Source organism: Paraburkholderia sp. GAS333, assembly GCF_050435665.1.
GTDB classification, from domain to species: domain Bacteria; phylum Pseudomonadota; class Gammaproteobacteria; order Burkholderiales; family Burkholderiaceae; genus Paraburkholderia; species Paraburkholderia fungorum_A.
Genome location: NZ_JBNDKS010000005.1, coordinates 56,131 through 285,460, shown reverse-complemented (window position 1 = coordinate 285,460; position 229,330 = coordinate 56,131). Strand labels below are relative to the sequence as shown.

General features: G+C 61.7%; 207 protein-coding genes and 2 pseudogenes (2 of these 209 running past the window's edge). 103 read left to right on the top strand and 106 right to left on the bottom strand.

Translation table 11 applies throughout. The annotated features are described in order from the left end of the window. Together ABH945_RS26300 and ABH945_RS26295 are read left to right on the top strand one after the other, a co-directional pair. Positions 1–38: the final stretch of a LysR family transcriptional regulator gene (locus tag ABH945_RS26300; RefSeq protein WP_429252465.1), read on the top strand. 946 nt of this gene lie to the left of the window's left edge; only the last 38 of its 984 coding nucleotides appear in the window; its start codon lies beyond the left edge, outside the window; its stop codon occupies positions 36–38. A gap of 81 nt (positions 39–119) precedes the next feature. Further along, entirely contained in the window at positions 120–1,571 is a 1,452-nt protein-coding gene (locus ABH945_RS26295; protein ID WP_429252620.1) for an aldehyde dehydrogenase family protein, read from the top strand. 66 nt (positions 1,572–1,637) lie between these two features. On the opposite strand, the gene ABH945_RS26290 is transcribed toward ABH945_RS26295, so the two are convergent. The 4 genes from ABH945_RS26290 to ABH945_RS26275 all read right to left on the bottom strand — a co-directional run bounded on the left by ABH945_RS26290 (position 1,638) and on the right by ABH945_RS26275 (position 5,076). Continuing rightward, entirely contained in the window at positions 1,638–2,615 is a 978-nt protein-coding gene (locus ABH945_RS26290) for a 2-dehydropantoate 2-reductase (protein WP_429252464.1), read from the bottom strand. Positions 2,616–2,863: 248 nt separating this feature from the next. Beyond that, the gene (locus tag ABH945_RS26285; RefSeq protein ID WP_429252463.1) at positions 2,864–3,484 is read right to left on the bottom strand and encodes a LysE family translocator; all 621 of its coding nucleotides are present in this window, start codon (positions 3,482–3,484) and stop codon (positions 2,864–2,866) included. Between the two features lie 136 nt (positions 3,485–3,620). Continuing rightward, a complete protein-coding gene (locus ABH945_RS26280; RefSeq protein ID WP_429252462.1) occupies positions 3,621–4,160 on the bottom strand; it encodes a hypothetical protein in 540 nt (179 codons plus the stop codon). Between the two features lie 331 nt (positions 4,161–4,491). Continuing rightward, positions 4,492–5,076 carry an IMPACT family protein gene (locus ABH945_RS26275; RefSeq protein ID WP_429252461.1) on the bottom strand — a complete coding sequence of 195 codons (585 nt, stop codon included), beginning with the start codon at positions 5,074–5,076 and terminating at the stop codon, positions 4,492–4,494. 220 nt (positions 5,077–5,296) lie between these two features. On the opposite strand from ABH945_RS26275, the gene ABH945_RS26270 reads away from it, so the two are divergent. Then, on the top strand, positions 5,297–5,935 hold the full coding sequence (locus ABH945_RS26270) for a LysE family translocator (RefSeq protein WP_429252460.1): 639 nt from the start codon (positions 5,297–5,299) through the stop codon (positions 5,933–5,935). Positions 5,936–6,192: 257 nt separating this feature from the next. Beyond that, positions 6,193–6,834, top strand: coding sequence for a 2-hydroxychromene-2-carboxylate isomerase (locus tag ABH945_RS26265; RefSeq protein WP_429252459.1), 642 nt, complete (start codon positions 6,193–6,195; stop codon positions 6,832–6,834). A gap of 36 nt (positions 6,835–6,870) precedes the next feature. On the opposite strand, the gene ABH945_RS26260 is transcribed toward ABH945_RS26265, so the two are convergent. Further along, positions 6,871–7,128 (bottom strand): DUF2866 domain-containing protein, encoded by a 258-nt coding sequence (locus tag ABH945_RS26260; RefSeq protein ID WP_074767539.1) that lies wholly within the window; start codon positions 7,126–7,128, stop codon positions 6,871–6,873. Between the two features lie 261 nt (positions 7,129–7,389). Here ABH945_RS26260 and ABH945_RS26255 point away from each other — a divergent pair, with 261 nt between their 5' ends. Then, positions 7,390–8,514 (top strand): GGDEF domain-containing protein, encoded by a 1,125-nt coding sequence (locus tag ABH945_RS26255; protein ID WP_074767541.1) that lies wholly within the window; start codon positions 7,390–7,392, stop codon positions 8,512–8,514. Positions 8,515–8,653: 139 nt separating this feature from the next. On the opposite strand, the gene ABH945_RS26250 is transcribed toward ABH945_RS26255, so the two are convergent. The 3 genes from ABH945_RS26250 to ABH945_RS26240 form a co-directional block, all read right to left on the bottom strand. Continuing rightward, the gene (locus tag ABH945_RS26250; RefSeq protein WP_429252458.1) at positions 8,654–10,117 is read right to left on the bottom strand and encodes a catalase; all 1,464 of its coding nucleotides are present in this window, start codon (positions 10,115–10,117) and stop codon (positions 8,654–8,656) included. Between the two features lie 239 nt (positions 10,118–10,356). Next, a complete protein-coding gene (locus ABH945_RS26245) occupies positions 10,357–12,108 on the bottom strand; it encodes a peptidoglycan D,D-transpeptidase FtsI family protein (protein ID WP_429252619.1) in 1,752 nt (583 codons plus the stop codon). A gap of 271 nt (positions 12,109–12,379) precedes the next feature. Continuing rightward, positions 12,380–13,921, bottom strand: coding sequence for a methyl-accepting chemotaxis protein (locus tag ABH945_RS26240; RefSeq protein WP_429252457.1), 1,542 nt, complete (start codon positions 13,919–13,921; stop codon positions 12,380–12,382). A gap of 604 nt (positions 13,922–14,525) precedes the next feature. Between ABH945_RS26240 and aepX the strand changes: the two genes are divergently transcribed. From aepX to ABH945_RS26225, 3 genes are read left to right on the top strand one after another with little or no spacing between them, the layout of a single operon-like run. Continuing rightward, positions 14,526–16,247, top strand: coding sequence for a phosphoenolpyruvate mutase (gene aepX / locus ABH945_RS26235; protein ID WP_074767547.1), 1,722 nt, complete (start codon positions 14,526–14,528; stop codon positions 16,245–16,247). After that, positions 16,244–17,407 carry a phosphonopyruvate decarboxylase gene (gene aepY / locus ABH945_RS26230; RefSeq protein WP_429252456.1) on the top strand — a complete coding sequence of 388 codons (1,164 nt, stop codon included), beginning with the start codon at positions 16,244–16,246 and terminating at the stop codon, positions 17,405–17,407. Before aepX ends, aepY begins: the two co-directional genes overlap by 4 nt. A gap of 16 nt (positions 17,408–17,423) precedes the next feature. Then, entirely contained in the window at positions 17,424–18,491 is a 1,068-nt protein-coding gene (locus ABH945_RS26225) for a 2-aminoethylphosphonate aminotransferase (protein WP_429252455.1), read from the top strand. A 263-nt stretch (positions 18,492–18,754) separates the two neighbouring features. Here the strand turns inward: ABH945_RS26225 and ABH945_RS26220 are convergent, their stop codons facing one another. The 8 genes from ABH945_RS26220 to ABH945_RS26185 all read right to left on the bottom strand — a co-directional run bounded on the left by ABH945_RS26220 (position 18,755) and on the right by ABH945_RS26185 (position 27,101). Continuing rightward, positions 18,755–18,907: a hypothetical protein gene (locus ABH945_RS26220; RefSeq protein ID WP_008921009.1), complete on the bottom strand. Its 153-nt coding sequence runs from the start codon at positions 18,905–18,907 to the stop codon at positions 18,755–18,757. A 110-nt stretch (positions 18,908–19,017) separates the two neighbouring features. Further along, positions 19,018–19,722, bottom strand: a complete 705-nt coding sequence (locus tag ABH945_RS26215; RefSeq protein WP_074767553.1) for a PIG-L deacetylase family protein — start codon at positions 19,720–19,722, stop codon at positions 19,018–19,020. A gap of 300 nt (positions 19,723–20,022) precedes the next feature. Next, the gene (locus ABH945_RS26210; RefSeq protein ID WP_429252454.1) at positions 20,023–21,480 is read right to left on the bottom strand and encodes a UdgX family uracil-DNA binding protein; all 1,458 of its coding nucleotides are present in this window, start codon (positions 21,478–21,480) and stop codon (positions 20,023–20,025) included. 112 nt (positions 21,481–21,592) lie between these two features. Further along, on the bottom strand, positions 21,593–22,180 hold the full coding sequence (locus ABH945_RS26205) for a nucleotidyltransferase family protein (RefSeq protein ID WP_429252453.1): 588 nt from the start codon (positions 22,178–22,180) through the stop codon (positions 21,593–21,595). A 217-nt stretch (positions 22,181–22,397) separates the two neighbouring features. Continuing rightward, entirely contained in the window at positions 22,398–24,611 is a 2,214-nt protein-coding gene (locus tag ABH945_RS26200; RefSeq protein WP_429252452.1) for a xanthine dehydrogenase family protein molybdopterin-binding subunit, read from the bottom strand. After that, on the bottom strand, positions 24,608–25,609 hold the full coding sequence (locus ABH945_RS26195; RefSeq protein WP_429252451.1) for an FAD binding domain-containing protein: 1,002 nt from the start codon (positions 25,607–25,609) through the stop codon (positions 24,608–24,610). The genes ABH945_RS26200 and ABH945_RS26195 overlap by 4 nt, the downstream gene beginning before the upstream one ends. Before the next feature lie 13 nt (positions 25,610–25,622). Next, the gene (locus ABH945_RS26190) at positions 25,623–26,381 is read right to left on the bottom strand and encodes a 2Fe-2S iron-sulfur cluster-binding protein (RefSeq protein WP_074767563.1); all 759 of its coding nucleotides are present in this window, start codon (positions 26,379–26,381) and stop codon (positions 25,623–25,625) included. Between the two features lie 345 nt (positions 26,382–26,726). After that, positions 26,727–27,101 (bottom strand): hypothetical protein, encoded by a 375-nt coding sequence (locus tag ABH945_RS26185; protein ID WP_429252625.1) that lies wholly within the window; start codon positions 27,099–27,101, stop codon positions 26,727–26,729. Here ABH945_RS26185 and ABH945_RS26180 point away from each other — a divergent pair. Beyond that, positions 26,982–27,857 (top strand): exodeoxyribonuclease III, encoded by an 876-nt coding sequence (locus ABH945_RS26180; protein ID WP_429252618.1) that lies wholly within the window; start codon positions 26,982–26,984, stop codon positions 27,855–27,857. The genes ABH945_RS26185 and ABH945_RS26180 overlap by 120 nt on opposite strands. Positions 27,858–27,889: 32 nt before the next feature. Here ABH945_RS26180 and ABH945_RS26175 read toward each other — a convergent pair whose 3' ends face one another. The 4 genes from ABH945_RS26175 to motA form a co-directional block, all read right to left on the bottom strand. Then, positions 27,890–28,165: a CsbD family protein gene (locus ABH945_RS26175; RefSeq protein WP_074767567.1), complete on the bottom strand. Its 276-nt coding sequence runs from the start codon at positions 28,163–28,165 to the stop codon at positions 27,890–27,892. Positions 28,166–28,369: 204 nt separating this feature from the next. Then, on the bottom strand, positions 28,370–29,053 hold the full coding sequence (locus tag ABH945_RS26170; protein ID WP_429252450.1) for a Pr6Pr family membrane protein: 684 nt from the start codon (positions 29,051–29,053) through the stop codon (positions 28,370–28,372). A gap of 95 nt (positions 29,054–29,148) precedes the next feature. Beyond that, positions 29,149–30,153, bottom strand: a complete 1,005-nt coding sequence (gene motB, locus ABH945_RS26165) for a flagellar motor protein MotB (RefSeq protein WP_074767571.1) — start codon at positions 30,151–30,153, stop codon at positions 29,149–29,151. 22 nt (positions 30,154–30,175) lie between these two features. Then, positions 30,176–31,045: a flagellar motor stator protein MotA gene (gene motA / locus ABH945_RS26160; RefSeq protein ID WP_074767573.1), complete on the bottom strand. Its 870-nt coding sequence runs from the start codon at positions 31,043–31,045 to the stop codon at positions 30,176–30,178. Between the two features lie 389 nt (positions 31,046–31,434). Between motA and ABH945_RS26155 the strand changes: the two genes are divergently transcribed. The 8 genes from ABH945_RS26155 to ABH945_RS26120 all read left to right on the top strand — a co-directional run bounded on the left by ABH945_RS26155 (position 31,435) and on the right by ABH945_RS26120 (position 38,850). Continuing rightward, entirely contained in the window at positions 31,435–32,847 is a 1,413-nt protein-coding gene (locus tag ABH945_RS26155; protein WP_429252449.1) for a DUF2252 domain-containing protein, read from the top strand. Positions 32,848–33,072: 225 nt separating this feature from the next. After that, positions 33,073–33,837 (top strand): SDR family oxidoreductase, encoded by a 765-nt coding sequence (locus ABH945_RS26150; protein WP_429252448.1) that lies wholly within the window; start codon positions 33,073–33,075, stop codon positions 33,835–33,837. 141 nt (positions 33,838–33,978) lie between these two features. Beyond that, a complete protein-coding gene (locus ABH945_RS26145; RefSeq protein WP_429252447.1) occupies positions 33,979–34,149 on the top strand; it encodes an oxidoreductase-like domain-containing protein in 171 nt (56 codons plus the stop codon). An 88-nt stretch (positions 34,150–34,237) separates the two neighbouring features. Then, a complete protein-coding gene (locus tag ABH945_RS26140; RefSeq protein ID WP_074771045.1) occupies positions 34,238–35,119 on the top strand; it encodes an NAD-dependent protein deacetylase in 882 nt (293 codons plus the stop codon). A gap of 136 nt (positions 35,120–35,255) precedes the next feature. After that, the gene (locus ABH945_RS26135; protein ID WP_429252446.1) at positions 35,256–35,861 is read left to right on the top strand and encodes a pyridoxamine 5'-phosphate oxidase family protein; all 606 of its coding nucleotides are present in this window, start codon (positions 35,256–35,258) and stop codon (positions 35,859–35,861) included. A gap of 14 nt (positions 35,862–35,875) precedes the next feature. After that, entirely contained in the window at positions 35,876–36,508 is a 633-nt protein-coding gene (locus tag ABH945_RS26130) for a DUF938 domain-containing protein (protein ID WP_074767583.1), read from the top strand. A 345-nt stretch (positions 36,509–36,853) separates the two neighbouring features. After that, on the top strand, positions 36,854–38,263 hold the full coding sequence (gene gndA, locus ABH945_RS26125) for an NADP-dependent phosphogluconate dehydrogenase (protein ID WP_074767585.1): 1,410 nt from the start codon (positions 36,854–36,856) through the stop codon (positions 38,261–38,263). A gap of 266 nt (positions 38,264–38,529) precedes the next feature. Continuing rightward, positions 38,530–38,850 (top strand): DUF4148 domain-containing protein, encoded by a 321-nt coding sequence (locus tag ABH945_RS26120; RefSeq protein WP_074771046.1) that lies wholly within the window; start codon positions 38,530–38,532, stop codon positions 38,848–38,850. Positions 38,851–38,973: 123 nt separating this feature from the next. Here ABH945_RS26120 and ABH945_RS26115 read toward each other — a convergent pair whose 3' ends face one another. Then, positions 38,974–39,294: a hypothetical protein gene (locus ABH945_RS26115; protein ID WP_074767588.1), complete on the bottom strand. Its 321-nt coding sequence runs from the start codon at positions 39,292–39,294 to the stop codon at positions 38,974–38,976. 245 nt (positions 39,295–39,539) lie between these two features. Here ABH945_RS26115 and ABH945_RS26110 point away from each other — a divergent pair. From ABH945_RS26110 to ABH945_RS26090, 5 genes and pseudogenes are all read left to right on the top strand, one after another. Next, positions 39,540–39,846: pseudogene (locus ABH945_RS26110) on the top strand (cupin domain-containing protein). Between the two features lie 193 nt (positions 39,847–40,039). Beyond that, positions 40,040–40,807: a peptidoglycan DD-metalloendopeptidase family protein gene (locus tag ABH945_RS26105; protein WP_074767590.1), complete on the top strand. Its 768-nt coding sequence runs from the start codon at positions 40,040–40,042 to the stop codon at positions 40,805–40,807. A gap of 548 nt (positions 40,808–41,355) precedes the next feature. Next, positions 41,356–41,685 carry a hypothetical protein gene (locus ABH945_RS26100; RefSeq protein WP_429252445.1) on the top strand — a complete coding sequence of 110 codons (330 nt, stop codon included), beginning with the start codon at positions 41,356–41,358 and terminating at the stop codon, positions 41,683–41,685. Between the two features lie 754 nt (positions 41,686–42,439). Next, on the top strand, positions 42,440–42,778 hold the full coding sequence (locus ABH945_RS26095; RefSeq protein ID WP_429252444.1) for a phosphotransferase: 339 nt from the start codon (positions 42,440–42,442) through the stop codon (positions 42,776–42,778). Between the two features lie 950 nt (positions 42,779–43,728). Continuing rightward, a complete protein-coding gene (locus tag ABH945_RS26090; protein ID WP_429252443.1) occupies positions 43,729–44,124 on the top strand; it encodes a hypothetical protein in 396 nt (131 codons plus the stop codon). Positions 44,125–44,167: 43 nt separating this feature from the next. Here the strand turns inward: ABH945_RS26090 and ABH945_RS26085 are convergent, their stop codons facing one another. Further along, positions 44,168–45,052 (bottom strand): LysR family transcriptional regulator, encoded by an 885-nt coding sequence (locus ABH945_RS26085; RefSeq protein ID WP_429252442.1) that lies wholly within the window; start codon positions 45,050–45,052, stop codon positions 44,168–44,170. A gap of 112 nt (positions 45,053–45,164) precedes the next feature. Between ABH945_RS26085 and ABH945_RS26080 the strand changes: the two genes are divergently transcribed. Together ABH945_RS26080 and ltaE are read left to right on the top strand one after the other, a co-directional pair. Beyond that, positions 45,165–45,683 carry an SRPBCC domain-containing protein gene (locus ABH945_RS26080; protein ID WP_429252441.1) on the top strand — a complete coding sequence of 173 codons (519 nt, stop codon included), beginning with the start codon at positions 45,165–45,167 and terminating at the stop codon, positions 45,681–45,683. 214 nt (positions 45,684–45,897) lie between these two features. Further along, complete coding sequence (gene ltaE / locus ABH945_RS26075; RefSeq protein ID WP_429252440.1) at positions 45,898–46,929, top strand: low-specificity L-threonine aldolase; 1,032 nt, start codon at positions 45,898–45,900, stop codon at positions 46,927–46,929. A 69-nt stretch (positions 46,930–46,998) separates the two neighbouring features. On the opposite strand, the gene ABH945_RS26070 is transcribed toward ltaE, so the two are convergent. Next, on the bottom strand, positions 46,999–48,366 hold the full coding sequence (locus ABH945_RS26070; protein ID WP_171910268.1) for an MFS transporter: 1,368 nt from the start codon (positions 48,364–48,366) through the stop codon (positions 46,999–47,001). Between the two features lie 755 nt (positions 48,367–49,121). Between ABH945_RS26070 and ABH945_RS26065 the strand changes: the two genes are divergently transcribed. Continuing rightward, on the top strand, positions 49,122–51,575 hold the full coding sequence (locus tag ABH945_RS26065) for a glycogen/starch/alpha-glucan phosphorylase (RefSeq protein ID WP_429252439.1): 2,454 nt from the start codon (positions 49,122–49,124) through the stop codon (positions 51,573–51,575). 115 nt (positions 51,576–51,690) lie between these two features. On the opposite strand, the gene ABH945_RS26060 is transcribed toward ABH945_RS26065, so the two are convergent. The 3 genes from ABH945_RS26060 to ABH945_RS26050 all read right to left on the bottom strand — a co-directional run bounded on the left by ABH945_RS26060 (position 51,691) and on the right by ABH945_RS26050 (position 53,840). Then, positions 51,691–51,867: a hypothetical protein gene (locus ABH945_RS26060; RefSeq protein WP_171910269.1), complete on the bottom strand. Its 177-nt coding sequence runs from the start codon at positions 51,865–51,867 to the stop codon at positions 51,691–51,693. Positions 51,868–52,029: 162 nt separating this feature from the next. After that, entirely contained in the window at positions 52,030–53,136 is a 1,107-nt protein-coding gene (locus ABH945_RS26055; protein WP_429252438.1) for a hypothetical protein, read from the bottom strand. 314 nt (positions 53,137–53,450) lie between these two features. Further along, positions 53,451–53,840 carry a DUF6232 family protein gene (locus ABH945_RS26050; protein WP_429252437.1) on the bottom strand — a complete coding sequence of 130 codons (390 nt, stop codon included), beginning with the start codon at positions 53,838–53,840 and terminating at the stop codon, positions 53,451–53,453. A 641-nt stretch (positions 53,841–54,481) separates the two neighbouring features. On the opposite strand from ABH945_RS26050, the gene ABH945_RS26045 reads away from it, so the two are divergent. The 3 genes from ABH945_RS26045 (at position 54,482) to ABH945_RS26035 (ending at position 58,056) form a co-directional block, all read left to right on the top strand. After that, positions 54,482–56,056: an amidase gene (locus tag ABH945_RS26045; protein WP_429252436.1), complete on the top strand. Its 1,575-nt coding sequence runs from the start codon at positions 54,482–54,484 to the stop codon at positions 56,054–56,056. Positions 56,057–56,291: 235 nt separating this feature from the next. Further along, complete coding sequence (locus ABH945_RS26040; protein WP_429252435.1) at positions 56,292–57,440, top strand: transporter substrate-binding domain-containing protein; 1,149 nt, start codon at positions 56,292–56,294, stop codon at positions 57,438–57,440. 10 nt (positions 57,441–57,450) lie between these two features. Then, positions 57,451–58,056 (top strand): ANTAR domain-containing response regulator, encoded by a 606-nt coding sequence (locus ABH945_RS26035; RefSeq protein WP_429252434.1) that lies wholly within the window; start codon positions 57,451–57,453, stop codon positions 58,054–58,056. Between the two features lie 58 nt (positions 58,057–58,114). Here the strand turns inward: ABH945_RS26035 and ABH945_RS26030 are convergent, their stop codons facing one another. Then, entirely contained in the window at positions 58,115–58,723 is a 609-nt protein-coding gene (locus ABH945_RS26030) for an ANTAR domain-containing response regulator (RefSeq protein WP_074767641.1), read from the bottom strand. Next, a complete protein-coding gene (locus tag ABH945_RS26025) occupies positions 58,720–59,886 on the bottom strand; it encodes a transporter substrate-binding domain-containing protein (RefSeq protein WP_429252433.1) in 1,167 nt (388 codons plus the stop codon). The genes ABH945_RS26030 and ABH945_RS26025 overlap by 4 nt, the downstream gene beginning before the upstream one ends. A gap of 368 nt (positions 59,887–60,254) precedes the next feature. Between ABH945_RS26025 and urtA the strand changes: the two genes are divergently transcribed. The 5 genes from urtA to urtE all read left to right on the top strand — a co-directional run bounded on the left by urtA (position 60,255) and on the right by urtE (position 64,980). Further along, positions 60,255–61,445, top strand: a complete 1,191-nt coding sequence (urtA, locus tag ABH945_RS26020; protein WP_074767645.1) for an urea ABC transporter substrate-binding protein — start codon at positions 60,255–60,257, stop codon at positions 61,443–61,445. Between the two features lie 68 nt (positions 61,446–61,513). Beyond that, on the top strand, positions 61,514–62,416 hold the full coding sequence (urtB, locus tag ABH945_RS26015; RefSeq protein WP_429252432.1) for an urea ABC transporter permease subunit UrtB: 903 nt from the start codon (positions 61,514–61,516) through the stop codon (positions 62,414–62,416). 4 nt (positions 62,417–62,420) lie between these two features. Further along, positions 62,421–63,554, top strand: coding sequence for an urea ABC transporter permease subunit UrtC (gene urtC / locus ABH945_RS26010; protein ID WP_074767649.1), 1,134 nt, complete (start codon positions 62,421–62,423; stop codon positions 63,552–63,554). Next, positions 63,551–64,288 carry an urea ABC transporter ATP-binding protein UrtD gene (urtD, locus tag ABH945_RS26005; protein ID WP_074767651.1) on the top strand — a complete coding sequence of 246 codons (738 nt, stop codon included), beginning with the start codon at positions 63,551–63,553 and terminating at the stop codon, positions 64,286–64,288. Before urtC ends, urtD begins: the two co-directional genes overlap by 4 nt. A 2-nt stretch (positions 64,289–64,290) precedes the next feature. Next, positions 64,291–64,980 carry an urea ABC transporter ATP-binding subunit UrtE gene (gene urtE, locus ABH945_RS26000; RefSeq protein ID WP_074767653.1) on the top strand — a complete coding sequence of 230 codons (690 nt, stop codon included), beginning with the start codon at positions 64,291–64,293 and terminating at the stop codon, positions 64,978–64,980. 144 nt (positions 64,981–65,124) lie between these two features. Here the strand turns inward: urtE and ABH945_RS25995 are convergent, their stop codons facing one another. The 5 genes from ABH945_RS25995 to ABH945_RS25975 all read right to left on the bottom strand — a co-directional run bounded on the left by ABH945_RS25995 (position 65,125) and on the right by ABH945_RS25975 (position 69,507). Further along, entirely contained in the window at positions 65,125–66,291 is a 1,167-nt protein-coding gene (locus tag ABH945_RS25995) for a porin (protein WP_429252431.1), read from the bottom strand. A 19-nt stretch (positions 66,292–66,310) separates the two neighbouring features. Continuing rightward, positions 66,311–66,640, bottom strand: coding sequence for a hypothetical protein (locus ABH945_RS25990; protein WP_429252430.1), 330 nt, complete (start codon positions 66,638–66,640; stop codon positions 66,311–66,313). Positions 66,641–66,827: 187 nt separating this feature from the next. After that, positions 66,828–67,943, bottom strand: coding sequence for a succinylglutamate desuccinylase/aspartoacylase family protein (locus ABH945_RS25985; RefSeq protein ID WP_429252429.1), 1,116 nt, complete (start codon positions 67,941–67,943; stop codon positions 66,828–66,830). Positions 67,944–68,223: 280 nt separating this feature from the next. Further along, positions 68,224–69,006 (bottom strand): ABC transporter substrate-binding protein, encoded by a 783-nt coding sequence (locus tag ABH945_RS25980; protein WP_074767659.1) that lies wholly within the window; start codon positions 69,004–69,006, stop codon positions 68,224–68,226. 249 nt (positions 69,007–69,255) lie between these two features. Then, positions 69,256–69,507: a hypothetical protein gene (locus tag ABH945_RS25975; RefSeq protein WP_429252428.1), complete on the bottom strand. Its 252-nt coding sequence runs from the start codon at positions 69,505–69,507 to the stop codon at positions 69,256–69,258. A gap of 704 nt (positions 69,508–70,211) precedes the next feature. Here ABH945_RS25975 and ABH945_RS25970 point away from each other — a divergent pair. Then, complete coding sequence (locus ABH945_RS25970; protein ID WP_253189712.1) at positions 70,212–71,201, top strand: extracellular solute-binding protein; 990 nt, start codon at positions 70,212–70,214, stop codon at positions 71,199–71,201. Next, complete coding sequence (locus ABH945_RS25965) at positions 71,201–73,018, top strand: diguanylate cyclase domain-containing protein (RefSeq protein ID WP_429252427.1); 1,818 nt, start codon at positions 71,201–71,203, stop codon at positions 73,016–73,018. The genes ABH945_RS25970 and ABH945_RS25965 overlap by 1 nt, the downstream gene beginning before the upstream one ends. 49 nt (positions 73,019–73,067) lie before the next feature. Here ABH945_RS25965 and ABH945_RS25960 read toward each other — a convergent pair whose 3' ends face one another. Beyond that, positions 73,068–74,201: an alpha-D-ribose 1-methylphosphonate 5-triphosphate diphosphatase gene (locus ABH945_RS25960; RefSeq protein WP_429252426.1), complete on the bottom strand. Its 1,134-nt coding sequence runs from the start codon at positions 74,199–74,201 to the stop codon at positions 73,068–73,070. Positions 74,202–74,427: 226 nt separating this feature from the next. On the opposite strand from ABH945_RS25960, the gene ABH945_RS25955 reads away from it, so the two are divergent. Both ABH945_RS25955 and ABH945_RS25950 read left to right on the top strand, forming a co-directional pair. Then, positions 74,428–75,162 carry a DUF1045 domain-containing protein gene (locus ABH945_RS25955; protein WP_429252425.1) on the top strand — a complete coding sequence of 245 codons (735 nt, stop codon included), beginning with the start codon at positions 74,428–74,430 and terminating at the stop codon, positions 75,160–75,162. Positions 75,163–75,268: 106 nt separating this feature from the next. Beyond that, complete coding sequence (locus tag ABH945_RS25950) at positions 75,269–75,730, top strand: hypothetical protein (RefSeq protein ID WP_074767669.1); 462 nt, start codon at positions 75,269–75,271, stop codon at positions 75,728–75,730. Positions 75,731–75,810: 80 nt separating this feature from the next. Here ABH945_RS25950 and ABH945_RS25945 read toward each other — a convergent pair whose 3' ends face one another. Beyond that, complete coding sequence (locus ABH945_RS25945; protein WP_429252424.1) at positions 75,811–76,077, bottom strand: hypothetical protein; 267 nt, start codon at positions 76,075–76,077, stop codon at positions 75,811–75,813. Between the two features lie 332 nt (positions 76,078–76,409). After that, on the bottom strand, positions 76,410–76,865 hold the full coding sequence (locus ABH945_RS25940; protein ID WP_429252423.1) for an NUDIX hydrolase: 456 nt from the start codon (positions 76,863–76,865) through the stop codon (positions 76,410–76,412). Positions 76,866–77,135: 270 nt separating this feature from the next. Here ABH945_RS25940 and ABH945_RS25935 point away from each other — a divergent pair, with 270 nt between their 5' ends. Further along, a complete protein-coding gene (locus ABH945_RS25935; RefSeq protein WP_429252422.1) occupies positions 77,136–78,053 on the top strand; it encodes a CHAD domain-containing protein in 918 nt (305 codons plus the stop codon). An 18-nt stretch (positions 78,054–78,071) separates the two neighbouring features. Here ABH945_RS25935 and ABH945_RS25930 read toward each other — a convergent pair whose 3' ends face one another. Together ABH945_RS25930 and pstS are read right to left on the bottom strand one after the other, a co-directional pair. After that, a complete protein-coding gene (locus ABH945_RS25930; RefSeq protein ID WP_074767677.1) occupies positions 78,072–78,320 on the bottom strand; it encodes a hypothetical protein in 249 nt (82 codons plus the stop codon). Between the two features lie 158 nt (positions 78,321–78,478). Further along, positions 78,479–79,498 (bottom strand): phosphate ABC transporter substrate-binding protein PstS, encoded by a 1,020-nt coding sequence (gene pstS, locus ABH945_RS25925; protein ID WP_074767679.1) that lies wholly within the window; start codon positions 79,496–79,498, stop codon positions 78,479–78,481. 564 nt (positions 79,499–80,062) lie between these two features. On the opposite strand from pstS, the gene ABH945_RS25920 reads away from it, so the two are divergent. Further along, positions 80,063–80,401, top strand: coding sequence for a hypothetical protein (locus ABH945_RS25920; protein ID WP_074767681.1), 339 nt, complete (start codon positions 80,063–80,065; stop codon positions 80,399–80,401). Between the two features lie 50 nt (positions 80,402–80,451). On the opposite strand, the gene ABH945_RS25915 is transcribed toward ABH945_RS25920, so the two are convergent. Continuing rightward, positions 80,452–80,796: a hypothetical protein gene (locus ABH945_RS25915; RefSeq protein ID WP_074767683.1), complete on the bottom strand. Its 345-nt coding sequence runs from the start codon at positions 80,794–80,796 to the stop codon at positions 80,452–80,454. Positions 80,797–81,518: 722 nt separating this feature from the next. On the opposite strand from ABH945_RS25915, the gene ABH945_RS25910 reads away from it, so the two are divergent. Beyond that, positions 81,519–82,640, top strand: coding sequence for an H-NS family nucleoid-associated regulatory protein (locus tag ABH945_RS25910; protein WP_429252421.1), 1,122 nt, complete (start codon positions 81,519–81,521; stop codon positions 82,638–82,640). Positions 82,641–82,826: 186 nt separating this feature from the next. On the opposite strand, the gene ABH945_RS25905 is transcribed toward ABH945_RS25910, so the two are convergent. Further along, positions 82,827–83,138 (bottom strand): hypothetical protein, encoded by a 312-nt coding sequence (locus ABH945_RS25905; RefSeq protein ID WP_074767687.1) that lies wholly within the window; start codon positions 83,136–83,138, stop codon positions 82,827–82,829. A 280-nt stretch (positions 83,139–83,418) separates the two neighbouring features. On the opposite strand from ABH945_RS25905, the gene ABH945_RS25900 reads away from it, so the two are divergent. Beyond that, a complete protein-coding gene (locus ABH945_RS25900; protein WP_429252420.1) occupies positions 83,419–84,609 on the top strand; it encodes a M20 aminoacylase family protein in 1,191 nt (396 codons plus the stop codon). 64 nt (positions 84,610–84,673) lie between these two features. On the opposite strand, the gene ABH945_RS25895 is transcribed toward ABH945_RS25900, so the two are convergent. Beyond that, positions 84,674–85,498, bottom strand: coding sequence for an IclR family transcriptional regulator (locus ABH945_RS25895; protein ID WP_074767691.1), 825 nt, complete (start codon positions 85,496–85,498; stop codon positions 84,674–84,676). 207 nt (positions 85,499–85,705) lie between these two features. On the opposite strand from ABH945_RS25895, the gene ABH945_RS25890 reads away from it, so the two are divergent. From ABH945_RS25890 to ABH945_RS25855, 8 genes are all read left to right on the top strand, one after another. Next, positions 85,706–86,410: a FadR/GntR family transcriptional regulator gene (locus ABH945_RS25890; protein ID WP_074767693.1), complete on the top strand. Its 705-nt coding sequence runs from the start codon at positions 85,706–85,708 to the stop codon at positions 86,408–86,410. Between the two features lie 98 nt (positions 86,411–86,508). After that, positions 86,509–87,399 carry an L-threonate dehydrogenase gene (ltnD, locus tag ABH945_RS25885; protein WP_429252419.1) on the top strand — a complete coding sequence of 297 codons (891 nt, stop codon included), beginning with the start codon at positions 86,509–86,511 and terminating at the stop codon, positions 87,397–87,399. A 14-nt stretch (positions 87,400–87,413) separates the two neighbouring features. After that, complete coding sequence (gene otnK, locus ABH945_RS25880) at positions 87,414–88,718, top strand: 3-oxo-tetronate kinase (protein ID WP_429252418.1); 1,305 nt, start codon at positions 87,414–87,416, stop codon at positions 88,716–88,718. Next, positions 88,715–89,377 (top strand): aldolase, encoded by a 663-nt coding sequence (locus tag ABH945_RS25875; RefSeq protein WP_429252417.1) that lies wholly within the window; start codon positions 88,715–88,717, stop codon positions 89,375–89,377. The genes otnK and ABH945_RS25875 overlap by 4 nt, the downstream gene beginning before the upstream one ends. A 167-nt stretch (positions 89,378–89,544) precedes the next feature. Further along, entirely contained in the window at positions 89,545–90,336 is a 792-nt protein-coding gene (otnI, locus tag ABH945_RS25870; protein WP_429252416.1) for a 2-oxo-tetronate isomerase, read from the top strand. A gap of 43 nt (positions 90,337–90,379) precedes the next feature. Next, entirely contained in the window at positions 90,380–91,360 is a 981-nt protein-coding gene (gene denD / locus ABH945_RS25865; protein ID WP_074767702.1) for a D-erythronate dehydrogenase, read from the top strand. A 417-nt stretch (positions 91,361–91,777) separates the two neighbouring features. Continuing rightward, positions 91,778–92,980, top strand: a complete 1,203-nt coding sequence (gene pcaF / locus ABH945_RS25860) for a 3-oxoadipyl-CoA thiolase (protein ID WP_429252415.1) — start codon at positions 91,778–91,780, stop codon at positions 92,978–92,980. 202 nt (positions 92,981–93,182) lie between these two features. After that, a complete protein-coding gene (locus ABH945_RS25855) occupies positions 93,183–93,755 on the top strand; it encodes a hypothetical protein (RefSeq protein ID WP_429252617.1) in 573 nt (190 codons plus the stop codon). Between the two features lie 40 nt (positions 93,756–93,795). On the opposite strand, the gene ABH945_RS25850 is transcribed toward ABH945_RS25855, so the two are convergent. Beyond that, positions 93,796–94,176 (bottom strand): DUF2917 domain-containing protein, encoded by a 381-nt coding sequence (locus tag ABH945_RS25850; RefSeq protein ID WP_429252414.1) that lies wholly within the window; start codon positions 94,174–94,176, stop codon positions 93,796–93,798. Positions 94,177–94,483: 307 nt separating this feature from the next. Here ABH945_RS25850 and ABH945_RS25845 point away from each other — a divergent pair, with 307 nt between their 5' ends. From ABH945_RS25845 to ABH945_RS25835, 3 genes are all read left to right on the top strand, one after another. Beyond that, entirely contained in the window at positions 94,484–94,855 is a 372-nt protein-coding gene (locus tag ABH945_RS25845; protein ID WP_429252413.1) for a lysozyme inhibitor LprI family protein, read from the top strand. Between the two features lie 235 nt (positions 94,856–95,090). Further along, positions 95,091–96,134 (top strand): hypothetical protein, encoded by a 1,044-nt coding sequence (locus tag ABH945_RS25840; RefSeq protein ID WP_429252412.1) that lies wholly within the window; start codon positions 95,091–95,093, stop codon positions 96,132–96,134. 11 nt (positions 96,135–96,145) lie between these two features. Then, positions 96,146–96,553 (top strand): hypothetical protein, encoded by a 408-nt coding sequence (locus ABH945_RS25835; protein WP_429252411.1) that lies wholly within the window; start codon positions 96,146–96,148, stop codon positions 96,551–96,553. A 32-nt stretch (positions 96,554–96,585) separates the two neighbouring features. Here the strand turns inward: ABH945_RS25835 and ABH945_RS25830 are convergent, their stop codons facing one another. Both ABH945_RS25830 and ABH945_RS25825 read right to left on the bottom strand, forming a co-directional pair. After that, positions 96,586–97,074 (bottom strand): GNAT family N-acetyltransferase, encoded by a 489-nt coding sequence (locus ABH945_RS25830; RefSeq protein ID WP_429252410.1) that lies wholly within the window; start codon positions 97,072–97,074, stop codon positions 96,586–96,588. 63 nt (positions 97,075–97,137) lie between these two features. Next, entirely contained in the window at positions 97,138–98,355 is a 1,218-nt protein-coding gene (locus tag ABH945_RS25825; RefSeq protein ID WP_429252409.1) for a sensor histidine kinase, read from the bottom strand. Between the two features lie 273 nt (positions 98,356–98,628). Between ABH945_RS25825 and ABH945_RS25820 the strand changes: the two genes are divergently transcribed. Then, a complete protein-coding gene (locus ABH945_RS25820; protein WP_074767716.1) occupies positions 98,629–98,988 on the top strand; it encodes a response regulator in 360 nt (119 codons plus the stop codon). 28 nt (positions 98,989–99,016) lie between these two features. On the opposite strand, the gene ABH945_RS25815 is transcribed toward ABH945_RS25820, so the two are convergent. Then, positions 99,017–99,907: a LysR substrate-binding domain-containing protein gene (locus ABH945_RS25815; RefSeq protein WP_429252408.1), complete on the bottom strand. Its 891-nt coding sequence runs from the start codon at positions 99,905–99,907 to the stop codon at positions 99,017–99,019. Positions 99,908–100,021: 114 nt separating this feature from the next. Here ABH945_RS25815 and ABH945_RS25810 point away from each other — a divergent pair, with 114 nt between their 5' ends. Continuing rightward, positions 100,022–100,900: an aldo/keto reductase family oxidoreductase gene (locus tag ABH945_RS25810; RefSeq protein ID WP_429252407.1), complete on the top strand. Its 879-nt coding sequence runs from the start codon at positions 100,022–100,024 to the stop codon at positions 100,898–100,900. Positions 100,901–100,907: 7 nt separating this feature from the next. On the opposite strand, the gene ABH945_RS25805 is transcribed toward ABH945_RS25810, so the two are convergent. Continuing rightward, entirely contained in the window at positions 100,908–101,816 is a 909-nt protein-coding gene (locus ABH945_RS25805; protein WP_429252406.1) for a LysR family transcriptional regulator, read from the bottom strand. Between the two features lie 86 nt (positions 101,817–101,902). Here ABH945_RS25805 and ABH945_RS25800 point away from each other — a divergent pair, with 86 nt between their 5' ends. Then, the gene (locus ABH945_RS25800; RefSeq protein WP_429252405.1) at positions 101,903–102,679 is read left to right on the top strand and encodes an NAD(P)H-dependent oxidoreductase; all 777 of its coding nucleotides are present in this window, start codon (positions 101,903–101,905) and stop codon (positions 102,677–102,679) included. A 255-nt stretch (positions 102,680–102,934) separates the two neighbouring features. Beyond that, complete coding sequence (locus tag ABH945_RS25795) at positions 102,935–103,783, top strand: alpha/beta hydrolase (RefSeq protein WP_429252404.1); 849 nt, start codon at positions 102,935–102,937, stop codon at positions 103,781–103,783. A gap of 15 nt (positions 103,784–103,798) precedes the next feature. Here ABH945_RS25795 and ABH945_RS25790 read toward each other — a convergent pair whose 3' ends face one another. Next, on the bottom strand, positions 103,799–105,091 hold the full coding sequence (locus tag ABH945_RS25790; RefSeq protein ID WP_074767728.1) for an aspartate carbamoyltransferase: 1,293 nt from the start codon (positions 105,089–105,091) through the stop codon (positions 103,799–103,801). A 408-nt stretch (positions 105,092–105,499) separates the two neighbouring features. On the opposite strand from ABH945_RS25790, the gene dapA reads away from it, so the two are divergent. From dapA to ABH945_RS25770, 4 genes are all read left to right on the top strand, one after another. Then, positions 105,500–106,378 carry a 4-hydroxy-tetrahydrodipicolinate synthase gene (dapA, locus tag ABH945_RS25785; RefSeq protein ID WP_429252403.1) on the top strand — a complete coding sequence of 293 codons (879 nt, stop codon included), beginning with the start codon at positions 105,500–105,502 and terminating at the stop codon, positions 106,376–106,378. Between the two features lie 386 nt (positions 106,379–106,764). Continuing rightward, positions 106,765–107,751, top strand: a complete 987-nt coding sequence (locus ABH945_RS25780; protein WP_429252402.1) for a M23 family metallopeptidase — start codon at positions 106,765–106,767, stop codon at positions 107,749–107,751. Then, complete coding sequence (locus tag ABH945_RS25775; protein WP_429252401.1) at positions 107,744–108,130, top strand: hypothetical protein; 387 nt, start codon at positions 107,744–107,746, stop codon at positions 108,128–108,130. Before ABH945_RS25780 ends, ABH945_RS25775 begins: the two co-directional genes overlap by 8 nt. A gap of 92 nt (positions 108,131–108,222) precedes the next feature. Then, a complete protein-coding gene (locus ABH945_RS25770) occupies positions 108,223–108,675 on the top strand; it encodes a bactofilin family protein (RefSeq protein WP_074767736.1) in 453 nt (150 codons plus the stop codon). 160 nt (positions 108,676–108,835) lie between these two features. Here the strand turns inward: ABH945_RS25770 and ABH945_RS25765 are convergent, their stop codons facing one another. Next, a complete protein-coding gene (locus ABH945_RS25765) occupies positions 108,836–109,642 on the bottom strand; it encodes a hypothetical protein (RefSeq protein ID WP_429252400.1) in 807 nt (268 codons plus the stop codon). Positions 109,643–109,784: 142 nt separating this feature from the next. Then, complete coding sequence (locus tag ABH945_RS25760) at positions 109,785–111,860, bottom strand: putative bifunctional diguanylate cyclase/phosphodiesterase (protein ID WP_429252399.1); 2,076 nt, start codon at positions 111,858–111,860, stop codon at positions 109,785–109,787. A 315-nt stretch (positions 111,861–112,175) separates the two neighbouring features. Here ABH945_RS25760 and ABH945_RS25755 point away from each other — a divergent pair, with 315 nt between their 5' ends. The 3 genes from ABH945_RS25755 (at position 112,176) to ABH945_RS25745 (ending at position 114,641) form a co-directional block, all read left to right on the top strand. Beyond that, positions 112,176–112,586, top strand: coding sequence for a rhodanese-like domain-containing protein (locus tag ABH945_RS25755; protein ID WP_429252398.1), 411 nt, complete (start codon positions 112,176–112,178; stop codon positions 112,584–112,586). Between the two features lie 67 nt (positions 112,587–112,653). After that, a complete protein-coding gene (locus tag ABH945_RS25750; RefSeq protein ID WP_429252397.1) occupies positions 112,654–113,328 on the top strand; it encodes a helix-turn-helix domain-containing protein in 675 nt (224 codons plus the stop codon). A 380-nt stretch (positions 113,329–113,708) separates the two neighbouring features. Then, complete coding sequence (locus ABH945_RS25745; protein ID WP_143026322.1) at positions 113,709–114,641, top strand: hypothetical protein; 933 nt, start codon at positions 113,709–113,711, stop codon at positions 114,639–114,641. Between the two features lie 50 nt (positions 114,642–114,691). On the opposite strand, the gene ABH945_RS25740 is transcribed toward ABH945_RS25745, so the two are convergent. Further along, positions 114,692–114,814, bottom strand: a complete 123-nt coding sequence (locus ABH945_RS25740) for a hypothetical protein (RefSeq protein ID WP_429252396.1) — start codon at positions 114,812–114,814, stop codon at positions 114,692–114,694. Positions 114,815–114,901: 87 nt separating this feature from the next. Between ABH945_RS25740 and ABH945_RS25735 the strand changes: the two genes are divergently transcribed. From ABH945_RS25735 to ABH945_RS25705, 7 genes are all read left to right on the top strand, one after another. Further along, a complete protein-coding gene (locus tag ABH945_RS25735; protein WP_429252395.1) occupies positions 114,902–116,119 on the top strand; it encodes a DUF2252 domain-containing protein in 1,218 nt (405 codons plus the stop codon). Positions 116,120–116,419: 300 nt separating this feature from the next. After that, entirely contained in the window at positions 116,420–117,832 is a 1,413-nt protein-coding gene (locus ABH945_RS25730) for a GH1 family beta-glucosidase (RefSeq protein ID WP_429252394.1), read from the top strand. 93 nt (positions 117,833–117,925) lie between these two features. Beyond that, on the top strand, positions 117,926–119,164 hold the full coding sequence (locus tag ABH945_RS25725) for an ABC transporter substrate-binding protein (protein ID WP_074767752.1): 1,239 nt from the start codon (positions 117,926–117,928) through the stop codon (positions 119,162–119,164). 12 nt (positions 119,165–119,176) lie between these two features. Continuing rightward, a complete protein-coding gene (locus ABH945_RS25720) occupies positions 119,177–120,121 on the top strand; it encodes a carbohydrate ABC transporter permease (protein WP_429252393.1) in 945 nt (314 codons plus the stop codon). Beyond that, positions 120,121–121,038 (top strand): carbohydrate ABC transporter permease, encoded by a 918-nt coding sequence (locus tag ABH945_RS25715; protein WP_074767756.1) that lies wholly within the window; start codon positions 120,121–120,123, stop codon positions 121,036–121,038. Before ABH945_RS25720 ends, ABH945_RS25715 begins: the two co-directional genes overlap by 1 nt. A 3-nt stretch (positions 121,039–121,041) precedes the next feature. Further along, a complete protein-coding gene (locus tag ABH945_RS25710; protein ID WP_429252392.1) occupies positions 121,042–122,220 on the top strand; it encodes an ABC transporter ATP-binding protein in 1,179 nt (392 codons plus the stop codon). Positions 122,221–122,277: 57 nt separating this feature from the next. Continuing rightward, positions 122,278–123,330: a LacI family DNA-binding transcriptional regulator gene (locus tag ABH945_RS25705; RefSeq protein ID WP_074767758.1), complete on the top strand. Its 1,053-nt coding sequence runs from the start codon at positions 122,278–122,280 to the stop codon at positions 123,328–123,330. Between the two features lie 146 nt (positions 123,331–123,476). On the opposite strand, the gene ABH945_RS25700 is transcribed toward ABH945_RS25705, so the two are convergent. Then, positions 123,477–124,334: a PA4780 family RIO1-like protein kinase gene (locus ABH945_RS25700; RefSeq protein WP_429252391.1), complete on the bottom strand. Its 858-nt coding sequence runs from the start codon at positions 124,332–124,334 to the stop codon at positions 123,477–123,479. A 730-nt stretch (positions 124,335–125,064) separates the two neighbouring features. Here ABH945_RS25700 and ABH945_RS25695 point away from each other — a divergent pair. After that, positions 125,065–126,777: a SulP family inorganic anion transporter gene (locus ABH945_RS25695; protein WP_429252390.1), complete on the top strand. Its 1,713-nt coding sequence runs from the start codon at positions 125,065–125,067 to the stop codon at positions 126,775–126,777. Positions 126,778–126,804: 27 nt separating this feature from the next. On the opposite strand, the gene ABH945_RS25690 is transcribed toward ABH945_RS25695, so the two are convergent. The 3 genes from ABH945_RS25690 to ABH945_RS25680 form a co-directional block, all read right to left on the bottom strand. Further along, positions 126,805–127,158 carry a hypothetical protein gene (locus tag ABH945_RS25690; RefSeq protein ID WP_074767764.1) on the bottom strand — a complete coding sequence of 118 codons (354 nt, stop codon included), beginning with the start codon at positions 127,156–127,158 and terminating at the stop codon, positions 126,805–126,807. Positions 127,159–127,244: 86 nt separating this feature from the next. Beyond that, positions 127,245–127,883 carry a LysE family translocator gene (locus ABH945_RS25685; protein WP_429252389.1) on the bottom strand — a complete coding sequence of 213 codons (639 nt, stop codon included), beginning with the start codon at positions 127,881–127,883 and terminating at the stop codon, positions 127,245–127,247. 137 nt (positions 127,884–128,020) lie between these two features. Then, positions 128,021–128,896, bottom strand: a complete 876-nt coding sequence (locus tag ABH945_RS25680) for a LysR family transcriptional regulator (protein WP_429252388.1) — start codon at positions 128,894–128,896, stop codon at positions 128,021–128,023. A gap of 160 nt (positions 128,897–129,056) precedes the next feature. On the opposite strand from ABH945_RS25680, the gene ABH945_RS25675 reads away from it, so the two are divergent. The 6 genes from ABH945_RS25675 (at position 129,057) to ABH945_RS25650 (ending at position 138,309) form a co-directional block, all read left to right on the top strand. Then, a complete protein-coding gene (locus ABH945_RS25675) occupies positions 129,057–129,491 on the top strand; it encodes a VOC family protein (protein WP_074767770.1) in 435 nt (144 codons plus the stop codon). Positions 129,492–129,867: 376 nt separating this feature from the next. Then, a complete protein-coding gene (locus ABH945_RS25670; protein ID WP_429252387.1) occupies positions 129,868–133,296 on the top strand; it encodes an efflux RND transporter permease subunit in 3,429 nt (1,142 codons plus the stop codon). Between the two features lie 35 nt (positions 133,297–133,331). Further along, complete coding sequence (locus tag ABH945_RS25665; RefSeq protein ID WP_074767772.1) at positions 133,332–134,555, top strand: efflux RND transporter periplasmic adaptor subunit; 1,224 nt, start codon at positions 133,332–133,334, stop codon at positions 134,553–134,555. Between the two features lie 23 nt (positions 134,556–134,578). Further along, positions 134,579–136,090, top strand: coding sequence for an efflux transporter outer membrane subunit (locus tag ABH945_RS25660; protein ID WP_429252616.1), 1,512 nt, complete (start codon positions 134,579–134,581; stop codon positions 136,088–136,090). Between the two features lie 78 nt (positions 136,091–136,168). Further along, positions 136,169–136,855, top strand: coding sequence for a heavy metal response regulator transcription factor (locus ABH945_RS25655; RefSeq protein WP_074767774.1), 687 nt, complete (start codon positions 136,169–136,171; stop codon positions 136,853–136,855). Next, positions 136,852–138,309, top strand: coding sequence for a heavy metal sensor histidine kinase (locus tag ABH945_RS25650; RefSeq protein WP_074767776.1), 1,458 nt, complete (start codon positions 136,852–136,854; stop codon positions 138,307–138,309). Before ABH945_RS25655 ends, ABH945_RS25650 begins: the two co-directional genes overlap by 4 nt. Here the strand turns inward: ABH945_RS25650 and dinB are convergent. After that, complete coding sequence (gene dinB, locus ABH945_RS25645) at positions 138,276–139,445, bottom strand: DNA polymerase IV (RefSeq protein WP_429252386.1); 1,170 nt, start codon at positions 139,443–139,445, stop codon at positions 138,276–138,278. The genes ABH945_RS25650 and dinB overlap by 34 nt on opposite strands. Before the next feature lie 572 nt (positions 139,446–140,017). Between dinB and ABH945_RS25640 the strand changes: the two genes are divergently transcribed. Beyond that, on the top strand, positions 140,018–140,770 hold the full coding sequence (locus ABH945_RS25640) for a carbonic anhydrase family protein (RefSeq protein WP_429252385.1): 753 nt from the start codon (positions 140,018–140,020) through the stop codon (positions 140,768–140,770). A gap of 35 nt (positions 140,771–140,805) precedes the next feature. Here the strand turns inward: ABH945_RS25640 and ABH945_RS25635 are convergent, their stop codons facing one another. From ABH945_RS25635 to ABH945_RS25620, 4 genes are all read right to left on the bottom strand, one after another. Continuing rightward, complete coding sequence (locus tag ABH945_RS25635) at positions 140,806–141,477, bottom strand: hypothetical protein (RefSeq protein ID WP_429252384.1); 672 nt, start codon at positions 141,475–141,477, stop codon at positions 140,806–140,808. A gap of 321 nt (positions 141,478–141,798) precedes the next feature. After that, positions 141,799–142,386 carry a YceI family protein gene (locus ABH945_RS25630; protein WP_074767784.1) on the bottom strand — a complete coding sequence of 196 codons (588 nt, stop codon included), beginning with the start codon at positions 142,384–142,386 and terminating at the stop codon, positions 141,799–141,801. A gap of 60 nt (positions 142,387–142,446) precedes the next feature. Then, positions 142,447–143,034, bottom strand: a complete 588-nt coding sequence (locus ABH945_RS25625) for a YceI family protein (RefSeq protein ID WP_429252383.1) — start codon at positions 143,032–143,034, stop codon at positions 142,447–142,449. A 114-nt stretch (positions 143,035–143,148) separates the two neighbouring features. Next, positions 143,149–143,703 (bottom strand): cytochrome b, encoded by a 555-nt coding sequence (locus ABH945_RS25620; protein ID WP_429252382.1) that lies wholly within the window; start codon positions 143,701–143,703, stop codon positions 143,149–143,151. 237 nt (positions 143,704–143,940) lie between these two features. Here ABH945_RS25620 and ABH945_RS25615 point away from each other — a divergent pair, with 237 nt between their 5' ends. Together ABH945_RS25615 and ABH945_RS25610 are read left to right on the top strand one after the other, a co-directional pair. Continuing rightward, entirely contained in the window at positions 143,941–144,984 is a 1,044-nt protein-coding gene (locus ABH945_RS25615) for a GGDEF domain-containing protein (protein ID WP_074767788.1), read from the top strand. A gap of 173 nt (positions 144,985–145,157) precedes the next feature. After that, on the top strand, positions 145,158–146,408 hold the full coding sequence (locus ABH945_RS25610) for an arsenic transporter (RefSeq protein WP_074767790.1): 1,251 nt from the start codon (positions 145,158–145,160) through the stop codon (positions 146,406–146,408). A 102-nt stretch (positions 146,409–146,510) separates the two neighbouring features. On the opposite strand, the gene ABH945_RS25605 is transcribed toward ABH945_RS25610, so the two are convergent. Further along, on the bottom strand, positions 146,511–146,717 hold the full coding sequence (locus tag ABH945_RS25605) for a hypothetical protein (protein WP_429252381.1): 207 nt from the start codon (positions 146,715–146,717) through the stop codon (positions 146,511–146,513). A 508-nt stretch (positions 146,718–147,225) separates the two neighbouring features. After that, positions 147,226–147,564, bottom strand: a complete 339-nt coding sequence (locus ABH945_RS25600; protein ID WP_429252380.1) for a hypothetical protein — start codon at positions 147,562–147,564, stop codon at positions 147,226–147,228. A 394-nt stretch (positions 147,565–147,958) separates the two neighbouring features. On the opposite strand from ABH945_RS25600, the gene ABH945_RS25595 reads away from it, so the two are divergent. The 3 genes from ABH945_RS25595 (at position 147,959) to ABH945_RS25585 (ending at position 150,413) form a co-directional block, all read left to right on the top strand. Then, on the top strand, positions 147,959–148,252 hold the full coding sequence (locus ABH945_RS25595) for a hypothetical protein (protein ID WP_074767796.1): 294 nt from the start codon (positions 147,959–147,961) through the stop codon (positions 148,250–148,252). Between the two features lie 74 nt (positions 148,253–148,326). Continuing rightward, a complete protein-coding gene (locus ABH945_RS25590; protein WP_429252379.1) occupies positions 148,327–149,040 on the top strand; it encodes a response regulator in 714 nt (237 codons plus the stop codon). After that, positions 149,037–150,413: an ATP-binding protein gene (locus ABH945_RS25585; protein ID WP_429252378.1), complete on the top strand. Its 1,377-nt coding sequence runs from the start codon at positions 149,037–149,039 to the stop codon at positions 150,411–150,413. The genes ABH945_RS25590 and ABH945_RS25585 overlap by 4 nt, the downstream gene beginning before the upstream one ends. A gap of 60 nt (positions 150,414–150,473) precedes the next feature. Here the strand turns inward: ABH945_RS25585 and ABH945_RS25580 are convergent, their stop codons facing one another. After that, complete coding sequence (locus tag ABH945_RS25580) at positions 150,474–150,740, bottom strand: hypothetical protein (protein WP_074767802.1); 267 nt, start codon at positions 150,738–150,740, stop codon at positions 150,474–150,476. 541 nt (positions 150,741–151,281) lie between these two features. On the opposite strand from ABH945_RS25580, the gene ABH945_RS25575 reads away from it, so the two are divergent. Both ABH945_RS25575 and ABH945_RS25570 read left to right on the top strand, forming a co-directional pair. Next, positions 151,282–152,241 carry a Dyp-type peroxidase gene (locus ABH945_RS25575; RefSeq protein ID WP_429252377.1) on the top strand — a complete coding sequence of 320 codons (960 nt, stop codon included), beginning with the start codon at positions 151,282–151,284 and terminating at the stop codon, positions 152,239–152,241. A gap of 300 nt (positions 152,242–152,541) precedes the next feature. Continuing rightward, a complete protein-coding gene (locus ABH945_RS25570) occupies positions 152,542–153,924 on the top strand; it encodes a uracil-xanthine permease family protein (protein WP_074767808.1) in 1,383 nt (460 codons plus the stop codon). Positions 153,925–154,116: 192 nt separating this feature from the next. On the opposite strand, the gene ABH945_RS25565 is transcribed toward ABH945_RS25570, so the two are convergent. The 5 genes from ABH945_RS25565 to coxB form a co-directional block, all read right to left on the bottom strand. Next, a complete protein-coding gene (locus ABH945_RS25565) occupies positions 154,117–154,860 on the bottom strand; it encodes an SDR family NAD(P)-dependent oxidoreductase (protein WP_429252376.1) in 744 nt (247 codons plus the stop codon). A gap of 320 nt (positions 154,861–155,180) precedes the next feature. Next, positions 155,181–156,506: a ferredoxin reductase family protein gene (locus ABH945_RS25560; RefSeq protein WP_429252375.1), complete on the bottom strand. Its 1,326-nt coding sequence runs from the start codon at positions 156,504–156,506 to the stop codon at positions 155,181–155,183. 288 nt (positions 156,507–156,794) lie between these two features. Beyond that, entirely contained in the window at positions 156,795–157,145 is a 351-nt protein-coding gene (locus ABH945_RS25555; protein WP_429252374.1) for a hypothetical protein, read from the bottom strand. Continuing rightward, on the bottom strand, positions 157,142–159,679 hold the full coding sequence (gene ctaD, locus ABH945_RS25550; RefSeq protein ID WP_429252373.1) for a cytochrome c oxidase subunit I: 2,538 nt from the start codon (positions 159,677–159,679) through the stop codon (positions 157,142–157,144). The genes ABH945_RS25555 and ctaD overlap by 4 nt, the downstream gene beginning before the upstream one ends. Continuing rightward, entirely contained in the window at positions 159,676–160,446 is a 771-nt protein-coding gene (gene coxB, locus ABH945_RS25545; RefSeq protein WP_429252615.1) for a cytochrome c oxidase subunit II, read from the bottom strand. Before coxB ends, ctaD begins: the two co-directional genes overlap by 4 nt. A gap of 21 nt (positions 160,447–160,467) precedes the next feature. Between coxB and ABH945_RS25540 the strand changes: the two genes are divergently transcribed. Further along, complete coding sequence (locus ABH945_RS25540) at positions 160,468–160,992, top strand: DUF2231 domain-containing protein (protein ID WP_429252372.1); 525 nt, start codon at positions 160,468–160,470, stop codon at positions 160,990–160,992. Here ABH945_RS25540 and ABH945_RS25535 read toward each other — a convergent pair. The 3 genes from ABH945_RS25535 to ABH945_RS25525 all read right to left on the bottom strand — a co-directional run bounded on the left by ABH945_RS25535 (position 160,956) and on the right by ABH945_RS25525 (position 163,300). Then, positions 160,956–161,468, bottom strand: coding sequence for a CopD family protein (locus tag ABH945_RS25535; RefSeq protein WP_429252371.1), 513 nt, complete (start codon positions 161,466–161,468; stop codon positions 160,956–160,958). The genes ABH945_RS25540 and ABH945_RS25535 overlap by 37 nt on opposite strands. Further along, positions 161,465–162,190 carry a cytochrome c oxidase assembly protein gene (locus ABH945_RS25530; protein WP_429252370.1) on the bottom strand — a complete coding sequence of 242 codons (726 nt, stop codon included), beginning with the start codon at positions 162,188–162,190 and terminating at the stop codon, positions 161,465–161,467. Before ABH945_RS25530 ends, ABH945_RS25535 begins: the two co-directional genes overlap by 4 nt. Positions 162,191–162,544: 354 nt before the next feature. Next, positions 162,545–163,300, bottom strand: coding sequence for a DeoR/GlpR family DNA-binding transcription regulator (locus ABH945_RS25525; protein WP_074767822.1), 756 nt, complete (start codon positions 163,298–163,300; stop codon positions 162,545–162,547). Positions 163,301–163,378: 78 nt separating this feature from the next. Here ABH945_RS25525 and ABH945_RS25520 point away from each other — a divergent pair, with 78 nt between their 5' ends. Further along, positions 163,379–163,978 (top strand): NUDIX domain-containing protein, encoded by a 600-nt coding sequence (locus ABH945_RS25520; RefSeq protein ID WP_429252369.1) that lies wholly within the window; start codon positions 163,379–163,381, stop codon positions 163,976–163,978. A 29-nt stretch (positions 163,979–164,007) separates the two neighbouring features. On the opposite strand, the gene ABH945_RS25515 is transcribed toward ABH945_RS25520, so the two are convergent. Continuing rightward, entirely contained in the window at positions 164,008–164,931 is a 924-nt protein-coding gene (locus tag ABH945_RS25515; protein ID WP_429252368.1) for a GNAT family N-acetyltransferase, read from the bottom strand. A gap of 790 nt (positions 164,932–165,721) precedes the next feature. On the opposite strand from ABH945_RS25515, the gene ABH945_RS25510 reads away from it, so the two are divergent. Further along, entirely contained in the window at positions 165,722–166,945 is a 1,224-nt protein-coding gene (locus ABH945_RS25510; RefSeq protein WP_429252367.1) for a DUF2252 domain-containing protein, read from the top strand. A gap of 102 nt (positions 166,946–167,047) precedes the next feature. Here ABH945_RS25510 and ABH945_RS25505 read toward each other — a convergent pair whose 3' ends face one another. The 7 genes from ABH945_RS25505 to bcsD form a co-directional block, all read right to left on the bottom strand. Beyond that, positions 167,048–171,808 carry a cellulose synthase subunit BcsC-related outer membrane protein gene (locus ABH945_RS25505; RefSeq protein ID WP_429252366.1) on the bottom strand — a complete coding sequence of 1,587 codons (4,761 nt, stop codon included), beginning with the start codon at positions 171,806–171,808 and terminating at the stop codon, positions 167,048–167,050. Further along, the gene (gene bcsZ, locus ABH945_RS25500; protein WP_429252365.1) at positions 171,799–172,977 is read right to left on the bottom strand and encodes a cellulose synthase complex periplasmic endoglucanase BcsZ; all 1,179 of its coding nucleotides are present in this window, start codon (positions 172,975–172,977) and stop codon (positions 171,799–171,801) included. Before bcsZ ends, ABH945_RS25505 begins: the two co-directional genes overlap by 10 nt. 10 nt (positions 172,978–172,987) lie before the next feature. Beyond that, positions 172,988–175,540 carry a cellulose biosynthesis cyclic di-GMP-binding regulatory protein BcsB gene (gene bcsB, locus ABH945_RS25495; RefSeq protein ID WP_429252364.1) on the bottom strand — a complete coding sequence of 851 codons (2,553 nt, stop codon included), beginning with the start codon at positions 175,538–175,540 and terminating at the stop codon, positions 172,988–172,990. A gap of 14 nt (positions 175,541–175,554) precedes the next feature. After that, positions 175,555–177,759: a UDP-forming cellulose synthase catalytic subunit gene (gene bcsA, locus ABH945_RS25490; RefSeq protein WP_429252363.1), complete on the bottom strand. Its 2,205-nt coding sequence runs from the start codon at positions 177,757–177,759 to the stop codon at positions 175,555–175,557. Continuing rightward, a complete protein-coding gene (bcsQ, locus tag ABH945_RS25485) occupies positions 177,756–178,544 on the bottom strand; it encodes a cellulose biosynthesis protein BcsQ (RefSeq protein WP_429252362.1) in 789 nt (262 codons plus the stop codon). Before bcsQ ends, bcsA begins: the two co-directional genes overlap by 4 nt. Continuing rightward, positions 178,541–179,635 carry a cellulose biosynthesis protein BcsP gene (gene bcsP, locus ABH945_RS25480; RefSeq protein WP_429252361.1) on the bottom strand — a complete coding sequence of 365 codons (1,095 nt, stop codon included), beginning with the start codon at positions 179,633–179,635 and terminating at the stop codon, positions 178,541–178,543. The genes bcsQ and bcsP overlap by 4 nt, the downstream gene beginning before the upstream one ends. 354 nt (positions 179,636–179,989) lie before the next feature. Then, positions 179,990–180,445, bottom strand: a complete 456-nt coding sequence (gene bcsD / locus ABH945_RS25475; RefSeq protein ID WP_074767842.1) for a cellulose biosynthesis protein BcsD — start codon at positions 180,443–180,445, stop codon at positions 179,990–179,992. A 616-nt stretch (positions 180,446–181,061) separates the two neighbouring features. Here bcsD and ABH945_RS25470 point away from each other — a divergent pair. Together ABH945_RS25470 and ABH945_RS25465 are read left to right on the top strand one after the other, a co-directional pair. Further along, a complete protein-coding gene (locus ABH945_RS25470) occupies positions 181,062–182,210 on the top strand; it encodes a GGDEF domain-containing protein (RefSeq protein WP_429252360.1) in 1,149 nt (382 codons plus the stop codon). Positions 182,211–182,382: 172 nt separating this feature from the next. Continuing rightward, positions 182,383–184,704: a bifunctional diguanylate cyclase/phosphodiesterase gene (locus tag ABH945_RS25465; RefSeq protein ID WP_074767846.1), complete on the top strand. Its 2,322-nt coding sequence runs from the start codon at positions 182,383–182,385 to the stop codon at positions 184,702–184,704. Between the two features lie 48 nt (positions 184,705–184,752). On the opposite strand, the gene hpaI is transcribed toward ABH945_RS25465, so the two are convergent. From hpaI to ABH945_RS25430, 7 genes are all read right to left on the bottom strand, one after another. Then, positions 184,753–185,556, bottom strand: coding sequence for a 4-hydroxy-2-oxoheptanedioate aldolase (hpaI, locus tag ABH945_RS25460; protein WP_429252359.1), 804 nt, complete (start codon positions 185,554–185,556; stop codon positions 184,753–184,755). A 45-nt stretch (positions 185,557–185,601) separates the two neighbouring features. Continuing rightward, positions 185,602–186,405, bottom strand: coding sequence for a 2-oxo-hept-4-ene-1,7-dioate hydratase (gene hpaH / locus ABH945_RS25455; protein WP_429252358.1), 804 nt, complete (start codon positions 186,403–186,405; stop codon positions 185,602–185,604). Between the two features lie 50 nt (positions 186,406–186,455). Next, positions 186,456–186,854 (bottom strand): 5-carboxymethyl-2-hydroxymuconate Delta-isomerase, encoded by a 399-nt coding sequence (locus tag ABH945_RS25450; protein WP_429252357.1) that lies wholly within the window; start codon positions 186,852–186,854, stop codon positions 186,456–186,458. 17 nt (positions 186,855–186,871) lie between these two features. Beyond that, positions 186,872–187,735 (bottom strand): 3,4-dihydroxyphenylacetate 2,3-dioxygenase, encoded by an 864-nt coding sequence (hpaD, locus tag ABH945_RS25445; RefSeq protein ID WP_429252356.1) that lies wholly within the window; start codon positions 187,733–187,735, stop codon positions 186,872–186,874. Between the two features lie 92 nt (positions 187,736–187,827). Continuing rightward, entirely contained in the window at positions 187,828–189,285 is a 1,458-nt protein-coding gene (hpaE, locus tag ABH945_RS25440; RefSeq protein WP_429252355.1) for a 5-carboxymethyl-2-hydroxymuconate semialdehyde dehydrogenase, read from the bottom strand. A 34-nt stretch (positions 189,286–189,319) separates the two neighbouring features. Further along, positions 189,320–190,078 (bottom strand): fumarylacetoacetate hydrolase family protein, encoded by a 759-nt coding sequence (locus ABH945_RS25435; protein WP_429252354.1) that lies wholly within the window; start codon positions 190,076–190,078, stop codon positions 189,320–189,322. Next, on the bottom strand, positions 190,075–190,848 hold the full coding sequence (locus ABH945_RS25430) for a fumarylacetoacetate hydrolase family protein (protein WP_429252353.1): 774 nt from the start codon (positions 190,846–190,848) through the stop codon (positions 190,075–190,077). The genes ABH945_RS25435 and ABH945_RS25430 overlap by 4 nt, the downstream gene beginning before the upstream one ends. 210 nt (positions 190,849–191,058) lie before the next feature. Here ABH945_RS25430 and hpaR point away from each other — a divergent pair, with 210 nt between their 5' ends. Next, positions 191,059–191,466 carry a homoprotocatechuate degradation operon regulator HpaR gene (hpaR, locus tag ABH945_RS25425; RefSeq protein ID WP_074767862.1) on the top strand — a complete coding sequence of 136 codons (408 nt, stop codon included), beginning with the start codon at positions 191,059–191,061 and terminating at the stop codon, positions 191,464–191,466. A gap of 25 nt (positions 191,467–191,491) precedes the next feature. On the opposite strand, the gene ABH945_RS25420 is transcribed toward hpaR, so the two are convergent. The 3 genes from ABH945_RS25420 to ABH945_RS25410 all read right to left on the bottom strand — a co-directional run bounded on the left by ABH945_RS25420 (position 191,492) and on the right by ABH945_RS25410 (position 194,349). After that, on the bottom strand, positions 191,492–192,637 hold the full coding sequence (locus ABH945_RS25420) for a DSD1 family PLP-dependent enzyme (RefSeq protein ID WP_429252352.1): 1,146 nt from the start codon (positions 192,635–192,637) through the stop codon (positions 191,492–191,494). A gap of 31 nt (positions 192,638–192,668) precedes the next feature. Beyond that, positions 192,669–193,313 carry an HAD family hydrolase gene (locus ABH945_RS25415; protein WP_429252351.1) on the bottom strand — a complete coding sequence of 215 codons (645 nt, stop codon included), beginning with the start codon at positions 193,311–193,313 and terminating at the stop codon, positions 192,669–192,671. A 130-nt stretch (positions 193,314–193,443) separates the two neighbouring features. Beyond that, positions 193,444–194,349 (bottom strand): LysR family transcriptional regulator, encoded by a 906-nt coding sequence (locus ABH945_RS25410; protein ID WP_429252350.1) that lies wholly within the window; start codon positions 194,347–194,349, stop codon positions 193,444–193,446. Between the two features lie 226 nt (positions 194,350–194,575). On the opposite strand from ABH945_RS25410, the gene ABH945_RS25405 reads away from it, so the two are divergent. Continuing rightward, on the top strand, positions 194,576–195,670 hold the full coding sequence (locus tag ABH945_RS25405) for a hypothetical protein (RefSeq protein ID WP_429252349.1): 1,095 nt from the start codon (positions 194,576–194,578) through the stop codon (positions 195,668–195,670). A 15-nt stretch (positions 195,671–195,685) separates the two neighbouring features. On the opposite strand, the gene aroQ is transcribed toward ABH945_RS25405, so the two are convergent. From aroQ to ABH945_RS25390, 3 genes are all read right to left on the bottom strand, one after another. Beyond that, positions 195,686–196,123, bottom strand: a complete 438-nt coding sequence (gene aroQ, locus ABH945_RS25400; RefSeq protein ID WP_429252348.1) for a type II 3-dehydroquinate dehydratase — start codon at positions 196,121–196,123, stop codon at positions 195,686–195,688. A 45-nt stretch (positions 196,124–196,168) separates the two neighbouring features. Next, positions 196,169–197,281 carry a Gfo/Idh/MocA family protein gene (locus tag ABH945_RS25395; protein ID WP_429252347.1) on the bottom strand — a complete coding sequence of 371 codons (1,113 nt, stop codon included), beginning with the start codon at positions 197,279–197,281 and terminating at the stop codon, positions 196,169–196,171. A 69-nt stretch (positions 197,282–197,350) separates the two neighbouring features. After that, a complete protein-coding gene (locus tag ABH945_RS25390) occupies positions 197,351–198,757 on the bottom strand; it encodes an MFS transporter (RefSeq protein WP_074767877.1) in 1,407 nt (468 codons plus the stop codon). A gap of 279 nt (positions 198,758–199,036) precedes the next feature. Here ABH945_RS25390 and ABH945_RS25385 point away from each other — a divergent pair, with 279 nt between their 5' ends. Beyond that, positions 199,037–199,993: a LysR family transcriptional regulator gene (locus ABH945_RS25385; RefSeq protein WP_074767879.1), complete on the top strand. Its 957-nt coding sequence runs from the start codon at positions 199,037–199,039 to the stop codon at positions 199,991–199,993. Between the two features lie 57 nt (positions 199,994–200,050). Here ABH945_RS25385 and ABH945_RS25380 read toward each other — a convergent pair whose 3' ends face one another. After that, entirely contained in the window at positions 200,051–201,370 is a 1,320-nt protein-coding gene (locus tag ABH945_RS25380) for a collagen-like triple helix repeat-containing protein (RefSeq protein WP_429252346.1), read from the bottom strand. Positions 201,371–201,777: 407 nt separating this feature from the next. On the opposite strand from ABH945_RS25380, the gene ABH945_RS25375 reads away from it, so the two are divergent. Continuing rightward, positions 201,778–203,301: a CoA-acylating methylmalonate-semialdehyde dehydrogenase gene (locus tag ABH945_RS25375; RefSeq protein ID WP_074767883.1), complete on the top strand. Its 1,524-nt coding sequence runs from the start codon at positions 201,778–201,780 to the stop codon at positions 203,299–203,301. Between the two features lie 107 nt (positions 203,302–203,408). On the opposite strand, the gene ABH945_RS25370 is transcribed toward ABH945_RS25375, so the two are convergent. From ABH945_RS25370 to ABH945_RS25355, 4 genes are all read right to left on the bottom strand, one after another. Continuing rightward, a complete protein-coding gene (locus ABH945_RS25370; protein WP_074767885.1) occupies positions 203,409–204,746 on the bottom strand; it encodes an MFS transporter in 1,338 nt (445 codons plus the stop codon). A 64-nt stretch (positions 204,747–204,810) separates the two neighbouring features. Beyond that, a complete protein-coding gene (locus ABH945_RS25365) occupies positions 204,811–205,374 on the bottom strand; it encodes an isochorismatase family protein (RefSeq protein WP_429252345.1) in 564 nt (187 codons plus the stop codon). A 31-nt stretch (positions 205,375–205,405) separates the two neighbouring features. Next, positions 205,406–205,858, bottom strand: coding sequence for a MarR family winged helix-turn-helix transcriptional regulator (locus tag ABH945_RS25360; RefSeq protein ID WP_429252344.1), 453 nt, complete (start codon positions 205,856–205,858; stop codon positions 205,406–205,408). A 146-nt stretch (positions 205,859–206,004) separates the two neighbouring features. Further along, complete coding sequence (locus ABH945_RS25355; RefSeq protein WP_429252614.1) at positions 206,005–206,655, bottom strand: VTT domain-containing protein; 651 nt, start codon at positions 206,653–206,655, stop codon at positions 206,005–206,007. Positions 206,656–206,791: 136 nt separating this feature from the next. Here ABH945_RS25355 and ABH945_RS25350 point away from each other — a divergent pair, with 136 nt between their 5' ends. Next, a complete protein-coding gene (locus ABH945_RS25350; RefSeq protein WP_429252343.1) occupies positions 206,792–207,325 on the top strand; it encodes a GNAT family N-acetyltransferase in 534 nt (177 codons plus the stop codon). Positions 207,326–207,435: 110 nt separating this feature from the next. On the opposite strand, the gene ABH945_RS25345 is transcribed toward ABH945_RS25350, so the two are convergent. After that, the gene (locus ABH945_RS25345; RefSeq protein WP_429252342.1) at positions 207,436–208,497 is read right to left on the bottom strand and encodes an alkene reductase; all 1,062 of its coding nucleotides are present in this window, start codon (positions 208,495–208,497) and stop codon (positions 207,436–207,438) included. 95 nt (positions 208,498–208,592) lie between these two features. Beyond that, complete coding sequence (locus tag ABH945_RS25340) at positions 208,593–208,895, bottom strand: ArsR/SmtB family transcription factor (protein WP_074767897.1); 303 nt, start codon at positions 208,893–208,895, stop codon at positions 208,593–208,595. A gap of 491 nt (positions 208,896–209,386) precedes the next feature. Between ABH945_RS25340 and ABH945_RS25335 the strand changes: the two are divergent. From ABH945_RS25335 to ABH945_RS25320, 4 genes and pseudogenes are all read left to right on the top strand, one after another. Then, positions 209,387–211,898 (top strand): annotated as a pseudogene (locus ABH945_RS25335) (type VI secretion system Vgr family protein). 188 nt (positions 211,899–212,086) lie between these two features. Further along, positions 212,087–212,989 (top strand): DUF4123 domain-containing protein, encoded by a 903-nt coding sequence (locus tag ABH945_RS25330; RefSeq protein WP_429252341.1) that lies wholly within the window; start codon positions 212,087–212,089, stop codon positions 212,987–212,989. Then, the gene (locus ABH945_RS25325) at positions 212,982–213,461 is read left to right on the top strand and encodes a hypothetical protein (protein ID WP_429252340.1); all 480 of its coding nucleotides are present in this window, start codon (positions 212,982–212,984) and stop codon (positions 213,459–213,461) included. Before ABH945_RS25330 ends, ABH945_RS25325 begins: the two co-directional genes overlap by 8 nt. Then, entirely contained in the window at positions 213,461–214,960 is a 1,500-nt protein-coding gene (locus tag ABH945_RS25320; protein ID WP_429252339.1) for a T6SS phospholipase effector Tle1-like catalytic domain-containing protein, read from the top strand. The genes ABH945_RS25325 and ABH945_RS25320 overlap by 1 nt, the downstream gene beginning before the upstream one ends. A 782-nt stretch (positions 214,961–215,742) precedes the next feature. On the opposite strand, the gene ABH945_RS25315 is transcribed toward ABH945_RS25320, so the two are convergent. From ABH945_RS25315 to ABH945_RS25305, 3 genes are all read right to left on the bottom strand, one after another. Next, positions 215,743–216,189 (bottom strand): DUF2501 domain-containing protein, encoded by a 447-nt coding sequence (locus ABH945_RS25315; protein WP_074767899.1) that lies wholly within the window; start codon positions 216,187–216,189, stop codon positions 215,743–215,745. A 93-nt stretch (positions 216,190–216,282) separates the two neighbouring features. Beyond that, positions 216,283–216,684 carry a DUF3331 domain-containing protein gene (locus ABH945_RS25310; protein WP_074767901.1) on the bottom strand — a complete coding sequence of 134 codons (402 nt, stop codon included), beginning with the start codon at positions 216,682–216,684 and terminating at the stop codon, positions 216,283–216,285. Positions 216,685–216,707: 23 nt separating this feature from the next. Next, positions 216,708–218,006, bottom strand: a complete 1,299-nt coding sequence (locus ABH945_RS25305; protein ID WP_429252338.1) for an NAD(P)/FAD-dependent oxidoreductase — start codon at positions 218,004–218,006, stop codon at positions 216,708–216,710. 152 nt (positions 218,007–218,158) lie between these two features. Between ABH945_RS25305 and ABH945_RS25300 the strand changes: the two genes are divergently transcribed. The 3 genes from ABH945_RS25300 to ABH945_RS25290 all read left to right on the top strand — a co-directional run bounded on the left by ABH945_RS25300 (position 218,159) and on the right by ABH945_RS25290 (position 220,670). After that, positions 218,159–218,830: a TetR/AcrR family transcriptional regulator gene (locus ABH945_RS25300; RefSeq protein ID WP_074767903.1), complete on the top strand. Its 672-nt coding sequence runs from the start codon at positions 218,159–218,161 to the stop codon at positions 218,828–218,830. A 703-nt stretch (positions 218,831–219,533) separates the two neighbouring features. Beyond that, a complete protein-coding gene (locus ABH945_RS25295; RefSeq protein WP_429252337.1) occupies positions 219,534–219,914 on the top strand; it encodes a PLDc N-terminal domain-containing protein in 381 nt (126 codons plus the stop codon). 201 nt (positions 219,915–220,115) lie between these two features. Beyond that, entirely contained in the window at positions 220,116–220,670 is a 555-nt protein-coding gene (locus ABH945_RS25290; RefSeq protein WP_429252336.1) for a hypothetical protein, read from the top strand. A gap of 8 nt (positions 220,671–220,678) precedes the next feature. On the opposite strand, the gene ABH945_RS25285 is transcribed toward ABH945_RS25290, so the two are convergent. The 5 genes from ABH945_RS25285 to ABH945_RS25265 all read right to left on the bottom strand — a co-directional run bounded on the left by ABH945_RS25285 (position 220,679) and on the right by ABH945_RS25265 (position 228,384). Further along, positions 220,679–221,470: a phytanoyl-CoA dioxygenase family protein gene (locus tag ABH945_RS25285; RefSeq protein ID WP_429252335.1), complete on the bottom strand. Its 792-nt coding sequence runs from the start codon at positions 221,468–221,470 to the stop codon at positions 220,679–220,681. Positions 221,471–221,534: 64 nt separating this feature from the next. Further along, positions 221,535–224,111 carry an ATP-binding response regulator gene (locus tag ABH945_RS25280; protein WP_429252613.1) on the bottom strand — a complete coding sequence of 859 codons (2,577 nt, stop codon included), beginning with the start codon at positions 224,109–224,111 and terminating at the stop codon, positions 221,535–221,537. A gap of 28 nt (positions 224,112–224,139) precedes the next feature. Next, positions 224,140–225,366: a hypothetical protein gene (locus ABH945_RS25275; RefSeq protein ID WP_429252334.1), complete on the bottom strand. Its 1,227-nt coding sequence runs from the start codon at positions 225,364–225,366 to the stop codon at positions 224,140–224,142. A gap of 623 nt (positions 225,367–225,989) precedes the next feature. Next, positions 225,990–228,086, bottom strand: a complete 2,097-nt coding sequence (locus ABH945_RS25270; protein WP_429252333.1) for a glycoside hydrolase family 28 protein — start codon at positions 228,084–228,086, stop codon at positions 225,990–225,992. Between the two features lie 145 nt (positions 228,087–228,231). Then, a complete protein-coding gene (locus ABH945_RS25265) occupies positions 228,232–228,384 on the bottom strand; it encodes a hypothetical protein (protein ID WP_429252332.1) in 153 nt (50 codons plus the stop codon). A gap of 335 nt (positions 228,385–228,719) precedes the next feature. Here ABH945_RS25265 and ABH945_RS25260 point away from each other — a divergent pair, with 335 nt between their 5' ends. Continuing rightward, a protein-coding gene (locus tag ABH945_RS25260) for an amidohydrolase family protein (protein WP_429252331.1) crosses the window boundary here: on the top strand, positions 228,720–229,330 show its 5' end (the start). 781 nt of this gene lie beyond the right edge of the window; only the first 611 of its 1,392 coding nucleotides appear in the window; its start codon is at positions 228,720–228,722; the stop codon falls past the right edge of the window.

Genomic DNA, 229,330 nt, shown 5'->3' with positions numbered 1-229,330 from the left:
CTGCAACGTCAGACCATACCGTCTTGCACGAACCCTAGTTTCGTTCCGGTTGCCAGCACCCGTTCACGATCGATACGCCGGCAGTCAGCCGCATAACATCACACACACGGAGCTTCATGATGGAAACTGATACCGACCTCAGGCATCACGATCTGCTGATCGACGGCAAGCGCCTGCCGCCCGGCACCGGCGAATATTCCGTCGACATCAATCCGGCAACCGAAGAGCCGATTGCGCTGGTAGCGCAAGGCAGCGCCGCCGATGTCGATGCCGCCGTGCGCGCCGCGCGTGCCGCGCTGAAAGTGTGGAACGCGTTGCGGGCGGCGGAACGTGGCCGCATCCTGATGCGTCTTGCCGGTTTGATGCGCGCCAATCTCGACGAACTTGCCGCGCTCGAAAGCCTCGACGCCGGTAAGCCGATTGCCGCCGTGATGCGTCAGGACATTCCCGCCGCGATCGATACGCTCGAATATTACGCAGGCTGGTGCGACAAGATCAATGGCCAGGTGGTGCCGACGCGCCCCGATGCATTGACGTACACGTTGCGTGAGCCGGTGGGCGTGATCGGCGCAATCGTGCCGTGGAATTTCCCGTTGATGATCGGCATGTGGAAGATCGCGCCCGCTCTTGCATGCGGTTGCACGCTGATCGTCAAGCCCGCTGAAATTACGCCGCTCACTGCATTGCGTATCGGCGAACTGGCGCTCGAAGCGGGCGTGCCTCCCGGGGTGTTGAATATCGTCACCGGCAAGGGGCGCGTGGTGGGGGATGCGATGGTGGCGCATCCAGGCATCGACAAGGTGACGTTCACCGGATCGCCGTCGGTCGGGCGTGGCATTTTGCAGGGTGCGGCCGGCAACTTTAAACGCGTCACGCTGGAGTTGGGTGGCAAATCCGCCAACCTGATTTTCGCAGATGCGAATCTCGATAACGCCGTGCGTGCAGCAGCATCGGGCATTTTCTTCAACACCGGGCAAGTGTGTTCAGCAGGCTCGCGGATTCTCGCGCATCGCGATGTGTATGACGAAGTCGTCGAGCGCCTGGCCGCACGCGCGAGGTCGATCAAGATCGGTGATCCGTCTGCGCGCGAAACGTCGATGGGTCCGCTGATTTCCGCGGCACAAATGAAAACGGTGTTGGGTTATGTCGACGCGGGCCGCGCCGAAGGTGCGCGACTCGTGACTGGCGGCGCGCGGGTAGGCGAGCGCGGCTTCTTCGTCGAACCTACTGTTTTCGCGGACGTCGAGCACGAAATGCGTATTTCGCAAGAAGAGATTTTCGGACCTGTAGCCAGTGTGATTCGTTTCGAAGACGAAGCCGATGCGATCAGAATCGCCAACGGCACGTTGTACAGTCTCGCGGCCGGCGTGTGGAGTGCGGATATCGGGCGAGTACATCGGGTCGCGCGAGACCTGAAGGCGGGGACCGTGTGGATCAATACGTACGGCTACACCGATGTGCGGTTACCGTGGGGCGGTTCGGGCGATTCGGGCTTTGGTCGCGAGCACGGGGATGTCGCCATTGAGAACTTCACTGAACCGAAAGCGGTGTGGCTGGCAATTGACCAATAAATAGCCCGCGATTTAACGGCATAAAAAAGGATCGAACGCGATTTGCGTTCGATCCTTTTTGTCTATTCAATCCCCTTGCAATGCCATTCGCTCGCGCAGTTTGATCAGCGCCAGCACCACGTCGATGGTGGGCGTAGGCTCGGACACGAGACGGCCCATTTCCTGAACCACGGTCAATAGCGGATCGATTTCCATCGGCCGGCGATTTTCCAGATCGACCAGCGTCGACGTTTTATGCGCGCCGACCGCGCCCGCGCCATCGATGCGCTTTTCCACGTCGACGCGAAAGTGCACGCCGAATTGATCTGCAATGCGCTTCGCTTCGAGCATCATCGTGCGTGATACCGCGCGGGTGCCGGGGTCGCTGGTGAGCACGTCGAGCGTTGCATGTGTCAACGCGCTGATCGGGTTAAAACACAGATTACCCCATAATTTAAGCCATATTTCGTCGCGGATATTGTCACGGATCGGCGCTTCAAAACCTGCCGACTGCATGATCTCGTGCAATTGCTGAATGCGCGGCGTGCGCTCGCCACCGGGCTCGCCAATCGGGAATTTCTTGCCGTACACATGTTTGATGACGCCCGGTTCGACAATTTCCGCTGCGGGATAGAGCACGCAACCAATTGCTCGCTCAGGGCCGAGTTTGGTCCATTGACTGCCGTCCGGGTCGACACTCGCGAGGCGCGTGCCGGCAAAGCGCCCACCATGCTGATAGAAGTACCAGTACGGAATGCCGTTCACGCCCGTGACGATCGCCGTGTGTTTGCCGAGCAGAGGCTGCATTGCATCCACCACGCCGGGTAGCGAGTGCGCTTTCAACGTAACGATCACGAAGTCCTGCACGCCCAGCTCACGCGGGTCGGACGTGCAGCGCACGGGGGCGCTGAAAGTCTCGCCGTCCATGATCAGACGTGCGCCGTGTTCGCGCATCGCGGCCAGATGCGCGCCGCGCGCAATAAAGCTCACGTCCGCGCCAGCGCGTGCCAGTTGCACACCCATCAAGCCGCCGATTGCTCCCGCGCCATAAATGCAGATCTTCATGATGCCGCTCCCTTGACTGTAAAAAGTCTCTCGCCGCGCCGCATCATTCCATGCGTGTTCAGCAACGGCGCCTCTGCCTGAGGATATGAGGGCGCGACGAATACAGATAGTTAAAGTTTCTCGGGGGATGTATTAAGGATGGCTTATGGGTGATTCGCTATCCAGAGTATTGGATCAGCTATTCGATCCGCGAGTGTTGTCAGGTAGTTGATATGCGTGGCCTGCCACAATCAGGGTCTGTAACTCAATCACCCCCTCCGAACCGCCAAAAAACTTACCCCAATCGCGGCCAGAAAACCCCCACAGCATCGATTGAACCAGCGCCGTACTTTTGCCCGCATTAACCATTTCCCGAGATACATTCCTGCCCACGAATAAAGCGCAATGGCGACCCATTCGAGCACCAGAAAACTTGCGCCCAGTACGGCGAATTGCGGAAGTACCGGCTGCGTGACATTCACGAATTGCGGCAGAAAAGCGGTGAAAACGAGAATTGCCTTCGGATTGCCGGCAGCCACGAGGAACTCTTGCCGCGCAATGCGCGCAAGCGATGCATCCTGAGGCTGCGACGTGTCGATAGCAGGCGCGTCGCTGCGCCAGAGTTGAATGGCAAGCCAGATCAGATAACCCGCGCCGGCCAGTTTGATCGCGAGAAAAAACCACGCGGATGCATGCAGGACGACAGCGAGTCCGGTGGCGGCAAGCACAAGCATCATCGCAAATGCGACCAGCCTTCCAGTGCCGCCGATGCAGGCCGTGATGAAACCGTGGCGTGCGGCCACATTGATCGACAGCAGATTATTGGGCCCCGGCGCGAGATTGATCGCGAAGCAGGCGGGCAGGAAGAACAGCCAGGCGGTAAGGGACATGACGGCTTGCACGGTAAGCTGAATTTGTAGCGAATCGCGCGGTGGGGGAGCGGGCGCGATAACCTGGTCAAATCCGAATTGTAGCGAGACTGTGTAATGCCGGTGTCGTCGATACTCTTATCGAGTACCGTTCAATTCAATTTACCGCTTTAACGAAGCCGGGATCGCCGATCAACGTATCGACGCTCAGCCTGACCGTATCTTCAATGGCAATTGTGCTGCTGGTGAATTTCGGCGACTTCTGCCGGACCGTTCGGGTGGTCGAGTACACGACCTTGTGGGTGGCAGCATCGGTAACCACGTAGTGCATCTTCAAGGTCCAGATGGTCGGCGACCGGGCGTCGTCCACCTTGAACATTTCGATGCTGCCGCTAAGTACCCGTTTGCTCGCGCCCAGATGAAACCCGGCAACCTGCAGGCTGTTCGCGACGCTATCGCGCACCACCTCGCAAATATCGTCCTTGAGGATGATGCCGGTCATTGCCGTATTTTCAATCCGATTCGGCGACACCTGTCCGCTGAGGGCCGGCATATAGGCGAAGTCGTGGGCAGGAGCCACGCTCAGCCATCCGGTGGAATGCACGGCCGCGCGCGGGGCGCTGTTCAGGCCGAACCACGACCAGGAGCAGGCGGACAGCATCAACGGCAACGCAACGGTGCCGCAGCCCTTGAGCACGGTCGATCGCAACGACGCGCGCGCGGTGCGCGCCAGAGACCGGCTTTGTTGCGGCGATTCAGGTGCTGTACTGGAAAAAGCGTCGATCGAGGTCAGAGGAATTGGCCTTTCAAATGAAGTTCATCCCGGCAGATAGCAGCATGGTAACAGCGCTGTGGACCCATGCCCGTTTCGGGGCGCTTACGCAGAGTGAATTCCCGCTGGCTCGCTGATCATGCAGGCTATTTTTCAATGCCGCTTCTGCCGGGAAAATCCGCGCAGCAGAGGTTATCTCACGACAATAACCGCAGTGTGTGAAAGTCGTATGCCGGCTCGCTTTAAAGGTGAGCGCTCAGGGGAAGCCGGCCTTGCCCTGAGTCATATCCACCAAAGCGATCTGCGCGGCGTCGAGCGCATTGACCGGCAAACGGATTGTCATCTTCACCAGCATTGCGTAGGCGCTATCCGCGAGTGCATATCCTTCGGCGTCGATCCATCGGCGCACTTTGGCTTCGTCCGCGTAGCTCACTTCGACGGTCAGCGAAACCTGAGCAATCCTCTCGATCCTCGGTGCGTCCAGCAAGGCGGACGCGATTGCATCGGTATAGGCGCGCACCAGCCCGCCCGCGCCGAGTTTCACGCCGCCGTAATAGCGCACGACGGCGGCCAGCACGCCGTCCAGATCGTGATGCCGCAGCACTTCGAGAATCGGCCTGCCGGCGGTGCCGGACGGCTCGCCGTCGTCTGACATGCCGGACTGGCCGCCTGCCAGCAGTGCCCAGCACACGTGAGTCGCAGCAGCATGTTCTTCGCGCAGGCGACGCAATTCGGCCATCGCGGCGTCGCGGTCGGCAACCGGTATCGCGTACGCAATGAAACGGCTCTTGCGAATGTCGAGTTCCGCGCTCAGCGCCGCGGGCAAGGTATAGGTGGGCACGGCAAAAACTTCGGTAGATAAAAGGTGCGGGCCTCGTGCGGTCCGTTTGCCGCCATGGTAACGGATCGCGGCGCGGGCCGAAGTCCCGGAAAAGAATGCGGGTTTGCCCACGGGCGTTCGGGCGAGCACGAGGCGGGCGGATCGGCCTTCACGTGTTCGTCTACAATTGGCGGCTAAACACGCGCATCCACCAGGGCTGGCGCGTCAAACAGGAGACGACATGCTTGATCTAGCCACGTTGGGGACTTTCGTAGCCGTTGTGCTCGGACTCTTTCTGATTCCCGGGCCGGCCGTGCTGCTTGTTTTGACTCGCACCGTGCATGGCGGACGCAAAGCCGGCATTCTCACGGGGCTCGGCATCGCGGCGGGCGATTTCATTCATACGCTGGCTGCGTCGATCGGTCTGTCGGCGCTGTTGATGACGTCGGCACTGGCTTTCAACGCAGTGAAATTTGTCGGCGCCGCGTACCTCGTTTATCTCGGCGTCCGCGCGTTGCGCGAAAAGCCGTCGAACGACGGACAGGCCGCGGTTGCTTCTGCACCGGTATCGATATCGGCGTCGAAGGCGTTTTTTCAGGCCATTCCCGCAGAAGTTCTGAATCCCAAGACGGCGCTGTTCTTTCTCGCGTTCCTGCCGCAATTCGTGCGGCCCGAACACGGATCGACGTTTTTTCAGTTCACCACGCTTGGGTTGATCTTCGTTGGCATGAGTGCGCTTTATACGACGCTGATCGTGTTGACCATTCGTCCGCTGGGCAAACTCGTCAAGCGGATGACGTGGCTGGCTCGCTGGCAGAACAAGATTATCGGTGTGCTGTTTATTTCGCTTGGGCTGCGTGTTGCGACGCAAACGCGCTGACCGTGTCGCGCCGGTGCTTTCGGTTAAAGCGCAGCACCGGATCAATGAGCGATAGACAACGCCAGCAAAATCGTCGAAGAAACGATGGTGATAAAAAGGCAGGCGGCGATGAGCATGTTGTACGGATAGGTCATGGCTGGGTCGTCGATCGTGGCGGGCGGAATGGGGCATCATAGGCAGAACACTTCCACCCGACTGTCAACCATTGCAAAATGCAGCGCGGGCAACGACACGTCCGCGCGATTTCCGAGCCGACCATGCGTGACATTCCCTCTTCCACAACGCCCGAATCTGCGCCGGACATCGAATTCTGGTTCGATTTCGGCAGCAACTACAGCTACCTCAGCGTCATGCGTATCGAAGCGCGAGCGCTGGCGCATGGCGTGAATATTCGCTGGCGTCCGTTCCTGCTTGGCCCTGTTTTTCGCGACCTCGGTTTCGAGAATTCTCCATTTGTATTGCAGAAGGAGAAGGGCGCGTACGTATGGAAAGATATGGAGCGGCAATGCCGCAAATACGGCATTGCGCTAACGCGTCCGAGTACATTCCCGCGCGCCGCGCTGCTCGCCATGCGCGTGGCGTTGCTGGGCGCAGAGGAGCAATGGATTGGCGCGTGGTGCCGCAAGATCATGCAGCTCAATTTCGCCGACGACCGCGATATCGGTTCAATTGAAGTCGTGACTGAAGCGCTGGAAGAATTGGGCCTGCCCGCGCAGCAGATCATTGCCGATGCGCAGAGCGACGCCAACAAGCTGTGTCTGCGGGAACAAACGGCGGCCGCTGCGGCCAGGGGTATTTTTGGCGCACCGACGTTTTTTGTCGGCGATGAAATGTTCTGGGGCAATGATCGTCTGGACGATGCGCTCGACTATTGCGATTCGATCGCAACGCACAACTGACAGGAAAAAACCTGATCGGCTGACTGCTGGAAGCTGCTATTCGTCGCCATGCTGGCAGAAGCGGCGGCCCGGCACATGCGACACGACGGCCTGAGCGATCTCAAGCGCGGTGCTCTCCGCGGGGACCACGCGGCGGCTCGATTCGGGATTATGTTTCATGGTCCATTCGACGAGCCGGTATGAGCGTCCCCACGGCGGTTGCAGTGGGTCGGAGACCTTGCATGAGTTGATCTGGCGGGCCCATTCGTTGCCGGGCATGGCGCGCAGGTATTCGACTACCGTCTCTTCAACCATGGTTTGACTCCTTCTTCGCGGGCGTTTGCCCGTTGTTCGGCGTGTCGTCGATGTTCCGGAGAAAAGGCGCCGCCGGTGCTCTGGCGGCTCAACAGGGGATGTTGTGCGTGCATGGTTGCAGGGAAGAATTAAGCGAAACTTAAAAGGCATAAACCCGCGCCCGCCGCGAATTTTTTCTCAAGACTGAGTCGGATTGGCCGTTATTACAGCGGTTGGGGCTGCAAAACCCCGTTTCGCCTTCGGGCTCGCCTTGCTGATAACGTGACGAATCTCGCTCAAACGCCGCTTTCCGACCGCCTGCGCTCGCTCGTCGACACGGTGCAACACAACGAGCGCACCTTGCGCCGATTTCAGAATGTCGAATTGCGCTTGATCGGCTCGCGGGACTTCGCGTCGTTCCTCGACACCTTGTTCCGTCATTTGCCGGAGGAGTTTTCCCTGTCGCGTGTGACGCTGTGGCTCGACGATCGCGCGCCGATGCTGCTCGAACTGCTCGACCCCTCTGCGTTGCGCGACCTCGATTACGCCAGTCTGAAGACCTCGCGCGAGGGCGGCCTTGCCGCGCAAGGCCTGTGCGAAGAGGGGCGACCGTGGTTGGGGCGGCCGCATGAACTGGATGACACGTTTCGCCACGCGTTCTTCGGCAGTGCGCCAGCGCCGGCCAGCGCGATTCTGCTGCCGCTTGCCGCGGGCGATACCGTCAGCGGCTATCTGTGCCTCGGCAGCGACGACCGGGGGCGTTTCGGTGAAGGCATGGCGACGGACATTCTGGAGCGCTTCGCGAGCATCGTCACGGCCAGTCTGGACAACGTTGCGCATCGCGAGCGACTCAAGCAGCTCGGCATGACCGACTCGCTGACCGGCCTCGCCAACCGCCGCTATTTCGACGAGCGGCTGCGCGAGGAGCTGATGCGCGCAGTTCGTTATGGCGTTCCGGTGGGCTGTCTTTTTATCGATATCGATTGTTTCAAGCGTATCAACGATACGTACGGCCATCAGACCGGCGACCGCGCGTTGGCCGCCGTCGCCGCGTGTGTGCGCCAGCAGGTGCGGCTCGGCGATACCGTCGCGCGATATGGCGGCGAGGAATTCGCTGCGTTGCTGCAAGGCGACCGGGCCGACGCGCTCACGGTCGCCGAACGCGTGCGGCTGGCGGTCGAGCGGCTGGATTTGCAGGACGATCACGGCGAGCGCATTGCGTTGACCGTGTCGATCGGGGTCGCGGCGCGCACGGTCAACGGTGCGCCGGCGGAGGCTGTCACGCTGGGTCGCGCGATCATGGAAGAGGCGGACCGCGCGATGTATCAGGCCAAACGCAATGGCCGTAACCGGATCGAGGCGCTGGTTAGAGCCGACGGCGATCAGGTCGCTCAGACGGAGCGGTGAAGCTGCAGCGGGCCGCGTTCGAAAATCTTAAAAGCCTGACGTTGCCGGTTCCACATGCAACCGGCAACGCGCCTCGAAGCCGCAGAGACCCCGTCAGGGCCGCCTGAAGCCGCTTAACAACGCGGCCTTAACACCCCACTTACGGCAGCGCCGTTTCCGAAACCGGCGGCGTCTTGCCCAGTTCCTTCCTCACGCCTTCCGCGTAACTCGGGTCGATCTTTTCGAACAATGCCAGTTGCCGTTCGATGATTTCTTTCGACACACCCGCCATGGCTTCCGCGATGTTGCAGAAGAAGCGCTCACGTTGCGCTGCATCAAACAGCTTGAACAACGCACGCGGATGGCTGAAATAGTCGTCGTCCTCGCGATGATCGTAGCGCTGGATCGTGCCCTCCGCCTTCAGCGGTGGCTCGTTCACCGACGGGTCCTGCGCAAACGCGCCAAAGCGGTTCGGCTCGTAGTTCGGCGTGGCGCCGAGATTACCGTCCGTGCGCATGCCGCCGTCGCGATGATAGGTGTTCACATTCGGCGCACGCGGCGCATTGACCGGAATCTGATGATGGTTGATGCCGAGGCGATAGCGGTGCGTGTCGCCATACGAAAAGAGCCGGCCCTGCAGCAGACGATCCGGCGAGAAGCCGATGCCCGGCACGATATTGGCCGGCGTGAACGCGGCCTGTTCGACATCCGCGAAATAGTTTTCGGGGTTTTTGTTCAGTTCGAGCACGCCGACATCGATCAGCGGATAGTCCTTGTGCGACCACGTTTTCGTGATGTCGAACGGATTTTCCTTGCGCGAATAAGCTTCGGCTTCGGTCATGACCTGAATGCAGAAGCGCCATTGCGGGAAGTTCTTCTTCTCGATCTGTTCGAACAGATCGCGTTGCGCGCTTTCCCGATCGCGGCCGATCAACGCGGTCGCCTCGGCATTCGTGTAATTCTCGACGCCCTGTTTCGACTTGAAGTGGAACTTCACGTAGAAACGCTCGTTTTGCGCATTGATCAGCGAGAACGTGTGCGAGCCGAAGCCGTGCATTTGACGGTAGTTCTTCGGAATGCCGCGATCGCTCATCAGAATCGTCACCTGATGCAGCGATTCGGGATTGCGCGACCAGAAGTCCCACACCATGTTCGCGTCGCGCAGGTTGTTCTTCGGGTCGCGCTTTTGCGTGTGAATGAAATCGGGAAACTTCAGCGGATCGCGGATAAAGAACACCGGCGTGTTATTGCCGACCAGATCCCAGTTGCCTTCTTCCGTATAGAACTTGATCGAGAAGCCGCGCACGTCGCGCTCGGCGTCGGCCGCGCCGCGTTCGCCCGCAACGGTCGAAAAACGCAGGAACAGCGGCGTGACTTTGCCGGGTTCGAAGACCTTGGCCTTGCTGTAACGGGTGATGTCGTGCGTCACGGTGAGCGTGCCGAATGCGCCGGAGCCTTTGGCGTGAACGCGGCGCTCGGGAATGACTTCACGGTCGAAATGCGCGAGTTTTTCGATCAGCCAGAAGTCTTGCAGCGTAATCGGACCGCGCGGACCGACGGTTTCGGAATTCTGGTTGTCGCCCACCGGCGCGCCGGCGGCGGTCGTCAAAGTTCGATTCGTCATTGCGATTCCTTAGCTTTCTTGCGGGGGAGATGCATGGATCGCTCTTCGGCGACCGATGCGAAACGTTGCGCCGGACGGCCAGCCAGGCGATCCAGTGCGACTTTTAGTCTAGCAAGGCTTGTGGGGCGTTGCTGAGTCAAAAGTTGTTAATAGATCTGAACAGACTAGGCGGCGCATTGGCGCTTATGCCCGACGGCCGCGCCGCCTTTCCTGGCGGTCGCGACGCATTTAAACCCCTGCTAAACCCCCGGCGCGTCCGGCAGTACGCCGAGCAACTGCAACGCGCCGGCCGTTACGCTGCTGAATACCGGTCCGGCCACCGTGCCGCCGTAGAACGCCTTGCCGGCCGGGTCGTCGATCATCACGGCGACGATCAACTGCGGGTCGCTCATCGGCGCCATGCCGACGAACAGCGCGCGGTAGCGGTTTTTCGCGTACGTCGCACCGACCTGCTTGCGCGCCGTGCCGGTCTTGCCACCCGTCCGGTAGCCTTCCACGTTGGCCGCGCGCCCGGTGCCACCCACGCCGGTGGCCATCTCCAGCATCGCGCGGATCGAGCGCGCGGTGGCCGGCCCGGTCACCCGCTGATGCCGGTTCGACGGCGACGCGGTCTCCGTGCCTTCTGCGCCACGCTCTGCGTCCTGCCGCAACAGACTCACGCGATGCATCGTGCCGTCGCCGGCATAAGCGGTGTAGACCTGGGCGATCTGCAATAAAGACGTGGACAGCCCGTAGCCATACGCCATCGTCGCCTGTTCGATCGGACGCCAGCGTTTGTACGGGCGCACCTTGCCCGACGCCACCCCCGGAAAGGTCAGTTCGGGCCGCACGCCGAGTCCGTATTCCTGATATTTGTTCCAGATTTTCTCGGCGGGCAGGTTCAGCGCGAGTTTGGCGAGCGCGATATTGCTCGACTTCTGCACCGCCTCGGCGACGGTCATCGCGCCGTGATTCGACGTGTCGTGGATCACGGCCGGGCCGATCTTGTACCAGCCGGGCGCGGTGTCGATGATGCTTTGCGGCCGCACCTTGCCTTCGTCGATGGAGAGCGCGACGACCACCGGTTTGATCGTCGAGCCAGGCTCGAAGGTATCGACCACGGCCCGGTTGCGCAGTTGCCGCCCGGTCAGCCCCGCGCGGTGGTTCGGATCGAAGCTCGGATAGTTGGCGAGCGCGAGAATCTCGCCGTTGCGCGCGTCGAGCACCACGACGCTGCCGGCTTCGGCATGATGTTTCGTGACGGCGTCCTTCAACTGGGCGTACGCGAGTTGCTGGATGCGCCGGTCGATCGTCAGGTGGATGGTGTCGCCGTTCTGCGCGGGCACTCGTGGCCCGATGTCGGACACCACCCGCCCGAGCCGGTCGCGGATCACCTCGCGCTGGCCCGGCACGCCGAGCAACTGCTCATTGGCCGCCAGTTCGACGCCTTCCTGGCCGTTGTCCTCGATATCCGTGAAGCCGACCACGTGCGCCGCCGATTCGCCTTCAGGGTAAAAGCGCTTCGAATCGGCGATCTGCGTGATGCCCGCAATGCCCTCTTTCGACAGACGCGCGGCCGTGTCGGCATCCACCTGGCGCTTGAGCAGCACGAAGCTCCTGTTGCCGTTCAGACGACGGCGCAATTCATCGTGCGGCAAGTCGAGCAGCCTGGCCAGCGGTACAAAGGCAGTTTCGTCGATCAGCTTGGGGGAGGCCCAGATTTCGTACGTCGCGAGGCTGACCGCGAGCATCGAGCCGTTGCGGTCGACGATCCGGCCGCGCGTTGCATCGAGTTCGATCGTGCGCTGGTAGCGCTTTTGCCCCTGATCGACATAGAAGTCCTGATTAACCACCTGAATCCAGAACGCGCGTCCCGCCAGCGACGCGAACGCGGCGAATACCAGCAGCAACACGAATCTCGAGCGCCATTGCGGCAAACGCGCGGCCAGCAGCGGATTTTTCGTCACGGGTGCGTACTGATCTTGCGACTGCGATTTCTTGTTCTGGATCATGGGCGCGGAAAACGGACAGTTCGATTGACGATAATGGCCCGATTGTAAAGAAAACGTAATGTTGACGCGAGCGCCGCGAAAGGTAGCCGGTTCAATGGCCTTCGCCATGGCAGCGCCGCGTCCCGCAATAAAAAAGCCGCGCGGACTTATAAAATCCGCACGGCTCTCTCGTTCGATTAATGCGTCGACTCCGACGCGGCGTGTTAAAGAGGCGCTCCCGGCCTGTCGAGCGCCTTCTTTTTTCGCTTACGTTTGCTGGCTCAACTCCTCCTCAAACCGGGAGCGCAAAGCTCGAAATCGCCTCGCGCAGCACGCCCACCTGGTCCTTCAGCGAGTGGGCGGCAGCAGCGGCCTGCTCGACCAGCGCGGCGTTCTGCTGCGTGACCTGATCCATTTCGCCGACTGCACGATTCACCTGTTCGATGCCTGCGCTCTGCTCGCGCGACGCGTTGCTGATCTCCTCCAGAATCTCGTTCACGCGACGCACCGACTGCACGATTTCGCCCATCGTCGAACCGGCATTGGCGACCAGCGACGCGCCCGCTTCGACGGTATCCGTCGAGGTTTCGATCAGCGCCTTGATCTCCTTGGCGGCCGTGGCCGAGCGCTGCGCGAGGCTGCGCACTTCGGCGGCGACCACCGCGAAGCCGCGACCCTGTTCGCCCGCGCGGGCTGCTTCGACGGCGGCGTTGAGCGCCAGAATATTGGTCTGGAACGCAATGCCGTCGATCACACCGATGATGTCGCCGATCTGCCGCGAGCTGCTGGTGATTTCGCCCATGGTCCGCACCACGTCGTCGACGACGCGGCTGCCGCGCGTCGCGACGTCCGCCGCCTGACCGGCGAGGTGCGCGGCCTGCATTGCGCTGTCCGCGTTCTGCTTCACGTTGACCGTCATCTGATCCATGCTCGACGCGGTTTCGACCAGCGCGGCCGCTTGTTCCTCGGTGCGCTGCGACAGGTCGGTATTGCCGGCGGCGATTTCCGTGGCGCCGACGTTGATGTTCTCCGTCCCCAGCCGCACGCGCGAGACGGTTTCGACCAGCCCGGCCTGCATCGTCTGAAGCGCGTGGAGCAGGCTGCCATTGGCGTTAGGAGACACCTGCACGCGAGTGGCGAGGTCGCCGCGCGCCATCAGTTGCGCATGTTCGACGGCCACTTCGAGATCGCCGCCGAGCGAGCGGCGAATGCTGCGCAACACCAGCAGCATCACGGCTGTGGCGACTGCGCCGAGCGCCACCGTGATCGCAAGCCAGCGCAACAGGTTCGCGTAGAACGCGCTTTGCACGTCGTCCATGTACATGCCGGTGACGAGATACCATTCCCACGGCGCGAAGCGGGCCGAGTAGCTGGTCTTCGGCACCGGCTTTTCGCTACCGGGCTTCGCCCACAGATAGTCGACGAAACCGCCGCCCTCATGATTGCCCTGATTGACCATGTCGACGAACAGATGGTTGCCGAGCGGGTCGGTGAACTGCGCGACGTTCTTGCCGTTCAGTTCGGGCTTGATCGGGTGCATCAGGATGACGGGCTGCGAATCGTTGACGGAGATATAGCCGTCCTTGCCGTAGCGCATGCTCGCCAGCATGTCTAGCGCCTGCTTTTTCGCTTCGTCTTCGGGGAGCGTGTGTTGTTGGGCCAGCGCGTAATAGTGGCCGACGATGTGATTGGCCTGGTCGATCAGCGAGATCAACTGGGCGCGTCGGTCGGAGATCATCGACGCGCGGTTTTGCCATGCGCCGAAGCTGCCGATCAGGATCAGACCAATCCAGAGGACCGCGATCATCGAGGCGAGTTTTTTGTTCAGAGTCATAGCAATGGGGAGGGCTTTCGCAAGGAGGTCGGTCAGAGTGGATTTGTTTGTAATAGCTGGCTGCCAGCTAACTGTGTTTACGGCGCGCGCGGATTTATTCCGCAGGCAGGGGAAACCCGCTGTTTTTTAAGCCGTATTTGTCTGATCTATTGAACCTTGCACGCGCTTTAACGCGATTTTCCAATTTGCTTTATGAGGTGTTTATCCGATTGTCTATTGCGGAGTTTTATATTGACCCAGCTGGTTGGATATGTGAGTGGCAGATATTGGGAGACAGTAAATAATTCGTTTGTCGTTAAATAGGTACGGAGATTAAAAATCGGGATGCACGTCGGCCTTTAAATGCCGAGGCAGCAGTCATCTGAGCCGCCGATCCTTGCCTGTCATGAGTTGCGTCACGATTCCACAAAACGCCAATTAAATCCAAAATTATCCGCAAATGGCGAAGAACGCAAAAAACGACACATTTCTCCACTTAATCGCAACGACGGAAAATCGTCGTCATCAAAAAGACGCATTAATAAAAATTCCGCTATAGTCGCCATTTTCCAGTCGCCAGCCGGGCAAAAAGAGTATCGATAAGCCCGCTATCAGGAGTAGAAAAATGAACGCCCGCGAACCCGCATTTATCGCCACTTCCCGCAGCGCACGTTTGCGCCAGATGCTGTTGAGCAACGAACTCGAATTCATCATGGAGGCCCATAACGGCCTGTCCGCGCGAATCGTTCGTGAAGCCGGCTTCAAGGCGATCTGGGGCTCGGGTCTCGCGATTTCCGCGCAATACGGTGTGCGCGACAACAACGAAGCGAGCTGGACCCAGGTCGTCGATACGCTCGAATTCATGGCCGACGCGAGCGATCTGCCGATCCTGCTCGACGGCGACACCGGCTACGGCAACTTCAACAACGTGCGCCGCCTCGTGCGCAAGCTCGAACAACGCGGCATTGCCGGCGTGTGTATCGAAGACAAGCAGTTCCCGAAAACGAACAGCTTCATCAACGGCGAAGCGCAGCCGCTCGCCGACATGGACGAGTTCTGCGGCAAGATCAAGGCCGGTAAAGACTCGCAGTCGGATGAAAATTTCTCGATCGTCGCGCGCGTCGAAGCGCTGATCGCGGGCTGGGGCATGGACGAAGCGCTGCGTCGCGCGGAAGCGTACCGGCAAGCCGGCGCCGACGCGATCCTGATTCACAGCAAGCTGTCGCGTCCTGACGAAATTCTCGAATTCGCGCGCGAATGGGCCGGTCGCGGTCCGCTCGTGATCGTGCCGACCAAGTACTACAGCACGCCGACCGAAGTATTCCGTGAAGCGGGCATCAGCACGGTGATCTGGGCGAACCATCTGATCCGCTCGGCCACCTCGGCAATGCAGGCGGTCGCGAAGGAAATTCATTCGAGCGAAACGCTGGTCAACGTCGAGGACAGCATTGCTGCGGTCAACGAAATTTTCCGTCTGCAGGATGCCGACGAATACTCGGAAGCGGAAGACCGCTATCTGTCGAGCGGCCGCGCGGCTGGCGCAGCGGTCGTGCTCGCGGCGAGCCGCGGCAAGGGCCTCGAAGCCGTGACCGAAGACCGTCCGAAAGTGATGCTGCCGATCGCCGGCAAGCCGCTCTTGCGCTGGCTGGTCGACTCGTTCAAGAAGCAGGGCGTCAACGACATCACCGTGGTCGGCGGCTATCGTGCCGATGCAATCGAAACGGCGGGCATCAAGCTGGTCGTCAACGAACAGCATGCGCAAACCGGCGAACTCGCTTCGCTCGCTTGCGCCATCGACAAACTCGCGGGCGACACCGTGATCTCGTACGGCGATCTGCTGTTCCGCAGCTACATCCTGCGCGATCTGGTGGAAAGCGAAGCGGCGTTCAGCGTGGTGGTGGACTCGTCGCTGACCGACGCGGAAAACGCCAGCGTGCGCGATTTCGCATGGTGCTCGACAGCCGATGATCGCGGCCTGTTCGGCAGCAAGGTGACGCTGCGTCATGTGTCGAGCGGACAGGATGCGTCGGCGGCAATCGCTTCGCAAACGCCGCATGGCCGCTGGGTCGGTCTGCTGAACGTGCGCGATGCAGGCCGCGAGCGTTTGCAAAAGGTGATGAGCCAGTTGCAGGCGCGTCCCGACTTTGCGTCGCTCGACATGCCCGCGCTGCTGAACGCGCTGATCGAAGCAGGTGAGTCGATCGAAGTGCAATACGTGCACGGTCACTGGCGCGGTGTGAACGACCTCGAAGACTTCCGTCGCGCCGGCGATTTCGCGCACGCGCAAGCGCCGTTCGCCACCGGCGACAACGCGGCGAAGGGCGCGAAGAACGGAGCCGCGCAATGATCGAGGCGGCACAGTTCGTCGAGGCGGCGCGCGAGCGCGGCTTCGACTGGTACGCGGGCGTGCCGTGTTCGTATCTGACGCCGTTTATCAATTACGTGCTGCAGGACGAATCGTTGCATTACGTGTCGGCGGCTAATGAGGGCGATGCGGTTGCGTTGATCGCGGGCGTCACGCTGGGCGCGCAGAACGGCCGGCGCGGCATCACGATGATGCAGAACTCCGGCCTCGGCAATGCGGTGAGTCCGCTCACGTCGCTCACGTGGACCTTCCGTCTGCCGCAATTGCTGATCGTCACGTGGCGCGGCCAGCCCGGTGTCGCCGACGAACCGCAGCACGCGCTGATGGGCCCCGTCACGCCCGCGATGCTCGACACGATGGAAATTCCGTGGGAGACCTTCCCGACCGAAGCCGATGCCATCGGCCCGGCACTGGATCGCGCCACCGCCTACATGGACGAAACCGGCCGCCCGTATGCGCTGGTGATGCAGAAGGGCAGCGTCGCGCCGTACGAGTTGAAGGACAGCGGCGTTAGCTCGCGCCGCGCTGCGATTGCGCCGCGTGCGCAGTTCCGCGATGTCGCCGCGAGCGAACTCGCCACGCGCCACGACGCGCTGCAGAAGGTGATCGCGCATACGCCTCTCGACTCGACGGTGGTGCTCGCATCGACCGGATTTTGCGGCCGCGAACTCTACGCGATCGACGACCGTCCGAACCAGTTGTACATGGTCGGCTCGATGGGCTGTGTGACGCCCTTCGCGCTGGGTCTCGCGATGTCGCGTCCCGACCTGCACGTGGTCGCGGTCGACGGCGACGGCGCCGCGCTGATGCGCATGGGCGCGTTCGCGACGCTCGGCGCTTACGGTCCGGGCAATCTCACGCACGTGCTGCTCGATAACGGCGCGCACGATTCGACCGGCGGCCAGGCGACGGTGTCGTCGCAGGTGTCGTTTGCGGGCGTGGCTGCGGCGTGCGGTTATGCGTCGGCGGTGGAGAGCGACGACCCGGCCGTGATCGACGAACTGTTCGACGCGCCGCTCGCCGACGGTCCGCGCTTCGCGCGCCTCGCGATTCGCCGCGGCACGCCGGATGGCCTGCCGCGTCCCACCATCACGCCGCCCGATGTGAGGACGCGTTTGATGCGCCACATCGGCGCGGCATAGAGCAAGGAGAGCACTGATGTTGCTGCTGAACCCAGGTCCGGTGACGCTGACCGAACGCGTTCGAAACAGCCTGTTGCAGACCGATTTGTGCCATCGAGAAAGCGAGTTCTTCGACTTGCAGGAAGAGGCGCGCACGCGTCTGGTCGAGTTGTACGGTCTCGACGCCGCCGAATGGCAAGCCGTGCTGATGACCGGCTCGGGCACGGCGGCGGTCGAAAGCATGACGGCGGCGCTGGTGCCGCACAACGGCAAGCTGCTGGTCGTCGAAAACGGCGTGTACGGCGAGCGTATTTCGCAGATCGCCACGCAGTACGGCATCGCGCATGAAGCGCTGAAGCATGACTGGATGCAGGCGCCCGATCTCGCGAAAATCGCCGAACGACTCGACGCGGACAAGGCGTTCACGCACGTCGCGGTGATCCATCACGAAACCACGACAGGCCGCCTGAACGATCTGGCCGCGCTCGGCGAGTTGTGCCGCGCGCGCGGCTTGCGATTGCTGGTGGACGGCGTCAGCAGCTTCGGTGCAGAGCCGATCGATTTCGCCGATACCAGTCTCGACGCAGTCGCGGCCACCGCGAACAAGTGTCTGCATGGCGTGCCGGGTGCGTCGTTCGTGCTGGTGCGGCGTGCCGCACTCGCGCAGGCGGCGAGCCGCACTTACTACCTCGACCTCGGGCGTCTCGCGCGTTTGCAGGATCAGCGCAATACGCCGTTCACGCCGTCGGTTCACGCGTATTACGCGCTGGTCGAGGCGCTACGTGAAATCGCCGACGAGGGCGGCTGGCGCGCACGTCACCAGCGTTATGCGGCGCTTGCCGAGCAGGCGCGCGCGGGCCTGGCCGAGCGTGGAATGGCGAGCGTGTTGCCGCCGGAGCAGTCGTCGGTGGTGTTGCGTGCGTACCGGTTGCCGGAGGGCATCGCGTATCCGCAACTGCACGATGCGTTGAAGGCGCGCGGCTTCGTCATCTATGCCGGGCAGGGCGGTTTGTCGGCTGAACTGTTCCGTATTTCGACGATGGGCAATATTCATGCTGCCGATATCGACCGGCTGTTGCAGGGGTTTTCCGAGTTGATGCGGTGAGGGCCACACGCCGCCTGGGCACTGAGATGCGCGGGCGGGGTTGAGTCGTGACCATGCAGTGGACGGCGGCGGTAAGGCTGGCCGTCGGCGTGTAGTCGAAGTGACTTAACCTTGTCACGCAACCCGGTAACGGCGGGATGCCGTATGACACGGGCCGGAGCCAGGCGGCGGATCGCAACTGCATTCGCCGCCGCTTTCTCAGGACCAGGGCCCGCGCGCCGTGTGCATATCTTGCAATGCCGCCCGGCGACCGCGCGCAGGAATCACACCGGGTCTTTATCCGGCGGCCCATCGGGCCGTTGCGGCTCCTCCACATGATGACCGGGCGACGGCGGCACCAGTGGATCGGCTTCCGGGTCGCGGTTCGGATCGGCATTCGGATCGGGAATCGGACTGGTATGCATGTCGTAACTCATGACCTCACCTCGTAGTGAAAGCGCGAATCCAGCCGGGCGATGAAGCCCGGCCGCGCGCCAATTCCATCGGTTTTCCTCAAGCGTAGACGCTGGCGGCGCGCGTCGCCTCGTTACTTTTTCGATCGACGGCCAACGCTCAATTGCCAGTAGCGTTCGGTGGCGAAGATATCGTCGTAATTGCCTGCGCCGAATGCCCGCAACTGGCTCGCGTACGCATTGACCGCTTCGCGCTTGAGTTGCAGGCGACGCTGGACGTCGATCGTATGGCCCGCGCTCGGATGCGCGGGCGTTGCCACCACGCCGCGCTGCGCGAGGTCCGCGAGACGCGCCTGAACGACGCCGGGCGTGCGCCGGTGGATCGCCTCCTCATAACCGAACCACGCCAGATGCGACAGCCGCGGCAGAATTTCGCAGCAGGCTTCGAAAACCCGCACGTGATCGTCGTGATACAGACCGAGCGGCATCAGCAGCGTGTTCGCGGTCGTGCGATAAATGGTTTCCTCCAGCGCGGCGGCCATTTTGCTGATCGATGGCGAGTCCGAATACTGGCTGTCGCGAAACGGCATGCGCAGCGGGATCGCGTCGAGTACCTCGAGCGCGCGGTTGTCCTCCAGCGTTCGCTCGTGGATCGCCTCGGAGGCACTCGCGAAGCCCGACTTTTCATCCCATTCCGTGTGCATTTCGTGCTCGGGCGGCGCGGCGAACACAGTGCAGACGGCCGTGTCCGGGTGAGCGGCGAGCAGGGCGCCGCAACTGAAGACGGCGTCGTCGAAATGGGGAGAGACGATGAAAAGGCGTGGGCTGGTTTCGCTCATTGGACCGGGGCGGTTGGGGTGTGCGGTTGCCTGGCTGCGTTTTGAAGCGTGGGCTTGTTTGGGTTTGTAGCGGCGCGCGCGAAAAAAGCGGCGTCACATCAGCTTAGGCGGAATCGGGGCGGCTTGCGCAGCGGTTGTGGGGTCGCAAGGGGTGTGCCTGGGATGGGGGTATGGAGTCGCTCGCTATTTGCACCGACTCATCGCCTCCCGCAGAAGCTCACCATAAAACGCCCAGCGTTCCCGAATCGGCTCACCTTACCCAACCGAATGCGCACGCGCTCGCAGCCTCAACAAACCAGACTATCCACCCTCCGCCGCCAACACAGCCGCGCGCCGGAACGCCATCACAATCGCCTCGACGATGTCTTCCCGCAATCCGGCATCCGCCGTTCTCAGCGCGTAGGACGGATGCCAGGTCGGCACGATCAGCCGCCCGTCATGAGCGATGGTCTGCCCCAAATATTCCGACAGGTTCACATGAAGCCCAGTGAGCGTTTTCAGCGCGGTCGCCCCAAGCGCGACGACCACACGCGGCGCGACCTGCGACAACTCCTGCGCCAGCCAGAACTGGCATGCCTCGACCTCGCGAGGCTCGGGCGCGCGATGAACCCGCTGCTGACCGGCTTGCCGCCGAAGCTGTTGATCGGGCGCCTCCCACTTGTAATGTTTGACCGCATAGGTCAGATACAGCCGGTCGCGGTCGAGACCGGCGCGCTCCAGCACGACGTCCAGCAGTTGTCCGGCCGCGCCCGTAAAGGGCTTGCCGTGTCGATTCTCGTGCTCACCGGGTTGTTCGCCGACCGCCATGATCGTCGCGTGCGACGGCCCGACGCCCGCGACGGCCTGCTGCGCGTTGCGCCACAACGCGCAACGCCGGCAGGTGGCGAGCGGACCGTCCGGATCGCGGAATGGCGGCGTTACCGCGGAGTATTCGACCGGCGGAGGCGGCGGCACAGTGACGACAGCGCTTTGTGCACCGAGACGGCTGCGCGCACGAGCCAGAGGCGCGGGCAGCGGCGGCCCGGCAGGCGGCATTCGCCAGTAGCGCAACGCCACGGTCGCCGGGACGGTTCCGAAGACGCTGGCACTGGCGTAATACGCGAGCCAGAGAGCCTCGGTGGGTTCGCTGGTGACTGCTTCGCCGCACATCGCGCTAGCTGACGGAGCCTGCGCGGTTGCGGCGGGTTCTTCTATTTCTACCAACGATTGGCCGATACGCAGCAGCATGCCGTTCCAGAACACTGCGCCGCGTGGCGTGGCCAGCATCCACGTGGATTCGCCCATGGGTCCGGCGAATATATCTGCGGCGCGCTCCAGCAGATCGTGCTGCGGTTCCTGCCAGCCGACGAACTCCGGCGGTCCCATTGAAGGATCACGCCTGCGAAACCGCGTGAGACTTCGCAGCTTGTCGGTTTCCGGTTCGACAGCCTGGACGCGTTGCGCCAGCAGCGCGCCGTCGGGATCTTCCGGGCTGATGACGTGCCGTTCGCCATGTGCCCAGCGCCAGAGAACGCGATAGAGCAAGTGCCATCGATCAGGCGCCTGGAAACAGGCAGCGTCCTTTAGCCGGTTGAGCAGATCACGCGGTATTGCCGGAGGGTTTGGGACCGCAGCCGCCGGCTGCGGGCTGTCTGAAAACGCTGAATCTTCTGTACCTTCGAGCCACTCGACCGACGCCGGTTCGACTCCTTGACGCAGCAGTTCCCGCGCCGCGTGGCGCCATGCGGCAAAGGACGGTTCGATCGAAATGCGTTTCATGCGAACACGCGATGACACGCGCGGTGAGAACACCACCACGCAAGGCAAAGCGGACAAAATACTGTATGGATATACAGTATGCGCCTAAAGCCGCGTCGGAATCAACCCGCAGCTAAACGTTGCGCAGATCCTCGGGCGTATCCACGTCGCGCAGAATGCCCGGGTCGTCGACGTCTAGCCTCGTCACGAATTGCGACATCAGTAAGGATTTCGCGCCGATGTCTCCGTCTAGCGTGAGGAGGGCATCGCGGTGCTCGATGCCGAAGCCGACCGGATGACCCCGCTGTCCCAGATAGAACGGCGCGGCGAGCGACGCGCCGTCGTCGAGCGCGCGGGCCACGGTTTCAATGGTGGTGGTGGCGATGCGCGGCATGTCCGCCAGTGCGACGATCCAGCCGTCGGCGTCGTCGCTGGCCTCGATCCCGGCCGCGAGGCTCGCGCCCATGCCGCGTCCGGCGTCGTGCGCAAACACCACGTCGCAACCGGCGTCGTTCAACAGCCGCGCGAGGGCGTCGGAACCGGGCCGCACCACAGCTAGCACGCGCGTCACGACCCGCAGCAAACGGTGCGCGGATTCATGCGCGACCGGCGTGCCATCGGGCATACGTGCAAGCAGCTTGTTATGCAGACCTTCCGGATCGAAGCGCGATCCGAAGCCGGCGGCGAGCAACACGCCAGTGGCGAGCGAAGCGTAGGCCATGGGCGGGCACCGGTAGAGAGAGTGACGTCGATTGTGCGATGCAACGCGGTCACAGGCAAGCGCGAATAAAGTCTTATCGCGGCTGCTTTGAGTGCGTTTTCAGGCAGGAGGATTTCGCCGCGCAATGCGTTACGTCGCGTCGGCGAAAATCCTTTTCACTGTGAAACGAACGACAGGGCGCGGAGCGCGTGAATGTGTGTCGGGCGTATCGAGACCACTACACCCGCATCACCTTGTCGAGCGTAACCGGCAGATCCCGCACCCTCACGCCGGTCGCGTGATACACCGCATTCGCGATCGCCGCCGACACCCCGGTAATCCCGATCTCGCCGATTCCCCGTACGCCAAGCGAGTTGATATACGGATCGGGCCGGTCGATAAACGTGATGTCCAGCGAGCCGATATCGGCATTCACCGGCACGTGATATTCCGCGAGATTCGCGTTGGTGAAGCGCCCATACCGCGTATCCACCGTGGTCTCTTCCTGCAGCGCCGCGCCGATGCCCCACACGATCCCGCCCATCAACTGACTGCGCGCCGTTTTCAGATTGAGCACGCGCCCCACGTCATACACGCCCACCACGCGCGGCACGCGTATCGTCCCGAGATCGGCGTCGACATGCACCTCGACGAACACCGCGCCGAACGAGTGAAACGAGTACTTCTGCTTTTCGTCGCCGGGCTTGACCGTGGAGTTCGCCTCGATCGGCTTGCCGCCCGAGCGCGCGATGATCGCCGCTGCCGGATCGCGCTTCGCGGGTTGCGAGCGGCTCGTGATCCAGCCGTTTTCCACGGTGATGTCGTCGAGCGCAATGCCGTACACGGGCGACGCCTGATCCGCGAGCGCCAGCGCGATCAACTGGCTGCGCGCCTGGCTCGCCGCGTCGCGCACGGCCGGCGACACGCTCGCCGCCGATTGCGATCCGCCCGACACCGGCGCGCGCGGCAAGGTCGAATCGCCGAGCGCGAAGTGGATGTTTTCGGGCGCGAAACCGAGCGCATCGGCGGCGACCTGGGTCATCACCGTGTACGTGCCGGTGCCGATGTCCTGCGTGCCCGAGGCCACCATCGCGGTGCCGTCCGGCAAGATCCGCGCGACCGCCGCGGCTTCGCTGCGATTGGCCGGATAGGTCGCGGTCGCCATGCCGAGCCCGATCAGCGTGTTGCCTTCGCGCATCGAACGCGGCGTACTGGTGCGCCGCGACCAGCCGAATTTCTGCGCGCCGATCTGATAACACTCATGCAGCGATTTGCCCGAAAACGGCTTGTTTTCCTGCGGATCGGCATCCGCATAATTCTTGATGCGCAGCGCGAGAGGGTCCATGTTCAGCGCGACGGCGAGTTCGTCCATCGCCGATTCCAGCGCGAACGAGCCGGTGGTTTCGCCGGGTGCGCGCATGAAGGTCGGCGTGCCGAGATTGAGCGGCACGATGCGATGCGTGGTCACCTGATTGGGCACGGCATACAGCATGCGCGTGACCATGCAGCAGGTCTCCGTCCAGTCCTCGATGACCGATGTATTGGAAACGCTGTCGTGACGCATCGCGGTCAGCGTGCCGTCGTGCCGCGCGGCGAGCGCGAAATGCTGCTCGGTGCGCGGCCGCGCACCGACCGGGCCGAACATCTGCGGCCGTTCGAGCACGAGCCGCACCGGTCGTCCGGTTTGTTTCGACGCCATCGCGCACAACGACACGTGCGACCACGACGAGCCTTTGCAACCAAACCCGCCGCCGACGAACGGCGAAATCACGCGCACGTCGCCGGGCGAAACGCCGAGCGTTTTCGCGACCGCCAGCGCCGCGCTGCTGACGCCCTGGGTCGAATCGTAGAGAGTGAGTTGCGGGCCGTCCCAGATCGCCATCGTCGCGTGCGGCTCCATCGGGTTGTGATGTTCGATCGGCGTCGTGTAGGTGGCATCGACATGCACCGGGCCGCTTTGCATGCCGTCTTCGAAGCTGCCGCGCTGCGTGTCGGTCTGACGTCCTTGCGGTTTGACGGGCGCGTGCGCGTTCGGCTTTGCCAGCGCGAAATCGACCGTCGCGGCACTCTGCTGATAGACGATCTGCAGCTGGCGCGCGGCGTCGGTTGCATGTTCGAGCGTGTCGGCGACGACCACCGCGACCGGCTCGTTGCTGTAGTGCACCTGGTTGTCCTGCAACAGCGACAGACGGCGACCGGCGGGCGGCGCGAGCGGCGGCTTGCCGCCGTTCGGCAGACGCGGCGCGTTCTGGTAGGTCATCACGAGCAGCACGCCGGGGACGGCCTGTGCGCGGCTCGCGTCGATCGACGCAATCGTGCCGCTGGCAATCGTGCTCGTGACGAGCACCCCATGCGCGAGCCGCGCTTCGGGAAATTCGGCGGCGTAACGCGCTTCGCCGATCACTTTGAGCAGACCGTCGATACGGTCGACTGGTTGACCGATGAGATTCATGCGACACCTCCCGTGCGGCCGGCGGCCTGATTGACCGCGCGTACGATCGCGCGCTGCGCGAGCTGCACCTTGAAGCGGTTGTCGTGCTGCGGTTGCGCGTTGCTCAGCGCGGCGGCGGCGGCGTTTTTCAGCGTGGTTTGCGTGAGCGGCTGACCGTTGAGCATCTGTTCCGCCGCGCTCGCGCGCCACGGTTTGTGCGCGACGCCGCCCAACGCGATGCGCACGGTGCGTACGCGATCGTCGTCCATCTGCAACGCAGCCGCGACCGACACCAGTGCGAATGCGTAACTGGCGCGGTCACGCACTTTCAGATAGTGCGAGTTCGCGCTGAACAGCGGCGGCGGAAGATCGACGGCAGTGATCAGTTCGCCGGGCCGCAACGTGGTGTCGACATCGGGCCGGTCGGCGGGCAGGCGGTGAAAGTCGGCGAATGCAATAGTCCGCTCGCCAGTGGGTCCGTTCACGCGGACGAGCGCGTCGAGCGCGGCTAGCGCCACGCTCATATCCGACGGATTCACCGCGATGCATTGCGGACTCGCGCCGAGGATCGCATGCGTGCGATTGTGGCCGCCGAGGGCCGCGCAACCGCTGCCGGGCACGCGCTTGTTGCACTGCGTGAAAGCGGTGTCGTAAAAGTAGCCGCAGCGCGTACGTTGCAGCAGATTGCCGCCCACGGTCGCCATATTGCGCAGTTGCGACGATGCGCCCGCGAGCAACGCCTGCGACAACAGCGGATATTGCTCGCGTACCAATGCATGATTCGCGGCGTCGCTGTTACGCACCAGCGCGCCGATGCGGATGCCGCCGTCGGGCAGCGTGGAGACCGTATCGAGTCCGCTGATATGCGTGATGTCGATGAGCCGCATGGGCCGCTCGACGCCGCCTTTCATCAGATCGAGCAGGTTCGTGCCGCCGCCGATAAACACCGCGCCCGGCTGCTGCGCCGCCCGCACTGCGCTGGCGACATCGCCGGCGCGTTCGTAAGAGATCGCATCCATGCTGGTCGCTCCGTCAGGCGTTACGGTGATGGTCGAATGTGACGGCCGCGCCGCTGCTCTCGCTGCTGCCGTCATGCACCGCGCGCACGGCGGCGACAATGTTCGCATACGCGCCGCAGCGGCAGATGTTGCCGCTCATCCGCTCGCGGATTTCTTCGTCGGAAAGTTGGGGCGGGCGATGGCGTACGTCGGCGGTTACCGTGCTTGCCGTGCCGTTGCGAAATTCGTTCAGAAGGGCGGTCGCGGAACACAACTGCCCGGGCGTACAGTAGCCGCACTGGAACGCATCGTGTTCGATAAACGCGCGTTGCATCGGGCTCAGCGTGTTATTCGCGGCGAGCCCTTCGACGGTGGTGAGGTTCTCGCCTTCGTGCATCACCGCGAGCGTCAGACACGAGTTGATGCGGCGGCCATCGGCGAGCACCGTGCATGCGCCGCATTGTCCCCGGTCGCAGCCTTTTTTCGTGCCCATTAACCCCGCATATTCCCGCAGTGCGTCGAGCAGCGTGACGCGCGGTTCGAGTTGCAGCGTATGAGCGCGACCGTTGATAGTCAGCGTGACAGGGCGCGGCGGTACTACGGGATTAGTTTGCGCGGGCGGTGCCTGGGTCGGCGCTTGCGTTTGCGCTCGCAGATGCGGAGCCGCGCCAACGGTTGCCGCTGCGGCAGCGGACTGAAGAAAGCGGCGGCGTGAGAGTTGTGATGGTTGCGCGGGTTGTTGAGGCGTGTCGGCTGTGTCGCCGGAATCCTGACATTCGTTATGCTTGGACATGACGTTCTGTTGACTCCACTGAAAGGTCAATGCAGGCTGGCGATGCGTCGATATCCGAAGCGTCGCGTTCAAATGACTTCGGTTAGATTTCGGGACTTCCACTGTGACATAAGTAGCAAATTCAGTGCCGTTGCAGAAACAACGTTTTTAGAAACACCGTATTTTGCAAATGAGGGGGAAAGCGGGGTTGACTAGCGTGCGTACGGCTTTATCACCCCATATTTTTCAGGTACGGACAATGCTGTTGCTATCCTGATGAAGCCCGTTAAAAGGAGCGTTCATGCAGTTCGACTACAGGCATTTTCATATCGATTGCCGCGCCCGTCACGCGGACGATGGCGTCTATTACGCGAGAGCGAAAATCACCCGGGTGCCGCAAAAGAACGAGCGCTTCCAGTCGCATGATTCGGGTGATATCGATTCCTTCCCGAACGAAGCCGATGCCATTTCATGCGCGCGATCCTGGGCGATGGAATGGTGCGACATGGCGATAGCGGCGAAATAAGCAGCGAAGCAAGCCGCTCTCAACGAGGACAGATCGTGGCGAAACTGCGGATCGCGACTTTCAATATCAACGGTATTCGTTCGCGGTTGCCTGCGCTGCTGCAATGGCTCGAGCGCGAAGCACCGGACATTGTGTGCCTGCAGGAACTCAAAGCCGTGGACAGCGCCTTTCCCGCCGATCAATTGCGCGCTGCGGGCTACGGCGCTGTCTGGCAAGGGCAAAGCGCATGGAACGGCGTGGCGATTCTGTCGAAGGGAGACGCGCCGGTAGAAAGCCGCCGCGGCTTGCCCAGTTTTGAAGAGGATACGCATAGCCGTTATCTCGAAGCCGCGGTTGGCGGCGTGCTGATTGCGTGTCTCTATCTTCCGAATGGCAATCCGCAACCCGGTCCCAAGTTCGATTACAAACTCGCGTGGTTCGATCATTTCATCGCGCATGCGGCGAAGCTTTTCAGAAGCGGACACCCTGTGGTGCTGGCGGGCGATTTCAACGTTGTGCCCACTGACGAAGACATCTATAACCCGCGCTCATGGTTGAAGGATGCGCTGCTACAACCCGAAAGCAGCGAGCGTTATCGCAAGCTGCTCGCGCAAGGTTGGACCGACGCGCTGCGCACGCATTTCGGCGACGAACGTGTCTATACCTTCTGGGATTATTTCCGCCGCCACTGGGATACGAACTCGGGCTTGCGTATCGATCATCTTTTGCTGAGCGCCGACCTTGCGCCGCGTTTGAGCGATGCGGGCGTCGACCGGTGGGTACGTGGCGAACCGCATGCAAGCGATCACGCGCCAACGTGGATCGAGCTGGATATGAAGCCGAAAAGGGCCGCGCAGAAGAGCACGAAGACGAAAAAGGAAACTGGCCAAGAACCTGCTGCAAAAGCAGTTCAAAAGATGCCAGCACAAAAGCGGGTACGCAAAAAAAGCGTACCCGTTGGGAAATCAGCTCGGGCGACCGCTAGCAAATAGCAATTCGCCCGCCATTCAGGGCTTCAAAAAAATCAGCGACGATAATCGCGATCGCCCGCGCCACGTGACCACAGCGCCCCGGCGACAAACCCTGCAAGCGCGACCACCGCAATCGCGGTAAAGGGACTTTCCGCTGTGGTCTCACGTACGAGACTGGTCGTGCTTGCGCATAGCTGTTGCGCTTTACCGCTGAGTTCGCGCGCCTTGCCGGCCAGCTGTGTGCCGGTGTCGCCCAGCACATCGCCTACTGCGCCCTGAACCTTGCCTGCCACTTCATTCACTGCGCCTTCCGCTGAATTGATGTCCATCGAATTTGCTCCCAATGTCATATTTACGTGCGAGCGCTCCGCAATTGCAACGTGCTCGCCTCAAGGGGTTGCGCAAGCCCCGCGTGACAGCGGCGGCTTACGTCCACCAGACAGCGCGCAAGAAGCGCGCCCGCGAAAAAGAGTGACGGAAGATGAAGCAGGCTTTTAAGGCGGGCGCTAATTTTTGCGCCCGCGTCGTCGACGCTAGCGTCTGCGCCGGAAGTTGATTGCGATGAACACGGCCATCAGCATTAAAAACCCGCCGAATAGCAGCGCGGCATTGACGAGGACATGTTCGACGCCGAGCGTGTCCACATTGATGAAAGGGTACGGATAAAAATCCGACAGACTTCCTCGCCAGAAAGTCACGACGAGATACGCAACCGGATAAACGAGCCACAGCAGACAATGCCGCCACCGCAAATGAAAACGCGGCACGAATAGCACCCAGTAAAGCGCGGAAAGCATCGGCAGAACGCTGTGCAGCGATTCGTTGAGTATGCGCCTGAGCGGCGTGGGCGACCAGTAACCGCGCAGCAGCAGGTTATACGCGATGCCGACAAAAACCATATACACGACAACTGCGGTGACGACGGTCGGTTGCCGGAAGAACCGCACGACAGGAGACTTGTGTCCACGCCAGGCCACGCAGGCGAAGCACACGGCGCAGGCGAGCACGGTCAGATTGGTGAGGTAACTGCTCATGCGCGCCAGTCCGTCGAACACGGTCAGCCCGCGCGCGAGGGTGCGGTCGATCGTGAGATTGGCTTGTGCAACGAGCGCGACCCATGCAATGACGGCGATGACGGACGCCAACGTCACCGACGACACACTGGGCGTATGCAACGGAAGCTCAGGCTCCCGTTGCTGGGGCGGGGTAGGGTGCATGCGAACGATTCTAACCACACGTCCCGCGTTTTGCAGTGCGTGTGAAAAAATCGCCCGCTGTGTTGCCTGCTGTCATGCAGGCATGCGAAGTCGCGTTACGGCGTGCCGTGCGAACCGGTCACCGGCTGCAAATGTTCGACTACGGCGGGAATCGCCGCACTCGCGGGCGACGCTTCGTCGATCGTGGTCCGTCCGCCGTCGTGGAAAAACGCCTGTTCTGCAGCCTTATTCAGAATCAGAATGCTGATCCGCCGATTCACCGGCTGATCGACCACGTTCTTGTCGAGTGGTAAAACGTCCGCCAGTCCGCGTACCTGAAGCAGTTTTTCATCGTGCATGCCGCCTTCCACCAGCGCGCGGCGCGCAGCGTTTGCGCGTTCCGACGACAACTCCCAGTTCGAATAGCCGTCAGGGCCGGCGGTGTACGGCACCGCGTCGGTATGACCGGCAATCGAAATGCGGTTGTCGACATCATTCAGCGCCGCGCCGATCTGCGTGAGGATCGTCACCGCGTACGGTTGCAGTTTCGAGCTGCCCGAAGCGAACATCGGGCGGTTCTGCGAGTCGACGATCTCGATACGCAAGCCTTCATTGGTGATCGAAATGCGGATCTGATCCTTGAACGCCTTCAGTGCGGGAGTCTGTTCGATCAGCGTTGAGAGCTTCGCCTTCAATTGCTCCAGACGGGCGGTGTCCGCTGGGGACACGGTTGGCGCGGCAGCGTCAGGGGCACGAGCGGGCGGCGTCGGCTCGGTCTGACTCTTCTTGCCGACCCCGGGCCGCGAGTCGGAGATGTCGCGCCCGCCGCCCTGTACCACGCTGGGCCGCGCGGCGGCCGTGCCCTCATTGCCGCCGAGCAGGCTCGACAAAGGCGTGTTGAAGTAGTCTTCGATGCCCTGCTTCTCGTACTTCGACGTGGAGCCGAGCAGCCACATCAGCAGGAAGAACGCCATCATTGCGGTGACGAAGTCGGCGTACGCGATTTTCCATGCGCCGCCGTGATGTGCGCCATGGTCGCCGCCCTTTTTCGAGCGGCGCACGATCACCGGCGCAGGCGCGGTGTCGGCTTGATCCGACCCGCGCGATCTTCTTTCGCTCATCGTGCTGCTCCCGTATCCGTGATCAGGCCGACTTCGGCATCTTGGTGGCGCGCACGGCGTCGTCGAGTTCCTGGAAGCTCGGACGGTCAGCGGTGAACAGCACCTTGCGGCCGAATTCGACGGCGATCGGCGGCGCGTAACCCGACAGCGACGCGAGCAATACTGCCTTCACGCACTGAAACGGCTTGGCTTCAGCGCGGCCCTTGGCAGTCAGAAGATCCGCGACGGGGCCGATAAAACCATACGCAAGCAGAATGCCGAGGAAGGTGCCGACCAGCGCCCCGGCGATCATTTCGCCGAGCACGGCGGGCGGAGCGCCGACCGAACCCATCGTATGAACCACGCCCATCACGGCAGCGACGATGCCGAAAGCGGGCAGGCCGTCGGCCATTTTCTGGATCGCGTTGGCCGCGACCGACGACTCCGCGTGATGCGTTGCCAGTTCCTCGTCCATCAGATCCTGCACTTCGAGCACGTTCACGTTGCCGCCGGACATCATCCGCAAATAGTCGACGATGAAATCGAGCAGATGATGATCGTGCAGCACGTGCGAGTACTTCTGGAAAATCACGCTTTCTTCGGGCGCGCCCACATCCGCTTCGAGCGACATCATCCCTTCCTTGCGCGCCTTCTGAAGCAGTTCATAAAGCAGCGCGATCAGTTCGAGATACTTTTCTTTCGTGTAGCCGCCGCCCTTGAAACAGGAAGGAATTGCCTTGAGGGTTTTCTTCAGCGTGGAAGTCGGATTGCTCACGACGAACGCCCCAATTGCCGCGCCGAAAATACACAGCAATTCAAACGGCTGAATGAGTGCCGGCAGATGCCCACCCACGCCGACAAAACTGCCGATGACAGAAGCGATAACCACGACCCAGCCGATTGCGACAAACATACACTCTCCCTGACCTTGCGCGACGCGGGTTCAATCAGAACAGGCCCTATTCCGGGGCCTTTTTCATGCGTCTTAAAGTTTTCTATACATGGGTAACGGCTGGAATCGCCGCGGCTGAAGTGCAGGGCGACGGGAAAAAAGAAAAATTCACCGAATAGTTAGTTTTGACCGATCGTGATCCGGTAATTTTGTCCGTTTAGCAATCCGATTGATCGGTGGGCGAGAGGCGGCGGCCGGACAGCAGTCAGGGCCGCAACACTTTTACCGATCGTCTGCCGAGCCGTTATGATCGCGTTTCGCAGGTACTGTTCAGATGTTTTCGCTTTTGTCGCGCCAGTAGAAGCAGTCGCTGGAATCGCCAGTCAAGACTTGCCTGAAACGGAGAGAGCATGAAAGCCAGCACCATCGCCGAACGCGAAGCGCGTGGCCGCGCAGCCCGCGAGCATTCGAAACGGTCCAGTCATCGCGCGGTCGGCGAACTGGACCGCAATCCGATCGAGCTTCTCAGGCAAAGCAGCGAAGGCCGCATCGAGAATCTAGTGCCGTTGCGCTACGGGCGCATGGCCGCTTCGCCTTTCACGTTTTTTCGCGGCACCGCGATCCTGCAGGCTCACGATCTCAGCAAGGTTCACCACACCGGCCTGACCATGCCCATTTGCGGCGACGGCCATCTGATGAACTTCGGTGGTTTCGCCACACCCGAACGGCAACTCATCTTCGATCTGAATGACTTCGACGAAGTGTCGATCGGGCCATTCGAATGGGATCTGAAGCGTCTTACCGCGAGCCTCGTGGTGGCCGCACGTCATATGCGCCTGAGCCGGGGCACCGCTGACAGTCTGGTGATGACGGCAGTCGGCGAATATCGCGACCGGATGGCGCAGTACGCGCAATGCGGAGCGCTCGAACTCTGGTACGACCGCATTACGTTCGACCGGATGGCGGAAACGGCGCTGACACCCGAACGCCGGCGCACCGTGCGGCGCGGCATGGAAAAAGCCGCGAGCCGGACCCACGAAAACCTGCTCGAAAAAATGGCCGTGCACGACGGCGATCACTGGACGATCCGCGATGCGCCGCCCGCGCTGTTTCATGTGCTCGGCACGAACACGCTATTCACGCAGGAAGAAGCCGAGCCGTTCAAGGTCGGCAACTCGCGCAAGATGCTCGAACGCATGTGGGGCGAGTATCTGAAGACGATGTCGCATGACCGCCGCGAACTGCTCGATCATTTCACCGTGCAGGATATGGTGTTCAAGGTGGTGGGCGTGGGTAGCGTGGGCACGCGTTGCATGGTGGTGCTGCTGGTCGATCACATGAACAAGCCGCTGTTTCTGCAAATGAAGGAAGCGCGGCCTTCGGTGATCGGGCAGTTTTTTCCATCGACGGGCGTCAAACACGAGGGTGAGCGCGTCGTGCAGGGGCAGCGCATGTTGCAGGCGGCCAGCGATATTTTTCTCGGCTGGGCCACGGGGCCGCTCGGGCGGCAGTTCTATTTCCGGCAACTGCGCGACATGAAACTGTCGGCGAATATCGAGCTGTTCGACAACGATCTGCTCGACGGTTATGCGCGACTGTGCGGTTGGATCATGGCGCGCGCGCATGCGAAGGCGAGCGGCCAGGCGATCGAAGTCAGCGCGTATATCGGCCGGGGCGACCAGTTTGCCGAGTCGCTGACGGGCTATGCGACGGCCTACGCGGATCAGGTCGAGCGCGACTACGACGTGTTCCTCAAAGCATGCCGCAGCGGTGAGTTGCCGGCGCGTACGGACGATGACATGGCGGCGGATTTCCGCGTCTAGCCGAGCGCGAAAACATCGTGCATGCCTCCCGGCTCATGAAGCGGGGTGAAACGAAAGCGCATTGAAAGATGCGTGGCCCGCAACGGCCATCCGCGACATTTGTGATGGACGACCCGCTGTTGTAATGTGCTGGGTCAACGGTGAGGCGCGAACCGCGAGCCGAAAGATTCGGAAGGCTCGTCAGGATCGCGCGCAGCCATTCACGCAAAACCACGGAGATACGTTGTGACGGCAACAGGAATCAAGAAGGTGGCACTGGTAACGGGCGCGGGCAGCGGGATTGGCCGCGCGTGCGCGTTGAAGATGCTGGAACACGGTTACAGCGTCGTGCTGGCCGGGCGTCGCCAGGCGCCGCTCGACGCGGTGGTCGACGAGGCGCAGCACCTTGGTGGCGACGCGCTGGCCGTCGCGTGCGACGTGACCGACGCCGACAGCGTCGCGGCGCTGTTCAACACGATCCGCGAACGACGCGGCCGGCTCGACGTGCTGTTCAACAACGCGGGCCGGGGCAATTCACCGGTCGATATCGACGAACTCTCCATCGACGAATGGCGCTCGGTGGTCGACACCAATCTCACCGGCGTGTTCCTGTGCACGCGCGAGGCGTTCGGCCTGATGAAAACGCAGAGTCCGCGAGGCGGCCGGATCATCAACAACGGCTCGATTTCGGCGCACGCGCCGCGCCCGAACAGCATCGCCTATACGGCGACCAAACACGCGATTACCGGCCTCACCAAATCGGTATCGCTCGACGGCCGCAAGTACGAAATCGTGTGCGGACAGATCGACATCGGCAATGCGGAAACGGAAATGGCCGCGCGGATGGCGCGCGGCGTGCCGCAAGCCAACGGCGAAATCGCGATCGAGCCGCTGATGGACGTGCAGCACGTTGCCGACGCCGTGTTGCATATGGCGGAGTTGCCGTTGTCGGCGAACGTGCAGTTCATGACGATCATGGCGACCAAGATGCCGTTTGTCGGGCGGGGCTGACCAGCGCGAAGCTGAGGCGGTGGTGCGGTGCGGTGCGGTGCGGCTCGGTGAGCGGCCGAAGCGCTCGAACGGACCCAGAGCGCCCCGCCCGGGATCAACTTATACTGGGCGCTTCCCGCCTTTACGGAACGCGTTTTCGCCGTGCCCCAAGCCATATCTGTCGACGACCCGCAACCGCAGCCGCCCGTGCCGCCCGAGCTTGAAGACTGTTGTCATAGCGGCTGCAGTCCGTGTGTTTTCGATCTCTACGACGACGCGCTCGAACGCTATCGGGCCGCTCTCGCCGAATGGAAAAAGCGGCAGGAGCTATGAGTGTGCGAGAGCCTGCCGCCCGCGCGTTCTCCGCGTGCGCGTCAATAACGCGCTTCCGTTCAGGCTGCCGCCATCCACCGTGCCCGTCATGACCGACCTTGCCCCCGCGCCCGTTGCACCGCTTAGCGAACCGCTGATCGAATCGCACACGCTCGACGATCTGCACAGCTTCGTGCAGCGCTATCCGCGCCTGTTCGTGCTGACCGGCGCGGGCATCAGCACCGACTCCGGCATTCCCGGTTATCGCGACGACAACGGCGCATGGAAGCGCTCGCCGCCTATCACGTTGCAGGAGTTTCTCGGCACGCAGACGATGCGTCAGCGCTACTGGGCGCGCAGCATGGTCGGCTGGCCGGTCGTCGCGCAGGCGCAGCCCAATGCCGCGCATACCGCGTTGGCCCGGCTCGAAACCGCCGGTCATGTGCCGACGCTGGTGACGCAGAACGTCGACGGTCTGCATCAACGCGCGGGTAGCCGCGAGGTGATCGAACTGCATGGCGGCATCAACGGCGTCACGTGCCTGGACTGTGGGATGCAGCATGCGCGCGCGTCGATCCAGCAGACGCTGGAAGCGGACAATCCCGCGCTGCTGAACGTCACCGCCGAAACCGCCGCCGACGGCGACGCCCATCTCGAATGGCACGACCTCGGCGGGTTCCGCATTCCCCGCTGCCCGAATTGCAACGGCCTGCTGAAGCCGTCGGTGGTGTTTTTCGGCGAAAGCGTGCCGAAGGAACGGGTCGACGCGGCGTCGCATGCGCTCGAATCGGCGGATGCGATGCTGGTGGTCGGCTCGTCGCTGATGGTCTATTCCGGCTACCGTTTTTGCGTGTGGGCGCAGAAGCAGGGCAAGCCGGTCGTCGCGATCAATCTGGGACGTACGCGCGCCGATCCGCTGCTGTCGCTGAAGATCACGGCGCCGTGCGCGGACACGCTGACCGCGCTGGCCGGCCGCCTGGCGCTGGATTGACCGGCCCGCGCGCGATGGTGTGCATCAACCGTAGCCGACATATCCGCCTCATTCGAGCCGCAGCGGTATAGCGCTGCGAGTGCGCCTGAGCGCAATGTCATGTTTCCGCATTCAGACAACACCCGAAGGAGCGCCGATGTTGACGACGATCGAACAGCTCGAAGCCCTCTACGATCAGCCGCACGAACGCGCGCTGGCGAAAGAGATCGACTACGTCAACGACGACTATCGCGCGTTCATCGACGTTGCGCCGTTTGCGGTGCTCGCCACCGCAGGCCCGGACGGTCTCGACTGTTCGCCGCGTGGCGATGCGCCCGGTTTCGTCCGCGTGGTCGACAGACGGACGCTCGCGTTGCCGGATCGCCCCGGCAACAACCGGCTCGACAGTCTGCGCAATATCATCGTCGAACCACGGCTCGCGCTGCTGTTCATCATCCCCGGAATTGGCGAAAGTTTGCGGGTGAACGGCCGTGGCCGGATTACGAATGAGCCTGAATGGCTGGACAGTTTCGCCGTCGAAGGTAAACTGCCGCGCACTGTGCTGCTGATCGACGTCGATTCCGTGTACTTTCACTGCTCGAAAGCACTGGTTCGCTCGAAGCTGTGGGATCCGTCGCGGCATCTCGAGCGGTCGCGGCTGCCGAGCGCGAGTGAGATTCACCGGCACATCAACGGCGCGCATTTCGATGCCGCGACCTACGACCGCGAACTCGCGGAACGCGTACGCACGGCCCTGTACTGACATAAAGACCGACCATGACTGAATCCCATCCGGCGCTGCGGCAACGTTCGCCTTCCGCTGAACGCAACCGCGAGCCGATCCTCGCGGTGCTTCGCGAAGCGCTGCCCGCCACCGGCCGCGTGCTCGAAATCGCCAGCGGCACCGGCCAGCACGCGATGTGTTTCGCCGCCGCGCTGCCCGGCCTCGACTGGCAACCGAGCGACGCCGATGCCGACGCGCGTGCGTCGATCGCCGCGTGGATCGCGCACGACGGCTTGCCGAACGTGCGCGCGCCGCTGGCGCTCGACGTTCATCAGCCGGACTGGGGCGTGGATTCGCTCGATGCCGTGGTCTGCATCAACATGATCCACATCTCACCGTGGAGCGCGACGCAGGCATTGTTCGCGGGCGCGAGCCGCCGTCTGGCCGACGGCGGTGTACTGTACCTTTACGGCCCATACAAACGCGGCGGCGCGCATACTTCGCCGAGCAACGAAGCATTCGATCAACAGTTGCGCAGCCGCGATCCGGCCTGGGGCGTGCGAGATATGGAAACTGTGGTGACGTTGGGTGCATCGCTTGGGTTGGTCTGCGATGAACCGATCGCGATGCCGGCCAATAATTTCAGTCTGGTGTTCAGGAAACGACCGGGGGCCACGCAGGTCTGAGAAGCGTGGATTCGGTAGCTGCAACGTGAACGCGGGTTGCGCGCAGTGCATGCGCGAGTTGCATCACCTTGTATCTAATGAGTTTTTTGCCGCATGGGTAGGCCGGCATGTCCGACGGGTGTCGCGCGGGGTCGCCGCGCACGACGCGCCTCGTCAGGTGCTTCCGGTCTCGCAGCACAGAGTAGACGCGCAGTAGACACACAATGAACGCAGTACGCAGCACCGCCCGTTGCCGGTCAGCGAGCGGCAAGCTCGCATTTCTTTTATTCTTTCACCCTCGACGTTGCGCCAACGAAGCTTGCGGCGCGGCGTCTCGACATTTTTTTGGACTCTGGAGAATTCAACATGGGCAAACAGGCAATCGGCGTGGTGGGGCTAGCGGTGATGGGCCGCAATCTGGCACTCAACATCGAGAGCCGCGGCCACGCGGTGTCGGTGTACAACCGTAGCCGCGAGAAAACCGACGAACTCATCGCCGAATATCCGGACAGGAAACTGGTGCCGGCTTTCACGCTGGAAGAATTCGTGGAGTCGCTGGAAAAGCCGCGCCGCATTCTGCTGATGGTCAAGGCAGGCGAAGGCACCGACGCCACCATCAACTCGCTCAAGCCGCTGCTCGACAAGGGTGACATTCTGATCGACGGCGGCAATACGCATTTCACCGACACCATCCGCCGCAATCAGGAACTGGCGAAGGCCGGTCTGCATTTCATCGGCACGGGCGTGTCGGGCGGCGAGGAAGGCGCGCTGAAAGGCCCGTCGATCATGCCCGGCGGCCAGCGCGAAGCGTACGACCTGGTCGCCCCGATCCTTACCGAAATCGCCGCGAAGGCGCCGGACGGCGAGCCGTGCGTCGCATACATGGGACCGGACGGCGCGGGCCACTTCGTGAAGATGGTGCACAACGGCATCGAGTACGGCGACATGCAGCTGATCGCCGAAAGCTATGCGGTGCTCAAGCAGGTAGTGGGTCTGTCGAACGAAGAACTCGGCAAGGTCTACACCGAGTGGAACGAAGGCGAACTCGACAGCTACCTGATCGAAATCACGTCGAAGATTTTCAGCAAGAAAGACGACGAAACCGGCAAGGATCTGGTCGACGTGATCCTCGATCGCGCGGCACAGAAGGGCACCGGCAAGTGGACCAGCCAGAACGCGCTCGACCTCGGCGCGCCGCTGCCGCTGATCACCGAAGCCGTGTTCGCACGCGTGCTGTCGTCGCTGAAGGATCAGCGCGTGGCCGCGAGCAAGGTGCTCGAAGGGCCGCAGGCCAAGCCGCTGGGCGTCGAGCGCGATGCGTTCATCGAGTCGGTGCGCCGTGCGCTGTACTTCAGCAAGGTGATTTCGTACGCACAGGGCTTCGCGCAACTGCGCGCAGCGTCGGAAGAGTACAAGTGGGACCTGGATTTCGGCACGATCGCGAAGATTTTCCGCGCCGGCTGTATTATCCGCGCCCGCTTCCTGCAAAAGATCACGGACGCCTACACGAAGGACAAGGCGATCGCGAATCTGCTGCTCGATCCGTACTTCCGCGACATCGCGAAGAACTACCAGGCTGCGCTGCGTGAAGTCGTGGTGGCCGCGATCAATGCAGGCGTGCCGGTGCCGGCGTTTGCGTCGGCGGTTGCGTATTTCGACGCTTATCGCTCGGAACGTCTGCCGGCAAACCTGGTGCAGGCGCAACGCGATTTCTTCGGCGCGCACACGTTCGAACGTACCGACAAGCCGGGTAGCTTCCACGCAAACTGGAGCTAAACGAGTTTGAATCGCAACCCGGCGCGCAGCCAGAATAAGGCGCGCCGGGTTGCGCCACCGCTTGAAATATCTGCGTTGTATTGTTGCTGAAAGTATTAGTCAAACGTAATTGATGCGATTTAGCTTCGCTATTGTTTCGAAAATCGAAATAGAGTTTCGTCGTTTTAAGTGTTTCCCCTAGATGTCAACCCTTCTAGACTTGTTCTTAAGCGCTTCGGGAGTAACAACCCCAGCGCACTACAAAACAAGTTATGGAGGTTTACATCATGAAGACCCTGATCTCTGCAGTTGTTGTCGCTGCCGCCCTGGTTGCTCCTGTCGCATCGTTCGCACAATCGACGAACCAGCCGCTCACGCGCGCCGAAGTCCGCGCTCAACTGGTCCAGCTCGAAAAGGCCGGCTACAACCCGATCGGCGATCACACCGATTACCCGAGCAATCTGCTGGCTGCGCAAGCTCGCGTCGATGCGCAAAACGGTAACGCTCAGGCTGCGAACAGCGGCTATGGCGCTCCGGCCGTCGGCACGTCGCAATCGGGCCGCTCGGTCAGCAGCACTGACCGTAACTCGGTTTATTTCGGCAACTAAGTTTCTGTAGGCAGGTTTGTAGCTAGCCGGACCCTCGGTCCGGCCACGCAGCAGGCAATAAAAAACGCCGTCCGGCTTGATCGGATGGCGTTTTGTCGTTTACGGCGCGGATTTCTTCGCGCGCTAATGCAAGGTGCGATGGCGTCGGCCGATTTCGTCGAACAGCGCTCGGCTCGGTTCCAGCGCGAGCAGCCACGATTCGTCGTAGCCGCTCAGATTGTCCAGCGCCTCGCGCAGCCGCTCGATCGCCACGGCAGGAATCTCGACGCTCGCCTCGACCCCGCTCGACAACCCCGCGATGCTGGCCAGCTGCACCAGCGCGTCGGCGGCTTCGGCGACGTCGGCGGCGAAAACGAGGTGGGTGTTCAGCAATTCGACCAGACCGGGCGACGCCGCGATATCGTCGACGTTGAGTTGCACGGCCAGAAAGGTGGCTTTGTTCATCCCCAACTCCTCGCAGGATTCAGATGTTGTCGTGGGTGCATAACGAGCAGGTTGAACGAGTATAGGCGAGCCCTCTCAGGTTGCAATATTCAGACGAATTTGGTGGAAAGGGTTGCAGCGCGGGGCTGGCGGCCCGAGCGACCTATAATAAGGGCCAGCCGGAACACAGGTCGCGCAAGTCAGCGAGCTTCTCGCAGGCGGCGAAAACCGGCGCGACGGCTTTGTCATTTCAATTGCCCACCGCCATGAAGATCATCCGCAGCAGGAGTTTTACCGCTACGCATCCATGGGGCGCGCTCGATATCGCCAACATGGGCGGCATCACCACGCGCCTGCATTGGACCGATCAGCCGTACAAGTGGCACGTCAACGACGGCGAGGAAGTGTTTGCGGTGCTCGATGGCCGCGTCGAGATGCGCTATCGGCAGGATGGAGTCGAGCAGTCCGCGATTCTGGAAACCGGCGACGTGTTCTACGCGTCGGTCGGCACCGAGCACGTCGCTCATCCGATCGGCGCGTGTTCTGGTGGTGGAGTCGCAGGGCAGCGTCTGACGACGCCTGTGCACGCGCGAGCCGTGACCGCTGGCGGCGCGGAGGGCGGCATAATGGCGGGCGGGTTACCGCCGCCTGCCATACCGTACGAATAAGCGTACAGGTCAGCGTTCAGGCAGCGTCAAGCCTGGCGGCACGACAAATGCTTGGGCATCGATTGAATCCGATTGAAATAAGTGTCGAGGAAAATCACATGACAAGACAATGGCGATTGACGGGGACCCGATTGCTGACAACAGCCGCGCTGGCCGTGTTATTCGGGGGCTGCACGAGCATGCCGTGGGAAAGCACGCCGTTCTACAGCAGCGCGCCGACCAGCCCGACCACGCTCAGCACGGTTCCAGTTCCCGCCGGTTTCTACCGCGTCAATCCGGGCGACACGATTGGCGGCATCGCATCGGCGTATGGCCGAAACCCTCAGGAAATCGCAGCGTGGAACGGTCTCACGGCCAATTCGCCGGTCAGTCCGGGCCAGGTGTTGCGCGTGTCTCCGCCGATGACCTCCGGCAGCGTCGTGACGCCGCCGGTTGCCGTGTCGCCGGGCGCGCCCGCTGCGCCCGCCGCGCCGGTTGCATCAACGGGGCCGCAGCAGGGCGTGTTGCAGTGGCCGTTACGCGGTCCGATTCTGAAAACTTTCGCGCCGGGCCGTTCGAACGGAGTGGTAATCGGCGGTCGCCCTGGCGATCCGGTCAAGGCAGCCGCCACCGGACGCGTGGTCTACGCGGGTTCGGGTATCGAGGCGTATGGTCCGCTGATCATCATCAAACATGACGACTCGCTGATTACCGCCTACGGGCAGAACAGCGCGCTGCTGGTGAAGGAAGGCGATGCCGTTGCGCAGGGGCAGACCATCGGCCAGGTCGGGGTGGACAGTCATGGCACGGCGGGCATCCAGTTCGAAGTCCGTCAGAATGGACAGCCGGTCGATCCGCTTGCGTGGTTGCCGAAGTCGGGTGAGTGAGCGGGTCTTTTGCCCGGTCCTGAGGGGTATTTATTGCGGATAGCCAGGCGCTGTGTCGCTTGGCGCAGAGGAGGCAGGGAATGCGGTTTTTCCGATTCCCTGCTGCCATTATTTCAATGGCTAGTTGTCGGATTGGCGCATCGGGACTTTGAGCATCAACGGGCTGCTCGCGCCTCTCAGGCAACCCGTTCCAAACCTGCAAGTGACGAACTGCCGTCGCGACCGCGCCCGTGACCTAATATGAACGGAGCGTCCGGCGGAGGTCCATCATGTACCACGATCCGATTCAAATCCCCGCACTGATTGAAATAACGTTGCTGGTCGTTGTGCTGATCGCCGTCAGCATAGTTCGCGCACGGCGGCGAAGGTCGCGGCAGCGGAACCGCGTCGGCGCGGGTACGCATACCGGCTGATGTCACGCGTGAACGCAGCCTGCGCTGCCGCTTCGCATGTCGGCCTCAACCGGCCGATCCCGACGCGACGCGCGGATACCGACGCAGAGGGAAAACCCGATGGTTAGCACTGCCCGATCATTCCGCGCGGCCGTTATGTTCGGTGCGCTCACATTCGTTGTGTTGAGTCTGCACAGCAAGCCGGTGAGCGCAGCCGCGACTTCTTCGGATCTTTTCAGCTGGCCCGCATCGCTCGCGCCGATCGGAAACGGCTACCCAAAGGAAGGAGATGCATGCCGCCGACTCGGCGAATCGTCCGCAACAGCCGATTACCTCGACCATACGGCGACGTTAATCGGCTGTCCGGGTGGCGCTGACAGCGCCAGTGTCCGGGCAATGCTGACTGATTACCGCGCGCATGTCGTGGGTAAAGCTGACGGCGTCACGTTGATTTCAATTTCCAATAGTTTTCGGCGACGCAAGTAGCTTGGGTGTCAATAAAGATTCATTGGCGAATTAGTACCCGATTCCGATCCCAATTCCATTGGCAATCCGCAAATGCGATAGCAACGGTTATTGGCGCTATTCGTCGATATCTTCCTGAATACGCTCGCTTTAACTCGCTGCGGCCGGATCCGGATTCGACCATTTGCCGAACGGGGAGCGGGGAATCGGCAGACCTTCCACAAATGCTCTCGCACAACGCACCGCGAACTCAAACGCGCAGCTTTGGCTCGCAAACTGACCAAGATCGCCCAATGAAGTGGAGTCGCCGTCTTCTTTCACAATGCACGCGCGAGCTACGAATGTATTGCCATACCTGATAGTCGACGCCTGAATCGCTGCGCCACGGTGGAATAGAACCATTGAACATGTCCTCCGATCCAGTTAATGGAAGGCTATTGTAATGTCGTCTTTTTTGTGTGTGGTAACTGTTACCATTTCGCAGAGAGCGCTTAAGTAAATTCACCGCAAATTGCGAACTACGCAATGAAAACTCTGCTGGAATAAATCAGTTGACGGTAGTCGTCGTCATTGAGTCTGTGTTACGTCTTTATGCATCCATTCAAGATGCGCGACATCGATGGATCAGTATGGATAAAGACCATGACAAACAAACCCAGCGCTTCACGCGATGAAATCCCGCTAAGCGGTGGACGCCATGCCGTTGGGGTGGTTCGCGTGGGCGACACGGTACGCAGGCCGTATCAACGCGTCGTCGCCATTTGAGCACCGGCTTTTGCTGCATCTGGAGAGCGTCGGTTACGCAGGTGAGCCGCGCTATCTCGGTCGCGACGTGCTCGGCTATATCTCCGGATGGGTGCCTGCGAAATTCCAGCGTTTCGCCAGCGGGCAGATCGCCGCCGCCATGCTGCTCAGGGGAAGCGACCTCACGGATGCGCATCAGGTGATGTTTCACGATGATCCTGGCCCGAACAACATGATGTTCCAGCACGGCCGGCCAGCGGCCTTCATCGACTTCGATTTCGCCGCACCTGCACAATGCTGGAGGACGTCGGCTATCTGGCCTCGACATGGCATGTCGGCAAATCCGGCGCGAGGAGCCCGCCGGATTTGAGGCTGCGCAACTCAAGATTCTCGCGGATGCATAAGGTCTGGAGCCGAGCGATCGCGCGGCAATCGTCACCGTGACGCTGGAGCGGCAGGCCCGCGATATTCCGTTCTGGAACGAACGTATGAACTGCTGCGACATCCGTCGGACAAGCCCTGCGGAAATTCAGGAGCGTATCGACTGGACCCGGCGCAATGGCATTTAACCCATGCCAACCGGGTACTTTTTCTGACGATATTGGGCGTTGAATCGAATAGCGTCCTATAGCAGAACGAATTGGTCAATAGAGAGGTGTGCTCTGTTGATCAATCACGACTCCCGTCCGATACTCGCAACATCGTCCTTAGCCCTACAAAACATGGCCTCGCCGACGATGAAAACCGACCGCTTTGCCGCCGCTTTTCATCGGATCGCGCGTGAGGCTGACAAGCAATGTCGAGCGGGGCGGTCAGGTTCTGATTCACGGCAAGCCGCCAGTTCCGGTCGAGCAAAAACGTTCGCTAACGTGCAAAAGCCGGGCTGACCAGAAAGCGCATTAACGGCATATTCAACCGCGTGGCCGTCAACGGGATTGGAGCGTCCCGTTGACTGAGCTTAAAACCGAGCTTGAAGCTGAGTTCGGCAGTCTGGCTTTTCCCTATCTTGCGGAACGGGTGGCAGACAAGGCAAAAAAGGCAAGCGCGACTCTAGAGGACTAAAGGGGGCCTGAAATGGTGCATGCCGATCTGGCTGTACTCGGGGGCGTTGGAATTCTCGCGCTTGCCTGCCTCGCCGTGTGCGGCGTCTATCTCTACTGGGGCAGCGACGCCTATCGCTCCCGCCGCCGCCGGCGCGAATTCGAAGCGCGGATACTCAGGCCGCCATCAGCGAAACTCTCCGAATTACCCAGGAAGCAAAAGAGCGCGCCTCGCGCAATTGCATCGAACGACGAAGAGTTCTCAGGAGCCACTGCGACCATGGGCACGCAACTTAGCCAGCGCTGCAAGACCTCGTTGTATCGGGCCGTATTCAACGCGGCTCACGGCGAAAGCATCGTATTCCTGATTGCCGACAGCCGCGACGATGCACGAACGCGTGCGACCGGCGCACTCGCCGCCATCTACGGAATCGACTCGCATAACGTCGGCCTGTCGAACCTGGCGGCGTTCCGCGAGCTGGTCGATATCGGCATCAGCGAGGATGAGGACATGCGCATCTTCGAGATGGCCTGGAAGGGAACGGATGTCAGCGCGTGGGTCCAGCATCCGCTCTTCCTGACCGATGAACCCAGCTTGCTGGGCAAATGGGCCGAGCTATACGCGGATCTCGCGCGCGAACTGGCGAGCAGCGCAATCGAAAAAGCGCGGCACTGAAGGCCTGTTCACTGGTCGTGATAGCAAAGCGGCGCGCGTCCGCTCAACACGCGCACGTTTGAACCAGCAGCGCGCGCGCCCATTTGTGCCCGGGCGCGTGATGCGTGCGCTCGTGCCACGCGGCGGTCTTGGTGAAGCCCGGAATCTCGACCGGCGGCTCGAAGATCGCCAGACCGTCGGCGTGCAGGGCAAGCCGTCGTGGCACCACTGCGATCAGATCGCTCGAACGCAAAATTTCCGGCAGTACCAGAAAGCTCGTGACCGACACGGTCACGCGCCGAGCGCAGCCGATTTTCGCGAGCGCTTCGTCGGTCACGCCGCTCAGGCTGCCGCCCTGGTACGAGACCAGCGCGTGATCGAGCGCGCAAAAGCGGTCGAGTGAAAGCGCATCGACCGCCGCGTCCGGGTGATCGTCACGCATCACGCATACATACCGTTCGTCGAACAGACGCCGCGCGTGCAGGTCCGGCGGCGTTGTATCGGGCGTGATCAGCGCGAGGTCGATACCGCCGCGCTGAAGCTGCCCGGCCAGCCGTTCGTGCTGAACCGGCAGCACGACCGCGCGGATGCCGGGCGCGTGACGGCGAAGTTCGCTGAGAAACGGCACCACCACGGCTTGCAGCGCGTAGTCGGTGGCGGCGATCGTCAACGTCATCTCGGCGACTGCGGGATCGAACGACGGCGGCTGCAGCATCGTTTCGACATCCGCGAGAATCTGCTTGAGCGGGCCCGCGAGTTCCAGTGCGCGCGCCGTCGGCGTGATGCCGCGCTGCGTGCGCACGAACAGCGGGTCGCCGAAACTTTCGCGCAAACGCGTCAGCATCGCGCTGACCGCAGGCTGCGTCAGCGATAGACGCTGCGCAGCGCGCGTGACGTTGCGCTCGTCCAGCAGCGCATCGAGCGCTTTCAGCAGATTCAGGTCGATCATTCTGTAATCATTTCTGTGGATGACAGAAATAATAATAATCGATTGGATTTATTTCAGCGCGACACCGATCATGAGGTTTATCCGATCACCGAACACAAGGATGTACCTCGCAATGAACGAAATCTTCTGGCCGGAAGGCTATCTGCCTGGCACGACCGACAACTTCGCGTCGAACGAAATGATCGTGGCGGGCCTGAGCGCCACCGACGTGTGGCCGTTCCTCGCGAACGCGCCGTTGTGGCCGACTTACTACGCAAATTCCGCGGATATCCGTTTCCACAACGACAAAGGCCCGATTCTCGAAGACGGCGCACGCTTTTACTTCAGCACGTTCGGTTTTCCGGTCGAAGCGCAGGTTACGGAATATGTGGCGCCAGCGGCCGGCCAGCCCGGACGCGTTGCGTGGCACGGCTGGACGGGCGAAAACGAGACGCGTCTCGACGTTCATCACGCGTGGCTGATCGAAGACCTGGCGGGTGGGCGCGTGCGCATCCTCACGCAGGAAACGCAGAAGGGTAAGCCTGCCGGGGATCTCGCGAAGGCGCGGCCGAATCCGATGATCAACGGTCATCAGGAGTGGCTGGACGGGTTGATCGACGCGGCGCGCAACGCGAAAAACGAACGGAAATGATCGACAGCGAGCGGGTAAAGCTGCGCAAGGCGGCGAACTCGCTCGTCTCCGGAATAAGCCCTGCTGCGTTGCACCAATGACAAATGCGCGGTCAAAAAGCACAATGAGCGGCTCACCAGCCGCTGCCGTACCACTGCGTCGAAACATTCGAAACATCGCGTAGCGCGTGCGCCGGCTGAAGCAGGCAGCCATCCACAGACGCACAGGGACTCAAATGATCGATTTGCGCAGCGACACCGTAACCCGTCCGACCCAACCGATGCTTGCCGCCATGTCGGCCGCCGAAGTCGGCGACGACGTCTGGGGCGACGACTCCACAGTGCTGCGTCTGCAAGCCACGGTCGCCGAACGCGCGGGCAAGGAAGCCGGCCTGTTCTTCCCGAGCGGCACGCAAAGCAATCTCGCGGCGTTGATGGCGCATTGCGCGCGCGGCGACGAATACATCGTCGGCCAGCTCGCGCACACGTACAAATACGAAGGCGGCGGCGCGGCGGTGCTGGGCAGCATCCAGCCGCAGCCGCTCGAAAACGCCGCCGACGGTTCGATCCCGCTGGAGAAAATCGCCGCCGCCATCAAACCGATCGACAACCACTTCGCGCGCACGCGGTTGCTGGCGCTGGAAAACACCATCGGCGGAAAGGTCCTGCCGGCGGGGTATGTCGCCGAAGCGGTTCAACTGGCGCGTCAACGCGGGCTGTCCGCTCACCTGGACGGCGCGCGCGTGTACAACGCGGCGGTCGCGTCGGGCAAGCCGGTTGCGGCGTTGTGCGAGCCGTTCGACTCCGTGTCGATCTGCTTCTCGAAGGGATTGGGTGCGCCGGTCGGCTCGGTGCTGGTCGGCAGCCACGCGTTGATCGATGTCGCTCATCGCTGGCGCAAGGTGCTGGGCGGCGGCATGCGCCAGGCCGGGGTGCTCGCGGCAGCTTGCCTGTACGCGCTGGATCACAACGTCGAGCGCCTCGCCGACGACCACGCGAACGCCGCGCATCTGGCTGCGGGTCTGGAATCGATCGATCAGGTCAAGGTGCAGTCCGTCGCCACCAACATGGTGTTCGCGCAATTCCCGCAGCAGCATTGCGCGCCGCTCGAAGCGTGGTTGAACGAGCGGGGCATTCTCACGCAGATGCTGTACGCGTCGCGATTCGTTACGCATAAAGACGTGTCGCGTGCCGATATCGATACGTTTATTGCCGCCGTGAAGGGTTATTTTGCCGCGCATAGATCGGCGGTGGATTGCCGGGTTTAGACCTGGCGATTCTCAGAGATAAGAGCAAAAAGCAAAACGGGCGCGCTGTGTTGGCAGCGCGCCCGTTTTTTATTTCGCCGACGCCTTCACATGACCGCCCGCGCGATGCGACGGCGCGAACAGTCGCAATCCGCTCGCCAGGCTTGCCGCTCCGGCGAAGAACGCGCCCGCGCCGAGCGCGAGCGTCGGACCATGGCGGCCCGCGATCCCAAAGCTCAACGCGACCAGCGCCGCGCCCGTGGTCTGCCCGAGCAGCCGCGCGGTCGCGACGATCCCGCTGGCGCCGCCGCTGCGTTCCGGCGGCGCGCTGGCCATCAGCGCCTTCAGATTCGGCGACTGGAAAAAGCCGAAGCCCGCGCCGCAAACGGCCATCCGTATTCCGATGTCGAGCACATGCGGATGCGCGGGCAACAACGCCAGCGACGCCATCCCCGCCGACAACACCGCCAGTCCGATCGCGCCCAGCAAGCCAGGCGGATAGCGATCCGACAGATTGCCCGCGAGCGGCGCGGCCAGCGCTACCACCACGGGCCACGGCGTCATCAGGAAGCCGGTTTCGACCTGGCTCCGATGCAGCACATCTTCGAAATAGAACGGCAGCGACACGAACGCGAGACCTTGCGCGGCGAACGAACACACGGCTGTCAAAGCCGACAACGCGAACACCGGCCGCTTGAACAGATCGACCGGCAGCATCGGCGCGGGGTGGCCGCTTTCGCGGCGAATCATCAGGTAGCCGAACACCACGGCAATCGCCGCCGCGCTCAGCACCAGTTGCGTCGACGCCCGCTGTGCCGCTTCGCCGAGCGCAAAAATCAGCGCGGAGAAGGTGATCACGTTCAGCAGCGCGGCGACCGGATCGAAAGCGTGCTTGCCGCGCGTGGTCTGCGGCAGCGCCGGCCACGCGAAGGTCAGCGCGATCACGCCGAGCGGCACGTTCACGGCAAAGAGCCACGGCCAGGTCGCGAACGACAGGATCAGCGATGCCACCGTCGGCCCGACCGCGAACGACACGCCGACGATCAGCGCATTCACCCCGAGGCCGCGTCCGAGCCGGTGCGGCGGATAGAGATAGCGGATCAGCGCGGTATTCACGCTCATGATCGCGCTCGCGCCAAGACCTTGCAGGATGCGGGCGGCGGCGAGCAACGGCAGCGTCGAAGCCAGCGAGCACGCAAGCGACGCCACCGTGAACAGCGCAATGCCGCCGATGTAAATCCGCCGATGCCCGACGATATCGCCCAGCGCCGCGAGCGGCAGCAACGTGGCGACCAACGCAAGCTGGTACGCGTTGATGATCCACACCGAGGCAGCGGGCGCCGCGTGCAGATCGGCGGCGATGGTGGGCAGGGCGGTGTTGGCGATTGCCGTGTCGAGCGTCGCGAGGGCGACGGCGAGCATGATCGCCGTCATTGCGCGTCGATTGGCGGCGGACATGGGGCCGTCCGCGGGAAGTGTTGATTCGATCGTGGCGCTGGGTTTATCGGACAACGCGAGACTCGTCGGGTTATGCATGCCGTATAGCGCGACGTGTCTGCGAGAGACGCGGCGCGGGTGTGATAAGCGGCAGGGTTTGCGTGAGATGAAATGCGCAGGCCCTTACAACAAGGGAGGCCATGCGCGCGGCGAATGTAGCGATTGTTACAGAGACGCGCCAAGTCTGCTGCGCGGCGCTCGCTCAGAAAGCTGTTCGTATGCGTGCCCGTTTGAATCTCAATTTACGCAACTAACTGTCAGGTGCGGGAAGCATCTACGAAACTGATCTGCTCTCACCTTGTCACACGCGTTTCCAGCACAACCGTTCAGCAGATGAAGGAGGTGATTTGACCACGACTCGTAGCGATCCACTTGTTCATGCACGCGACATGACCTCGACATGTAGCGAAAAAATAATGACGTTGCCAGGCTCGCAAAAACCTTCACGGATGCGCAATCGTTTGCCTGATTTGTGCGAGCCGATGCACGCGCGCAGTGCTGTCCCGACGCGATTTGCACCGCCCGTGTGCGCAAAACCGGCGCAGCGGCGCGTGTCGCCGGGCATGGCATGTGCGTGAGCAAGCGCTCGCACCGGCCGGTGTCCGGCAGCCGTAAAATGTCCTACTCTGTTTGTTAACCCGCCTGACCGGCACGCGCCTCCCGTCCGTCACCTGTGCGGTTCGCGTATGTCGCGTCGTTCTTTCCCGGAGGCTTCGATGACAGCCGTCGATCTGGAATTCGACCAGCTCAACAGTACCGTCGACGCGCTACGGCGCTCAATTTCCAATCGCATGATGTACGGCGTCGGCAAGGACGCCGTCACCGCGCATCCGCATGACTGGCTGCACGCGGCGGCGCTTGCTGTGCGCGACCGGCTGGTTGCGCGCTGGATGAAAACCACGCGCCTGCAATACGAACAGGACGTCAAACGCGTCTATTACCTGTCGATGGAATTCCTGATCGGCAGAACCTTTACGAATGCGTTGCTCGCGCTCGGCATTCACGATCAGATGAAGGAAGCGCTCGCGAGTCTCGGTGTGGATATGGACACGCTGACCGATATCGAGCCCGACGCCGCGCTCGGCAACGGCGGCCTCGGCCGTCTCGCGGCCTGTTTTCTCGATTCGATGGCGACGCTCGGCATCCCCGGTTTCGGCTACGGGATTCGCTACGAGTATGGGATGTTCCGTCAGGAGATCGTCAACGGCGAGCAGGTCGAGGCGCCGGATTACTGGTTGCGCGCGGGCAATCCGTGGGAATTTCCGCGCTCCGAGATCAAGTACATGGTGCACTTCGGCGGCCGCACGGTGCAGCGTGGCGAACACGTCGAGTGGATCGACACCCAGCACGTGAACGCGACCGCTTACGATACGGTCATTCCAGGCTACGCGACCGACGCGACCAACACGCTGCGTTTGTGGTCCGCGCGTGCGACCGAAGAACTCGATCTCGGCGCGTTCAATCGCGGCGATTATCGGAATGCGGTCGATACGAAGAACATGTCGGAGAACGTGTCGCGTCTGCTGTATCCGGACGACTCGACACCGGCCGGCCGCGAATTGCGTTTGCGTCAGGAGTACTTTTTCGTCTCGGCGACGATGCAGGATCTGATTCGCCGATATCAACGCACGCACAGTACATTCGGGCGTTTTAGCGAAAAGGTCGCGGTGCATCTGAACGATACGCACCCCGTGCTTGCGATTCCCGAGTTGATGCGTTTGCTGGTGGACATACATCATCTGCCTTGGGACAAGGCGTGGAAACACGTCACGCAGATCTTCTCGTACACGAATCACACGTTGATGCCCGAAGCGCTCGAAACGTGGGACGTCGAGATGCTTGCACGTTTGCTGCCGCGCCATCTCGAGATTATCTTCGAGATCAATGCGCAGTTTTTGAAGCACGTGAGCGAGCAGTCGGGGCACGACGGCGAGATGATCCGCCGCATTTCTCTCGTCGACGAATACGGGCAGCGGCGCGTGCGAATGGCGTATCTGGCGATCGTCGCGAGTCACAAGGTGAACGGCGTGTCGAAGCTGCATTCGCAACTGATGACACGCGATATCTTTGCCGACTTCGCGCGCGTCTATCCCGACCGCTTCACGAATGTGACCAATGGCATTACGCCGCGTCGCTGGCTTGCACAGGCGAGTCCGTCGTTGTCGTCGCTGATCGATCAGCAGATCGGCAAACATTGGCGCAGCAATCTGTTCGAGCTGGAGCAACTGCGAAATCTGCGCACCGATAGCGGTTTTATCGACGCGTTCCGCGAGGCCAAGCGGCAGAGCAAATTGCGGCTTGTGCATCGGCTCGCGCATCACACGAAGCTGCATTTCGATCCGGAAGCGCTGTTCGATTTGCAGGTCAAACGTATTCACGAATACAAGCGGCAACTGCTCAACCTGCTGCATGTGATCGTGCGATACAACCAGATTCGCGAGAACCCCGAGCGCGACTGGGTGCCGCGTGTCGTGCTGTTCGCGGGCAAAGCGGCGTCCGCGTACCGGATGGCGAAGACGATCATCAAACTGATCGGCGATGTCAGTCAGAAGGTCAATCACGATCCGCTGGTCGGCGACCGGTTGAAGGTGGTGTTCGTGCCGAACTACGGCGTGAGCGTTGCCGAGTTGATCATTCCGGCCGCCGATCTGTCCGAGCAGATTTCGATGGCCGGCACGGAGGCATCTGGCACCGGCAACATGAAGCTCGCGCTCAACGGTGCGCTGACGATCGGCACGATGGACGGCGCGAACATCGAGATCTGCGATGCGGTAGGCCGCGAGAACATTTTCATCTTCGGCCATACCGCTGATGAAGTGGATTCGTTGCGCGCGACCGGTTACCGGCCACGGCAAATCTACGAGGACAACGCGGAACTGCGCATGGCGCTCGACCAGATTCGCACAGGCTTTTTCTCACCGGACGACCCGCTGCGCTTCTCGGACATCTTCCACACGCTGGTCGATTGGGGCGATCACTACATGGTGCTCGCCGACTTCGCGGCATTCGCGAAAGCGCAGGACGAAGTGGACGCGCGTTTCGTCGACAAGCGCGCGTGGACTGAGAGCGCGATCGAGAACGTCGCCGGCATGGGGCAGTTTTCTTCGGACCGTACGATCGGCGAATATGCGCGAAACATCTGGCACGTGAATCCGCTGAATATGGAATGACGATTCTTTAGCGAAGAAACGGAAAAGGCCGTGCGCAATTCCAATGCGCACGGCCTTTTTGATGAAGCCTTGCAGATTGCAGCGTGAGCCTATCTATCCGGCTCGCGTTTCGGCTTTACCACCTGCCATGTCCGCCGTAATAACCGCCCCCGACGCCCACGCTAATGCTAGGCGCGGCATAGTAGCCCGGCGCGTAGCCATAGGCCGGAGCCGGGGCGTAAGCGTAAGGCGGCGCGACGACACAACCGGCGAGACCCACTGCACATAACGTTGCTATCAATAGTCTGATCATGATTTCCTCCCTTTGCAGGCTTTAGCATTGGAGAAATTGCACGCGCGATTCGTTCGGTCGCGCATGTGACGGCAAATTACCTACGCGAGCTTTTGCAGGGCTTCATTAACAGTTGCTTACGTTCATGCGTGTTGATCGGCCGGATTGACTCGGCGACGCCGCTCAGGGCGCAAAGCTCTCGCTCTCCTTCGCCGCATACAACCCCAACTGACCGCGCGAAAAATCGAACAGCACGTCAATGTTCTGCATCGCCATCAAGCCCACCACGATGCGGTTCGTATCCGGCTTCGCCTTGACGATCGTCACCTGGGCCTTCTCGTAGCGGTGCGTCCACGACCCCACGCCGATCGCCGTCTCATAGTTGCCCCGGTTGAGAACCTTGCCGATCTCGTCGTCGCCAGTCCAGGTCGGAGCCTTGTCCATTTCGATGCGGATCATCCCGGAGGTGCCGGTCGCGAACACCAGCGGCGCGCAGAAGGTCATCTTGTCGCCGACCCGTACGCAGCCGGTGGGCCATTGCGACGCGCCATTTTTCGACGCCGCCATCGGCACCATCGTGTAGCCCTTCGTGAGCGCGTCCGACGGATTCAGCAGCAGAAACGGCTTCGCGACGTTCGCGCGCACGAGGTACCGTTGACCGATGCTGCCCGGCAGCGCGCGCAACGGTTGTGTGCAGCAATTCTCGCCGGGTAGGTCGGCACCGACGCCCGCGATACCGGAAAACGCCCAGCCGAATTCGCCGGTATAGCCGTCGATGGCGACGCAACCACGCGCGCCGGACTGGCAGCGCACGGTATCGACAGCCTGCACGACGACCGGCGCGGCTTTCGTGGCGGCCACGCTGAACGGCACGGTGACCAGCGACCCCACCACCTCGGAGCCGTTCGCGAGCGCGTGCGACGTGACGCCACCGGCGCCTGGATAGCTCGACCCCGGCAGCGCCGAGCGCAGCACACGCACGCCTTGCGTGCCGGTGTCCAATGCGACATAGCGCGGCGTGCCGTCGAGCTGGACCGGCAGGCCGAGGCGCGCGTGATCCTCGTCGGCGCGCTCGACGTGCAGCGGAATCAGCAGGCCGTCACGTCCGCCGTTGATTAGCGTGGCATTGACGGCGGGCGGCGTGGGCGGCGGAAAGGTGGTGCCGCAGCCGGTCAGCGCGACAGAGGCGAGCAGCATGGCCGCACTGGCGCGACGCCGATTGATCGACAGGAAGGCTGGCAAACGAAGACGAACATACCGGCGGGCGGCATCGAGAGAAGGCAGGGACATGGATCACGCTTCGCAAAAGGGCGGGTCCCTGACCGGGCGCGGCATCGTTGGCGGTAAGCCGGGTGCCGGACGGTGCCTGCGGCGATCGCCATGTGGATGGCCGCAGCGTAGCGGAGAAGCCGGGCGCTTGCGAAAGCCCGCGGGGAAGGGACACGCGATGACAGGAGCGGCGACTCTACAGGGCCGCTCGAGTGAGATTGCAAAGATGTGTCAACGTGCAACGACGGTTTGTTGGCCGCCGTCGCAGGGCGGCGATCGACGGACGCAATCGCCTGGCCGATGTGCGCGTAAAAGCGGATCGAGCGCGCGGCGGCTCAGGTTTTCGCAGCCGCGGCTGCGGCCTTCGCTTCATTGACGGCCGCGCTGACCCGTTCGACAAACTCGCGATCGGTGCTCATGAGCGCCTCACGTTCGCCGGTGGCCGTCTGCACGATCAGACGATGCGTGATGTCCTGCGTCGCCCACGTGAGCCAGCCGACAACGGTCAGCATGACGCCGCACACGATGCCGACCGGCGAGCGGAATATCCCGCCGACTACAGCGCCGACCAGGCCGATCAGCGAAATAAGGCGCGGCAGCAGTTTGTTTTTCGGCACGGTGACGACCTGCACGCCGACGATGTCGCGCAGCGGAAAGACCTGTCCGGCCGACGAGAGTGCGTTACGTGTGACCGACACGCCGCGATCATTGAAAGGGGTTTCCATCGAGTCGAATACTAACGTTAGCAAAGCGCGCAGCGTACCAGACATTGGCCGGCTGAAGCGATGGGTTTTCGACGCTGTAATTCCTTGTCACATTGCGCGCGGGTATCGCGTGGCCCAAGTTGAATGCCACGGATTCTATGACTGGATTTTCGCGCTGCCCATGATCGCGGTCATGCGAACACGCGACCGGGTCGATTGCTTTCCCATATTCCATATCTGCTCGCGAATTTTTCGATTGGCAAGTCGGTAGTGCGTAGCATTTTTTGAACGATCTCATAGTTCTCTTTTATCCAGCAGGCAGCGCCGTCCACTTGACGCGCGCATTTTGCCATGCAATATTCAACGCACCGCGCGGTCTCCTCTCAGGCCACCGCCGGTACGGGGAACACAGTAAAGTTTCCTTTGTGATCGAGGCATGCGGTTCCCTCGCCTCCATCCACCCTGACAACGGCGTCAGATTCCCTTCAGGCAGTGTCCTTTCACTTCGCGGCTGCAAGCTCGCGTTGCGGTGACGTGTTTTCGCGCGCATCGCGCCTGAAACGATCCTCAATTTTCCAGTCGCGTCGACTGTTCAGTCGGCCGCCACCTGCGCGGCCGGCTCGCGATCGACGTTGAACCGACGTTCCCTATCGGACTTGAACATGACACATGACGTTTCAACGATACAGCCTGGCACGAATCACAAAGCCGACATCGATCTGTCGACGCTCACCGTGCAATTGGTGCAGGAAGGCTTCGCGGCTGGGCGTTTTACCGCGGAGTCGCTTGCGCGAGCCTGCTTCGAACAGATCGAGACTTATAACGCGAAATACAACGCGATCATTTTCCTGAACGAGGCCGCTCTCGACGATGCACGCGAGATCGACCGGCGACGCGCAGCTGGCGAGGTGCTGGGGCCTCTTGCGGCCGTGCCGGTCGTCATCAAGGATCCGATGGACATGGTCGGCTTTCCGACCACGGCGGGCTGGTCGCAGCTCTACAGCAAAACCGGTGGCGTCGACCTGATGCCAGCCACCGACGCACCCGTCGTGGCCCGCATGCGCGCGGCCGGAGCGATCATGCTCGGCAAGACCAACGTGCCTGTTCTAAGCCATTCCGGCACGCATGCAAACGACAGTTGGGCCGGTCCCACGTTGAACGTCGTGATTCCTGACCGCGTGCCGGGCGCGAGCAGCGCGGGCACGGCGGCGGCCGTCGCAGCGGCAATGGCGGTATTGGGGCTCGCCGAGGAAACGGGTGGCTCGATCCAGAACCCGGCGTCATCGCAGGACCTGGTGGGGATCAAGCCGACCATCGGACTCGTCCCCAACGCGGGCGTGGTGCCGCTGTCCGGCAATCGCGACGTGGTCGGCCCGATCGCGCGCACGGTGCGCGACGCGGCGCTGTGCCTCGACGTGCTGGCCGGCTATTCGTCTGAAGACCCCAAGACCCTGGCATCGGTCGGACATCAGCCGGAAGGGGGCTATACGGCCGCGCTAAGTGTCGATTCGTTGAAGGGCAAGCGCATCGGTCTTTATGGCGCGGGTTGGCGCACGCAGCCGTTGTCGGAAGAAGCGGCGCAACTGTACGAACGCGCGAAGCAGGAACTGGAAGCGGCGGGCGCGATTCTCGTCGACGATCCGTTCGCGGGATCGGACTTCGCGGCCTTGCGCGAGCCGACCTTGCCGCTGCCCAATTTCGACGCGCGCGGTCTCGAGTCGATTCCTTACGACGTGCATCAATATCTGCAACGACTGGGTCCGGATGCTGCGCTGAAGACCTTCGACGACTTCGCTAAAGCCACTGCATCGCAAAACGCGTTTGGTCCGGGAGGCGTGTTGAATTTCATGCACACGTTGCCGGAATTCGTCGCTGCACTCGCCAATCCGACGGCGCCGCCGGATATCTCCGGCTTCATCGCATTGAAGGCGAGTTATCTGCGGATTTTCAACGCGGTGATGGACGGCCAGCAGATTGATGCACTCGCGTTTCCGCAAATGCGCTGCGAACTGCCGCCGCTTCACGGGAAGGAGACGATCCAGGAAACCACGGTGGGTGAAATCAACATCGCGGGTTTGCCGGGTGTCACGGTGCCGGCCGGGTACTACGCATCGGGCTCGCCGTTCGGCATCATTTTCGTCGGGCGTCAGTGGGACGAGGCCGCACTGATCGCGATGGCCTACGCGTACGAGCAGGCGACGCAACATCGCAAGGCACCTGCGTTGACGTCGGTGTGAAGGGCGAATAGGGTCCCGACATGCCCGGCGTAATTTTGATTCGATTGACGATGCGAGCGTCGTAATGCTATAAAAATAGCGCGATGCCGCTTCTCGATGAGGCCGCATCACCTAGTTACGGCGTGTCGTTCAACGCCAAGGGCAACGAAGCCCCGTCCCGCACTCAGGTGTGGGACGGGGCTTTTTTTTCGCCGTCTCGCGGGCATACAAGGCTTCAATCCGTCAGGATTTTTTGATGAGCAACTCGGTATGGAAGGTCGGCGTTCTGTTCTCGGAGACGGGTGTAACCGCTGCCGTGGAGAAAACGCAGCGTGCGGCGACGCTGCTCGCAATCGACGAAATCAACCGTCGCGGCGGTGTTCATGGGCGTCAGATTCAGGCCATTGCGTACGATCCGCGGGCCAGGCCCACGCTGTTTCGCGACTACGCGCGCCGGTTGTGCGACGAGGACGGTGTCAGGATTATCTTCGGCTGCAAGATGTCTAGCGCACGCAAGGCGGTGCTGCCTGTGGTCGAGGCGCGCGAGGCGCTTCTGTTTTATCCGACCCTGTACGAAGGCTTCGAATACTCGCAGCACTGCATTTATACGGGCGCCGCGCCCAATCAGAATTCAGTGCAACTGGTGAACTATCTCGCCACGCACTACGGAAAGCGGGTGTATCTGATCGGCTCGAATTACGTGTTTCCTTATGAGTCGAACCGTGTGGTGGGTGAGTTGTTCAGGCTGGCTGGCGGCTGCGTTGCCGGAGAACGATATCTGCCGCTAGCAGTCGAGCAGGCCGATATTGAAAGCGCACTGGCCGCGATCGACGCCGCGCAACCGGACGTGATCTATTCGAGTCTGGTCGGCGATGGAACGGCTTTGTTCTACGACGCATATCGCCGCCATGGCTTCGATCCGGCCACGATGCCAATAGGCAGTCTCTCGACTAACGAAGCCGAAATTGCCCAGATGCAGCCGGGTTCGGCCGAAGGGCATATCGTTGCAGCGCCTTATTTCAGCACCTTGTCTACCGAACGGAATGCGGATTTTCTTGCCGCGATGGCTCGTGCGGGAGGTGTCGGCATGCCGGTAACGAGTAACGCGGAAGCGGCCTATTTTCAGGTGCATCTATTCGCGAAGGCGCTCGAACTGTCGCACAGCGACCGCATCGAGCCGCTGCTTGACGCGCTCTACAGTATCGATTTCGACGCGCCTCAGGGCACGGTCCGCGTCGAGCGGGAAAACAACCACACCTATCTATGGCCGAAGGTCGGACGTGTCAACGCACGCGGCACGATCGACGTCGTATTCGACCCGGGCCGCTGCGTAAGGCCCGACCCTTTCATGATCGATTTACAGCCACAGGCGGCGCTGCTGAATGCGTCCGTCGTGGTGCACTGAGAGAGGCGTCATGTCGGCATTTCTGCGCGATCTACGAGGTCTGAATGTGCTTACCGTGAATCCGGAGGATTCCGAGGGGCAGTTCCTGATCACTCATTTGCGGCGAATCGGCTGTCGCGTCAATAGCGTCTGGCCGATTCCCGATACGCTGCCGCCCGCTGTGGATGTCGTATTCCTGTCGATTCACGACGAAGCGCTCCCGGCGGTGCGCAAGCTGCTGCAATCGGTCAAGGACGCGGGGCCCACGATGATCGCCATCGTCAATTATGAAAACCCGGCGATTCTACAGATCGTGCTGGAATCGCGGTTCTTCGCGGTGATCGAGCGTCCGTTGCGTGCGTTCGGATTGCTCGCCAATCTGGCGATAGCGCGCACGCTGTGGAAGCAGTATCAGCAGACCCTGAAAGACAGTCACCGGTACAAGCGCCGCGCGTTGGGAGATCAGGCGGTGGCGCGTGCAAAGGTCATTCTGATGGCGTCCGGATTGGATGAGTCGCAAGCACACAACGAGATCAGGACGCGGGCGCAGGCCGCACGAATGCCGATCGAAGCGTTTGCGAAATCTATTGTGAGCGGCAATGCGGTGTCGTCGGAGAAAGCGGGAGGAATGCGGTAACAATGCGGTAACAACCGCGCGACGCCCTGGCCGAATCAGTGCCCGGCGCCGCGCGGTTTCAAAGCTTTAGCAGACTGCTCGCCTTGATGATCGAGTTCGCGACCTGTTCGATGGGCGTGCGCTCGGCCATCGATTTTGCGCGCAGCAGTTCATACGCCTTCTCTTCGGAGATCGCGTTGGTCTCGCTCAGAATCGCTGTAGCGCGCTGGATATGGCGCCGCTCGCTGGTTTTTTCGTCGGTCCGTTTGAGGCGCCGCTCCATCTGCTGACGGCTGCGATGCTGGAATGTAGTCACTGCAATCGCGGTCAGCACGCCGAACGAGCGCACGGGCGACGGAATCACGCAATGCGCCTGCAACAGCATCACAGCTTCGATGATGATCGGGTTTTCGTAGGTCACAACCGGTATTACAGGAGGCGCACCTTTGCGTTCGCGCCACGTCAGTTCGACCGCAAGTGACTCGGGACGCACGGCGAGAAACACCAGGTCGATGTCGTCGGGCAAGTCATCGGCGCGCGGCCAGAAGGTCTGGATGCTGCAGCCGATACGGTTCAGTTGCGCGAGCAGCTCTTCGCGGTCTTCGTCGTCGGGATGAATGACGGCGACCTTGAGCGACCTGATGTCGCGAAGAATTTCCGGCGTGCGTGCGGTGTAAGGGGCCTTCATTCGCTGGCCTCTTCCGTATTCGCTTGCGTGGCGTCGGCTTCGTCGAGGCTATACGAAATGACGAACGGGTCGGCGCGAACCCAGTTGGGCGCTTCGTGGATGATGTCGAACTGTCCATGCCGGTTGAGCCTGCCGATGCGCGGGCGCAGATACGTATGATGGTTCTGCTCGTCGATCCGTACGCGCCCTTGTGGCGCGTCGAGTTCCATGCCAGGAAGCGTGTGAAGCAACGCATCGGGATCGGCGTTGCCGGTGCGCCGCATGGCGTCCGCGAGCAGATGCATCTGAAAATAGGCTGCTTCCCAGCACATATCGGTCACGACCTCGTCACCGAACCGGCGTTTGAAGCGCGTGATCACATCCCGATTGACCGCGGTGTCGACCGACTGGAAATACGGGGCCGACGTGATATGTCCTTCGCCGAGGTCGGCCCCCATCGCCGTGAATTCGGTCTCTGTCGTGGACAACGTTGCAATCGGGCATTTGCACGGATCGAGGCCGGCTTCGGCGTAGGCGCGATAGAGATGCGCCATGCCCATGCCGACCACCGTGGAATAAATGAAGTCCGGTTCGGCCGCGACAATCTTCTTCACGACTTCCTGATAGCTCGGATAGTCGGCGTTCAGCGGCAGGTAGATTTCTTCGAGCTTCTCACCGCCGTTTTCGAAGATCAGGTCGCTCATGACGCGATTGGCCTCGTACGGGTAGATGTAATCCGAGCCGACCATGAACACGCGTTTGCCGTGATGTTTCAACATATAGCCCGCTAGCGGCAGGCTGTTCTGATTCGGCGCCGCACCGGTGTAGATCACGTTGCGGCTGCACTCGAAGCCCTCATACAGCGTGGGGTAGAGCAGCAGCGCGTTGTGCCGTTCGAGGATCGGCAACACGGCCTTGCGTGTACTCGACATATAGCAGCCGACGATCACGCGGGTCTGCGCGCCGGCGATCATTTCGTTCATCAGTTCCGCGTAACGCGCGGGGCGTGACTCGGTATCGCACAGAATCAACTGCAATTCGCGGCCGTCGATGCCGCCCGCTGCGTTGATCTCTTCGGTTGCGAAGATGGTGGCGCGTTGCTGCGACGATTCGATGGGAGCGGTGACACCGCTTGCAGAGAAGAGAACGCCGACCTTGATCGGGTCCCGGTTGGATTGGGTCATGTCGATTGTCTGAACAGAAGAGCCGGAATTACGTTGTGCACATCAGTGCACGCATAGTGCAGTTGCACTGATGTGTAGCGCAATCGCACTGCACGTGTGCAAGGATAAGTGCAAACGTGAATATACGCATAGTGCGTGACGCTAAGAAAATACCGTACGTCAGCACGTATCCGGAAGAGTTTTGTTTTTCGCCGTTGCTGGCACAGTCGTTGCATTAAGATAATCGACCACGGGACACAGTCCCCTCGTCATACCGAATACCGCGTTACCGGACAAAGGCGTCCGGTGGTGCACCGGCCGCCAAAGCCCGAAGTCCAGCGTTAGCTGGCTTCGGGCTTTTTTTTGTCTTCAACTTTTGAAAGAGCGCAATGAAAGCAAATCGTCGCACGTTTATCAAGAATGCTCTGGCCGCTGCCGCCGCAACGGCGCTGCCCGCAGCCGCTACGTTTGGAAGCCGTTCGGCGATGGCCGCCGAACCGATCAAGGTCGGGATTCTGCACTCGCTGACTGGCACGCTCGCGATTGCAGAAGCGCATATCGTCGATGCCGAGAAGATGGCGATCGACGAACTCAATGCAAGCGGCGGCGTGCTCGGCCGTCCTTTGCAACCGATCGTCGAAGACGGCGCGAGCGACTGGCCGACCTTTGCCGAGAAAGCTCAGAAGCTGCTCGAGAGCGACAAGGTTTCGGTGATCTTCGGCTGCCATACATCGGCGTCGCGTAAGGCCGTATTGCCGGTGATGGAGCGCTATAACGGGCTGCTTTACTACCCTTGTTATTACGAGGGGCTGGAGATGTCGAAGAACATCATGTACACCGGACAGGAGGCGACACAGTCGGTGATTCCCGCGATCAACTGGCTCGCGAAGAACAAGGGCAAGAAGTTCTTCCTGATCGGTTCCGACTACGTGTGGCCGCGCACGATCAACCGTATCGCGCACCCGGTGGTCGCGAAGGCAGGCGGCACGGTGGTCGGTGAAGATTATTTCCCACTGGGCGCAGTCGAGTTCTCGTCGGTGATCAACAAGATCAAGGCAGCGAAACCGGATGTGATCCTGTCGACGATTGTCGGCGGCTCGAATGTGGCGCTGTTCAAGCAGTTGAACTCCGCGGGCATCACCGGCAAGAACCAGGCAATCATGGCGCTCGCTGTCAGCGAAGAAGAAGCGTACGGCATCGGCAAGGAGAACCTTGTCGGCGTGATGAGCTGCATGGGTTACTTCCAGAGTATCGACACGCCCGCCAACAAGACCTTTGTTTCCGCATTCAAGAAGCGTTATGGCGCGGACCGCGTGGTCGGCGACACGATGGAAGCGAGCTATACGTCGGTCCATTTATGGAAGCTGGCAGCAGAAAAGGCGGGTGGATTGCAGGTGGAAAAAGTCGTGGCGGCGTCGTCGGGTCTTGAATGGGATGCACCGGAAGGGCACGTCAAATTTCACGCGACTAATCATCACCTGTGGAAACACGCACGAATCGGCGCGTTCCGCCCGGATGGCCAGGTCGACATTCTGTACGAGTCGCCATTGCTCGAACCGAATCCGTTTCCGAAGCTTTAAGCGGCTGTCGCGTCTTTGCCACCTGGCGTGGATGCAGCACGTCCACGCCCATTCTCGCGTTTTTGCAAATGACACTCGATACCTTTCTTCCGCAGATTTTCAACGGCCTCTCTCTGTTCACCGTGCTGGCGCTGATGGCGCTGGGTCTGTCGATCGTGTTCGGCCTGATGGGCGTGATCAACATGGCGCACGGCGAGTTGATGGCGCTCGGTGCGTACATGACGTATCTGTCGTCGCAGGTGTTCCAGCGTTTCGCGCCTTCGGTGATGGGCGCGTATTTCATCGTCGGCATAGCGGTGGCGTTCGTTACCACCTTCGCGGTGGGTCTGCTGCTGGAGCGCGTGATGATCCGGCATCTGTACAAACGGCCGCTCGACACGATGCTTGCGACATGGGGTCTTTCGCTCGTGATGCAGCAGCTATTCCGGCAAATTTTCGGACCGGTGGACGTCAGCGTGCCGACGGTGAGCTGGCTGCAGGGCGCATGGAGTGCGACGGCCAATACGGCCATTCCGCTGAGCCGACTGTTCATCATCGGACTGACCGCGGTGGTTGCGATTGCCGTCTATCTATTCCTGTTTCGCAGCCGATGGGGCTTGCGTATTCGCTGCGTGATGCAAAACCGTCCGATGGCGGGCGCGGCGGGCATCAACGTCGCGCGGGTGGATGCCGTGACATTTGCGCTCGGTTGCGGACTCGCGGGGATCGCCGGTAGTGCGTTGACCTTGCTTGCATCGACGGGACCCGTGACAGGGCAGCAATACATTGTCGACACGTTCATCGTCGTCGTGTTCGGTGGCGTCGAAAGTTTGCTCGGTACTTTCCTGTCGGCCTTTTCGATTGGACAGATGCAGTCGCTATTCGAGTTGTTCCTGAGTGGCTCGATGGCCAAGGCAGCGATTCTGATGCTGGTGATCGTCGCGCTGTATTTCCGCCCGAATGGTCTGTTCGCTCTAAAGATGAGACGGTGAATTCATGAAAAACGCTTCTTCTGCTTCGCTCCCGCGTGCGTCGTCGCCGTTTGCGGCGACCGGCGCGAACCTGATCGCACTCTCTGGACGTTACAGCTTCGTGCTGCTCGCGGCGCTGCTGCTTGTCGCCATTCCGTTACTGTGCGGTGTATTCCGGCTCGGTCTTTACGCCAAGTATCTGAGCTTCGCTTTCTGTGCGGTGGGTCTGGTGTTGACCTGGGGTTACGGCGGCATTCTGAGCCTTGGGCAAGGCATTTTCTTCGGGCTCGGCAGCTACATGATGGCGATGTACATGAAGCTCGAAGCGAGCGCGGCAGATCCAGCCGCTGCCGTATTCGGCGGCGACGGCCCACCTGTGCCCGACTTCATGACGTGGAACAGCATCACGACATTACCCACCTGGTGGCAGCCGTTCACGCATATCTGGTTTGTGATACCCGCGATCCTGATCCTGCCGGCGCTGGTTGCGTTCGTTCTCGCCTATGCCAATTTCCGCAAGCGTGTGGGTGGCGTGTACTTCTCGATCGTCACGCTGGCGCTCGCGTCGATCATGTCGATTGTGATCATTGGGCAGCAGGGTTACACGGGCGGTATCAACGGCATTACCAATTTGCCGACGTTTATGGGCTATAGCGTTCAGAGCAATACCGCCGTCTACGTGATGTACTACGTTGGCGCAGTGCTGCTGTTACTGGCGGTTCTGGTGAGCGGATTTATCGTGCGCAGCCGGCTCGGCAAGGTACTGGTCGCAATTCGCGATCGTGAAGATCGTATCCGCTTTTCCGGCTACGACCCGGCGCTGTTCAAGGGCTTTATTTTTGCCGTGGCCGCATTGTTCTCGGCGATTGGCGGTGCGCTGTTCACGATGCAGGTGGGATTCGCATCGCCCTCGTTGTGCGGCATCGTGCCGTCGATCGAAATGGTGATTTATGCGGCCGTCGGCGGGCGTCTGTCGCCGATCGGCGCGGTGTACGGCGCACTCGTGGTGGGCGTCGCGAAGAGCTACCTGTCAGAGCATTTTGTCGGCTTCTGGGTGTACCTGATCGGCGCACTGTTTATCTTCGTGCCGATGTTCCTGCCGAAGGGGCTCGCGGGTCTGCTGCAATCGTCGCCGGAAGAAAAAGGGAGCGCGCAATGAGTCAGATGATTCTTTCGGTAGAAAACCTGACGGTGAGTTTCGACGGTTTCAAAGCGGTCGACGACTTGAACTTCTACGTCGAAACCAACGAACTGCACGTCGTAATCGGACCGAACGGGGCGGGCAAGACTACGCTGCTGGACATGATTTGCGGCAAAACCAAACCGACAGCCGGCACGATCTCGTTCAAGGGGCTCAACCTTGAACGGATGCTCGAATATCAGATCACGAGAGCCGGTGTCGGGCGCAAGTTTCAGAACCCGATGGTCTACGAGGAACTCACCGTTGAAGAGAATCTGGAGATCTCCTATCCGCACAAGCGCGATGTATTCGGCAGTCTGTTTTTCCGGCGCGATGCGCGATTGCGGGATCGTATCGATCAGACAGCAGAGGAGATTTTCCTCGGCGATCAATTGAAGCGTCGCGCGGGGCTGCTGTCGCATGGTCAGAAGCAATGGCTTGAAATCGGCATGTTGCTGATGCAGGAGCCGGACCTGCTGTTGCTGGACGAACCCGTGGCCGGCATGAGCGCGAAAGAACGCGAACTGACCGGCGAATTGCTGAAACGTATTGCGCAAGGGCGCTCGGTGGTGGTGATCGAGCATGACATGGAGTTCGTCAAGGCGATCGCGCATAAGGTGACGGTGCTGCACCAAGGCAAGAAGCTTGTTGAAGGGTCGATGAGCAAGGTGCAAAGCGATCCGCGCGTCATTGAAGTTTATCTGGGGCACTGACCATGCTGAATGTCGAAAATCTGAATGTCTTCTATGGCGAGAGTCATGTGCTGCATGACCTGAGTTTCAATCTCGCGGCAGGAGAGACGCTGGCGGTGATGGGCCGCAATGGGATGGGCAAGACGACCTTGCTGAAGTCGCTGATCGGGATGATTCCATCGCGCAGCGGGCGCATTGAACTCGAAGGAAAGGATCTTGCCGGCGCGAAGAGTTATCAGCGGGTGGCGGCGGGTTTCGGTTACGTTCCGCAGGGGCGCATGATCTTTCCGAATATCAGTGTGGAAGAGAACATTCTGAGCGGAATGGATCACGTTAGAAAACCGGTGATTCCCGAGTACATTTTCGAAGCCTTTCCGGTACTACGGGAAATGCGCAAGCGGCGCGGCGGTAATCTCTCAGGTGGTCAGCAGCAGCAACTGGCAATTGCCCGGGCGCTGGTGTCCGATCCGAGCGTGCTGATTCTGGATGAACCCACAGAAGGTATTCAGCCGTCGATCATCAAGGAAATCGCGCGGACGTTGAACCGGCTGAAACGCGAGCGTGGTTTTGCGCTGGTTGTGTCGGAGCAGGTACTGTCGTTCACGCTGGATATCGCCGATCGCTTTCTGATCATCGAGAAGGGCCGGTTTGTACATGCCGACCGTCGCGAGGACGTAGACGCGGAGAAGATCATGCGATTTCTGACGGTGTAGATGAGGTAGGGAGAACGCGCGCTGCCACGGCTAACGTCATTTGAGTTCCTGCTGGTAACCACAAAAAGAAAAACGCCCCGTAGGGCGTTTTTTCGAATCTCGTCACAGCAGGAAACCCGAAGGCTCCCGCCGCGAAAGACGCGCTTAGAACTTGTGACGGATACCGACGCGGAATGCGAGCTGGTTGTCCGAACCCGTACCCGACGTGCTGAAGTAGCTCGTGCTCGAACCGATCTGAGCTTGCAGATCCGTGCCCTTGTTGTTACCCGAAGCGAGTTGGTAGATACCCAGTGCGTAGACGTCCGTACGCTTGCTCAGTGCGTAGTCGACGCTCAGGTCGACCTGGTTCCAGTGACCCGTATTCGCGCCGCTCAGGTGCATGTACGTGTAGCCTGCGCCCGTCGTCAGTGCCGGCGTGAACGCGTACTTCGCGCCTGCTTCGTACGCGGAGAACGTCGTCGAACCACCCGTGATCGGCTCGAAGCGCGTGTTCGTGTACAACGCCCACAGCGTAGCAGCAGCGATCGTGTAACGGCCGCCAACACCGAACGTGCGCAGATCGCGGACCGTGCCGGTGGTCACGTTAGCCAGCGCCGTCGAGAACGCCGGCGACGATTGTGCCGGGTACGAGATGTCCGTGTACGCTGCGCCGACGGCGAACGGGCCGTTTGCGTAGTTCACGCCGAAGCTGTAAGCGCGCGACGAACCAGCGGTCGTCGTCGTGCCCGAGGTCGTCGAATTCGCACCTGCGAATGCGCCAGCCTGATTCGAGAAGCCGTACAACGCGCCGAACGTCAGGCCCGAGAAGTTCGCGCTGCTGAACTTGACCGAGTTGTTGATACGGCTCGACGTCAGTTGGTCCACGTCGTTGATGTGGAAAGCGTAGTTACCCGCAACCGTGTTGCCACCGGTCGAGTAGTTGCCGCCCAGATAGTCGGTCGAGAACGAGTACTGGCGACCGAACGTCAGCGAGCCGACGTTGTTTTGCGACAGACCAACGTATGCCTGACGGCCGAACAGTGCGCCGCCCTGGCCAGCTGCGCCCGTGCCGCTGCTGAAGCCGTTTTCCAACACGAACAGCGCCTTCAGGCCGCCACCCAGGTCTTCCGTGCCACGCAGGCCCCAACGGCTGCCTTGTGCAACGCCGTCGTCGTACTTGAAGAGACGGTCGCTACCACCGGCGGCGTTCTTCGAGTTGTTCACGTAGCTGATACCGGCATCGATAATGCCGTACAGCGAGACGCTGCTTTGTGCGTGTGCTGCGGATGCGAAGATGGCCAGCGTAGCGGCGGTCAGTACTTTCTTGTTCAAGACTTTCTCCAATTAAAAATTAAGCGATCGCGGCGTCGAGCTCTGTGGTCGGATCGAGCGATGGGCGAAATTTAAGGGAACGCAGAGAAACGTATGTGACACCTTCTGTTATTTTTTGAATCTGTGGCATTGACGCGACACTTACATAGCTTTGCAAGCTGAAATCGCGCAAGGCCATCTGCGTATAAGCTTTGTTCGAATCGTGGATATAGCCGGGTGAAAAAAACAAACGGTTTTCCGGTGTTGAAACCGGCAAATGAGGGTGCCCGTCGCGAATGTGTATTTTTGAGAAATCTTCCGGAATGCAGCCGTTATTGCTGAATTTTCTTTGACGAAAACGTTTGCGCACGCCAATTGAATCCGCTCGCGGCGTGCTGCTTCATGGGGAGTCTGACGAAAAGCCGGCGTATAAACGCAAATCGCCCGCGATGCTAGCGGGCGATTTGCCTAGGTTGCTGAAGCGAGGTGGACGGGCTAACTCGCAACCTCACGGAAAGCCCGCTCGATGACGGGTTTTCCCGCTTCCAGCCGCAGTATCAATTGCTCAGTAGCGATCCGCTGCGGAATGCCGTCGCGCCGGCAATGCGCGCGAATTCGAGTCCGGCCGTCGCGAAGCGCGTCAGATGTCGCGCATACAGCACGCCGGCCACCGTGTTCCTGATGGTGACGACGCGATCCGTCAACGGGTCGACGATATCGGCGATTGGCTGATCGGCGTCGATCCAGGTGCCGACTTCGCAGCGGTACACCAGCACGCCGCTGACCGGAGCGACCAGCGGTTCGGTGCCGGCCAGCGGCGTGGCGGCGAATTCGAGCGGGGGCAGCGGGGCAGCCGTGCCTTCGATCACGCCGCGCGAGGTCAGGTATTCGATGATCGCCTGCGCGTCTTTTTCAGCGAGTTCATACGACACTTCGCGCTGGCCGCGCAGTTCGATCGTCACCGAGATCGAGCCGTTCGGGATCGGGAAGCGGTCGCCGTAACGGCCACGCAGATCCGACCAGCAGAAGCTGTGAATCTCGTCGAACGGATTGCCCACCGAGTTGAGCGCGAGCAGCGATGCCTTGGCGCCCAGATAACAGGCGAGCGGCTCGACTTCCGGCCACAGGTCGGGATTCGTGTACAGGTGCATCGCGGCTTCCCAATCGCAATGCAGATCGAGCACGACATCGGCGTCGTAGGACAGCTTTTGCAGCGCGAGACGCTGCGAGTCGAGTTCGGTGTGCGGCGTTTGCGCGTCGAGCGCCTCGCGCATGGCCGTGCGGATCGCCGCACGGTTTGCGTCGATGTCGCCGGTCAGGCGAGATTCGATCACCGGCTGCACCAGCGCCGACAGATCGTGGAAATTGCGGTTGAAATTCTGCGCGGTGAGGGTTTCGAAGCGCCCCGTCAGGTGGCCGAGAAAGTGCTGGTTCAGGCCGATGGGGTTTGCCACCGGCACGATCACGACTTCGCCGCGTACCTTGCCCGCGGCTTCCAGCGCGGCCAGCTTGCGGCGCAGCTCAAACGACACCAGCATGCCGGGCAACTCGTCGGCATGCAGCGACGACTGGATATAGATCTTCTGGCCGCCGCCGGAACCGTAATGAAAACTCGTCAGGTTGCGGGCGGTGCCGAGCGTCGGGGCAATCAGCGGATGAGTTTGGGTTTGCATGGTTGTCAGATCCGCGGCCAGATGGAGCGTGCCGCGCTATGTCGTTGATTTCAGTGGAAAAGCCAGCGTCTCTGGGGGCCGCCTGGGCGGCGTCTTCAAGTGCCTTGCGGCCGTGTTTTACAGGCTGCGGGCGGCGCAGTCCGGGCCGCCGCGATCGCACGATCTTAGCCGATATGACGCGTTGCGTGGCTTTATGCGGCGGCACAAACGAAACGGGCCCCGCAAAAGCGGGGCCCGTCGTGCCAGCCGATACGCGCGTCGTCAGACGCGCGTGACGGGCTTAGCCGCCGTACACGTCGAAGTCGAAATACTTCTTCTCGAGCTTCTTGTACGTACCGTCCTTGATGATTTCGGCGATCGCCTTGTCGACCTTCGCCTTCAGATCGGTATCTTCCTTGCGCATGCCGATGCCTGCGCCGTTGCCGAGCGTCTTCGGATCGTCGAGATCCTTGCCCGCAAACGCGAAGCCTGCGCCGCGCGGCGTCTTCAGGAAGCCGATTTCAGCTTGCACCGCGTCTTGCAGCGCCGCGTCCAGACGACCCGACAGCAGGTCGGCATAGACCTGATCCTGGTTCTGATACGGCACGACCTTCACGCCCTTCGGCTCCCAGTACGTTTTCGCGTAGGTTTCCTGGATCGTGCCCTGTTCGACGCCAACCGACTTGCCCTTCAGCGAGTCAGCCGTCGGCAGGATGCCCGAACCCGACTTCGCGACGAGGCGCGTCGGCGTGTTGAACAGCTTCGACGAGAACGCGACCTGTTCGGCGCGTTGCGGCGTCATCGACATGGACGACAGCACGCCGTCGAACTTCTTCGCCTTCAGCGCCGGGATCATCCCGTCGAAGTCGTTTTCGACCCACACGCACTTCGCACCCACGCGCTTGCAGATTTCATTGCCGAGGTCGATATCGAAGCCAACGAGCTTGCCGTCCGAGCCCTTCGACTCAAACGGGGGGTAGCTGGCGTCAACGCCAAAACGGATCGTCGACCAATCTTTAGCGTGTGCGCCAATCGAGACGGTGGCAAGCAGAGCAACCGTCAAAGCCGCTAGCAGTTTTTTCACTCTTTAACTCCTCGGTGTAGTTCAAATACTCCCGCGTCCGGTCGTGCCGCTGCGGGACGCCCGGCGTGTCTCACGACCGGGCTTGGGTTATGCCGCAGGCCGGGGAGGCCTGCAGCGCGGGGCAAGCTTATCAGGTCAAAAATATTGGGTAGCTAGTGAAACACCGGATGGCGTGCGAGGATCGCCTCTAGAGTGGTTTTTATGCCGATCGGCCAGCGCGCTCGCGTGGGGTTTTGGCGCTCGTTGCGCTTATTGCGCGCCGAGTGTGGCCGGCGAATTCGCGTGCGCGGCATCGATCGTGCCGCACCACATCTCGCCTTTGTCCATCGTCTGCGTGTCCTGCACGGACATGCCCGCGCAGTAGCTGTGCGAGTCCGGCGTGTCGCGCTGAAGTCGCGCCAGCGCCGCGCGGCTCATTTCTCCCTGAAGCCAGCTGCCGAAGCAGGCTATCGATCCGGCCACGACGGCCACTCCCATCCACTCGGTTTTTCTCAGGCGCATCGTTTGATTTCTTGTCCGGCTCGTCGACGCCCGTCATCGCGCGCGCGAAACGGATCGGGCGAAGCGGCGGCGGGGCAAGCCATCGTTATCGGCAATGGCAGCACGCTTCTTTAGATGCCGTATTAGATGCCGTAGGTCGCGTCCGGTAATCGCGGCGGGATTATCCACGGTGCCATTTGTGACACCTGCAGTTCCTTTCAGATTTGTCAGCCATTAAAGCAACTGATTCTGCTTTCGCGCGCGCCCGGCGTTTAAATCGCGAAGCGGTAAAACTAAAGATTCCGCATAAATTGTCGTTAAAAGTGGATGGACGGATTTGTCGCGCATTGGTGCGCAACAAGCCGTGGATTATTTGCCGATGCCGACCGGATAATCGGCAAAAAATTATTGCTTTGGCGCTATCATCGATGCTCCTTGGGCCAGTGACCCCTTTCAGCGTCGCGGGCATATCAGTATGAAGAAAGTCATCGAGTACTTCATTCGCGCATAAACGCCGCGTGTTTGTGCTCGTTCAAACGGCCTTCGAAATGGTGTCGTACATGTACATGATGTTGATGGCGGATGAAATGCGCTGTTCTAAACAGTCCTTTCAGCGGCAGTTCACGGCCGCTTCCGCTTTCGCATGCGCGCATTTACAGCAGCGCCGTGTATGCACGCGATTCCTGTCGCTTCTGATCTGCGTGGTTTTCTGCATCGGTGCCGGCATGTCGCTGCCGGCGAGGGCGGATGGGAAAGTCTTGCGGGTTCTTGCATGGCCCGGTTATGCCGACGCCGACGTGGTAAAGACGTTCGAAGAGCGCTACCACGCCAGGGTGGAGGTGACGCTGGTCGATTCCGACGAAGCGCTGTGGGCCCAGATGCACGCTAAAGACGAGCCGGGCTTCGACGTGCTCGCGGCCAACACCGCAGAAATCCGCCGTTATACGCAGGCCGGTCTGCTTGCCCCGCTCGATCTGGGCAGCCTGCCGAACACGAAGAACCAGTTGCCGCGCTTCCAGGCGCGTTCGTCGATCGAAGGGCTCACGTCGGACGGTAACGTTTACGCGATCCCGTTCACCTATTCGTCGATGGGCCTGATCTACGATCGCCGGCAGATTGCCGTTGCGCCGCACTCCATGCGCGAATTGTGGAACCCGCAATACCGCGGCAAGGTGCTCGACTTCAACAGCGCGCAGCACAATTTCTCGTTCACGGCGCTGGCGCTCGGTTATCCGCATCCGTTTCAACTCGACGACGCGCAAATCCGCGCGATTGCCCACAAGCTCGTCGATCTGCGCCGCAATCTGTTGACCTATTACACGTTGCCGGAAGAAGCGACCGCGTTCTTCATCCAGCACAAGGTCGCGCTGATGTTCGGCAACTACGGCACGCAGCAGGTCGAATTGCTGCGCCGCGCGGGCGCGGATGTCGGTTATGTGATTCCCGACGAAGGCGTGCTCGCCTGGCTCGATTGCTGGTCGATGACGCGCGCGGCCACCGACCAGCCGCTCGCGCTCGCGTGGATCAATTACATGCTCGATCCGCAGGTGAACGCGTTGCTCACGCAACGGCAAGGCCTCGCCAACACGCTGACCGCACCGGTCGACAGCAGCGGCAGTGGGCACATCGTGTGGATCGGCCCGGTGGAAAATATCCAGCGGCGTGAGGACCTGTGGGCCCGCATCGTCTCCGGCGATCGCTCGGAGCGTTTCTGATGATCCGGCCAGGCCTGACCTTCAAGCTATCGGTGCTGCTTGCGTGCATCGGCGTGATCGCGTCGGGCGCGACCGGCTACTACGCGTACCGTGCCAATCGCACGATGCTGGTGAACGAAGCCGAACATAGCCTGCTGACCTCGACGGAATTGCTGGGGCAGCGCTTCTCCATCTCGATCGACGACGTCGGTGCGGATGCGCTGGTGCTCGCGACCATGCCGTCGTCGGCGAGTGTTGCCGAGACCGACGACGGCGTCGGAGAAAACACCGGCCGCGAGCGGCTCGCGCAGGTGTATGCGAGCTTCATGGTGCATCACCCGGAATATCTGCAGATCAGGTTGATCACCAGGCAGCATTACGGGCTCGAGCTGATCCGTTTCGACCGCGACGCGGACGGCCTCGTGCGGGTGCAAGGCAACGATCTGCAGGAAAAAGGCCAGTTCGCGTACGTGTTCGACACGCTGGCGTTTTCGCCCGGCCGTGTTTATACGTCGCCGATTTCGGTCAATCACGAATACGGCGCGCACGGCGCCGAGGGCAAGCCGACGCTGCGGCTCGGCACGCCGGTGGCCGACGCGAACGGCACGGTGGTGGGCGTGGTCGTGATCGACATCGATCTGGCCGGTATGCTCAAGCGCTTGCAGAGCGATTTGCCGAGCGACTACCAGGTCTATCTCGCCAACGAATGGGGCGACTTCCTGGTTCATCCCGACCCGTCGAAAACCTTCGGCTTCGACCGTGGCCGGCGGGTGCTGATGCAGGACAGTTTCTCCGTGACGAAGCCGCTGTTCGATCAGTCGCAAAGCGAGGTGCTGGTCAATGGGCTGTCGGGGCCGCAGCAGGCGGCCGGCCAGGTTCTCGCGTTCGTGCGCCGGCCGTTTGGCGGTTCCGAGGGCAACCGCTTTATCGTGCTCGGCATCGCGAAGCCGCTGGAAGACGTGTTGTCGGGGGCGCATGTGCTGGGCGAGAGAATTATCCGCATGGTGCTGATTTTCAGCTGCCTCTCGGTGTTGCTGGCGATCGTGGCCGCGCGCGCGGTGACCAAGCCGCTGCATATTCTTGCGCACGCCGCGACCCATCTGTTCGCCGAGCACGCGATGCATACGCTGCCGCTCAAACGCACCGACGAAATCGGCGTGCTGGCGCGCTGTTTCGATCGTCTGCGGCGCGAGATCAAAGGGCAGATGGATGTGCTGCACAACAAGCAGCGAGAACTCGTGCACCTCGCCACGCACGACACGCTCACCGGTTTGCCGAACCGCATGCTGTTCATGCAGAAGCTCGAAAGTGCAATCGAGCAGGCGTCGCGGCGCGAGGAAGGGCTGGCCGTGCTGTTCGTCGACCTGGACCGTTTCAAGCAGATCAACGACCAGTTCGGTCACTCGATCGGCGACAAGGTGTTGTCGGCGGTCGCGCGGCGGCTCAAGCAGGGGCTCTTTACCGACGATGTCGTGGCGCGGCTCGGCGGCGACGAGTTCATCGTGCTGATCGAAGGGCCGCGCGTCGCGCAGGCCGTGCCCAGCATTGCATCGCGCATCATGAACACGTTGAACGAACCGCTGGTGATGGACGGTCACCGCATGACGGTGGGCGCGAGCATCGGCATCAGCCAGTTCCCCGACGACAGCGGCACGGCCGAGGAGCTGCTGCTCAATGCCGACGCAGCGATGTACGCGGCGAAATCAGGTGGACGCTGCGGATATCTGCGCTATCAGGACGTACTCGAAGCGCGTTTGCGCGAACAGATGGAGCTTGCCGCGCGAGCGCATGCCAGCGAGGACGTGACCCAGGGTCGCGAGGCCGAACCGACGGCCTGATGCATCGACCGCGCGCGGGACTCGCCAGCTAACCGGCAAGAAAAACGCGTCAGACGATTCGCGCTCCGCTGCGATACGTCGCGCGCGGAACCGGCAGTGAATCGAGCATGGTCACTCGCACGAAGTCGGCGCGCAAACCCGCTTCGATCGCGCCGCGATCATCCAGCCCGGCCGTCCGAGCCGGTTCGGCAGAGACGGTAGCCAGCGCGTGCGGCAGGCTCCAGCCGGCCTTGTCGACCAGCTCGAAGACGGCGGTCATCAAACTCGACGGCACGTAATCGGACGAGAGGATATCGAGCAGGCCGGCTTTCGCCAGTTCGAGCGCCGACACGTTGCCTGCATGCGAGCCGCCGCGCACGATATTCGGCGCGCCCATGATCGTCGAAATGCCGTGCGCGTGCGCGGCCTCGGCGGCAATGCGGGTGGTCGGGAATTCGGCCAGCACCACACCTTCCGCGCGGGCCTGTTCGACGTGCTCGATCAGCGTGTCGTCGTGGCTCGCCAGCGGAATGCCAAGCCGCTTGCAGCGCGCGACGATCTCGCTGCGATGCGCGTCGGCGTAACGTTCCTGCTCGATCGACAACTCGGCCAGCGCGCTCTCGACGTGTTCGTCACTCAGCTTGCCGTGGCGCTCCTGGAAGCGGCGCCATTGTTCGCGGTCGTGCCATTGACGCTGACCGGGCGTGTGGTCCATCACCGAAGCAAGGCGCAGCAGCGGATGCGTGCACAGCGCATCGAACATGTCGACCACGTCGGCGGAGGCGATTTCACAGCGCAGATGCAGGAAGTGTTCGGCACGCAGCAGCTTGCGCGCGGACAGCCGGTTCAGCGAAGCGGCGCATTGCATTTGCAGATCACGGCCACGCAATCCGGCATTCGCGCGCGAACCGATCGCGAGCGCGTCGAATACGGTGGTGATGCCGGCGGCCGCTACCTGCGCATCGTGGATCACGAACGCGGCATCGGTATTCCATTGCACGCCGGGGCGCGGCGCAAGGTGTTTTTCGAGGTTGTCCGTATGCAGTTCGATCAGACCGGGCAACAGATAATCGCCGTCCCAATCTTCCGCTTCGTGCGCGGCAGTCGTACCGCGTTCTACATCGCGAATCACGCCGTCTTCGACGCGAAGCACGCCGGTGAAAACCTCGTCTCGCGTCACGATGCGGGCGTTCCTGATCAGCATCGAATGGGCTCCGTAGTCAGCCGGGTTTGAGTGCGCCCGCCGGGTTTTATTCTGGAGAATGGCATGGTGTGCCACTCGATTTAATGCGTCATTCTAGTGCCGTTTCAAACTTTCATCGCGACACGCGCGCACTACAATGCACGTCATCGTGATGAATCGAACGTAGGAATAACCGCACCATGATATCGAACCGCAACGCGCGAACTACTCTCGTGGAGCACGCCCGATGAGCGACGTGACGTGGAGTGACGGCGCGCGTTTCGCCGTGTATTACGCGCCGTCGCATGAGTCGGCATGGTGGCGTGCCGGTTCGACGTGGCTCGGTCGCGATGCGCAAAGCGGCATGGCATGCGTGCCGCCGCAACCGGCGGGTTTGCAACGTCCGTTGATGGAATTGACCGAAGCACCGCGTCGATATGGATGGCATGGCACGCTCGTCGCGCCGTTCCGGCTGGCTGATGGCGTGACGCAGCACGACGTGCTGGCCGCGACGCGGGAATGGGCGGCGACGCAACGCCCGTTCGCGTTGCCGGTGGAGGCGGCCACGTTAGGCGAATTCGTCGCGTTGCGCCCGGTGGATCAGTGTGGTGAAGCAAGCGTTCGCGCGGTGGCGACTAGTGCGTTGCAAGCGCTCGATGCATTGCGCGCGAAACCGTCGGCGGCCGATCTTGCGCGACGTCTCGCCGCGCCGCTCAGCGAGCGTCAACGTGAATTGCTGATCGAGTGGGGCTATCCGTATGTGTTCGACGAATTCCGTTTTCACATGACGCTTTCCAACTCGCTCGCGGATGCTGGCGAACGCACGGCGCTGGTTGCGTGGTGGCAAGCGCAAACACCGGCGCTGGGACCGCTGACTGTCGATCATGCCGCGCTGTTCGTCGAACCATCGCCTGGTGAGCCGTTCGTGTTGTGGCAGCGCGTGCCGTTCCAGAGCGACGCGCCGGGTCACGAAATGAAATAGCGACGCGGGTTTTCAAAGCCCGAAGCGGTAGTTCAGTACCGCGCCACTTCGAAGCAGGACAAAAACTGTATATACTGTTTATATCGATGATAAACAGAAGCTGACAATGACCGAACCGACCATTAAAAAACCGACAAAGAAAACTTTCCATTTCCCGAAAGCGGCTGAGAACGTCCCCGCTGAAAAGAAGGAAGTCGTAGCGAGCGCCCCGGTTGTGGAATCGCCCAAAAAATCGGCAACCGTGAAAAAATCGGCAACCGTCAAGAAAGCCGCGAAAAAAGTCGAGGCCGGCCCGACGATCAGAAAGGCGGTTAAATCCAGTCCGGTTGTCAAAGCGAAACGCGCGAAGAAGGACAAGGTTGTCCGCGACAGTTTCACGATGCCGAAATCCGATTACGAAAAAATCGCAGCGCTCAAGCTTAAGTGCGAGGAAGCGGGCGTGTCGGTTAAGAAGAGCGAACTGTTGCGCGCGGGTCTGCTGATGCTCGAAGCGGCTTCGCCGAAGCGATTGCTGGCGGCGGTGTCGGCGGTGGAGCAGGTCAAGACTGGGCGTCCTGCTAAATCCTGACTTGGCGGAGTGCGGGTGCCGCCGTCATGGGCGGCGCTTCGCTGCGAATAAGTGAGTTTGTTCCGGGCGCTCGCCGAATTTTACGAGTACCGCTTTGCATGGCCGTTGATTGCTCCATCAACAGGATAGCGGCCTTCAAACGTCTGGTGCATCCGCTTCAATAGCGAGATGTACCGCTGCCCCTCTACCGTGTGAACGGTTTGCGCCGCGATGGCGTTGGCCTCGTCCCAGAGCCTTTCGAATTTGTCGCGCGCGGCATCCGTTGGCATTTTCGACGCCATCAGATCGGCAAAGTCCTGGTCGATGGCTTCCGGTGTTCGCGCGGGCGGTGGCGTTTTATCAGGCATCTCGCGTCTACTCGAAAACAGGTTGAGATTGGCGTGGTGTCGAAAGCGGGACGAATGAACATTGCAGCGCAGCTTTCTTCAGGAAGCGGGCACTAATGTCTGTCATTGTCTTGTCATAAAAGTACAAGACTCGCTTTTCAAAACCGGCGCTAATCAAAAAGAATAGTACGGAGATGACGATCACGAAAAATATAACGTGTCGTTTCTGTGCTGGGGAAATGCTGCGAGAAGCGTAACGGCTGAAGCCTTGCTTCGAGAATGGGCCGGTGCCGGTTCTGGCAGTTGCGCTCCGGCGTTGTGGATCTGGATGTGCTTGCGTGCTGCGGACGCTGCTATCCGCAGAAAATCGAGTCCTTGTGAGCGGCCCGTAGGTTGCGAACGAAAGCCTGCGTCCGCTGATAACGACTTGCCGTTCGAGGCTCCTGCAGGGCGCTCAACGACAGGATCTCGACAATTCCCCGCGTACAGGTACTGGTTGCGTAGTGACGGACGTCCGCTACCTTGACCCAACGGCAGTGTGTAATTTCGTTGTCTGGAACCGGCGTTTGATCTTCGTGGATATTCGCAACGAAAACGTGATGACACGTGCGAACGCCAGCGAAGTTAAATAGATATCGCATGTCTAACGCGAGCAGGCCGGTTTCTTCCATCAACTCGCGCGATGCCGCGCCTTGCAAGCTTTCGCCACTGGACGCTTTGCCGCCCGGCAACGACCATCGCGAGCCTTCCTTGCTCACCAGCAGAATTCTCGCGCCAAGCTGACAAACGACGGTCGCTCGCTGTTTCACTTTGTCTCTTCCATGATTGGTGCGCCTGCTGAATTCGTATTATTCCGTCGTCGTCACGAGGCTTGTCGGGGGAATATCGAACTAGGGAAGATGGTGGTTGGCTAATGTGACATTCGTGTGGCGTCGCGCCCTGAAACGAGGCTTTTCCGCAGATTTCGCCTGTAAATCGAGCATCCCTTTGGACTTTCTCGGTTTAGCACCCAGTGAGTCGAGCCTGAATTTATTCTGGTTGCTTTAATATGCCTTCTGTTATTGCGCTCCCAGTTCGCGATGGAAGAAGGTGACATGACTTCGCGTCCCCATCCCGCTGACGATCAGAAGACTTCGCAGCCGCCTCGCGTGGGCCGGGCAGAGGGCTGTATTGCGCCGGCTACATCGATTGGCGACGCTTTCAATATTCTTTCTTCTGCGGCGACTGGCGAAGCACTCAAGAGAGTTCGCGAACTCAACTCAAACTCGGAACCCGAAGTCCTGCACAAGCTGCGTGTTGCATTGCGTCGACTGCGAACGCTGTGGTGGGTGTTTCAGCCCTTGCTCGACAAGCAGGACGCCAGGTCTCATCGCGGCGAATTCAAGTCGCTGGCAGCGGCTGCCGGGAAAACACGAGACTGGGACGTGTTGCGCGAATTGCTATCGGCAGCGCCGTCGGGCGATTCTTTCGAAGCGTTGATCGCGCGCGTCGACCAGCATCGAAGCAGCGCGCTCGCATTCAGCAACCGGATCATCGGCAACGCCGGTGTCGAACGGATTGTCGAGCACGCGGTGCGGGTCGCGCGAAATCAGATCGAGGCTCAGACTACGCCCATGCGCCTCGATGAGTTCGCGACGACGCGCGCCGGGCGGGCAGAGGTGATGTTAAAGAAGCGCATCAAACGCGTTGCTTCCAACCCGAACGCGGACTATGCCGATCTTCATGAAATACGCATTGCTGGAAAGCGATTGCGATATTCACTTGAATTTTTAGCGCCGGTGCTCGACGGTCATTATCTGGCGACGATTGAACGGCTCGCGCAAGTTCAACAGCAACTTGGCGATTTGAACGATCTGGTAACGGGCGAAACTTTGCTTCGCGAATATGCGTTCCAACTGGGCGAATCGCATGCGTCGAAGAAAGCGATTAAATATCTGGAGGAGCAGCAGCGACTGCGGAAAATCGCTGCGCACGACATGCTGCGAGCCAACTTTTAATGCGTCGTCAAACCTTTTTTATGGCAATACACCGCCTGTTGCCCGGCGCTTTTTCGACTGAACGCCGTTCGACTCGACACGGCGTGCGAGATCGGTGAGTAGCCATCGGGCCACAACGTCCGGCCGGTTCATGTCATGACTCGCAAACTTTATTTCATTGTCGAAGTAGACGATAACCGTACCGTTCATCACGCGATATCGACCTCGAAACACGGTGCCATTGAGTTCAATTTCGATTCCCTTGGCTGTTTCATAATCTTCGACCATTGACTCCGCTCTGTTTAATTTTTTGAGGCATGGAACTTACCTAAGCAGATGTCGTACGTCAATGATTAAGGTGTAAAGTTCCTTACATTTTTTTCTCGAACGGAAGATCGCGAGTCAAACGCGGGATTTCGATTTCCTATTCGCTTCCTTTTGATGTGCTATTGCGTGGTAATCGACTTGCTGGACAGATTTTTAATCCTCGCCCGTAATTGCGTACGGACCTCGTCCGTCACGGCGGCGGGAAGCGGAATGTAGTCGAGGTTTTCGGCAGCCTGTTGACCATTGGTGAGCGCCCAATCGAAGAACTTCAGCGTTTCGCCGCTGCGCTCTGGTAGTGCGGACGCGTTTCGAAGCAGCACAAACGTTGCGCCGACAACCGGCCACGCGTTCTTGCCAGGCTCATTCGTCAGAATCGGTACGAGTGAATGGGACCAGTCGGCGCTGGCTGCTGCTGCTTTGAATGTCTCCGGGCCCGGTTTAACCACGACACCGGCTGCATTTTTCATCGCGACATACGACATGCGGTTCTGCTTCGTGAAGTCCCATGCAACGTAGCCGATTGCGCCCGGCAGGATCTGCACGAAGGTCGCCACGCCTTCGTTGCCTTTGCCGCCTATACCACGGGGCCAGCGTACGGTCGTGCCTTCTCCGATCCTGCTTTTCCATTCCGGGTTGACCTGCGACAGAAAGTGCGTCCAGATTAGCGTCGTGCCGGAACCGTCGAGACGCCGGACTACGGCAATCGGCGTATCGGGCATTTTCATTCCGGGGTTGATCGCAACGATCGCGGGATCGTCCCAGTAAATTATTTTGCCGAGAAAGATGTCGCCGAGCACCTGGCCCGTCAACGTCACCTCGCCCGATTTGATACCGGGAAGATTGACGACCGGCACGACGCCGCCGATCACCGTCGGAAACTGGAACAGGCCGTCTTTCACGAGTTCTGCGTCGCTGAGCGGCGCGTCGGAGCCGGCGAAATCCACCTGGCTTGCGACTATCTGTCTGAGACCGTCGGTTGAGCCGACGCCGCGATAATTGACCTTGCCGCCTCCGGCTCCCTGATACGCGCTGGCCCAGCGGGTGTAGATAGGCGCGGCGAAAGTGCTGCCGGCACCGGTAATGTCAGCGGCGCGGCCTGAAATGGCGGATACGGCGCTCACCAGACCTATCGTCAGCATCAGAATATGTCTCACGAAAACCTCACTTGAATTGTTGTTGAAGATCGTTAAGTGAAGCTCGCCGAAGAATCGCGGCGTGAAAATACTATTGTTTGTCGGGCAAACCTCGATGCTGGAAACGGCGATGTCGACTTGCTGTTTTCGCTGGGTTTCGTGTGCCCCACTTCTGAACACTAGACCTTGTGTGGGGCATTTTCAAAGCACGCCTTCGCAAGTACGCGGACTTCATCAAAGGACGATGACGGGGGAGGGGGATTGAAATTCTCCAGCACGGTTGACGGTCATTCGGCGAAAACCGTGCCAGTGTCGCGGGTCGGAACGCATCCGAAAATCCGCTCGCAAAGTGCGTTGATGCCGGGTTCGTAAAGCGCAAGCACGCGCACCCGGATACCGTTAAGCGTATTTCGAAATTGCCGGGCAAATGGGCTCTGAAGTCAGCCTTAAAAATTCAGATGGACGGACGTAAAAACGTGCTTCTGTTTTTTATATTAAGCCGCTTATAGTTCGTACATTGCTGTCAGATAGACTCTCTGACAGCAACTCATTCACGCGACGGAGAAAGACATGACAAACGCATCCGGGGCGAGTATCAGCCGGCAGGGGCCGCAATTGGAAGCGCTACAGGTTCTGGCCGAGTATCTCGAGTTATCGCTCGATGCCGGCGCGAGCCTGATCGTGATGCGTCATTCGAACGATATCGCCACGCTTTATGTCGGTGATCCGGCGGGGCCGCGCGAGGAGTTGAAGCGGCGCGGAACGATTGCCGCATCGCTTGCTAACGAGATTCTCAACGTGACGGACGCGGGCATCAACCGGATTGAAATCGAAGGTAAAACGTACCGGTTTTTCCGCAGCTTCACGCATCTGGAAGAAGTCGCAGCAGTCGTGTTTGCTTCGACCTGACAGGATATTTTTTTACGGCGAGGGGCGCCCCGCGTCTTTCGCCTGCACGATTAAAGCGCGTCGTGACAGAGCGCCATCATTCGCTGAACCATGGTGCTTGCTTCATTGAGTTCCATCTCGTTGGTGAAGAGCAGGTTCACGCTCGACAACCGCACCGCGACACCGGCCTCCAGCAAATCCTTGCTCGCGATTTTCAGCGCGAGTTGACCGATGCGAACCCGGTCCAGCCAGTCCATCTGCAGCCGGTTTTTCTCCAGCCACTGACGACAGCACTGAACCACATGGTCTACCCGCCAGTCGTTGGTCAACGCGTACGACGCCGCTGCGACGGCGACGAGGAAACACAGCAGGTCGGGTCGCGCACTTTCGCGCTCGCTAAATTCAGGTTTCATCATGTCTTTCGGCTTGCCGGCTGCGGTTAAGCAAACCCAATACATATGGGCTACGGAGGACGATTCAATGTGGACGTAATTCGACACTGCTTTTTTCAACGTGGCCAACGCGGATCACCACGCGAAAGTGGACACTTTACTGCAAGTCGGGATGACTTCGTGTGCTGCAGGGCAACGGCATGATCTTTCGCAGCATCATGATGAACCGATATGCTGTGCGGCCGTGTGAAAAGCAAGGCTAAAAAAGCTGGCGGCCCGCTTTCTGTCGGGTTACCGGAATCCGGGGAATGTTTTTGCCTGCGCACGCAGGCAAAAAAAGCAAGCTCGTACCGACAGGTTTTACACGCTCTCCGCGTGTGCAGCGGGAAAAATTGTGACGCCGGAGCCGCGTTGGAATTTTTTATCTGCGAGATTCGGTCGCAGTTCGGCGATGCGCTATTCGTGCCGCGCAACGTCGGGTCGCGGTACACGGAACGCGCGAAACATCCGCGGTTTGGGCCGAAGGAATCTCAAAACGGATTTCTGAAGTTGACCTGCCTATTGCCGTAAGCAAACGAATTTTCACCAGCCAGGCCACCCACTTCTCGCGGAGTTTTTTTAGCTGCCGCATACATCGGGAACTATTGTTGCGGGCGCATTATGTTGCCGCCGATTCAACAGGGGTTTTACTTCGTAACCTTCCCTCGTCTATGCACTCATAGCGTTAATTTTATGCCCGTGGCATAGTGCGCACCGCAATACCATTTAAACGGGGAGTCAATATGGCAACACTGGAACAAATTCAGGCAAAGATGGACAAGCTCAAGGCGCAAGCCGAGGCATTGGCCGCAAAGAACGCACAGGCCATCGTGGACAAGATTCGAGGTCTCATGCTTCAGCATGGACTGACGACGAAAGACATCGAAGCCGACGCAAAGACGAAGCGCGCGGCGAAAACCGTCGGCGGTAAAGCTGCGGATGCGGCGAAAGCATCGAAGAAATCCGGCGTCAAAGTGGCGGCCAAATATCAGGATCCGAAGACCGGTGCAACGTGGACGGGTCGCGGACGCGCGCCGGCCTGGATTGCCAGTGCAAAAGATCGAAGCAAGTTTCTGATTGGCAGCGGCGCAAGCGCGGTGGCCGTTTCGAATTCGGCTGCCGACAAGGTGAAGGCGAATGTGAAAGCTAAGGGCAACGCTTCGGCTTCGGCTGTGAAAAAAGCGTCGACCGCTGGCGCAGCGACGGCTCCCAAAGGTCAGCAAAAAGCTGACCAGGCTCCCCGCTACCGCGATCCGAAATCGGGCGCGACGTGGAGCGGTCGTGGTCGTGCGCCGTTGTGGATTGCGGGCGCGAAAGACCGCAACAAGTTTTTGATCGACGCGGCGCAAGCCGTTGCTCCGGTCGCGAAGACGAACACGCCGAAGGCAGTTGTTACCAAGGCAGTGGTCGCAAAGACGAATAAGCCGAAGGCAGCGGTTACCAAGGCCGCGGTTGCGAAGACCAATGAGCCGAAGGCAGTTGTTACCAAGGCCGCGGTTGCGAAGACGAATAAGCCGAAGGCAGTTGTTACCAAAGCAGCAGTGACGAAAGCAGCAGTGACGAAAGCAGCAGTGACGAAAGCGCCGGTGACGAAAGCAGCAGCGACGAAAGCGCCAGCGGTCAAGAAAGTAAGCGCGGTCAAGGAACCCGTGGTTGTGAAATCGCCCGTTGCTGACGAGAAGGTTGTAGCGAAGAAAGCCGCGGTGTCGCCAGCAAAGCCCAAGGCAGTGAAGAAGGTCGTCGCTAAAAAGGCAGAACCGGTCGCTGTTGTTGCCGCAAGTTCCGACGTGCCCGCAGCACCGGTAGCGTCAGCCGAAGTGGCCGCATAAGCGAAAACCAGCGTAAGCGTAACCTACGCAGTCCGATGCCAGCAGACCCGAGGTTTGCTGGCATCGGCGCATTTGCGGTTCACGAAAATCGCAGGCACGCGAATGGTTCGGATTGATTCCAGCCAATACGCCGACGCGCACGATAACTCGCCCGTCATTGGCGACTCTGACCACTCGCAAACCAGTCTACGATTTCCCTTTGAGGGTGAACGGCGCGAGCAGCGCCTGCACATCGACGCGTTGGCCCTGAAGTAAAAGCAGGCGCGCATGAAGCACCGTGTTTTCCAGAACGAGCTTGGCGGTGCTCAGCAGATACAACGCATGAATCTCGGACACCGACATGTTGCCCGCTTCAACCTGGTGATGGCGCTCGACGAGTGAGGTCATGACCAGCCGCCGCAGCTCCTGCTCGCCGAATGGAAGGTCCGCGTAATCGATCGGGTCTTCGGCTTCAACTTCTCGCAGCATGTCAACAAGCGCTTCTGTGCTCACTTCCATGTGTCCGCTCCCGGAGTTGGTTGGGACCAGCATAGCTAAACAGCGGTTCGCGCACAATGCCGCAAAAATGGCGTGGCGTTGAACGCGCTCCGGGTTCGTTCATATCCGTAAGCCGTTCGAAACAGTCGCCGCGCGATTCAGTCTTTGCCACAATACGCATTTCACTGTCTGCGCACCGGCTCATGCCGCGTTCCCCAAGCGGGAACCCTACGGCAGATGATCCGCAGCGCAGGGCTGTTTGCCGCTGTCGTCAGCGGCATGCTTTCACGGAGCAATCAAGATGAACGACGCCGTCCGCCTGACCGAAGTGTCCGACCTGGAACCCGCCGCACAAAGTCTGCGCGAAATTCGCCATCACATTCACCATCATCCTGAACTCGCGTACGAGGAAGTGCAGACCGGCGCGCTGGTCGCGGAGAAGCTCGAGCAATGGGGCTGGCAGGTCACGCGTGGGGTCGGTCAGACTGGCGTGGTCGGGACATTGAAAGCGGGCGATGGCAAGCGCAGCATCGGGATTCGCGCCGACATGGACGCGTTGCCGATCATCGAGCAAACCGGCCTGCCGTACGCGAGCGGCACGCACGGCAAAATGCACGCGTGCGGTCACGACGGTCACACGACCATGCTGCTCGGCGCTGCGCAACGCCTCGCGGCCACGCGCCATTTCTCGGGCACCGTGCATCTGTATTTCCAGCCGGCGGAAGAGAGCGGTATCGATAGCGGCGCGCAGAAAATGATCGCCGACGGCCTGTTCGAGCGCTTTCCGTGCGACGCGGTATTCGGCGTTCACAACCATCCCGGTGAAGAGCCCGGCACGTTGCTGTTTCGCAAGGGGCCGTTCATGTCGGCGGGCGACAAGGCGATCATCACGATCGAAGGTGTCGGCGGACACGCGGCGCGTCCGCATCTGACAGTCGATCCGGTCGTGGTGGCGGCAAGCATGGTGATGGCGTTGCAGACCGTCGTCGCGCGCAATGTCGATCCGTCTCAACCTGCCGTGGTCACAGTCGGCTCGATGCACGCTGGCACCGCGAACAATGTGATTTCGAGCAGCGCGAAACTGGAACTGAGCGTGCGGTCGTTCAGCCCCGAAGTCCGCGCGCTATTGAAGAAGCGCATCACCGAACTCGCGGAATCGCAGGCTGCGAGTTATGGCGGCAAGGCGATCGTCGAGTACATCGAAGGCTATCCCGTCGTCGTGAATTCCGATGCGGAAACCGATTTCGCGATTCAGGTGGCGCGCGAACTGGTCGGTGACGACAAGGTGGTCGCGCACACCGACATCCTCATGGGCAGCGAAGACTTTGCGTTCATGCTGCAAAAGCGGCCGGGTACGTTTCTGCGGATCGGCAACGGCGCGGGCGAGGACGGCTGCATGGTGCACAACCCGCACTACGATTTCAACGACCGTAATCTGCCGGTCGGCGCCGCGTTCTGGACGCGGCTGGTGGAGCGCTATCTGGCTCAGTGAACCGGCATTGCGACGTGCGCGCTGCAATGCCGATAGCGGGCGCCAGCGCGCCCGCCGATCATTTTCAACCGCGTCGCGCGACCATATCCGAGACGGTTTGCGCGGCCTTTTGCAGCGGCTCCAGAAACGCCTTCACCATCTGCTTCGCCGAATTGCGCTGCGCATTTCCGCTGATGTTCATCGCCGCGATCACACGCCCCTGGCGATTGCGGATCGGCGCGGACAGCGAAATCAAACCACCTTCGAGTTCCTGATCGACGATAGCCCAGCCCTGGGTCCGCACCTGCGCGATCAGTTTCTTCAACTCGTCCTTGTCGGTCACCGTGCGCGGCGTGTGCGCGTAAAGCGGCGCCGAATTCAACGTGGCTTCGAGCGTTTCGTCGTCGAGTGCGGACAGCAGCACGCGGCCCATCGACGTGCAATAAGCGGGCAAGCGGCTGCCGATCGACAGGTTGATCGTCATGATCTTGTGGGTCGGCACACGCAGCACGTAAACGATCTCGGTGCGATCCAGCACGGCCGCCGAACAGCTCTCGTGAACCTCCGCCGACAAACCTTCCATGACCGGCTCGGCCAGATTCCAGAATGGCATCGACGTCAGATAGGCGAAACCGAGGTCGAGAATTTTCGGCGTGAGGCGGAACAGGCGGCCTTCGGCTTCCACGTAGCCGAGCGTCTGCAAGGTCAGCAGGATGCGGCGTGCGCCCGCGCGCGTGAGACCGGTGGCGGCGGCGACGTCGGTGAGCGTCTGTTCGGGGCGCGTGGCGTCGAACGCGCGGATGACCGCGAGGCCGCGCGCGAACGACTGCACATACGAGTCGCCCGGCTTGTCCGGGGCCGGTTCGGCGCTGACGGGAACGACGGTAGACGGCGGCAGGGCTTTGCTCATGGGCCTTGAAAGATGCGTTCGAAGAAAGCGCGCACGACGGCCGCGCCGGTTGCCCGACGCGCTGCTGCGCAAAGGCGTGACGATAGCTTAAGCCTTCTGTTTCGCCAACTTGACGTGTGATCGCGTAAAAATCCCAGGGTTTGCGCGGATGCCGAGTTCATCTCAAATTTGTATGATGACCCGATAACATGACGAGTCGAGGCTTCGATGTTCGACAAGATTCCTGCGCGGGCGTTGAGCGACACGGTCGCGCAGCAGCTGCTCACGCAAATCGACAAAGGCACCTTCGAGCGCGGCGGCAAGCTGCCGACCGAGGCTGTGCTGGCGCAGCAGTTCGGCGTGAGTCGCACGGTGATCCGCGAGGCGATTTCGCGGCTGAAGAACGAGGGCGTGGTCGAACCGCGCCAGGGTAGCGGCGTGTTCATCGCGGGGCACGGCGCGGTCCGGCCGCTGCGGATCGATTACGCGGAAGCAGTCGAGCCCGGCTCGGTTGTGCAGATTCTCGCGCTGCGCCGGGCGATCGAAGCTGAAGTCGCATCCGAGGCTGCGCTGTGCCGCAGCGCCGCCGATATCGCGTCGATCGACGCCGCGCTCGCGCACATCGACGAAGCGGTGGCCGACGGCAGCGACGGTGTCGCGCAAGACGTCGCGTTTCATCGCGCGATTGCGGCGGCGACCGGCAATCCGTATTTCCTCAAAACGCTCACTTTCCTGAATCAGTATCTGGAGGCCGGCACGGTCGTCACGCGCCGCAACGAATCGTTGCGCGAGGACTTTTCGCGTCAGGTGCGCGACGAGCACGCGGCGATCGCCGCGGCAATTCGCGCGGGCGATCCGGTAGCGGCGCGCAACGCGGCGCAGACGCATATGTACAACGCCGCGCGCCGGCTCGCGGAAGCGGGCATCTGCTAGCGGCTGAAGTAACGGACAAGAAGCTGGAAGCGGTCAGGTCCCATGAGCGCTCGCGCTCATCGGGTGCGAACACATCACGCAATTGACAGAGGTCACGCATGTCCAGAAATGTCGGAGTCATCGGTCTAGGTGCAATGGGTCTGGGTGTCGCGCGCTCATTGCGGCGCGCGGGTTTTCGGGTGCATGCGTGCGATTTGCGCCAGGAGGTGTTGCAGGCGTTTGTCGCCGAGGGCGGTGTCGGTTGTGCGACGCCCGCGGAGCTCGGCGCCCAATGCGAGGTGGTCGTCACGGTCGTCGTGAATGCCGAGCAGACCGAGGCCGTACTGTTCGGCGAGCAGGGCGCGGTCGCGGCGATGAAAAAAGGCAGTGTGGTGATCGCAAGCGCGACAGTGCCTCCCGAATTCGCGATAGATATCGGCAAGCGGATCGAAGCGGCGGGTCTGCAGATGCTCGATGCGCCGCTTTCCGGCGGCGCAGCGCGCGCCGCATCCGGTGAGATGACGATGATGACCTCGGGCCCCGCGCAAGCCTATGCCGCCTGCCAGGACGTGCTGATCGCGATGGCGGGCAAGGTCTACCGGCTCGGCACTGCGCATGGCGCGGGATCGAAAGTGAAGATCATCAATCAGTTGCTGGCGGGCGTGCATATCGCGGTCGCCGCCGAGGCGATGGCGCTCGGTTTGCGCGAGGGCGTCGATCCGAAGGCGCTGTACGAGGTGATCACGAACAGCGCGGGCAATTCGTGGATGTTCGAGAACCGTGTGCCGCACATTCTCAATGGCGATTACACGCCGCTGTCGGCGGTCGATATTTTCGTCAAGGACCTGGGGCTCGTGCTCGATACCGCGCGCCGCTCGAAATTCCCGCTGCCGTTGTCGGCGGCCGCGCATCAGATGTTCATGATGGCGTCCACGGCCGGTCATGGTGGCGAAGACGATTCGGCGGTCATCAAGATTTTCCCCGGCATCGACGTGCCGGCCGCGAAGTAAGCGGGGCTGATGTCATGACGTCCACGACGAAACGCGCGTTGCTCGGCTGCATCGCCGACGATTTCACCGGCGCGACCGATCTCGCCAACATGCTGGTACGCGGCGGCATGCGCACGGTTCAAACCATCGGCGTACCCGCGTCGAATGAAGCGCTCGAAGCCGATGCGCTGGTGGTCGCGCTGAAGTCGCGCACGATTCCCGCCGCCGACGCCATCGCGCAATCGCTCGCCGCGCTCGACTGGTTGCGTGCGCAAGGCTGCCGCCAGTTCTTTTTCAAATACTGCTCGACCTTCGATTCGACCGACGCTGGCAACATCGGTCAGGTGACCGATGCGCTGCTCGACGCGCTGTCTTCCGATGGCGCGGGTTTCACGATTGCCTGCCCCGCGTTTCCTGAAAACGGCCGCACGATTTTCCGGGGCCATCTGTTTGTCGGCGATACGCTGCTCAATGAATCGGGCATGGAAAACCACCCGCTCACGCCGATGCGCGACGCGAATCTCGTGCGCGTGCTGCAGCGTCAGACGCAATCGAAAGTGGGTCTCGTGCGTTACGACACGGTGGCCAAGGGTGTGCCGGGCGTGCGTGCGGCATTCGACGCGCTCCGCGAAAACGGCGCGCGCATGGCGATTGCCGACGCGGTGTCCGACGCCGATCTGCACGTGCTAGGCGAAGCCTGCGCCGACCTCACGCTGATCACGGGCGGCTCCGGCATCGCGTTGGGCTTGCCCGCGAATTTCCGTCGCGCGGGATGGTTGAACGAGCAGGCCGATGCCGCGCAGTTGCCGCGTATCGATGGTTTGTCGGTGGTTCTTGCCGGGAGCGCGTCGAAAGCGACCAACGCACAGGTCGCGGCGTGGCGTGAAACGCGCCCGGCGTTTCGCATCGATCCGCTGGCGGCGGCGCGCGGTGAAGACGTCGTCGCGCAGGCGCTCGACTTCGCCCAGCCGTATCTCGACCGGCGCGAAGCCGTGCTGATCTACGCGACCGCCACGCCTGACGAAGTCAAGGCGGTGCAGCGCGAACTCGGCGTCAACGAAGCGGGGCATCTGGTGGAATCGACATTGGCGTCGATTGCGCGCGCTCTGCGCGAGCGCGGCGTGCGCAAGTTCGTGGTGGCGGGCGGCGAGACCTCGGGCGCGGTCGTGCAGGCGCTCGACGTGCGCACGCTGCGCATCGGCGCGCAGATCGACCCGGGCGTGCCGGCCACGGCGACCACCGGCGCCGACCCTCTGGCGCTCGCGCTGAAGTCCGGCAATTTCGGCTCGACCGATTTCTTCGACAAGGCGCTGCGTCATCTGGACGGGGCCGCGCAATGACCGCGTCGCCCGCACTTCACACGACGAACGAAGCGCGCGTGCGCGAGGAAATCTGCGTGAGCGGCGCGAGTCTGTATCAGCGCGGCTATACGGTGGGCACCGCCGGCAACATCAGCGCGCGGCTCGACGACGGCTGGCTGATCACGCCGACCGATGCCTGTCTCGGCCGGCTCGATCCCGCCGGGATCGCCAAAGTCGATCTGAGCGGCAACGCCGTGTCGGGCGCGAAGCCGTCGAAAACGCTGGCGCTGCATCGCGGCATCTATGCGCGTAACGGCGACGCACGCGGCGTCGTCCATACGCATTCGACCCATCTGGTCGCGCTGACGCTCGCGGGCGTCTGGAGCGAAACGGATGTGCTGCCGCCGCTCACGCCGTACTACGTGATGAAAGTGGGACACGTACCGCTGATTCGCTACCGCCGTCCCGGCGATCCGCAAGTGGCTGCCGAGATCGCCGCGCTGGCCGGTTCGGTCCGCGCGGTTCTGCTCGACCGTCTGGGGCCGGTGGTGTGGGAGCGTTCCGTCGCGCAGGCGTCGTACGCGCTCGAAGAACTGGAGGAGACCGCGCGCTTGTGGCTGATGACGAATCCGCGGCCCGCGCCGCTCGATGAAGCCGCGCTCGAAGAGTTGCGTGCGGTGTTCGGCGCGCGCTGGTAGCGCACGCTACGGGAAATTCCCGCATGGGCCACGCGTGGGTTCGCGTGATTCATGCGGTCGCGCGGTCTTGTAGTTGAGGCCGCCTGAATATTCGACACGCGCCAGAAACGAGCATCGACGGCTCGATCCTCGGCGCTGAATCAAACTGTTACCTGGGAGTTGTCGCCATGCCCCGTTTTGCCGCCAATCTGACGATGATGTACACCGAGCACGCTTTCCTCGACCGTTTCGCCGCCGCCGCGAAAGACGGTTTCGAAGCGGTCGAATACCTGTTTCCCTACGATTTTCCGGCCAGCGAAATCAAGGCGCGGCTCGATGCCAATCATCTGACGCAGGCGCTGTTCAATGCGCCGCCCGGCGACTGGGCAGGCGGCGAACGCGGAATAGCCGCGCTGCCGGGCCGCGAAGACGAGTTTCAGCGCAGCATCGCCACCGCGCTCGATTACGTGCGCGTGCTCGGCAATCGCAAGTTGCATGTGATGGCTGGTCTGATCGGCGCGGGTCACTCGCGAGTGGAGCATCGCGACGTGTACGTGAAAAATCTCGCGTATGCCGCGAAGGCTGCGCAAGCCGAGAACATCATGGTCGTGATCGAGCCGATCAATACGCGCGACATGCCCGGCTACTTCCTGAATCGTCAGGACGATGCCCACGCGATTTGCGCGGAAGTCGGCGCACCGAATCTGAAGGTGCAATTCGATTGCTATCACTGCCAGATCGTCGAAGGCGATCTCGCGGTGAAACTCAAACGCGATATGGCCGGCATCGGCCACATTCAGATCGCGGGCGTGCCCGAGCGGCACGAACCCGACACCGGCGAATTGAACTACCCGTATCTGCTGGAATTGATCGACTCGCTGGGTTACGACGGCTACATCGGTTGCGAATACCGGCCGCGTGGTGAAACGTCGGCGGGGCTTGGCTGGCTGAAGCCGTATCTGAAGAACGCCGGGCAATGAACTGCGAATTCACCTGATTCACGATCTCGATGGAAAGCCAATCATGAAAGTTCTGATTACCGGCGGCGCGGGTTTTCTCGGTCAGCGCCTCGCCCGTGAACTGCTCGCGCGCGGTTCGCTGAACGACGCGCAAGGCAAGCCGCAAGCGATTACCGAACTGCTTCTGCTCGACGTGGTTCATGCCGCCGATTCCGGCGACAGCCGCGTGCGAAGCGAAGTGGGCGATATCGCCGAACGCAGCGTGCTGGAACACGCAATCGACGGGAACACCGAAGCGATCTTCCATCTCGCGGCGATCGTGAGCGGCCAGGCGGAAGCGGATTTCGATCTCGGCATGCGCATCAATCTCGACGCGTCGCGCCTGCTGCTCGAAACGTGCCGGCAACGCGGGCATCGGCCGCGCGTGGTGTTCACGAGTTCGGTCGCGGTTTATGGCGGCGATCTGCCGGATGTCGTGCAAAACGATACGGCGCTGAATCCGCAATCGTCGTATGGCGCGCAGAAGGCGATCGCGGAATTGCTGCTCAACGATTACACGCGACGCGGTTTTGTCGACGGCCGCGTGCTGCGCTTGCCGACCATCAGCGTGCGTCCGGGGCGGCCGAATGCGGCGGCGTCGTCGTTTGCGAGCGGGATTATCCGCGAGCCGCTGAATGGCGAGGCGGCGGTGTGTCCGGTGGCGGGATCGACGCGGCTGTGGCTGCTGTCGCCGCGCCAGGCGATCGCAAGCCTGATCGCAGGGCTCGAACTCGATGCGGCGGCGCTCGGTCAGCAGCGCGTGCTGAACCTGCCGGGGATTTCGGTGAGCGTCGACGACATGGTCGCGGCGCTGCGCGAAGTGGCGGGCGACGAGGTCGCGAACCGGATCGTGTGGGAGCCTGATACGCGCGTGGAGAAGATCGTCGGCAGCTGGCCGGGACGGTGGGATACGTCGCGCGCCGAGCGGCTGGGCCTGAGCGGCGAGCGGAGTTTCGCTGACGTGATCCGCAGCTATATCGCTGACGAAGGGATCCAGGTTCGGTGAGAGGCCGGGCTTGCGGAACATGAAACTTCTCCGCAAGCCTTTCCCGCAACGCCACGACGGCATCGGCCACTCTGCGCCAGATCCCCGCGCGACCACTCAGAACCCGCCCCCGCCGTCTGCACGTATTCCCTAATGCCAACCGGTCCACGCTTGACATGGTTTCGCGCACGCGCCTATTATCGAGGCTCATTGTTCGATATATGACCGTACGTTCGCGTAAAGAACAAATGGCCTGAATCTCGAGCCCAAGGTTTACCATCCTGCGCTAAGCTGATCCGACGTGAAGGCTGCCGTGCCGCCACCTGTCCGTGGGCGTGGCCGGCCCGATGCCACCGCGCATCCAGCCCGCGTCATCGCGTGACTACCGATTCACCGGCCACGGCGCAGCGCACGCAGCACATCAACTGGAGACATCACATGACCGAAGCATTCCTGTGCGACGCGATTCGCACCCCCATTGGCCGCTATGCGGGTTCGCTGTCGTCGGTGCGTGCCGACGATCTGGGCGCCGTGCCGCTCAAGGCGCTGATGGAGCGCAACAAGGACGTCGACTGGAGCGCGATCGACGACGTGATCTACGGCTGCGCGAACCAGGCCGGTGACGACAACCGCAACGTCGCGCGCATGTCGCTGCTGCTGGCGGGCTTGCCGCTAGACGTGCCGGGCTCGACGGTCAACCGCCTGTGCGGTTCGGGCATGGACGCAGTCGGCATCGCGGCGCGCGCGATCAAATCGGGCGAAGCCGCGTTGATGGTGGCGGGCGGTGTCGAAAGCATGAGCCGTGCGCCGTTCGTGATGCCCAAGGCAGGCAGCGCGTTTTCGCGCCAGGCCGAGATTTACGACACGACGATCGGCTGGCGCTTCGTCAACCCGTTGATGAAAAAGCTCTACGGCGTCGACTCGATGCCGGAAACCGGCGAAAACGTCGCCACCGACTACAACATCAGCCGCGCCGATCAGGACGCGTTCGCACTGCGCAGCCAGCAGAAAGCGGCTCGCGCGCAACGCGACGGCACGCTCGCGCAGGAAATCGTCGGCGTGACGATTGCGCAGAAGAAGGGCGATCCGGTTACGGTGCTGCAGGACGAGCATCCGCGTGAAACCAGCCTCGAAACGCTCGCCAAGCTGAAGGGCGTCGTGCGTCCGGACGGCACGGTCACGGCGGGCAATGCATCGGGCGTGAACGACGGCGCAGCGGCTCTGCTGCTCGCCAACGAAGCCACCGCGAAGCGCTTCGGCCTCACGCCGCGCGCTCGCGTGCTGGGTATCGCCACGGCCGGCGTCGCGCCGCGCGTGATGGGCATCGGCCCGGCGCCGGCTACGCAAAAGCTGCTGGCGCGTCTGGGCATGACCATCGACCAATTCGACGTGATCGAACTGAACGAGGCGTTCGCGTCGCAAGGTATTGCGGTGTTGCGCGCGCTGGGCGTGGCCGACGACGACGCTCGCGTGAACCCGAACGGCGGCGCGATTGCACTCGGCCATCCGCTCGGCATGAGCGGCGCGCGCCTGGTGACGACCGCGATGTATCAACTGCAGCGCACGCAAGGTCGCTTTGCGCTGTGCACGATGTGTATCGGCGTCGGTCAGGGCATCGCAATCGCAATCGAACGCGTTTGATGCATTAGCTTCATTTGAAATTAACGCGCCATGTCCGGCGCTTCAAAACGAACAGCCCCAGCGCGAAAGCGTTGGGGCTGTTTTGTTTGTGGCGTTCGGATCGTCCGGACCGAAAGTTGTGCGAGCCGGGTACGCGATTTGCGATTGGGGATCGGGACGATGCTCGAACCACTTCTCAAGGAGAGCGCAGATGAAGGCAGCGATGACAGCGGCAACGGCAGCGTTGATGATCGCGGCATTCGCCGCTGCTCAGCCTGCCTGCGCGCAAGACTCGATGGCGAGCACCGCCCAGGCCGTGATCGACGCGGCCGAGCCGGTGCATCTGAACGCAGAGATTGCCGCTATCGATCCTGGCAGCCGGACACTCACGCTCAAGGGCCCCGACGGTAACGCCGTGGTCGTGCTAGTGAGTCAGCAGCTTGCCGGTTTCGATCAACTGAAAGTGGGCGACCGGGTCGACGTGCTCTACAGGAACGCGCTGCTCGTGAATGCCGAGAAAGTCGCCGGCGCGGATAAGGACATTCGCAAACGCGTCGACAAGCGGGTGACCACGCAGAGCGCGGGAGGTTTCGAATCTACCGGACAGACCGAGGTGCTGGCCACGGTGCAGAAGATCGATCGCAAGAAGCGCCTCGTGACGTTGCGCGGCGTGTCGCAGACACGGACGTTCGAAGCGGGTCCGGCGGTCGATCTGTCAACGGTGAAGGTGGGCGATACGATTCACGCGGTGTTCGTATCGGCGGCGGCAGTGCAGGTCACGCCCGCCGCGCAGTGAACGTTGCGCACGCGGGCGGCGGTACTTGCGAGCATTGTCGTCAACGCGGCGACGGCGCACCCAGTCCGAGCCCGGCAAGCCGCCCGAGCCAGCGTCCGATCAAACCGCGTCGCACGGGCAATATGCTGGTCAACGTGACGCGCGCCGCATGTGCGCCATCGGTGCTGAGCCACACACGTTCGCCGCGATGCAGCCGGATTTCCGCGCCCGGCGTAAGCCAGTGATCGTAAGGGGAGCTGATGCGGGTCAGCCAGATGCGCGCACCCTGAACCGCGAGCGTGCTGTCCGCTTCGATACGCCACGTGAGCGTCGCGCCTGGGATCACAGAAAAATGCACGACGATTGTCGGCTGACGCTCGTCCGGTTGATACGCCGAAAGACTCGAGTCGTCATCCATGCATTGCGGGCTTGCCTGATCCATCTTTTGCTCTCCGTCATCGAGCCGGCTGGCGGAGGAGGCACCCCAAAACAAAAGGCCCCTTCCGTTACCGGCGGGGCCTTGGGGGTCCTGTTTGCAGATTCAGACTGCTAACGCGCACATGCTCCCAATGGCCAGCCGATGATGGCTCGCGTTGGGTGATTAATCGCTTTGGCGATGGAGGTGTGCGTCAACATGAAATCGAGTGTGCCGTTTTGCCGCTTGGGCTGTCAATAAAAATGTGTCAATTCATGCCTGTTGATACACGTGCATCTGAAATGGACCCGCAATTATTCAGGAGGAATAGCAGATGAATCCCGACCATTCTCCGTGCATCAAACGATGTCTTCGAACGATGCTGTTCACGCTCGCCGGATTGAGTTCGGCGTCGGCATTTGCCGCGAGTTTCGATTGCGCACACGCACGTTTGCCGGATGAAAAAGCAGTCTGCGCATCGCGGCAACTGAGCGAACTGGATGTCGAGATGTCTGTCCGCTATCAGATGCTGACGGGGCTGGTCGCGATGGGCACACGCGGCGACATGCAGGACCAGCAACAGACGTGGCTGAAGTCGAGGCACGCGTGCGGCGAGAGCAAGTCGTGTCTGCTCGATCTTTACCGTCAGCGGATTGCGAAGCTGAAAGAGCAATATGCGCAGCTCGCGAGGCGCGGGCCGTTCTGAGTTGGAGAGTCGATCTGCAACGTCGCGCGCAAACGCCGGTTCCGCGCGCGGCAATCTATGTCGAAATATGTCGCCGCACTTTTAAATCGTCCGCAAAGCCTTGTCGCGCGGGCCTTCACCGTGGTGAAACAGCGCGACATATCTTCGCTGATGATTTACCGGATGCGTCCTTCTATAGTCCGTTCGTCGCCACGCAGCAGTGACGCAAGTGGCCCGAATCCTCGAAGGAAATCCCGTGAAAAACCGTTCATTCTTCATCCCGGCCAACGCCGCTTGCCTCGCTTCATCGACGACTCTTTCCGCCACGCGAGGCGGCGCGCTCCGCAAGCTCGTATTGAGCGCAACCGTCGCGGTGCTCGCGTTCAGCAGCGCGTCGGCTTTCGCGTGGTCGCAGCACGGCACCGCGTACACCTCGCGCGGCACCTATAGCGGCGCGCACTTCGGCTCCTGCGGCGGCGGTAGCTGTTCGCATGCAGGCGGCGTGGCCGGCCCCTACGGCGGCTTCGCGAGCAATACCGGCACGGTGACGCGCAACGCGCCCGGCCAGTTCTCGAATTCAGGCACGGCGACAGGGCGCTACGGCAATTCGGTCCAGCACTCCGGCGACACGAGTTGCGCTGGCGGCACCTGCGCGCATACCGGCTCGATGACTGGCCCCGACGGCAAAACCGCCACGACTTCCGGCGATGTGACGAGAACCGCGCCGGGTCAATATTCGTCGTCGGGATCGGTGACGGGGTCGAACGGCAACACGGTCAACCACTCGGCATCGACGAATTGCGCCGGCTCTACCTGCTCGCGATCGGGCACCGTAACGGGTTCGGAGGGCGGCACGGTCGATCATTCCGGATCCGCCACGCGGGTTGCGCCGGGCGTCGTGACGACATCGACGAGTATCACCGGCACGCACAGCAATACGGTGACGACGAGTGGAACCGTGGTGACCGGGGGTGTCGTCGCGACGGGCGGGACGACGGTCGTCGTGGCAGCGAAGCCGGTGGTCGTGCCGCCGCCGGTGGTTTATGCGCCGCCGCCGGTGGTCGTGCCGCCTCCGGTGGTTTATGTTCCGCCGAAGCCGGTCGTGGTCGCGCCTCCGGTGGTCTACGTTCCGCCGAAGCCGGTTGTGGTCACGCCGCCGGTTGTCTATGCACCGCCGCCGCCCCCGCCGGCCGTGTATGTCGCGCCGCGCGCGGTGTATGTGGCCCCGGCGCCGCGTCCGGTGGTGTGGGTGCCGGGGCACTGGATCGGACGTGTGTGGGTGCCGGCGCATTGGGCGTGAAGGACGCAGTCATGCGAGTCAAGAACTCCATCACGTGGAGACGATCGTGGCGCGATGCAACGCAGGCAGCGGACGTACTGCAAGCCGACGCGCCCGCTTCGCGTTCACGGGCGATGGTCAAGGCGGCGTCGCTGATGGCGATCGCCGCAGCGATAACCTGGCTGACCACCTGGCCGCTAGCATCGAGCGATGTGATGACCGGAGCCCGCCTCTCTCGCTCCTATCCGACGAACAGCGCAACCCCTACCCGCGATGCCTCACGAAACTGCTCCGCCCGCTACGCGGCGTTGCTCGACCTCGCCGAACTGGCGAGGCGCGACGGCAAATCGTCGGAGGTGGTGATTCGAGGGTTGAGCGACCGGCGCGGCGCGATGAGCGGCTGCCTGCCGATCAATCGCGCTGAACCCGCCAATCCTTGAGCGTAATAACTCGTCGGAAAAACGCCGCCTCTTCAGTCCGGCAGCGCCGACGCCCGCGTCAAATCGCACTCCAGAAATATCGCCCCCGGAATCGGATTGAAAACATAAGCCGGAATCGGCTCGAATCCCAATGACTCGTAAAGGCTAAGCGCTGCATGCATGGTCGGCAGCGTGTCGAGACGGATGCGGCTATAGCCGAGTTCGCGGGCCGTCGCGCAAATCAGCGTGGCCAACTGTTTGCCCGCTTGCAGACCGCGTCCCGATGGTCGAACGTAAAGCCGCTTCATTTCGCAGATGGCATCGTCGATAGGCCGCAACGCCACGCACCCGATCACCTCGGCGCCGTGATAGGCAAGCAGCACCTCGCCGCGGGGCGCGGCGAATTTGCCGGGCAGATCGGCGAGTTCGGAATCAAATTGCTGGAAGCTGAGATCGATGCCGAGGCTTTGCGCATATTCCCGGAAAATGCTCCGGACAGCTTCGACCTGCTCAGGGAATCGGGCGGGATGGATCTGGATCATTGGTACGTATTTGTGCGCTTTTCTGTTGGAGAAGCGTTGTTTAAATGCCGCATCCGCACCGACTCATTGCGATTCGGCGAGAACCAGCGGAAAGCGGATATCGAACCTCGTTCCCACCCCTTCGCGGGATGAGAAATCGATCTGCCCATCCAGCACGCGGCACAACTCGCTGACGATCGCGAGGCCGAGGCCCGTGCCGGGAATATCGTCGCCCGAGGCTCGCTCGAACTCGTCGAACACGCGCTCTGCATCGGACGCCGCAATGCCCACACCGGTATCCGACACGCGAATCGACCAGTGGTCGGGGCCGGCCATCGCGAAGCGCAATTCGACCTGTCCCGACTTCGTGTACTTGGTCGCGTTGGACAGCAGGTTGACCGCGATCTGCTTCAGCTTCAGCCGGTTCGACGTCACTGCGGACAGAGCCGGATCGAATTCCGCGCGCAAGGTCAGCCCCTTGGCTTCGATTGCCGGACGCGAGGCCGCGACGAGTTCATCGTAAAGCTCGCGCGTTTGCACCTGTTCCAGCGCGAGCGGCGCGGCATCGCCGAGTACGACTGAATATTCGACCATCTGCTCGACCAGCAGCTTCATGTCGGCCGCCTGCCGGTTCGCCAGCGTCAACGCGTTGTCGGCTCTGGCGGGTGCGCGCGCGACCAGTTGCAGCGCGATCGAAAACCCGTTCAGAAAATTGCGCAGATCGTGCACCACGCTGCGGGTGATCTGCATCCGCGATTCGTAGAGATCGCTGACCAGCCGCTGTTTCAACGTGAGTTCGTGATTCGCGCGTTCGAGCTGTCCGGTGTATTCGTCGATCTTGCGGTCGCGTTCGCTCACCACTTCCTTGATCGACGTGTACGAGACCAGGCTGAAGGTTTCCGCGATCATCCGCCGCGCGCGGCTTTCGTGGCGGCGCGTGAAGGTGCTGTCGCGGCCGGCGAAATCGTCGAGCGCGCCGGCCAGCACCTGATGAAACAGATCGAGTTCGCGCACCAGTTCCTCAATCCGGTAGCCCTGACGCCAGCGGACCTTGCCGTGTTTTCTCGCATTCCGTTCGAGCGACGGCTCGACCCGTTCGAGGTCTTCGACATCGAGCGCGGCGCAGAGTCCTTCGAGGATTTCCGGCAGATGATCGGCGAGTTGCTGGTACGTCAGCTTGTCCGCCTCGACGAGATCCACGTCGCTGGAGACATCGGTCATCCATTGCTCGGTGAGCGGGATTCGCTCCGCGCGGATGAAGTCGGCGAAATTGCGCAGCGGGCTTATACGGGTGTCGGTCATGGTGGGGTGCAGGGATGAAGTTTCTACAACATACAAATGCTCGAACCACACCCGGCGCGTCGAACGGCAGAGAGTGCGTGCGCCTGATGCGAAAAGAAACTTCCGCTGGAAGGAATCAAAGGCTTGGCCAGCGGGCTTTTCGCTCTGACAGCGGTCGAAAATCGTGTGGTTTCGGCCGCCGGTCCGCATCATTATCACCGCAATCGCCATGTGTGGAACATGTCTTGCGTGGCCGCTCGTAGATGACAAAAACGTTTAACCCGGCGGTTCCTGATGCACTCAATCCTGTTGGTGGACGACGAGCCGGAAATCCTGGCAGCGTGGCGCCTTATTCTTGAAAACGAGGGTTATGAAGTCGGCTGCGCGAGCAATGGCGCCGAAGCAGTCGCGCGCATGCGCTCAGTTGTTCCGGACCTGATTATCACCGACTGGATGATGCCGGTGATGGACGGCGCGGAATTGTGCCGTCGACTGAAAGCGACTCCCGAACTGGTCGATGTACCGGTTCTGCTTCACACGGCAGTCCCGCCGCCGGACGGCGAGGGCAGGGACTGGAATCTGTGTCTGAGAAAGCCGGTCGGCGCGGATGTTTTTTTGCGGACCGTGGCGCGAATGTGCGAGCGGGACGATTAGATCTCGCGGGAAGATTGTCGATGCATTTTCAGAGCGCCTTCAGAAAATCGACGAAAGCGCGCAGCGGCGCGGGCAGATGGCGGCGTCCGGGATAGTAGAGAAACGGACCGGAAAACGGTTGCCACCAGGGTTCGAGAATCGGCTCCAGCGCGCCGCTGTCGAGATGCGGCCGCAGCATGTCTTCGAACAGATGGATGACGCCGACGCCCGCAATCGCGCAACTCACCGCCAGATCGATGGCCGCGCCGGGGCGCACGAGCAAAGGCCCCGAAGGATTCAGTTGCAGCACTTCGCCGTCACGTTCGAAAAACCAGGTGGGCGTCGCGCCGCCCGCGAATTGCCCGCGCAGGCACGCGTGCGCAAGCAGTTCGCGTGGATGCACGGGACGTCCGTGCGCGTCGAGATAAGCGGGTGACGCCGCTGTTGCGAAACGCTGCACGCGCGGCCCAATCGGGATCGCGATCATGTCCTGTTCAAGCCGCTCGTCATAGCGGATGCCCGCGTCGCAACCAATGGAGAGCACGTCGACGAAACCGTCTTCGACCACCACTTCGACGCGAATATCCGGATACGCTTGCAGGAATGGCGCGATCACGCCGGGCAGCACGATCCGCGCGGCGCTCGACGGTACGTTCAGCTTGAGCGTGCCGGTTGGTTTGTCGCGGAAACCGTTGAGCACGTCCAGCGCGGCTTCTATTTCGCCGAACAGCGGCGCGAGCTTGTCGAGCAGGCGCTCGCCGGCCTCGGTCGGCGCGACACTGCGGGTGGTGCGGTTCAGCAGACGCAATTCGAGCCGGTTTTCGAGCCGTCGCACGGCAACGCTGAGACTCGACGCGGACACGCCGCTCGCGCGCGCGGCGTCGCGAAACCCGCCCGCGCGGCAGACGGAAACAAAAGCGGCAAGGTCGTTCAGTTCCATGGCGAGTGTGGGTGATTGTTCATTTTTCTACACAACCCGTACACGTTAGACCTGTTTATTCAACAGCGCAATTCCGGCGATACTGCCTGTCAACCACTTATCGAGGAGAGCGGCATGTCGAACTTCATTTCCCAGCAGACGTTCAAACTGGCCGGCCACACGGTTCGGCGGATGGGGTACGGCGCGATGCAACTGGCGGGCCCGGGCGTATTCGGGCCGCCGAAAAATCGTGACGCCGCGCTCGCGGTGCTGCGCGAAGCGGTGGCGGCGGGCGTGAATCACATCGACACCAGCGATTTCTACGGGCCGCATATCACCAATCAACTGATTCGCGAGGCGCTGCACCCGTATCCCGACGATCTCGTGATCGTCACCAAAGTCGGCGCGGTTCGCGGCAGCGACGGCGCATGGTTGCCCGCGCTCGAACCGCAGGATATCGAGCGGGGCGTCCACGACAATCTGCGCAACCTCGGCCTCGACGCGATGGAAATCGTCAATATGCGCTGCATGGGCGACGTGCACGCGCCGTCGGAAGGGTCGATTGAAAAGCAGGTGACCGCGCTGGCCGAGCTTCAGCAGCGCGGGCTCGTCAAGCACATTGGCTTGAGCAACGTGACCGCGACGCAGATTGCCGAGGCGCGCCGCATCGTCGACGTGGTGTGCGTGCAGAATCACTACAACCTCGTGCATCGCGAAGACGACGCGCTGATCGACGACCTCGCGGGCAAGGGCATTGCATACGTGCCGTTTTTCCCGCTTGGCGGATTTACGCCGATCCAGTCGTCGGCGCTGTCGGACCTCGCGCAAACGCTCGACGCAACGCCGATGCAGGTGGCGCTTGCGTGGCTGTTGCATCGTGCGCCTAACATTCTGCTGATTCCGGGGACGTCGTCGACGGGGCATCTGCACGAAAACCTCAAGGCCGCCGAACTGGAGTTGAGCGACGACGTGCTGGACCAGTTGAATGAAATCGGCGGCACGGCGAGCGCGTGAAAGCGCGTCACACCGAATCGGCGATAAATTCCCTTAGCCACCGGTGTGCCGGATCGCGATGCGAGCGCTCATGCCAGAGCATCGCCATCTCGTAACCCGGCACGTCGACCGGCGGCTGGACCATGCAATGCGCGCCAGAACCGCGCACCAGCCGCTCGGGCAGCAGACCCACGAGGTCGGTGCTCGCCAGCACCGACAGCATGAACAGGAAGTGCGGCACCGACAGCACCACTTTGCGCGTGAGTCCGGCACGGGCGAGCACATCGTCGGTGACGCCGACGAAACCGCCGCCGTCCGGCGACACGATCACATGCTCCAGCTTGCAGAACTGCGCGAGCGTCGGCCGACGCTTCAGCCGCGGATGACCCGCGCGACCCGCGAGCACGTAGCGTTCGGCGAACAGAACGCGGCGGCGCAGTCCTTCGGGAGCGCCGTGGCTGGTATGAAATCCGAGATCGATATCACCCTGTTCAGCCTGCTTCGCGAGCCTTGGCGGCGCAGCTTCGACGACCGCTAGCCGCGTGCCAGGTGCCGCTGAGCGCAAACCGCTCAGCGTCGGCAGGATGATTGTCGATTCGGCGTAATCGCTTGCCGCCACGCGCCACGTGTGAGTCGCGATGGCCGGCTCGAATGCGCTCGCGGGCGCGACTGCGCGTTGCAGCGCCTCTAGCGCTTCGCGCAATGGCTCGCGCAGCGCTTCGGCGCGCGCGGTGGGCCGCATGCCGCGTGGTCCTGGCAACAGCAGCGGATCGCCGAAAACCTCACGCAATTTCGCCAGATGCACGCTGACCGACGGCTGCGAAAAGTTCAGCCGCTCGGCGGCGCGGGTCACGTTGTGCTCGGACAGCAGCACGTCGAGTGTGACCAGCAGGTTGAGGTCCAGCGTTCTGAGATTAACCAAGTTAATACCTGACATATTGGGAATTCATTTCCAATATACCTGAGCGGCGCCTATCGTACGTTCCATCGATCACAAACGTACGACATCTCAAAGGCACGATCATGAAAGTTCTTCTCGTTTATGCACACCCCGAACCGAAATCGTTGAACGGCTCCTTGAGGGACTTCACGGTCGAACGTCTCGAACAGGCGGGGCATGTCGTTCAGGTATCCGATCTTTACGCGATGAAATGGAAGGCGCCGCTCGATGCGGACGACAGCGTCGAGCGGCTGTCCGCCGAGCGCTTTTATCCGTCGCGCGAATCGAAACATGCGCTGGAAAACGGCCTGCAAAGTGACGACATCGTTCGCGAACAGGAAAAGCTGATGTGGGCGGACGCAGTCATTCTGCAGTTTCCGATGTGGTGGTTCTCGATGCCGGCTATTCTAAAAGGCTGGGTCGAACGTGTGTATGCATACGGTTTTGCGTACGGCGTGGGAGAGCATTCCGATGCGCGCTGGGGCGAGCGTTACGGCGAGGGGAAGTTTGCAGGCAAGCGGGCGATGCTGGTCGTGACGACGGGCGGCTGGGAGTCGCATTACAGCCCGCGAGGCATCAATGGTCCGATGGACGACGTGCTGTTCCCGATCCAGCACGGCATTCTCTACTACCCGGGCTTCGACGTGCTGCCGCCGTTCGTGGTGTACCGGACCAGCAGGATCGACGACACGAACTATGCGCAGGTTCGCGATGCATTGGGGCAGCGTCTCGACGAACTGTGGACGACCGCGCCGATTCCTTTCCGTCAGCAGAACGCGGGCGCGTACACGATTCCGCAGCTCACATTGCGGGACGAGGTTGCGCCGGGCAAGGCGGGTTTTGCAGCGCACGTTGAATAAATCGGGCGACTTGCCGGTTACGCTTTGTTAAAACGTCGCGACGGCGGGCGGCGGCCGCAAAGAACCCGCACCCGCCTCACCGTTCGACAAACCGGCGCACGGCCTTCCCATTACTTACGACACCGCCCCACAAACGGGATCGTATGTTTCGCTGAAATTTGGTTGTAAGTCGCCATTGCTAGAGTCGTCGGCGGAGATTTGCCGCTGCATGCCGGACCGTGTTCTTCGGACGCCTATCAAGGAGAGCGACAAACCATGAATCCAGCCCGTGCGTTCTGGCTCATTCTGCTGATGCTCGTCACGTCGCCCGTGTGGGCGTTTCACTCGGAAGTCGTGAGCATTCCAAGCGCCGCGATGCATCAATCGTTCGACGCGACCGTGGTAGTGCCCGATCAATATGGGCATGGCAAGCCGACCGACCGTTTCCCGGTCGTCTATCTGCTGCATGGCTCGGGTGGCGATTACACCGACTGGACCGCGAATTCGCACATCGGCAAGCTGGCCGACCGTTATCACGTGATTCTCGTGATGCCCGACGGTGGGCATGAGAGCTGGTATATCGACAGCCCGGTCAATCCGCGCAGTCTTTACGAAACTTATGTAGGCACTGAAGTCGTGGCTTATATCGACGGTCATTTCCGCACGATCGCGACGAAGCAGGCGCGTGCGATTACCGGCCTGAGCATGGGCGGATTCGGCGCGCTGCATATCGCGCTCGATCGCCCCGATGAGTTCGGCGCGGCAGGTAGCATCAGCGGGGCAGTGGACCCGCGCGGCTGCGAGGACGAGCCGGGTATCGAGCAGGTTTTCGGCGACCCTGCGCGTCACGCGGATTTCTGGAACAACGAGGCCATCATCGAGAATGCGCGCAACTTCAGCGGCGCGCATATCGCATTGACGATCGACTGCGGCGTGAACGACTCGCTGGTTCAATCGAACCGGACGCTGCATGAGCGGCTGATCGAACTCGGCGTGCCGCACGATTATGCGGAGCGGCCCGGCGGTCATACGTGGAAGTACTGGTCGAACGCGGTGCAGTATCAGGTGCTGTTTTTCGCCGGCGCGTTCAAGCGCGCGGCGAGCGAGGCAAGCACGGCGACCTGATTCGCCGCGCGCGAATCAGTCGATGCCGTGGAATACGGCGTCGTCCGGACCGAGATAAACGGGCGGGCGCCACGCGGCATCGCGCATCGAATGCTGGACCAGTTTTTCAACGCCCAGCAGTACCGCGAAAATCGCCATCCGCACCGGAATGCCGTTGTCGGTCTGCCGGAAAATCGCCAGACGCGAATCGTGATTCAGGTCCACGCTCAGATCGTTTGCGCCGGGCCGGCTGTCGCGCGGCAGCGGGTGCATGATCAGCGTGTCGGGGCCGCAGACGCTGTCCATCAGCGCCTGGTTGATCTGGAAATCCGGCGTATAGCCTTCGAACGATTCGTCGGTAAAGCGCTCTTTCTGGATACGCGTCGCGTACACCACATCCGCGCCGCTCAGCCCCTGGCGCAGGTCGTTGGTCTGCTCGATCACATGACCGTTCCGCGAAATCTGCTCGATGATGTAGGTGGGCATTTCGAGCATCGGCGGCGAAATCAGCGTGAATTTGATACCGCGATACAGCGCCAGCAGTTTCACCAGCGAATGTACCGTCCGCCCGTATTTCAGATCGCCGACCAGCGCAATATGCGCGCCGTCCACGATCTTGCCGAGCCGCGAGAACTCGCGCTGGATCGTGTAGAGGTCGAGCAGCGCCTGGCTCGGATGCTCGCCGGGACCGTCGCCGCCGTTGATCACCGGCACGTTGGTCGCGCGCGCGAATTCGGCCACCGAGCCTTGCTCGGGGTGGCGGATCACCAGCGCGTCGACGTAGCCGCTCATCACGCGGCTGGTGTCGTAGATCGACTCGCCCTTGGCCATCGACGAAAACGTGAAGCCCGTGGTGTCGCACACCGAGCCGCCGAGCCGGCAGAACGCCGCGCCGAAGCTCACGCGGGTCCGCGTGCTGGCCTCGAAGAACAGATTGCCGAGCACCGCGCCTTCCAGCACGCGCGAGATTTTTCGACGCCGCGCGATGGGCTGCATGATGTCGGCCACGCGGAACAGCGCCTCGACGGAGTCGCGTGAAAACTGATCCACCGACAGCAACTGCGGTTTGCCCTCGAACAGCATCTGGCTAGCGAGCGATTGTGAATCTACGCTTTGCGTATATTTGTCCGACGGCTCGCCGTGCACCACGATTTCCGACACGAAACGCTCGACGATCTCCGGCATGGCCCGCGATTCCTGCGAGTCGTCCGGCAGGAGCCAGGTGTCCAACGCCCGACGCGACACGCCGATACGGCTGGCGAAGGTGTCGCGCGTCATGTTCAGGCGACGCATCGCATCGCGTAGGAAGGCTTGTTGTGGGACGTTCATGAGGGCACCTGTCGGGGAGTGATTTGGCAGTGAATATACGCGATGCGTATATTAGTTCGCCCGACGTAGAAGTCAAGCGCTTTTCGAGATAGCTTTGCAAGACGTCGCCCGACGCGGTTAAACTGCGTGTCATGCATTCCGGCCTGATGTTCCGACCCTGTCTGTCGACCCTCGCAAACTCGTTCGCTCCGGCGTTCGTCGCCGTTGCGCGCGCGGGCGAATCACTCGATTCGCGCGATTCGAACATCAACGCCAAAGCCAAAAAACAGCCGCTCATCTGACCGGAGCACGCTGTTCCGTCAGATGATGCGACGGAACAGAACGGTCACCGCCCGCTCGCGGCACCTCCAGTTTTTCCTCCCTCGCACTGTCTGACGGAATCGATACGGTCGTCATCGAGGTAAAAACATGTCTGATTTTTCGGGTATCTGGGTTCCGCTCATCACGCCGTTTGCAAATGGCGCGGTCGATCATGCCGCGTTGCGCGCTCTGGTGCGCCGCTATGCCGACGCCGGTATCGCCGGACTGGTCGCGCTCGGCACGACCGGCGAGCCGGCCGCGCTCGACGCCGCCGAGCAGGACGCCGTGCTGGCGACCATCCTCGACGCGGCGCAGCGCGTTGAGCGCGCCACGCCGCTGCCGGTAGTGGTCGGCGTATCGGGCAATCACACGGCTAGCATGCGCGAGCGGATCGAGCAGTTGAATGCGCTGCCGATTGCCGGCGTGCTGATCGCGGCGCCGTATTACATCCGGCCGTCGCAGGCAGGGATCGTCGGTCATTTCACTGCGCTGGCCGACGCGAGCGAAAAGCCCGTGGTGCTGTACGACATCCCGTATCGCACCGGCGTGCGGCTCGAACTCGACACGTTGCTCACGCTCGCCGCGCATCCGCGAATCCGGGCGGTGAAGGACTGTTCGGGTTCGCTCGAGACCACGCTCGCGCTGATTCGCGACGGCCGTTTGCAAGTGCTCGCCGGCGAGGACATTGCGATGTTCAACACGCTGTGTCTCGGCGGCAGCGGGGCGATTGCTGCGTCCGCGCATGTGCAGCCCGCGCGTTTTGTCGCGCTGTATCGCGCGTTGGCCGAGGGGCGGCTCGACGAAGGACGGCGCATTTTTCACGCGCTCACACCGATGATCCAACTGGCGTTCGCCGAACCGAATCCCGCACCGGTGAAGGCGCTGCTGGCCGCGCAGGGATTGATCCGCGACGAACTGCGCATGCCGATGACGCGCGCGAGCGACGCATTGATCGCGCGGCTTACAGCGCTTGATGGGGCGGAGTAAGCGCGGCAGGCTCGTTGAGCGGGGAGAGAGAAGGGTAGCGGGCGGCGAACGTGCCGCGCATCGCCGCAGATGCGCAGCACGTTCGCTACACCGCCTTCCGGTGCATCGCGTGGTTGTTCCCTATTTGAGATGAAGCTTCGCATGACCAGGTAATAATCGACGCCCTCTGTCACTCATCGCGACCGGTCTGTCTCCGGTCGATGCCGCATGCAGTCAGTCCTGCTCTCCGATTTTTCGTGCTGTTTGCCCAGGCTTCATCAGACTTGCCGGCTGTGCGTGGCAGTCATGCGGAATGCCCGGTCGTCCAATAGCGTTTGCCGCCACGTGCGCGCAAGATTTCGCACCTCGTTTTGTGCCGCACGTCGCGCGCGGCCCGGGAGCCGCTGATGGCCTCCGTGTTTCGCGCCGGCAGTCAGCTTGCGAGCGGTTCGATCGATTTCGTCACGCGTCGCACGGCTGTGGCGCTGGCGGTGGGCGTGGCCTGCGGCGCGGCGGCGCTGGCGCTTGCCGCGGGCGTCGCGATCGGCATGCTGTGGTCCGCGCATCACCTCGACGATCCGCGCGACGCCGCCGGTAACCGACTCGCAAACAGCGTCGAGCGCGATTACGCAATCGATCAGATCGGCAAGCTCAGCGCGTCGGTTGCGCAGATCGAACCGCGCATCGCGCGTCTGACGAAACAGGTCGACACATTGCGCGATTTCGAAGCGCGTCTGCATACGCCCCGGCCTGCGCCACGCGCACCGGCTGCCGTCGATTTGCCATCGGATACGTCCGCCACCGACAGCATCGGCGAAGGCGCGGGCGGCCCGGCGCTGCCGCCACGGCGTTGCTCGGAACTTGCCGCGCAGTCGCGCGGGCGTGCCAATGCCGCCCGCACCGGCGAGCAACTGGATTGCCTGAGCAGCACGCTGTCGGCGCTCGAACACGAGATTGCCGATCACACCCTGGCTTACGCCGCTTTTCCAGGCCGCATGCCCGCCGACGGCGCGCGCTTCGGCTCGCCGTTCGGCAATCGCAGCGATCCGTTCACGCATCGTTTGAATTTCCATTCGGGTATCGATCTGGTGGCGAAAACCGGCACGCCGATTCTCGCCGCAGCGGGCGGGCGCGTGGTGTTCGCGGGCGAGGAAGCGGGTTATGGCAATGCCGTCGAAATCGATCACGGCAACGGTCTGATGACCCGCTACGGCCACGCGTCGAAGCTTGTCGTGCATGTCGGCGATCTGGTGCTGCCGCGTCAATACATTGCCGATGTCGGCTCGACCGGTCGCTCGACGGGGCCGCATCTGCATTTCGAAGTGCTGGTCAACGGCATGCCGGTCGATCCGTCGGCTTACCTCGCGCTGTTCGCGCCGACGGCTCATGGCTGAGCGCCGGGGTCGCCGCATCGCGGACAGTCTGAGCCAGGGCGACTTCACGCTCGAACGCGCGCGTCCGCCGCTATTTCGCGCGATGCTGCGCGCGCTGGTGTGCGTGTTCTGCGCAGTGGCCGGCGCAGTGGGCATCACGGCGTGGCATGCGTATCGCGCGGATCTGCCGCCGCAACCGTGCGTCGCGCTTCCCGTCGACGAAAACCAGCAGCAGACCGAACTGGCCCGCGCGCGGCTTGCTCTCGCCGAGGAATCGGCGGCGCGCGCGGCCGTGCAGACCAGCGCCGACAAAGCCGCCGCGGAAGTCGCCCGGCTCGCCGCCGAATTGCGTTTTCTGCGCGGTCAGAGCGGTGGCCAGAGTGCATCGCCGCGCCATTGAGAGGGCGCGGCACGACTGCCCGTACTTCGCAGGGCGTGTCATCGGCCCGCAGCGCATTACGCGCCGAATCTTTTTATTTTCGGGAGACCGTTATGTTCAGCAAGAAAAAACCCGTCGGCGTGCAGCAGACCAAGCTCGCCACTCTGATCGCCAACGACGTGCGGATTGCGGGCGATCTCCAGTTCAGTGAAGGTCTGCGGATGGACGGTCACGTGAAGGGCAATGTAAGCGGGGTGCCTGGCAGTCAGACGTTGCTCGTACTGAGCGACCGTGGCTCGATCGAGGGCAATGTTCACGGCTACGACGTGGTGGTCAACGGACGGATCATCGGCGATCTGATTGCCGATCATTTCGTCGAGTTGCAGGGCAACGCGCATGTGACAGGCAACATCTACTACCAGCAGTTGCGGATGGACTGTGGCGCGTCGGTCGACGGCAAGCTGACGAAGCGGGAGACGGTGCAGGCAGGTCAGGCGATGCCGGCGGTACAGGGTTCGTCGCCGTTGCTGATGGCGGCGGACGAAGTGTTGCGCGAGGAACGCTAGGCGGGGCTGGGCGTTGCGTGGCGCTTTAGCCGGTTGCGCTGCGGTTCAGATGGTTATGCTGCGAGTCAGGCGGCTTCGCAGCGCTTCAGATGGCTGCGCTTCGCTTCGGGCGATTCACACCGCGCATCGGGCTTCGCGGCCAGCGGCTTGAACCAGCCGCTCAAACCGTCCACGGCAGCGAACGCGGGCGTCCCGGAAAATCGTGTCCGGCGACCCAGCCGAGCGGCCGGCGCGCGCCGCGTTGCGCGCGCACCTCACGCGCTCTCGCGAGATGTTCCGACGCGCCGCGATCGATCGCGGCCAGCATGTCGCGCTCGACCGACAGTCGCTTGAACGCCAGCACCAGCAGCCCGCACGCCAGCAACAGATCGCCCGCGAAGACCACCGCGTAGACCGCCGACGTGGTTTGCGGATTGCCGAGCAGCAGCGACAGGTCGATGCGATCGAGCAGCGCCAGCGTGAGCGGCACGATCGCATTGAGCGTGGAAATCGACGCGCCGATTGCCGCGATCAGACGGGCTCCGCCAAGATGCGCACGACGTCGGCGGCACACTTCATAGAGCGCGCCGGCGCGGCACGGCAGGAAGAACGCGACGAGCAACATCGCGCGCAGCACGACTGGCGCGTCGAACTTCAGCGCGGCGGCATACAGCACGCAGAACACCGCAGTCACGCCGAGGCCGGCGCGCCACCGTGCCGTGGCGCCGAACAGCTCGCGAGTGCCGCCCCAGATCAGCAGACGGCTTTGTAGCGCAAGCGTCGCGGAGGCGACCATCAGCAGATCGTGCTGCCACGTGAAGTGCAAGGCGAAACATGCGCTCGACGCAGCGAGCAGGTAGAAAGCGATAGCCCAGAAACGGAACGCAGCGGTCGTCGCGAACATGCGCGCGAGCGCCGTCGTAATGAGTGCGCAGCATAAAAACGTGATCAGCCACAACGAGGTCAGCGTTGCTACGTCGAATTTCATGGAATTTCCAGCCCCTGATCTGCCTGCTATCGCAGGTCGTAAAAGTGCGAATCCGGCAGCGGATCGTCGCGCAATCTATGCAACCCGCAGATGAGGAGCGAACCTGGCCCGCTCCAGTAATAGCTTTTTCCAAACGGCATCTTCACGCGCCCACCGGCTCCAGCCGCCCTTTGAGCATCGCGCCGAAGTCCTCGGCGCTCACGGGCTTGCCGAGCAGGAAGCCCTGCATTTCGTCGCACATCATCGACTTGAGCTTGTCGAGTTGCGATTCGGTTTCGACGCCCTCGGCCACCACGTCCATTTCCAGCGAGTGCGCGAGCGCGATGATCGCCGACACGATCGCGCTGCCTTCCGGGCCGTGCTCGTCGAGTCCGTTGGTGAAGAAGCGGTCGATCTTCAGTTGCTTCACGCGAAAACGTTGCAGATAGGCGAGGCTCGAATAGCCGGTGCCGAAATCGTCGATCGCGATCTCAAAGCCACTGTCCTGGAACTCGCGGATCATCTCGATGGTTTTCGGCGCGTCGTGCATCGCCACCGTTTCGGTGATTTCGAACATGATCTGCGTGCACTCGACCCCTTCGGCCCGCACGATCTCCAGCATGTTCGCGACCAGATCCGGCTGCAGAAGCTGACGCGGCGACAGGTTGATCGCCACCTTCACCGCCGGCAGCCCCTCTTCGATCCAGCCGCGAATCCGGCGGCAGGTCTCGCGGACAACCCAGTAGCCGATCTGCACGATCTGCCCCGAGCGCTCGGCGAGCGGGATGAATTCGAGTGGCGTCAGCGCGCCAAGCTGCGGATGATTCAGGCGGATCAGTGCCTCGGCGCCCGCGAGCGAATCGCTGCCGCCGTGAAACTTCGGCTGGAAGTGCAGCGAGAAATGACCGGCGGTGAGCGCATCGTGCAGCGCGTTCTGGATTTGCAGCGTGCGCGTGGCGGCCTCGTTCATGCTCCGTTCGAAGAAGCGGTAGGTGCTGCGGCCCGCGCGCTTGGCTTCATACATCGCGGCGTCCGCGTGCTTCAGCAGCAGTTCGACGCTGTCGCCGTCCTGCGGATACAGCGCAATGCCGATACTCGGCATCACCTGAAGCGGCTGTGTATCGGTCCAGCGGCCACGGCGCATGCGGTCGAGCACGCCCTCGGCGAGTCCGGCCGCATCTTCGCGCGAGCCGATGTTTTCCGACAGCACCACGAATTCGTCGCCACCCAGCCGCGCGACGGTGTCGCTCATGCGCACGCATTGCTGCAGCCGCTGCGCGAACGCGGACAGCACCTGGTCGCCCGCCGAGTGGCCGAGCGAATCGTTGATGGTCTTGAAGCCGTCCAGGTCCATGAACAGGATCGCGAAACTCGAGCGCTGGCGGCGCGCCTGGTGGATCGCCCGTTCGATGCGCTCGGTCAGCGTGGTGCGGTTCGGCAGGCCGGTGAGGGTGTCGAGCGTGGCGAGTCGCACGATCTGGCCGTTCAGCTTCGACACCGCGCTCACGAGGAAGGTGGTGCGCGCGTCGAAACGCGACAGCATCAGCGTGACGATCAGGATCGCGAAGGTGGACAGGATCACCGCCGTAGCCAGCCACGTGGTGTTCACGCCCTTGGCCGCGCCGCAGATCGCATCGGGCAGAAACTGTGCGGCGGCCATGCCGGAGTAGTGCATGCCGCTGATCGCGACGCCCATGACCAGAGCCGCGCCAACGCGCTTGCGCATGACATGGCGTTCGTCGTCGTTACTGAGGATGCGCGCCATCCACAGCGCGGCGGTCGACGCGCCGATCGCAATCGCAATCGAACCCGCGACCCATGCCGGCTGGTACGCGATGCCCGGCGTCATCTGCATGGCGGCCATGCCGGTGTAGTGCATGCCCGCGATGGCGATGCCCATCAGCACGCCGCCCGTCAGCAGATGGCCGAGCGTGAGCCGCATCTGGGTCGTGATGTGCAGCGCCAGAAACGACGCGCCGACTGCCAGTGCGAGCGAACACGCGGTGGTCGAGAAGTCGTAGCCGAGCGGGATAGGCAGCGAAAACGCCAGCATCGCGATGAAGTGCATCGACCAGATGCCGACGCCCAGCGCCATAGCTCCGCCAAGCCGCCACGCAAGCCGGAGGTACGTCGATGTCAGCGAGAAGATGCGGCCGGTCAGGTCGAGCGCGGTGAACGACGCAAGCGTCGCAACCACGAACGAAATGGCGACCAGCCAAAAATTGTAGGAACTCTGCATGTTGGTCCAACCGTCGGAAGGAGGCGGCTCAACATGTTATCGACAGTTCAGACGATTTATTTAATTCGTTCCTAATAAGTTATCTCCGGCTGTGGTTATTTTGTGACCGGTAACGTTTATGCAGTATGGATGGTTCTCGAAACGCGTAATTCTGAGTACACTTGCGAACGATTCTCATTTTTGGTTGGGTAGAACCGCTGCGAGGTGCTTTTGCTCGTGGCGTGATGTTGCCGGAAGTTGTCGATTGCGCCACTGTCGTGGAGCTTGGGCGAACTCGATAATCACGGTCACCCACACCCATGAGGAGCCAGAAAGATGTCGCACGTATCCGCTGTCCCCGCTGCCGAAAGCGCCGCCGCCATTGCCCACTTCAGCGCGTCGCTCGCGTTCGAAACCGATTGTTCCGATGTCCACAGCGCCTTCGCCGGCGATCCGGCCGCGGTCGACTTCGTGCTGCTCGATGTGCGCAGTCCCGCGCTGTTCGCGCGCGGCCACGTGCCGGGCGCGGTGAACCTGCCGCACGGCAAGATCGTCGAGTCGAAACTCGCCGGTTATCCGGCCGATACGCTGTTCGTCACCTATTGCGCGGGTCCGCATTGCAACGGCGCGACGCGTGGCGCGATCCGGCTGGCGCAGCTTGGCCGGCCGGTCAAGGTGATGATCGGCGGCGTGACCGGCTGGCTGGACGAAGGCTTCGAACTGGCAAGCCTCGTCGAAGCTGTCTGACGTGCATCGCTGTTGACGCGTCACCGGCGCGACTGGCGCGATGACTATGATCCGGTAACATCGCGCCATGAAAAACCATCTCGTCGTCGCGCTGGCCTACGACCGGCTCTGCACCTTCGAATTCGGCTGCGTCAAGGCCGTCACGACCCACTGGCGTTACGCCGAAAAATTGCAGGCTCGCTACCCGCAATTGCAGGTGCGCCCCGATGCACTGTATGTCGATGAAGGGGCGATCATCACGTCGGCGGGATCGGCGGCGGGGCTCGACATGCTGCTGCATCTGGTCCGGCGCGATCACGGCAGCGCGGTCGCGAACCGGGTCGCGCAGCGGCTGGTGGTGCCGCCGCATCGCGACGGCGGTCAGGCGCAGTTCGTGCCGCGTCCGATGCCGCAGGACGAAAGCGGCCGCCTCGCGCGCTTGATGGACTGGGTGCGCAGTCATCCCGCGCAGCCGCATACGCTGCGCTCGCTGGCCGAGCGGGCGGCGATGAGTCCGCGGACGTTGCAGCGGCAGTTTCACGATGCCACCGGCATGGCGCCTTATGAATGGCTCGTGCGCGAGCGCGTGGCCGTCGCGCGTGAGTTGCTCGAAGCGCCGTCGCCGCTGCCGATGGGGCGCGTCGCGGAACTCGCGGGTTTCGGTTCCGAGGAATCGTTGCGGCGGCATTTCCGGCGGATCGCATTGACGAGTCCCGGCGCGTACCGGAAGAAATTCGGCGCGAGGGAGGCGGCCCAGGTTTGACACTGGCCTGAAGCTGACGCGTTGCAAGCGTCTGAGCCACCTCGCGCGGCTTCTCGGCCCATGCGTTGCGCGAGATGGGCTCCATTAGCTATCCCGGCAGCCATTTGACGGGCCATCTCATGCGTGCGGCATGCACCGCAACTGCACTGCGTATGTGCCGTGCATTTAGCATCCATTTACCGCGCATTTAAGACGCATTTGCCGCACATTTACCGCGTTAACACCTACCTCCACACCCCGCGCAATAGACGATTTTCTGTCAGCATCTCCGCACAGCGCCTGTGCTTGCGCAGCACTGGCAGGCCGTACTCGGGAATCAGCCAAGCGTGTCTTCGAAGCGGACCGCCAACTCGCTTCATCGTCACCGTCTTCTCGTGCTCATGAACGTCAAAACCGCTTTTGCCGCTGTCGTGGTTGCCGTGGCCGCTGCCAGCGCCGCGCTGGCGCCGGGTATCGGCGCCGCCCAGACGCAGCAGCCGGAGTCGCGCGCCGAACTGTATCGGCGGAATCTGCTGGCGGCCCGCGACGTGCCGTGCCGTACCAATGCGTCGTGCGCCGCGCTCGGCGTGGCGGCGCTGGAGGCCGGACGGATCGACGACGCGCAGACGCTGGTCGCGATGGAGGCCGCGCTGGCCGAGGCCACCGTCATGCAGGCCGCCGAAGACAACTCACCGAAGGCCAGCAGCTCGGCGCGGGCGCGCGCGACGATGGCGCTTGTCCATCTCGGCGACGTGCAACTGAAGCTCGGCGCGTTGTCGAACGCGCGGGCTTACTACCGCAGCGCGATCAGCCGCGCCGGCGATTTTCCGAACGACGCACTGCTCAGCCGCGCCGTGGACGCCGCCCAGGCGCGGCTGGACGCGATCGCTCACAAGTCGCTCGTGAAAGGCGTGCCGCCGGACGGCGCGCGATTCACCCGCTACATGTTTTTCGGCGCGTCGAACCGGATCGACGTGAAGCCGGTGAAAGGGCGGCGCGGGGTCTACCGGATCGACGGCGAGTTCGTCTATCCGACCGTGGACGTTGCCGGGCAACCCGGCGCGAACCTGGGCAATCTGTCGGCGTATGTGCGGTTTTACGGCGGCGTGGCGCGGGTTCCGCTGACCGACGTCGGCAGCGCGGCGCCTGTCGACGCCACGGCGAAGATCGGCAATCTCGCCGCGTACGATAAGCACGAGGACAAATGTCTGATCGAGTTCGTGCTGTCCGCGCCGGAAACGCTCGATGTGCGCACTTATGGCTCGGTGCTGCATTGCGGCTTCGGCCACAACGTCAGCGCCGACGGACGTTACTATTTGATGACCGGCTTCTGAGCGCGGTCGAATCGCGGGCGTCAATTCATTCTCCGCTGGCTTCACGCGGATCACGCGCCGCGTGGACCGTTGATATCGGCGATCGACGCGAACGACAGCGACAATATCAGCGGCATGACCGGTAACAGCGCCGCATGCGCCGTTAGCGCGCCGACCAGCAGATTCGCGCACATGGCTTGATCTCCATGCGCGGCTCGCGTCGATGCGGCCGCAGTGAGCAACCGGATATCTTTGAATAGCACCTGTTTAACGGACGTTTTATGAACGACATTGCGAAGATCATCGCCGGTTTCAATGCCGGTCGTGACCCCGAACGGCTGGCGATGAAATACAAAGCCATGCGCAGTTCGCCGTTTGTGTTTTTGCGCGGCACCTGTCATCTGTTCTACGAACATTTGCCGCGCGACAAGGTGCTCGACGATGCGCCGCCCGTATGGATCTGCGGCGATATGCATCTGGAAAATTTCGGCAGCTACAAGGCCGACAACCGGCTGATTTACTTCGATAACAACGATTTCGACGAAGCCTGCCTCGCGCCCGCCCTCTATGAACTCGTGCGTCTGCTGACCAGCGTGCTGGTCGGCGCGGCCGATCTGAAGCTGAGCCGCGCGCAGGCGCTGGCGCTGTGCCATACGGCGGTCGATTCGTACTCCGGCGCGCTTGCGTTCGGCAAGTCACGCTGGATCGAAGCGGAGACGGCGGTCGGCATGGTCCGCGATCTGTTCGATGCGCTCGCGAGCCGTACGCGCGCCGCGCATCTGGACCGGCGCACGATTCTGAAGGGCAAGACGCGCACGCTGAAGGTGGACGGCAAGAAGGCGCTGCCGGTGACCGACAAGCAACGCGCGGCTGTCACCGCGTTCATGAACCGGTTCGCGGCGAGCGAACCGAATCCCGACTTTTATCGCATTCTCGACGTGGCGCGGCGGATTGCCGGCACTGGCAGTCTCGGCGTGGATCGCTATGTGATCCTCGTCGAAGGGAAGGGCTCGCCGGACGGCAATTTTCTGATCGATCTGAAAGAGGCGCTGCCTTCGTCGGTGATGCCGCATGTGCGCGTGCCGCAGCCGAAGTGGGACACCGAGGCGCAGCGCGTGGTCGAGGTGCAGCGGCGCAACCAGGCGGTGTCGCAGGCGTTTTTGCACGCCGTCGAATTCAATCAGCGTTCCTATGTGCTGCGCAGCTTGCAGCCGTCGGAAGACCGCGTCGCGCTGAGCGACTGGGACGGCAAGCTGCCGCGTCTCGAAGCGGTGGTCAACAGCATGGCGGAATTGAGCGCGTGGGCGCATTTGCGCAGCGGCGGCCGGCAGAAATCGTCGATCGCGGATGAGTTGATTGCGTTCGGTAATCGCAAGGACTGGCAATTACCGCTGATCGAACTCGCGACGCAATGCGAAACGCAGGTTGCGGACGACTGGAAAGCGTATTGCGATGCTTACGATCAAGGCGCGTTTGATTTGACGGCGGCGAAAGGCTGAAATTTTTCGGCGACGGTGAGTGCGGTTGCGAAGGCGACTGCGGCCGTGACGGCCACCGCCACCGCCGCATTCACCACAGTTTCGGCAGTATAGCCCGCCGCGAAACCCACGCCTTAATGCACCGCGCATAACCGCAACGCAGCGTGCCAGCGCCGCTCCAGACAAACCCTGATTGCTGCTGCGAATCCGTCGCTGCTATCGTTCGCTGGTTCGTGTGGAAGCGCTTCCACTTCATCTTTCGGTGAGGTCGCAGCGACTTCCGCCATCGCCGGTTCAACGACTTCAGCGCAGGAGAAAACCGTGGCAAACGATTCATCCGCTGTACTCGACGCAATTTCCCCCCATTCCTCCGACTCCCTTGCCGACCCGTTTTCACCGCCCGCCGACTCGTCGCTGTGGCAAAAGAACTTCCTGCTCGGCGCAGCCACGGCCTCTTATCAGATCGAAGGCGCGGTGCATGAGGATGGCCGCCTGCCGTCGATCTGGGACACCTTCTCGGCGACGCCCGGCAAGGTGCTGGCCGGCGACACCGGCGAATTCGCCTGCGATCACTATCACCGCTGGGAATCGGACGTCGAATTGCTGACGGGACTCGGTCTCGAAGGCTATCGGCTTTCCACCGCGTGGCCGCGCGTGATGGACGAGGCAGGCGCACCGAACCGTAAAGGCCTCGACTTCTACAAGCGCCTGCTGACGCGCCTGAAAGAGAAGGGCATCACGACGATGGTCACGCTGTATCACTGGGACTTGCCGCAGCATCTGGAAGATCGCGGCGGCTGGCTCAATCGCGATACCGCTTACCGTTTCGCCGATTACGCCGACCTGATGAGCCGCGAACTGACCGGCCTCGTCGATTCGTGGGCGACGCTCAACGAACCGTGGTGCTCGGCGTATCTCGGCTATGGCAACGGCCACCACGCGCCGGGTCTCGCGAACGGCCGTTACGCGACGCAGGCGATGCATCATCTGCTGCTCGCGCACGGTCTCGCGGTGCCGATCCTGCGCGCCAACGATCCGGCTTCGCAGAAGGGCATCGTCGCGAACGTCGGCCGTGGCACCGCGAACAGCGACAGCGCCGCCGATCAGCGCGCCGCGCATCTGTTCGAAGTGCAGCACAACGCGTGGATTCTCGATCCGCTGCTCAAGGGCGCGTATCCGCAGGATCTGTTCGAACTGTGGCCGCATACCGAGCCGCTCGTGCTCGAAGGCGACATGCAGACGATTGCCGCACCGCTCGATTTCCTCGGCATCAACTATTATTTCCGCACCAATGTCGAGAGCGACGGTGCGCATGGTTTCACGGAAGCGCCGCCCGAAGGCGTGGAGCGCACGCAGATGGGTTGGGAAGTGCATCCCGACGGTCTGCGCGATCTGCTGACCGGTTTCCACAAGACGTATGCAAACCTGCCGCCGATCTACATCACCGAAAACGGTATGGCGTCGGACGACAAGGTGATCGACGGCAAGGTGGACGACGCGCAGCGCATCTCGTTCCTCAAGCGCCACCTCGCCGCCGTCGATCAGGCGATCAACGCCGGCGTGAAGATTCGCGGCTATTTCCTGTGGTCGCTGATGGATAACTTCGAGTGGGCGTTCGGCTACGAGCGGCGTTTCGGCATCGTGCATGTCGACTACGACACGCAGAAACGCACGGTCAAGCGCAGCGCCGAACTGGTGTCGAAATTCCTGAAGGAGCGTAAGGCGCGGGGTTGATAGCCCGAAGCAGAAGTGGCGGTGAAAAAGCAGCAAAAAAGAGCTGGTTTGTATGTCGACTGAAACACAGGTACTAAACCTGGAGGAGACGGAATGAACAGCAGGAAAATGGTCTTGCGAGGCGTCGTCGCGGCACTGGCGTTGTATGGCGTCGTCGCGCATGCGGAGCCGCTGAAGGCCAACGTGATTCACTGGTGGACCTCGGGCGGCGAATCGGCCGCGATCAAACAGTTTGCCGATGCGTACAACAAGGCCGGCGGACAGTGGGTCGACAACGCGGTGGCGGGTGCCGATCAGGCGCGCTCCACCGCGATCAACCGGATCGTCGGCGGCGATCCACCCACGGCTGCGCAGTTCAACACGTCCAAGCAGTTTCACGACCTGATCGATCAGGGCCTGCTGAACAATGTCGACGACGTCGCCAGCAAGGAGAACTGGAACGGTATTTTCCCGCAGTCCATTCTCGACAGCATCAAGGTGAAGGGGCATTACTACGCGGCGCCGGTGAACATTCACATGCCGGCGTGGTTCTTCTACTCGAAGCCGGTGTTCCAGAAAGCGGGCATTGCCGCCGAGCCGAAGACCTATGACGAGTTCCTCGCCGATCTCGGCAAGCTGAAGACCGCAGGCGTGATTCCGCTCGCGCTCGGCGGCCAGCCGTGGCAGGAAAAGATCACGTTCGACGCGGTATTCGCCGACGTGGGCGGCCCCGATCTGTACCTGAAGATCTATCGCGATCGCGATCAGAACGCGGTGAAGTCGGATGCGTTCAAGAAGGTGCTGGTCGCGTTCAAGCGTCTGCACGATTACGTCGATCCGGGTTCGCCGGGCCGTAACTGGAACGACGCCACCGCGCTCGTGATTTCCGGCAAGGCAGGCGTGCAGATCATGGGCGACTGGGCCAAGGGCGAATTCTCGGCGGCCAATCAGACGGCGGGCAAAGACTTCGGCTGCTTCCCCGGCTTCGGTCCGCACTCGCCGTACCTGGTCGCCGGCGACGTGTTCGTGTTCCCGAAGACCGACAATCCGACCGCGATCAAGGCGCAGAACCTGCTCGCCACGGTGATGACCTCGCCGGGTCCGCAAGTCGCGTTCAACGCGAAGAAGGGTTCGATTCCGATTCGTCCCGACGTGGACGTCAGCAGCCTCGACATCTGCGCGAAAGAGGGCATGGCGATCATGAAGGACAAGTCGCGTCAGCTGCCGAATCCGGAAATGCTGTTGTCGCCGGATACGCAGGGTGCGCTGATCGACGTGATCACAAACTTCTGGAACAAGAACCAGTCGGTCGACGACGCGCAGAAAGCGTTCGCCAGCGCATTGAAGAGCTAAGGTACGACGACGATGCACGCGCTCAAGCTTCCAGCTTCATCATCAGCGGATAAAAAGCTGAACAAGCCGAATAAGCCGCTAAAGAAGCGTTTTCCCATCGCAGCATGGGTGGCGTTGCTGCCGATGATCCTGACCGTCGTGTTCGCGTATCTCGGCACGATGGTCTGGACCGCGCGTGTGTCGATGAGCAATTCGCGCACGTTTCCTTCCGATAACTTCGTGGGCTTCGCGCAATACGTGCGGCTCTTCAACAACGACCGCTGGTTGTTGTCGCTGCAGAACATCGTGATCTACGGCGCGTGTTTCATTATCGCGTGCATGGTGATCGGTTTGCTGCTAGCGATTTTCATCGATCAGCGCGTCGTGGCGGAAGGTGCGTTGCGCACCATATTTTTATATCCGTATGCGATGTCGTTCGTTGCAACGGGGCTTGTGTGGCAATGGATTCTGAATCCGGAACTCGGCGCGCAGGAGGTATTGCACAGGCTCGGCTTCACGCATGCGCGTTTCGACTGGATCGTCGATCAGGACTGGGTGATCTACACCATCGTGATCGCGACGGTATGGCAGGCGTCGGGTCTCGTAATGGCGCTGCTGCTCGCGGGGCTGCGCGGGATCGACGAAGAGTTGTGGAAGGCGGCGCGTATCGACGGCATTCCGCGTTGGCGCGTGTATGCGAGCATTGTCGTGCCGATGCTCGGACCGTCGATGTCCACCGCCTTCGTGCTGCTGTTCGTGATGGTGGTGAAGCTCTACGACGCGGTGGTCGCGATGACGCAAGGCGGCCCTGGCACCGCGAGTGAAGTGCCCGCGAAGTTCATCATGGATTATCTGTTCGGGCGGGCCAATATCGGGCTGGCGTCGGCGGCTTCGATCGTATTGCTGGCCACCGTGCTCGCGATTCTCGCGCCGTTCTTCTATGCCCGCAGCCGCGCGGCATTGCGCAAGGAGGCTTGATGAACACGCTCAGTTCTCCGCTGAAAAGCGGCACGCCGAGCCGAGTGCATAAGAGGAAGCGCCGTTCCGCATTCACGCCGGCGCGCTTCGGTATCTACGCATTTCTGCTGACGGCGGCACTGTTCTTTTTATTGCCGCTTTACGTGATGCTCGTTACGTCGGTCAAACCGATGAGCGAGATCCGCATGGGCAATCTGCTGGCTTTCCCCGCCCATTTCACGCTCGACGCGTGGAGCGCCGCGTGGCAATCCGCGTGTACGGGGCTCGATTGCAACGGCATCCGGGTCGGCTTCTGGAACTCGGTGCGCATTGTCGTGCCGAGCACGATTCTGTCGATCGCGATCGGCGCGGTGAACGGCTACGCGTTGTCGTTCTGGAAACCGCGCGGCGCGGGCGTGCTGTTTGGCGTGCTGCTGATGGGGGCGTTCATTCCGGTGCAGGTGATGGTTTATCCGCTGGTGCGGGTGCTGGCCAGCGTGCATCTGTTCAGTTCGCTGCCAGGCATCGTCGTGATTCACACGATCTTCGGCATGCCGGTGATGACGCTGCTGTTCCGCAATTACTACGTGTCGATCCCGCAGGAACTGTTCAAGGCGGCGCGGATCGACGGCGGCGGTTTCTGGCGTATCTTTCTTCAATTGATGTTGCCGATGTCCACGCCGATCATCGTAGTCGCGGTGATCATGCAGGTGACGGGTATCTGGAACGACTTCATTCTGGGCCTCGTTTTCGCAGGCACGAAAAACCTGCCGATGACAGTGCAGCTGAACAACATCATCAACACGACGACCGGCGAGCGTCTTTATAACGTGAACATGGCGGCGACCATCCTCACGTCGATGGTGCCGCTCGCGGTGTACTTCATTTCGGGTCGCTGGTTTGTGCGCGGCATTGCGTCCGGCGCGGTCAAGGGATAGGGCATGACAAACGTGGCTAATCTGGCAGATTCAGTGACAAACACGCTGGCAAATGCAGCGGATATGACGGGCGAAGCGAGCGCCGCCGACGCGGCGGGTCTCAAGAATCCGGCCAATGTGGCAGTGCGCGATCTGACGATCCGGCTCGGTGCGAATACCGTGATCGAGAATCTCAATCTCGACGTGCGGGCCGGCGAATTTGTCGTGCTGCTCGGGCCGTCGGGATGCGGTAAATCCACGTTGCTGCACAGCATTGCCGGACTGATCGACGTGACCGACGGCGCGATCGAAATTGCCGGTGAAGACATGACGTGGGCCGATCCGAAAGATCGCCGCATCGCGCTGGTGTTCCAGTCGTACGCGCTTTATCCGACCATGAGCGTCGAGCGCAACCTGTCGTTTGCGTTGCGGATCAACGGCACGCCGAAGGCGGAGATTGCGCGGCGCGTTACCCGTGCGTCGGAGATGCTGCAACTCGGGCCCCTGCTCAAGCGCAAACCGGCGCAGCTTTCGGGTGGACAACGGCAGCGCGTTGCAATTGGCCGCGCGATCGTGCGCGAAGCCGACGTGTTCCTGTTCGACGAACCGCTGTCGAATCTCGACGCCAAATTGCGCACCGAATTGCGCCGCGAACTCAAGCAGCTGCATCAGCGCCTGGGCGCCACGATGATCTACGTCACGCACGATCAGGTCGAAGCGATGACGCTCGCCACGCGCATGGCGGTGATGCGCGGCGGCGTGATCCAGCAGTTCGGCACGCCCGCTGAAGTCTATGCGCGGCCCGACAACCTGTTCGTCGCGACGTTCCTCGGCTCGCCCGCGATGAATCTGCTCAAGGGCACGCTGGAAACGCGTGACGGCGCGCTGCATTTTTGCACGGAGCACTGGCGGCTCGACGTGTCCGCGTATCCGTTCAAAACCGTTCCGTCGCAAGGGTTGCCGTGTGTGCTCGGAGTCCGTGCCGAAGACGTGCGGATTGGCGAGGGCGCGAGCGAGCGCGCGAAAGTGTCGCTGGTGGAACCGATGGGCAATCACCGCGTCGTCTGGCTCGATTATCATGGCGTGCAAGTCGCCTCGATCGATCAGACGAAGACGCCGGTCACGACCGGCGACACCGTCGCGTTTTCATTCGACGCGGCGCATATCTCGCTGTTCGACGACGCGGGCGGCGCACGCTTGTAAAGCCTGTCGCGCCCGCAGGCGGCGCCATTCGAAGCAACATGGCTGACGGAGAACCGCGTGGCTACACTCAAGGATGTCGCGGCACTGGCGGGCGTGGGCATGTCGACCGCGTCGCGCGCCATTTCCGGCAAAGGGCCGATTTCCGCCGATGCCGCCGCGCGCGTGCATGCGGCGATCGAGCAACTGAATTTTCGTCCGTCGTCGATTGGCCGTGCAATGGCGACGCAATCGCTCGGCATGGTCGGCATTTTCGTGCCGACGTTTTTCGGCTCCTATTACGGCACGATTCTCAAGCAGACCGATACCGAACTGCGTGCGGTGCGCCGTCATGTCGTGGTCGCGACCGGTTGCGGAGAAGTGTCGCCGCGCGAGCAGGCGATCGAGGCAGTGCGCTTCCTGATCGGCCGCGATTGCGACGGCGTGGTGGTGATCAGCCACGATCTGCATGACGAAGACCTGATCATGCTGCACCGCATGCATCCGAAGATGGTGTTCCTCAACCGTGGCTTCGAGCAGTTGCCCGAGGCGTCGTTTTGCGCCGACCACCGGCGCGGCGGCGAACTGGCGGCGCGTACTTTGCTCGATCACGGACATCGCGAAATCGGCGTGATTTCGGGGCCGTTCACGGCTTCGGACAACCAGCTCCGGCTCGAAGGCTTCTTCGCCGAACTGGCGCGTGAAGGCATTTCGCGCGACGACGTCACGCTGATCGAATCGGACTTCTCGTCCGAAGGCGGCTATGAATCGGCGCAGAAGCTGCTCGACGCGAAGCGGCGCGTGACCGGCGTGTTCTGCGCGAACGACACGATGGCGGTGAGCGCGCTCGCGCGCTTGCATCAGGCGGGGGTGTCGGTGCCGGAAGAGATGTCGGTGATCGGTTACGACGATGATTACTCGGCGGCCTACACCGCGCCGGGGCTGACGTCGGTGCATATCCCGACGGCGGAGTTGACGCAGAACGCGGTGCGCTGGCTGCTCAACCAGTGCTACCGGACGACGTGGGAGATTTTCCGCGAGTTTCCGGTCAGCGTGACGATGCGCGGGTCGGTGGGGCCGGCGCCTGTCGCGGCAGCGCCGCTGAAGGGCGCGCGCGTGGGTAGTGCGGGGTAGTCGCGGGGTAGTTTTTCTCGCGATGCAGTGTGGCCGGTCGCGGTCATTCGTTCTTGTCGCTGCCATTCCCGGTCGCGACTGAAAGTGACCGGCAATGCGAGCGAAGAGTGCATCGGACACCCTTGCGCGCCGCCTTGGCTTTTGCCCTACGTCCCGCTGCGCAGCGACTGTTCGTGGCGCAAACGGGCTTCCTCATCGAGCCGCGTGTCTTCGAGTTCCTGGAGCACGGATTCCAGATCGATCGGCGTGGTGTCCTGTTCGACCCGGCCTGTCAATTTCGCGTCGACGTGCAGCGCGCCCGCTTCATACAACGCCCAGATTTCCTTGCCGTAACTCGCGTCGAGCAGCGCGGGCGCAAAGCGGCCGAAATACGCGGCCAGATTGTCGACGTCGCGCTCCAGCATCGCGGGCGCTTCGAGATTGCCCGCGGCATCCACGGCTTGCGGCAGGTCGATGATCACCGGGCCGTCGGCTGCCAGCAGGATGTTGTACTCGGACAGGTCGCCGTGAATCATGCCGGCGCACAGCATCCGCACTACTTCGTTGAGCAGCGCAGCGTGCAATTCCAGCGCGCGTGCTTCGCTCATGTCGACGTCGTTCAGACGCGGAGCCACATTGCCGTCGGCGTCCGTCACGAGTTCCATCAGCAGCACGCCGTCCGTGCAGATGAATGGCTGCGGTACGCGCACGCCCGCGTTGGCGAGCTGGAACAGCGCGTCGACTTCGGCGTTTTGCCATGCCTGTTCCTGCACTTCGCGGCCGTAGCGGCTGCCTTTTTCCATCGCGCGTTGCTGGCGGCTGTTCTTGACCTTGCGGCCTTCGCGATAGGACGCAGCCTGGCGGAAGCTGCGCTGCTTGGCGTCCTTGTAGACCTTCGCGCAACGGATCGAGTCGCCGCTGCGCACCACGTACACGGTGGCTTCCTTACCGCTCATCAACTGGGAAATGACTTCGTCGATCAGACCTTCTTCGACCAGCGGGAGCAGGCGTTTCGGCGTCTTCATGCGACCGCCGGAAAGCGGTAAGCGGCGTGGCGGCGGGTGGCGGCCGCCCGAGCGGGCATAGGGGGGGAAATTCGGATCATGCGGGATTATACGGGGAGACCGGCGGGGCTCCGGGCGGCGCTCATTTTCGTCCGCATTTGCCTGTCGAAAGTGCGAGCCGCGTAGGGAATAGCCGCGCTGTCGGAACTTGCGCTCGTATCGCGTGATAGAGAAGCTATTCTAAATTCCGCGCTATTACCGGTGGTCAAGGATGTTTGTAAAAGCAATGGCATGGTTTCGGCAATTTGAAGCAAAGGTTTGCGATTCGTTCAATTGACGGCTTCCTGCTTTCAAAACGTCTGTTTAAATGCATTTCCTATGAATAAACCGAAGCCCTTACGAAAGATTTCTGTAATTGTCCGCAATAAAGCTTTGTCGTTTCCACTGATTCAAGATGCATCTCAATAGCGTAGACTTGCCAGTAACAAATTGTTACGGGGTGGTTGTGATGGTGTCCGTATTTCTGGTGGTCTGTCCAGTTTGTATCGCTGCGCTGTTTGGTTTTGCGCGGCGTATCGATCCACAGACAGGCGAATTCAAGCGTTGATCTGAAAGACGATTGCGGTTTCAGGCGTGCCGCCGGAGCGATTTTCGCCGCCGGTCATGTTTGGCCGATTCATCGTCAGTCTTGCCTTTGTGTGCCCGATCGCGGCACGATGCGCGATAACCTTAGTTTGGGGCAGCATCGCGTATGCAAGATTTTCTGGCGAATATAACGGCACGGTTCAACCTGCTGAAGGGCATTCTTCCATTGAGCCGCGCTGCAGCGACGCGCGACGCAATAGCCGGCGTGCAGCTTGCGTCGATGGATATTCCGCAAGTGCTCGGCTATGCGCGCATTGCGGGCATGCCTGCCGTCACCGGGCTTTACACCGCATTTCTGCCGCTGCTTGCGTTTGCTTTTTTCGGCGCGTCGCGGCATCTCGTCGTTGCCGCCGATTCCGCCACCGCCACCATCTTCGCCAGCCGGCTTTCCACGATGGCGCCCGCGTCGAGCGCCGAATACGCCGCGCTGGCGGGCATGGTCGCATTGCTGACCGCCGGCCTGCTGTTCATCGCGCGAATCTTCAAACTGGGCTTTCTCGCCGACTTTCTGTCGCGTACCGTACTGGTCGGCTTTCTGGCGGGCGTCGGCGTACAGGTCGGGATTGCGATGCTGGGCGATATGGTGGGCCTGACCGGGCATTCGTCGCGCAGCATCGATCAGCTTCTCGTCGTGGTGCGCGAGGCCGCGCATGTCAATCTGCCGACCCTTGCCATTTCCGCGCTGGTGGTCGTCGCCATTCTGGTTTGCAAGCGCTTCTTTCCGCGCCTGCCGGTGCCGTTGATCGCCGTCGTCGCCGGGATCGCCGCGAGCGATATCTACGGTTTCGCGGCGCGCGGCATCTCCGTGCTGGGGCCGGTGGCGGGCGGCTTGCCGCCGTTCGGCATGCCGTCGGTGACCTGGCAGCAGTTGCTTGATCTGTTGCCGGTAGCGGCCTCCTGCTTCGTGATGATCGTCGCGCAAAGCGCCGCCGCGAGCCGCGTGTTCGCCGAGCGCTATCACGAACCTGTCGATACCAACGCCGACCTGCTTGGCATCGCCGCCGCCAACGCGGCGGCGGCTTTGTCGGGCGCGTTCGTGGTGAACGGCAGTCCGACCCAAACTGCAATGGCCGATCGTGCGGGCTCTCGCAGCCAGTTCGCGCAGGTCGTGTTCGCGCTCGTGGTGGTCGTGGTGCTGCTGTTTTTCAGTCGCTATCTGCAATATCTGCCGCACTGCATTCTTGCCAGCATCGTGTTCACGATCGCGGTCGGCCTGATCGACGTGAAGACGCTGTTCGCGATTCGCCGCGAAAGTCCCGGCGAATTCACGCTCGCTCTCGTGACCGCCGCAGCGGTGGTGCTGGTCGGCGTCGAGCACGGCATTCTGATGGCGGTGGCGCTGTCGCTGCTGCGACACGTGCGGCACAGCTATCGTCCGCACACGATGATTCTCGCGCCCGGCGACGACGGCGTCTGGGTGCCGGTGCCCGCCGTGCCGGGCATCCAGACTGCGCCCGGCCTGATCGTGTATCGCTTCGGCGCGGACCTTTTTTACGCGAACGACCACTTTTTCGTCGACGATACGCGGCGTCTGATCGACCAGGCACCGAGCGCGGTGCGCTGGTTCGTGATCGACGCAAGCGCGATCACCGATCTCGATTATTCGGCGGCGCGCTCGGTCGGCGAGTTGTGCGAGACGTTAAAGTGTGGCGGCATCGAAGTGATTTTCGCGCGCGTGAACCGCTACCTGCGTTCGGATATGGACCGGCATGGGATTACGCCGATCGTCGAAGAACGGTGCATTTTCAGCACGCTGCACGAGGCGTTGAAGATGGCTGGCGTGGAGAAGCCGGAGGCGCAGATCAAGGGCGTGTCGTAGGTGGTTTCGTGCTGGCTCGCCGTGATTTCACGCTTCTTCATCGGCGAAAAAATAGCCGATGAAAAAACAGATGCCTGCGATCGCGATACCCAGCACGGCCACCGTATAAGCGAGCGCCGTACCGTGCCACAAGCCGTCAAACCATTGATGAAACTGCGCCATCAACACCGCTGCGTTGCCGCCGATCCGCTGCAGTTCGATCTGGTAACGCGGGTCGGCAACGGCGTACATCGACGCCGCGCTATCCGGCCGCGCGGCGCTCGCGTAGATAATCGCCGCCGCGATAAAACCGGCTAGCAATACGGCCACGCCGGCACGGTACAACTTTTTCCGCCACGGCCAGTGCTGCGTCGCCGGGTCCGACTGATTGCCGCCATTCATCGTGTTTGCAGGTCCGCTTCCATCATCGAGCCGACAGTATCGCAGAGCGCGCGAGGCGGCCGGAATCCTGCACGTCGAAGCAAACCTTAGCTTTTCGATGTCAGCATCTTGATGCCTGCAATTCCAAACATGATCGCCAGCGACCCGTCGAGCCAGCGCCGGATCGCCACGTAAATGCGCCGCGCCGACGCGGTCGAGAACAGCACCGCGTAGCTGCTGAACACGGCGACGCCGATCGCCATGCAGCCGAGCACCACCGGCAGCGTGTGCGACGTGCCGCCGGCCGGGGACATCGCGAGCGAGACGATCGACAGCCACACCAGAACCGCTTTCGGATTGGTGAGATGCAACAGCAGACCGCGCAGATAAAGCCGCTTGAGCGGCTCATCCGGCCGCGCGGTGCTGGCGTTTAACGGCGCAGGACTCAACGCGGACCGTGCCGACTTAAACCCCAGCCACAGCAGATAAAGCCCCCCAGCGATCTTGATGGCGATCAGGCATTCGGAGTAAGTCGCGAGTACCGCCGACAATCCCAGCGACGCGAGCAGCGCCCACGAGAATGAGCCGGACACCACGCCGAGCGCGAACGTCAACGCGGAACGGCGGCCCGCGCTCATCGCGAGCGACATGATCGCCAGATTGCTCGGCCCCGGACTCGCGGTGCCGACGAAGTAAGCGCCGTAGGCGATCAGGACATCGGCGGTGAGAAAGGGGGCGAGCGTCATGATGGGAGTCGGCGTTCAATGTAAGAGCAGACGATTTTGCGCGCCGTCGCGCTTGCATCACAGATACAGTTGGCACTTCACGCGACAGCACACCCGGCGAGCGGCTCGACTGTGAATCAGATTCACGCCGCCCGTATTCACAATCCCGCCGCCGTCCCGATGCAATCGGCGAGTGCATCCGTCACCGCCTGTCTGCTATGACGCGGCCGCTGCACCAGTCCGATCTCTCGATGGAAAGTCGCGTCCCCAAGCTCCAGCACCGCGACGCTGGCGGGCCATTTGCCGATCCCAGCCGTGTTCGGAATCAGCGCGACACCGATACCGCGCGCGACCAGTTGCACGATCGCCTGCAATTCGTCGAGTTCGATCACGTCGTTCACGTTCAGCCGCGAGCGCCTCAAAAATCGCTCGACCAGCCGGCCCCCAAACGAAGTCCGGTCATAGCGGATAAACGGTTCGCTCTTCAGCAACTCACGCCACGGACGCTGAGCGCGCGTCAGCTTTTTCGGCACCACCAGCACGAACGGCTCGCTGGCGAGCGTGCGCCATTCGAGTTCGGACGGCAGCGCAAAGGGCGGCTTGATGATGACGGCCAGATCGAGTTCGCCGGAGTCCACCTGCCCGAGCAGGCTCAGCGACACGCCCGGCACGACGCGAATCCGCCAGCCGGGCCGGTCGTCGCGAAAGCGGGCCAGCGCGTCGGCGAGCAACGACACCTGCGCCGACGCAATCGCGCCGATCCGCAGCATGCCGCTTTCCGCCGCGACCGCTCCGCGCTCGGAAAGCCGCGCGTACAGCGTCATCATTTCTTCGGCGAGCGTGAGCGTGTCGCGCCCGGCATCGTTGAGCGTGGCGGAGCGGCCGGTGCGGTCGAACAGCACTAAACCGAGTTCGTCTTCGAGCCGCTGCATCTGCGCGCTCACAGCCGATTGCGTCAGCCCGATGCGCGCGCCCGCTGCGGAAAACGTGCCGTACTGGCTGACGGCGATGAAGGTTTTAAGTTCGCTGAGCATGGATCGATTGATCGAATTTGGTGTTGGTCAGGTCAAATATATATCGTTTTTCATCATTTTTAATCATGGATAAACTGTGCTTCACGCGTGGAGCCGCGCATACCTTCGCGCAGTTGTATCCGACCAGACCAATCCATTCCCCTCAGCGAGTTCTTCAATCATGAGCGTTGCCGACAACGTTTTGCCGCCGTTCCATCTGGCGTTTCCTGTTCATAGCCTCGCCGCTGCCCGCGAGTTTTACGGCGAACTGCTGGGCTGTCCCGAAGGACGCAGTTCGGAAGCGTGGGTCGATTTCAATTTCTACGGCCACCAGATCGTCGCGCATCTCGCGCCCGAGGAAATCGGCCACCGTCAGACCAGCAAGGTCGACGGCGACGCGGTGCCGGTTCGTCACTTCGGCGCGGTGTTGTCGATGGAGCAATGGCAGGCCGCCGCGGACAAGCTGCAAGGCGCCGGCATCGACTTCATCATCGAGCCGCATGTGCGCTTCAAGGGCGAAGTCGGCGAGCAGGCGACGATGTTCTTTCTCGATCCGTCGGGCAATGCGCTGGAATTCAAGGCGTTTGCCGATATGTCGTCGTTGTTCGCGAAGTAAAACGGCTCGACACCAAGCCCGCAGCACGTAAAAAAGGCTGTTCGCCCTGACGGGGCGAGCAGCCTTTTTTCATTTGATCCGACGCCAACAGATTTGCTTTGCACAAATCAATCTGAAAGTATATTTCTCTATATTTCAGCCTTCCGGCGCGACTCGCGCGAGGCAACCTGCTCTCAACCGCGCTTATCTTTGCGCAACAAACGTTTGCTTGCCGCCAATCGTCAGCGGATTAAGACGGGTTTCAGCGGACAAAAGCACTTACAAAAAGCTTCCTGACAATCCGGCCATTTTCGCGCCATGCAGGTGTTGGTGCTAGCGATCTAGCATAAGCGCAGATTCTCCATCCCCTTATCTGCATCCTCTCAGGCGCGTTTCAATGTGGATCGTCAACGTAGCGCTTAAACGGCCGTACACGTTCATCGTGATGGCCATTCTGATCTTGCTGGCGACGCCATTCGTGCTGTTCACCACGCCGGTCGACGTGCTTCCGGAAATCAACATTCCGGTGGTCAGCATTATCTGGTCGTACACGGGCTTGTCCGCCGAAGACATGGCCAACCGTATCACGTCGGTCAATGAGCGCAGTCTGACCACCACGGTCAACGACATCGAGCACATTGAATCGCAATCGCTGGCCGGGATCGCGATCCTGAAGATCTTCCTGCAGCCGAATGCGAACATCCAGACGGCCATCGCGCAGACCGTGGCCGTCGAGCAGGCGCAGGTCAAGCAGATGCCGCCAGGGGCCACGCCGCCGCTCGTGATCAGCTATTCGGCGTCGAGCATTCCGGTGATCCAGCTGGGTCTGTCGAGCCCGAAGCTTTCCGAGCAGTCGCTGAACGACACGGCGCTGAACTTCCTGCGCCCGCAACTCGTGACGATCCCGGGCGCGGCGGTGCCGTATCCGTACGGCGGCAAATCGCGGCTGATTTCTGTCGACCTCGACACGCGCGCGTTGCTCGCCAAGGGCTTGACGCCCTCCGACGTGGTCAGCGCATTCAATGCGCAGAACCTGATTCTGCCGACCGGCACGGCCAAGATCGGGCCGAAGGAATACACGGTCAACATGAACGGCTCGCCCTCGACGCTGGAGGGGTTGAACGACATACCGGTGCGCACGCTCAACGGTGCGACCACGTATCTGCGTGAAGTTGCGCATGTGCGCGACGGCTTCTCGCCGCAGACCAATGTCGTGCGGCAGAACGGCCATCGCGGCGTGCTGCTGTCGGTGCTGAAAAGCGGCAGTGCGTCGACCCTTTCGATCGTCGATACGCTAAAAGGCCTGCTGCCGGGCGCGCGCGCCGCGTTGCCGCCGGACCTGACCATCACTGCGCTGTTCGATCAGTCGGTGTTCGTAAAAGCGGCCGTGCAGGGCGTGGTGCGCGAGGCGCTGATCGCCGCCGCGCTGACTGCCGCGATGATCCTGCTGTTCCTCGGCAACTGGCGCAGCACCTGCATCATCGCGATCTCGATTCCTCTGTCGATTCTGTCGTCGCTGATCGTGCTACATGCGTTGGGGCAGACCATCAACATCATGACGCTCGGCGGGCTCGCGCTCGCGGTCGGGATTCTCGTCGACGATGCAACAGTGACGATCGAGAACATCGAACGGCATCTGCATATGGGCACGAATCTGCACGATGCGATTCTCGACGGCGCGGGCGAAATCGCGGTTCCGGCGCTGGTGTCGACGCTGTGTATCTGTATCGTGTTCGTGCCGATGTTCTTCCTGACCGGCGTCGCGCGCTATCTGTTCGTGCCGCTCGCGGAAGCCGTCGTGTTCGCGATGATCGCGTCGTACATCCTGTCGCGTACGCTGGTGCCGACGCTCGCGATGCTGTTCATGGGCCACGCGCACAAGCCGAAAGAAGGCGCGAAGCCGAATCTGTTCATGCGGCTTTATCAGCGCTTCGACCGTGGTTTCGAGCGCATGCGCGCGGCCTACATCATGGTGCTGAGCAGTGTGCTGGTGCGGCGCGGCCGGTTCGGTGCGCTGTTCCTCGGCTTCTGTGTCGTGTCGATGGGCCTCGTGTTCGTGCTCGGCGAGGACTTTTTCCCGACCGTCGATGCAGGCGACATTCGTCTGCACTTCCGTGCGCCGACCGGCACACGTATCGAGGAAACCGCGCGTCTCGCCGATCAGATTGAAGGCGTGATTCGCGAAGTCGTACCCGAAAAAGAACTCGGCACGATTCTCGACAACCTCGGTTTGCCATACAGCGGTATCAACCTGTCGTATAGCAATTCGGGCACGATCGGCACGCTCGACGGCGAGATTCAGGTTGCGCTGAACGAAGACCACAAGCCGTCGCAGATCTACATGGACAAGTTGCGCACGATCCTGCCGCAACGTTTTCCGGGCGTCGAATTTTTCTTCCAGCCCGCCGACATCGTCACGCAGATTCTGAATTTCGGCTTGCCAGCCGCAGTGGATGTGCAAATTGCCGGGGCGGATCAGTCGGGCAACTTCGACGTCGCGCGTAAATTGCTCAAGCAGGTGCGGCTGATTCCGGGCACCGTCGACACGCACATCCAGCAGAAACTGGATGAGCCCGTCATCAATCTTCAGATGGATCGCACGCGCTTGCAGCAACTGAATCTGAGTGCGAGCAACGTGTCGCAGAACGTGCTGATTTCGTTGTCGGGCAGCTCGCAAACGTCGCCGGGATTCTGGTTCAACAACAAGAACGGCGTCGAATACCAGGTGGCGGTACAAACGCCGCAATATCAGATTTCGTCGATCGACGAGCTATTGCGCACGCCGGTGTCCGCATCGGCCAACGGGCCGACGCAACTGCTCGGCAACCTGGTGCGCGTGTCGCCGCAGAATCAGTTTGCGCTGGTCACGCACTACAACATCCGGCCGGTGATCGATCTTTATGTGAGCGTCGAGAACCGCGATCTGGGCAGCGTCGCGAATCAGGTGGACAAGCTCGTGAACAACGTGCGCGCATCGTTGCCGCGCGGCAGCACGATCATCGTGCGCGGTCAGGTGCAGACCATGCGTAGTTCGTTCTTCGGCCTCGGTCTCGGCGTGGCGATGGCAATCGTGCTCGTGTATCTGCTGATCGTGGTGAATTTCCAGTCGTGGGTCGATCCGCTGATCATCATCAGCGCGTTGCCGGCGGCGCTCGCGGGCATCGTGTGGATGCTGTTCCTGACGGGCACTCACCTTAGCGTGCCCGCGTTGACCGGCGCGATCATGACGATGGGTGTGGCCACCGCCAACAGTATTCTGATGGTGTCGTTCGCGCGGCAGAGATTGCAGGCCGGTTCGCCGCCGCTGACCGCCGCTCTCGAAGCGGGCGCGAGCCGGATTCGTCCGGTGCTGATGACCGCGTTCGCGATGATCATCGGCATGATTCCGATGGCGCTGGGTCTCGGCGAAGGCGCCGAGCAGAACGCGCCGCTGGGTCGGGCGGTAATTGGCGGGTTGCTGTTCGCCACGGTGTCCACGCTGTTCTTCGTGCCGCTCGTGTTCGCGGGCATTCATACACGTCTCGCCCGCAAGCATGGCAACGGCAACGGCAACGGCAACGGCAACGGCAACGGCGATGGCGGCGGAGACGGTGGCAGCGGTGGCAATAACGGTGGCAACGGCGGCGGTCACGGCAACGACGGTGACCGCGCCCATGAAGATGACAAACGCGCCGGGGCTGCCCAAGGCCACGCCCATGACAGTGGAAACACGCAAGGCAAGGGCAGCAACGACAGCAAAGACAATGGCAATGGTGGCGAGCGCGGCAATGACGGCACGGGCAGCGACCCCGCGCCGGACCACGGCGGCGCTGTCCAGCCCGCGTAAAGTTAAATGACGGCTGACTGAGATGGCTGACTGAGATGACCGAAAAAACTCATGCATCGCTGGCGATCCCCTCGCGAGACACCGAAGGGGGGCACGCTTTGCCACCGCGCAACCGCGAATGGAAACGCGCGAAGATCGCTATCTGGATCGTGCTGGCGCTGCTTGCGCTGGGCGCGTTGCGCAGCGTGATCGCCAACGTGCTGCAAAGCCGTTCCGTCTCCGCGACGACCAAACAGAACGCCACGCAGTACGTGAACGTCGTGACCCCCACGCAGACCCAGGGCGGCGGCGACACACTGCTGCCGGGTACGTTGCGCGGCTTCGTCGAGTCGCCGATTTACGCGCGTTCCACCGGTTATCTGCTGCACTGGTACGCCGATATCGGCGCACGCGTGAAGCAGGGGCAACTGCTCGCCGAACTGGACACGCCTGAAATCGATCAGGAACTCGCGCAGGCACTCGCGCAGCGCCAGCAGACCAGTTCAAGCCTGGGCCTTGCGAAAAGCTCGCTGGATCGCTGGCAGCAATTGCGTCAGCGCGACGCCGTCTCACAACAGGAACTCGACGAGCGGCAAAGCACGTACACACAGGACGTCGCAAACCTCGCCGCCGCCGATGCCAACGTGAAGCGTCTGCAGCAACTCGAATCGTTCAAGCGCATCGTCGCGCCGTTCGCGGGCGTGGTGACACAGCGCAACGTCGATGTCGGCGACCTGATCGACGCGGGCAGCGGCACGAGCCGCGCGCTGTTCGCGCTCGCGCAGTCGGACCCGTTGCGGGTGTATGTGCAATTGCCGCAGGCTTACGCGCAAAACGTGTCGGTCGGACAGAACGTGGTGGTGACCCAGGCCGAATTGCCGGGTCAGCAATTCCACGGCACGATCACGCACATTTCCGGCGCGATCGACGTGCCGACCCGCTCGCTGCAGATCGAAGTGACGCTGCCGAATCCCGACAGCAAACTGCGCCCCGGTGCTTACGTGCAGGTGGCGGTGCCCGCCGTCGCGCATGCACGGATGATGGTGCCGGGCAACGCGCTGCTGTTCCGCGCCGAAGGTCCGCGTGTGGCCGTGGTCGATGCAAACGGCAACGTGGCATTGCACAAGATCGTGATCGCGCAGGACCTCGGGCAGTCGCTCGAAATCGAAAGCGGGATCGAGCCGACCGACAAGGTCATCATCAATCCGAGCGATTCGATTGCGGACGGCGACCACGTGCAGATCGCGCAGCCGCAGAAGAACGGCAAGGAGGCGTCGTGAAGTACGTGGGCACACGCCGGGCAATCAGCGCCGTCGGCGGCGCGGTGAGCGTCGCAGGCATTGCGGGCGTGGCGCTGTCGCTGGCCGCGTGCACGGTCGGCCCGGACTACGCGCGACCGCAGGCCGACGTGCCGCCCACCTGGCAAACCGATTCGTACTGGCGGGTCGGCGCGCCGTCGCACGCGCCTGTTTCGCCCGACTGGTGGAGCGGCTTCGGCGATCCGATGCTCGCCACGCTGGAGACCCAGGCGCTCGCGCAGAATCAGACGCTGGCCGCCGCCAGCGCGCACTACGAGCAGGCCAAGGCGACGCTCGCGAACACCAGCGCGCAGCGGATTCCCGAAGTCGACTTCGGCGCGCAGGCCTCGCGCTTCAGGATTTCGCAGAACCGTCCGCTGACCAATTACGACACGCCGACCATGTCGACGGTGCAGAACAACGTGCAGCTCGGTCCGACCATCAACTACGACACCGATCTATTTGGCCGGATACGTCGGCAGGTGGAGGGCGCGAAGGCGTCGGCGGAACAATCGGCGGACGATCTCGCGAACGCGCGGCTCGTGCTCACCACCGATCTCGCCACCGATTATTTCTCGCTGCGCGAACTTGATTCCGAGATCGACGTGCTGAATCAGGCCGTGAAATTGCAGCAGAAGGCGCTCGATTACGTGACCTCCGAGCACGATCTCGGCTCGGTGTCGGGGCTCGACGTATTGCAGCAGAAGTCGCTGCTCGATTCGACGCGGGTGTCGGCGCAACTGCTGCTGAATCAGCGCGCACAATACGAACACGCGATCGCAGCACTCGTTGGCGTGCCCGCGCCGCAGTTCGCGATCGCACCGAAAGTGCTCGACGTGAAAGTGCCGTCGATTCCGCTCGGTGTGCCCAGCGATGTTTTGCAACGCAGGCCCGACGTGGCATCGGCGGAACGTGCAATGGCTGCCGCGAACGCGCAGATCGGCGTTGCCAAGGCGGCGTTCTTCCCGAGTTTGACGCTGACGCCGAGCATCGGCTGGGAAAGCACGCAGTTCGCGAGCCTGCTGAGCGCGCCCACGCTGATGTGGACGCTCGGCGCGACGGTCGGCCAGGTTCTGTTCGACGGCGGTCGCCGCGCGGCCAACGTCAAATATGCGAGCGAGGGCTACAAGGCCACCGAGGCGAACTATCGTCAGACGGTGCTCACCGCGTTCCAGCAGGTGCAGGACGGCATCACCGGACTGTCGGTGCTGGACGGCGCGGCAACGCAGTCGCACGAAGCGGTGGCCGATGCGCAACGTTTGTTGTCGCTCGCCAATGACCGCTATTCAGGCGGCCTCGTCGCGTATCTGGATGTGATCACCGCGCAGCAGTCGCTGCTCACCAGCGAACGCCAGGACGTGCAGATTCATGGCCAGCAGATGACGCTGTCGGTGTCGCTGGTGAAGGCGCTCGGCGGTGGCTGGGAGGCGGGCACCGAGGTGTCGGCTGCACCGGCCGGCAACCAGCCCAACAACCAACCCAATGATTCGAAGGAGGCGATGGCTCCCGCACGGTGAGTCGCGCGCGATGATGATTGCCGGCGAGCAGGAGGAAATTCAGGGCGTTTCGTATAATGCAAATTCAAGGGGACGCGCATGAAATTGCTGATTGTTGAAGACGAGCACAAGGTCGTGGACTATCTGCGCTCCGGTTTGACAGAACAGGGCTGGGTGGTCGACATCGCTCTGGACGGCGAGGAGGGCATGCATCTGGCCACCGAGTTCGACTACGACGTGATCGTCCTCGACGTGATGCTGCCCAAGCGCGACGGCTTCAGCGTGCTCAAGGCGCTGCGCATGCGCAAGTCGACCCCGGTCATCATGCTGACCGCGCGCGATCACGTGAACGACCGCGTGCGCGGCCTGCGCGAAGGCGCGGACGACTACCTCACGAAGCCCTTCTCCTTCCTCGAACTGGTCGAACGGCTGCATGCGCTTGCGCGTCGCACGCGTTCGCAGGAATCGACGCTGATTTCGGTCGGCGATCTGTTCGTCGATCTGATTGGCCGCCGTGCGACGCGCGACGGCGTACGCCTCGATCTGACCGCCAAGGAGTTTCAGTTGCTGAGCGTGCTGGCGCGCCGGCAAGGCGACATCCTGTCGAAGACGGCCATTACCGAACTCGTGTGGGACGTCAATTTCGACAGCCATACCAACGTGGTCGAGACCGCCATCAAGCGATTGCGCGCGAAACTCGACGGCCCGTTCCCGTCGAAACTGCTGCACACCGTGCGCGGCATGGGCTACGTGCTCGAAGTACGCGAGGAGGCGGAGCAATCATGAACCGGTCGATCGCCCGCCGCCTTGCGTTGATGTTCGCGTTTGTCGCGCTATTCGTGTTCACGCTGGTGGGCACCGGCCTGTTCCTCGTGTTGCGCACGCAACTCGAACATCATTTGCGCGAATCGCTCGACGACCGCACGCAGATCGCGCGAATCATCGTGTTTCACGCAGTCACGCCGGAAAAGTGGCGTATGGTCCGCGAAAAACTCACCGACATGACGCCGCACGACAGCAGCACGGTGTATGCGGCGACCAGCACGGACCCCGGCTTCCACTACGGCCAGCCGGTGGTCGGCACGGTCGTGCGTAGCTGGCCCGGCGGCTATCAGCGCGTGACACCCGCCGACGGCGGCCCCGACATGCTGATCGCCACGATGACGATACCGGCCAGCGCCGCGCGTCCCACAGTCCAGTTGCAGGTGGGCGTCAGCTATTCGCCCAATGTGCGGACCATGCGCGTGTTCGGCTCGGCGCTCGCCGCGCTGTCGGCGCTCGGCAGTCTCGCCGTGCTGCTGCTCAGCTACTCGGTCACGCGAATCGGCCTCGAACCGCTGACACGTTTGACGCGCGATGCGTCGGCGGTGAGTCCGAACAATCGCTCGCAGCGTCTGAACACCGCGTCGTTGCCGCTCGAACTGAACGACCTCGCCAATTCGTTCAATGGTGCGCTCGAACGGCTGGACGGCGCGTATGGCCGGCTCGAATCGTTTAACGCCGATGTCGCGCATGAGTTGCGCACGCCGGTGACGATCCTGATCGGTCAGACCGAGGTTGCGTTGACGCGCAGCAATCGCACGGTCGACGATCTGCGTCATACGCTGCAATCGAATCTCGAAGAGTTCGAGCGAATGCGCGCGATCATCAACGACATGCTGTTCCTCGCGCGCGCCGATCAGGGCGAACGGGCGACGGGCCTGATCGACGTGTCGCTGGCCGCCGAGGTCGCGCATACGCTGGAGTTTCTGGAGATACCGCTCGAAGAAGCACGCGTGCACGCCACGCTGCGCGGCGACGCGATGACGCGGGTCAACCGTTCGCTATTCGGCCGCGCGTGCACGAATCTGCTGATGAACGCGATCCAGCATTGCGAGCCAGGTGTGGCGATCAGCGTGACGATCGTGCGCGAGGACGAGCGCGTGCGCGTCGAGGTCGCCAATCCAGGCAAGCCGATTCCGCCGGACATTCTCGAACATCTGTTCGACCGTTTTTATCGCGCCGAAGTCTCGCGCACGAATAGCCGTGAAAATCACGGGCTGGGTCTCGCGATCGTGAAGGCGATTGCGGAGATGCATCGCGGCACGGTGTCGGCGCATAGCGCACACGGGATCAATACGTTTGCGTTTTCGGTTGCGGCGTCGCAGGTGGAAAGCGAGTTGCACGCGGCACGCCCGGACGCTGGTGGGACGGCTCAAGCGGCGGGTTATTCGTCGCTGGCAAAAGGCAAGTCGGCCTGAACCGGCAGGCGCGGTTTGGGCGTGACCGCGCTGGCCGGCGTCAACGCGCTCACGCGCACGCCAAGCAGCCGCAGCTTGCGGTTCAACTCCACTCTGCGTAGACACTCAGTTGCCGCGCGCCGGATTTCGGCGGCGTCGGCGGTAGGCTCGTCCAGCGTCAGGTCGCGCGTGACGGTGCGGAAATCGTCATAACGCAGTTTGATGCCCACCGTGCGGCCCACATATCCTTTCCGCACCAGATCTTCGGCGACCCGCACGCATAGCCCGGTGAACGAACTGGACAACGCCGGGCGATCATGACGCGGATGCAGATCTCGTTCGAAGGTGGTTTCGCGGCTCATCGATTTCGGTTCCGACGACACGACGACCTCACGGTCATCCTCGCCGTGCGCTATTCGCGCCAGCCATGCAGCGTAGGTTCGTCCAAAGTTTTCCTGTAACAGCCCGAGGTCGGCTGAGGCCAGGTCACCTACCGTCACAATGCCGAGGCCGGCCAGACGCTCGCTGGCGCGCGGCCCAATGCCGTTGATCTTTTTTGCCGCTAACGGCCAGATGCGTGACTCGAGGTCCGACATCGAGAGGATGGTCAGCCCGTCGGGTTTGTCCAGCTCGGAGCCGATCTTTGCAAGCAGTTTGTTCGGCGCAATTGCGATGGAGCAGGTCAGGCCGGTTGCCTCCCGAACCGCGTTCTTGATACGAGCGCCGAGCACATGCGATTCACCCTCCGCCAGAGTGAGGTCGACGAAAATCTCGTCGATTCCGCGGTCCTCGATCTGGTCTGTGAATGTCCGCACTGCGTCCTTGAACAGGCGCGAGTAACGTCGATACGAGTCGAAATCGGTGGGTAGAAGGACCGCATCGGGCGCGAGTTGCGCGGCCTTCATCATGCCCATCGCCGAAAACACGCCGAACGCTCGCGCCTCATACGTCGATGTCGTCACGACACCTCGCCCCGCGTAATCGCGGAGTTTGGCGAAGCGGCGCGTGCCATCGGACAGGAGCTCGGGTGCGGCATTGCGGCCGCCGCCAATGACAACGGGTTGGCCACGCAACTCGGGATAGCGGAGCAGTTCTACAGACGCATAGAAAGCATCCATGTCGACATGCGCGATGCGACGTAGGGGCTGACTGCTCACGACGACTGTACCGCCACACTGCACAACATATTGACCAATGTCCGTACGTAACGTTGCTTGGGGGTTTTGGGTGTGTTGCTGGACACAACAGGGGTTTGACGCATATCGCCGTGGGACGCAATCGGAATCTGGTGGACTGTGTATTTATACAGTATTTTACTGGTATTCAGGAGATCGCGCGTGATTCGCCAGCATCGGAAGAGAATGGCCGAAGCGCATCTTCTCGAGGTAGTTCAGGAGGCGCATCTCCCGCACACCCATAGACTTCCATGCCGCTCACAAACCGCCGCTCTCTAAGATGAATAGAGACGCGTAATGCTGGCCGCTTTTCGTCGACACTCCTTCACTACACAGCGCTTTCAGCGAGCATGAAGCGCAACATTCGTTGCAGGTTCTCCGCGCTGGTTTTTGCCGCAGGAAATCTGAGCGCTTCAGAGTCAACCCAGATAAAGCAACCCAAGATAGACCGTGCAGCGCAACTCATTGCAGTACGTTTGAAATGCGCTTGGAAATATGGAAAAACGCCCTAGACTTGACTTTGCGCCTACCCGTCCACGTTTATCGGAGTCCATATGAATCGCGGTCAATGCCGTTGTCTGAATTGCGAAGAACCTGATCGTCGTCAAATGTTAAAAGTGGGATTCGGCATGGCGACGGCAGCAACGCTTGGCACACTCGGGTTGGCTTTTCCGCGCATGTCCCACGCCGCTGCGCTCACGCAAAAAGAGCGCGACAGCATGACGCCGGATCAAATCATTGCAGCAATGAAGCGCGGCAACGAGCGGTTTGTGTCAGGCACAGCGCAACGACATGACTACCTCGCGCAAAAGCGCGCAAGCGCCAGCGGACAGTTTCCGTCATCGGTCATTCTCAGTTGTATCGATTCGCGCTCGCCTGCCGAACTCATTCTCGATTCGGGTATTGGCGAGACCTTCAATGCGCGTATTGCCGGCAATATTGCCAATGACGATCTGGCCGGAAGCCTGGAATTCGCCTGTGCCGCAGCGGGCGCGAAAGTCGTGCTCGTGATGGGCCATACCAGTTGCGGTGCGATCAAGGGCGCCATTGACAATGTCAAGCTCGGCAATCTGACCGGACTTCTCGCAAAGATAAAGCCGGCGATAGACGCGACGAAATACGACGGCGACAGAAGCGGCAGCAATATCGAATTCGTGGATCAGGTCGCGCGATCCAATGTACTGAACACGATCGGCGATCTGCGCAAAAGCAGCGACATTCTCGCGTCGATGGAAAAAGACGGGAAGATAAAGATGGTGGGATCGATGTATCACCTCAATACTGGCAAAGTCGAATTTCTCAGTTGAGTTTTGCTTGAGAGAGGCGACCCGCCCAGATCCATTCAAAACCGGTAGCTCAGCCCAATCTGCACCGCAGGATAAAGCTTGTAGCGCGAAAGCTTGTTGCTGATGCTCTGCTCTTCCTGATCGATGTTCGCCTGTGACGTCAGCATCGAATAAATGGCCGGCACGTTATATGTCGTGCGCGGACGGCCATAGGCGACGCCCAGATCGAACGTCAGCCCGAAGCCCTTCGAAGCAGGTTTGTGACCATAGCCGATGCCGAGGTACGGCATCACGCGCGGCAGCGTGGCGGTCGCGGATGGCGCGGGTCCCACGGCCGGCACGAAGTCGTCGCCGATCTTGAACTCGCCTTGCGCGTTTGGCTGTGCCTGCGCGCTCAGGCGGTTGTCGTTGATCAACGCGCCCGCCGTCACGCGAAATCCGCTCGACGCAAACGGGAACAGGTCGAGATAGGCACCGCCTTGCAGCAGTTTGAGATGGCCGTCGTAGCGGTTACCGTCGACATCGAATGAATGCGACAGGGCGAAGCCTTCGATTTCCGCATGCACGCCGCTCCATGCATTCAGGGACAGCGCCCCGCCGACACCGGCACCGAGCGTGCCACCGTGGACATAGATTTCCTGCGCGTTCACCGCGCCCGGCAGCGCGATCGCGGCCGCCGCGATCGAAGCGATCGTCGCGGACATAACCGCATTTTTTACCTGTTGCATCGCACCGTCTCCAGACAGGAATCATTTCCTTGCCGACGACTTTACGAGCGGGCGTTGCGTATCAATGGAGGGAAAAGCGGGCGCTTGAGGCGGTTATTCGCACTCAAGTTTTGCGATGGAACGAAAGCGGAATTTATGACCTGTAAGTCCTGCCAAACCGCCGCTTCAATCCGGCGTTCCGCGCAGAAAAGGTCCTGTTTGAAGGGCTATCCGTTGAAAGGGATCGTAGCCGGATGGAGCGGTTGCGGCAACTAGCCGGTCTTTGCCGACGCGTTGCCGCAACCTGTATATCAGCCAGAAATCAGCCGACAGAAACCGCCTTTATTGCTTGATGCCTTCAGCCTGGATATGCAGCGTGGTCTTCATCTTGAAGCCATAAGTCTTGCCGAAGTCGACGCCGAAGTCGTCGCGATTGAACGTCGCGGTCGATTCCGTGCCGCACACTTCGCGCTTGAGCATCGGGTTCTGGAAGCACTTGAACGATTCGATCTTCAGGTTCACCGGCTTCGTGATGCCGTGCATCGTCAGCGTGCCGATCACTTCCACCGGCGTGTCGCCCTTGAAGCGGATCGACGTGCCCTTGTACTCGGCAGTCGGGAACTTCGCGGTGTCGAAGAACTTGTCGGTGACGAGTTCAGCGTCGAGCTTGTCGTTGCCGATATCGACCGAAGTCATGTCGATCGTCACGTCGACCGTGCCGGTCTTGGCCGCGCGATCCAGCACCACGGTGCCGCTGCTTTTCTTGAACTTGCCGCGCCAGATCGACACGCCGCCGAAGTGGTCGGTTTCGAAGCTCGGGTACGTGTGGGTCGGATCGAGCTGATACGTGTCGGCAGCCATCGCGCTGATTGCGTTAAACGACAGTGCAGCAGCCAATGCGCCGGTGGCGAGCAAAAATTGTTTCTTCAAGGTGTTCTCCAGATATCAGAAAAATACTGCGATGCTTCGATTCAGTGAGGCTTCGATGCGTTACTTCTTCGAAGCGACAATGTGAAATTTGATAACCACTTCATCGGCGACAACCGACGTGTCTTTCCATTCACCGGTGCCGACATCGAACTGCGAGCGTTTAATCGGCACGGAGCCGTCGAAGGTTTGCGTGGCGCCGTTGCTCGCAATACTGACCGGCACGACGACGGTTTGCGACTTGCCCTTGATGGTGAGCTTGCCGGTGATCCTGTACTGATTGCCGCCCGCCGGCGCAATCGCGCTGGAGACGAAGGTCGCGTTCGGGAATGCGGCGCTGTCGAACCATTCCTTGCCTTGCGCCTGCTTGTTGTAGTCGTCGGCGCCGAGGTCGTAGCTGGCGGTGTCGATCGACACGTTCGCGCTGCCTGCGGTCGGCTTCGCCGGATCGAAATTCAGTTGCGCGGAAAACTTTTTGAACTTGCCGTCGACGGGCACGTTCATCTGTTTCGTCGTCGCGATCACGCTGCTTTTGGCGAGGTCGACGTCCGCATGCGCGAGGCCCGTGCCGAACAGCGAAAGGGCGGCAATGCCGGCGAGCGTCGCGCGGGAAGCGCTGTGACGGGCGGAGTGGAAGATGGTCGATTTCATGGTGGTACGCATCCTATCGAACCCGTGTGCGTTAATTGCGCACTGCCGGGAATTAGATTGCCAACAGGCCGGAGCCAATCGAAGCCGCTCGAGGCCGATCGTTGAGCAACGGCTTCACTTCAAAAACGGCATCATTCGCGCCAGCAATCCGTCCCGGTCGACGAATTGATGCTTGAGTGCCGCCGCGACGTGCATGGCGACCAGCGCCAGCAGCGTGTAATTCAGCAATACGTGGACGGTGCGCAGCGTGGCTTTCAGCGCCTGGTCCGGGCCGATGATCGTCGGCAGCGGCACGATGCCGAGATATACGACCTGAATTCCGGCTGCCGAGCTGTAGAAATAGCCGGACAGCGGAATCGCCAGCATCAGCAGATACAGCAGGCCATGCACCGAATGGGCGACGGCCTTCTGCCACGTTGGCGTAGCGCTGTCGAGCGGCGGCGCGCGGTGCGTGGCGCGCCACAGCACGCGCAGCACCGCGAGAACGAAGACGGTCACGCCGATCCACTTGTGCCAGGAGAAATACTTCAGCTTGGTCGGCGTGAAGCCGGGAATATCGGTCATGATCCAGCCGATATAAAAGCCGCAGATAATCAGCGCCGCAATCAGCCAGTGCAGTGCAATGGCAATGCCGTTGTAATGTTCTGAAGCAGAGGGACGTGATTTCATTGTGTGTTCGTCGATCGCAAGGTAAGGCGAATGAGTGCGAATGGTAGGGACGCCAATGAAAACTGAATAGGCGGGCAGAAGGGAACAGATTGTTGTCGGCGTGACGTTAATGGTTCTTCGGCTGACCTGAATCGAAGTTAGCCGCCCGCTTCCCGGCAACACATCAAGCCGCAAACAATTGGCCGGACACAGTGCTGTGGTAATTTGCCGTTAAATCGTCTTAAGGACCGTTCACCCATGAATAGCACTGGAAAGCAGCCGGCCGGGCTCGGCGCGGATTTCTTGCGGCACGATAAAGATCAGGCAGACACGCCGGCCGATGCCGCTTCAGGTTCGACGGGCGTCGAAGGTTACATGGAACACGACGCGGCCGTCTACCGCACGCTGCTCGAATCGACGAAGGCCATTCCGTGGAAGATCGACTGGGCGACCATGGCGTTCGCCTACATCGGCCCGCAGATCGAAGCCTTGCTGGGCTGGACGCCGTCGAGCTGGAAAACCGTGCAGGACTGGGCTGCCCGCATGCATCCCGAAGACCGCGACAAGGTGGTCGAGTTCTGCGTCGCGCAGTCGAAGGCGGGCACCGATCACGAAGCGGACTACCGCGCGTTGACGAGCCGCGGCGACTACGTCTGGCTGCGCGACGTGGTGCATGTGGTGCGCGACGAGCGCGGCGAGGTCGAGTCGCTGGTGGGCTTCATGTTCGATATCAGCGAGCGCAAGAAGACCGAGGAGAAGCTGGCCGAACTGCAACGCGAACTCGAAGCGCTGTCATTCAAGGACGGTCTCACGGCAGTCGGCAATCGCCGCGAATTCGACGCGGTGCTGCAACGCGAATGGAACGCCGCGCAGCGTCACGGCGCGCCGTTGTCGCTTGTCATGGTCGATATCGATTTCTTCAAGTCGTACAACGACTATTACGGACACGTGCAGGGCGACGAGTGTCTGAAGCGCGTGGCCGGCTTGTTGAGCGACGCGGTGCGTCCTGGCGATTTCGTCGGCCGGTTCGGCGGCGAGGAATTCGTGCTGATCCTGCCGAATACCGGCGCGGACGCCGCGCGGCAAGTCGCCGAGCGCTGCCGCAACCGGATCGGCGCCGCGGAAATCGCCCACGAGCGCTCGCCGTTCCGGCAGACCGTGACCGCGAGTTTCGGCGTGGGCAGCGTGATTCCCGACGGTTCGGGCGATCCCATCGCGTTCGTGAATCTCGTGGATACCCAGTTGTATCTCGCGAAAGACAACGGCCGCGATTGCATCGCAGCGGTGAACCGGGTGGCATAGCGGGCGTCGCGCGACGCATCGGCCAGGGCGCGGTTGCAGGCATGTCGATTGCAACCGCAAGCGCGGGCCGCAATGATTCAGGCGTGATGCTGTGTGCAGGCATCGCGCCCGCAGACCAACCAAAGATCAACCGGTTATCAACCGCTAATCAACAATAAACCTGGGCTTGCGCTGTGAATTCCGTTTTCCTTTCGTGGGGCATTGCCGCCGTCGCCACCGCCGGTGTGATCACCCGGCCGTTCAAATGGCCAGAGGCGATCTGGGCAGTCGCGGGTGCGCTGCTGCTGGTGCTGTTCGGATTGCTGCCGGTTCATCTGGCCATCGAGGCGATCGGCAAGGGCACCGACGTCTACCTGTTCCTGTTCGGCATGATGGTGCTCTCCGAAGTCGGCCGCCGTGAAGGACTGTTCGACTGGGTCGCGGTGCTTGCGGTGAATCACGCGAAGGGTTCGCCGCGCAAGCTGTTCGTGCTCGTGTACCTGGTCGGCGTGGTGATCACCGCATTTCTGTCGAACGATGCGACCGCCGTGGTTCTCACGCCTGCCGTGTTCGCCGCTGCCAAAAAAGCGAAGACGCCGCCGCTGCCGCTGCTGTTCGTCTGCGCGCTGGTCGCCAACGCCGCCAGTTTCGTGCTGCCGATTTCGAATCCCGCCAACATCGTGCTGTATGGCAATCACACGCCCGCGCTCGGCGCATGGCTGATGCGCTTCACGTTGCCGTCGATCCTGTCGATCGCCGCCACTTACGCGATGCTGCGCTGGACCCAGCGCGACGCGCTCGCCGGCACTTGCGAGGCGAATCTCGACGCGGTCGAACTGTCGTCGAGCGGACGGGTTGCGCTGGCCGGAATCGCGGTCACCGCGGTTGTCCTGCTGACGGTTTCCGCGTACGACATCGCGCTCGGTCTGCCCACCGCGATTCTCGGCGCGCTGACCGCGCTGGTCGTGCTGATCCAGGAGCGCAAATCGCCGCTGCCGATGATCCGCGAGATTTCGTGGAGCGTGCTGCCGCTGGTCGCCGCGCTGTTCGTGCTGGTGCAGATGCTCGATTACACCAGCGTGATCACTACGCTCTCCACGGTGCTGCGCCGCGCGACCGAACACAATGAAATGGCGACCGCCGGCTGGGCGGGCGCGATCATCGCGTTCGGCAGCAATCTGATGAACAACCTGCCGGCGGGTTTGATCGCCAGTTCGACAGTGATGCAGGCGCATAGTCCCGAGCGCGTAATAGACGCATTGCTGATCGGCGTCGATCTCGGCCCGAATCTGTCGATCACCGGTTCGCTCGCGACCATCCTCTGGCTCAACGCGATTCGCCGCGAAGGCGAGGACGTGAGCTTCATGAAGTTTCTGAAGGTCGGCGTGCTGGTGATGGTGCCCGCGTTAGTGCTGGCGCTGGGGGCGCGGGTTCTGACTGGCTGAGCGAGTGTGCGGGTCGCATGGGAGTTTGCGTAGGCAGACCGAGGTGTTTGAAACTGCGGCTTTGATGTCCGGCCGCCGCTCACACTCAAACCCACCGCCGGCTCAAACCGTTTCGCGCGACTCCCCCAAAGCACGCAGCGTCGCTTCGAGACGCACGACGCGTGCGCGTTGCGCGGGCATCATCGCCGAACGGTGCAGCGCGAGCAGCCGCTTATGCCAGTACGACAGTGGAAAGCGATCGCGCGTAGAGATCTTGCCGAACACGAGTTCGAGGTGGGCAATCTCTTTGTCTATGTCCTGATAACTCATCTGATGTTTCCGCAGAAGTGGGCCTGGCAAGGAGGCGTCTCGATAGCGCGCTCGAGCCTGACGGCTGGACGGACAGACGCTCTGGTCATACGCATCGATCCGCGTGTTTATCTCGGGGTATCGAGCAAATCGCATTCCCGTGGCGGATAGTTTGCGTCGGCGGCTACCTGGTCCTGACGCGCAAATTGTCTGCGGTTTACCGCCGAACTCCGCCCGCTTTGCCTTTGACGCGAAGCGCGATACCAACGTGTCGACCGTGATCGATGTGGGCCAAAACCGTCGGACAAATAATCACGTTCACCCCACGACCGCGTACGCCGTGCAATAACAACACGGTGTCGTTCACGCACACATCGGCCTTGATCACGAATTGCGATAACGGGAATCCACCAGGCGGTTTTGTCTGACGCATGTCCTATCCTGAGGCAACGGTCCTGATTGCAGGCAGCGGGTCAAACGCTGTCGTTCGCCGTCGGCGGACTCGCGGGAAACGCGTCGAAAAGTTCGGCTAGCGCGGCACCGCCATCAACGGTTGAGCGTAGGTAACGACGGGGGCGGGGACGACCGCATAGTTCGTCGGTGCGGCCACGACGACGTTGGTGTACATCGGCATCGGCTTGACCGGCGATGAAGGCGTAATCGCTACACCCGGAAGCGCGACGGCAACTGCCGCTGGCGGAGGCGCCGTCACATACACGGGATCGACCGGCACCGGATAGTCAAGCGGCCGGGGCGGTGCGTAGATGACCGGAACAGGCATGTAGACGACGACACGGGCAAACGCCGTCGATGAACAGGCGAGGCCCAGGGCGGTGAAAGTCGAAGCGCAGGCGAGACGGATAGTCACGGGAAACTCCTGATGCATGAGGCGACGCATCTTCGGTTGAAGAAGCGTGCCGGGTGGTTCGGTATGAAGGGCGCTCTTGGCGCGGAAACAGGCTCGTGGCCGCTGCGGCACTGACGACATCGGCAGCACCGGCAGACGAAAGATACGCAACGCACACGCAAAACGGCATCACAAACTCATTTCATTCGATGTCATGCGCAGCGGCCACCGTAGCCTCGATGCGAAGCGCAGCAGACGCACATCACCCGTTCGCATCAGCGAAAAATTCATGACATAACTCGACATGATTCTGCAATTGCCAACCATCGGCGCTTCGCCAAGAATTCGGCCTGTCATCGAACGGATCGCGGCACAAGGCAGGCGACGCCCGATGGCTCAATCGAAGGAGTCAGTCATGAAAAAGTTCATCGCCGCCGCGTTGCTGTGCTGTGCATCCACCGTTACGTTCGCTCAGGCCATGGCGCCGCAAGGCGGCAATCCGCAGCGTATGGAGCGCATGATCCAGCAGTTGCAAAACCGTTTCGCCAACGCGAATACCACGCACGACGGCAAGCTCACCCGCGACCAGGCGGCGGCCGGCATGCCGATGGTCGCGAAGCATTTCGACGAAATCGACACGCAGAAAGCGGGTTACATTACGCTGCCGCAAATCGAGGCATTCGCGCAGGAACGCGGCGCAGCGCACTGAGCCCGGAGCATTTGCGCGCTGTCTGCCGAGGATTGCGGTATGTTCTGAAGAGCCTGAACCCAAGGAGCTTTCGCATGGATCGCCCCGCCAAAATCATCGTGCTCGACGACGAAGCCGAACTGCGCAACATGCTGCAGCGTTTTCTGCGCGGCCACGGTTTCGAGGTGCGCGTCGCCGAGGACAGCAAGCGTCTGGACCGTTATCTGGAGCGCGAGCCGTTCGATCTGCTGGTGCTCGATCTGATGATCGGCGAAGAGAACGGCCTTGAAATCTGCGCACGTCTAAGGGAGCAGGGGCAGACGCTGCCCATTCTGATGCTGACCGCGAAAGGCGACCCGCTCGACCGCGTGGTCGGTCTCGAAACCGGCGCCGACGACTACCTCGCCAAACCGTTCCTGCCGCGCGAACTGGTGGCGCGCATCAATGCGCTGCTGCGGCGTCAGAAAATGGCGTCGGGCGATGTCACTGTGACGTCGCAAAGCGTGCGCTTCGGCAACTTCACCGTCGATGTCGGCAAGCAGCAGCTGTCACGCGCGGGCGAGTTGCTGGAGATTCATTCCGCGCAGATGCTGCTGCTGGTGGCGCTGGCGTCGTCGCCGAACCGGCCGGTGAGCCGCGACAATCTGCTGGCGCGTGCGCGGGGCCGCGATCACGACGCGCTCGATCGCAGCATCGACGTGCAGGTGTTGCGGCTGCGGCAGATCGTCGAAGACGACCCGTCGAAGCCGCGTTTCATCAAGACCGTGTGGGGCGTCGGCTACATGCTGGTCGCGGATGTCGACTCATGACGCGTCCACTATTGCGCAGGCTTCTGCCGAGAACGCTGCTGGCGCGCAATATCGCGCTGCTGATCGTGCTCGTGATGCTGAGCCAGATCTGCTCGCTCGCCGTGCTGCTGCATTACGTGCAGCGGCCTCGCGTGGAGCGCGCGGCGACCGTGTTCGCCACCTACGTGACGACGCTCGACAACCTGCTCGAAGCGACCCCGTCCGGCGCGCGCACTGCGTTGACGACGCGCCTCGACGCGCGCGCGGAACCGCCCGCGGCGAGCGCGTCCGAGCCGCCGCCGAGCGTCGCGCGCGCGTATCGCACGTATCAGCGCGATGTGTTTCTCGACAGCCTGCGCGCGCATCTGCCCGCCGACATGCCCGCGCGCTGGCAGACCGAGGGCGGCCAGCGGCTGTGGATCCGCATGCACGCGCCCGCCGACGATCCGCACGCGCCGTACTGGATCGCGTTGCCGATTCCCGAAGACGCGCAGAGCAGCGGGCTCGAAGCGGCGATCGTGCTGTCGCTCGGCCTGGGCGCGCTGGCGGCGCTGGCGGGCTACGCGATCCAGCTTCATCTGAACGAGCCGCTGCATGAACTGACCCAGGCGGCGCGTCATGTGAGTGCGGGCAAAACGCCCGCGCCGTTGCCGACCGACGGTCCCACCGAAATCGCCGCCGTGAGCCGTGCTTTCAATCAGATGACGCAGACGTTGCAGGAGGCCGAGGCGACGCGCGCGCTGATGCTGGCCGGCATCTCGCACGACATCCGCACGCCGTTGACCAAGCTGCGCCTGTCGATGGCGATGGCGATGCCGGACGGCAGCGACAGCAGTTTCGTGGTGGCCGCCGAGTCGTATCTCGACCAGATCGAGACGATCCTGCAACAGTTCATGGACTACGCGGGCAGCGGCGAGCGCGAGCAGCCGCAGCCCGGCGATCTGAACGCGCTGATCGAGCGGCTGGCGGGCGATTTCGCCGGGCTTGGGCACGAGTTCGAGTTGTCGCTTGGGGCGCTGCCGGTGCTGGCGTATCGGCCGATCAGCATGATGCGACTGCTGATGAACCTGATGCAGAACGCGATCGTGTACGGCAAGACGGGGCTGGCGGTGCGAAGCTGGGTGACGACCACAGCCAAAACCGGCGAGGAAGACGGGCAGACGGCGATCGTCGCAGTCGGGGACCGCGGCGCGGGGCTGTCGGCGCAGGAACTGGAACAGCTGAAAGCGCCGTTTCAGCGCGGGCGCAATGCGCGCTCGCATAGCGGCGGCACGGGATTGGGGCTGTCGATTGTCGAGCGGATCGCGCGACTGCATGGCGGCAGCCTGCAATTTCATGCGCGCGAAGGCGGCGGACTGGAGGTGTGGGTGGTGTTGCCGGTCAAAACCGGGTGACGATGATTCGGCCGCGGCTGTAGTGTCGACGCCCGACATCCGGCGTCGCCACTCGCAGGTTCACTCGCGATCCAGGTACGCATCCAGGCCGACGCGGAACGCCACGCCCGCGATCACCGGCACGGTCAGCATCAGGATGATGCCGAAGTTCGGAATCGGGTCGCCGTACATGAACGTACTGTAAAGCACGACCGTCGCGACGATCGCGAAAACCCCGAAGCCGATGGCGACCATCATCAGATTGCGCACGGTGATGCTCAGCGTCTTGCGCGTGGCCGCGCCCGGCGTCGTGCTGGCAGGAGAAGCTTCGTCGTGTTGGGCAGGCATGATGGTTCTCGTGGCTGAAAATAGTGCGTCGAGCGCGCTTGGTAAGCGACTTCGGACCCTACGCGGAAAAGGTGCGCGACCGGCATCATAACCGCATGCGCGCGTGCTGCGCAGATCGACGTAGCGGGGCGCGGGGCGCAGCGGGCCGGGCCGGGCGGGAGCGCGAAGGTTCGTTAGCTTCAATATAGGCCGCATTGCCGGCGGGCAGATGAAATACGCGATTCGTCGCGTGGATGAGACCTTGCGAAGCGATGGCGGCTCGCTGAGCACACGCGCATGCTGCGTCACGCTAGCGCGCTCGCGCTTCGCCGCAAACGGCGAGTCTCCCAAGCTTCTTTTTCATTGTGTCGTCCCCCGCGCCGGCGGCGAGTCGATTCTGGCGATTCCGCTGTGAACCGCCGCCACGCCATGCGTGATCCACCTCGCGCCGTTTTATGGAATCCACTAACCTTGTGGGGCGTCACCGCCCAGCGCGCTTTTGCGTCCTCCAACATCCGTCCTGCTTATGCCGGGATGCCAACGTGTCGAGAGCTGCCATCCGATGCCTAATGACCTTCCAGAACCGCAAGCTGTCTGCAATGCCATTACCCGTAGCGCCATTTTCATCGTCGCCACGCTGACGCCCGGCGACGATCACGCGGACACTGTACGCGGCTTGTGCCCCGACATCGCCGGGCTGGTCCGCGCGGTCGGCACACGCGCGCCGACGGCCGACCTGTCGTGTGTTTGCGGATTCGGCTCCGCCGCGTGGGACGCGCTCTTCGGCACGCCGCGTCCCGCGTCGTTGCACGCGTTCCGCGAATTCGGCGAGGGCAAGCGCCGCGCCGTGGGCACGCCGGGCGACATCCTGTTCCACATTCGCGCGGATCACATGGACCTGTGCTTCGAACTCGCCGCGTTGTTGATGCAGCGTCTGAAAGGCGCGGTCACGGTGGTCGACGAAGTACACGGCTTCCGCTATTTCGATCTGCGCGACATGGTGGGTTTCGTCGACGGCACCGAGAATCCGCGCGGGCGCGAAGCGTTCGACTTCGCGGTGATCGGCGATCAGGATCCCGGTTTCGCGGGCGGCAGTTATGTGATCGTGCAGAAGTATCTGCATGACATGGAGGCGTGGGAAACGCTGCCGGTCGAGGCGCAGGAGCGCATCATCGGCCGCAGGAAGCTTTCGGATGTCGAACTCGACGAATCGGTCAAGCCAAGTTCGTCGCACAGTTCGCTGACGACGATCGAGAAGGACGGGCAGGAAGTCAAGATCCTGCGCCACAACATGGCGTTCGGCCGACCCGGCGCGGGCGAGTTCGGCACTTACTTTATCGGTTACGCCAACTCGCCGGAGCCGACCGAGCAGATGCTTGAGAACATGTTCGTGGGCCGTCCGCCCGGCAACTACGACCGGCTGCTCGATTACAGCCGCGCGGTGACCGGTGGGCTGTTTTTTGTTCCGTCTGAACCGTTGCTCGAGCAGCTGGCGGACCGCAAGCCGGCGAGCAATGGGTGAGTTGCGAGGGTGGAATGCTCGTGAATGTGTGAGATTTGCCGTTGGCTGGATGCCGGCAGCCGGATAAAACCGGCTCGGCAAATGTTGGCGACAAGAAAGGTGTTGGGTAGGGAAGCGGTTGCGCAGCCTGCCGATGCAGGCTGCTTCGTGCGTCCATGACGCAGCACGGTTCCGATCGAGAACGGTCCGCTCGTGCCGACCCGCAGCCGTCTTCACGGAAAGCCGCATCGCACGTAGCGTCGCTGTTCGGCCGGGCGCCTACGTTAGAATGCCGGGCTTTCCCCTTTCCAACGTCGCACTGTGCAACCCGCCTCCTCTGCGGCTTCCCGTGAAGCCGACGGCGTCGAATCTTCCGCCGATCTCGTCTACGGTCTCAATGACCGCCCCGCACCGACCATCGCCTTCGTGGCCGCACTTCAGCATCTGCTCGCGATCCTCGTGCCGATCGTGACGCCCGGGCTCCTTATTTGTCAGGCGCTCGGCGTGTCCAGCCGGGACACCACGCTGATCGTGTCGATGTCGCTTGTCATCTCCGGTATCGCAACTTTTCTGCAGTGCAAACGCGTCGGCCCGCTCGGCGCGGGTCTGCTGATCGTTCAGGGTACGAGCTTCAATTTTGTCGGCCCGCTGATCGCGGGCGGCAGCCTGATGGTCAAGCAGGGGACGCCGGTGCAAACCGTGATGGCCGCCATTTTCGGCGTCGTCATCGCGGGCTCTTTCGTCGAAATGGCCGTCTCGCGCATCCTGCCGTTTGTCAAGCGGCTGATCACGCCGCTCGTCACCGGCATTGTCGTGCTGCTGATCGGCCTGACGCTGATCAAGGTCGGCCTGATCAGCATGGGCGGCGGTTACGGTGCGATCTCGAAGGGCGACTTCGCGAGCGTCGGCAACCTGACGCTGTCCTGCCTGGTGCTGGGCACCATCATCGTGCTGAACCGCGTGCCGGTCGTGTGGATTCGCAGCACCGCACTGGTCATCGCGCTGGTCATCGGTTATGTCGTCGCGGGCGCGATGGGACGCCTCGATTTCACCGGGGCGCGGCAGGCGGCGCTGTTTCAGATTCCGACGCCGCTGCATTTCGGCATTGGCTTCTCGTGGTCGCTGTTCGTGCCGATGCTGATCATTTACCTCGTCACGTCGCTCGAAGCGATTGGCGATGTCACGGCCACCAGCAAGGTGTCGAAGGAGCCGGTCGAAGGGCCGGTATGGATGCGGCGGATCAAGGGCGGCGTGCTCGTCAACGGTTTCAATTCGTTACTGGCCGGATTTTTCAACACGTTTCCCAGTTCGGTCTTCGCGCAGAACAACGGTGTCATTCAGCTGACCGGGATCGCCAGCCGCCACGTCGGCCTCTGGATCGCCGGCATGCTGGTCGTGCTCGGGCTGTTCCCGCCGGTCGCGGGCCTGTTGCAGGCGGTGCCCGAGCCTGTGCTCGGCGGCGCTGCGATGGTGATGTTCGGCGCGGTGGCCGCGTCGGGGATCAACATCCTCGCGGGGATTCGCCTCGACCGCCGGGCGCTGCTGATCATCGCGGTGTCGCTCGCGTTGGGACTCGGCGTCTCGCAGGTGCCGGAGATTCTGAACAGCCTGCCGCACGCGCTGAAAAACGTGCTCGAATCGGGCGTCGCGACAGGCGGAATCTGCGCGCTGATATTGAACTGGTTCCTGCCGGAAAAGGCGTGATGTGATGCGGTCGGCGCGCGGATGGTCGCGGATCGCAAGGGTCGCGCGCGCAGTGAGCGGGTTGGGCGACGCGGCGAGCGAGGAGGCGAAGGACCGCTCCTGATCGAACTCTGCCCAATGACAAGCGGTCCGTTCGACTTTCGGCGGTCCTTCCAGCTTTTCTAAAGCAGCCGGTTGGACATCGCCCGCTTGCTACGTGAGATTCAATCCGCCGTCCGACAGCAGAATCTCGCCGGTCAGATAATCCGAAGCGACCAGCAACGCAACAGCCTGAGCAATATCCTCGGGACTGGCGGCGCGACGCATCGGCGCGCGTTCTTTCCAGAGTTGCTGGGCTTGCGTCCAGTCCGCCGTCAAAGGCGTATCGACCAACCCCGGCGCGACCGCATTCACGCGAATATCCGGCGCAAGGGAAACAGCGAGCAGGCGGGTCACGTGATTCAACGCCGCTTTGGTCGCCGCGTAGGGAATGGACGCCCCCTTTGGCCGCACACCGGCATGCGAACTCACGTTCACGACGCAACCGGGCCGCCCTCGGGTGGCCGCTTCACGGAGCGCCGATTGCGCTTCCGTGACCAGGCGGAACGGAGCCACGACGTTGACTTCATGCAGTTCCTGCCAGATGTCGGGTGTCGCCGCGGCGAGATCCGCATGAGGGATGACGCGACTGATCCCCGCGTTGTTGACCAGAACGTCGAGCCTCCCCCATACGGCAATGGCTTCGCGAACGAGCCTCACTCTTTGCGCGTCGTCGGCCAGATCGGCTTGCACATAGGCCGCCGATCCGAGTTCGCGGGCCAGCGCGTGACCGGTAGCCGCCGAACTTCGCGAATGAAGGACGATTGAGAAGCCGTCCTTCGACAGCCGTCGTGCGATTGCGGCGCCGATACCAGAGGTTGAGCCGGTGACAAGAGCGACAGGTGCGTCAGTTTTCATGGAGGCGCTGATAAGGGGGAGTCAGGTTTTTCGGAGGGGCGGAAATCGTCTGCTTCGCCTTTGAACGGCTGACCGCAAAGGCCGACTGACAACAAACGTCATCGATTCTCGACGATCCAGCCCGCGCTGTCGATTGGGCGAAAGTGACCTTACCCGACGCGCGCCCTTCGTCGTCGCCTCAAACCCGCGCAACCCTCCGCAGCCCCCGCTAATGCGATCCCGCCACCCGCACGAGCGCGAACACCAGCGCCAGCACCACCACAATCACCCCCGTCGCAACGGCCAGGCGGTCAGCCAGTAATCGACGCATCGCAATTCTCCTAGACGAAGCTGTAGCGTTCGGAATGGTATCTGGCGAGCGGCACTTTCATCCCGGCCAGTGCGGTTTCGATTGCGTCCATCATCATGTCCGGCCCGCAAATGAAGTACTCGTGATCCGCGTACGCAGGCGGCAAATGACGCCTGAAAACGTCCGCCGTGATGCGTCCGCTTTCTCCGCTCCAGCCCTCGGGCGGCTGCGACAGAACATAAACGATCTTCAGATCGAGCCTCGTTTTCAGCACGTCGAGTTCATCGCGAAAAGTTAGCGTGTCCCAGTCCTTGCCGCCGTACAGCAGCACCAGCGGACGCGTGTCGCCACGATCGGCGAGCGTGCGGATCATGCTCATCATCGGCGTGATGCCGATGCCGCCCGCGATCAGCACGTGCATGTCGGTCGGGTTGCCGATCGTGAACGCGCCGTACGGGCCGTCGAGATAGATCCGCTGGCCGGTTGTCACCGTGTTGACCGCGCTGGTGAAATCGCCGAGATTGCGGATGGTCATCTCGACGCGGCCATCCGGCGCTTCGGCGCTCGACGAAAACGAGAACGGATGCCCGGTGATGCGGAACGGACCCGCCCACAGCGTCAGCCAGCCGAATTGTCCCGGCTTGAAGCGAAAACCCGCGTGACCGTCGGGCTGCATCACGAGCGTGGTGGTGTCGCCGCGTTCGGTGCGCACTTCGGCAACGCGATACGGACGCCGCAGCATGAAAAGCGGCTTGAACAGGCGTACATAAAGCAGCAAGCCGATCCAGAAAATCGTCATGCCGATCCACAACGCGCGCTTGAGCGGATCGACCAGATAGAAGCCCCAGCCGACCATATGCAGCATGCCCGCGAAGACGGCGGTCAGCGCGAGCACGATATGCGACAGATGCCAGAGTTCGTAGCGGATCTTCAACTGCTTGCGCCACAACGCGGTGACGACGAGCAGAAGCAGCGAGCCGATCGACAACACCGCGAAGCGCGCGCCCCACGGAATGTCCCAGACCGAATCGGGCAGCGCGAGCGACTCCGAGCGGATCGCGATCAGGATCAGCGGATGCACGACGACGAGGCCGACCGCCATCAGCGAAATACGCCGGTGGAAGTGATAGATGACGTCTTCGCCCCACGGCTCGGTCACGTAGCGAAAGCGCGCGGTAAGGCCGAATTGCAGGCCCATCATCGCGAGACCGGAGTAGCCGAGTGCAACCGAAAACTCGGTGCCGAAATTGCGCGCGGGCGGCAGCCTGCCCGCAAGCAGCGCGAAAAGCGGTGCGAGAATGAACAGCAGATAGATGGCGGACCAGATGGCCTTGCGCATGAGATCGCGGTGCTGCATGGATCCTTTCTCCAATGGCTGTGGCGGTGGTGCCGTTGGCGTTGGCTGTTGCGATGGGCGACTAGTTGCAGCGTTCTGCTTCGACCGGCATCGGCTTGCGACGGCGTGCGTTGGCCTGCGACGACCCGCGTCGGCCTTCCATGACGCGCATCGACCCGCATCGAACGATCCGCGCGAGAAGCGAAGGCTCCGCGCTTTCACACAGACGGCGCGGTTTGCAGCGAGCCGCACTGCCTGGCGAATTCGCTCTCGCCATTCAGATCGCGTCACCCACAGCTGCCATGCCGGTCAGATACAGGTGGTCAACAACAACGCCGGTCCAAACGTAATCACCGTGGCGGCCAGCGCCGCGATCAGTGTCCACACGACAACGGTATGCAGAAACGCGCCGATACGCTCCGGCCCAGGTTCGCGGCTTGCCCTGGTGCCCGCCGTGGCCCAATAACGCCACAACCAGCCAATCGCGATCAGATGCAGCGCGAGCACGAACGCGAGGCTCAAACGAAGCGGGCCGCCCGGCCAGCCGAACGCGCAGCCGATCGCGTGCAGCGCATAGAGAATCACCAGCGCGAGGCACCAGATCGTGAAGCCGACGGCCAGCCACCACAAACGCCTCGGCGAAAGCGGACGCCCGTTCATGGCCGCGCTCCCAGCATCGCCACCAGCCCCGGCAACGCGAGCACGAGACCCAGCGCGATCACGCCGGTGGCCAGCGTGTAATCGATCCATAAACGCGTGAGACGCAAATCCGTCAATCGTCGCGGTGAGATGAAACCGGCGCCAAGCCGCAGAACATTGCTGATCAGAAACAGCAGCCCAATGCCCGCATGTAGCGCGACATACGAGAGCAGCGCGGCGGCGGTCGCGCCGAGCGCATGTTCCAGCGGATTCGGCGTGACACCGCCGATCAGTGCGACATCGGCGGCAATCGCTGCGACCAGGGCGAGCACCGTCACGCCAATCCACCCATGCGGTTTCCCGCCCGCAGCCGCGCTTCGCAGCGAGCCGCGCGCGGCCACGGCTGCAACGGCCAGCGCGACGACCGTCGCGAGCGCAAGCAGCCGGCTCGGCTCGGGCGTGACGGCGGCCGGCCAGTTCGGCGCGGCGATCCACAGATAGAACACGCCGAATACCAGCGACGTGAACAGCGTGCCGTTCGCTACCAGCGTGCAGATCAGCGCGAGCCACGCGGGCGAACCCGCCACCTCGGTATGCGGCGGCACGCTGATGCCGCGTCCCACCGGCAGCGGTCCGTAATCGTGTGCGAGACCGGCGCTTTGTCCCGCGTAGATGAACATACCGAAGGTCACAAACGCAAAAGCGAGCGCCGGCAGATAGAACTTGAACAGCATCGCGAGCACCGCCGCGCAGGTGATGAGCGCGGTGAACAGCGGCAGATACGTCGCTCGCGGCAGCACGATCAGTTGCTCCGGTTCGCCCGACGTCATATGCACGCCGAGCGTTTCCTGCCAGCCGTTGCGCGTCGAGCCGAGGTAGCCGTCGCCGCGTGCGAGCGACGCCGCCAGCGTGCCCGGCGCGACGCCGTCGGTCTCGGCGCCGATTCGCGGGATCGACGCGAACGCGTACGGCGCAGGCGGAATCGGCATCGCCCATTCGAGCGTGGTCGCGTCCCACGGATTGCGCCGCACGCGCCGGCCGAAACGCACCTGCACGATGATGTCGATTGCGACCAGTGCGAAGCCGATCGTCATCACGAAGCTGCCCACCGACGACAGCAGATTCAGCCAGTTCCATCCTTCGTCGCCGCTATACGTGAAGATGCGGCGCGGCATGCCGAGCAGGCCGGTCAGATGCATCATGAAAAACGTCATGTTGAAGCCGATGAACACCAGCCAGAACGCGGGCAGCGACAGCTTGTACACGGCAGTGCGACCGGTCAGCAGCGGCAGCCAGTAATAGAACGCGGCGAGCATCGGAAACGCGAGCGCGCCCGCCACCACGTAGTGCATGTGCGCAACGACGAAGTAGGTGTCGTGCGCCTGCCAGTCGAACGGGACCATCGCGAGCATCACGCCGGTCAGCCCGCCCGCGGTGAACACGAAGAAGAAGCCGAAGATGTACAGCATCGGCACGTCCCAGCGCGGCCTGCCGTGCGACAGCGTGGCGAGCCACGCAAAGAACTGGATCGCGGTCGGCACTGCGACGATCGCCGATCCCGCCGAGAAAAACGCCAGCGCGAGATGCGGGATGCCCACCGTGAACATATGGTGAACCCAGATGCCGAAGCTCAGAAACGCGAGCGCGATGATCGCGACGACGATCGCGCGATAACCGACCAGCGGCCGTCGCGCGAACACGGGGATGATGGTGGAGAGCACGCCCGCCATCGGCAGGAAAATGATGTAGACGTCGGGGTGCCCGAACAGCCAGAACAGATGCTGCCACAACAGCGGATCGCCGCCGCGCCGCGGGTCGAAGAACGGCAGGTCGAACGCGCGCTCGACTTCGAGCAGGATCGAGCCGAGGATCAGCGGCGGAAACGCGACGATCATCATCATCGCGGTGACGAGGATGTACCACGCGAAAATCGGCATCCGGTCGAGCGACATGCCGGGCGCGCGCATCTTCAGGATCGACACGACGATTTCCATCGCGAGCGACAGCGCCGAAATCTCGACGAACGTGATGCCGAGCAACCACACGTCCGCGTTGATGCCGGGCGTGTACACGTGCGAGCTGAGCGGCGTGTACATGAACCAGCCGCCGTCGGGCGCGGCACGCAGGATCAGCGAGACGGTGAGGATCGTGCCGCCCAGCAGGTAGCACCAGTAGCCGTACGCGGTGAGGCGCGGAAACGCGAAGTCGCGCGTGCCGAGAATTTTTGGCGTCAGGTAGACCGCGAAGCTTTCCACCATCGGAATCGCGAACAGGAACAGCATCATCGAGCCGTGCATCGTGAAGACCTGGTTGTAGGTCTCCGCGTCCATGAACGCGGCGTGCGGCGTCGCGAGCTGCACGCGCGTGAGCATGCCGAGCACGCCTGCAATCGCGAAGAACAGGAACGACGTGATCATCATCCGCATGCCGAGGACGCTGTGATTGACCGCGGCAAAGCGCTCGATGCCGGGTCCGGTCGCCCAGATCGCGGCAAGCTGGCGGTGCAGCCGCAGCGCATTGCCGCGCGGTGACGGCGGCTCGACGGGCACGCTCATTTCATCCCCTCCCCGGTGGCGGCTTGTTTGACGGCGGCGGCGAAGTCTTCTGGACGATCGACGCTCACCGAGAAGTGCATTCCCGCATGGCCCAATCCGCAAAACTGGTTGCACAGGCCTTCGTATTCGCCGGGCTGATCGGCCTGGATGCGCAGATGCGTGGCGTGACCGGGGACTGCGTCGATCTTGCCCGCGAAGCGCGGAATCCAGAAAGAGTGCACGACATCCTGGCTGGTCACGACGATGTCGACCGGCATGCCGGCGGGAACGTGCAGAACGCCGTGCGTTTCGACGCCACCCTGGTCCGGGTAGCGGAAAGTCCAGTTCCATTGTTTTCCGATCGCCTCGATGCGCTGCGGCGCGTGTCCGGGCAACGGCAGAAGCTGTTCGCCCGCATAGAGCGCATAGCAGATCAGCGGAATCAGGACGATGGCGGGCAACACGAGGCCGCCGAGTACGATCCAGCGCGCGGGCGACACGCGCGAGCCCCAGCCGGGGCGCCGGTACACCATCAAAAACAGCACGAGCACGAGCGCGAACAGGATCGCCGCGCCTGCCAGCATCACCCACCACAGCCCCGCAATCGACGCAGCCGAAGGGCCCGACGGCGCCAGCGTCGATAACGGACCCGCGCAGCCTGTGAGTGCCGCGAGTGTTGCGAGTGACGCTAACGATGCTGGCGTCGCGACTCGCGATGCCGCATTGAATCGTCCTTGGACCCGCCTGTTCAGGAAGCTATGATGATCTGCAGCGCTCTCCACCTTCACGTTAAGCAAGGAATACTGATCATGGCAAAGAAAGGTGATTCCGCTTCCAGTTCCACCTCCCAACCCAAAAGCGAAGTGCTGCTGGAATTGCTGCGGCTCGACGCGGGCTCGGCCGTCGCCTTCGTCGGCCATCCGATTCACGTGATGATGGTGCATTTCCCGATCGCATTCGTCGTCGCGACGCTCGGCGTGGATGTCATCTACTGGTGGTCGGGCGATCCGTTCTGGATTCGGGCCGGTTTGTGGGCCGCCGGTTTCGCCTTCTGGAGCGGCGTGGGCGCGAGCCTCGTCGGCACCGCCGAGCTTCTGCTGGTGCGCGGCATCCGGCTCAGGGAGGCCAGCTGGTCGCACGCCGTCGCCGCGATGACGCTGGTCGCCATCGCGGGCGCGAACTGGGGGCTGCGTCTCTACTATCCCGGGCAAATCCTGCCGCACGGGCTCGCATTGTCGGCGCTCGCGTCGGTGATGACGGGCTTCGCCGGCTGGCATGGAGGCAAGCTCGTGTTCGATCATGGCGTGGGCATTCTCGTGTCGCCGAAGGAGTGATGCAGCCATCGGGCAAGTCCGCCGGGTTCGAACAGATGCGGGGCGAACAGGTTCGAGTCGACGTGCGGTTTCGCCAGCACGATCCAGATGATCGCGACGATCACCACCACGTAGGCGCTCATCAGAGCGACGCCGGACAGGCGGCTGAAGCGGCCGTCGGGCAGGAACAGGTTCAGCATCACGAGCCCGGCGACCACGTGCAGCATCGCCATGATGCCGACCAGCACCATCTTCAGCGAGAACCATTCGACGAACGTGGCCTGCAGAAAGATCAGCGCCGTGCCGCTCGCAATCGCGACAAACGCAGCGGGCGAAGTCAGTTCCACATAAACGAGCCGCGTAATGCGATGCAGCCGGTCGAGTTCGGCGCCGCTGGTGAGCGCGCGGCGTTGCCAGAACAGAAACGGCAACACGATCAGGCCGCCTGACCACAGCGCTATCGCGGCCAGATGGATGAACTTCAGCAGGATCGTCACAGTGCGGGCTCGATTGCGCGCAGGCTGGACCAGGTGATCCAGAGTCCGGCTGCGAGATAGGGGACCATCGCCAGCACCCACATCAGTAGTCCCGCGAGTTGCTGGTCGGTGAGCGGCGTGATGCCCCACGCGGCCGTGCTGGCGAAGTGCACGCCGTACAACGGCTCGGGCGCGAACACGATCAGCGCGCCGAGCAGGCCCATCTGTCCGATCGTGGTGGCGAGTGCGATGAGCGCGGGCCAGGCCGGCGTCGACGGGGCGAAGATGCTGCGCCACATCAGCCATGCACTGCCGAGCAGTGTGAGTTGCATCAGCCAGTAACCGGGCACGGTGGCGAGTCCCCATGCGTAGGGGCCGGGTGCATGCCAGAGCCAGACAAGCACCGCATGAGCAGCGACCACCGGAACCAGTGGCGGATAACCCATTCGCGGCAACGGGAACGCGAGCACGAGAAGCGGCGCGACCGCAGCAATGAGAATGATGTGATGGGTGACGCGCGCCGAGAATAACGCCGACGACAACGCGCACAGCGGCGACACGAATACGACAGCCATCAGCGCTATTGCGGCCCAGCCGGCTCGCGCATTGGCACTACGGCCGCTGGCGACGAACCACGCCAGCGCGGCGAGTGCTGCGAGCAGCAGCGGGTCCATATTCCAGCGCACCCATAAATCGTCGGGGACGGCCGCTGGTCCACAGTAGGCGACTGGAAAATATGGCATGACGCGATATCTTCGTAGGGTCTGCATTCAATGCCGGAGCACCAGGCCGGCTTGATGAAGCTTGCCTCGACACGGTGCCTGTTCGTCTTTCTGGTGTTTCAGTAGAGCGGGGCGGCGCGATGAATTAACAAGCTTGTTTAGACTAACCTCGGTCGATCCGGCACGCAATATAAATTCTTCTGCGTTCCTGGAGGAGAAGGCGGTGATTTTTCAAAGCGAGAAAGTACCTGATAATGCGGTGTTTTCTGCTTTCCGGCTCTTGCGGCTATTTTTGCGCTGCAATGATCATTGCGCGCGTTGAACCGTTAGTCACGCTAACTACTCAAGCTAAAGCGGTTGTGCGTCGCAATACGATCAGGCTCGCACCACGCTGACTCCAGCCGCCTCGATTGCCTCTGTCAACGCATTGTCAGTTGTCCGCTCGACAACCACCGTTTGCGCCAGCGTGATGTCGCCGATCGAATACGCGGACGCCGCATTGAGCTTGTCCATCGAAGCGAGCACAACAGTCTCGGCCGACCTCGCGGCGAGCGCGCGTTTCACATAGGCCTCTTCGAGATCGCCGGTACTCAGCCCCGCCGTAGGGTGAACACCGGTCACGCCCATGAAGTAGAGATCGGCGTGAATGTGCGAGATCGCCTCGATGGCGGCTGCGCCGACATTGACGATGGAATGCTTGTACAGCCTGCCGCCGATCATGATCACGTCAATCGAAGGATGATCGACCAGCGCGACGGCCACCGTCGGACTGTGCGTGACGACCGTCGCTGCCAGCGTGGGCGGCAGGTGCTTCACCAGTTCGGCGGACGTCGTGCCGCCGTCGATCATCACGATCTGCCCCGGCAGGATCATCGCGGCAGCGGCCATGCCGATCGCGCTCTTGCCCGACGACTCCAGCGCGCGCCTGGCGGAAAACGGCGCCACCGCCGACGACGCCGGCAACGCCCCGCCATGCACACGTTGCAGCAAACCCTCCGAGGCCATCTCGCGCAGGTCGCGCCGGATCGTGTCCTCCGAGACGCCGAAGGTCGCTGCGAGCGGCGCCGCCAGCACCTGTCCGTCACGAGCAAGCAATTCGAGGATGGTTTTCTTGCGTTGGGTCGTCAACATGATATGCACGAATTTTCTTGATATTGCACGAAATTGCACGATATCATGATTTCACCTTTTTCGTGACCGGAGCGACTCATGACAGCGACGCAAGACCGTGTACGCATCGTCGACACAACCGTGCTTTCGAACGACTGGTATGTGCTGAAAAAGACCACCTTCGACTTTCTGCGGCGTGACGGCACGTGGCAGCGTCAGAGCCGCGAAACCTACGACCGAGGCAACGGCGCGACCATTCTGCTGTTCGATCCTGTGCGCAAAACCGTGATTCTCACGCGCCAATTCAGGTTTCCCGTTTTCGTAAACGGTCATGACGGGATGCTCGTGGAAGCGGCTGCGGGTCTGCTCGACAACGCTTCGCCGGAGGAACGCATCCGCGCCGAAGTGGAGGAGGAAACGGGATTTCGCGTGCGGGACGTGCAGAAGGTCTTCGAGGCGTATATGAGCCCCGGTTCGGTGACCGAAAAGCTTCACTTCTTCATCGCGGAATACGACGCGACACAGCGCGTCAGCGAGGGTGGCGGAGTCGAAGCGGAAGGCGAAGACCTGGAAGTGATGGAGCTGACGCTGGCGGACGCGCTAGCGGCGGTGCGGCACGGTGAGATCGTCGACGCGAAGACCATCATGCTGTTACAGCATCTGGCTCTGCGCGAACTGACGGAGCAGGGCGGAAACTAGCCGCCTCTGGCCGTCAGTCCGCCGCGCGTTTATGTGCCGCGCGTGCTGGTTCCTAGCGGCTGGTCCGTTTTCTTGCCCAGCCTTGCTTTCAACTGACGCCCGAGGCTTCCGCCCGCAATGCGCTGGCGCAGACCGCCGTATTGCAACTGAAGGGCGCGCGCGGCAAACGCCATCTGCCCCCACCGGCTTACTGCAATTCGAAAATCGGTGCATGCATAGCCGAGTCCACCGGTCCAGATCGATTTATAGCGGCTGTCGCCGGAACCGAAATCGACATCGCGCTGATTCTCGAATGCCCATTTGAGAATACTTTCGAGTAACAGAGAGCCGGGTGAGCATTTCGACTGAGCGGGATCGTAAGCCGCCTGCATTCCTATCACCGTGCGCTCGGATATGGCGACAAGACTAATGGCGATCGCTTTGCCATTCAGTGTTGATATAAATAGCCGGAACGATTCACCGAATAGTGAATCGGCCGACATTTTTCGCAGGAAATTCTGATAGGGCTGTTTAAAAAATTCGCCGTCTGCGCCAACCTTTGCCGCCCACTGGTGTTTCCACTCGAGCATGGTTTCGACATAAGCGGCGCTGCGTGGATCGTCCAGTCCGATTATCAGCAATGCCGATTCCCCGGTTCTCAGCAAACGACGCTGATGGTAATCCTGTTCTTTTTTAAATGAATCCGGTAGTGCATGACGATATTCGCTCCATTTGCCGTACCGCATCAATCGCGCCATGCCGATCATGCGCGGTTCGGCGCGCGACTGCCATTTCGCCGCCGATGCATGCCGGTGCAGCGGGGAGCCGGTACGCACCATCGGCAGCCGGATGATGTCGCTGCCGCACGACGAAAGCAGCACTCGCCATGCAGCGGCCACTAGCGATTCCCTGTCGCCGCCGGGCCCAACCAGCACTTCCGACTGCTCCGAAATGTCAGGCGCCAGCGGCCGCACGGTGGTCCACGCGTATTCGCGATAGCGGATCAGCGGCCACGCCAGCACCATCCGCCCGTCCTGTCTGCCGATGATGCAATGCAGGCTCGCGCCCGTGGGAATCGCCACCTCGCGCAGTGCGTGAAGGCAGTAGCGAAACAGTTGGAACGGCGTGCCTCCGGCGGATTGCCAGAGCGTTTCCCATTCCTTGTGCAATGCGGTGAATGCGTCGATATCGGTGACAATTTCAAACTGCACAGTGCCTCGGTTTGACTGCGTTTCCATTGGTGTTTGTCCATAGGAACAGCGTAATTCGGTGGATGAATTTTTATTTGAAGCTATTGCGTTGTTATTTGTTAAATGCGTAACGAGGTCAAATAATCAGCATCGATTTATGTTGTCGTTTATTCGCAAGGTAAGGAATATGTAGCGTTTTTTTACATCGACAGAATATCTGAAGATTAGTCGCCGTTGTGCGGGGTCGCGCACACTTCAAACGTGCGATTTTTTTCTGGAATAGCGTAGGAATTGCCGGTCGGGCGGCAGCGGTATTCCGTATTTATAGTGAGTGACTGAATGAGGATTTCAGTATGGAAGTTTTTACCGCGATGTCGATGTTTTTGACATAGGCAGGTAATAACTGAATGTTCGATTACGTACGTCCGTGGGCTGAATCATCAACTGAATAATAATCGGGCGTATTCCCAGAATGAGTGTCAGGTGATTGACAGGCGCGAAACGTGCTGTCGATTTGTCCGATCGCACGCGAGACGGAAAACCGTACCCATTTCAATAACAGACCCATCGCACCATGCCCCAAAAAAACAACGTAAAACGCAAACTGCCCGATGCGCAAGCGCGCCAGCCGCTGTTGACCAGCCGCCGCAACGCCCGAATGGCGCGCTCCGCGCACGCGTATGTCCGTGGCAATACCAGCAAGTTCTACGAGTGGCTCGACGGTATCGACGGACACGCGCTGCCCGAGGGCCCGGCGATCTGGATTTGCGGCGACTGCCATAGCGGCAATCTAGGGCCGGTGGCCGACTCGCGCGGACGCGTCGAAATCCAGATTCGCGATCTCGACCAGACCGTGATCGGCAATCCCGCGCACGACCTGATCCGGCTCGGTCTGTCGCTGGCGACTGCCGCGCGCGGCTCGGACCTGCCCGGCGTCACGACGGTCCGCATGATGGAGGCGATGGCGGATGGCTACGAGCGCGCGTTCGACGAAGCCGCCGGCGACGCCGACATCCACGCGGAAAAGCCCGAAGCCGTGCGGGTGGTGATGAAGGAAGCGGTGCGCCGTTCATGGCGTCATCTGGCCGAGGAGCGTATCGAGGATATCGAGCCGAGCATCCCGCTGGGTCCGCGTTTCTGGCCGCTGGCAAAGCGCGAGCGGCGCGAGATCGACACGCTGTTCGAAAAGGGGTCGCTCGAAGGACTCGCCAGGGTGCTGCGCGACGGCCGCGAAGGCAGCGACGTCACGGTGCTGGACGCCGCCTACTGGGTAAAGGGATGCAGCTCGCTGGGCCGTCTGCGCTATGCGGTGCTGCTCGACATCGACGGTGCGGCGGTGGAGGGCGACGACCTCTGCCTGATCGACATCAAGGAGGCCGCTCAGGCTGCCGCGCCGCGTTACGCGGGCGTCCGCATGCCGCGCGATAACGCCGAACGGGTGGTGGAGGGCGCGCGCCATTTGTCGCCGCTGCTGGGCGAGCGGATGCGCGCGGCGCGTCTCGCGGATCGCGCGGTCGTCATCCGCGAACTGTTGCCGCAGGACATGAAGCTGACGATCGAGCAATTCACCCGCGACGAGGCGATGAAGGTGGCGCGCTTTCTCGCGCTGGTGGTGGGCAAGGCGCACGCGCGGCAGATGGACAGCGCCGAGCGTAAGGCGTGGCTGGCGGAGTTGCGCAAGAACCGCTCGAAGACGCTCGACGCCCCCGGCTGGCTGTGGACCGGCATCGTGGAACTGGTGAGCAGTCACGCGGCCGGTTATCTGGAGCATTGCCGGCGCTATGCGACGGAGCGGTGAAGCCTGGCGAGTCGGGTACTGCGTTGGAGAGCATCATTCGAACGACGGCCGGCGTCGATATGAAAACGACGCCGGCCGTCGCCGGACTTCAACCCTGTGTCACTAGTTCGACAGCGACAGATACGGCGAGCTGAGCGGAGCGGGCGGGAACGGCTGCAAGCCGGTCTGCTTGCTGAAGCTGTAGCGCACGTACACGGCGGCGAGCCACTCGCGATATTCGTACGCATTGCCCAGCGAAGCCGTGGCGCCGAACGCCAGTTGCGGCGCGAGTTGATATTCGCCGACCGCGCTGAGCGAGTACGCCACGCCCGTCTTGCTCTGGCCTGGATAGACCTGATTGGCGACCACGCCGCTGGTGCCCGTGCTGTTCAGCAGCGCGGCATTGCTCACCGCTGCGGATTGCAAATTGCCATTGGTCGGGAAATAGTTCGATGCGTCCTCGCGATAATGCTGCACGCCGATCGAGCCCTTCACGTCATAGGTGAACGCGCCGTTACGGCCCATCCATTCCACCGGCAGATTCAGGATCACGTACTGCTGCGGGCTGAAATAGCCGCCCTGACCGTACGTGAAATACGACAGGTTCTTGTCGTAGCGCATCAGCGTCGTGTTCACGCCGATCGTCAGCGTCTGGTCCGCATCCTTCAGCAGACGCGTGTAGACGCCGCCGCCGCCCTTCACGGCGTTGTTGCTCTGGACGTTGTCGCCGCCGTAATACTGATACGAGCCGTTCACGTACAGGCCGCTCGTGCCGTCGTCCCAGGCGAGGCTCGCTAGGCCGCCCGTCGACGTGACGCCGCCCCATTCAAGGCCGGAACCCGAGTCGCGCGCACCGGCGTACGACAACAGGCTGTCGGTCACCGCGCGGCGTGCGATCGCGAGCGAGTACGACACCTTGTCGCTGATGCCGCCGTTGTATTGCGCGCCGCCCACGATGTTGGTTTCGCGGAAGCCTATCGGTGTCACGCCGATATCGGCGGCGATGCTGCGGCTGTCGTAGCCGACCGACAGGCCCACGCCGCTCGCGGTCTGGCTGCCGTAGTTGTTGGTGCCCGCCACCGCTGCCGATTCCGACGTGCTGTTCGACAGACCCGCACCGAAGCGCGCGAGCGTCGACGTGCTGCCGGACGCGGTGCCGGCGTCGAGCGTGACCGGCGTCGCCGTGACGACGATGTGGCCATTGCCCGCCTTGATGCGCCCCTGGATCGGCGCTTCGATATCGTTGAGGGTGGACAGGCCGTCCTCGCCGCTGCGGTTGCGGAACACGATCCCGCCCGACACGGTGCTCGCCTGCTCGCGGTTGATCTGCGCGAGTTCATCCGCGACGCCGAGCGTTTGCGTATTGGCGACGTTCGACGGCTGGTAGCTGTTGTCGTTCGCGCCCGGCCGCTGCGGATAATACGGCTGCGCGTAGCCAGTGGGCGGCTGCGGAATGTACGGCTGCTGCGCGTAGTAGCCCTGGTTCTGATACGCCGGTTGCTGCGGCGGATAAGGCTGGTAGGGCTGATACGGCTGCTGTTGCTGCTGATACGGCTGTTGCGCGTAGGTCTGCTGCCGGTTATAGGTCTGCTGGCGCGCGTTGGTGGTGGCGGTGTGGGTCGTACGCGGCACGCTTTGCCGTTTGGTGGTCGTCGCGCGTCGCGCCGTGGTGGTTGCAGGGGCGTACGGCTGCGGCATCGCGCCGGGATTGGCTTGCGCCTGGCGTGAAGCGGGCGACATCGGCCAGGGCGTCGACGCGTAGCCGTCCTGCCCGTATGGCTGCTGTTGCTGTTGCTGCTGCGGATAGCCGGGGTTGTATTGCTGCTGCGCCTGCTGCGGATAGCCGCCGTTGTACTGCTGTTGCGCCTGCTGCGGATAGCCACCGTTGTACTGCGGCTGTTGCTGCTGCGCATAACCCGGGTTGTACTGCTGCTGCGGCTGCCCTTGTCCCTGGCCCGGATACGGCTGCAACGGCGCACCCGACTGGCTCGACCCGTAAGCTTCCTGCCCATAGCCGCCCGAATCCGCACCCTGACGCGGCGCGTTATAAGGCAACGCTGCGGGCGCGACGTTCGGCGTGTAAGGCTGCGCGGGCGCAGAGTAAGGCGCGACGTAAGGCGCGGGCTGCGAAGGCGGCGGATAGTTCGGCACGGTCTGTGTCGGCAAGGAGGACTGCGTGTACGGAAGCGCTGCGCGCGCGGCATTGAAGCTGCCGTCGGCACCTGCGCCAGTGGCGGTGTCGGTCGGCGAAGCGACGGCGGTTTTGCCTTCGAAAGGATTGGTGCCGGGCAGCGGCGTCGAGCCCATCCGGCTCATGGCTGCTTCCCAGCCGCGCGGCACGTTGCTGGCCGTGCCGTTACGCGGCGCGTTGGCCATCAGCGGCGTGTTGGCGGCGACCAGCGAGCGCTGCAAATACGTTGACGCCAGCGACAGCTTGCCTTCCGCGCGATACATGCGGCCGACCGTGGCCAGCAGACCCGGATCGCCAGGCGAGGCGGCCAGCGCCTGGCGGGCGAGCGATTCGGCATAGCTGAACTGCTTTGCGCCGACCGCAGCGGGGATCGCCGCCTGCACCAGATTCAGGTCGTCGGGTCTGCGCTGCAGCGCGACGCGGTAAGCGGCGAGCGCACTGCGGTCGTCGCCGGCACTGGAGTAGAGACGCGCGAGCGCGGCCTGCAAGTCGGGGTTGTCGGGCATGGCTGCGAGCCACGGTGCGATCACGTCGTACGCGCTGGCGAGATCGCCGCGCTGACGCACCGAATCCGCCTGCTTGATGACGATGCCCAGATTCAGATTGCCGAAGTCGGTGCGCTGCTGCGGCGTCAATTGCATCGACGACAGACGGCGCATCACCGAGCCGAGTTCGACGTCCTGATGCGTCGCCGACAGGATGCCCGCGTATTGCAGCAGCAGATCGGTGTTACCGGGCGCGGCGTTCATCGCGCTGCGCACGAGACCGAGCGCGCGGGTCGGGTCGCCCGCCTGCTGATACGCACCGGCGATCACGCCGATCAACTCGGGACTATTACCGGCCACCGGCTCGGTGGCGCGCAACGTGGCGAGCGCCTGCTGGTTCTGACCGGCGCGCGCCATCCGCGCGGCCAGATCGGCCTGCTGATGCACCCACAAACGGTGCTGCAACGCGGTCATCGCGTCGGTGCGCTGGGCGACCGGAATCCGCTCGAGTTGCGCGAGTCCCGCCGACCAGTCCTGTGTTTCGCCCGACAGCAACGCGCTTGCATACAGCGCGTCGGTCATGTCGGGATGCGCGGCGAGCAGGCCGTCCATCATGCTGCGCGCGTTCGCGACCGCGCCCTGGCGCACGTAAATGCGTGCGAGGTCGAGGCGCAGCCACGGGTCGTCGGGCGTGTTCAGCAGCGCGTCTTCGAACAGGCTGCGGGCGGTGCCGAGATCGCCGCGCGCTTCGGCGGCGCGCGCCTGCGAAGCCTGCGCCTCACCCCGCAGACGGTTGATGCCGCCCGCTTTCGACTGCTGTTCGGCATTCAGCTGATTGGCGAATTGCAGCGCTTCGTCGCCCCGGCCTTGCGCGGCCAGCGCGCCGACCAGTCCGCGAATCGCGTCGGGGTTGTCGGCCTGACGGCGCAGCGCCATCCGGTAAGCCTGTTCCGCGCCGACCGCGTCGTGATTCGCAAGCAGCATCTCGCCGAGTTGCACCTGCGCGGTGACATCGGACGGATTCAGCGCAATCGCGCGCTCGAACAGCGACTTCGCCTTCGCGAACTCGCCGTTGCTGCGCGCGCCGATAGCGTCGCTCGTGTAGGTCCAGTAGGTCGCGCTGTCGAGCGCGGTTTTCCAGCGCGCCGGATTGCCGCTGCGCGACGCGCGTTCCAGATAGTTGCGCGCCTCCGCGAAATGCTCCTGCTTCAGTGCGGCAATGCCCATGCCGCCGAGCGCGTCGGTGTCGTTCGGATTGTTCGCGAGCACCGACGAAAACTTGGTGCGCGCGGTCGCGGCGTCGTCGCGGTCGAGCGCGGCGAAACCTTCGCCGATCACGCGGCCGCGCGCATCCGCCGCGACGCTTTCCTGTGACCGCTCGCGGGTCGCGCTGTCCTGCTGCACCATCGAATCGAAGCGCGCTTTCACGGCGGCGTCGTCGGTACTGGTTTGCAGATACGCCTGATAAAGCGCCGAGTCGGACGGCCGCGCGTCGAGCCACAACAGCGCCTGCCGCCAGCTCTTTTTCGCCGCCGCGCCGACCGACCCGTCGGACGCGAGCTTCTGCAGCCGCGCGATACCGTCGCGGCGCGTCGTGTCGCGATAGGTCAGATGCTGCGCGTAAGCGAGTGCGTAACGCGGATCGTCGGGGTTGTCGCGCGCGAGCTGTTCGAGACCGCGCCGCGCCTGATCCCAGCCCTGCGGCGTCGCCGACAGCGCCTGGTAATACTCCAGTTGCAATTCCGGCGTGGCCGGTTTGCCTTGCAGCGCGCGTTGATATTCCTGCACCGCGCTCGCACTCTGGCCGCTTTGCGCAAGCCGCCGCGCGTCGTTGACGGTCTGATCGCGCTCGCTGGTTTCGCCGAGTCGACGGCCCAGTTCGTCCATCCGCGGATAAGCCGGCGCGGCCGCCTTCAGCCGCGCCAGGTATTGCTGGGCACCGGCGCCGTCCTTGCGGTCGGCGAGCACCATGCCCATGCCCCACAGCGCGTCGGGCTGCTTTGGATCGATCCGCAGTACCTTCAGCCACGCCTGCTCGGCGAGGTCGCCGCGCTGGTGCGACTGCCAGTACTTGCCCTGATCGATCAGCACGCTCAGAGGATCTTTCGACGCCTGCGCCAGCGCGTCGGGCGCGGCCGTCGCCACGCAGCAGACAGCCGTGACGCTCAGCGCGAGGCGCAATGACAATGCGAGGGCGCTCAATCGCATGCGTTTCTCCAACTTGGCACGAGACGGCCGGCTTCGTCGAAACGATAGCGTCCGTCGATAAAACCCGTGCCGAACAAGCCCAGCACACGATCGTAGTAAACCGGTTCGTGACCGGGCAGGTGAGTGTCGAGCGCGGCCAGATGCTCGCGAGCGAGGCCGAGGCCGCGTTCGTCGCCAAGCGACTTGAAGTACGGCGCGAGCGCGCCCCAGTAGCTGAGCGGACCTTCGCCGCTGGCAGCGCCGGTGGTCGATGAAACCTTCTCGGGCGGGAAGCCGGTTTGCGCGACCTTCGTGCGCATGCCGCCGAGCGCAGCGAGCCACGGCTTCGCGAGCGGATCGGCGGACGACGCGAGACCCGCCCACAGATACACGCGGATCGCGTCGTAGCTGCCGACGTCGCCGTTTTGCGGATCGACCACGAACTGGCCGCCTTGCCATGCCGCCCAGTCGGGCGCGAAGCCTTGCGGCGAGGTGGTCTTGACGAGCTTGTATGCGCTGTCCGCGAGCTTGCCCCACGGGCCGCCCGGCAGATCGTGCGCGAGGCCGCGCAGCACCGGCAACGGCATATAGCTCGGATTCAGCCGCGTCACGCCTGCGTTGACGAAGCCCTGCGGCCCCGGCAACAGCATCGGTCCGACGCCGGGCAATGTCGTGATTTCATGACTCGCTATCTGCCCGGCCAGTGCTTCGCCGAGTTGCGTATAGCTCGTATCGCGCCACAGGCGGCCTGCCTGCAGCAGATCGTAGGCGATCCACAAGTCGGAGTCGGACGCGGAATTCGGATCGAGCACGCCGAACGTGCCGTCCGGCTTTCTGCCCCATTGCCACGCAGGCAACCGCGCGTTCTGCCCGTCGAACTGGTTGCCCGCGAGGTTGGTGCGCGTCCACGCGAGCAGCCGGTCGAAGGTCGCGCGGTCGTTCGCGACCAGCGCGAAGAAGAGGCCGTACGACTGGCCTTCCGACGTGGTTTGCTGAATCGGCGTCGAGTAGTCGATCACGCGGCCGTCAGCCTGCACGAAGCGTTCGACGAACGTGCGGTAGCCGGTCCATTCACCGCACGCGCCGGTGGTCTGTGCAACTTTCATCATGCCTGCGAAGCTGGTGGAGGCGGCAAGGCCCAATCCGAGGGCCAGCACCGCGCCAAATTTCCGGTTAATTCGAACCCGCATATCTGTCCTGTTAGTCCTTCAGGCGGCGCGCGGCGATGGAGCGCAGCGTCCGGTAGAAGAGGCCGGCGATCAACAATGCGGCGAGCACGCCGCCAAGCATCAACAGCAGCGGATGCGACGACAGCGCCCAGCGCAGATATTCCTGCGGCGACAGATGACCGACATAGTAAGCCGTGCCGTTCGACGTGATGGTCACGTCGCGGCCATGGATCACGGCCATGGCGCCTTGAATCTTCGGCAGCACGTCGGCGTCGAGCAGGGCGGCGGACAGGTCCGCGTCCGACTGGCCGGCCGCGCTCACCAGCGCGACCGCACTGCGGTTCTTCTGCAGCGGCGACTCGAAGCCGGTCAGCAGCGCGGAGCCGTTCGAACTGACGAGCGTCAGATCGGCGCGCGCGGGCGTGCGTTCGACGCCGCGCTCGCCGTGCCACCAGTCCTGCAGCTTGAACACGATGTCGGACAGCTGGAACGTGCGCGCGTCGCCGTCGCTCGAGAACGGCATCGACTTCGACCAGCGCTGCAACAGCGGCTGCTTGCCCGGTGCGCCGAAAATCAGCAGGTCCTTGTTCGCGTACTTGTCGGCGTCGTCGGCGGTGCCGACCGTCACGCCCGTCACCGGATAACCGGTCGACGCGCCCATCCGGCCCATCGTCAGCAGATACAGGCTGAAGTCGCTCGAATCAGCGTCGTTCGGCAGGATCACGGCGGTCTCGGAGAGGTCCGCCATCCGCGTGAACGGGAAGCCGCTGTTGGCGAATGCAGCCAGATCGGGCAGCGCCATGTAATGCGGGAACGAAGACAGGTCGATGGTCGAATTCGGATCGATCGCGCCGACCACGTTGTCGAGCAGGCGGCCGTGACATTCACCGGTATTCGGGATGTCGTAATAGAAGTGCAGACGCACCTGCGTACGCGGCGTCAGCAGCAGCGGCGGAATGTAGACCGTGCGGCGTGCTTCGGCGGTCCGGTCGGGCATGATGCGCGCGAAGTAGCGGCTCAGTTCGAATACCGACGCGGATTCCGCCGGAATCGGCAGCGCCTGCACGAAGCCGTTGTTCACGCTGATGTTCAGCGACGAGCGGTCGCGCGCCGGACGCACCGTGTAGCGGTAGCGCAGATCGAGCGGCGCACCCTTGGTGTGCCACATGAACAGATCGGGCGGCACGCGCATGTTCACGCGCACGGCGTCGGCGTCGTAGCCGGATACGGTCAGGTCGGCCGGATTGGCGAGTTCGCCGAAGCGCACCGGACGGTTGGTCGGCAGCCAGTTCGGCGCGTCGTACGGCTCGCGCGGTGCGAGCTGGGTCAGCGAGGTGATCGTCGCGCTCGGGCCGCTCAGTGTGTTCTGCCCGATACCGAGCGACTTCGCGGCGGTTTTCAGTTCGGCTTCGGTGCGCCCAAGCACGAGCAGCAACTTGCCGTGCGCCGGCGCGTCGCGGTCGACCACGGCGATGGTCGGCCCGGAGATCGCGGGAATCGTGATGCCGGCGGGGCGCTGGTCGTCGGTGGCGAAAACGACGGCGTTGCCCGACAGCGGCGCGTTATCCAGTTGCGACGGGAACACCGCGCCGCGATAGCCGGCCAGCGCGCCGAACCACGACGCGACGATGCCGGCCGCTTCGAGCGTGCCGTTGCCCGGCTTTTGCGGGAACACGAACGGCAATTCGAGCCGGCGCACGTCGCGGCGGTCGAAGAACGGCTGCGGCAGCGCCGCCAGTTCCGGCTTGGTCGCGAGCGACGCGTAGGTCAGATCGAGCGAACTCGCATTGCTGACCGTAGCCCACAGCGACGAGTTCGCCGGGTCTTCGCAACTGGTCGTGTAATGGCCGATCAGCTGCACGTTCAGGTGATTGAATTCGGTGATGAAGCGCGGATCGATCGATACATCGCGCGCCACCAGCATGCCTGCCTGCTCATGCGGTACGGGCAGGGTAGCGGCGACTTCGCCGTTCACCAGCACCTTCAGTTGCGACAGGCTCGGCAGCAGCGCGGGCGAGTAGCTGTACACCAGATGCAGGATCGCGCCGGTCACGACTTCGTCGCCGCGGACCGAAAACGCGATGCCGTTCTGGCCGTCGGTGCCGCGCAATTGCAGTGGATCGAGCGCGCCGAGGTCGGCGAACGTGAGCGTCTGACGGCGGCCGCCTGGCACCTGGGTGCCCGGTTCGGCCGTGGTCGGCGTGCGAATGCCCAGCGCTTTCACCGACGACGCGGCGAGCGCGGGCGTCGGTGTCGCGAGTTGCGGTTGTTCGATTGCGTTGGGATCGAGCGGCACGGCCGCGCTCGGCGGCGCCATGCCGGGGGTGCCAGTGGCGGCGCGTGCGCCCGCCGTCGACGGCGCACCTGCTGCCGCGGTTTGCACCGCCGCACCCGTGCTGACGCTGCCCGACGCCGCCAGCGCTTCAGCCGCCGACGCCAGCGGCGCAGCCAACCCGGTCTGCAAGGCGAGCCAGCAGGCGATACCGCGCATGAATCGTTGTGAACCGGCGCGTCCAAAGAAACGCGTGTCCGGGTGAGTGCCGCTGCGCTCGTGATGCGAGCGTTCGATGTTTTGCTTCGCCATCCTCTTGCCTTAGATCAGTCTTTGGTTTTTAGCTTCTTGACGTCCACCGGACGGCTTTTCATCGAACTACGAATGTCGGCGTAAAGATGTTCGAACAGCCCTGCGATGCCGAGCGCTCCCACCCTCAGCACATGCGACAGACCACGCAACGGCGTGTCCTGCTGCCGCCCTTCGGCCCACCCGGTCCAGGCGTCCGCTCGAGCGAAAGTTGTCTTGACGAACTCGTACTCCTGCTCGCGCGTCATCGCGGAGAAGCGCAGCCCCACACGCCCCGGCGCGGTGAAGCCGACGGTCGCGGGGAACGCGTATTCCTCGTCGCCGCGAAACAGCGACACGCTCACGCGTTCGTGCATCGGCACTTCGATCTGCGCGGGCAACGCGACGCCGACCCCGCCTTCGGAGTAGTCGATCGTTTCGCAAGCCAACGTGCGGCCGGTCGAGAACTTGAGCATTACAGGCATCTTCATCGCGACGCGGTGAACCGCGCGCACCTGGCGGCGCTCGCTCGCGGCGGCCACGCTCGCGCCGAGAATCAGCATGTTGTAGCCGGTCCACGCGAGGTTCAGGATCGTGGTTTCGACGACGCTGCGCGTATGCCAGTTCAGATAGATGTGCACCAGCCCGACCACGAAGCCGATCAGGTTCAGCAGCAACAGGAACAGGTACGGCCGCGAGATCGACCAGTCGAAGTAGCTCTTCTCGATCTGGCCGCCCTTGGCCGTCACGTTGAACTTGCCGAGCTTCGGGTTGATCAGCGCGAGCAGGGTAGGCGCGGTGATATATGACGCCAGCACCGACTCATACACCTCGGCCCAGAACGAGTGGCGGAACGAGCGCTGCATCCGCGAATTGGTGATGCTCGCGTGCATCATGTGCGGCAGCGCGTAGATCGCGATCGTGCTGGCGGCGGCTTCGATCACGTGCGCGCCGAAGAACAGATACGACAGCGGCGCAGTCAGGAACACCAGACGCGGAATGCCGTAGAAGAAGTGCATCATCGCGTTCAGATAGCACAGCCGCTGGCCGATCTTCAGCCCCTTGCCGGTCAGCGGATTGTCGATCCGGAAAATCTGCGTCATGCCGCGCGCCCAGCGAATCCGCTGGCCGATGTGGCCTGAAAGACTTTCCGTCGCGAGACCGGCCGCCTGCGGAATCGCCAGATAAGCGGTGGTGTAGCCGAGGCGGTGCAGCTTCAATGCGGTGTGCGCGTCTTCGGTCACGGTCTCGACCGCGATGCCGCCGATCTCCTCGACCATGGTCCGGCGCAGCAGCGCGCACGAACCGCAGAAGAAGGTCGCGTTCCACAGGTCGTTGCCGTCCTGCACCAGTCCGTAGAACAGTTCGCCTTCGTTCGGCACCTTGCGGAAGGTGCCGAGATTGCGTTCGAACGGGTCGGCGTTGAAAAAGTGGTGCGGCGTTTGCAGCATCGACAGCAGCTTGTCGCGCAGGAACCAGCCGAGGCCGATCTGCAGGAACGAGCGGGTCGGAATGTGATCGCAGTCGAAGATCGCGAGGTATTCGCCGGTGGTTATCTTCAGCGCCTCGTTGATGTTGCCGGCCTTCGCGTGGCGGTTGTGCGTGCGGATCGTCCAGTTGACGCCGACTTCCTCGCAGAACGCCTTGAACTCGGGACGGCGGCCGTCGTCGAGCACATGAATCGAGATTTTTTCGGCCGGATAGTCGAGCGCGAGCGCGGCGTAAATGGTCGGCTTCACGACCGACAACGGCTCGTTGTAGGTCGGAATGAACACGTCGACGGTCGGCCATTGGTCGCGCGACGCAGGCAGCGGCATCGGCGTGCGCTTGAGCGGCCATGCGGTCTGGAAGTAGCCGAGCATCAGCACGACGGTCGAATAGACTTCCGCCGACACCAGCAGCAGACCCCACGCGGCGTCGAGCGGATGTTCCCAGTACGTGGTCGAGGTCAGCCGCCAGTACATATAGCGGCCCGACGTGACTACCGATAGCATGATCATCACCATCGTCGCGTATCGCCCTTGCAGACGGCGGAACAGCAGCGCGACCACGAAGCAGCAGGTGGCGAACGTCAACTGTTCGTAGAACGCGAGCGGCACGGTGAACACGAAGTACAGCATGCACAGCGCGAGCAGCGTGACGACGACTGTGACGATGCGGCTATTCCAGAAGCGCGCATCGACGAAACGTTCCAGCCGCGATGGCGGACCACCCTCCAGGCTCTGCGAATCCGGCGTACTCATGCGACGTTCCTCGGCGAGACGGCGATCGCGTCGACCGCCGCCATCAGCCAGTCGCCGCACGAACGGAGGTCGGCGGCGGCCTGGCTGAGTGGATCGTAGTGAATCAGCGTGGTGTCGCAGGCGAGCGCTTCGCTCACCCCTTCATCCTGATGGATCACGCCCGAAAATACCCGGTTGCCGAGCATCTGGCGCAGCACCTTGAGCACGTCCTTGGTCAGCTGGCGCGACTGGTCGATCTGGTTGACCACATAGCCTTCGCCGCCGAACTCGGGGCGCGGTGCGGCGTAGGTCGCGATCAGCCGTTCCATTTGCGGGATCGCCGCGTACGACGCAGCGTCGGCGAGCACCACGTTCAGCGCGAAGGTGGCCGCGCACAGGGCGGTGCGGACATACGTGGACGACCCCGGCGGCGTGTCGATGATGACGATGTCGGACGGATCGAGCCGCAGGTTCTGCAGCGACTGCGCGAGCCAGCGCGGATCGTGGTCGATATACGCTTCGAAGCGGCGGCGGTCGTCTTCGAGTACCGCGCCGTACGGCAGCACTGTCACGCCGTCGATGCCGTCGAACATCACCGTTTGCCACGGATCACCGGTCAGCGTGGCGCGCGACAAACCGTCGATGCTGTCGAGCGGCACGCCGAAGTGCAGGCGCAGCGCGTTCTGCGGGTCGAGGTCGAGGGCGATCACGCGACGGCCGCTGGCGGCCAGCACGGAAGCGAGATTGGCGGCGAGGGTGGTCTTGCCGACCCCGCCTTTGGCGGACACTACCGCGATGACTTTCATGAGCGACGGGGGCCGTTGACCAGCCACGAAGGGGGGACACCGGGCGCGGCGGCCTGCGGTTGCGGCTGTGCCTGACCGGACTGGCCGCGCAGGCGGTCGAAGACCGATTGCAGCGGTGCGGGTTGAGCGGCGGAGGCGTCGGCTGCGGGCGGCTGTTGCGGCGCGGCCGTGGGCTGCGCGGCGAACAGCTTGCCGAGAATCGACGAGGACGGCGCGGGTTGCGGGGTTGCCTGTGCCGCGTGCATGAATGCGGCGTGCGGCGGAGCTGCAGCAGGCGCTATGGCCGGTGTGACCGGCGTCGCGGCATAAGCGTGCGTGGGCGCCGGTGCTTGCGCCCAATTCGGTACCGGGGATGCAGCCGGTGTAACCGGTGCCGCGTACGCGGGTTGCGCAGCAAGAGCGGCCGGCGTGCGGAATGGACTGCCGAACGGAGCGGCGGCTAGCGGGGCCACAGGTGAAATCGATGCCGCAGGTGGCACGGCTGCAATCGATGCAAACAGACCCGTCGACACGCCCGGAGCCACTGGCACCGCGAAGGGATTCGGCGCAGCGTGCGCTGGAGCCGCCACGGGTGCAGCCGGTGCAGCCGCAGCGATCGGTGCAAAAGGCGCAACGAACGGAGCAGGCACAACAGGCACAACAGGCGGCACCTGCGCCGCGACAGCAGGCCGTGCGACCACCGGATCGTTCATTGCCACAGCGGGTGCGCTTTCCTCGTGACTGCCCAGCGCGCCGAAGCGCGACGCGCCGCTCGGCGCGGCAGGCTGGGGTGCGGTAACGGCGACCGGCGGAATGTCCCGCCGATGCGATCGCGTGAACAGCGGCGCTTTGGCGCGCGTGACCGACGCGACGTCTTTCGGCGTCGTGTCCTCGCGATCGATAGCCGGCGCCGGGGCGACCGGCTGCTGCGGTCTCGCCTCGCGACGTTGGCCGATTTCGGGAATCGTCGGCTGCGTGAGATCCAGCGTGACCAGCAACGGCCAACGCGTGCGCGCGGTGCGCGCATCGTTCTCGCGGCCGATCTCCTGATACGCGTTGGCGTCGCCGCCAAAATGATCGAATAATTTTTCGATGTCGCTCGATGAACTCATAATGCCGCCGTCTTGTTCATGACTTGCCTTGCCCCGATCCTTAAATTTTCTCGCGGCGCTCAACCCCGTACTGCAACCTCACCCTGCACTCGATGCTGTGTTACGTGCCGTGTGTTACGTCCTGCGTGCCACGTGCTACGTATCACCTTGCGTATGTCACGCGTCCGGTCCGGCGCGTTCTCTCCTGCTTTATCGACTGCTGCTGCCACTGCCTTTAGCTAACGTACCGGTCCGCGCTGACATCCACGTTCAAATGGCGCCGGACCGCAAGCGCCAATGCACGAGTCATGCCTGACGAATGCGCTGCGCTGCCGGTTGGACGGCCAGCGCAACCCGTGCACTCCGCGCAACCGTTCAGGCCGGATGGCGGCCCAGACGGAATTCGATCGCGGTGTCCTCGCCATAGGCGCTGGTCTGCGCGACCGACAACCCTTGCGCGCCCAAGGAACTCAACCACGTCTGATACACACCCTCGAGAAACGCCGGAGTCCAGGCCAGCGCCGCACCGCCGAAGGCCGGCAGCGGCGCGCAGTAATGAACGATGCGCAGCGATTCGGCTTCGTCGACGAGTTTGACGTAGCCCCAATCCATCTCATGCCAGTACAGGTTCAACGCATTGGCCAGCTCGGCTGTTGACCCGCAGGCCGGCAGCGGATGCGCGGCCGCGAAACGGCTGCCGACCCGATGCATCAGCAGACGCAACTCGTCGCGGCCGATCTGCGCTTCGAACTCGGTGGCCAATGCGGTCAGCATTCCGCGCCACTGAGGCGAGACTTGACGATCCAGCAGGTAATCGAGAATTGGGACCATATTTTCCAGGGGACGGCCGTCGTTTCGGTTTGCATCCAAACCGCTTGCGGCCAGGTGAAGATAAATGCGTCGGGAAATCGCGCGTTGCACGCGTCTAGGTTACTTTTACCGGGATGTCCAGTCTGTCCGGCACACTTCGGAAGAAGTCTACTTAAGACATTAACGTTTTGCCACTTCCCATTGGTATGTTGATACGCAGAATGGATTGGAATGGATGCAGGGTAATTACGTAATTTTTGCGGATCAAATCGCGCGCGTCCCTTGCTGCTGTACTTACGGCATGCATAAGCGTCGGCAATATAGGGATTAACACGTGAGCCGGACTGTGAATCCGGCTTAACCGTTTCGTCGCAAATGCAACGCTTCGGTGACTGGGCAAGGCCCGCGCGCATTGGCTGAGGCCACTTTCTTTCATAATCTTCCGCTTTCGCGGCGGTCGCTGTTTTTGCGCGGGCAGTCAGATTTGCCGGTTAAGCTTACGTTCGCCACGGAGTGTGACGGGTTGTCGTGAATCAATGACGACACGATCACGGTTTAAACCAACGCATTAAGCGTGCGATGGGGTGATGCAAAAAACGCCACGCTAATCGTTTGCCGTTTGATTCACTGAACTGTAATGCTCAATCCACTCAGTATTCTGCTGATCACGGTTTTGTCGAGCGCCATGGCAATGGCGGTGCTCGGTTCGCTATGGCGGGCGGCGATTCCGGGCGTCGGCTACTGGATTTCGGCCAACGCGGCGGCGATCGTCGCACTGCTCGCGTTCGCGATGCAGGGCCGTGCGTCGCCGTGGCTGAGCTTCGTGGGCGCCAACGAATTGTTGGCCGTCTCTTTGCTACTGGTGGTCGAAGGCAGCCTGCGCTTTCAGGCGAGCCGCCTCCGGCTCTGGCCCGCCTATGCCGGGCTGGTGGCCGTCTTCGCCGGGATCGCGTGGTGGACCTTCGTCACGCCGGATTTCAACGCGCGCGTCGCGCTGGTGTCTGCGTTCCACGCGTCGCTTTACGCGGTGCTCGCCGTGCTGATGTGGCGCGGACGTCCCGCAAACCGGCCGCGCTACAGCTACTATTTTCTCGCTATCGCGGCTGCGCTGCTATGCGTGGGGCATGCGTCGCGCGGCGTGATGTACGGCTTCGGCATCATCGAGCAAACCGGACTGATGCAGGTCTCGCCGTCCAACATCATTTTTCTCGCGCTTGGCATCCTGGCGCCGCCGTGTCTGTCGATCGGCGTGGTGATGCTCGCGCACGACCGGCTGGCCGAGCGGCTGGAACGGCTCGCGAATGTCGACGACCTGACCGGCGTGCTGTCGCGCCGCGCGTTCCTGGCGGCAAGCGGCGTCCTGTTGAAGGCGTCGCTGAGAACCCGTTCGCCGGTGACGATGGCGATCATCGACATCGATTCGTTCAAGGCCGTCAACGATACCCATGGACATGCCGCGGGCGATCAGGTGCTGAGGCATTTCGCGGCGTTCGTGTCGCGCAACCTGCGAGCCGGCGACGTGTTCGGCCGGCTCGGCGGCGAGGAGTTCGGCGTGCTGTGCCCGGCTACCACCGCCGCCGAGGCGGTCGCGGTCATGGACCGTCTGCGCGTGCGGCTCGCCGCGATTCCGCAGTCTGCGCGGCCGTTGGGACTGGCATACACGTTTAGTGTCGGCGTCGACCAGTACCGGCCCGACGAATCGCTCGACCAGCTCAGCGCCCGCGCCGACGGTGCGCTCTACGCGGCCAAGGCGTCGGGCCGCAATCGCGTGATGGCGGCAGCCTGACAGAACGGACGCCGACTCCGGCCTCGCAGCGCAATCTGCAATGCGTAACCGGCCTTAACGAGCAATTTCTTACGCTTTTTTGCACGACAGGCATAAATATTCGTCAGACATTTGCCGTTATCCAATGGCGGAGTGACTGGAACCAGCCTGAGACAGCCTGATAACGATCAATATGCCTGCCACCTCAACGCCTCACCTACCCGAACCAGGTTTGCGGGAACGTTTTCATCGACGTTCGCTAGAACATCAACGGCCGCTTTCCACGGTGACGATGGCATTTACCGTGGTGGCGTTCCTCTGTCTGGTCGGGGCGCGCAACCTGGTCAGCGGCCCAGCCACACCGCTGGCTTACCGGCTGGCCTGCGCGCTGATCCTCGCGCTGCTCGTGCTGGCGATTCCCAGCACTCGCTCGACATGGCTGTTCGGCGCAATCGGCGTCGCGTACATGCAGGTGCTGGTCGCCGGCATGGCGCTGAATATCGGCGGCGTCGAGCAGCCATTGCTGTGGCTCCTGCCCGCGATGGTGGTGGTCCCCGTCTGCGCCGCGCCGCTGTGGCTCACGCCCGCGCACTTTTTCACCGGCACCGCGCTGTTCTATGCGTCGGCGTTCGCGCTGCTGTTCGACGAGCCGCTGACCCATGACATCGACACGGTCGTCTGGACCTGGATCATTGCGATCGGCGTGCCGACTTCGGCGGTGTTCCACTTCGGCTTCTACCGCTTCCGGCGCAATCACTTCCTGCTGGAAAGCCAGCTCGCGCAACTCGCCGCGACCGATCCGCTGACCGGCCTGCAAAACCGCCGCGCGTTCGTCAAACAGGCCGAGCATCATCTCGACACGATCATCGGCGACGCGCAGGTCAGCGCGATCTTTCTCGACATCGACAACTTCAAGTCGCTGAACGACCGCTTCGGCCATGCGGTCGGCGATCACGCGCTGTACCAGGTCGCTCAGGTCCTGATGGAGCAGACCTCCGCCGACGACAGCGTGAGCCGGATCGGCGGAGAAGAGTTCGCGGTGCTGCTGCGCAACGGCCTGAGCGGCGCGCTCGATCTGGCCGAGCGGCTGCGCGGCGCGATTGCCGCGATCGAACGGCCCGACGGCAATCTGACCGCGAGCTTCGGCGTGGCCCAGCACCGGCGCGGCGAAAGCATCATGGTGCTGCTCGACCGTGCCGACGAAGCGCTGCTGCGCGCCAAGTATTCGGGACGAAACCGTGTCTGCGCCGAGCGCCGCATGCTGCCGGACGTGCAGCGCCTGTTTGCCGACGAGCGGCGCGGCGAAGGGCATCGGCATCAGTGGGAAGACTATTACCTGACTTCGCATTTCCAGCCGCTCTACAGTTTGTCGCATCAGAAGCAGGTGGGCTTCGAGGCGCTGCTGCGCGGCGAGCAGGACGACGGCACGCTGGTGCCGCCCGTGGTGATGTTCGCGCCGAAGCCGTCCAGCGATGAGGGTGCGCTCGACCGCGCGAGTCATACCGTGCACCTGGGCAACGCGAGTCAGTCGCTGCCGAACGACGCGTGGCTGTTCCTGAATATTCTGCCGGCCACTTTCATTGCAACCGGTTATGCCGATCAGTTGAGCGAGCTCGTGCGCGCAGCCGGGCTCGAACCCGAGCGGGTGATTCTGGAGATTCTCGAATCGCACGGCGGCAGTGTCGACGATATGTCGCGGGCAGCGGCGCTTTATCGCGAGCACGGCTTCCTGATCGCCGTCGACGACTTTGGCGCCGGTCAGTCGAACCTCGACCGGCTGCTGCGGATTCGCCCCGATCTTGTGAAGCTCGACGGCGAACTGATCCGCGCGACGAGTCACGGCACCGGCCATCCGATCCTGCCGAAGCTCGTGTCGCTGCTGCATCAGGCGGGCATGCTGGTGGTGGTCGAAGGTGTGGAGACGACCGACGAGCTGATTCTCGCGGTGGAATCGAATGTGGATTTCGCGCAAGGCTATTTGCTCGGACGGCCGGCTGCGCAGATTGCGCCGCCGGAGTCGGTGCACCGGCAGATCGACGATGCATTCGACGTGATCGCGCAGGGGCGGGCGCATCAGTATGCGTTGTTCGAATCGGAAGTGGAGCCGTACCGGGTCGCGTTGCGCGATGCCGCCGATGCGTTGCTCGCGGGCGTCGCGATGGACGAGGCGTTTGCGCCGCTGGCGAGGTTCGATCGCTGCATCAGCTGTTTCATTCTCGACGATACGGGCAGACAGGTCGGTCACGAAGTGCCGGGTCCGGCGTGGAGCCGGGACGGGGCGTCGCTGCAACCGGTTGCAAATCCGCGCGATGCGCGCTGGGATCATCGGCCGTATTTCAGGAATGCGGTTTTGCTGCCGGGCGTGGCGGTGACCAGCAATCCGTATCTGTCGCTGGCAAGCGGCAGGCCGTGTATCGCGGTGACGCTGGCGGTGCCGTTCGCCAACGAGCGCTCGGTGATCGGCGTGGAGCTGGACTGGTCGGCGAGGGGCTTGCCCTGGCCTGCGGGCGAGTAGGGGGGGGTGCCGCAGGCTTTCGTCTGTCGATGAAAAAGCTAACGCCTATCAGTAGCCACCTTTAACCGGCGCCGCGCTCGCCGCGGTTTTCTTGTACGACGACGCGAGGTCCGCGGCCGCACGGCTCAGCAGACCCGTGTCCGAGCCGACCGCGACAAAAGTCGCGCCGGCCGCAAGATACTCGGCGGCAATCGCGGGGTCGGCGGCGAGCACGCCAGCCGCTTTGCCTGCGTCGCGCGTTATCGCGATGCCGTTGCGGATTGCTTCGCGCACGCTCGCGTCGCCCGGCTTGCCTAGCAGGCCCATCGACGCACTCAGGTCCGATGGGCCGAAGAACACGCCGTCTACGCCGTCCACTGCGGCGATGGCCCGCAGATTCTCCATGCCTTGTACCGATTCCACCTGCACCAGCACGCACAACTCTTCGGCGGCGGTGGTCAGATAATCGGGTACGCGATTCCAGCGCGATGCGCGCGCCAGGCCGCTGCCCACGCCGCGAATGCCTTGCGGCGGATAACGTGTGGCGGCGACTGCGTCGGCGGCCTGGTCGGCGGTATCGATCATTGGCAGGAGCAGCGTTTGCGCGCCGATATCGAGCAGCTGCTTGATCAGCGCCGCGTCGCTGCGCACCGGACGCACCACCGGATGTGACGCATAGGCGGCGACCGCCTGCAACTGCGCGAGCGTGCTGCGGACGTCGTTCGGCGCGTGCTCGTTGTCGATCAGCAGCCAGTCGAAACCGGCAGTGGCGAGCAACTCGGTCACGTACGCGTCGGCGAGCGCGGCCCACAGGCCGAATTGCGGTTGGCCTGCAGCCAGCGCGCGCTTGAATGGGTTTTGCGGAAGAGACATGTCGATCCAGTCGGGTTGTATGCCGGAATGTATGCGGTTACGAATTCAGATGAAATTCAGGCCGATGCCGCCGAGCGGGCCATAGTCGACGTGGAATGTGTCGCCTGCACGTGCGGGGATCGGACTCGTGAAGGATCCGCTCAGGATCACGTCGTTCGCGTTCAGCATCTCGTCGTAGGGCGCGATCTTGTTCGCGAGCCACGCCACGCCGGTTGCCGGGTGATTCAATACTGCCGCTGCGAGACCGCTTTCCTCGACCGCGCCGTTTTTATAGAGCAGCGCGCCGACCCAGCGCAGATCGACATCGAGCGGACGCACCGGACGCCCGCCGAGCACGATGCCCGCATTCGCGGCGAAGTCCGAGATCGTGTCGTAGACCTTGCGCGGCGCACGGGTTTCGCGGTCGAACTGCTCGATGCGCGCGTCGATGATCTCCACGGCGGGCGTGACGTAAGCGGTTGCATCGAGCACGTCGAACAACGTGACGCCTGGGCCTTTCAGCGGCTTGTTCAGCACGAACGCGAGTTCGACTTCCACGCGCGGCGCAATGAAGCGGTCCGCGCGAATATCCTGGCCGTTTTCGATAAACATGCTGGCGAGCAGCGGCGCGTAGTCGGGTTCGTCGATCTGCGACGAGCGTTGCATCGCGCGTGACGTGAGGCCGATCTTGCGGCCTTTGATTACGTGGCCTTCGGCCAGCTTCAGCCTGACCCACTCGCGCTGGATCGCGTAACCGTCTTCGATGGTCATCTGCGGATATTGCGCTGAGAAGTGGCGCAATTGCGTGCGGGTTTTCTCGGCGTGATCGAGTTGCGCGGCGAGTTCGCGGATGGTCTGTTCATCTAGCATGATGGTTTCTCCTTGCGACGCGGCGCTAACGTAGCGCCTCGTCAGGCGGATCAGGTTTTGAAACGTGCATGCAGGTTGTTGTGCTTCCACGAACCGGCTTCGCTGAATTCGCCGATTTCCAGCGATAACGCCAACCCGTGCTGTTCGAATTCGGCGGCGAAGTGCTGTTTGATCAGCGCGAATAGCGCGTCGCCGGTAGCCTTTTTTACGGCCCCGGAGCGGCCTGCGCCGATCTTCAGATTCGCGTGCAGGAACGCGGCGTCGGGGCGGCCGTCGGCGATGTAGTACTGGTCGCAACGCAATGCGCGCACGCGGATGCCGCCCAGCGGATAGACGCGCTGTTCGCCATCGCGTTGGGCGGCCAGACTTTGCGCGAGTGTGTTGCACAACTGGCCGATGTTTTTCTCATCGGCGAGATTGGCGCTGTATTCGAGCGTGAGATGCGGCACGGTAGGCTCCTTCGAAATCAGACGGGCAGCGGCGTAACCGGGAAGATCGCATTGATCTGCCCGGTACCCGAACTGCCGAAATACGGTGTGACGACTTCAACCTTGCCGTCGTAGCGGTCCCAACCCAGCGCGCCGAGCAACATGGCGGTGTCGTGCATGCCGCCTTCGCCCCAGCATTTCTCGTTATAAAGCGGCAGCATGTCGCAGAAGGTTGTCCAGTCGCCGGCTTTCCATAACTCGACCACGCTGCGGTCCATCTGTTCGAGAAACGGATTCCATACCTTGTGCATGAATTGTTCGGCGGTGCCGTTGTTCGCGAAATGATGGCTCAGCGAGCCGCTTGCCAGAATCGCGACGGTGCCGTCGTAACGTTCCTCGATCGCCTTGCGAACCGCGAGGCCGAAGCGGGCGCTAGTGGCGAGGTCGTGCCACATGCACCAGCCCGATACCGACACCGCTTTAAAACGCCGGTCGCTGTTCATATAACGCATCGGCACCAGCGTGCCGTACTCGAGCCCGAGCGTGGTCTCGCTATGCGCGCGGCTTTTTACGCCCATTTCGTTGGCGACTTCCGCGATCAGATTGCCGAGTTCGACGTTGCCGGGGTACGAGTACGGCATGTTCCTGATGAAATGCGGCAACTCATTGCTCGTGTAGACGCCTTCGAAATCCGGTGCGCAATTGATGTGGTATTCGCTATTGACGAGCCAGTGCACGTCGAACACGACGATCGTATCCACGCCCAGTTCGCGGCAACGCCGGCCGATTTCATGATGACCGTCGATGGCGGGCTGACGGCAACCTTTATGCGGGCCGTCGAGTTCCGATAGATACAGCGACGGTACGTGAGTGACTTTTGCTGCCAGCGCGAGCTTGCCCATCGCGGTCTCCAGTTCGGTGTTGCTGTGGCAGGGCGCGTCGTATTTGCGCGCGGCATCTCATGCGCCGCTATGCTTTTGACGCGTTGACTACATTAAACGCCCCAGCGCGGAATGTGATGCGATCCGAGCGACACGCACACGTTTTTCGGTTCGAGAAATACTTCGTAGCTCCACGTTCCGCCTTCGCGGCCCACGCCGGATGCCTTGGTGCCGCCAAACGGCTGACGCAGATCGCGCACGTTCTGGCTGTTCACGAAGCACATGCCCGCTTCGACCGCCGCCGCCACACGATGCGCGCGGCCCGTGTTCTCGGTCCAGATATAGCTCGACAAGCCGTACGAAATGTCATTGGCGAGCCGGATCGCTTCGGCTTCGTCGTCGAATGGAATCAGGCACGCGACGGGTCCAAAAATTTCTTCCTGTGCGATGCGCATGCGATTGTCGACATCGACGAAGACGGTCGGCATCACGAAGTTGCCTTTGCGCATCGCGTCGGGCAGGTCGGGCGTATCGAGGCCGCCGCACGCGAGCGTCGCGCCTTCTTTCGGACCCAGTTCGATATAGCTGCGGACTTTCGCGAGATGCGCCTGACTGATCATCGGCCCGACGATGGTGCTGTCCGCGAGCGGATCGCCTACGGTCAAACGCTTTGCACGTTCGATGAAACGCTCGGCAAAACGCGTGTAAATCGAGCGTTGAACCAGAATGCGCGAACCGGCCGTACAGCGTTCGCCGTTGTTCGAGAAGATCATGAACACGGCGGCGTCGAGCGCACGTTCGAAATCGGCGTCGTCGAAAATCATGAACGGCGACTTGCCGCCGAGTTCCATCGAAAACTTTTTCAGCCCCGCGGTTTGCACGATACGGTTGCCGGTGGCCGTCGATCCGGTGAACGACACCGCGTGCACATCGGGATGCGCGACCAGCGGTTCGCCGGTCTCCTTGCCGAAGCCGTGCACGACGTTCAGCACGCCCGCAGGAATGCCGGCTTCGAGCGCGAGTTGCCCGAGCATCGACGCGGTGAGCGGCGACAGTTCGCTCATCTTCAGCACGGCCGTGTTGCCGAATGCGAGGCAGGGCGCGACCTTCCACGTGGCCGTCATGAACGGCACGTTCCATGGCGAAATCAGCGCGCACACGCCGACCGGATGAAACAGCGTGTAGTTCAGATGCGTATCGGTCGGATACGTATGGCCGTCGACGCGCGTGCACATCTCGGCGAAATAGCTGAAGTTGTCGGCGGCGCGCGGCACGAGTTGCTTGCGCGTTTGTGAGATTGTTTGACCGGTGTCTTTCGTCTCGGTTTCCGAAATATCGGGCACGTTCTTCGCGATCAACTCGCCGAGTTTTCGCACCAGTTTCGCGCGCTCCGCAGCGGGCTTCGCGGCCCATGCGGGAAACGCGTTTTTCGCCGCGTGAACGGCGGCGTCGATCTCCTGTGCGCCACCGCGCGCGACTTCGGCCAGTACCTCTTGCGTGGCGGGATTGACCGTCTCGAAGTAGTCTTTCGCGGCGCAGGTCTCGCCGTTGATCAGATGCTCGATTCGCATTGCGATGTCCTTTTATAGCTCTATCGATGACGGATTACGTACGGCCAAAGTCGGCGTCGGACGCAATCGTGTTCACGAGACGGCCAAGGCCGTCGATTTCGCAGATCACTTCGTCGCCCGCATTCACATTGACGACGCCTTCAGGCGTGCCGGTCAGGATCACGTCGCCGGGCGCGAGCGTCATGAAGCCGCTTAGATATTCGACCAGCGAGGGGATATCCGTGACGAGGTCGCGCGTGTTGCCGTGCTGTTGCTGCGTGCCGTTCACAAAGGTGCGCAATTCCAGTTGATTGACGTCTTCGATATCGGCCGCGTCGACGAACCAGGGGCCGAGTACTGTGCCGCCGTCGCGATTCTTCACGCGAAGATTGGGGCGATAGTAGTTTTCCAGGTAGTCGCGGATCGCGTAGTCGTTCGCGATCATGTAGCCGGCCACGTGCTGCATCGCGCTTTCGCGCTTTACGTTGCGCGCGGTCTGGCCGATCACGACGGCGAGTTCGCACTCGTAGTGCATGAACGTGACGTCTGCGGGGCGGCGTGTGAAACCGCGATGACCGATTACCGTGCCCGGCCCTTTGAGAAAAACGAGAGGTTCTTCCTGCTTGCCGAACTGCAATTCCTTCGCATGTTCGGCGTAGTTCAGACCGAGTGCGAAGATCGTGCCGACTTCGATGGGCGCGAGCCACACCACTTCATCTTCGCGACGCACGCGGCCATCGGCGAGGCGCACGCCCTGTGCGTGCGGATAGGCTTCGTGAATCGCGCCTGCATAGGCAACGCGGCCGCGCATCATGACGGTTCTCCAGCGTATTCCTGCGCGGCGACAAACGAGACAGTGAGCGGTGGCAAGCCTTCAATCGACAACGTGGCCGTGTCGCCGATATGCGCGGGCGGCGAACCGTGCGGCACGCCTAATGTGAGCACATCGCCTGCGCTGAGGGTCATGAAGTCGGTGACATCCGCGAGCAATTGCGCGACGTTGCGTACCGCCGACGCTGTGTTCGCCGAAAAAATCTCCACACCGTTGAGCGAGACCTTGATCGCCAGATGATCCGGCGTTGCAACGTGACGCGCTGCCACCACAGCAGGCCCGATTGCACAAAAACCGTCGCGCGCGCGAAACCTCACGGAGGGCCGATAGACGCTCGCATGCGGGACGCTGAGGTCGCCGACCAGCGTATAACCGGCGATATATTCAGCCGCGCGATTTGCGGCGATACGTGTTGCAGTGCGACCAATCACGATCCCCAGCGAAGCACCGACTTCCACGCCTAATTCGTTATCCGGCACGACGACGCGCGCGCGATGCCCTGCAAACGTATTACGCGGCTTCAGATAAAGAACGGGTGCTTTCGGGGGTGCTTTGTACGGCGCGGCTTGCATCGCGTCGCCCAATGCCTGCAGCGCGGCACGGTCGTTTAGCAGGGTGCCGTACACCGCGCCGCTAACCGGCGCGCGACAGGCGATGCCGCTACGCAGCAGCGCCGCGAGAGTACTGGCATCTACGTCGCGAGGCAGCGCTTCGCCTTCGGGATGCAGCAGATGATCGGCAAGTGCAAACATCGATGAGCCGCCTTTCTGTAAAGGATCGCGAAAAAAGCCGGAAAAAATCCTGCGAAAACACTAACATGTTAGTAGTATTGCGCTTGATATGATTCACGGTCAATAGGCCGTCGGCTGATCGCGGGTTTTCCCTTAAATTTCGACGGTAGTTTTTATTCTTCTGCCACTATGTCCGCTGCGTCCACACGAGTTTTGCATCGCAATCTGCCCATGCTGCTGTTGCGAGCCAGAGAAAAAATGATGGAGCGGTTTCGTCCGCTGATTACCGCGCATGGACTCACCGAACAGCAATGGCGCGTGATTCGCGCGCTCAACGAACATGGGCCGATGGAGCCGCGTCACATCTCCGATATCTGTACGATTTCAAGCCCAAGCATGGCCGGCGTGCTCGCGCGCATGGAGAGCATGGAACTGGTGACGAAGGAGCGTTTCGCGGAAGATCAGCGCCGTGTGCTGGTGTCGCTGACAGACACGAGCGTGGAACTGGTGCGCGTGATTTCGAAAGACCTCGAAGCGCACTATCGGGAGTTGGAGCGCAAGGTCGGACCGGAGATCGTCGAGCGCGTCTATCGCGCGGTGGACGATCTGCTGGCCGGTCTTGGCGAAGAGGACGAGTGAGTCCAGGCTAAAGCGGCGTTGCGGCTTACCAGCCGTGAAAACGTTGCCATTCGACGCTGCTTCCATCGGGCGAAACCGCGTGATATTCGGGAAACTGGGCGCCCGTCGCGCACGCATGATTCGGCAGAATGCGCAGCTTCATACCGATTGGAAAGCGCTGGGTAATGTCGGGAGTTTCGTCCGCTTGCGAACCGTCCCCCGTTGACGAAAGAATGCCGTGCTCCTGGTTCGCGCCGCTCACCACGTAGCCGGGAAGCAGCGTGCCGTTCAGCAGACACGGCTGCCCGTAGCCGAAATCGTGCGCCTGCTTCGACGTGCCGCGATCGCGGCTCATCGCCATCCAGCCCGCGTCGAGAATCGCCCAGCCTTTTTCCGCCTGATGGCCGATCACGGTGGCGAGCACGCTGAGCGCGATATCGTCGAGTGCGCACACGCCGACGTTGTGCATGACCAGATCGAACAGCACGTACACGCCGGCGCGGACTTCGGTCACGCCGTCGAGTTGCGCGGCGGCGAGCGCGGTCGGCGTCGAACCGACACTGACGACGGGGCACGGAATACCCGCATCGCGCAACCGTTGCGCTGCGCGTACGCAGCCCGCGCGTTCCTGTTCGGCGAGCGCGGCGAGCGCCTCCGGCGTGTTCAATTCGTAGCTCGACCCGGCGTGGGTCATCACGCCGCCCAGCTTGACGCCGTTCTCGTGCAGAATTCGCCCGACTTCGAGCAACGTGTCCTGTTCCGGCGTGATGCCCGAGCGATGACCGTCCGTGTCCACTTCGATCCATACCTCGAAGGTTTCGCCGTGCTGGTCGCCGAATGCCGCGATCGCCGCTGCGGCGGTCGGGTTGTCCACTACCAGTTTCAGGTCGCAGCCCTGGCGGCGCAGCGCGAACGCTCTCGGCAACCTCGCGGGCACCATGCTCACCGCGTACAGAATGTCGCGGATGCCTGCTGCGAAAAACGCCTCCGCTTCCTTCAGCGTCGACACCGTAATGCCGCATGCGCCAGCCGCGATCTGTGCGCGCACCACGTCGATACATTTGGTGGTTTTCACATGCGGACGAAACGCGACGCCCAGCGTGTTCATCTGCGCCTGCATTCGTGCGATGTTCTTCTGCATCCGCGCGACGTCGATCAACGCGGCGGGAGTTTCGATCTGTTCGAGTTTCATGCTTTCACCGGGAAATAAGGTGGTTTTGGACTCACAGGCCGCCGAAGCGGCCGAGCCACGGGAGCAGCTGGTCGAGCGTAGGCGCCTCGATCTCCGGGGCTTGCGCGCCCGCGACGAGCGGCAAGCCGACGTGGTTGTGCCAGTATGTGCGCAAGCCGACCGCAGCGGTACCGAACATGTCATAACTGGAACCGGCGACGAAAGCGGCTTCGTGCGCTTCTACACCGAGTTTGTCGAGTGCGAGACGGTACGGTTGCGGGTCCGGTTTATAGACGCCCGCTTCTTCGGCCGTCACGATCGCATCCCAACTGACAGGGAAAATGTTCGCCGCCTGCGAACCTAACCGCGTCGAGCAGTTGGTGACGACCGCGAGTTTGCAATGCGGCGCGAGCGCCTGTAATGCATCGGTAGCACCTTGCCATGGCGTGAGTTTCCGCCAGGCAGCTTCGAGCGCGAGTGCCGCAGATTCGGGCAGTCCTACTTCCGCGGCCGCGTCGCGCACCAGTTGTTCATATGGAATGTAGCGACCGCAGCCATATGTCAGACGCAAATAGGCGGCTCGCCATGCGCGGCCCGATTCTTCGGACCCTGCTGCGTGATTCCACGAAGTCCAGGAATCGAGCAGGGCGGTCAGAAGGTCGAACAGAACGGCTTTGGGGTACAAGGTGGAAGTCATGACGGCTATTTCACTTTGACCGGCTGTGAACAGTGAACCCATTATAAAGTTCGATCCGCGGAATGAAGTTCACAGTGACTAACTCATAGATTCAGTCAAACTGAATGACGGCGTTGGCGTATTGCTGGCTTTATCGTCTCCACGGAGGAACCGGCTTGAAGCGGCTCTGCAGAAACTGCATGAAATGACGGGTCCGCGCGGGCAAGCCCGCTCTCTGGTGCGTAAGCGCTATCACGTTGGCGTCGGGCGCTTTCCATCCAGGCAGCAAACGCACGAGCTTTCCCCGGGCGATGTCGTCGGCGACGTCCCATTCGGAACGCAGAATCACGCCGCGCCCTTCGCAGGCCCATTGACGGATCACGTCGCCGTCGTTGCAACTCAGGTGAGCGGAAACGCGTACGCTGCGGCGGGTGCGCCCCTTGCTGAACTGCCATAGCGTCACATCTTCGTTGTTCTCGCGCAGCACGATGCACGGCAGCCTGCCCAATTCATCCGGCGATTCCGGCATGCCCAGGCGTTTGACCAGACCGGGCGCTGCGCAGACGAAGCGCGCATTTGGTGCGATTGCGTAGCCGACACGATTCGACAGCGGCAACTCGCCGATATGCACGACGATATCGAAGCGGTCCATCGTGTCGGTCAATGGCTGATCGGACAGCGTGAGCGAAACGTCGATATCCGGGTTCTGCTGCTGGAACTCGCCGATCGCGGGCGCGAGATGGCGTCGCCCGAACCCTAGCGGTGCGTTGATTTTCAGCGTGCCGACCAGGCCGTTGCGGCGCATCTGCAAGTCGTCGAACAGCGAGTCGAACTGCTCGATGAGTTCGGCGCCGCGTTCGCACAGCAGCATGCCTTCCTCGGTAAATTGCAGGCGGCGAGCGGTGCGGTTCACCAGTTGCGCGCCGAGTTTCTTTTCGAGTTGCTGCAGGCGTTGTGTGATCGCAGAGGGCGAGAGTCCCAGCTTGCGTGCTGCGGCGATCAGGCTGCCACTTTCGCGGATGGTCAACAGAAAGCGGATATCGGCCGAATCGTTCATGTCAGCAATTTTCGAGTGCGGAATCTGGCAGCATAATGGCTTTGGGCGAGCTGTTCCATGCTTACCGTGTGCGCGTTCGCGAATGCGCGCGGGTATCGCAAGGTAAAGTATTGTTTCCGTAACGCAGCCGACAGCCTGGTTCGTTAAAGTACGCGCTTCTAGAGCGTCGCTTGGCGGCTAATGCTTTCCATCGACTCGTTGTCATTTCCATTTGAAGAGAAGTCCCATGTCGTTGCCCAACTCCGCTAACGATCCGGCAAACTCCGCCGATCATGCCACGCAAAAAAGTGCCGTGAAACAGGCAGTATTTCTGCATACAGGTTGGCGCAGTGCCGGAACGTGGGTATGGTCGCGTCTGCGTGAGCTGGAGGGGGCGACCGGTTTCTATGAGCCGCTCAGCAATGTTCTCGCCGACCTGAGCCCGGCCGACGTCGCCGCGTCGCGTCCCACGCTTACGTCAGGACACCCGCCGCTCGACGCGCCGTATTTCGACGAATATCGCCCGTTTCTTCAGGATGGCGCGCGCGGTGTGACTGGCTATCGCAAGCGCTTCAGCATTGATCGCTTCTCCCGTGAACCGGATGCGGATTTCCCGGCGTTGCAGGCGTATCTGCGTAACTTGTGCGCGCGCACGGTCGAGCAGAGCAGCGTGCCGGTCTTCAAGTTTTGCCGTTCGTCAGGGCGGTTGCCCTGGCTCAAAGGCGCGTTTCCCGATGCGATGCATGTTGGCGTGTTGAGAAATCCGGCGTCGCAGTTTGCGTCGGGCTGGCTGCTCAGTCAGCAGTGGGGCAATCCGTTTTTTGTCGCCGCGCCGTTTCGCGTGCTCGGGTTGAATCTGTTGGACCCGCTCGTGCGGCAGGTTGTCGAGGCGTGTAGCGTGAGCTTGCCGCCGTCGTCGTCGATGACGGACGATGCCTACGCGATGGCGTGCGAGCAATACGCGCGCACCGCGGAAGGCAATAACGCCTATCGCGCGTTTGTCGCGTTGTGGACGCTGTGCGCGCTGCGGATGGCGGAGGGCGTCGATCTGCTCGTCGATATCGACAGGTTGGGGCAGTCGCGCGACTACGCGGCCGGCTTGCGCGCCGGATTTCACGCGCAGAGCGGTTTGTCGCCGGACTTCGGCAACGCGCGCGACCTGGTTGAAGAGACGCGCCGCAGCGCGTCGCGTATTGCCGGAATCGATGGACGCTCGATGCGCGCCGTGCATTCCGCCGCGCTTAAATTCCTGAAGAGCCAGGGCGGTCTCGATGCCGCGTTGGTCGACGTGATTCGCGAGAAGATGGTGCTGGCCAACGAACTGACCGACCAATGGCGCTAACTATCTGGCGATTGCTTATCCTGCCGCAGACACCGCCGCCCGCAATCCCAATAGATAACTGTCCACGCCGAAGCCGCAAATCTGTCCCTTGACGATTTCCGCGAACACTGACACATGCCGGAACGCTTCACGCGCGTGAATGTTGGACATGTGAATCTCCACTACCGGCACTGTCAGAATGGCGAGTGCGTCGCGAATGCCGTAGCTGTAGTGGGTCCATGCACCGGCGTTGATCAGCACGCCGTCGGCGTTATCGGTGAATGCCTGGTGAATGCGTTCGCACATCGCGGCTTCGCTATTGGTCTGAAAGCTCTCGACCTGCACGCCCAGTTCCTTGCCCAGTGCATGAAGTTTGCTGTCGATTTCAGCGAGCGTTACCGTGCCGTATTGCGCGGGATCGCGCTTGCCGAACATATTGTGGTTGATGCCGTGCAGCATCACGAATGTTTTCATCGAGTGTCCCGGAAGAGTGAAGTCGGCGGCGCGAGCCGCACTGCGTTAATGGACAGCGGAATGCGCGGCGGAGTTCACTGCCGGGTTCACCGCGGAGTTCACCGCAACTTCGGGCGCGGTATCGACAACCGCTCCCGCATTGGCCGCGTGCACGATTGCCTCGGTAATCCGCAGATTCTGCAAGCCGTCGCGAGCGCTGACTAGCGGCGCAGTCTCGCCGCGAACCACTCGCCCGAAATGCTCCAGTTGAAGCTTCAATGGATCGTCGCGCGTCATGTCGGCGACACTCACGTCGAACGGCTTCCACCACGAGCGGTCTTCCGCTTTGTCATACGTTTTCAGGCGCATGGTCGGCACGGCGAGCGAGCCGAATGTGCCTGCAATCACGTAACAATCTTCATCCGCATACGACGGATAAGCCTTGTTTTCCTGCGATGTCTGTTCCCAACTGCGCGCACTTGCAGCCGTGTCCGACAGCATGAAACTGCCTAGCGCGCCGTTCGCGAAACGCAGGTTGATCGCTACCGTATCTTCGACCGGAAAGCCGCGCGTCGCATGCGATGAAAACGCCTGCACCGCGACGATATCGCCGCACAACATGCGCAGGTTGTGCACCTCGTGAATCATATTCAGCAGAATCGGGCCGCCGCCGGCCTTGCGTCGCCATTCGGCGCCCGAGAAGTACTCATCCGGTTTGAAAAAAACCGCGCTGCCCATCACCGCGACCAGTTTGCCAAGCCTGCCTTCGTCGATCAATTGCCGCGCCCGCGCCATGATCGGGCTATGCGCGCGGTGATGGCCGATCAGCAACGGCACACCGCAGCGCTCGACTTCCGCGACGAGCGTTTCGGCCTCTTCGACCGTCGACGCTATCGGCTTTTCGAGCAGCGTCGGTATGCCGGCCGCGAGACAAACCTGCGCATGCTCCACATGCAACTGGTTCGGCGTGGCGAGAATGACGCCATCCGGGCGATCCCGTTCGAGCAGCTCGTCGAGCGTACGGTAAAGCGGAACGCCGGCCTCGGCAGCGAGCGCGGCCGCCGTCGACGACGGGTCGACAATGGCCGACAGCGTGCAGGTCCCGCTTTGCTGCGCGACGGCCATATGAGCGCGGCCGATATAGCCCGCGCCGGCCACGGCGATCCGGGTTCGGTTCATGGAGCAGTTCCTTCAGGCCGCCGGGCAGGCGGCACGGTGAGCTTGCGGTTGAGCAGCGAGACCTGAACCTCAGGCGAGTGCCTTCTTCGCTTCGGCCATGGTCTCCGCGCGCAATGCGTCGTAGCTGTGCTTGTCGATAGGAACCGCATTGGGTTCGCCGAGATCGCTCAGTTTGACGCGGAAGTTTTCTCGTGCGGTCCATGCCGTCACCGCCGATATCACGCAGATGCCGAACGTAATCGCGCCGATGGTGAGCGGCACGTTGTTCGATCCCGGCGGCGCGACATACGCGAACAGCGCGGGCAGAAGCGCGGTGATCGTGGTGCCGATGTTCTGGCCGATCGCCATCGCGGACACTCGCGAGCGGGTCGGGAACAGTTCCGGGTAGAAGCTCGGGAAGGTCGCGTTATAGCCCTGATAGATGACGCCCCACATGAGGATCGACATCACCATCGCGAGCGGCACGTTATGGATGCTGATCGCGTACAGGTAACCGAACGAGAGCAGACCCGCGCCGAGCGCGCCGACGATGATCGGCAGGCGGCGGCCGATCCGGTCCGACAGATTGCCCACATAAGGAATCACCAGCACGGCGACGATGTTGCCGACCACCGGAATCCACAGATACACGCTCTTCGAAAAGCCGATGCCGTACGACGCCTGCACCGCATAGGCCGCGCCGAAGATGGTGGCGACCACGGGGATCACGTTCATCAGCGAGCAGAGCACCACGCGAATCATGTCGCCCCAGTTGTAACGGAACGCTTCGACAATCGGCGACTTCGGCACGCCGCCGCTTGCGTCTTCCTTGGCGAACGCGGGCGTTTCTTCCACTTCGCGGCGGATGATGTAACCGGCGATCAGCACGACCGAACTCAGCAGGAACGGAATGCGCCAGCCCCACGAATTGAACGAGCTTTCGTCCATGTAGTAGGCAAGCGGCAGGAACACGGCGGCGGCGAGAATCTGGCCGGCCTGCACGCCTTGCAACGTGAAACTGGCGTAGTAGCCGCGTCGTCCGAATGGCGCGTGTTCGAGGATCATCGAGCTGGCGCCCGAGATTTCACCGGCCACCGCAAAGCCCTGAATCAGACGAAGCACGACCAGCATCGCCGGTGCGAGCATGCCGACGCTGTGATACGTCGGCAGAAAGCCGACTGCCATCGTCGAGAAGCCCATCAGGAACATGCAGACCAGCAGGACGTTCTTGCGGCCGTGCGTGTCGCCCCAATGCCCGAGAACCAGTGCGCCGATCGGCCGGGCGACGTAACCCACGCCGTAAGTGGCGAGCGACGCGACGATCGCGATCTTCGGGTTGCCCGAGGGAAAGAACAGTTGGGGAAAGATTAATGCGGCGGCCTGCGCGTAGATGAAGAAATCGTAGTACTCGAGCGCCGAGCCAATCCAGCCGCTGGCGGTCGCCTTGCGAGCCTGCGAGCGATGTGCGTGCGCGTCCGGCGATGCATTCGTTTCCATATCGTCTCCTGAGCGGAAGTGTTTTTTATCAGCTTCTATGGCTGACTCATTGGGCGTCCTGAAAGCACAACAATGCAAGCCAGGACTTTCCGGGACATGTGGCCCAGGTTTCCTGTCCAGCGGGTTTGCCGCAGTGCGGCATTCAACGGTGAGCCGGGATGCAGCACAGGGTTAACCATTGATTGGGTATCCGGAATATTGCGTCCGGCCTGCTTTGCTTGCCCGATCGATTCGTTACGGCTAGGGTAATGTGCTTCTGCACCGACACAATGCGCCCCGATGGAAAATCAGAATGCGCTCACAGCCAATAATGAATCTTTCCTGCGCGATCTCCAGTTGTTCTGCAATATCGCCCGGCGGGGAAGCTTTATCGCGGCATCGACGGAAATGGGTTTGTCGCCTTCGCATGTGAGCAAGCGCATCGCGATGCTGGAGGCGAGTCTCGGCGTGAAACTGTTTCAGCGGACCACGCGGCGAGTCAGTGTGACGAGCGACGGCGAAGCTGCTTTGCAGTGGGCGCAGAAAATACTCGACGACGTGCAAGGCATGGCCGACGCATTCGCCGATCGCCGCACCGAATTGCGCGGCCTGCTGCGTATCAGCACGAGCTTGCGGCTTGGCCGCAAACATGTGTCGCCGATTCTCGCGATGCTGCGCGAGCGTCATCCGAATCTGGAGCTGTGGCTCGAGTTGCTGGACCGTCGCGCGGATCTTGTCGGTGAGAATTTCGACATCGACGTACGTGTGGGCGAAGTGCACGAGCCGCATCTGATCGCACACAGGATGGTGGAGAGCGCGCGCATTCTTTGTGCGTCGCCGGCTTATCTCGAACGGCGCGGCATGCCGCTCGATCCCGGCGAACTGGCGCAGCACGACTGCCTCGTGTTTCGTGGGCGCGACGACCGCTTCGGCGTCTGGCGGCTCGCCGGACCCAACGGAGAGAAGAGCGTCAAAGTGACTGGTACGGTCGCGTCGAATCTCAGCGACATCGTCGTGCAATGGGCGCGAGACGGTTACGGGATCGTGATGGTGTCGATCTGGGACGTCGCCGAAAGCCTGCGCGCGGGCGAACTCGTGCGCGTGCTGCCGGACTACCAGCAATCCGCCGATGTGTGGGCGGTCACGGCGGAGCGGCTGTCGTCGTCGGCGAAGATTCAGGTGTGTATCGAGTTCCTGCGGGAGCAGTTGACCAGCGGCCCCTATGCGCTGGTAACGCGCGGCGTGGGCGGGTTTTGAAGCGGCGAGAAACCCCGTTCACGCCGCTTTACTTCGCACGCTTCATTCAGCGCCGGGTCACTTCTTGCCGAGCCCACCTACCAGTCCGCCCACCGCGCCCGTGACAGGCGAGAGCAAGCCGCCGACTGCACTGGTCGTGCTGGCTGTGGTCGCCGAAAGACCTGCCGTCGCCGTGACGCTCGCCGACGAACTCGTGCTCTTGCCCGACGAAGTCGAGCCGGCCGGTGTCGTCACGCTGCCAAGGGTGCCCGTCACGGATGAGACGAGGCCGGTGATCGGCGAGGTCAGTGCGTTGCTGCCGCCGCCGGTTGCGCCGCTGAGCGAGCCGGTTACCGTCGAAGTCAGTGCGGCGACCGGGTTGGTGCCGCTCGTCGAGCCGGTTGCCGCCGTGATGCCCGACAGCGTGCTGGCGATGCCGTTGCTGCTGCCGCCCGTCAGCAGGCCGCCCGTCGATGCCACCGTCTTGCCCGTATCGGCGACGACGCTCCCTAGTCCTGCCGTGACCGGATTGCCGCCGCTGGTCGCGAGCAGCGCGCCGGTCTTGTCGAGCGTGCCGCCGACCGTGGCCAGCACGCCGTTGACCGGCGCGCCGAGACCCGTGGTCGTGCCGACAGTTTGCGTCGTCTGCACCAGCACGGATTCGATTGGAGCGACCGCTGAACTCACGCTGCTGGTGACCTGCTGAACCGGGCCGGTGGTGACCGCGCTGCTGAGCGAGGTGCCGAGGTTGGACACCGTGCCGCCGAGCGCATCGACGGCGCCGCCCACGGGCGTGGTGACGGTCGCGAGCGGCGCAAGCGCGCCGCTGCCGAGGCTGCCGACCAGCGTACCCGCGTTGCTTACCGCCTTGCCGGCATAGTCGACCGCGCCGCCTACGCTGGCGGCGGTGGTGCCGACTCCGTCCGTGCCGGTGCCGAGTTGTCCCAGCCCGGCGGAGATGCCGTTGCCGAGCGTCGCGACGCTGCCTCCCACGTTCTGGACGATGCCGCCAGCGGCCTGGGTGGTTTGTGCGTCGCCGACCGGCAAGGTCTGCGAGCCGATCACGGTGCCGACGCCGGAAACGGTGTTGCCCGCGTCGGTGACGACATTGCCGGAATTGCCTACGGTCTGGCTCAGCGCGTTGGGTGTCGTCGTACTGCCTGTCGTATTGCCGCCGGACGACGTCCCCGTGCCGCCGCTCGTCCCGCTCGATGAACCGCCTGCGCTGGCAGTCGAACCGGTGGTGCCCGAGCCTGCGGCCAGTGCGCCGCCGCCTTGACTGCCGGTTCCTGAACTCAGCGCGCCGGACCCGCCGCACGCACTGAGAGAAAGGACCGCGGCCACCGAGGCCGCGATCAAGCTGGTACGCAACGTACCGTCGGTCGTTTGAATCTTCATGTTGCCCTCGGCTCTCGTGTGTCGTTATGACGGTGCTGATTTTTTCAGCACCTAGCTTCGTCAACGGCTTGAAAGTAAGGAACTGGAGGCGGGTTTTCCCGCGTTTTTACACTTTTAAAATGGCGACGGATGAATGCAAATTGATCTGAAAAAGAATGCCGATCAATGCAATTTGGCCGCTTTTATTTAAGCGAACGTGTGAATGAATTCGCGTGTTGCTGATGAATTGAATGCGGCTTGGGCCAATACAGTTGACGTTTGCAAAACAGCACAGTGAGGCGCGGTTTTATTGCGCTGTATCGGGAATACGATCCGCGCCGTCGATTACAGTTGGCGGGTCAATTTTTCCTACGACCTGGCGTGGTCCTCCAATCCGCCGTGGTCAATCCCGAACCCGAGGTCAGGACATGAATGCAGTGAACGAACAGGCGCAGTTGTCGGTGCAGCAGTTGAGCCACTACATCGGCGGTGCGGTTGTGGCGCCGACAGGCGGCCGCTTCAAGGATGTATTCAATCCGGCCACTGGCAAGGTGACTGCTTCGGTGGCGCTGGCATCGGTTGAAGAAGTCGATGCGGCGGTCAGCGCAGCGAAGGCCGCGTTTCCTGCGTGGAGCGAAACCGCGCCGATCAAGCGCGCCCGCATTCTGTTCAAGTTCAAGGAACTGCTGAACCAGCATCACGACGAACTCGCGATGTTGATCACACGTGAACACGGCAAGGTATTCACCGACGCGCAAGGCGAAGTCGTGCGCGGCATCGAAGTGGTGGAATTCGCGTGCGGCATTCCGAACCTGCTGAAGACTGACTTCACCGACCAGATCGGCGGTGGCATCGACAACTGGAATCTGCGTCAGCCGCTCGGCGTCGTCGCGGGCATCACGCCATTCAACTTCCCGGTGATGGTGCCGATGTGGATGTTCCCGGTCGCGCTCGCTTGCGGCAATACGTTCGTGCTGAAGCCGTCGGAACGCGATCCGTCCGCGTCGCTGCGGATCGCCGAATTGCTGAAGCAGGCAGGTTTGCCGGATGGCGTGTTCAACGTCGTGAACGGCGACAAGATTGCCGTCGACGCGTTGATCGATCACCCCGATGTCGCCGCGTTGTCGTTCGTCGGCTCGACGCCGATCGCCGAATACATTCATACGGAAGCGTCGAAGCGCGGCAAGCGGGTGCAGGCGCTCGGCGGCGCGAAGAATCACCTGGTGGTGATGCCCGACGCGGATCTGGATCAGGCCGTCGATGCGTTGATCGGCGCGGCCTACGGCTCGGCCGGTGAGCGTTGCATGGCGATTTCGGTGGCGGTGGCGGTCGGCAATGTCGCCGACCGGCTGATCGAGAAACTGGTGCCGCGCGTCAAATCGCTGATCATCAAGAACGGCGAAAACCTCGACGCTGAAATGGGACCGCTGGTGACTGCCGAACATAAGGCCAAGGTGGCCGCCTATATCGCATCGGGCGAAGCGGAAGGTGCGAAATTGATCGTGGATGGCCGCGCGCATCCGGTCGCGAACGAAGAGGGATTCTTTATCGGCGGCACGTTGTTCGACGAAGTCGGCACGCAGATGAAGATCTACAAGGAAGAGATTTTCGGCCCGGTTCTGGCGGTGGTGCGTGTGCCCGATTTCGCGAGCGCCGTCGAGTTGATCAACGCGCATGAGTTCGGCAACGGCGTGTCGCTGTTCACGTCCGATGGCGGCGTCGCGCGTGCATTCGGCCGGCAGATTCAGGTGGGCATGGTCGGTATCAACGTGCCGATTCCTGTGCCGATGGCGTGGCATTCGTTCGGCGGATGGAAGCGTTCGCTGTTCGGCGATCACCATGCTTACGGCGAAGAAGGCGTGCGTTTCTATACGCGCTACAAGAGCATCATGCAGCGCTGGCCGGATAGCATCGCGAAAGGCGCCGAGTTCACGATGCCAGTGGCGAAGTAAGCGGGTCGATAAGCGCGATACGGCATGTGAAGTACTGGTACTGATGCAATGAAAAAGCCGCACCTGATTTGTCAGGCGCGGCTTTTTAATGTTGAGAAGATGACCGTTTAAACGCCCGAAGAAGAGTCCTCTTCGGCTTCGTTCAAAACGGCGGCCTGTAAAGAACTGACGGTGACATAAGACGGCGCGCGACGGGGTTCATCGATGCTGTAGCGCAGCCGTCCGTCTTCGAAATACACGCGTAACTGGCGATACTTGTACAGATAAAGCAGGCCGACGAGCGCCGCGAGAATGCCGGATGCGGCGCCCACCCCCAGCGCCCAGCGCGGGCCGAAGCGGTCCGCGACCCAGCCCACGACCGGCGCGCCGAGCGGCGTGCCGCCCAGTGCAATCGCCAGCAGGATCGCGATCACGCGGCCGCGCATCGCGGGTTCGGTGGAGAGTTGAACGAGGCTGTTGGTCGAGGTCGTGAAGGTTTGCGTCGATACGCCGATCACGACAAGCGCCATGCCGAACAGCACGTAGTTCGGCATCAGCGCGGCCACTGTGCAGCCCACGCCGAACACAGCAGCCGCGCCCAGCAGGAGCGCCATGCGCGGCCTCGCTCTGCGTGCCGAGAGCAGCGCCCCGGTGACCGAGCCGATCGCCATTGTCGAACTCAATAGCCCGTATTGACTCGCGCCCGCGTGAAACGCGGTGACCGACATGGTCGAGATAAAGATCGGGAAATTCAGTCCGAATGTGCCGATCAGGAACAGCATCAGCAATGCGGCTTTCAGATCGGGGCGCGTCCACACATATTTGAAGCCTTCGACAAAACTGCCGCGCGAGCGTACAGCGCGAGGCTTCAGATGCAGTTCATGCAGACGCAGCATGCGCAGCGAGCCGAGCACGGCGACAAACGAGATCGCATTGATCAGAAACACCCAACCCGTGCCCACTGACGCGATCAGCAGCCCCGCGACTGCCGGGCCGATCATCCGCGCCGCGTTGAACGACGTGGAGTTCAGCGCGACCGCGTTCGACAGATCTTCTTCGCCGACCAGGTCCGACACGAAAGTTTGACGCGCCGGTGAATCGAATGCGGTGACACAGCCGAGCAGTCCCGCGAATACGTACACCTGCCACAGCTGGACGAGACCGGTGACGGTAAGCAGGCCGAGACCCAGCGCCAGCGACCCCATCGCCGCCTGAGTTGCGAACAGCAGCTTACGACGGTCGAAGTGGTCGGCCGCATAGCCGGTAAGAGGCAGCAAAAGCATTTGCGGCCCGAATTGCAGCGACATGACGATACCCACGGAAGTCGCATTGTGATGCGTGAGTTCCGTGAGTACGAGCCAGTCTTGCGCGGTGCGCTGCATCCACGTACCGATGTTGGAGACGATCGCGCCGCTGGCCCAGACCCGATAGTTGAAATTACGCAGCGAACGGAACGTGCCTGTCACCGGCCGGCCCTCACATGAAGAAGCCGAACGGTGCAGTAGCGGGCGCGAGCGCTCGTGCGCAATGTCATGCGCGCGTGCTTTCCAGCAGGTCGAGCAGTTCCTGCGTCGTGCCGGTTTCGCCGAGACGCGGGAAGATGCGCGTGACGCTGTTGGTATGGGCGTCGGCGTTCATGTCGGTCATCGCATCGACGACCAGCGTGACGTTCAGGCCGAGTTCGCTTGCGTAACGTGCGGTGGATTCGACGCCGATGCTGGTCGCGATACCCGCGAGCACGATTTGCGTGACTCCCTGTTCACGCAGATGCGCTTCGAGATCCGTGTTCGTGAAGGCGCCCCACGTGCGCTTGGTCACGACGTGGTCCGACGGTTGCTGCTTCAGTTCCGGCACGAGATCGGCGAAACCGGCGGGAAAATCGCCTGTGCTGCGACCGTTGTCGGTGCGGCCCGGTGCGCCTGCGGTGACGCGAACCAGCACGACCGGCAAGCCATGACGGCGAAACGCGTCGAGCAGCGCCACCGAGCGTTGCACGATTTCCTGCGCGGGATGAACAACGGGCAGCGCGACGATACCGCTCTGCAAGTCGATGATGACGAGTGCGGTTTTTGCGTCGAGAGTAGTGAGTGCCATGACGATGCTCCTGAGAAATACGAATGACAGATTACGAGTCGATGAGGCGTTTGAGTAAGTCGACGCCCGTTGCGAGCTGCTGTTGCTCGGCCGCTGAGAAGCCGGTTTGAATAGTGCGAAATAGCCAGTCTTCGCGCGCCGCGCGGCTGGCCTTGACCTTCTTGCGAAATGCCGGAGTGAGCGAGAGAACCGTTTGCCGACCGTCATCGGGGTCGGGAGCGCCGCTCACGAGTCCAGCAGCTTTCAATACTGAAAGTGTCTCGCCCATGGATTGCGGACGCATGCCGATGGCGCGTGCAAGTGCTGTGACCGTTGCCGGACCTTCACGTTCCAGCAAATTGAGGACCTGCACCTGCGACGGCGTGAAGTCGCCCACGTGGGACTCCTCGCGCAGACGGCGGCGGAGTTTGCCGGCCAGCACACGCAAATCTTCTGCCAAAGCATGCAATATTTCGGGCGCAACCGGCGGAGCGTTCTTGCTCATGATGACATGATATGAAGGTTACCTGCGAAGGCTACCTTCGTATCTCGGTCGAGTCAAGGTGATGAAATGGGGCGGGGAGAAGATCGCAACGAGTCGCAACGGCGAGTCGCGATGGTGTGCGTGGCATCGCGATGTGCCCGCGCATGTCACTGCATGCGCCGCCCGCGCTGATTGAAAAGACGCCACAGCGCCGCGACGAACACCGACCCGCCGCCGACCACGACGCCGAGCAGCACGATCGAACTCATATGATCGTGCACCAGCGGCATGTTGCCGAACAGATAACCCGCAGTCACGAGCGCGCCGATCCATAACGCCGCACCCGCGCAGACGAATGACACAAAACGCACGAACGTCATGCGCGAAACGCCCGCGACGAATGGCGCGAATGTGCGCACGACGGCGAGCAATGGCGACAGCAGAAAGGTCAGGCCGCCTCGCGCTTCGTTGAAGGCGTGCGCTTTGCGCAGCGCCTGCTTGTTGAGCCAGCGGTAGTTGGCGGTATAGGCCCGCTCGCCGATTGCACGGCCGATTCCATAGCCGACGATGCTGCCGGCAACGGTGGCCATGAATAGCGTCAGCATGATGAGCCAGACATTCAATGCACCGGTGGCCGCGAGTCCGCCGCAAATGAAAATCAGTGGATCGCCGGGCAGGAAGAACAGTGGTAGAAAACCGATTTCGAAGAAGATGACGAGAAACAGCATGGCGTACACGGTCGTGCCGAATTGCGCGGTCAGTGCGCCCAGGTGCCTGTCGATATGCAGGGCGACGTGCAGGATTTGCATCAAATGCATCATGGCTCGAGTGAAATCGGAATCTCATGAGTGTAGCGCCGTGATCGCCTACGCACTTGTGTATTTGTAAGCAGGAGTGTCAATATCCCGGAGCCGTGTACCTGGTCACGAAAGCTGGCTCTCACGATAAAAGCCCATGCAATACGCACCCAATGTGATGTTTCGTTTTGCCGCACTGCACGATGCGCAGTCGATTCGCGAGATCGAATTCGAAGCGGGTCAGCGATTTTTGAGCGTCGATATGGCAGGCATTGCCGATGCCGCGCCGATGGACCTGGAGGTGGTCGAGCGCAAGATCGATACAGGCGAGATCATCGTCGCCGTCGATTCCAACGCCGATAAAGCGCTGGTCGGCTTCGTCATGTTCGAACCGCAGCCTACGCGTATCTACGTGCAGGAACTCGATGTGCTGACGACGCATGCCGGACGCCGAATCGGCGCGGCATTGATCGAACAGGTTGCGCAACTGGCTCGCGAGCGGACGTTAAAGCAACTCGTGCTGTCGACCTTCCGCGATGTGCCGTGGAATGCGCCGTATTATCGGCGGCTCGGGTTTGCCGATATCGATTTCACCGAACTCGATGCAGCACTGATCGAGCGGCGCAACGCGCATATCGCACGAGGACTCGATGAGTCGAAGCGCGTATTCATGCGCCGCGATCTCGTGTGATGTATGGCATATGCACGCTATTGCGCAACTAGACGCGCATAAAAAACGCGGCGGGTATGACCGGCATATCGTCCGGTCATACCCGCCGCGCGGTGCTACAGCGTGCTGATTTATTCCACTGCTTCCAGCGTCGGATAATCGACGTAACCGGTTTCACCGCGAGCGTAATACGTCGACGGATTCGGCGTGTTCAACGGCGCATCCGTTTCGAAGCGGCGCACCAGATCCGGGTTGGCGATGAACAGTTGGCCCCAGGCAACCGCGTCCGCTTCACCTGCGTCGAGCACGTGTTGCGCGGTTTCTTTCGTGAACTTCTCGTTCGCGATGTACGGGCCACCGAATTCCTTCTTCAGTTGCGGGCCGAGGCGGTCGTCGCCGAGCGACTCGCGTGCGGCGATGAAAGCGATCTTGCGCTTGCCGAGTTCGCGTGCCACATAACCGAACGTGCCGGCCGGATCGGAATCGCCCATCGTGTGTGCGTCGCGACGCGGTGCGAGATGCACGCCCACGCGGTTCGCGCCCCACACGTCGATACATGTGTCGGTCACTTCAAGCAGCAGACGTGCGCGGTTTTCGATCGTGCCGCCGTACGAGTCGGTGCGCTTGTTGGTGCTGTCCTGCAGGAACTGATCGAGCAGATAGCCGTTCGCGCCATGTACTTCGACGCCATCAAAACCGGCAGCTTTCGCATTTTCCGCGCCCTTGCGGAACGCTTCGACCACGCCGGCGATTTCGTCGAGTTCCAACGCGCGCGGCGTCACGAACGGACGTTCCGGGCGCACATGGCTCACATTGCCTTGCGCCGCGATTGCGCTCGGCGCGACCGGCAGTTCGCCGTTCAGGAACAGCGGATCCGAAATACGGCCCACGTGCCACAGTTGCAGGAAAATCTTGCCACCCTCGGCATGGACCGCGCTCGTGACGAGCTTCCAGCCTTCAACCTGTTCCTGCGACCAGATGCCCGGCGTTTCTGCGTAACCCACGCCTTGAGGCGTGACTGACGTTGCTTCGCTGAGGATCAGGCCGGCGGTAGCGCGTTCGGCGTAGTACTTCGCCATCAGCGCGTTCGGCACGCGGATTTCTTCAGCGCGTTGACGCGTAAGCGGAGCCATGATGATGCGGTTCGACAACGTGATGTCGCCAATTTGCAGCGGATCGAAAAGAGTCGGCATAAGTATTCACCTTTGGCGGCGGGCGCGAGTCCCGAGCCTGAATAAACTGCTTGATGAAAAATCAGGAAAAAAGCGCGGCGATGCCAATGACGTGTTCAGAGCCGGGCGTTCATATGATCGAGAAACGCCTGGATGACAGCCTCATTGCGCTTGAAAAAGACCCACTGACCGACCCGCTTCGACGTGACCAGCCCAGCACGCTGCAATGCCGCGAGGTGGGCCGACACAGTGGACTGCGACAGACCGCAGCGCGCGTCGATTTTGCCCGCGCATACGCCGTGGTCGAGCGGCAGCTCCTGATCGGCGAAATGCGCGTACGGCTCGCGTAGCCAGCCGAGAATCTCCCGGCGGACCGGGTTGGCCAGCGCTTTGTGAATCGCGTCGATATCGGGCGTCATTGAGTTCGTTTCAGTATTCGGCAACGGGCAGGTGCGGCGCGAATGGGCGTCGACACATCTGCATCGCTACAAGACGAATCATATATCGGATTTTTGCGATATGCGAGAAGGCACTACTGGCGATGGGGCGATAGAGATGGACACGGAAAGCGGCCAAGTTTCTGTGGACGGCCGCAAGATCTTCCTTGTCCGTTCTGACACCTTAAAGAGATCCTTTTAGGCGGCCAATCAATGCGTCGGTAAATTCAATCGAACGATTAAAGCAAGGAATTATTTTGTGAAATGCGAAATGCATTAATTGGTCGTGAATTATTTAAATTCATTCCAGATTTTATTCAAATATTAATTCTCTCTGATCACAAAATATTTTGTAAAATCATCGCGATAATACGGGGCGGGTATTGAATAAGGCGAGGCAGTATGGGGCGCGAGACTTGATCAGTGCAATCGGCGGTGGCTTATCGCAGACTGGCCGCCTGCTCAAACTGGATATGTGCGCAGGATCGAACGTACTGGTCCCGCAGCGGGTCGTTGGCCGCTCAAGATTGGGCCGCCACTTTGAGTTCACCGTCGACGTGGTCTCGACCAGCGGCAGCATCGAACTCAAGGCACTGATCGCGCAGCCTGTCACATTGTGGATCCAGCAGGCCGATGCGTCCTACCTGCCTCATCATGGGTACGTGCACACTGCTCGCCGCCTTGGGTCGGACAGCGGAGTCACCAGCTACCAGATTACTTTTGCATCCTGGATGCATTTTCTGTGTTTTCGCAAAGATGCGCGAATCTGGCAGGACAAACCGGCCGACGAAATTCTGACCGACGTATTCAATCTGCACCCGCAGGCACGACGACGTATTCAATCTGCACCCGCAGGCACGAGGCGCATTTCGCTTTTCCCTGAGCAAACAGCTTGCATCGCGGTCTTTCTGCATGCAATACGAGAATGACTGGAATTTCGCACACCGGTTGATGGAAGCCGAAGGGTTGTTCGGATATTTCGAACAGGCGAGCGACGGCAGGTCACATACGCTTATTGTCACGGATAGCCTTAACACGGTTCCGCCGCTTGCACCTCAAACTATCGGGTTTTACCGCGGGGGCGCGCCCAGCGAAACCGACGCGCTTGTGCGTTGGTCAGGCACCCGCACGCTGCAGAGTACGACGCTGACAACCCGCACCTTCGATTACAAGGCACCCGCTTTGCCGTCGAATCCGAAGGGCACAAACGTTCCCACGCTGCCGAATCAGGGTGATCTGCCAAAGCAGGCCGAAGTGTATGAATACACCGGTGCCTATACCTACGGCAAGCAGGATTGTGGAGATGCATTGTCGAAAATCCGCATGGAGGAGTGGGAATCGCAGGCAAAGCGTTTTTACGGCTCAGGCGGTTTGCGAGGTGCGGATGCCGGCCGCTGGTTCGAACTCGACAATCACCCTGAGCACAGCACGGATAGTGCACATAACCGACAGTTCGCCATTATTGAAACAGCATGGTTCATTGAGAATAACCTTCCCGTGTCCAGTTGCTCGGCCGACTTCCCGCATAGCCTGAGGGGTGAACTTGTGACGGTTAGAGCGAGCCACGCTTCGGACGAGTCGCTGAACGTCGGGCATGCTGACGGCAGTGAAGGCTTCCTCGTTGTGGAGATCGAGGCTCAACGCAAGGTCGTGCCGTTTCGCAGCCCGTTTGAACATCACAAGCCAGACATACGTTTGCAGACCGCGATTGTCGTTGGTCCAGCCAACGAAGAGGTCTACACAGATTCGCTGAACCGGATCAAGGTGCGCTTCCACTGGGACCGACTTGATAGCGGTGATGAAAAAGCATCATGCTGGGTGCGAGTTGCCATGTCCGATACGGGCGGCGGATACGGTGGCGTGCATGTTCCAAGAATCGGTGAAGAAGTGCTGGTTGGCTGGGTGGACGGCGACTGCGACAGGCCACTCGTGACGGGCCGCGTCTATAACGGCGGGACTCAACCGCACTGGCATTCCAATGGCCTGCTGTCAGGCTACAAGTCAAAGGAATATCAGGGCAGCGGCTACAACCAGATGGTGATGGATGACTCCACGGGGCAAAACCGGGTTGATCTGTATTCCACTAGCACGAATGCGCATTTGCACCTGGGCTATCTGATCGATCAGAGCGGAAACTCTCGGGGACCATACCTTGGCAGCGGGTTCGATCTGAAGTCCGACGCTTATGGTGCAGTGCGTGGCGGTCAGGGGTTGTATGTCACGACCCATCCGGTCACCAGTCAGCCGCTGGATGTACAGCAGGCAATCGCACAACTGGTGAATTCGGAAAACGTGCTTGAATCGATGTCGGATGCCAGCACCACGCATCAAGCTGAAAGCCTCAAGGACGGCTGCGATTCGCTGAAGTCATTCACCGATGCAACACAGAACAGCGTGTCGGGCGCATCAACGGGTGGCAACACGGCCGGGGGCGGAGCCGGCAGTGTGAATGCGTTCAAGGAGCCGCTCATGCTGTTCGCCAGTCCGTCTGGCATTGCGCTGTCCACGCAGAAGTCAGTTCATCTGGCGAGCGACGCGCAGACCAGCCTCGTGAGTGGACAGAGCACGCACATCGTTGCCGGCAAATCGTTGCTCGCCAGTGTTGCTGAAAAGCTCAGCCTGTTCGTGCAGAGCGCCGGAATGAAGTTGTTCGCAGCCAAAGGGAAAGTGGAGATTCAGGCCCACGCGGACAACATCGAACTTTCGGCCCAGAAGACGGTGAAGTTACTCTCCGCGACAGAATCGATTGAGGCAGCAGCAAAGCAGGAAATCCTGCTGACATCGGGCGGTGCCTATATCCGGATGAGGGACGGTAACATTCAAATTCACGCGCCGGGCAAGATAGACATTAAAGGCTCGCAGCATTCGTTCTCCGGGCCGACAAACTTGCCGTATCCGTTGCCCGGATTGCCGCAGTCTATCTGTGTCGAGTGTCTGTTGAAACGCGCTGCTGCCCGCTCTGCGTTTATCACGAAGGGAGTCTGATTTGCCATTCGTACCATCTGTTGCCGACCAGGGATTTGCATCAGGCGCGAGTGTTCACGTGATGGCGAACGGGACGCGGGAGAAAACACGGGCACAGGAAAAAGCGCTACCCGAAGCCTGTGCGGAATGCTTGCGACAACGAGCCGCCACCAGGGCGGCTTTCGTGAACAGAAAAGAAAAATGAAGATATGGACGCCATAAGCATATTCGAGGCACTTTATCCGCCACATGCACAGATCTATGTTCTGGCCGATCCGGCTCAGGAAAAAAGCTTGCCGGCCGCGCTGCACTTCGATTCGGCGAATACGGTATGCCTGCTGGAAGGAGGTTCAGATGTGCAAGCGGTCGCGCCACATCTGATCCGGATCGACGAGGCGAACTATCACCGTGCTGGCGAATGGTTGGATCAGCACGCGTCCCTCGTGCCATGCGCGACGCTGCTGATTTCTATGCTGTCGCTCGAGGCGTTGGCCAGACATTTGACCGCGTTCGTCGATGTAGTGCTGCCAGATCGGACCGTCATGGCGCTTGCGTTTTGGGATCCGGTCATTCTGCCAGTCCTGTGCGGCGCCACCGAAGATGAAACCGTGCATGTTCTTGGTCCGGTGCTGACGGTCGAGCAGAAACGGGCCTTTCTTGCCCCAGTTCTCGCGTGGTGGTACTGGGACCGAACTGGTCAACTGCGATCAATAGATTGGAACGGACGAGCGATTGCGGGTGCCGCGTTGTCTGTCGAACCGCCATTGCTACTCGACCAGCATCAGGTTGACGAACTGGTTGAAGCCAGTGTGCCGGACAGTGTCCTGTACTACATCCGGCTTAACATGCCGGGCCTGTTGCTGCGCATACCCGAACCGGCACAGTACGCATTCGTGCGTTCTCAGATTCTGAATGCTCGCAGATATGGCCTGGAAGGTACCGGCGACCTGGTTAATTACTGCTGTATCGCGCTTGCTTACGGTGAGTCGTTTAACAACCTTCCGGAAGTCGCAGACTTACTCAACCAGGTGAAAGAAAAAGTATTGACGTTCGACGACTTCATGAAGAATTTCCCTCATGATATTCCCGCTATTGATGCTGCCCATGAATGATCATGCCTGCCAGATTGCGCAAATGAAATCGAGAATTGATGTTGTAAAAAATACGTTGACACGTCGCCTGTTCGCAAGCCTGATGATCCTGCTGTCGCTGACTGCCTGTTCGGAGAAAACCATGAACCTCGATGTTGCTATTTATAACTATTGGCCCCGCGCTATCTACGATGTGGCGGTTAATGGTCAATACGCTGGGGGGGCTTTTATGGGCTACCATCCGGGGGGGGCGGGCGGATCGGTAGTTTGCTGCGTAAAGGTCAAACCAGGCCCAGTCATGATCGAGTACTCCCTTGGGGGCTCTGAAGGTGCTCCGAGACTGGCTGAAAGAGTACATGCGACTGCCGTTTTGCAAGAATTGCCCGGAGACTCAAAAGTTCTCACAGTGCATGTATATCCTGATGAAACGGCCTTCGCCGAAGTATCCAAAGAATATGTGGATGAACGGCCCGAACCGCAGAGTAAAAAATAGTGAGCTCGCTTCCCCAACCACCTTCGTTGATGCAGGTCATATCTGCTGCGACGCGCGACGTGCCTAAAGCTCCACCAACGGCTACGCAAGATTGTTCTGATGTTGTTCACCTAGCCTATTTCTTTGATGGTACCGGAAACAATCGGGATGCCGATACGGCGGGACAACGGTGGAGCAACGTTGCAAGGTTGTTCGATGCTGCGATGACGGACCCGTCGAAAGGGATTTACCGGTTCTATATTAGTGGCGTTGGCACACCGTTCAACAGTGAAGTGGCCTGGGTCGACAAACCCGATGTCTGGCTCGAGGACACAGGTTTCTTCGGCGGCGCTTTCGGCGCGGGCGGCGACCGCCGCCTCGTTGATGGTGAAGACCGCATGAATCAGGCGTTGCGGCAGGCGCTTGTAACTAATGCAAAGAAAATGGGAGGAGACGTCAAGCCGTACGTTGAGAAGAACAAGAACGCAAGTCTGGAGGACATGAACAAGACGATAGGGGCACATCGCCTTATCAAGGTCATCAACATATCGGTCATCGGATTCTCTCGTGGGGCGGCTCTCGCACGTGCGTTCGTGAACATGCTGGTCGGGAAGTGCAAGAAACAGGGAGACGTTTCGTTGACTCTAAACGGCTTTCCAGTCCGTTTCAATTTTTTAGGGTTGTTCGATACGGTCGCTTCATTTGGCCTGCCTGCACACAACATCACGCTTCCCCTGGAAAGGCGCGATTTACGTATCCCAAGCTGTGTAGAAAGATGCGTGCATTACATCGCTGCCAATGAACTCCGTTATTCGTTCCCGGTGGACCTGATACGCGAAGATGGGCGGTATCAGGGGGGATGGACCGAGAAGGTCTACCCCGGGGTGCATTCCGATATTGGCGGTGGATATGGGCCAGATGAACAAGATGTGGACGGAAACTACGCCCGGATTCCTATGACGGCGATGCATCAGGAGGCTCTTAAGGCCGGTGTCCGGTTATGGTCACTGACAGAAATAAAAAGAACCCTTTCTCCTATTTTTGATCGCTTTTCAATTAAGCCTGAAACACAGAAGAACTACCAACGCTATCTCGCTGCAGTCAATCCGCCGGGAACGTCTGTTGAGGCCGATATGGAGTGTCATCTGAAAGCGTATTACGAAAGCAACGGTACGCTTTCACGTAATAAGCAACCACTAGTCGGTCAAAAATCGTTCGATAGCAGTTCTATCAAGCATGCAATGTGGGGGACGATCGACCTCGAAGCTCCCGCCTATGCGAACGCATTGAAAACCCATAGTGATGTCGTCGTGACGAATAGGGGCACGCCCGAACAGCGAATATTCTTCTATGCGTTCAAACCTGAAAAATGGCGACTCGATGCCTGGATGACGAATGCTCCGGATAGCGTTGTTAATTTTTTTTCACACTACATTCACAACTCCAAAGTCGACTTCGTCGCGAATGTCGAACCGTTCAGCTACTTTCGACCACGCGGAGTCTTTGAACAAAAATCGTAGCCCACTGGCCGCGTTCTATAACAGGCGCCCGTTCGTCGTAAAGGAGAATGTTCGCAGCAGGCCAAAGCCGGGCGGGAACGGATCAGCCAGTAGGCTCGGATGCCGTGTGAAACACAGGTCATCTCCGATGCCAAGGTAGGCGAACATTGATGAAGCTGCCTAAACTCAACGCTCAATCGGCGAAGGTTATAGTCGGACGGTTACGGGTCTATCAGGTCTGCAGTATAGCCCTTTGTCATGAGTTCGATCTTGCCGCCCCTGTCACCCCGGAGGGCCAAAACTTCTGAATTCCGGTTGGCTTTTCCAGACGATCCTGTAAGTCCGCTGACCCGGACAACTGTCATAACTGCACCTATCTTTAAAGAGTTCGAACGGCCCTCATACTCTGGACCGTTGCGACCATTGCGTACTCGCCAATGGCCCGTCTCAGCCGGAATAGGGAGTAGATCAATCGGGGCGCTATCGTTAGAAATAAAACGCTTCGAGTGACGTAGTCTCGCGTTGATCCATCCCTTTATTTTTATCGTCTTCGCCATTTCGCTGATAGCGAGAAATGCGGACTTGCGCTCGCAAAAAGCATCTTCGGCCGAATTAGCTTCTGGGCGTGCAGTTCGACGAATTGGCACCGGCGTAAACGTGGCACTCGGCGTTATTACGATGAAGCAAGTTGCGCACTTTTTGTGTGTACAGAGTAGGTAAGGCGGCGAATCCTCAACCTTTCTATTACCTTTCCATGAGGCACACCGCCTACCTTGGAGCAAACCACATCACCCGCCGCGCCCCTACAGCAACGATTTCCCCTGAGCGAGAATCTTGTCGCAGACCTGTTTCGTGAGCTGCTCTTTCAAACCGCCGCCGCTCAGGTCGACCTGCTTACCGCTGCCGCTGTTCAGAATGCCCTTGGCGCCGTCGGTGTATCCGCTATCGGTCGACGAAGAGCCGCCCAATTTGCTCATCAGTCCGTCTTTTACCGACGAAGCACTCGGATCGAGATAATTGTTCTTGACGCAGAACTGCAGCACGCCGGCGACGTTGCCCGTACTGCTCGACGTGAGCGACTGCAACGACGATCCGCCGGTTAAGCCGCTGAGACTGCCAAGTCCGCCAGCAGCACCGCTGTTGCCGTTCTGATTGAGGAGATTGCCGAGCTGCGCGTGCGCGGCGGGAAGATAGAGCAGGGCGCCGATCAGAAATCCGCTGGCCCAGGTGCGACGCTTGCTTGAAGTCATCGAAGAACCCTCTTCAAGGATTGAAGACAGTCTTCACTATAGTGCGTTTCGCAGACGGCGCGGTTTTGATTCGGGCGCTTACGCGTGCGCCGATCACGCAGAAAGCGCCTCATCCAAAGCAACCGCGAGCATCATCGCGTCGGCGTTGGTCGGAGGCGGATCGGCCTTGGTCGGACGATAAATCGGCTCGCCTCTCGCAATCGGCTGGCCGGTCAGCACGCAGGTTCCCGCACGCTTGGCCGCCGCGAGCCGCCAGACCTGTTCGCCATATTTGCAACCTTGCGGATCACTCCACGAGACCGTTGCAGTGCGCGGGCTGATCCGGTCGAGCAGTACGACCGAGACGGCCTCGTTTCGCGGCGACACGCGGGTCGACACATGCGAACTCACAATCTGCCTGACATGCGCTGCGAACTGATGCGCGCATCCTACGTCGAGCTGACCGACCGTTTTCTGCCATGCCGTGTTGCTGATGTTGCATTGATCCACCGTCATGCCCCTTTGAAGATGTGCTGGATTCAGGTCAGCCGGATGCTGGGTTGCACGAGGCCATTGATCCGTTCGGCGGTCCACAGCAGCGTCGCCTTGCGAAAACCGTGCAGTGCCTGTTGATGTTGCCGGTAAAGCATCGCGTGACTCAACTGCGCAAAGCGGCCTTTGATAAAGCCGCCTCGAAAGAAGCCGAACTGACCGAGTGTCCCGAAAGCGTTGTAGTCGCTAAGGGAAACCAGCGCGCCGAAATCGTGGAATGCGAAGTCGGGTAACGAGCCTGTTTCGAGCCAGTCTGGCAAGTGCTTCGCGAGAAATTGCGCCTGCTGCGTAGCGACTTGCGCAGTGGGCGCGAGTGCGCGCTCGTTACCGGCGAGTGTCAATGTCGAACAGTCGCCGAGAGCGAAAATGCGGTCGTCGTCTAGTGCCTGCAGCGTTGGCCGCACGCTGATCTGATTCGCGCGATTGACCGCGATTCCATCGAGCTTTCCCAGAAATTCGGGGGCTTTGACGCCAGCAGCCCACACCATCAGATCGGCGGCCTGCATGCTGCCGTCACCGAGTTGCAGTCCGTCGGATTCTGCTGCGGTCACACGCGTTCCGGTTTGCACGTTGAAGCCAATATGACGCAACTGTGCCTCGCTCGACTCCGACACCGCAGGCGGAAATGCCGCGAGTATGCGAGGCGCGCTTTCATAGAGCGTGAGTTTCAGACGCGAGCGAATGCCCGCGTCGCCATAACTCGCGGCGACTTCGAGCAAACGACTCAACTCCGCCGCGAGTTCGACCCCTGTCGCTCCCGCGCCGACAATCGACACGCGCAACGGGCTTTTCGCCACCACGCTCTGGAATATGCGTATACGCAGGGCTTCGTTGAAGACTTCGGCCTGCGCCTGGCTATCGATGAAATGGCAATGCTCGAGCACGCCAGGTGTGCCGAAATCGTTGGCGCGGCTGCCTAGCGCGAGAATCAGTACGTCGTATTCGACCGTACGCGAGCCGATCACCACTTCACCCGAAGGCGCTCTGAGTTCGGCCAGCTTCACCACGCGCGCGCCACGGTCCAGACCTTCCATTTCCCCCGGCTGATAGTCGAATCCGTGATCGCGCGCGTGGGCCAGATAGATGACCTGCTGTTGCTGCACATCGCGCGTGCCGGCCGCGATGGTGTGCAGCATCGGCTTCCAGATATGGGTGGCGCTTTTGTCGATCAGCGTGACGTGCGCGCGGCCGCTGCGCCCGATTGTGTCGCCGAGCCGCGTCGCGAGGAGAAGTCCCGCAATGCCGCCGCCGACGATAACAATCCGGGTCGGGTTGGTTGCTTGCATCGCTACGGTCATAAGCAATTAATTCTACGGTTGATGAATTAATGCGATACTACGGACTCGAACAGTTCATGTCAAATGGGTGATCGCTGTTACGCACGCAAGCCGAGCGGTTAAAATTTCAAACTTTCCCTGAACACTGCTTTGCGCCGCCGATGAAACAACCGAGAGACACTGCCGTGCCTGCCACGACGACCGCGATGCCGCGTCGCACGCGTGGCCGTCCCGCTTGCACCGATGCGGGTGGCGCCGATGCGTTACTGCGCAATGCGCGCATTGCGTTCGCGAGAAACGGCTATGAGGCGACCAGCGTGCGGGAGATCGCCAAGGCTTCAGGGGTGGACCCGGCGCTTGTCGCGCATCATTTCGGGTCGAAAGAATCGTTGTGGATGGCGGTGGTCGACCGGATCGCCGACGAAGCCGCGCCGATGATCGCGAAGACCGGCACCTTGCGGGAAAGGAGCGAATTGGGGCCGAGAGCGCGTATCGAAGAAGCGGTGTCGATCCTGATCGACCAGGTGTTTCTGACGCCCGACGTAGGCATGTTTTTCTCGACTGCCGCGACGGAAAGCGGGGAGCGGCTGGATGCTCTGACCGAGCGGCTGGTGCGGCCTTTTCATGACGCGCTGGTGCCACTGCTTGCCGACGCGATCGATGCCGGTGAGGTGCCTCAGCAGGACCCTCAGGTCATGTTCATGCTGCTCGTCAACGGGATCAGCAAGACGGTGGCTTATGGTCATGTGTTGAGTCCATTTTCCGCGCTGCCCAGGCGGCCGAAAGCATTTAAACAGGCTGTATTGACGAGCGCGCTTGCGATGTTGAGGTGAGGCGGCGCGTGCGCTGCCATGTCTTTTAAAAGACTGCGGTCGATAAAAAAACTGGCCACAGGTTAGCGAAAACGAATCGCGCGAGAGAGCATCGGCTTTCGCGCGCATCATGTTTTGGCCGCTATTCTTTATCTATTACTCTGGCTTCGACAACATCGTTGCAAGAAGACGCCGCAATTCAGAGCGCTCACAATCGATCGAAGCTTCCGCCCCGAGAATGGATGGATTCCTGAACATTGTGGGACCGGCTTGTTCTTCGTAGGCGAGGTAGTGTTGTTTGCCGGTTGTGACAACGCGCAGCAGGTCGCCAAGCCGCTCCGCACCGTGACGGCTGGCGAATTTGACAAACAGCCTCGTCGATGATTTGACAATAGTCCCCCGTCCTCCAAAAAAAGCTCATGCGTATCCGGTGATATGAACTATAAAGTTTAAACGGGTACGCATCGCCCGACGATAACCGGAGGATAAGGATGGAGTGGTTTTATCGCCAGGCCCGAGTCGAAAGCATGAGCGTCTGCGTTCCCGGGCAATACGCCAGGTCATTCCGTGAAGCATTCGCTGAAAGCGCAGCCGGTCGCTTTGCGCGAAGTCGCAGCAAAACCATCCATGTCGCGCATCTTATTGGCCCAGGTTGACGTGGGCGCCAATCCAATTTGTTAATTGTTAAACATTTCAATCTCAACCCGAATGTCTGGAGAAAAGAATGCTCTTTAATGGTGGGTTCACATTTCCGAATTTTCTGGCCGACGTTTTTTCGGTATTCATGTTTATTTTGTGGTTCTGGTTGCTGATCACGGTGTCCGGCGATCTGTTCCGCCGCAGTGACGTATCGGGTATAGCCAAGGTCATCTGGATCATCGTGCTGATCGTGTTGCCATACATCGGCATATTCGCGTATCTGTTGACACAAGGTCGTGGTATGGCGGAGCGCGACGAAGCGCGAATGAAACAGGCGCGCGACAATCTGCGCCAGGTTGTCGGCTTCAGTGCCGCCGACGAGTTGGAAAAGCTCGATCGCCTGAAGGCAGCGGGATCGATTTCGGACGAAGAATACAAGCGTCTGAGAGCACGGGTCGTGCAATAGTCAGGGGCCGCTGCGAGGCGGCTGGCAGCAGCACGTCGAATCTGCCAGACCGCCGACATCAACTGGCTGGATGAGTCGTCGGTATCATGGCCGCCTCGTCTTTGTCCCTGTGGATTGCTAAGGGGGCAGCAAGCGCGCACGCTTCAAGATGATCGGTTAGGCAGATAGAACGAAGCACCAAGGCCTTAGCTGGAGGAATTCATGTTGACCCGCCTGGCTCATATTTCCGATTTCGCCGCGAGGGGCAGGCGGACATCTACGGTTTTTCGCCACGCTGCGGTAGCGTGCGTTACAGCGCTGATGCTGGCCTCATGCGCGCAGCCATGGCAGCAATTCGAGGCAGGCCAGGACCAGTCGACGATCATCGCGCGAATGGGGCCGCCACGCGAAACCTATGATCTACCCGATGGCGGCCGGCGACTCATGTGGCCGACCCAGCCGATGGGCACAACTACGGTCGCCGCCGACATCGACGCATCCGGCAAGATTGTGAGCGTGCGTCAGGTGTTGCAGATCAACGAGTTCAGTCGCGCGGAAATCGGCAAATGGACGCGTAATGATGTATTGATCAATTTCGGCCGCCCCGTGAACACCGTTTTCTTCCGACTCTCGCAACGGGAAGTCTGGTCGTATCGTTATGTTGAAAACAACATTACGCCTTTGCTTTTTAATTTTTCTTTCGACACGACCGGCGTATTGCGTGAAACGCAGCGAACGCCTGATCCGTTGCGTGACCCGAGTTTGCGGCGTTTCTGATTTCTCTTTCAATAAGCAAATTTCCGGTATTGCTCCGGTGCATGCGTTGCATCGAGTTGCTCGACGCGCGGCATGTACCGCAGTAAGCGCTTTGCTCGCGTGCTCAATTGCGCGTGAACCTCGGCAGGTACGTCGATATGAACTTCCGGCCTGAAATACCAGCTTCTGCTATAGCCGATCACCACCATCGGGCGCGGAATGTCGGTGCGGTTCGGTGTGCCGCGATGCAGTGCGCGAACGTCGCGGATCATGACGTCGCCCAACTCCATTGGAATTGCGTGCAACGCTATGCGGCCGTCGCGCCATGCATCCATGGCTTCCTCCTGGCGCATGCGGTGCGTGCCTAGCGTCGTTTCGAATGGGCCGTTTTCTAGCGTAACGTCGCACAAAGGAAAATTGACGGCCAACTGGAAAGACGGCGTTTCCGCAATGCTATCGAACAGCGCCGGCGTATCGCGATGAATATCCTGATATGTCGAACCGTTCATTGGCGTGTCGGTGGCAAGCTGGCACATCACGGGATCGTCGCCAACCACGCGTTCGACAATAGCCAGCACGTCGGCATCGCAAAAGATGCGCTCGTCGGCGAAGACACCACTGAAGGGCAGCGTAATGTAATGCCGGTTCTCGCCGCGCACGGCTGTCGCGCGTGAGGCAATCCGTTCGTCGAGCAGTGGAGTAAATGCCTCACGCCAGCGTTCAAGCGTCTCTTCAGGAAAATGGCCCTTTAATATAACCAGTCCATCGCGCTCGAATGTCGCTGCGTAGTCATCGAGCTGATCGGTCGAGAAGCGTGCCACAGTTGTCTCCTTCGTCTCTATTCAGAATCATTCATAGCCGGACCGGCAATATGCTGCTGCCGCGTCAGTAGGGTGGCGAGCCGCTATCGCTGAGCGCGCCTCGACTATCCTGATGCGCTCTTGTTTCCACATAGTACATTTGCAGGGCGTCAGCAGAGCGGCTGCCTAATGAGTTAATTCGCGCGACCCAGTCGGTTTGTACCGGCCACTTCTTTGCAATGAACGGCGGGTATATCTGCCGGGCGAATTGATGGAGTGCCTTCGCGCCGATATTGCCGCTGATTCCAAGAAGCTGATGCAATGTGTTGTGCGTCGCTTCAAGATCGTTGGCATCTACGTTAGTAGCGATTCGCGCCACAAGTACGCGAATCTGTTCAATGCCGTTCAGGAAAGGTTCATCCAGTAGCTCGAGCGTCGCAAGTTCTTCCAGGTGTTTTTCGTCGAGCAGGTTTTCCAGGGGAGCAGTTTCCGCGACAGAAGCGGGGCTGCTAACTGGTGTAATAGATGCTTGCAATCGTTCTGCGTTCGCCGGTTTGCCGGGTTCGGATTGCTGCGCAAATTGCCGCGCCACGCACGCGTAAAGCGAGTCGCCGTGCACGGGTTTTATCATCACTTCGTTCATGCCGATCGCGAGACATGCCTGCATCGATTCATTATCGGACTGGCTGGTCAATGCAATGATTGGTATGGCGGCATACGCGTCGGCGCGGGCGCGAATTGCGGCGGTCGTCTCCGCGCCACTCATGCCCGGCATGTTCATGTCCATCACGATTGCGTCGACAATCTCTTTCGCCTGGAGGCGGTCCAGCACGGCTTGCCCATGCCCGGCCTCGATGACGGTCGCGCCGCAGCGCTCCAGACAGGCTTTGGCCACCAACCGGCTATAGGTGTCGTCGTCGGCGACAAGGATCGATTTGCCCGCGAGTCCATCGGATCTCTGGCTTTGATGGCGCTCCTCGCCGTTTTCAAGCAGCGTCTGTAAAGACGTGATCAACTCCAGCACGCCGGACGATTTGCTGACCATGTCATCCATGCCGGCTCTGCGCGCATGTACGCGCGCGGCATTGCCGGGCTCGGCGGTATAGGCCACGATCAACACGTCCCAATTCGGATAGCGGCGATTCGCGCGAATCTTCTCCGCCGTCGCGTAGCCATCCAGTCCGGGCATATTGATGTCCATCAGCACGAGGTCGTAAGCGGTGGACTGCTGCAGCAGAATCAACGCCTCGGCACCGCTTTCCGCCGATTCCGCGCGCGCGCCGACCCGGGACAACGCGTGACAGGTTCTGGTCCGGTGACTGGCTTCGTCGTCCACTACCAGCACGCGCTTGTTTTTGAAAAACGGCGTGGCGCGGTCGAGAATCCTGTGTTCGTGGCCGGCCACTTCTTCTTCGGAGACGGCGGGAAATTGCAGCGTGAACTCTGTGAACTTGCCGACTTCCGACCGGCAAACGATGCTTCCGCCGACCGCCTGCATGGCTCGCTGACAATAGGCGAGTCCGAGCCCGGTGCCCGCCGAATTGCCCGCGGTTCGGAACGGCTCGAACAGATACGGCAGAATTTCGGGCTTCACGCCCGTGCCGGTGTCCATCACGATTACCGTTTGCCGGTCGACCTTGAGCGTAAGAGTGGCCAGCGGCAGTGTCGCGATGTGATGCAGCGCATTCTTGATCAGATTGAATAGCGTGAACAGATAAACCGTTTCGTCGACTTTGAAAATGAAATCTTCCTGCACGACCAGTTTGACTTTGCCGCGCTCCTTTTCATTATCGAAGCCATATTCTTCCAATGCCTTACGTGTGGTGTCGGCCGCGCTCAGATAGGTCAGGTGATCGGAGCGGATCGATTTGTCGCCCACTTCGTCGAGTGTCATCGCAATGATGCGCAGACCGCGCTCGATCGACAATTGCCCATGCGCGACATGCTGATAAAGCTCGGCGGATCTGGCGGCCGATAAGGCAGTCAACTGGTTTGAATGGGTAGTGGCGGGGAGTGCCTCTTCTACCTGATCGAGAACATGCCTCAATTGACTTAGCGGATTGCGCATTTCATGAGCGATCGATCCGGCGAGTGCCTGTAATGCGCGGTTCTTTTCGACAAAAATACGTCCTTTGCTGATTGCATGACTGAAAGCCATGCTGCACAGCACGACAACCGGCAGTAACGCGAGATTGGATTGCGTGGCCGCGTCGAGAACGATCGGCGCCGGAGAAGTCGCCACCGCCGCCACTGCACCGGAGAACATTCCAATGCCAATACACGCCATGAGTAGAAGCGGGTTGTCGATACACAATGCCATGATGAAGATCATCATGACTTCGGTCATCATCCACATGGTGGAGAAATCGTTTCTGATCGCCAGAAACGTGCAGACAAACGGCAATACGTAGATCAGGCAGCAATGCCAGTAAATCAGCAGATAGTGATTAAAGCGCTTCGGCCAATGCGACTGAAAAATCAATGGCACGCAAACAGCCGCTGCACTCAATCTGAGTAGCAGGTTGTCATAAGGTTGAGGCAGAACATACGTCCAGATGACGTAATAGATGGGGTGGCACAGGAGGCCCAGTGCACCTCCCCATCGAATTGCAAACCGGCTTCTTTCCAGCATGTCCCGCATGCTTTCGCGCGGTACGACCATCAGGCCTCCGTGGTTGCTCAATTGAGAATCAGGACCCCATCAATTCATGCTCGCCGCTGTGCTGGGTACCCAGAATGATTGGCGACCCGTTTTTTCCGTGAAACGGGCCGACCGCAAAACCGTACTTCTTCAGAAGGCTATGCGTATAGGAGACCGACCAGACGGGCGGACTGCCAATGATGAAGTCGGAAGCAATGCCTTCCTGCCAGGCTGAATAGCCTTCGGCGAAACACGTGTAGCAGTCGCGGGTGGTCGGCAGTCGAAACGGAAATTTCGTGTCGAGGCCGGCCGGACCACGGGCGAAGCACTCAATATATAGCGTATGTTCGCGCGACGCGAGTTCGGCGTCGACGCTTGCCGCGCGGGGGTGCGAATCGTCGATCCAGAAACGCGCCCGTTTGAGGTCGGCGGCGGTGAGGTAAGGCACGCTCGTACTGCTGGTGAGGATCGCGCCGTCGAATTGCGGCAAGGGCGTGTCGGGGCTGAAAGTATGAATCGACACCTTCGACTTGCCGAGCAGATCCGACGCGAGAAGCTCCTGCGCCTGATCCCTGAGCAGGTTCACCTTGTCCGGCAAATCGATCAGCACCAGTTCCTTCGGCGCATCTTTATAGAGCACGTACCTGGCCACCGTGGTGCCGAGCCGCCCGGCCGCACCGAAAAGCGCGAGCTTCGTATTGCCGAATTCGAGACCGACTTCGTTGCTGCAATGAACGGCCCAATCTTTCAGCATTGCCGCCGTGGCCGCGTGACCCGTGGTGATGTGAGGCGGTTTGACCGGACGCGGCAGTGCGCCGTAATTGCACGCATAGGGCGTGGACGCACCCATCGCCACCATGTTCAGACCCGCCTGTCTCGCCAGTTCGAGTGCCGGAAAAAATTGCGTCTCTCGAAACCGCTTGATCCCGCGCGGACTGCCGAGCCACATTTCGAGTGGAACCGGACACGCAATATTGGCGCCGATAACCTGCGTCCCCTGGTAGATAGGCGAAGCAATAAAGGGCTTCGTGTTCCAGAGTTCTTCTTCGAATAGCGCGTCTCTTGGCTTGACGTTGTGAAATGAAAATGAAAGCGTCTCCCAGTCGGTGGCGTGAAACATGAAGCCGATGCCGCCTTGTCCTTGCGGAAGGTTGTCGCGAATCTCTTCAGGGCGGATGACGTGTTTGAGTGCCAAAGGAGCACTATTTCGATGTAGTTGAAGACCGTGTTGATCATTGGAATCGGTCAATACTTCTCTGTGGAAAGAAGTTCTCATTTGTTTTTTCCCATAGGTTGAATTAACGCTGAAATCAGCGCAGAGGCGTCCGTCAAAACTGACAGATCCCTCTTCGAATGCTACCCCCAAGGTAATTCAACAGATCGGGAGGTTCTGACTCGGCGTACTCCATTTCGCGGCGTCGGCGAGAGCGCGCAAACGCTTGCGGCAGCACGCATTTGGGGCTTTCGGCCGGTTTTTATTGTCGAACGGACGCAAGCGCGTGGCGGTGCGTTTTGCAACAGTGCGGATCGTTTGAATGAGAAAAGTGGCGCCGCCGTTACCCGGCTAATCGGGGCATCGCGGATGTTTGAAACAACTGGGGGAGTGGAGAGGGAGAAGAAGGCCGGAGAGGCCGTCTTTCAATGCGCACGTGGGAGAAGATCGGTACTTGTTACAAATCGGCCGTGTTGGCCGAGAGAAAATACAGGACGCAATACGCGACGCTTATTTTATGCGTGGCGCGTAAAAGCAGTAGGGGATATCACAAAGCAATAAGCCGTAAGGGAAGGCCGAAAAGTTAGCCTTCTCCCGGCAGACGAACAGGTGGCGCGCCCGAAACCAGAACCCCAATACGGGGATTCAGCTTCGATCGCAAGCGCGCCACCTCAGAACCTCAATGACTATTGCGAACCCGGCCACGTCTGACCGGCCGGCGACGATTCCCCGATACCTGGGAAATCGACATAAGCCGCTGTGCAATCCACCGCCGTCGCCATGCTGAGCGAGCGGGACGCCACGCCATTCAACGTCACGTTATTCGCCGTCGATGCAAAAATCGGCAGGTTGACGTTGGTTAGCGTGAGGTTCGCATCGGACGTGCTCACGGCCACCGTGTCGGGCGAATCGGCCAGTACGTTCGTGAGCGTCATGCCGAGCGGAATCTGCGCATGAGCAATGCCGCCGGTATTGGCCTGGAAGCCCTGAAGCTGAACCGTCGTGGTGCCGGTGATATGCACGTTCGACACCGAAATGTCGTGGAAGTCCGGATACAGCGGCGAGGTCGGATTCGACAGCGCCTTGGTGCTGTAGTACGGCGTGAACACGAGAGCGTTGTCGCTATTGCGGATACAGATGTTGTTGTAGTCGACGTTGGTGACCGTGCCGCCTCGCGCCCAGTCCGACTTGATACGCAGCGCCGATTCCGCGCCGTCGAACGAGTTGTCGTAGACCTGGATGTTGGTGACGCCCGCATTGGTCTCGCTGCCCACCGAGATACCGTGCCCCGCGTAGATGTGATTGTGCGCGATCACAAAACCGTACTTGCGGTCGGTCGCGACATCGCGATTGCCATCGACGCCGAACAGCCCCGAACCAGCCGGACTCGGATTGCTGGAGCCCTTGATCGCAACGTCGTCGTCGCCGGTGCTGATGTAGTTGTACGCGAACACCGTGTTCTTCAGATAGCCGTCGAACGAAATCTTGCCGGCGCTCGAGGTCTTGCCGTTACCGGTCGTCAGTGCCTGAACAGCGGTTTTCGATGCGGAGCCCGGATCGAACGCATCCGTATTCTTGGCGGTTTCGACGCTCGGCAGCATGCCGAGATAGTTAGGATTGCCATTGCCTGCAGGGTTCGCCGATGCAGACAGCGACGGCGTTTGCACCTTCACGCCCCACACGGTCAGACCGTCCACGCCGCTCGGCACGACATGGAAATTCGCGCTGTTATTGAGCGTGATGCCGTACAAGGTCAGGTTCTTCGCATAGCTGAAGACCATCATGCGGAAGTTCGACTGTGAGCCGACGCCAGTCGTGCCGTTCTCGATCATGTTGCCGAGCCACGCCAGATCCCACCACGTCATATGACGCGACGAGCCCGCCGTATCGACGAACGTGCCGCCGTTATCGCACGAGGTTCCCGTGGTCGCCTGTTTGCCGGTCGCGTACGCGGCGTACGTGTTCGTGCAGGTCAGATCGACTCGCATCAGCGGATAGAGCGGATTCGAGCTGACGATCTCGGAGGCCGCACGGCTGTCGATACTGCCGCCGCCGACAATCGCGGAGTTCACGAGGTAGTTGCCGCCGATCAGCGGCAGGCAGTTGCCCGAGCTTCCCGCCTTGGTCGAACTGACGGCGGTGTTCGCGCAATACGGGCCAGCGGCGTTGGGCGCGTATGCCATCACGTCGCGCGTTGCATACACGGTGACACCGGTGTCGATCCACAGCGTGACGCCGGACGGCAGCGTCAGCGGACCGGTGATGAACGCGTTGCCCGGACCGCTGCTCGACACGCTGAGGCGCACGGCGAACTTGCTCGCGCGGTACTTCGGCTGCGCCAGTTGCAGCGCCGACGCGCCCGCGATATTCACGTTCGGAAGCGCCGCTGCGGTTTGCGAGGCGGCGGCCGCTGCGTCCGCTGCGGCGATGGTTGCGCCGACCTCGGCATCCACGGCTGCGCCGCACGCGTCGAGCGCGGCCTGAATACGTTGCTGGTCCGGATTCAGGATCGCCGAGGTCGTGCCGTTGTCGGCCTCCGGCCCCAGCGCGCCGCTCGGTTGCCGGACGTAGCTGTTGCTGGCTTCGACGGTGCTGCACACCTGGGCATCGGTCGGGAGTTGCGGCGCGGGCGGCAGCGCGGCGTCGCTGGTCGTTACGCCGACCTTGAACGGCTCCGCCGCGATCGGGGTCGGCGTGCTGGCGGAGGGTGGCGGCGAGTCGTCGGACCCGCAAGCGGCGAGCGACGCAAGGACGCATAAGACTGCTGTTGTGCGAATTGACATGTCCTTATCCTGAAGGTGGCGGTTGAATCGAAAAACAAAAAAGACGGCCGGGCGACGCCATCGCCAGCAAAGGCGATCGCGTGGATCGGTTGGTCAGAAGCGGAAACGGAGTGGGCTGCGACGTGCCCGTGTGTGCCGGTGGCGATCAGCCGGTTCGGGCGAAACGGCGTGATAGCCGGATGTCTGGAATGATGGTGTTGAAGCTTTGCGATGCGCGGTCGCCTGGCGAGGCGCGGCGTTCGCGACTCACGCGGCGGACGTCATCGGGCAGGGATTGATACGGCATCGTGAGCGCCATGCGTTGTCTCCGTGAACCGGCAGCGCCGATATGGGTTCGGCGTCTACAGTCCATCATGTTATATGTCATCCTATCTCTTTCTTATTGTTACATTCGTGTTGCTTTCGGGGTAAGCCATGTAAACCCGTAAATTGCTGGTTGTTTAAGCGACATTGATGCGCGGCGAGTAGGTTTTGAAAGTATTTGTTATAGGACAACGTATCTCGAAGATGCGGCTGCAATTGAGCGGCTTCTGAATCCATCCAAATGTCAGATAGGTCCCAAATGGAATCGTGTCGTTAATTCGCAGAAGATCCGTGGGCCGCCTTCAACCGAACCACTCAAGGATCCCCTACGTGAACAGCCTGATTCGTGCCGACCATGTTTTGCCCATGACCGACGACAATGCCGTGATCGTCGACGGCGCGGTGGTAATCGACGCGAGCGGGCGGATCGCCGCAATCGGCGATGCGCGCGAACTGATCTCGCGCTATCCGGCACTGCCGGTGCGCCATCTGAAAGACCGTCTGTTGATGCCCGGTCTGATCAATACCCATTGCCATTCGGGATTGCTGCGCGGCACCGCTGAAGGACTGCCGGTGTGGGACTGGTTGCAGCAATTCATCGATCCGATGCACCGCGTGCTCAACGCAGAAGAAGCGGAAGCGGCCTCCTGGTTGTGCTACGCCGAAGCGCTGTTGTCCGGCACGACGACGATCGTGGATATGTGGCGATTCATGGACGGCAGCGCTCGCGCGGCAACCGGATTGGGTATTCGCGCGGTCCTCGCTCCTTATGTTGCCGAGCATCCCGAGCACGATTACTTCGAAACGCTCGATATCAACGAGAAGCTGATCGAGCGCTGGCATGGTCGTGCCGATGGACGCATTAGCGTATGGGTCGGCCTCGAACATATGTTCTATGCCGTGCCGCAAGCGTGGCAACGCGCGGTTGCAATGAGTCGCAC

Excerpts from the sequence above, each read along its gene's own strand:
- ABH945_RS26140 (WP_074771045.1), top strand. The coding sequence starts at position 34,238 with ATGACCGACCTTGCCCCCGCGCCCGTTGCACCGCTTAGCGAACCGCTG.
- ABH945_RS26115 (WP_074767588.1), bottom strand. The coding sequence starts at position 39,294 with ATGAACAAAGCCACCTTTCTGGCCGTGCAACTCAACGTCGACGATATC.
- ABH945_RS25835 (WP_429252411.1), top strand. The coding sequence starts at position 96,146 with ATGCGAGTCAAGAACTCCATCACGTGGAGACGATCGTGGCGCGATGCA.
- ABH945_RS26120 (WP_074771046.1), top strand. The coding sequence starts at position 38,530 with ATGAAGACCCTGATCTCTGCAGTTGTTGTCGCTGCCGCCCTGGTTGCT.
- hpaD (WP_429252356.1), bottom strand. The coding sequence starts at position 187,735 with ATGGGCAAGCTCGCGCTGGCAGCAAAAGTCACTCACGTACCGTCGCTG.
- hpaR (WP_074767862.1), top strand. The coding sequence starts at position 191,059 with ATGCTGCTGTTGCGAGCCAGAGAAAAAATGATGGAGCGGTTTCGTCCG.
- ABH945_RS26220 (WP_008921009.1), bottom strand. The coding sequence starts at position 18,907 with ATGAGTTACGACATGCATACCAGTCCGATTCCCGATCCGAATGCCGAT.
- hpaE (WP_429252355.1), bottom strand. The coding sequence starts at position 189,285 with ATGCGAATCGAGCATCTGATCAACGGCGAGACCTGCGCCGCGAAAGAC.
- ABH945_RS25435 (WP_429252354.1), bottom strand. The coding sequence starts at position 190,078 with ATGATGCGCGGCCGCGTTGCCTATGCAGGCGCGATTCACGAAGCCTAT.
- ABH945_RS26080 (WP_429252441.1), top strand. The coding sequence starts at position 45,165 with ATGAACGAAATCTTCTGGCCGGAAGGCTATCTGCCTGGCACGACCGAC.
- ABH945_RS25805 (WP_429252406.1), bottom strand. The coding sequence starts at position 101,816 with ATGTCAGGTATTAACTTGGTTAATCTCAGAACGCTGGACCTCAACCTG.
- bcsQ (WP_429252362.1), bottom strand. The coding sequence starts at position 178,544 with ATGAAAGTCATCGCGGTAGTGTCCGCCAAAGGCGGGGTCGGCAAGACC.
- ABH945_RS26295 (WP_429252620.1), top strand. The coding sequence starts at position 120 with ATGGAAACTGATACCGACCTCAGGCATCACGATCTGCTGATCGACGGC.
- bcsB (WP_429252364.1), bottom strand. The coding sequence starts at position 175,540 with ATGGCGAAGCAAAACATCGAACGCTCGCATCACGAGCGCAGCGGCACT.
- ABH945_RS25675 (WP_074767770.1), top strand. The coding sequence starts at position 129,057 with ATGAGCGTTGCCGACAACGTTTTGCCGCCGTTCCATCTGGCGTTTCCT.
- ABH945_RS25310 (WP_074767901.1), bottom strand. The coding sequence starts at position 216,684 with ATGACGGTGGATCAATGCAACATCAGCAACACGGCATGGCAGAAAACG.
- ABH945_RS25765 (WP_429252400.1), bottom strand. The coding sequence starts at position 109,642 with ATGAAATTCGACGTAGCAACGCTGACCTCGTTGTGGCTGATCACGTTT.
- urtB (WP_429252432.1), top strand. The coding sequence starts at position 61,514 with ATGACACTCGATACCTTTCTTCCGCAGATTTTCAACGGCCTCTCTCTG.
- ABH945_RS25890 (WP_074767693.1), top strand. The coding sequence starts at position 85,706 with ATGTTCGACAAGATTCCTGCGCGGGCGTTGAGCGACACGGTCGCGCAG.
- ABH945_RS25620 (WP_429252382.1), bottom strand. The coding sequence starts at position 143,703 with ATGAAATCACGTCCCTCTGCTTCAGAACATTACAACGGCATTGCCATT.
- ABH945_RS25685 (WP_429252389.1), bottom strand. The coding sequence starts at position 127,883 with ATGACGCTCGCCCCCTTTCTCACCGCCGATGTCCTGATCGCCTACGGC.
- gndA (WP_074767585.1), top strand. The coding sequence starts at position 36,854 with ATGGGCAAACAGGCAATCGGCGTGGTGGGGCTAGCGGTGATGGGCCGC.
- ABH945_RS25800 (WP_429252405.1), top strand. The coding sequence starts at position 101,903 with ATGAAAGTTCTTCTCGTTTATGCACACCCCGAACCGAAATCGTTGAAC.
- ABH945_RS25605 (WP_429252381.1), bottom strand. The coding sequence starts at position 146,717 with ATGAGTTATCAGGACATAGACAAAGAGATTGCCCACCTCGAACTCGTG.
- ABH945_RS26155 (WP_429252449.1), top strand. The coding sequence starts at position 31,435 with ATGAAAGCCAGCACCATCGCCGAACGCGAAGCGCGTGGCCGCGCAGCC.
- ABH945_RS25770 (WP_074767736.1), top strand. The coding sequence starts at position 108,223 with ATGTTCAGCAAGAAAAAACCCGTCGGCGTGCAGCAGACCAAGCTCGCC.
- ABH945_RS25595 (WP_074767796.1), top strand. The coding sequence starts at position 147,959 with ATGAAAAAGTTCATCGCCGCCGCGTTGCTGTGCTGTGCATCCACCGTT.
- ABH945_RS26245 (WP_429252619.1), bottom strand. The coding sequence starts at position 12,108 with ATGATCCAGAACAAGAAATCGCAGTCGCAAGATCAGTACGCACCCGTG.
- ABH945_RS26250 (WP_429252458.1), bottom strand. The coding sequence starts at position 10,117 with ATGACGAATCGAACTTTGACGACCGCCGCCGGCGCGCCGGTGGGCGAC.
- ABH945_RS26215 (WP_074767553.1), bottom strand. The coding sequence starts at position 19,722 with ATGAGCGAAACCAGCCCACGCCTTTTCATCGTCTCTCCCCATTTCGAC.
- ABH945_RS25915 (WP_074767683.1), bottom strand. The coding sequence starts at position 80,796 with ATGATGAAACCTGAATTTAGCGAGCGCGAAAGTGCGCGACCCGACCTG.
- hpaH (WP_429252358.1), bottom strand. The coding sequence starts at position 186,405 with ATGCTAGATGAACAGACCATCCGCGAACTCGCCGCGCAACTCGATCAC.
- ABH945_RS26170 (WP_429252450.1), bottom strand. The coding sequence starts at position 29,053 with ATGCACCCTACCCCGCCCCAGCAACGGGAGCCTGAGCTTCCGTTGCAT.
- motA (WP_074767573.1), bottom strand. The coding sequence starts at position 31,045 with ATGTTTGTCGCAATCGGCTGGGTCGTGGTTATCGCTTCTGTCATCGGC.
- ctaD (WP_429252373.1), bottom strand. The coding sequence starts at position 159,679 with ATGAGCGTGCCCGTCGAGCCGCCGTCACCGCGCGGCAATGCGCTGCGG.
- ABH945_RS25325 (WP_429252340.1), top strand. The coding sequence starts at position 212,982 with ATGAATGATCATGCCTGCCAGATTGCGCAAATGAAATCGAGAATTGAT.
- ABH945_RS26065 (WP_429252439.1), top strand. The coding sequence starts at position 49,122 with ATGACAGCCGTCGATCTGGAATTCGACCAGCTCAACAGTACCGTCGAC.
- ABH945_RS25315 (WP_074767899.1), bottom strand. The coding sequence starts at position 216,189 with ATGACTTCAAGCAAGCGTCGCACCTGGGCCAGCGGATTTCTGATCGGC.
- ABH945_RS26130 (WP_074767583.1), top strand. The coding sequence starts at position 35,876 with ATGACTGAATCCCATCCGGCGCTGCGGCAACGTTCGCCTTCCGCTGAA.
- ABH945_RS26035 (WP_429252434.1), top strand. The coding sequence starts at position 57,451 with ATGTCGGCATTTCTGCGCGATCTACGAGGTCTGAATGTGCTTACCGTG.
- ABH945_RS26070 (WP_171910268.1), bottom strand. The coding sequence starts at position 48,366 with ATGTCCGCCGCCAATCGACGCGCAATGACGGCGATCATGCTCGCCGTC.
- ABH945_RS26100 (WP_429252445.1), top strand. The coding sequence starts at position 41,356 with ATGTTCGGTGCGCTCACATTCGTTGTGTTGAGTCTGCACAGCAAGCCG.
- ABH945_RS25920 (WP_074767681.1), top strand. The coding sequence starts at position 80,063 with ATGACAAACGCATCCGGGGCGAGTATCAGCCGGCAGGGGCCGCAATTG.
- ABH945_RS25820 (WP_074767716.1), top strand. The coding sequence starts at position 98,629 with ATGCACTCAATCCTGTTGGTGGACGACGAGCCGGAAATCCTGGCAGCG.
- ABH945_RS25375 (WP_074767883.1), top strand. The coding sequence starts at position 201,778 with ATGAATGCAGTGAACGAACAGGCGCAGTTGTCGGTGCAGCAGTTGAGC.
- ABH945_RS25815 (WP_429252408.1), bottom strand. The coding sequence starts at position 99,907 with ATGGAACTGAACGACCTTGCCGCTTTTGTTTCCGTCTGCCGCGCGGGC.
- ABH945_RS25965 (WP_429252427.1), top strand. The coding sequence starts at position 71,201 with ATGATCCGGCCAGGCCTGACCTTCAAGCTATCGGTGCTGCTTGCGTGC.
- ABH945_RS26025 (WP_429252433.1), bottom strand. The coding sequence starts at position 59,886 with ATGACCCAATCCAACCGGGACCCGATCAAGGTCGGCGTTCTCTTCTCT.
- urtD (WP_074767651.1), top strand. The coding sequence starts at position 63,551 with ATGAGTCAGATGATTCTTTCGGTAGAAAACCTGACGGTGAGTTTCGAC.
- ABH945_RS25390 (WP_074767877.1), bottom strand. The coding sequence starts at position 198,757 with ATGGAAACGAATGCATCGCCGGACGCGCACGCACATCGCTCGCAGGCT.
- hpaI (WP_429252359.1), bottom strand. The coding sequence starts at position 185,556 with ATGTCTCTTCCGCAAAACCCATTCAAGCGCGCGCTGGCTGCAGGCCAA.
- denD (WP_074767702.1), top strand. The coding sequence starts at position 90,380 with ATGAAAGTTCTGATTACCGGCGGCGCGGGTTTTCTCGGTCAGCGCCTC.
- ABH945_RS25510 (WP_429252367.1), top strand. The coding sequence starts at position 165,722 with ATGCCCCAAAAAAACAACGTAAAACGCAAACTGCCCGATGCGCAAGCG.
- ABH945_RS25715 (WP_074767756.1), top strand. The coding sequence starts at position 120,121 with ATGAACACGCTCAGTTCTCCGCTGAAAAGCGGCACGCCGAGCCGAGTG.
- ABH945_RS25935 (WP_429252422.1), top strand. The coding sequence starts at position 77,136 with ATGGAAGAAGGTGACATGACTTCGCGTCCCCATCCCGCTGACGATCAG.
- ABH945_RS25355 (WP_429252614.1), bottom strand. The coding sequence starts at position 206,655 with ATGCATTTGATGCAAATCCTGCACGTCGCCCTGCATATCGACAGGCAC.
- ABH945_RS25585 (WP_429252378.1), top strand. The coding sequence starts at position 149,037 with ATGACGCGTCCACTATTGCGCAGGCTTCTGCCGAGAACGCTGCTGGCG.
- ABH945_RS25745 (WP_143026322.1), top strand. The coding sequence starts at position 113,709 with ATGAACGTCAAAACCGCTTTTGCCGCTGTCGTGGTTGCCGTGGCCGCT.
- ABH945_RS25525 (WP_074767822.1), bottom strand. The coding sequence starts at position 163,300 with ATGTTGACGACCCAACGCAAGAAAACCATCCTCGAATTGCTTGCTCGT.
- bcsA (WP_429252363.1), bottom strand. The coding sequence starts at position 177,759 with ATGAGTACGCCGGATTCGCAGAGCCTGGAGGGTGGTCCGCCATCGCGG.
- ABH945_RS26030 (WP_074767641.1), bottom strand. The coding sequence starts at position 58,723 with ATGAAGGCCCCTTACACCGCACGCACGCCGGAAATTCTTCGCGACATC.
- ABH945_RS25275 (WP_429252334.1), bottom strand. The coding sequence starts at position 225,366 with ATGAGAACTTCTTTCCACAGAGAAGTATTGACCGATTCCAATGATCAA.
- ABH945_RS25350 (WP_429252343.1), top strand. The coding sequence starts at position 206,792 with ATGCAATACGCACCCAATGTGATGTTTCGTTTTGCCGCACTGCACGAT.
- ltaE (WP_429252440.1), top strand. The coding sequence starts at position 45,898 with ATGATCGATTTGCGCAGCGACACCGTAACCCGTCCGACCCAACCGATG.
- ABH945_RS26225 (WP_429252455.1), top strand. The coding sequence starts at position 17,424 with ATGTTGCTGCTGAACCCAGGTCCGGTGACGCTGACCGAACGCGTTCGA.
- ABH945_RS25575 (WP_429252377.1), top strand. The coding sequence starts at position 151,282 with ATGCCTAATGACCTTCCAGAACCGCAAGCTGTCTGCAATGCCATTACC.
- otnK (WP_429252418.1), top strand. The coding sequence starts at position 87,414 with ATGACGTCCACGACGAAACGCGCGTTGCTCGGCTGCATCGCCGACGAT.
- ABH945_RS25280 (WP_429252613.1), bottom strand. The coding sequence starts at position 224,111 with ATGGTCGTACCGCGCGAAAGCATGCGGGACATGCTGGAAAGAAGCCGG.
- ltnD (WP_429252419.1), top strand. The coding sequence starts at position 86,509 with ATGTCCAGAAATGTCGGAGTCATCGGTCTAGGTGCAATGGGTCTGGGT.
- aepX (WP_074767547.1), top strand. The coding sequence starts at position 14,526 with ATGAACGCCCGCGAACCCGCATTTATCGCCACTTCCCGCAGCGCACGT.
- ABH945_RS26090 (WP_429252443.1), top strand. The coding sequence starts at position 43,729 with ATGGGCACGCAACTTAGCCAGCGCTGCAAGACCTCGTTGTATCGGGCC.
- ABH945_RS25625 (WP_429252383.1), bottom strand. The coding sequence starts at position 143,034 with ATGAAATCGACCATCTTCCACTCCGCCCGTCACAGCGCTTCCCGCGCG.
- ABH945_RS26270 (WP_429252460.1), top strand. The coding sequence starts at position 5,297 with ATGCTTGATCTAGCCACGTTGGGGACTTTCGTAGCCGTTGTGCTCGGA.
- ABH945_RS25580 (WP_074767802.1), bottom strand. The coding sequence starts at position 150,740 with ATGCCTGCCCAACACGACGAAGCTTCTCCTGCCAGCACGACGCCGGGC.
- pcaF (WP_429252415.1), top strand. The coding sequence starts at position 91,778 with ATGACCGAAGCATTCCTGTGCGACGCGATTCGCACCCCCATTGGCCGC.
- ABH945_RS26265 (WP_429252459.1), top strand. The coding sequence starts at position 6,193 with ATGCGTGACATTCCCTCTTCCACAACGCCCGAATCTGCGCCGGACATC.
- ABH945_RS25775 (WP_429252401.1), top strand. The coding sequence starts at position 107,744 with ATGGCTGAGCGCCGGGGTCGCCGCATCGCGGACAGTCTGAGCCAGGGC.
- ABH945_RS25700 (WP_429252391.1), bottom strand. The coding sequence starts at position 124,334 with ATGAAGACGCCGAAACGCCTGCTCCCGCTGGTCGAAGAAGGTCTGATC.
- ABH945_RS25950 (WP_074767669.1), top strand. The coding sequence starts at position 75,269 with ATGACCGAACCGACCATTAAAAAACCGACAAAGAAAACTTTCCATTTC.
- ABH945_RS25875 (WP_429252417.1), top strand. The coding sequence starts at position 88,715 with ATGACCGCGTCGCCCGCACTTCACACGACGAACGAAGCGCGCGTGCGC.
- ABH945_RS25385 (WP_074767879.1), top strand. The coding sequence starts at position 199,037 with ATGGAAAATCAGAATGCGCTCACAGCCAATAATGAATCTTTCCTGCGC.
- ABH945_RS25955 (WP_429252425.1), top strand. The coding sequence starts at position 74,428 with ATGAGCGACGTGACGTGGAGTGACGGCGCGCGTTTCGCCGTGTATTAC.
- bcsZ (WP_429252365.1), bottom strand. The coding sequence starts at position 172,977 with ATGCGGGTTCGAATTAACCGGAAATTTGGCGCGGTGCTGGCCCTCGGA.
- ABH945_RS25430 (WP_429252353.1), bottom strand. The coding sequence starts at position 190,848 with ATGTTTGCACTTGCCGATCATCTGCTGCATCCCGAAGGCGAAGCGCTG.
- ABH945_RS26195 (WP_429252451.1), bottom strand. The coding sequence starts at position 25,609 with ATGGATGCGATCTCTTACGAACGCGCCGGCGATGTCGCCAGCGCAGTG.
- ABH945_RS26105 (WP_074767590.1), top strand. The coding sequence starts at position 40,040 with ATGACAAGACAATGGCGATTGACGGGGACCCGATTGCTGACAACAGCC.
- ABH945_RS25405 (WP_429252349.1), top strand. The coding sequence starts at position 194,576 with ATGTCGTTGCCCAACTCCGCTAACGATCCGGCAAACTCCGCCGATCAT.
- ABH945_RS25540 (WP_429252372.1), top strand. The coding sequence starts at position 160,468 with ATGGCAAAGAAAGGTGATTCCGCTTCCAGTTCCACCTCCCAACCCAAA.
- urtE (WP_074767653.1), top strand. The coding sequence starts at position 64,291 with ATGCTGAATGTCGAAAATCTGAATGTCTTCTATGGCGAGAGTCATGTG.
- ABH945_RS25635 (WP_429252384.1), bottom strand. The coding sequence starts at position 141,477 with ATGCAACAGGTAAAAAATGCGGTTATGTCCGCGACGATCGCTTCGATC.
- ABH945_RS25945 (WP_429252424.1), bottom strand. The coding sequence starts at position 76,077 with ATGCCTGATAAAACGCCACCGCCCGCGCGAACACCGGAAGCCATCGAC.
- ABH945_RS26045 (WP_429252436.1), top strand. The coding sequence starts at position 54,482 with ATGACACATGACGTTTCAACGATACAGCCTGGCACGAATCACAAAGCC.
- ABH945_RS25290 (WP_429252336.1), top strand. The coding sequence starts at position 220,116 with ATGTTGACCCGCCTGGCTCATATTTCCGATTTCGCCGCGAGGGGCAGG.
- ABH945_RS25960 (WP_429252426.1), bottom strand. The coding sequence starts at position 74,201 with ATGCTGATCAGGAACGCCCGCATCGTGACGCGAGACGAGGTTTTCACC.
- ABH945_RS25305 (WP_429252338.1), bottom strand. The coding sequence starts at position 218,006 with ATGCAAGCAACCAACCCGACCCGGATTGTTATCGTCGGCGGCGGCATT.
- ABH945_RS25795 (WP_429252404.1), top strand. The coding sequence starts at position 102,935 with ATGAATCCAGCCCGTGCGTTCTGGCTCATTCTGCTGATGCTCGTCACG.
- ABH945_RS25555 (WP_429252374.1), bottom strand. The coding sequence starts at position 157,145 with ATGAACGGGCGTCCGCTTTCGCCGAGGCGTTTGTGGTGGCTGGCCGTC.
- ABH945_RS26285 (WP_429252463.1), bottom strand. The coding sequence starts at position 3,484 with ATGTCCCTTACCGCCTGGCTGTTCTTCCTGCCCGCCTGCTTCGCGATC.
- urtC (WP_074767649.1), top strand. The coding sequence starts at position 62,421 with ATGAAAAACGCTTCTTCTGCTTCGCTCCCGCGTGCGTCGTCGCCGTTT.
- ABH945_RS26040 (WP_429252435.1), top strand. The coding sequence starts at position 56,292 with ATGAGCAACTCGGTATGGAAGGTCGGCGTTCTGTTCTCGGAGACGGGT.
- ABH945_RS25740 (WP_429252396.1), bottom strand. The coding sequence starts at position 114,814 with ATGTGCGCGAATCTGCTGGTCGGCGCGCTAACGGCGCATGCGGCGCTG.
- ABH945_RS25720 (WP_429252393.1), top strand. The coding sequence starts at position 119,177 with ATGCACGCGCTCAAGCTTCCAGCTTCATCATCAGCGGATAAAAAGCTG.
- motB (WP_074767571.1), bottom strand. The coding sequence starts at position 30,153 with ATGAGCGAAAGAAGATCGCGCGGGTCGGATCAAGCCGACACCGCGCCT.
- ABH945_RS25670 (WP_429252387.1), top strand. The coding sequence starts at position 129,868 with ATGTGGATCGTCAACGTAGCGCTTAAACGGCCGTACACGTTCATCGTG.
- ABH945_RS25505 (WP_429252366.1), bottom strand. The coding sequence starts at position 171,808 with ATGCGATTGAGCGCCCTCGCATTGTCATTGCGCCTCGCGCTGAGCGTC.
- ABH945_RS25655 (WP_074767774.1), top strand. The coding sequence starts at position 136,169 with ATGAAATTGCTGATTGTTGAAGACGAGCACAAGGTCGTGGACTATCTG.
- ABH945_RS26290 (WP_429252464.1), bottom strand. The coding sequence starts at position 2,615 with ATGAAGATCTGCATTTATGGCGCGGGAGCAATCGGCGGCTTGATGGGT.
- ABH945_RS25415 (WP_429252351.1), bottom strand. The coding sequence starts at position 193,313 with ATGACTTCCACCTTGTACCCCAAAGCCGTTCTGTTCGACCTTCTGACC.
- ABH945_RS26210 (WP_429252454.1), bottom strand. The coding sequence starts at position 21,480 with ATGAAACGCATTTCGATCGAACCGTCCTTTGCCGCATGGCGCCACGCG.
- ABH945_RS25895 (WP_074767691.1), bottom strand. The coding sequence starts at position 85,498 with ATGAGCAAAGCCCTGCCGCCGTCTACCGTCGTTCCCGTCAGCGCCGAA.
- ABH945_RS26085 (WP_429252442.1), bottom strand. The coding sequence starts at position 45,052 with ATGATCGACCTGAATCTGCTGAAAGCGCTCGATGCGCTGCTGGACGAG.
- ABH945_RS26055 (WP_429252438.1), bottom strand. The coding sequence starts at position 53,136 with ATGTCCCTGCCTTCTCTCGATGCCGCCCGCCGGTATGTTCGTCTTCGT.
- ABH945_RS25760 (WP_429252399.1), bottom strand. The coding sequence starts at position 111,860 with ATGCAGAGTTCCTACAATTTTTGGCTGGTCGCCATTTCGTTCGTGGTT.
- ABH945_RS25905 (WP_074767687.1), bottom strand. The coding sequence starts at position 83,138 with ATGGAAGTGAGCACAGAAGCGCTTGTTGACATGCTGCGAGAAGTTGAA.
- aroQ (WP_429252348.1), bottom strand. The coding sequence starts at position 196,123 with ATGAAAACATTCGTGATGCTGCACGGCATCAACCACAATATGTTCGGC.
- ABH945_RS25395 (WP_429252347.1), bottom strand. The coding sequence starts at position 197,281 with ATGAACCGAACCCGGATCGCCGTGGCCGGCGCGGGCTATATCGGCCGC.
- ABH945_RS25590 (WP_429252379.1), top strand. The coding sequence starts at position 148,327 with ATGGATCGCCCCGCCAAAATCATCGTGCTCGACGACGAAGCCGAACTG.
- aepY (WP_429252456.1), top strand. The coding sequence starts at position 16,244 with ATGATCGAGGCGGCACAGTTCGTCGAGGCGGCGCGCGAGCGCGGCTTC.
- ABH945_RS26200 (WP_429252452.1), bottom strand. The coding sequence starts at position 24,611 with ATGAATCTCATCGGTCAACCAGTCGACCGTATCGACGGTCTGCTCAAA.
- bcsP (WP_429252361.1), bottom strand. The coding sequence starts at position 179,635 with ATGAGTTCATCGAGCGACATCGAAAAATTATTCGATCATTTTGGCGGC.
- ABH945_RS25365 (WP_429252345.1), bottom strand. The coding sequence starts at position 205,374 with ATGGCACTCACTACTCTCGACGCAAAAACCGCACTCGTCATCATCGAC.
- ABH945_RS25530 (WP_429252370.1), bottom strand. The coding sequence starts at position 162,190 with ATGCCATATTTTCCAGTCGCCTACTGTGGACCAGCGGCCGTCCCCGAC.
- ABH945_RS25295 (WP_429252337.1), top strand. The coding sequence starts at position 219,534 with ATGCTCTTTAATGGTGGGTTCACATTTCCGAATTTTCTGGCCGACGTT.
- ABH945_RS25695 (WP_429252390.1), top strand. The coding sequence starts at position 125,065 with ATGCAAGATTTTCTGGCGAATATAACGGCACGGTTCAACCTGCTGAAG.
- ABH945_RS26260 (WP_074767539.1), bottom strand. The coding sequence starts at position 7,128 with ATGGTTGAAGAGACGGTAGTCGAATACCTGCGCGCCATGCCCGGCAAC.
- ABH945_RS26050 (WP_429252437.1), bottom strand. The coding sequence starts at position 53,840 with ATGGAAACCCCTTTCAATGATCGCGGCGTGTCGGTCACACGTAACGCA.
- ABH945_RS25735 (WP_429252395.1), top strand. The coding sequence starts at position 114,902 with ATGAACGACATTGCGAAGATCATCGCCGGTTTCAATGCCGGTCGTGAC.
- ABH945_RS25690 (WP_074767764.1), bottom strand. The coding sequence starts at position 127,158 with ATGAATGGCGGCAATCAGTCGGACCCGGCGACGCAGCACTGGCCGTGG.
- ABH945_RS25640 (WP_429252385.1), top strand. The coding sequence starts at position 140,018 with ATGAATCGCGGTCAATGCCGTTGTCTGAATTGCGAAGAACCTGATCGT.
- urtA (WP_074767645.1), top strand. The coding sequence starts at position 60,255 with ATGAAAGCAAATCGTCGCACGTTTATCAAGAATGCTCTGGCCGCTGCC.
- ABH945_RS25560 (WP_429252375.1), bottom strand. The coding sequence starts at position 156,506 with ATGCAGCACCGCGATCTCATGCGCAAGGCCATCTGGTCCGCCATCTAT.
- ABH945_RS25340 (WP_074767897.1), bottom strand. The coding sequence starts at position 208,895 with ATGACGCCCGATATCGACGCGATTCACAAAGCGCTGGCCAACCCGGTC.
- ABH945_RS26205 (WP_429252453.1), bottom strand. The coding sequence starts at position 22,180 with ATGGCCTACGCTTCGCTCGCCACTGGCGTGTTGCTCGCCGCCGGCTTC.
- ABH945_RS25755 (WP_429252398.1), top strand. The coding sequence starts at position 112,176 with ATGTCGCACGTATCCGCTGTCCCCGCTGCCGAAAGCGCCGCCGCCATT.
- ABH945_RS25680 (WP_429252388.1), bottom strand. The coding sequence starts at position 128,896 with ATGCTCAGCGAACTTAAAACCTTCATCGCCGTCAGCCAGTACGGCACG.
- ABH945_RS25825 (WP_429252409.1), bottom strand. The coding sequence starts at position 98,355 with ATGACCGACACCCGTATAAGCCCGCTGCGCAATTTCGCCGACTTCATC.
- ABH945_RS26135 (WP_429252446.1), top strand. The coding sequence starts at position 35,256 with ATGTTGACGACGATCGAACAGCTCGAAGCCCTCTACGATCAGCCGCAC.
- ABH945_RS26190 (WP_074767563.1), bottom strand. The coding sequence starts at position 26,381 with ATGTCCAAGCATAACGAATGTCAGGATTCCGGCGACACAGCCGACACG.
- ABH945_RS26060 (WP_171910269.1), bottom strand. The coding sequence starts at position 51,867 with ATGATCAGACTATTGATAGCAACGTTATGTGCAGTGGGTCTCGCCGGT.
- ABH945_RS25420 (WP_429252352.1), bottom strand. The coding sequence starts at position 192,637 with ATGAAACTCGAACAGATCGAAACTCCCGCCGCGTTGATCGACGTCGCG.
- ABH945_RS25975 (WP_429252428.1), bottom strand. The coding sequence starts at position 69,507 with ATGCGCCTGAGAAAAACCGAGTGGATGGGAGTGGCCGTCGTGGCCGGA.
- pstS (WP_074767679.1), bottom strand. The coding sequence starts at position 79,498 with ATGCTGACGATAGGTCTGGTGAGCGCCGTATCCGCCATTTCAGGCCGC.
- ABH945_RS25970 (WP_253189712.1), top strand. The coding sequence starts at position 70,212 with ATGTCGCTGCCGGCGAGGGCGGATGGGAAAGTCTTGCGGGTTCTTGCA.
- ABH945_RS25615 (WP_074767788.1), top strand. The coding sequence starts at position 143,941 with ATGAATAGCACTGGAAAGCAGCCGGCCGGGCTCGGCGCGGATTTCTTG.
- ABH945_RS25265 (WP_429252332.1), bottom strand. The coding sequence starts at position 228,384 with ATGGCGCTCACGATGCCGTATCAATCCCTGCCCGATGACGTCCGCCGC.
- ABH945_RS25565 (WP_429252376.1), bottom strand. The coding sequence starts at position 154,860 with ATGAAAACTGACGCACCTGTCGCTCTTGTCACCGGCTCAACCTCTGGT.
- ABH945_RS26175 (WP_074767567.1), bottom strand. The coding sequence starts at position 28,165 with ATGGACATCAATTCAGCGGAAGGCGCAGTGAATGAAGTGGCAGGCAAG.
- ABH945_RS25465 (WP_074767846.1), top strand. The coding sequence starts at position 182,383 with ATGCCTGCCACCTCAACGCCTCACCTACCCGAACCAGGTTTGCGGGAA.
- ABH945_RS25790 (WP_074767728.1), bottom strand. The coding sequence starts at position 105,091 with ATGAACGTCCCACAACAAGCCTTCCTACGCGATGCGATGCGTCGCCTG.
- dapA (WP_429252403.1), top strand. The coding sequence starts at position 105,500 with ATGTCTGATTTTTCGGGTATCTGGGTTCCGCTCATCACGCCGTTTGCA.
- ABH945_RS25665 (WP_074767772.1), top strand. The coding sequence starts at position 133,332 with ATGACCGAAAAAACTCATGCATCGCTGGCGATCCCCTCGCGAGACACC.
- ABH945_RS25360 (WP_429252344.1), bottom strand. The coding sequence starts at position 205,858 with ATGAGCAAGAACGCTCCGCCGGTTGCGCCCGAAATATTGCATGCTTTG.
- ABH945_RS25345 (WP_429252342.1), bottom strand. The coding sequence starts at position 208,497 with ATGCCGACTCTTTTCGATCCGCTGCAAATTGGCGACATCACGTTGTCG.
- ABH945_RS25470 (WP_429252360.1), top strand. The coding sequence starts at position 181,062 with ATGCTCAATCCACTCAGTATTCTGCTGATCACGGTTTTGTCGAGCGCC.
- ABH945_RS25300 (WP_074767903.1), top strand. The coding sequence starts at position 218,159 with ATGAAACAACCGAGAGACACTGCCGTGCCTGCCACGACGACCGCGATG.
- ABH945_RS25710 (WP_429252392.1), top strand. The coding sequence starts at position 121,042 with ATGACAAACGTGGCTAATCTGGCAGATTCAGTGACAAACACGCTGGCA.
- ABH945_RS25985 (WP_429252429.1), bottom strand. The coding sequence starts at position 67,943 with ATGCAAACCCAAACTCATCCGCTGATTGCCCCGACGCTCGGCACCGCC.
- ABH945_RS25410 (WP_429252350.1), bottom strand. The coding sequence starts at position 194,349 with ATGAACGATTCGGCCGATATCCGCTTTCTGTTGACCATCCGCGAAAGT.
- bcsD (WP_074767842.1), bottom strand. The coding sequence starts at position 180,445 with ATGGTCCCAATTCTCGATTACCTGCTGGATCGTCAAGTCTCGCCTCAG.
- ABH945_RS25830 (WP_429252410.1), bottom strand. The coding sequence starts at position 97,074 with ATGATCCAGATCCATCCCGCCCGATTCCCTGAGCAGGTCGAAGCTGTC.
- ABH945_RS25810 (WP_429252407.1), top strand. The coding sequence starts at position 100,022 with ATGTCGAACTTCATTTCCCAGCAGACGTTCAAACTGGCCGGCCACACG.
- ABH945_RS25845 (WP_429252413.1), top strand. The coding sequence starts at position 94,484 with ATGAATCCCGACCATTCTCCGTGCATCAAACGATGTCTTCGAACGATG.
- ABH945_RS25520 (WP_429252369.1), top strand. The coding sequence starts at position 163,379 with ATGACAGCGACGCAAGACCGTGTACGCATCGTCGACACAACCGTGCTT.
- otnI (WP_429252416.1), top strand. The coding sequence starts at position 89,545 with ATGCCCCGTTTTGCCGCCAATCTGACGATGATGTACACCGAGCACGCT.
- ABH945_RS25750 (WP_429252397.1), top strand. The coding sequence starts at position 112,654 with ATGAAAAACCATCTCGTCGTCGCGCTGGCCTACGACCGGCTCTGCACC.
- ABH945_RS25330 (WP_429252341.1), top strand. The coding sequence starts at position 212,087 with ATGGACGCCATAAGCATATTCGAGGCACTTTATCCGCCACATGCACAG.
- ABH945_RS26240 (WP_429252457.1), bottom strand. The coding sequence starts at position 13,921 with ATGACTCTGAACAAAAAACTCGCCTCGATGATCGCGGTCCTCTGGATT.
- ABH945_RS25650 (WP_074767776.1), top strand. The coding sequence starts at position 136,852 with ATGAACCGGTCGATCGCCCGCCGCCTTGCGTTGATGTTCGCGTTTGTC.
- ABH945_RS25380 (WP_429252346.1), bottom strand. The coding sequence starts at position 201,370 with ATGAAGATTCAAACGACCGACGGTACGTTGCGTACCAGCTTGATCGCG.
- ABH945_RS25270 (WP_429252333.1), bottom strand. The coding sequence starts at position 228,086 with ATGTCAATTCGCACAACAGCAGTCTTATGCGTCCTTGCGTCGCTCGCC.
- ABH945_RS25900 (WP_429252420.1), top strand. The coding sequence starts at position 83,419 with ATGAACGACGCCGTCCGCCTGACCGAAGTGTCCGACCTGGAACCCGCC.
- ABH945_RS25930 (WP_074767677.1), bottom strand. The coding sequence starts at position 78,320 with ATGGTCGAAGATTATGAAACAGCCAAGGGAATCGAAATTGAACTCAAT.
- ABH945_RS25780 (WP_429252402.1), top strand. The coding sequence starts at position 106,765 with ATGGCCTCCGTGTTTCGCGCCGGCAGTCAGCTTGCGAGCGGTTCGATC.
- ABH945_RS25725 (WP_074767752.1), top strand. The coding sequence starts at position 117,926 with ATGAACAGCAGGAAAATGGTCTTGCGAGGCGTCGTCGCGGCACTGGCG.
- ABH945_RS25850 (WP_429252414.1), bottom strand. The coding sequence starts at position 94,176 with ATGGATCAGGCAAGCCCGCAATGCATGGATGACGACTCGAGTCTTTCG.
- ABH945_RS25855 (WP_429252617.1), top strand. The coding sequence starts at position 93,183 with ATGACAGCGGCAACGGCAGCGTTGATGATCGCGGCATTCGCCGCTGCT.